This window comes from Aquibacillus halophilus, assembly GCF_009649745.1.
In the GTDB taxonomy this organism is placed as follows: Bacteria; Bacillota; Bacilli; order Bacillales; family Amphibacillaceae; genus Aquibacillus; species Aquibacillus halophilus.
In genome coordinates this window covers 1-180,719 of record NZ_WJNG01000013.1, presented here as the reverse complement: position 1 = coordinate 180,719, position 180,719 = coordinate 1, and the positions used below count along the sequence as shown (strand labels likewise).

The following is a 180,719-nucleotide window of genomic DNA, read 5'->3' as shown; positions in this document are numbered from 1 at the left end:
CCCCGCAAGAAGCGTTCTTGGCTTCTGAGGAGGCTAAGGCCGTGCCCATGGAAAGCGAAGTATTCTGCCGGAACGGCATAGGAGCATTCAACTTTAATTAGTATCACAAATAGAAGATACTACGACGCAGTTTATAGATACTCTGTCAAAAACAAGCAATCTTTTTTCCCTAGAATATTAAGTGAAAATTGTTGATTTACAGCTTGGAATACAAAAGTAAACGCCTCCAATTAATAAACTATTCAGATTAATGACAACGACATGTATACAATTAGCCAATATTTCCTTGAAATGACAAATATGACAGACTTTCCTCAATTAGTAATCTTTGTAATGGACACTTAACTAGTCTGTAACCACAAAGGACAATTCTCTATGTTAAGATTGGGCTTGTGAGTCATAGAAGGAGGAAATACAGATGAAAAAAACAGTTGTATCTATTGCTATGAGTATCTTCATAGTAAGCATGGCAGCTATACCAGCATCTGCGCAAGAGTATCAAGTCGTTAAAGGAGATAGTCTTTGGGAAATTGCTCAAGGACATCAAATTAGCGTCGATCGAATAATGAAAGTAAACCAATTAGACACAGACATCATATACCCTAAACAAATGTTGCAATTAGATATAGATGAAATACATGTAGTAGCAAAAGGTGAGACGTTAAGTGAGATTGCTAGCAAGTATGAAGTAAGTATAGAAGATTTAAAGATTTGGAACGGACTTTCATCTGACATAATTGTTAATGGAGAAAAAATAACAATTAAAAGTAATCTGGGTTCTATCAATGAGAGAAATGCTAATCAGATAGAATCAGACATCAAGAAAAATAAGAAAGTCGAAAAGCCTGAAGTAGTTAAGGAAAATAAGCCAGAAACTACTAATCAACCAGACCAGCAACCTGAAAAACAATCGAATCAGCCAGAACCAAAAGCCGAGAAACAAGCAGCTCAACCAAAACAAAAATCAAATGAGCAAAGTAACAAGCAGCTAACAATGACTGCGACAGCATATACTGCTGAGTGTGCTGGATGCTCTGGGATTACTGCTACTGGGCTCGATTTAAACAACAACAGAAATATGAAAGTAATTGCTGTTGACCCAAATGTCATTCCATTGGGTACAAGAGTACATGTTGAAGGGTATGGTGAAGCTATAGCTGGTGACACTGGCGGAGCGATCAAAGGAAATAAAATTGATATTCACTTGCCGACAAAAACAGAAGCATTCGCCTGGGGCGTAAAGACAGTTAAAGTTACCATATTATAATAGAAGCGGAAGCAATCTTAGATTGCTTCCGCTTTATTTTTCATCTATGTTATTGCTTTACTTCCATATGGTCAGCGGAAGGTTGCTGCTGCTCAATAATATTATTATCAGCTTGTGAAGCTGTTACAAATCCCACAACACTAAAACTAGTAATCAATAGAAGAAATAAAACCATTAATAACTTCCTCACTCTTTCGTTCCCCCTGTTTTGCAAATCTTTATCTATTGTATATGATAGGGCCTATCATTTACTATAGAAATTATTAACAAAAACAAATAATAACAAATTAATTTTTCGACAAAATTTGCACTTTAAATTTGGAGGTACACATATGACGAATATATTGGAGTCAGCAGAAGTAAAATCAATTGAGTCAATTGGTGAAGGAACCAGGGTTTGTATCGATTTTATTGATCAGTTGGATCCTGATGAAGGTGTATTAGTTGGTAATACTGGAAATGGGTATATTCTTGTTTTGTCTGAAAACAGAATAACAGCAACATACCCTGCCAGGGCTTTTCGGGTTAATTGTGGTGCATTTCATCAGTATTTATTTTTAGGTGATGAGAAAACAACGTACCTATCCGAAGTAAAGCCTGGTTTAGAAGTTGCAGTAATAAAAATGGGACAAATGAGAAAAGTGGCTATCGGCAGGGTCAAGGTTGAAAAAAGAAACTTTGTTCGAGTCATCTGCACTGTTGAAGGGAGAGAGATTTCCGCAACATTACAGGATTCCGACAGTGTTCATGTTCTAACTACAAAAGAACAGGAAAAACCAGTCATTGAACTTCAACCTGGTGATCATATCCTTTGCTATCCTGATCAACCAGGGCGTCATTTAGGGGAACTAATAGATGAAGATATAAGCGAGTTCTAGTATAGTTAATAATGAAGATAAATCGACTAAAACCGATATACTAGGAAACACTTAAACGTAAGCGCATCATTTATAGAAAGAGGTGGGGATATTGTCAAATTTTACATCATTAGGAATAACATCAGAGTTAACTGAATTATTAAAGTCTGATGGAATCATTGATCCAACGCCTATTCAAGAAAAATCAATCCCGGTAATACTTACACAGAGTGACGTAATTGCTCAAGCACAAACTGGTACAGGGAAGACATTAGCTTTTCTGCTGCCAATTATTGAAATGATAGATCCGAATAAAAGTGATGTACAAGCGTTAGTGATCACTCCAACGCGGGAACTCGCCCTACAAATCACTGCCGAATTAAATAAACTTATAAAAAATATTGAGAATATACATAGTCTAGCGGTTTATGGTGGACAAGATATTGAGGGGCAGCTAAAAAAACTAAAAAGAAATGTTCAGATAGTTATTGCCACGCCAGGAAGGTTGCTGGACCACATACGCAGAGGTACCATTCAATTAGGAAATGTATCCACATTTGTATTAGATGAAGCAGATCAGATGCTGCATATGGGATTTTTACCTGAAGTGGAAATAATTATGGAGGAGTTACCAACAGAAAGACAAACATTACTTTTCTCAGCAACAATGCCAAATGAAGTGAAAAGCCTTGCCAATAACTATATGAACAAACCTAAGGATATTCGTGTAAAAGGAAAGAACATAACAGTTGACGAAGTAAAACAATTTGTAATTGAAACAACAGATCGTGAAAAACAAACAAAGCTAATGGAAACACTAGATCATTATCGTCCTTTTTTGGCGATTATCTTTTGTCGCACGAAAAGGAGAGCGATGAAGCTAAATCAGGCTCTACAGCAAAATGGTTATTTATCTGGTGAGCTTCACGGTGATCTATCTCAGGCTAAGCGTGAAAAAGTAATGAAGCAATTTCGTGATATGAAGCTTCAGTATTTAGTCGCAACAGATGTTGCTGCGCGAGGGATTGATGTAGAAGGTGTGACACACGTGTTCAACTATGACATACCCGAGGAAGCAGAAAGTTATATTCACCGGATAGGTAGGACAGGCCGTGCTGGTGGTGACGGGATTGCTATTACTTTTGTAGCTTCTAAGGATAGTCAATATTTGAAAATAATCGAAAAAGGTATTAATAAAAAGCTAAATCGAAAAGAAATCTAAAAAAAATAGGTGAGAATTATGAGCCATTCAACTACGAACAGTATAAAAACATATCCCCAGACAAATGAATTAATTACTCCTGGGGATATTCTTTATTCTTCTAAGGGATGGTCAACCTTTTTAGTTGGACATGTTGGAATAGTTGGCCCTGATTTATCAATTCACCATTCTCACCCAAGTGGTGGCTATTCAGATTCTCTTCCGGGATACTTGTCCAGACATAAATTTGGTGGGGATATAATTGTATTTCGTCCGAAAATAGGAGCGAGCCAGGCAGCTGAATGGGCGGTGAAAAACATTGGTGCTGTTAATAAATATATCTTTCACCTCCATTTAGACAATATTGCTTTAAATTACTGCTCAAAGTTCATTTGGCAAGCATTCTGGTTTTCGCAATCAGTCGATATAACGAGCCGGAACTTGTCTCACAGAAGTAAAAATTGGGTTTATCCAATGAATATCAAGTCCTCCTGGAATTTGGAAGTTGTTACGACAATTAACTTATAGATTTGTTTTCAAGCTTATTGCTTTGTGAGAACGAGATTTTTAAAGATAATTAGCGAGCCTCCATTTAATTGTTGTAATTTTAAGATTATTCATATTATACTTACTTATAAAAGGGGGTTGCGCTATGGTTATTGAATTTCAATTAAAAGATAAAGATGATGTACTTAAATTAAACAAAATAGCTACAAGCTATACTTTTGACATTTGGGTTCACAGTGAAAATCAAATGTTCGATGCGAAGACACTAATTGCTCTATATACTCTCCCGTTCAATCAGGATCTTAAGCTAGTAATAGAAGAGGGTGTCACTCCAAAAGCCTTGTTGAAGGATATGGAATCCTTCCAGAACTAGTACCTTGATTAAATAGTTTGATAGAAGGTAACAAAAATGGATGCCACTGAAAATCTTAACGATTTTTTCTGGCATCTACTTTTTCCTTCCCGGCTAATTATAAAGAGTCAGGAAGGGTTATGTGCATTGTTTGGGAGGTATTCTAAAGTGAGATTTGCTGTAATCACAGATATTCATGGGAACGGTGCGGCTCTAAAGGCTGTACTCTCTGACATAAATCAACGGAATGATGTTGATCATATCTATTGTTTGGGGGATATGATTGCGATAGGTCCAGATACAAATGAGGTACTAGACATGCTATTCTCTAGGACAGATGTCTCGATGATTACCGGTAACCATGATGAGGCAGTACTTTCCTTATTAAAAGATGAGGTATACCCAAGAAGTCATTTGCATGTTTATCCTCATCATGACTGGATTGCCACGCGGATGGATCCTATCTATGTACCAAAATTAGAGTCACTACCAAGAGTTATTCAGAAAACAATTAATAATAAATCACTATTGTTTACCCACTATCATATGGAGAAAACAAAGATAACAAAACATATAAGCGAAGATCCCTTTAGCGAAATAAAAGAACCATCACTTGAAAATCTAGAAAAGCTGTTTAAAAACAATAAAGAGCATCTCATCTGCTTCGGTCACCATCACCCGGTCCACTTTTTTTCAAACGATAAAACAATCTTCTTGAACCCCGGATCATTAGGTTGCTATGATAAACCTATTGCTCGCTACGGGATAGTCACCATCTCAAACGATAAAATAGATGTTAAGTTGCGTGAATTAGTCTATGACAACAATGAATTCCTAAGATCTTACGATGAATTAAAGGTCACTGACCGACAGCTTATTTTAGAGATTTTCCATGGGAATCAGCCAATCGGTTAACTGAGTAAAATGTAAGAAAATTAAAAATAATCGGCTAATGTCATTGACAAATGGATTGGTGCATATTATGATTGTAACCAATATCAAATACGTTTAGGCATAGACGAAGAGTAGTAGCTTATTTAACACTAAAGAGAACTGGTGGTTGCTGTGAACCAGTGTGAGTAAATGAGTGAATGGACTTCTGAGCCTCCAAACCGAACTTCTAACGAATAGTAGGCTTTGGCGATTCGATCTCATCGTTATACGAGACATGTATTGAGCCTAAAGCTTGATATACAAAGTGAGCTGAATTTTCAGCTAATTAAGGTGGTACCACGGGTTTCCTCGTCCTTTACGGATGCGGGAATTTTTTTGTATCCAAAAATAATTTAATAGTAAAATCCGTGATTAAGACTAGTACGCTTATTGATTCATTTAAGAGAGCCGGTGGAGCTGGGAAGCTGGCATGCTAAATAAGCAGAATGGACTTATGAGAGATCTCCTGAACCTTAAGTAAGGAGAAACGTAATCCCAACGTTACTGGGCTTAAAGAGGAAGGAAATATCCTTCAATTAGAGGTGGTACCGCGGTTAAACATCCGTCCCCTATAGACACATTTTGATGTGTTTATAGGGGATTTTTTAATAGGCGAATATTAAGTATAAGGGAGATGAAAAGCATTGGAACAAATTCATTCATCAGTCAATTATAAAAGCATTCAACTTAACGGAGACACTTTAACTCCAATATCAGTATTCAATCGAATTAATGGAAAGAAGAAGTTTTTATTAGAAAGTTCAGCAAACAGTGGAGAAAAGGGTCGTTATTCATTTATTGGTCTGAATCCATTTAAAGAGGTAATTGGAGAAGGAAATCAGACAACAGTTATTAACCATAATGATCAAAGTCAACACACCGAAGAAGGAAAACCGTTAGAAGTTTTAAAGAAACATCTCCCACAGCATGAGCTTCCATTACCTTTTGCATTCTATGGGGGAGCAGTTGGATATATCGGATATGATGCGATCCGCCAATATGAAGATATTGGGATGATTAATGATGATGAAATAGAAATGCCAGAAATTCATTTAATGTTTTACCAAGATGTCATTGTTTTTGATCACTTACGTCAAGCGGTATCTATCCTAGCCATTAACTTGGATGGGAATCGGACAGATGATCAATTAGAAGAGAACCTAGCAGTACTGAAAGCTGATATAATTTCCGAAAAGGCTGAAGAATCACACACTTCAATCGACGTAAAATTTGAGCCATCAATTAATAAACAAACCTTTATGGAAATGGTTGATAAAGCAAAGCAACATATAACAGACGGAGACATTTTTCAAGTTGTCCTTTCACAAAGAATGAAAGCTAGCTTTGATGTTAATCCATTTACATTTTATCGAAGTCTGCGAAGAGCTAATCCATCACCGTATATGTTTTATCTAGATTTTGATGATTATATAGTCTTGGGTGCTTCACCAGAAAGCCTAATTAAAACCAATGGAAAACAAGTAATAACAAATCCGATTGCAGGAACTAGGCCAAGAGGAAAGACAGATGAAGAAGATATCCAATTTGCTGATGATCTTCTTGCAGATGAAAAGGAATTGGCGGAACATAAAATGTTAGTTGATTTAAGTAGAAATGACCTAGGTCGTGTGTGCGAAATTGGAAGTATTACAATTCCAAAGTATATGACGATAGAAAGATATCAACATGTTATGCACATTGTGTCTGAAGTACAGGGAGTGTTAACGAAAGACTATAGTGGGATAGATGCACTTATTTCTACTCTACCCGCTGGTACGGTGTCAGGTGCTCCCAAAATACGGGCCATGCAAATTATTAATCAGTTAGAAAACAAAAAACGTGGGGTGTATGCAGGTGCTGTCGGCTACATCAATATGAACGGCGATGTCGATTTAGCCTTGGCGATTCGGACATTAGTTATTAAAGATAAACATGCCTATGTGCAGGCAGGAGCAGGAATTGTTTATGATTCAGATCCAGCATCGGAATATCAGGAAACATTAAACAAGGCGAAATCCCTATTGGAGGTAAATACAAATGATTTTGTTAATCGATAATTATGATTCATTTACGTATAACCTGTTTCAATATGTTTCTGAATTAGGAAAAACTGTGGAGGTCATTAGAAACGACCGTATTACCATAAACGAAATACGTGAACTTAATCCAGAAGCAATTATTCTGTCTCCCGGTCCAGGTACACCGAAAGAAGCAGGCATTTGTATTGAAGTTGTTAAACAATTGTCAGGTGAGTTCCCGATTTTAGGAATATGTTTGGGTCACCAAGCAATCGGAGCAGCTTTTGGAGCTGAAATCATTCATGCCAAGCAAATAAAGCATGGAAAAACATCCTTGCTTGACCACCATGACGAAATCATTTTTCATGAGTTACCTCAATCACTAGAAGTAATGAGGTACCATTCGTTGTCAATTAAAAAAGATACCGTACCAGCGCAGTTGGAAGTAACAGCAACAGCCATCGATGACAATGAAATTATGGCTGTAAAACATAAAGATTTTCCGGTCTATGGATTACAATTTCACCCGGAATCAATTGGAACAAAAGAAGGAAAAACGATTTTAAACAACTTTTTCTTAAGTTTGGGAAAGGAGAAGTCCTATGAGACAATATCTTAACAAGGTTACAACTCGTGAATCATTGAGTGTGGAAGAGATGGAAAATGCAGCAAGGGTGATGTTTGCCGAAGAAACGACCGACACAGAAAGAGGTGCTTTTCTAACAGCGCTAAAAGTAAAAGGAGAAAGTGCTGACGAAATCACCGGTCTAGTCAATGTGATTAGAGAAAAGTCATTAACATTACCTCAAAAAATTAACAATGTAATGGATAATTGTGGAACTGGCGGCGACGGTTCCCAAAGCTTTAATATCAGCACGACTTCCGCGTTTGTTATTGCAGGAGCAGGGATTACTGTTGCAAAACATGGAAATCGCAGTATTTCTAGTAAAACGGGAAGTGCCGATGTGTTAGAGCATTTAGGTGTATCGCTATCGTTGACGAGTGAACAGACTCATGAAATTCTGAAAGAAAATGGGATTGCCTTTTTGTTCGCGCCAAATGTCCATCCGGCAATGAAGCGAATGATGAGGGTTAGGCAAGACTTAAAAATACCAACGATTTTTAACTTAATAGGTCCCCTGACCAATCCGGTTGAGCTTTCCACCCAGCTTCTAGGAATCTATCGTCGTGATATGCTTGAAAGAATGGCCAAAGTACTCGATCAGCTTGGAAGAAAACGAGCGTTAATCATTAATGGTGCAGGTCATATGGACGAAGCCTCTTTAGCAGGGGAAAATCACCTTGTATTACTAGAAGATGGTGAGCTACGTAAATTCACGCTTACTCCAGAAGAGGTGGGCCTACCAACTTATGATAATGAAAAAATAAAGGGCGGCGATTCCAAGCAAAATGCTGAAATTCTTCATGGTGTTTTGAGGGGAGAAAAAGGTCCCTATCGAGATACAGTGTTAATGAATGCTGGTTTAGGAATTTTTGCAAATGGTAAAGCAGAAACAGTCCAAGATGGGATAGCACTTGCTAAAGAGAGTATAGACTCAGGAGCAGCCCTATTAAAATTAGAAAATTTAATTGATTACAGTAATCAAGTAAAACAAGGGGTGTAAGGATGACAATCTTAGATGAGATTTTAGCAGAAAAAGAATTAGAGGTAGCTAGACTAAAAAGAACATATCATCCTGGACAATATCAAGCAATCTATCAGAAACGCTCACTATATGACACTTTTATGGCATCTAATAAAATGAACATCATTGCTGAAATCAAACGAGCCTCACCATCAAAAGGAATCATAAATGAACATGTTAATCCATCTGCACAGGCACAGGAATATGAAAAGTATGGTGCAGGTACGATATCGGTTCTTACTGACCAACCTTTTTTCAAAGGTACGATGGATGACTTACAATCAGTGCGGGAAGCAGTTAAAATTCCAATTTTAAATAAAGATTTTATAATTGATGAAATACAAATAGAACGAGCGAGTGATTACGGAGCAAGTGTGATTTTACTAATCGCAGCAGCCTTGCCTAAAGCTAGATTAGAACAACTATTCAACTATGCAAAGGCTAAGGATTTAGAGATATTAGTAGAAGTGCATAATACAGAAGAAATGAAAGTTGCAAATGACATCGGCGCAAAAATTATCGGTGTCAACAATCGGAATTTGAAGACGTTTGAAGTCGATCTTGGCATTACTGAACGGCTAGCACAACAAGTTAAACATCAAGATACGTTGTTAATTAGTGAAAGTGGTATCCAAACAGCAGAGGATGTTGAGCGAATTAAGCGGTCAGGAGTAAAAGGAATTTTGGTTGGTGAAACAATGATGCGATCCGGCAATTTGCAACAAACCTTCCAACAGTTAAGAATTCCGTTATAGGGAGAGGGAAAAATGAAAGTCAAGATATGTGGGATAACAACAGAAGCTGCGGCAGAACAGGCTGTTCAATCTGGAGCTGACTTTATTGGTTTTGTTTTTGCTGACAGCAAACGTAGGATAGATAAAGAGGGAGCTAAAAGAATTGCCAAGGGTATCCCTAATCAGGTCAAGAAGGTTGGCGTGTTTGTAAACGAACAGGCATCAACGATTAATGCTATTGCCGCTGAGGTCGGGCTTGATTATGTTCAATTGCACGGCGATGAATCACCTGAATTTTGCAAACAGATTAATTATCCATTAATAAAAGCATTTCAGATTACATCAAAGGAAGACCTTCTAAATCTTGCCGATTATCGATGTGACTACTATCTGCTTGATAGTCCAGCTGGTAAATACCGAGGTGGTAATGGCGAAACGTTTAACTGGGATTTAGTTAAAAATATTCCAGGTGTTGATGGAAAAGTAATTCTTGCCGGAGGACTACATGCTGGAAATATTCAACTAGCTGTAACGGAAGTGAACCCAGCAGGTGTCGATGTATCCAGTGGCGTAGAAACGGATGGAGCAAAGGATCACAAAAAAATAACAGCCTTCATAAACGAAGCAAAGAAAGGTGATAGACATGGAAACATATCAGCAACCGAATAGTCAGGGTCATTTTGGATCATTTGGAGGGAGATTTGTACCTGAGACCCTAATGCCAGCGGTCCTTGAATTAGAAAATGCCTATAAAAAAGCGATGAATGATCCAGAATTTATCAAAGAATTAGATTACTATTTTAAACAATACGTGGGTAGGGAGACACCTCTTTACTATGCAGAACGGTTTTCAGAAAAATTAGGTGGACCAAAGATTTATTTGAAACGGGAAGATTTAAACCACACGGGTGCCCACAAAATAAATAATGCGGTTGGGCAAGCGTTATTAACCGTTCGAATGGGAAAGAAAAAGGTTGTTGCTGAAACCGGTGCTGGTCAACATGGTGTTGCTACTGCGACGGTTTGTGCGTTGTTAGGACTTGATTGTGTCATTTTCATGGGGAAAGAAGATATTAGAAGGCAAAAGCTAAATGTATTCAGAATGGAGCTACTCGGTGCTCGAGTGGAAAGTGTTGATCAAGGAAGCGGGACGCTTAAGGATGCTGTTAATGAAGCGCTTCGCTATTGGGTTAGCAATGTGGAGGATACCCATTACATTATCGGCTCAGTCGTTGGACCTCATCCCTTCCCGCAAATTGTTAGGGACTTTCAAAGTGTAATTGGTAGTGAGACGAAGAAACAAATACTTGCTCAAGAAGGTAAACTACCTGAAGCGATTGTTGCTTGTATTGGTGGAGGAAGTAATTCAATGGGAATGTTTTATCCATTTGTTGAAGATAAACAAGTAAAGCTATACGGTGTCGAAGCTGGTGGTTCTGGTATTGAAACAGGCAAACATGCCGCAACATTAACCGATGGTAAAGCGGGCATTCTACATGGAACGATGACCTATTTGCTACAGGATATCAATGGCCAAATTCAGGAAGCACACTCGATATCTGCTGGCCTTGACTATCCAGGTGTTGGTCCAGAACATAGTCATTTAAAAGAAATTGACCGGGTAATCTACGATTCAATTACTGACGAGGAAGCGCTAGAAGGTTTACAAGTGCTGTCAAAAACAGAAGGGATTATCCCTGCACTTGAGAGCGCGCATGCGATTGCCTTCACGATGAAGCTAGCTAAAAAAATGAAGCAGGATGAAGTGCTGGTTGTTTGTTTGTCTGGTCGTGGTGATAAAGATGTTGAAACGGTAAGAGATGCACTTGGAGGTGAAGCAAATGGGTAAACAAAAAATGGCAGATGCCTTCCAAAAGGTATTGGCTAATGGTGATAAAGCATTTGTTCCATACATCATGGCTGGTGATGGTGGTCTGGAAAACCTAGAAGATCAGCTGAAGTTTTTAGAAGATAGCGGGTCAACTGTCGTGGAGTTAGGTATTCCATTTTCTGATCCTGTAGCAGATGGCCCGACAATACAAGCTGCAGGTCTCAGAGCTCTTGAGCACGGGATTAGCTTACGTCAGGTTCTAGAAAAACTAAAAGAATCCAGCCAAACACGAACAATCCCAATCGTATTAATGACGTATATTAATCCAATCTATGCTCTTGGTATAAAAGATTTTGCTAGGTCTTGTCATGAATCAGGTGTTGATGGATTAATAATTCCAGATTTACCTTTAGAAGAAGAATCAATAATTGCAGATGATTTAAAAGAGTATGATATTGCACTAATCCGGTTAGCTGCTTTAACTAGTCCAAAAGAAAGGTTAGTTGAAATTGCCAAACGAACAGAAGGCTTTTTGTATGCAGTGACTGTTACTGGTACAACAGGTGCGAGAAGTTCGTTTAAGGAGAACTTAGCCGAGCACTTACAAGAACTACAGAAGATATGTGAAGTCCCTGTGTTAGCGGGATTTGGTGTTTCAACCCCTGAACATGTGGAAGAGTTAACAAAAAGCTGTGATGGAGTTGTTGTTGGTAGTAGAATTGTGGAGCTGCTCCACCAAGGTGATCGACAAACAATTCGCGAATTGATTCAGTCCGCAAAGCTTTCGGAAAAAGCAAACTCATAACAAATAAACAAGAGAGTGCAGAAGTAATCTTACCTGCACTCTCTTGTTTATGCCTTCAATACTTCCTCAATTTGTTTCAGGTGATGACGATCATGTTCGACAAACATCTGAATCAAGCTTTCTGGTGTATAGACCTTATCAGTTTCTTCACCAATTATGAACTTGTTTTCAAGGTCTACCTCTGCTATTTTTTCTAAAAGCTCTCTGCGCGTGGAAATAAAACTGTCTAATACTTCCATTGTCTTATAATCTTCTAATAGACAAATTGCATATAAGTTAAACGAGTTAAAACTTGGAAATTCAGGAACTTTTCCACCATCTATTGAAGGAATCACTTGTAAAATAATAAGCTGATCCCAGAGATGAATATGTCCAATAATCTCTCTAGTTGACCATTTTCCCTCAGCAATTGGTTCGATCAATTTTGATTCAGGGAAGTTTTTTAGTTTGTTAACCTCATCAATCATCTGTTCAAACTGTTTATAAGAACTTATCATCAATATTCACTCATTTCATAGAAATTGTAATTAACCTTTTATTTAAGTGTTTTCGCAACCTTTATTACTTTTTACTCTTCGAAGTTGATGAAAATTGCGTCGTAGCCTAGCTACTAGTTGATTTGCGCTTCGGGCAGTCGCTTTCCGCGGGCAACGCTTCAACTTCCTCTGAAGAAACCCGCTTCCTGTGGGATTTTCAGCTGTTGGGACTGCGATTACTCGTCCCATCGAAAACATTTGCTTTCCCCGCAGGATAAGGAAGGCTCCGGCAGCATTGCATCGCACGGAGAAAATTGGTTTGTATTTTCGATGAGTCGACTGCCCTGCGCTCCAATCACCATCATATAGTGTAGTGATCTAATACAACACTATACTAGCGTTGGAAATACACGAAGACTCACAAAAATTAAATAAAAACCTTCGTGCGATAAAAATTTTAATTAATGAGGTGAGTAGTGATATTTCATAAAATAAACGTTTCTTAGAGTTCTTGTAACTTGAACAGAAAGCTATTCTAAGCTGCGGAAAAATACGACACTCCTATGGGAAAGGAACAGTCTGAAGACCCCGCAGTGAGTGTTCTTTACGAGCGAGGAGGCTGAGGCGTTCCCCATGGAAAGGGAGTGTTTTTCCGCAGCGGCGAGATAGCACTATTCCCATAAAGACCGTAAGGAAGTCAGATAGTTACGTCGTAGTTTATCGAAATTCTGTCCAAAACAATAATCCTCTAGAAAACAGACTTATTTAAAAAGCTGTCTCATTATGAGACAGCTTTTAGTCAATTAAACATACATTTCTGCAATTTCTTTTTGAAGCTTCTTATCAGCTACATAATCATCGTAGCTCATTTCTTTATCCACAATTCCGCTTGGTGTAATTTCAATTAAACGATTAGCAATACTGTTTACAAACTGTTGGTCATGTGATGTAAACAATAGCGAACCTTTAAACTTAATTAGACCGTTATTCACAGATGTGATTGACTCTAGATCTAAGTGGTTGGTTGGCTCATCCAGTAATAACACGTTAGAATTACTAAGCATCATTTTAGATAACATACAACGAACCTTTTCTCCACCGGAAAGTACATCTGCCTTCTTCAAAGCCTCTTCTCCAGAGAATAGCATTCTACCTAGGAAACCACGTAAGAATGTTTCAGTCTGATCTTCAGGTGAATACTGGCGTAACCAGTCAACAAGTGTTAAATCACCGTTCTCAAAATACTTTGAGTTATCTTTTGGCAAGTAAGACTGAGAAGTTGTCACGCCCCAAGTGTACCTACCTTCATCCGGCTCAAGCTCCCCAATTAGAATACGGAGTAGAGTTGTTTTAGCAACCTCATCCCTACCAACAAGTGCAACTTTATCATCAGCGTTCATAGTAAAGCTAACATTGTTTAACACTTTTACTCCATCAATTGTTTTGGAAATTCCATCGACACGTAATAGGTCATTTCCGATTTCACGACCAGGTGTGAATGCAACATATGGGTATTTACGAGATGATGGTTTAATATCATCTAGAGTAATATTATCAAGCATTTTCTTACGAGATGTTGCTTGTTTTGACTTTGATGCATTGGCACTAAAGCGAGCAACGAAGCTTTGTAGCTCTTTGATTTTTTCTTCTTTCTTCTTGTTCTGGTCCTGAGCCATTCTTAAAGCTAATTGGCTAGACTCATACCAGAAGTCATAGTTACCAATATAAAGCTGGATTTTGCCAAAATCGACATCAGCTATATGGGTACACACTTTATTTAAAAAGTGTCTGTCGTGTGATACAACAATTACAGTGTTTTCAAAGTTAATTAAAAACTCTTCTAACCATTGAATCGCATAAATTTCTAGGTGGTTAGTCGGCTCATCCAAAAGTAGTATGTCCGGTGACCCAAACAATGCCTGGGCAAGTAACACTTTAACTTTCTCTCCACCAGTTAGCTCAGCCATTTTCTTTGTATGAAGACTCTCGCTAATTCCAAGACCTTTTAATAGTACTGCTGCATCAGATTCAGCTTCCCAACCGTTTAGCTCAGCAAACTCACCTTCAAGTTCCGCAGCCTTCATACCATCTTCTTCAGAGAAATCTTCCTTCATGTAAATAGCGTCTTTTTCATGCATGATTTCAAACAAACGCTCATGCCCCATGATTACAGTCGCTAGTACTTCATTTTCCTCATAGGCATAATGGTCCTGTTTTAGTACAGCAAGGCGTTCGTCCTTACCTAGTGAAACATTCCCAGACTGTGGATCAACCTCACCTGATAAAACTTTTAGGAAAGTTGATTTACCTGCACCATTTGCCCCTATTAACCCATAACAGTTTCCGGGAGTAAATTTAATATTTACATCCTCGAATAACTTTTTATCACCGTATTGTAAACTAACATTAGTAGCTTGTAACATATATAATTAATTCCTCCAGAAAAAACATAATCAAAGCTAAGCTTAAGCGATTTATGCCTTTAAGTCAATCATACTTGACATTTTGCAGTCATGAAGAGTGAATTTATGTTTCACTACATTTAATTTAAAGAAAAATCTTCGCCCTTTTTTTATTTTATAAGCTGCCTAAGGATATCGGTTATTTGGGTAAGGAGATAGTGCTACTTCATTGTTTGATAATCATAACGTCCTTCATGTTCGTTGTGGTATTTTGTCGGTTGATAAAAATCATTTTTATCCGTTTCGTATCGTCAATCGGATGTTGGTGAGGAATAAAAAAATTTCCTTTCCCTCTTTATCTGCCAGGTTCCTTCTAAAACATGCAAGGTTTGTTCTTTGTACGAGATGTCGTTCACCCAAAGAACATTGTCGTATGTATAACTATCGATTTCTAAAATAACTTGAAACTCCTTTGCAATACTCTTAATCCGTGCTTCTTTTTACCGCATACTGAATGCTCATGTTATAGGAATTGCAATGCTTAAATACACTATCACAGGCATAAAGACTGCTCCTTAGAATGGAGATTAATAATCTTTTATAGGCCTTTTAAGTTTTTTGCTAAGCGATAGAATGCGTTCAATTCGCGTTCTGTTTGGGTACATCCGCGGGTTCATTTTCTAAATTCCGAACACTCAACACCATGTCTCCTGCGACGAGTTTCGTTCGAGCGCATAAAGCATTTCACCTGTTTCTTTTTCCTTTCCACAATACCAATGTTCATTTCACTAAAAATGCCATTCATAGTATTTATTAATTAACGCTAAATTCTAACACTTTGGGGTTTGTGTTTAATCAAATTATTTTGAAAAAAATTTGCTCTACAGAGCTGAAAAGACTAGGCTTAATCCAACAATTTCCTGTTCCACTGAGAAATAGTATAAATGTTATTTAATACTGCTTTAAGATTGAATAATCTCTAGTCCTTATGTGTATGATTATCCAATCCTTGATTATGTTGGCACGTTAATTCATCTTCATGTGGATGATGTGTTATAACTGCCCAGAATCTATAGAGCAACAACCTTAATGAAATAGCATTTCTAAAAAGGTCATCAATAAAAGTTAAACCTTTGGAACAGCCTCAATATGAAGGTCTTGTTAATATTTTCTTCAATAAGATTTTATTGAATAGCTCAATTTTAGCAAAACGTTAATAGATATACACAAGATCTTAGGGTAAAAACTAACTAGTAAGAAGAGGAGCTTCTATTTCTAAAACATTCATCCATATTCTTAACCAATGAAGGAGACATAAATTTTACGGCTGTATAACAAGATAAATCAACGAGTACACACTCTTTTGTCGGAATTAAAAAATCGACATCGCAAATATTTTCCGTTTCCACACATTTTGTATCTGAATCAACAATAGAAACATCAGGCTTTAATAATTGTAAAACTGCGCAGTTCTTATCACAGTCTATTTTTACAACTTTAAAAAATACCGTTACGAAACAGTCTTCTGTGCCAACCTTTCCCCATGTAAAGTAAGGATGACCATAGGGTGTTTGTAAAATAAAGGGTATTACTTTACTATGATTTACATTGTTTAATCCTTGCAGATCATAAGCAAACCTATTTCTTCCTTTACTATCCTTCTGTTTTTTCAGAATATCTGAGAGGATTTCACAAATACAGCTTACTGGCTCGCACTTCTTCTTATCATCATGGTTATTTTCAAGCTCATCTTCAAATTTCTTTTCTTTACCATCCAACAACATTTTCACCTCTCTCCTCACATGAAATGCCTCTTTTCCATAACATATTAATTTCCAATGCTATAAGTGTTGGAAAACCCTCTAAATAGGCTTTATTAGTCAAAATAAGGCCTTTGCGGATTTTTAAAATAAGACTTTCAGTTAGTGAATGAATTACATAGTATATAAAAAAGCAAAGCATGGGGTGAAAAAAATGTGTCAGTTATGTGGTGGAAATAAATGTAATTGTATAGGTCCTCCTGGAAAAAGGGGTATTCGTGGTCCTAAAGGTGATACTGGAGAGCAAGGTCCTGCTGGTCCTCAGGGACCTCGAGGCCCTAAAGGCAAAACCGGAGAGCAAGGGCCTGCTGGTCCTCAGGGACCTCGAGGCCCTAAAGGCAAAACTGGGGAGCAAGGGTCTGTTGGTCCTCAGGGACCTCGAGGTCCTAAAGGGAATACCGGTGAACAAGGGCCTGTTGGTCCTCAGGGACCTCGAGGTCCTAAAGGTGATACCGGTGAACAAGGGCCTACTGGTCCTCAGGGACCTCGAGGTCCTAAAGGTGAACAAGGACCACCAGGGCCTCCGGGACCACCAGCTCCCCCAAAACCTTTATGTTGTCATTTTATATTAGAACATTCTACACAACTCGTTCCATCAGCTATAGCAGGCAGTACACAGGTCAACAAGTCGCTATCTACAAATATTGTTAAAGTATGTGATGAAGTAGTTGTCGTCTGTGGGGTATTAAAGAAAGAGATTCATTACCTAACATTAGATGCTACAAACCAAGTACAGAATCGCACAATTCATGATGAAAAACCTTTTACCTGCCTTATCCAAAGAGAAGATATTAAAGCAATTGACAGCTTTGAAATTAGTTGCTCGGAAATCATTTGTGAAGCTTCAGCGCAAGAGGCAAACTTTGCAACAAAAAATTCGACGGAACAAAGTGTCGCTTTTCGATATGTGGAAAAAGATGTCATTAAAGTTTGTGTGAAAAAGGTAGATTAGCATACACTCCTAGCTTTCTTTCTATTAAAAATGTGATTCTTCTTTTATAATATCCTGAATAATAGATTTACGTGAAAGCTCCCTATTGATAGAACAATAAGGAGCTTTATAATAGATTATAATAAAGGTTTAAGTTGATTCATCCATATCCATTGTGGGCTATATCTTTGTCTTGCCGTCGTTATCGCATGAATCGTAGAATTCTGATTCATTATATTCATCATAATTTCTGCATGTTCCTTATAATAAGCCTCCTCGGAAGGCTGGTATTCTTCATGTGTATCATATCCAAAATTACGTGCATCCCACAACATGAAGTAGGCATTTAAGTTTTTACCAACTTCCTCTAATGCAGGGACTCTTTCATTCAATACAAGAAAGTTTCCTTTGCTTGCTGCTTCTAATACGGTTAAACCAAATGATTCGGAGAAAGAAGGGCAAATAAAGAGATTAGATAAAGTAAATAAATCTAATACCCCTTGTCTCGGCAAACCGTGTTCAAATTTTTCTACATCGGAAGTGAAAAACATGTCATCTTGATCTAAACCAAAAGCTATGCCTTTGTTTCTAATAAAACGTTTATACTTTTCAGGTGTGATATCACTACTCGGAAAGTCACAGAAGATTACTTTTACCGTTTTTCCACAGTTCTTTTTAATTGCACCACACATGGAAGCTACTTTTTCGAATTTTTTTCCTACTGTTAACCTCCCAGGATAAACGACAAGAATATCAGATGATAATAAGTCGACTTCCTCTGCTAAAACTTTTAAACTATCATGTGTATAACTTAATAAGTCCAGGCTATTATTGACTGTTCGGCATTTTTCCTCAGGAACATTATACTGTTCAGCAAGTGCGGAGAGTCCTGACTGCGTTGGATATACATAGACCGTGTTTGGCATAGCAGAGAAACGAGCGGATAATGGCCAATTGGTTTTAGCGGGGCGATTTGCAGGGGCCGAGTGGGTAAAAGCAATAAATTGTAAGTCGGGAAGCTTTTCTTGTGCTTTTCTAACTGCGACATTGTGGACCAGATGCCAGCCTTGATAGTGAATATCATGCATTATACAACTGTCTGCATCTGATAGCTTCTTCACCAAATCCTCTGCAATAACATTCGCTTCTTTATAGAAGGTATCGTGGACTTCCCCAGTAGCTTGTGTGTAATCACGCCAGTGTATTTGTTCGCCATCTACGTGATTAGCAACTTTTCTCCATTCAATGCGATCGTCCAGGAAAATTCCATGACGCGCAGTATCTGGACATGATTCACTGACAAGCATAATCGGCTTTATATTATTATTTAACATCATTCGTATTTGTTCTGCTACCACATTCACTAATGAATACGTACTACTTAGATCATTAAACATCGTTAAGATTGCAACTTTCATAAATAAACCTCTCTTTCACATTTTAAGACTTTTTATAGGGAATTTAGTTCTTTTACCCTTCTTCTAGAGGTATTTTTGGTTCCCACCAGGTAACTTTCTCCCCTTGATTCCATCGAATCATTACTTCCCTAGTACGATATGAACGCTCCCACCATTTCATAGGGAGGATTTTTCCTATCGCTTTTTCTAGTGTCTTAACTATTTTCTTTTAATCGTAAAGGTGACCAAGAGCTTACAGCATAATCCTCCCACTGATTGACTTTACCGTTCAACAGCATTTTTCCACAACTACAAAAGCATGAACTATATCATTTATATGAACAATATCGTTCAGTTGTTAACTGGTTCAACGGCCAATTCTAAAAAAAGGCACACTTGATAAGAAAACTGTCCAAACACTTTTTACCACGCTTAATACTATGTTTAAGAACAATATAAAAAGGAGTGATAAGAAGATGGTATGTCTAAACTCAGTATTTCTCCAAACCGGAGACTCTGGCGAAGGTTGGCTAGTAACCTATAATCCAGATGCATCAGATCCTACTGATAATAGATTTTGTTATGACGTGGATCCAGTTAATAATCCACAAGATTTAAGCCACTTAACTATCGGACTTGATGACACACCCGGTTGTCCCAACTTGTTAGATGAACTAGCAGAACTCGAAGAAGAAGGTATGAATCCTCTACTCTGTACACGTTCCGGTGAAGGCACTGTTGATTGTACCGTAGTCAATAACCTTGGCCCTAATCAACCTGTATTAGGATTTAAATTCGAAGAGTTTAATCCTGAACTTTCGAGTGCTGAAACTTTATGTCTCACGATAGTTACAGAGCAACCACTATTTCTTGGATGTGTCTCCGTTGAGGGGCAAGCAGGTGCAATGGGAGAAAATGTTGTAGGACCTAACCAAATACCAGGGCCATCATGCACACCACCAGCTACAACAACAACTACAACTCAATTACCTACAACAACGACAACCACCCAATTGCCTACAACAACAACTACAACTCAATTACCTACAACAACGACAACCACTCAATTACCTACAACAACGACAACCACCCAATTGCCTACAACAACAACTACAACCCAATTACCTACAACAACAACCACAACGACAACCACAACAACAACTACACAGCTGCCTACAACGACTACGACAACTGTATGCCCTGTTCCAAATCCACAAACATGCTGTCAACATCTTGTAGAGTTCAAAACACAAATTGTACCACCTGCATCTGCCATTGAAGACGTTATGACTAGTGTATTTTTCTCTGTAGCACCTGTAGTAGAAGATGTTTGCCCAGAAAAAGTAATCATTTGCGGTAAACTAACAAAAGAAATTGATTATACAGCAGTGCTTGATAATGGAGAACGCGTACCAAATACGATCACAGACGAGAGACCATTCCAGTGCGTAATTGATCGTGATGATGCAAACGAGGGTGACGTGTTTACCATCGTTGGTTATGATGTATTATGTCAAGGCACACCAAGGTTACAAAACCGAGGTACTCGTCCTGGTGAATCCGGTACTGGATCTACCGATGTATTCTGGAAACTGGTTGAGAAAGACATTATAAAAGTATGTATAAGAAAAGCTAACGGGAATGACTAACAATTAAATTCTTTTTAGAGGAAATACCTTTCTAAATAATTAGAAAGGTATTTATCTTGTAACATATATATTAATTCCTTCATAATCAAAGCTAAGCTTAAACGGTTTGGTCCTTTACCTTTAGGCGATGGTATTGAAAAGATTAGGCTTAATACAGCAACTTCATGTTCCATGCAGAAATAGTATAACTGTGGTCTAATACTGCTTTAACGTGTGGAATAATCTTTAGTGCTTATGTGTATGGTTATCCAATCCCTGATCATGCTGACACATTAACTTATCCTCATGTGGGTGATCACTATTTTCGATTTGGATCGTGACATGACCAATGCCCTTGTGTTCTAGCTCATGCTCAACCTTACGCAGTAGCACTTGGCATTCTTTAATTGATAAATTTTCATTGACAACAGCATGGCATGATAAGGCATTTTGGCCACTTGTTATACTCCACACATGTAAATCATGGATACTCTCAATGTCTGGAATGTTTTCAAAGGTAGTAATTATATCATTCATCACTACGTTTTTTGGTGTTCCTTCCATTAATACGTGTACGGAATCCTTAGCTACCCGCCAACCACTTATCAATACAAGTACAGCTACAATGACACTGGCGAGTGGATCTGCCCATCCGAATCCATAAAAAATAATTAGTAATGCAGCAATAATAGCTCCAACAGACCCGAGCATATCACCAATTACATGAAGAAAAGCAGCTCGTAAATTTAAATTATCCTTCGTATCTCCACGCATCAAGATCCAAGCAACTAAAATGTTAACTAACAGGCCGACGATTGCGATAATAAGCATTCCAGTTGAAGCAACCTCAGGTGGATTGATAAATCGGTGATATGCCTCGTAAAAAATGTATAAGGCAATTAGAACAAGTGTGACGCCATTAAATAAAGCAGCGAGAATTTCAAAACGTTTGTATCCGTAAGTCTTGCTATAATTGGCAAGTCTTTCACCTAATATAAAGGCTACTAAGCCAACACCCAATGACACAGAATCACTTAGCATATGGCCAGCATCAGACAAGAGGGCAAGGCTATTAGTTAAGAAACCGCCAATAGCTTCAATAATCATGTAACCAGTCGTAATAATAAAACTAATCATCAACGCTTTTTTGTTTGCGCCGTGAGTATGGTCATGTCCGTGATTGTGCCCCATTGTATTACCTCCTCAATAATCCATATAGCACTATATGAATATATTATCATATATGTGATAATGTGTTAATAATTAACTATTTATAGCATCCACTAGAAGAAAGTTTCTTATTAAAAATAAAATGTCTCCTAGATTTGACAGTATCTTCTGAAATGAATTAAGTTTTATACATGAGCACGTGGTCATATAAGTGGAGACCTTATGTAAGGCGGAGGGAGTGTGGTTCAAAATGAGTTCGGAAAAGCATGAAAATGATCCTGACAATAGTAACTATAAAGAGTTAGATGAAGAGACTCTTTTTGTTGTAACGCAATCGTTTAAAGCACTAAGTGATCCCACAAGAATAAGAATCCTACATTTACTTTTCGTCAATGAATACTCTGTGAATGAAATTGCTAGAGTATTAAATTTAAAGCAATCAACTGTTTCCCACCAATTACGTTTTTTGAAAAATTTGCGTCTAGTGAAGTTTCGAAGAGAGGGAACAACCCTTTTTTATTCACATGATGATGAGCACGTGATGGATGTACTAAGACAAACAATTAACCACGCACTTCATACTTAACTTTTAAGGACCCCATTTTTAGAATGTGGGTCCTTTATTTGTTGTAACTAAGGCTGTTTCAATAAAATGTTATTTTTAACATAGTATCTATAGACTCCGACGTAACTTATATCAATTTATTCATCATTTATATATGCTTTCTACAATCGCTTCGGCAAAAAACTTCGCTTTCCGTGGGCACGGCCTTAGCCTCCTCGTAGAAAACCACTACTGCGGGGTCTTCGGACTCGTGGGACTGCGATTACTCGCCCCATCGAAAACCTTTTGCTGTTCCCACAGGAGTCTACGTTTTTTGCCTACGCTATTAATAGTGTTCTGATTATTGAAAGATAAAGCCGATAGTTTTACGTGAAAAGAATTTTCATCTTCTTGAACATAGGCTATCCAAGCTATGAAACTTACTGTTACATATAAGATGATGATTGAAGCGCAGGGCAGTCGACTCCAGCGGGAAAAGCGACGGCTGAAAATCCCGCAGGAAGTGGTTTTCTTCCGAGGAAGTTGAAGCGTTGCCCGTGGAAAGCGACTGGCCGGAGCGCCAATCAACTAGTAGCTACGCTACGTCGGCTTTTACATCAACTACGTAGATAAAAAAGCCACAAAATTTATGAAAAAGCATAATATAATTAATACAATCAGAGGTGATTAACAGTTCAACTAAAATGGTTTATTTATATATACTGGTGGTATATAGAATAAAACAGTATTTTTAGTAGGTTTATAGGTGACGAGGAGGAACCTAGGTGAAATTTCAGAAACATGCTATACCACTATATATAATAGCAAGTGTTTTATTTGGATTAAAAACATATATAATATATCGTTTCCATTTAAATATACTGATGGAAAACTTTTTGCAGGAAGTAATTTTATTCATCAATCCGTTTGCATCTGCATTTATAATATTTGCTATAAGTGTTTGGTTCAAAGAAAAAAAACAAATGAAATTTATAAGGTATGCTGCCTTGATAGGAACTATAATTCTATATTTTAATCTTATTTTTTATCGGAATTTTACAGATTTTCTAACTATTCCTGTGTTATTTCAGGGAAGTAATGCAGCAGATTTAGGATCAAGTGCCTTAGCACTAATCAACATTCCAGATATCTTACTGTTCTTGGATGTAGTAATTATCTGGTATTTAAGTAAAGGATATAGTAGCAGAGTAACGCCGATAACCAAAAAAGATAAACCAAAACGTAAGAAGTTAGCTTTAGGAGTATCAATTTCCCTTCTGCTTATAAACTTTATATTAGCTGAGATTGAACGACCGCAATTACTGCAACGTGCGTTTGATAGAGAATATTTGGTAAAGAATATCGGGCTATTTAACTATCATATTTATGATACCGTTTTACAGTCAAAAACTAAAATGCAACGTGTCCTTGCGGATGGAACAGAGATACCAGAAATCAGAAAATATGTAAAAGAAAGTGTAATGAGTAATGAGGAATCCAACCTGTTTGGTATTGCCGAGAACAAGAATGTAATTGTCGTTTCCCTAGAGTCTGTTCAAAACTTTGTAATTAATAACACAGTTAATGGTCAGGAAGTTACACCGTTTCTAAATGATTTAATAGAAGAAAGCTATTATTTCGAGAATTTTTATCATCAAACAGAACAAGGTAAGACCTCTGATCACGAATTTTTGATAGACAATTCATTATACCCCTTACCCAGAGGTGCTGTGTATTTCACTCATGGACAAAATGAATATAATGCATTGCCAGATCTTTTAAAAGAACACAACTATTACTCTAGCGTATTTCACGCAAATAATAAGAGTTTCTGGAACCGAGATATAATGTATGAAAATACGGGCTATGACCATTTCTATGGTCAGGACTCCTACCAAATCAATGAACAGAACTCGGTTGGTTGGGGGTTAAAAGACAAACCTTTTTTTGAACAATCTATTAAGTATTTGCAATCGATGCCACAACCATTTTACTCGAGATTTATAACGCTAACCAATCACTATCCATTCGAGTTGGATGAGGAGGATGCTTCCATTGATAAATATAATTCAAATTCAAAAACGTTAAATCAATATTTTCCAACAGTAAGATATACCGATGAGGCATTAAAACTATTGTTTAACCAATTAAAGGAATCCGGTATTTACGAAGATTCGGTTATTATTGTAATGGGTGATCATTATGGTATAAGTGAATTTCACAATAAAGCAATGAGTCAGTATTTAGACAAAGATACTATAACTCCTTATGATCACGTCCAATTACAGAAAGTGCCTTTCTTGGTTCATATTCCAGGGCATGAGGGTAAGACTTTTTCAAAAATAGCAGGCCAAATTGATGTTAAGCCGACAATTCTCAATTTGCTAGGCATTAAAAATGAAAAAGATATCGTTTTTGGCACGGATTTATTTGCTGAAGATAGAAAAGAATTCATCGCACTAAGAAATGGAAGTTTTATAAGCAAGGATTATATATATACCAAGGATCAATGCTTTGATCGAGAAACTGGTAATCTATTGGCAACTGGCGCTAACGAGTTACAGACTTCCTCCGAACAAAATGAAAATAATTGTCAACCAATTAAAGAAAAAGTAGAAACTGAATTGTCTTATTCAGATAAAATAGTGTACGGTGATCTGTTTCGCTTTTATGATTTAGGCAACTAAAGCGATACTAAATGAATGAAATGTAAAAATAAAGCTTGGGAAATCCCCAAGCTTTTTTGCATGGTTAGATGATTTATTTGAGACAAGGCTGATGCAGGGTTAACTTCGTTTATTAGCGTGAATTATGATAAAGTAATAGAAGTATGATGTATGGAAAGGAATTGAATCTATGAGTAAAACAGTAGTATTAGCTGAAAAACCTTCAGTCGGACGTGACATTGCGAGAGTATTAAATTGCAATAAAAAAGGCAATGGCTATTTTGAAGGTTCTAAATATATTGTTACATGGGCACTTGGACACTTAGTTACATTGGCTGATCCAGAGGTGTATGATGATAAATTAAAGACGTGGAAGCTTGAGGATTTACCGATGCTCCCAGACCAATTGAAGCTTGTGGTTATAAAGAAAACTGGAAAACAATTTAACGCGGTTAAGACACAATTAACCAGGAAAGATGTTAGTGAAATTGTTGTTGCAACAGATGCTGGTCGCGAGGGTGAGCTAGTTGCTCGTTGGATTATCGAAAAATCCAGGGTAAATAAACCTGTCAAGCGTTTGTGGATTTCGTCTGTAACAGACAAAGCAATCAACGATGGGTTCAAAAACCTGAAGCCAGGTAAACAGTTTGAAAATCTTTACTTATCAGCTGTTGCACGTTCAGAAGCCGACTGGTATGTAGGCCTGAATGCCACTCGTGCTTTAACAACCAAATTTAATGCACAGCTTTCAAGTGGGCGTGTTCAAACTCCGACATTAGAAATGATTGCACTAAGAGAAGAAGAAATTAAAAAGTTTAAACCCAAAGATTACTACCGAATTCAAGCAAAAACGAATAAAGGATTTACGTTAACTTGGAACGATCCGCAAACGAAAGATACAAGAACTTTTTCAAAGGAAAAAGCTGAAAAACTAGTGAAAGAATTGAACAACAAACAAGCAGAAGTAGTTGATATAGATAAAAAGCATAAGAAAAACTTTGCGCCACAGCTCTATGATTTAACAGAGCTACAACGAGACGCCAATAGAATCTTTAATTACTCAGGTAAAGAAACATTGTCAATTATGCAGAAACTATATGAGCAACATAAAGTGTTGACCTACCCTAGAACAGATTCTAAATATATCTCAACAGATATCGTCCCAACACTTAAAGACCGCTTAAAAGCATGTGGTGTTGACCAATACGCAACAGTTGCCTCTCGTCTTGCAAGAGGTGAAATTAAAACAAATAAGTCCTTTGTTGATGATAATAAAGTTTCTGATCACCATGCGATTATCCCGACAGAGCAACCTGTTTATTTGTCAGAACTAAATGATAGGGAACGTAAAATCTATGACCTTGTTGTCAAACGGTTCTTGGCAGTTCTGTCACCAGCATTTGAATATGAACAAACAACCCTTACGGTAAAAGTAGGGAATGAGCGATTTACTGCCAAAGGAAAAAATATTAAGAAACAGGGTTGGAAAGAAATATACAATAACCAATACGATGACGAGCAAACAGATGATAAAGACCAAACATTGCCGCAGATTCAAAAAGGCGATGTCTTCTCAGGTGTAAATGTGATAATGACTAAGGGACAAACAAAGCCTCCGGAACGTTTTACTGAAGGAAGTCTTCTGCAGGCTATGGAGAATCCAGTAAAATATATGGTTCACCAGGATAAAGACTTAGTTAAAGCGATTAACCAAACGGGTGGACTCGGAACAGTTGCAACTCGGGCTGATATTATCGAAAAGTTATTTAATAACTTTTATATGGAAAAAAAGGGAAAGAGTATCTTCATGACATCAAAAGGAAGACAACTCCTTGATCTTGTACCACAGGATTTAAAATCCCCAACATTAACAGCGGAATGGGAAAAGAAACTAGAAGCAATCGCTTCAGGTTCATTAAAGAAGGACGTATTTATTAAAGAAATGAAGGGTTATGCCAAAACAGTTGTACACGAGATCAAATCGAGTGACGCTAAATTCAAGCATGACAACATGACAGGAACGAAATGTCCTGAGTGTGGGAAGTTAATGCTTGAAGTGAAGGGTAAAATGGGCAGAATGCTTGTTTGTCAGGATAGGTCATGTGGGGAAAAGAAAAACATTGCTAAAAAGACGAATGCTAGATGTCCGAATTGCCATAAGCGATTAGAGTTACGTGGCGAAGGGGATGGCCAAATGTTCACCTGTGTTTGTGGTCATCGGGAAAAATTATCTACATTCAACGACCGTAAGAAAAAAGAAAAACGTACAAAGGTCTCTAAAAGTGATGTGAATAAATATATGAAAAATCAACAACAAGAGGAATTCACTAATCCCGCGCTTGCAGAAGCACTAGCTAAATTCAAGAAAAAATAATTAAATAACAACTAAAGTTATTAAAATCTACTCTCCTTTTTTCTATCCTAAAATATTGTTTACCTATTCTTAAACGGTGGTAATTAATAATATCGGGATAACAGTTAAGAGGAGAGTATTTTTATGTTTGAACAAATAGGAAGCTCAGCTATGACTAGTTTAGGTTTTTTTTGGAAAGCTGGATGGGCTTTTGTTGTTGGATATTTTATTAGTTCAATGATTCAGGCTTTTGTTCCACAAGATAAAATGGTGAAATATATGGGTGATGCCAAATTGAAATCTGTAGGGCTATCAACGTTTTTTGGTGCAATTAGTTCATCCTGTTCCTTTGCTGCCTTAGCAGCAGGAAAAAGTTTGTTTAAAAAAGGAGCACACTTTGTTCCGACATTAGCATTTCTGTTTGCATCTACTAATTTGGTGGTTGAGTTAGGTATTTTAATTTATATTTTTCTAGGATGGCAGTTTGTAGTAGCCGAAATCATCGGTGGTATTATCTTAATTTTTGTAACATGGCTACTAGTAAAACTAACCTACCCAAAAAAGTTAGTAGAAGATGCTAGAGAAAATGTGCAAGATGATCAAATGGAAGAGAAGTTTAACTGGAAAGATAAAATAAAAACGAAAGCAGGCTGGCTTCAAGTTGGTCATGAATTTGTGATGAACTGGAAAATGGTTTGGAAGGAAATCACGATTGGTTTCACTCTAGCAGGAATAATGGCAACGTTTATTAGTGATAACACATGGAAATCTTTCTTTTTAGTTGATCAGCCAGATGGATTTTTAAAGGTGTTAGAGAACGCGGTAGTAGGGCCACTTGTCGCAATGTTAACTTTTATCGGTTCCATGGGGAACATACCAATTGCAACAATATTAGCATCTAGTGGAGTCGCTTTTGCCGGTATCATGGCTTTTATATATTCAGATTTAGTTGTGCCGCCAATTGTTGCTGTTCATAAAAAATATTATGGCATGAAGACGGCTCTATACATTGCGGGTATCTTTTACGTCTCAATCTTAATTACTTCAGTAGGTATTCACTATGGATTCACCGCAATTGGTTTACTACCGCAATCTGCAAATCAAATAATGTCTGAAAGTCCGTTTCAAATTGATTATACATTCTGGTTAAATATAGCCTTTGTTTTTCTTGCTGGATTTGCTTTATATCTAAACAAAAAATTCAAAGAGTCAACCGATCATCATATGATGATGAAGATGGAAGGAGATTCGAAATTTAAAACAGTCATAACCTATCTATGTATTGCTTATCTAGCGATAGGTGCTCTAATAAGCCTTATATAAAAAATGGATCAGAGACTTCCTTTTTAAAGGAGGTCTCTTTTAGTTTGAAAAAGTTTAAATACAATCTAATAAACTAATCAAATCCTCATGAATTAAAGTAAATTGGACACTGTATTAAGTGAGTAACTAAATTTTAAAAGGAGAGGTTCAATTGATAAAAACCGTAGACGTTGGCCTTATGGCTAATCACTTATCTGCTCATAAAGCAGTTATAAGCAGATTAGAATTGTATGTAAACAATGTTCAAAGCACACAGATTTCGACTATTTTACAAAAACAAATAGCAATCATGAAAAACCATGTTCAGGTGATGAATCAGTTGTTAGACCCGAAACAAGTGACAGTAACTTTACCTCCAATTCCAAATGGAGGAGGACAAATGCAAAAAGCATTGGCAAACACAACTATCGAGATGAGTGATAAAGACATAGCAGTAGATGCACATTTTACAGCAAGCTCGATGGCGAAAGAAAATTTCAATTCGTCAGAGAATATGAAAAATCCCCAAGTGAAAAAAATGCATTCGGGTATGGCACTACAACAATCGACTATAGCTGAAATGTATGAACAGTTGATGAGCCAAATGGGCTGGATGAATCAACCAAATGCATCGATACAGGATCAAACAGCAACGATTACTCCTTTAAATATGATTCCAAATCAAGCGATGCAAAATGGGAATCAAACAATAAATCAGCAAAATCCAATGAACTAATCCAAGTTTAAAGTCTAGGGAGGTTACCATTCTTGAAAAACCTCAAAACGTTGGAACGCCCAATGTTGATCTTGCTTGTAGGCGTATTACTTTCTCATTTAGGAACCTATATGGTTATTCCTATTTTGCCAATTATGTTGAATGAAACTATCGGATTAACCTTTAGCACTGTTGGAATGGTCCTAGCCGCCTATGCCATTGCTTTTCAGTTTGGTAGTTTATCTGGAGGTTTTTTGGCTGACCGAATAGGCAGACGAACAGTTATTGCTCTTGGAGCATTGATAGGCGCTGTGGGTTTCATTGGTTTAGGAATATTCTCCATCTACATTCCCATTTTAGTTACTACTGTGATTGCTGGTTTTGGTAATGGCTTAAATGCACCCTCTACCAAAGCAGCAATAGCAGCCCTGGCATCAAAAGGGAAAGAGACAACAGCATTTTCCTTTAGAGGCATTGCAGCAAATATTGGTACTGCTATTGCAGGATTAATTGTATTCTTTCTTGTTTCCGGTTCACCAACAACAATATTTTGGATTGCCGGTATTATTTACATTGGAATAGCACTGAAGAGTTGGTTTTTATTGCCAAAAAATTGTGGAGATGCTCCATGTCCTGCTATTCCTCCAGGAGCTTACAAAGAAGTATTTAGAAATAAACCGTTCGTTGTATTTGGTCTGATTAGCATCTTGATTTGGGCTTTATATGCACAACTAGCTATAGCACTACCGTTACGAGCAACCGTAGTTCTGTCAGAACCAAGTAACGTCGCTTTAATATGGACAATCAAAAGTGTTACGGTCATATTATTTCAAACATGGGTGACAACTAAAATAATCAGTCGACTCCATCCGCTTGTTGCCTTATCAGCAGGTCTAATCTTAATTGGAGCAGGACTCGGAACACTGTTATGGGCCAATTCATTTTTGTTTCTTATCATAAGTGGAACAATCTTTGTATGTGGTGAAATGTTAATTTTACCGACAATTGACAGCACGATATCACAGCTATCGAAGGCCGGTTTAATTGGTCTATTCTTTGGACTCGCCAACGTATTATCAGGCTTAGGTGAAGCTATCGGTAACTTTGTTGGAGGTAGGCTTCTTGAGATTGGAAAAGAAGTAGAGTATCTCCCTTGGTTAGTATACGGAATATCCGGTGTAGTCATAAGTCTAATTATTCTAGCCCTAATCAAATGGAAACCATTGCAAGAGTCATTGAGTCAGGCTGCACAACAACAAGATAGGCCAGAAAAAGCACCACATGTAAATCCAGGACCATCTAATCACCTATCCCATCCGTTCAACAGCTGGGAACAGGAGACATTATTTCGAAAGAGAAGAAGGAGTACATGAAGTTAAGCTGTTATTAATTAGAAATAAAAAAGTGCCTTAAAGGCACTTTTTTTAGATTCAAGCTTTAGTGTTAGTCTCATTTAAACTGCAAATTGTTTACACTCTTTGGCACAGCCTAAGCAAATGTGGCCACATTTTTGTGATTCTTGATCTGGATATTGAAGACATGTATTTCCGCAGATTTCACAAACATAAGCACAATAGCTGGCAAGTGATTTAGAAAGATTACTAGAACGAGCTAGGTATTTCACCATAAGTGCACAAATGTCTGCGCAATCTCGTAATCGACTTAACTGAACCCCTCTATTTAAAATATCCTTTGAATGATGTAGCATCCCTGTCATATGTTCACAAGTAGTTGCACAATCCTGAACAGTGTTCAATAATCCTAAGTGATGGTGATGTGCATGTTCATGATGATTTTGATAATTTGCGGTATGCAATGTTATTCCTCTCCCCATAGTTAAATATTTATTCTACGATACAACATATGCACAGATACCTATTGATGGAATTAGGCTATTTAATCATTTAAAACGCTGACTTCTTGCCTCAATGGTTGATATACTTCGATTTCTCACTTGGTTTCGTTTTAAAATAAATTAATTTACAAAAACTTAACTGTACTAATACAAGGCAATATTGCTATAATTAGGAGTATGTATTATATTAAAGTAAATCTTTACCATCAATCTTTATTGTTAAAGTAGATAAATCATCTAGGAAACAGGGGTTTGTTTGGCACTTGGGAGGGACTAAAGTGGGAACAAGGAAAATTTATCTTCTTTTTTCGGATACGGGGACTTTTTTAGCCAAAGCGATAAATGTCTATACAAAAACACCTTTAAATCATGCTTCGATCGCTTTTGATCTAAGTTTAGAAGAAGTATATAGCTTTGGAAGAAAAAATCAACGTAATCCATTTAGTGGCGGTTTCGTAAAGGAAGATACGCGAACGTCTTTTTTTGAGAAAGCAAAGTGTGCAGTTTATAGCTTTTCTATAACAGAATTGGAATATGAGCGTATTAGAAGAAGGATTCAACAGATGGAAGAACAGAAGGATCATTACAAATATAACGCGCTTGGATTACTCGGAGTTGCTTTCAACAGGGAGTTGTCGAGAGAAAATGCCTATTTTTGTTCTCAGTTTGTTGCGACGATCCTAAGTGAGTGTGGTATTTATCAAAATGATAAACCAGCCTGCCTCATAAGACCTCAAGACTTAATAGCATGGCATCAACTGCAGTTGGTCTATCAAGGAAGCCTTCAAGCATATCCTTATTATCAACGAGATATCAGTCATACTGGCCTTATAAATAAATTAAATATTGTTTAACAAAAACTTGGTATATCTCACCAAGTTTATTTTTTTTGGTTAGCTTTTTTCGTAAATCTGGCCGCTACTTAGTTTCACATTTGATATAAAATGCGTCGTAACTGCTATGATGACAATAATAAATGAATATGGATAAGAACCAAAACCAAAACCTAGTGCAGTTACTTAGCTTAGATAGCTTTGTGTCAAGAAGGTAAAAATCCTTTTCGCATATACCCTTAGTTTTTTTCTTCGATAATCAGAACGCTATTACGGAGTGTAGGCAGAATACGTAGACTCCTATGGGAACAGCGCGTGTCCGAAGACCCCGGAAGAATCGCCTTTTTGATTCTGAGGAGGCTGAGGCCGTGCCCATGGAAAGCGAAGTATTCTGCCGGAACGGCATATAAGCATTCAACTTTAATTAGTGTCAGAGATAGAAGATACTAATTCGTAGTTTATAGATTTTGTGTCGTACTACAATAATCTTTTAGAAAACAGCCCTTTATTTAAAAGGCTTATCAAAACATAAGCCTTAAGTCTTAGTTAAAAATATAGCTAGAGCCCGTTAAACAGTTTCAGCGAACACGATATGATAGAAACATGAAAGGAGGGAGTAAAACATGAAAACATTCCTATTACTATTACTAGGAGCAACGGCTGCAATAATCATATTGGCGAATCTTGGGCCAATGATTATTCTAGCTGTCAGTCTATTCATTACCTATTATGCAGTAAAGAAATTCATCTTAGCAGATTCAGTTGTTGAAAAAGCTTTATGGGGATTCGCCATCCTAATTGTGGCATCGATGTCGTTATCAAATATTCCAGCGTTCATCGGCATTGCCTCCTTGGTGGTACTCTATTATACCTATAAGAAATGGAAAAAAGATAAACAGGAAAGATATTTAGACAACGAGTTAACTAACTCAGATATAGAACCTTGGGCAAACTAAACAATATAAGGGAGATAGAAAAATGTCAAATTTACTTACCAGAATTAAAGATTCAATAGCTGCAGATTTTCATGAAGTGTTAGATCAAAAGGAACAAAAAAATCCTATTGGGCATTTAAATCAATATGTCCGAGAGTGCGAACAAGAAGTACGTAAAATGAAACTACTGGTTGAAAAGCAATACGTTATAAAACAAGAGTTCACGCGTGAGTTAAATCAAGCGAAGTCAATGGCATCAAAACGGAAGCGTCAGGCAGAATTAGCATTGGAAGCGGGTGAACAGGAATTACATCAACATGCTCATGAAGAGCAACTTCAATATGAAAATCGTGTAAGTGAGTTGACTGGTATCACAGATAAAACAATTAAGGAACTTGAAACACTAGAAGCAAAATATGTTCAAATGAAACATAAATTGAAAGATTTATATGTCAAAAAGATGGATCTAACAGGTAGAGAGAATGTTGCGAGAGCCCATAGCGGGATGAACAAAGTCCTTCATTCTGATCTTGTTGCCAAAAGCACCTCTAAATTCTCGGAAATGGAAAGCTACATCGAGAGATTAGAAAATAAAGTGAAATCAGATTACCGTTTGCATACGTTAGATGCTAAGTTAGCGGAATTAGAAAAAAATTATACTACATCTAAATAGTTTCATGGTAATCTTAGAGAAGGGCGCATCGAAAGGTCTAGGGCGCCCTAACTTTTATACGATCTCATATGTAAAGAGGAGAGACTTATGATTAATAGAACGAAAATAGACATCGTGGATATCCTGTTAATGGCGACTATTATTCTATTTCTAGTTGAGTTAATTTTCATAGACACAGGTCTCCTTATTTTTATAGCAATTTGTTCAGCACTTATTTATTTTGGAAAGAATTCTTACTATCGAACTCGTGGGAAGGTTATGTTTTGGTTAGGAATCTCCTTTATCGTTTTGACTGTTACTAATACCACTGCATTCAAATTTTTACTGATTACTGTCGTTATTTTTTTAGCGCTTAAATGGTATAAGTCCAAACAACAACCCAATTATATAAAGGCGAAACTTGATGAGGATCCTCAACCAGAGCAAATACAACAAAGGCAGATTTTTACAAACAAATGGTTTGGAAGACAACGTACTAGCAAGCATGCCTATGAATGGCAAGATGTTAACATTCAAGCTGGAATCGGTGATACAATTATTGATCTTAACTATACTGTTATCCCTAAAAATGAACCAGTAATTTTTATTAGAAATATAATCGGAAATGTCCAAATTATTGTTCCTTATGACGTGGAAATTAGTTTGAACCATTCCGTCATGTTTGGTTCTATTGATGTAATTGGTCACGTAGAAACAAATGTATGGAATAAAATTCTTCATCTGCAGACACCTAATTATCAAACATCTAATCAAACCGTGAAAATATTCACCTCGATGGTAGTAGGTAAAATTGAGGTGAAAAGAGCATGAATTCAGTAGTTAACCGGTCGATTTTTTTTGGCATTACCCTTTCATTGTTATTTACAATTGTAGTCTCTAGTATCTTTTTAACCGCTTTCCCTGTTGATAGCTGGTTGATGCTTTGGGAAAAGAAGATTTTTGAACTTCCCTTTATTATTGTCACTCCAGTATCCTCCCTTCTATTAGGGGCAACGACTGGATTGATTATTGGCTTTTATTGGAGAAAGCAGTTAATGGAAATGGAATCAGCGGTAGAAACACTTACTCAAGGTGGTAGTAATAAGATAGATGAGAAAACACTACATGTAGCAGAAATTAATGATGTTTTTCAACAACTAAAAGAATTGGAAAAATATATTCACGAGCAAACGAAACGAAATCAAAAGCTAATTAGTGAGCGGGTAGAAGATCAAGAAGAACAGATTGAGAAAGTGATATCTGAAGAACGTAATCGACTTGCTAGGGAGCTTCATGACTCAGTAAGTCAAGAGTTGTTTGCTGCATCAATGATGGTATCAGCGATTAATGAATCTAATCCTAACGGTAACGAAGTAATGATCAAACAATTAAAGCAAGTAGAAGTAGTTATTCAACAAGCCCAACTAGAAATGAGGGCACTCTTACTTCACTTACGACCAATTGCATTAAAGGATAAAACCTTGAAAGAAGGAATTAAGCAGTTACTTGATGAATTAAAACAAAAAGTTCCAATTGAAATCACTTGGAAGATGGAGCAGGTAGCCTTGTCAAGAGGCGTTGAAGATCATCTTTTTCGGATTTTACAAGAATCAGTTTCCAATACACTACGACACTCAAAAGCACATTCGTTGGACATCTTGTTAATCGAGAGAGATAACAATGTCATCTTGCGTGTGATTGATGATGGGGTTGGTTTTCAACTTGAGAAGAGTCAATCAAGTTCCTATGGATTAACAAATATGCGGGAAAGGGCTGCAGAAATCGGAGCAAATTTACGTATTATAAGTGTACCAAATGAAGGAACTCGTCTCGAAGTTCGTGTTCCTATTATTGAGGCAGAAGGTGAAGAAAATGATTAGAGTCTTATTTGTCGATGATCATGAAATGGTAAGAATTGGAGTTACTTCTTTTTTATCTACTCAACCTGACATTGATGTAATCGCAGAGGCAGAAAACGGAAAAAAAGCAGTTGAATTGGCACTGAATTTGCGTCCGGATATTATTTTAATGGATTTAGTCATGGAAGAAATGGATGGAATTGAAGCTACTAGACAGATCATTGAATCTTGGCCTGAAGCGAAAATCCTTATCGTAACAAGTTTCATTGATGATGATAAAGTTTACCCAGCACTTGAAGCAGGGGCAACAAGCTACTTGTTAAAAACCTCTAAAGCAAGTGTCATTGCAAAAGCGATTCGGGATACATATAATGGAGAGTCAGTTTTTGAACAAGAGGTAACTAACAAGGTAATGTCAAAAATGAGAAAGAAGAAAGAGATCATTTTACATCAATCGCTAACAGCTCGTGAAATGGAAATCCTGTTGTTAATAGCTGCGGGGAAGACAAATCAAGAAATTGCTGATGAACTGTTTATTGCATTAAAAACTGCCAAAGTACATGTTAGTAATATTTTAAGTAAGCTAGAAATTCAAGATCGTACTCAAGCAGCAATATATGCCTATAAACATGAGTTAATATAATATCCAAATTTAGTTTCGTTATAAACAGTTTAAATGTTAATCAGTTTCTTGGGGAGGTTAACCTAAGTGAATAAAAAGTACTTTATTAATGAATTGAATTATCACCTCAGAAAAATACCTCATCTTGACCGGAAGAGTATCATTCAGGATTTTAATGAGCGTTTCGACGTAGGTCTAATAGATTTTAAAACCGAAGAAGAGATTGCTGCTGAGCTAGGTGCCCCAAAATTTATTGCTAGTGAAATTCTGGAGGGTTATCAAAATACTTCTGAAGGTAATCGTCCGGATGATAACAATCGAAATAATCAGAAAGAAAAAGATCAACCAATTAATGTTTCCCGAGCTATTATCGCAACAATTGGTTTAGTTTTGTTTAACTTGATTTTTCTTTTAGGACCAGTTGTGGCGATCTTTGCAGTCTATCTATCACTTTCAGCAGTTGGTATTGCCTTTACCATTACTCCAATAGCATGGATTGTTTCTATCATTATCGGTCAAGCATCTGATTTATTAGGCGAGTTTTTCATCGTATTGACCCTTTGTAGTTTAGGAATCTTGTTGAGTGTCGGTATGATTCAAATTGGAAAAATACTATATCGGCTAACTGCTAAATATCTCAAAGTAAATATCCGAATTATTAAGGGGTGAACATATGAAAAAGGTTGCGTTACTTGCATTTGTATTCCTAATCATTGGTATTATTGGTACGGTAATGTATGGTGGCAGTGTCTTTTCTATTGGTACCAACGAAGTGATAGATGAAAAAAAACAAATTGATGGAGCGGATATAGATAGCTTAGATATTAACATGGATGTAGGTCAAGTTAATCTATATGAAAGCAAAGATAACTCATTTAACATTCACCTTAATGGTAATATGCCCCGTTCTACGGTCGATAATATCGTGTTTGATGTGAAAGAAGAAAATAATTATATTATTATAGAAGTCGGTACACGAGAAGACTTTGTTTTCTCTATTCCAGGCTTATTTAACTTTAGTAATGGATCTATTGAGCTTGATATTGAATTACCAAAGAAAGCATATGACACAATTGAAGTCTCAACCGATGTCGGTGGAGTGATGGTTGATCAATTACAGGTAGAGCAACTGGATGCATCTACTGATGTAGGGACAATACTAATCAATCAATTAATAAGCAAAAAAGCATTACTTAGCTCTAATGTTGGTGAAGTGGTAGTAAATGGTGGAATAGGTGCCTTCACCATTGATACCGACACAGGTGAAATCGGATTAAACATGAAAGAAGTTATAGAACCTATTAGTATAAGGTCAGATGTAGGAGAAATAGACGTTACTGTTCAAAAACAACCAGTTAATTTAGTGTTGGATCTTAAAAGTGACATTGGAGATGTAAGTGTTAAAAATTTAGAAGGATTTAATAATTCGGAGGGGCAAGAAATGTATATAGAAATAGGGCAAGGTGGACCAACTTTAAAAGCCTCAACGGATGTGGGGAGCATTTCTGTCGAACATCAGCCATAAAAAAAGAAAACTTGGTAGTTACCAAGTTTTCTCCGCATCGACCCAACAATTATAATCCAAGTGTTTTATTTGGTACTTTAATGCGGAATGAAATTCGATCGTTTTCCAAATCAAACTGCTGGACCCTTACTTTAAAATTACTCTTTATTTCCATTTGTGTAATTGCTATATAAATATTCTCTTCTTTTGGATTAATAATAACCCATTCAGGTGTGGGAATACTCTTTTTCACATACTCTAAAATTTTTCTGTTAGGCAAATGAAGTAATCCAAGTGAAATTTCTTTTTGATTTAAAATTATGTCTCCGTTTTCTTGAACAATCGGCTCCAAACGAATCGAAAATGGCACATCAGTGTCGAATACTTTAATTGAACCAATTAACTGAACGTCTTCTTCTAATTGTACAGAATATTGATCACTATCATCCTTTAAAAGTTTGTCTACATATCCATTTACCAGTTCACTTAAATTTTGCTTGCTTGAATGTACCGTAAACTCAGCCCCAGCTTCCTCTTCAATAAATTCTTTCTCAGGAATGTCTTCTGTTAAAGAAGGTATATAGATAAGAACAAGCAAAGTAACGAAAATAGCTGCATTTATTCCAAGTAAGCTAAAGAAGAATAGCTTCCAATTATACTTTTTTACGTATTTGTCTTCCACTTCTTTCATTATTGTCACCTTTCTAACACTCTTATTCTTCAGTTTCATCCTCTGTTGTATTATCTTCTTCAATTCTCTCAATCGATGGTCTGATATGATTCAAAACCCGTCCGGCTATAAGCTTATAGCCGTTCACATTTGGATGAAAATTATCATCTGAAAACAGATTTTCCTCTGTATTTCGGAAAAGATCTTTAGTTGGAACAAATTGGACCTGTTCGTATTCTGAGCTGATAGTTCTCCCAGCTGTATTCCAATCATCTAATATCAAAGCTAATTGTTCGATATCACTAAAATATTTTTCAAATGGATTATAAAACCCAACTAAAAAGATAGAGGAATTAGGATTAATACCCAAAATTGTGTCGAATATTTCTCTTAAGCGCTCAGAATATTGAGTTTGCTCAACCACAAAAGATTCATATTCCAAATTGATGAAGTTTTCTTTAACAACCTTCATTATATCGTTCGCACCTACCGTAACAAGCACTATATCAGATTCCTGAATCGATTTAACAATTTCAGGCTCAACTAAACGTTTTAGTAGCTGGTCTGAACGGTTGCCACGCTTTCCAAGATTTTCGACATGAACACTTTGATTGTTATCCTTTAACGTGTTTTCGAGAATACCAACATATCCTCCGTTATCAGTAGTATCACCGACACCTTGGGTTAATGAATCACCGATTGCCACAATTCGCACATCGGGTTTCAGAAAAATACCAATGGCATCATCAACTACATGTTTGACAGTATCTTTTATTTCCTCAGTAAGTAACGATTCTTCTTCGTCTTCAGCTTGAGCTTCCTCAATTACTTCCTCTATATCATCACTAGTAGGCTCGCTCTCTGAAGTTGATTGTATTTGACTTTCTTCTGGCTTACTTATATTTGGAAAATTTATTATTTGCACTGCTATTAAACCCGCCACTATAGCTATAAGAATGGTCGGTATCACTATTAGAATCGTTTTTTTATGCATTGTCACCACACCTATAAAAAATTCTACAAACACACTATATAGTTCCCGCTATAAAGGTAAGGCAAACCTGCTCAACTAGTACCATCATTAGTACTTCCCATAAATCATATCCTTTGGCCTAAGATAACTTTTTACTATTGATCGTGCTATTTTTTCTATTGAATCGTTTCGCTACTAATAATAAATCGTAATACTTTATTCTATGTGATATAGGGTGGGATTAGCAACAGAAATTTTTAGTTGATTTTTATAAATAATTTAAATATAGCTAGTTTGGTTTCTAGACACAAGTTAAAGGGTTTCAATCCTAACCCAAAAACCACAACCACGCACTATAAAATGTTACACAATTTACTGGTCTAATTATCCCTCTTTAATCATTTTCATTTCTTAAATCAAAAAACCATATTTTAAAACAATTCATATTTTTCTTAATCAACTAGTTAAAAGGTTTTAAATAATTTAAATCGGATAATAAAAATAATGGAGGTGATTTTATGAACTGGAACGCAGGTATAAAAGCAGGAGCAATAAGTGTACTTTTCGCAGTTTTATTTACTTATTTAGCCAGTCTTCTTTTTGAAACTGAAGACTTATATTGGGCTATTATAGCAGTTACATTTGCATCTTTTTTCTCTGGTTTCTTTTCAGCTCAAAAACAACCCTAACATGTAACGAAGCCTTACCATAAACCAAAAATCGAATAATAAAGGCTGGTTTTAAAAGATTGTTGTTTTGTCATAAAATCTATAAACTGCGAAATAACTATCTGACTTCCTTACGGTCTTTATGGGATTAGTGCTAGCTCGCCGCTACGGAAAAATACTCGCTTTCCGTGGGGAACGCTTCAGCCTCCTCGCTCGTAAAGAACACTCACTGTGGGGTCTTCAGACTGTTCCTTTCCCACAGGAGTCTCACATTTTTCCGTAGCTTAAAGTAGCTTTCTGTTCGTGAATAGGAATGTCCGTGAAACTTAGTAACCGGGGTTATTATCGGTGATCAAAACACCACTACTAGTGAAAGCAGAATACGTAGCCTCCTCGAAAATACAAGCCGTTTTTCTTTGTTTGGTGTTGATTTAGGAAGATAATTCTAGTCCTGCAGTTACTCGCGCATGAAGACTTTTGTTACTTTTCCTTCTGGGGTCAATTGCCTACACCCCAATCAACCAATATAAGTATTTAGTTCTGGTTGGTCTAATTTAGTTGTCAAACACAACACTATACTAACGCAGGAAATACACGGAGACTCCTGCGGGAGGGAAAGGCATAGGTGAGACCCCGCAGTGCGTAGCGCGAGGAGGCTCAACAGCCACCCGCGGAAAGCGTAGTGTATTTCCGAAGTGGTGAAGAGTGTGGTATGTTACGACGCAATTTATATCAAGTTCGAAGATGAAAAACCACCAAAAACAACAAAAAGAGCCTTATAATAAAAAAGGACTACAAATTGATAAACAATTTGTAGTCCTTTCAAATTACATATTTATTTTCTCGATATCAGAGACCTTACCATGGGGCATGCCTATTCTTCTATACACTTACAGGTTCTTCTATATTATTGCTTCGTAGCCTATCTGCTTCTTGATATGGACTGCGGTTTTCAACTACCTGAGTATTATTAGCCTTAGCTATCTTTTTCAGCGATGTATAGTCTTTCGTTGTATTGAACCAAATTATCTTAGAGTTTAAATCCTCAAGAAGCGCTGGATCTTCAGGGTTTAATACGTATAATACATCGATTTCCTCAGGGATTGAAACAATCGTTGGATAAGTCGCTTCACCTAAAAGGTCTTTTTCAACGTTATCAATTGGGATAACTTTATACCCAAGGCGCTGTAGCTTTTGCAAATCATGATAATTTGAATCACTTGGGTCGTTCGGTAAACCAACGACAGCAATTGTTTTCTGTCTTAGCCCTTCTTCACGAGCAAATGGGGAAGACAGTGCCCACCTTACTGCTGTTTCTTCCGTTGAAACAATCGTTGGCTCTGTTGCCGTCGCTTTCGCAATTGCTTGGTCTAAATCTTTTATAATGTCATCTGCAGTTTCTAATCCGACAGACAAACGAACCATTTCCTCTGTTACCCCACTCTTTCTTAAATTCTCTTGACTTAATTGTTGGTGAGTTGTTGATGCAGGATGAATAATTAATGACTTTGCATCCCCTACATTAGCAACATGGGACCATAAGTTAATGTTGTCAATTAACTTTCTTCCAGCTTCCCGTCCGCCTTTAATACCAAATACAACAATAGATCCAAATGTGCCATTTAGATACTTCTTAGCCAATTGGTGTGATGGATGTTGTTCAAGACCTGGATACGTTACCCATTCTACTGCAGGGTGATTGACTAAGTAATTAGCCACCTTTTTTGTATTTTCATGATGCTTTTCGATTCGTAGATTTAATGTTTCAAGCCCTTGTAAAAAGTAAAAAGCATTTTGTGGACTTAAGCAGGCACCAATATCACGTAAAAGTTGAACACGTAACTTAATTGCGTACGCGATAGGACCTAAATCTTGAGCATAGCGTAATCCATTGTAGCTTGGATCAGGCTCGGTGAATCCAGGAAACCTTTCACTGTTCCAATTGAAACGGCCGCCATCTACTACTACTCCACCAATTGAAGTACCGTGTCCACCAATCCATTTTGTTGCGGAGTGGACAACGATGTCTGCCCCCCATGTGATAGGCTTTGCCCCATAAGGACTAGCAAAAGTGTTATCGATGATTACCGGAATACCGTTATCGTGTGCAATTGTTGAGACTGCTTCTACATCAAATATATTTAAACTAGGGTTGGTAATTATTTCACCGAAAATAGCCTTTGTTTTAGGAGTAATTGCCTTTCGGAAATTCTCCGGGTCTGTTCCGTCAACAAACTTCACTGTAATTCCGTACTTAGGAAGAGTTGTCGAGAATAAGTTGTATGTACCACCATACAGATTACTGTCAGTAATAATTTCATCTCCGGCTTCGGCGACATTTAGAATTGCAAGTGTAATTGCAGATGCTCCAGATGCCGTGGCTACAGCAGCAACACCATCCTCTAGTAAAGCAATTCGTTGTTCAAATGCGTCAACCGTTGGATTCATAATCCGCGAATAAATATTACCAGGCTCAGCTAAAGCAAATAGGTTTTGGGCATGCTCTGTGTCTCGAAATACATACGATGTTGTTTGGTGAATGGGTACCGCTCTTGAACCAGTCGATGGGTCAGGCTGTTGGCCCCCGTGAAGCAATTTTGTTTCTGTACCTTGGAAATTAAAAGAATTAGTCATGTTACATTCCTCCTAAAAATTAGTAGTTAATTTTCTTTGTTGGACGTAATCATTCACTTACCGAACTACAGGACAGAAAAATTGATTGATAGGATGTGAGAAGGTTTCCAGAAGAGATGAATTCAATAAGAAACGTCCCCTTCAAAAGAAGAGGACGAAAAAGTAAATTCCTCCTCTTATCGATCAGATCCAAAGACCTGTAGGACTTGGCACCTTTTCAAGTTACCTTGCTGGTTGCCGGGCTTCATAGGGCCTATTCCCTCTGCCACTCTTGATAAGAGATATACGTTTAATTGATTATGCTTAGTGTGGATTATAGAACAGTATGTATCATCCGTCAACCATTAATCAGAAAATAAAGATAATTAAATTATGAAGAGTTTATGTAATCACTTTAACCAAATTAAACGTCGTACATATCCTATAGGGAGAAGTTTTAAAAAGGGAGGGGAATAGAGAAATGAAAGATGATTATAAATCAGATTCTAAGTCACAAAAGAAAGCAGACCTAGGTGAAATGGGCAATGACTTAATCAAAAAGATGGATGAGATTTTTTATAGTAAACCATCTCGAAACATCATGGATTCAATAGATTCCTTTTTTCAGCAAAGCTCCACACCTTTTTCAAGGATACCGGTAGACATGTATGAGAGTGATAGTGAGTGGGTAGTAAAAGTGGATTTGCCGGGAGTTGAAAAGGAAAGAATTAATATAGATATCGTTGGTGATCGTATTAAAATAAGCGTATCCGATGATAAGGAAGTAAAAGAAGTTGACGATAAATACAACTATCATCGTAGAGAGCGACGATATCATCGTGCAGAACGAACAGTACAAATGCCCTATCCGATAGATAAGCGTACAGCAAAAGCAAAATTCAAAAATGGTATATTAGAAATTCGTGGGCCCAAGAAGTCCATTTCGAACTATCATTTAGATATAGAATAAGCTAATAGGCCAAAGTCCTATTAGCTTATTTATGTTTAATGGAGTATTAGTTCTCAAATGATTTATTTTTTAAAAAAACCTTTGTCTCTACCCTATGGAACCATTTTGTTCTCGATACAGTGTAGATTGCTAATGCTGTCCATATACAAATGAATGCGATTAAATGGGCATTGGTGAAGACCTCATTATATAAGAAAACGCCGAGAATGAGCATTAATGTAGGGGCGAAATATTGTAAAAATCCGATCATAGATAATGGAATACGTTTGGCACCACTAGCGAACAACAGTAAGGGTATAGCCGTAACAACACCTCCAGCAATTAACAATCCTGATGTTGGTGTAATCATGTTTGGCAGTTCACCTAACTGGACTTGTTGGATTACAAGGTACACTAACGCAACTGGAAATACAATCATCGTTTCAATAGTTAGTCCAAACAAAGGGCTAATAGCTACGGTTTTTTTAAGTAACCCATACATACCAAAGGATAAAGCAAGTACGATGGACACCCATGGGAAGACACCGAAGTTTAAAGTTAGATAGCTGACACCAATTGCAGCTAATAGAAAAGAATAGAGCTGCCACCGAGTCAGTTTTTCTTTAAGAATAAACATGCCTAACAAAATACTAATTAACGGATTAATGTAGTACCCTAAGCTAGCCTGGATTACATGGTCACTGTTGACGGCCCATATAAAGATAAGCCAGTTCATACTAATCACAAGTGACGCCATGGATATGCCAATAAGTCTTTTTCTGTCACGGATAATGGCTTTACATTCCAGAACAAATGAATTCCACTTTCTTAAGGCGAGAAGGAGAATAACCATAAAAACAAAAGACCAAACTATTCGATGAGCAAGTATTGTACCAGCTGGAACCTGTTGTAATGTTTTCCAAAAAATAGGAAGAAATCCCCAAAGTAAATAAGCACTTCCAGCATAGATAACACCAAGCTTCAATTCTTTATTCTCCATAACAGATACCCCATCTTCTCTAAGTGTAAGACTAAGTTTAGAAGTCCAACATTAAAAAAGCAACATATTTGTTCTAACCAGTACGAACTATGTAACGGGATTGGATAGATGTTACATTTTTCAAATAGTAAGGAGTATCTTTTTTTGATACTCCTTACTGTTATTGTGAGGTGGGAAGTTATTTAGTTGAATTGGATAGTTTTTCCCTTATTTGATCAATATCAGTGTTACTAAATTTACTTGTATTATGACCGCCTGTTGTTTTTGCAATATACTCTTTCACTTCATTATATGACATGCCAGACTCCTCATTGGCCTGTTTTACTGAATCGATATTTGTTTCCCTATATCTGTTATCAATCATTTGCTAGACCTCCTTTTCTATATCATTTTCCTACGGCCGTTATTTATGTTGGTTTTATAAAACAATTTAACTTTATCTGAATGCTTGAAGTGATTGATAGCATACTATTTGTGCTATAGTAGATGTAGAGTGTTTCCAATTTAGGGGGGCAATCATAATGGAACTTATACCCTACATTTCTGGATTTATTATCGCCTTTAATATTCTGTTAGCGAGTACAATTGTCTTTCTTGAACGGAAAAATGCGTCATCTACTTGGGCGTGGTTAATGGTGTTATTGTTCATTCCTGTCATGGGGTTTATCTTTTATTTAATATTTGGTAGAAAGCTGAGCAATAAGAAAATTTTCACATGGGACACGAAGAGTAGACTTGGGGTTAAGAAAGCAGTTCAGCATCAGTTACGCGCTTTGGAGCAAGGAACTTTTAAATATAAACAGAAAAGCATTATTCCATATAAAGATTTGATTTATTTACATCTAAGAAATGATGATGCGATCCTAACACAAGACAATGAAGTTGAGATATTTACCGATGGACAAGAAAAATTTGACTCACTAATTCGTGATATCGAAGCGGCAAAAGATCATATTCACCTTTTGTACTATATCATTCGCCATGACAAGCTAGGACAGGAAGTTGCAGATGCTTTAATAAAAAAAGCAAAAGAGGGCGTGCAAGTACGAATTCTCTTTGATGATATGGGATCGAGACGATTAAGTAGAAGAAAATATGTCAGAAGTATTCAGAAAGCAGGGGGAGAAGTAGAAGCGTTTTTCCCACCGCTTATACCTAAAGTCAACTTGAAAATTAACTACAGAAATCATCGTAAATTAGCAATTATCGATGGGAAAACTGGCTATATCGGTGGATTTAACATAGGTGATGAATATCTTGGGGCCAGTAAAAAATTCGGTTACTGGCGAGACACCCATCTAAAAATTCAAGGGGATGCAGTTAGGAGTATGCAAACCAGATTTATATTGGATTGGAATCAGGCTTCTAGAAACGATATTATCTATGAGGATCGTTACTACGCGTCAGAACCTAAGGGTGATGTAGGAATACAAATTGTATCTAGTGGACCTGATTCTGAATGGCAACAGATTAAAAACGGTTATATAAAAATGATCATGGAAGCCAAAGAGTATATATATATTCAAACACCATACTTTATCCCTGATGATACCTTATTAGACGCACTTAAAATTGCTGTGTTATCAGGAGTCGACGTACGAATAATGATACCTAATAAACCGGATCACCCATTCGTTTACTGGGCGACGTTATCTAACATAGGGGAATTACTTAGAGCTGGAGCGGCTGTTTACATATACCAAAATGGCTTTTTACACGCAAAGACAATTGTTGTTGATGGAAAAATTGCTTCTGTTGGTACTGCCAACATAGATGTACGAAGCTTCCGATTAAATTTTGAGGTTAATGCCTTCTTGTATAATAGTGATATTGCGGAACAACTAGTAGCAGAGTTTAAAAAAGACATCGTTTTGTCATCTCAGCTTACATTAAAGCTCTATAACCAACGCTCTAAGTGGATTCGTTTTAAGGAGTCTATATCTAGATTAATCTCACCGATATTATAAATTTGATATCAAATTCCCGTTGTTTGGGTAAAGACCCGATTTTCAATAGAAAGTAGGCCAAAGATGGAATCTAAACCATGTGTAGCATCGTTAACGGTAAAAAACTCAAATGTATTGCCACCAGATACAAACAGTTACGGAACTATGTTTGGTGGACTATTAATGGCACAAATGGATGATGTTGCTGCCATCGCAGCTACGAGACATGCAAGGAAGCATGTGGTAACTGCATCAACAGACTCTGTCGATTTTTTATATCCGGTTAAAGAAGGGGATACAATTTGTCTCGAAGCATTTGTGACATGGACACATAATACCTCAATGGAAGTTTTCGTGAAGGCAGTTACGGAGAATTTGATTTTGGGGGATCGAAAAGTATGCGCAACAGCGTTTCTTACAATGGTGGCGATTGATGAAAACAGAAAACCAACCATTGTACCACCTGTGCATCCAGAATCAAAAGAAGAAATTTTTCTCCATCAGGGGGGAGCAAAACGGGCAGAGTTACGTAGGGAAAGGCGGAAAAACTCAAAGGAAATGGCTCAAACATTTGGAACATCTTTTCCGTGGAACGAACAAAGCCGATTATAAACAGACCCCCTGCACCTAAATTAGATGCAGGGGTCTGTTATGATGATAAGATTTTAAGGAAAAGAGCATTTAATTTTTTTAAGTCTGCTTCAGCATCACCGTTATTCATTCGTTGCTTTCCCCTAATATTTGAGTACAGATCCAGAATACTTTTTTTGTCATCGGCATTAATGGCACCCACGTCAACAACTAATGATTTGTTTAAATCACCTGGCTCAAACTTTTTAAGTCCCTTACCGTATTCTCTACTATTATAGTTAAGTATTTCTTTACCTATCTCAGTCATGAAATATGCCATAAAAAGATTGGTATCTTTACTATATTCAGAATTTATATAAATGCAATGGAAAGCAGTTAAATTACGAACTTTAGCTTCATTGCGAATAAATTTCAGTTTATTTCTACTGAACACATTTACTAATATAGGTGCTGGTTCTCTCGTTTCACTTTTATACCAAGGGTTCCTATGTTTAGTTAAGTACCTATTTTGTATCTCGGATATTTCTCCATATTCAATGTAATTTTGTAAAAAAGGGTCTTCCATCAAATCACTTTCATCTATTTGTAATAGTTGAACAGGTGAGTTCTTTTCTAATAAATGCTTGTAGTCATCACTATTGAAAAAATTATTTGTTACCTGATGGGATTTTGTTAAGCATGGTACAAAATACTTTTTGCTCAGTTGATGCTTTTTTCTTTCTAGCTCATTAACACAAAAATAGTTATTCGCTCCTGTTGCAATACCTCTAGATACCTTACCGAAATGGGAAAACGATTTGAGGTGGGTGTACATTTTTCGGGTGTCCGTCTGATAGTATTCTTTCCATTTCTTATCCGGTACAAGTTCCTCGTATGGGACTACATTCCCAAGTGGTTGTTGATGATGATGAAAATTTCTGATGTATTCACTAATCTGGTCAAATTGTTTAGCATCGCTTAAGCGTATGAATTCTAGTCTATTTGCTTCTACTTGATTGTCAAAGAAAAATAGAGAAGAGGTAGTAGCTGCTTGGTCAAACCAGTTTAGATGAAAATCAGCAACGACAATTAGGTGCAAATTAGTATGCTGTAGCAAGTACTTTTTAATCTTTATTCCATAGTCGGAGTTTAAAAAATCAGAAGGAACAATAAACGAAGCTTTGCCGTTGCTACTAAGTTGATTTAGGGCTTTTATAATAAATAACGTGTAAATGTTCGTGAATCCAGAAAATTTAATTCCAAGCTTTTGTTCAAACAACTCTAAATAATGCTGTTTTTTTTCATTTTGTCGGAAACGGAGGTAGGGTGGATTACAAACCACTCCATCATAACTTTGCTCCCAGGTGCTCTCCAAAAAATCTTGATGGTGCAGCTGGAGATTAGAAAAATCGCTACATGTTTTCCGAGTATGGTCGAGTATATTTTTATCCCGGTCAAAGCCTACAATAGGAGTTTCTATAGGGAATGGCTTAATCAAGTTTCCTAAACCAATCGCAGGGTCGAGGATTGTTCCATGAAAAGATTTATTTGTAGTTATCCATTCTGCCAATACATTGGAAATAAAATCTGGGGTGAAGTATTGACCTAATTGTTTTCGATGGCTAAGTGTTGTGCTTTTTATGTAGGATTCTTCTTGGCTAACTGTTTTCTCCAATAGTAAAACCACCTTCAACCGCTTACTGGTTAGTATCTTTTCGCAAGTCTTTCCGTAGTTTTTGTTGTTTTTCATCTTCGAACTTGATGTAAATTGCGACTTAACTTTGTCGTGACTGTACCCATCCTTTATAGGATGAGTGATCATCCATCGCTTCGGAAAAACACTCCCTTTCCATGGGGAACGCCTCAGCCTCCTCACGAGCAAAAGGCGCTCGTTGCGGGGTCTTCAGACTGTTCCTTTCCCATAGGAGTGTCGCATTTTTCCGTCGCTTAAAGTAGCTTTATGTTCAAGTGAGATGAACTCCAACAACGTTTATTCCAAGAATATTACTACTCATTATTTAGAAAGTTTTAACCACCGTAATCAGAATATGTATCCTCCTGGAAGACAAGTAATGCTTCGACAAAGAATTATAAGCACAAAGAAAATCGGCTTATATTTTGAAAAGTCTACGTGTTTTTTATGCAATTATAGTGTTGTGTAAGATAAACCAAACAACTGCTATTTACTTATATGATGCTGATTGGAGCGGAGGGAAGTCGACTCCTGCGGGAAAAGCAAATGTTTTCGATGGGACGAGTAATCGCAGTCCCAACAGCTGAAAATCCCGCAGGAAGTGGATTTCTTCCGAGGAAGTTGAAGCGTTGCCCGCGGAAAGCGACTGCCCAGAGCGAAAATCAACTAGCGTTACGTCGGAGGTTTATGGATCTTTTTCAAAACAACAATCTTTTGAGAGAACAGCCTTTTCGCAAAAAGATAGCCGCTTAGCAGCGGCATGTTCATAGAAATATAGTTGTGACTCTTACTTAATTCTCATTTTGAATGGATTCTACCTCTTGATGTGTAACCCAGTTTTCGGACCAGGATTGAATTTCTTTAATTACGGGCTCTAATGCTTTCCCTTTACTGGTTAGCCCATATTCAATTCTTACAGGAAATTCAGAGTACACTTTACGTTCTATTATTTCTTCCTGTTCAAGCATTTTTAACCGTTCAGATAACAACCTTCCACTAATTGGTAGCTCTGTTTCCATTTGAGAGAACCGTTTTGATCCTTCTAATAGTTCAAACAAGATCAATCCTACCCATCTCTTGCTAAACAGTTGCATCGCTTTTTCAAAACGTGGACATAACTGCTTCATAGTCGCTATCACCTCTATTTTTCTAGCTTAAGTTTATTGTTAATAACAAAGAATCTGTCGAGTGTTTATTGCTAACATTCACTTACTAAAAGTAACTAATCTAAGCATAGCACACTGGCGAAGGATAGTAAATATTTCGGAGAATTATAATCGTTCCGCTTAATCGATACGACGCATTTAGGCGTTGATTTTAAGATAAGGGATAGATAAAATTTACTTATTAGTCAAACGAACATATAGCAATCAACTTCATTAGATATAATCATTTTCATCTTTCAATTGCTTCCTGTATACTAGGACAGGAAGCAAATTTCAGTTATTGATAAAAAAGTAGCATTTTAGTGAATTGTAAAGATGTTTAGAGGGTGGAAAATAATGAGTATGTTATCGGTTGAAAAATTATATAAATCTTATGGAGAAAAAGTATTATTCGATGAAATTTCCTTTTCGATCACTTCAAGAGAAAGAATTGGTTTAATTGGTGTAAATGGAACAGGGAAGTCAACACTGCTAAAGGTTATTGCGGGTCTTGATTCAAAGGAATCTGGAACAATCAAACACGCCAATGATTTTCGTGTAGAATACTTAAACCAGGATCCAGAACTAAACTTAGAATTGACTGTATTAGAGCAAATCTATTATGGGGATTCAACGATTATGAAAGTAATGCGGAATTATGAACAAACATTAATTGAGTTAGAAAATGATCCGCAAAATTCAAGTTTACAACGCAAATTACTTCAGGTACAGCAAGAGATGGATGAACACGGAGCTTGGGATGCGAATACTACAGCTAAAACAATTCTAACTAGGCTTGGTGTTACTGATTTCGGTAAGAAAACAAAGTTTTTATCAGGTGGTCAGAAAAAACGTGTCGCGATTGCCAAGTCATTGATCCAACCAGCGGATTTACTCATTCTTGATGAACCTACCAACCATCTTGACAATGAAACGATTGAGTGGTTAGAAGGCTATTTACCTCAGTATCAAGGAGCGCTGATTTTAGTTACGCACGATCGTTATTTTTTAAATCGAATTACCAACCGTATTTATGAATTAGATAAAGGGAAGCTTTATATATATGAAGGAAATTACCAAATTTTCCTAGAAAAAAAAGCTGAACGCGAAGAACTAGAGCTTCAGGATGAGCAAAAACATAAAAACACATTAAAAAAAGAAATCGAGTGGTTACGTCGAGGTGCTAAAGCAAGGACTACAAAACAAAAAGCAAGAATACAACGGGCCGAACAATTAAAAGAAGTTACCTACGATACGACTAAGCAAAATCTTGATTTTCAAGTCGGATCAACTCGGCTTGGTAAGAAAGTTCTTGAATTAGAGCATGTTAGTAAATCCTTCGGAGATATTAATCTATTAGAGGATTTCAGTCTTTTGGTCAATCCCGGCGATAGAATCGGTATTATTGGAGCCAATGGAACAGGCAAAACAACATTACTAAATATTATGGCTCAAAGAGAAACCCCGGATTCTGGAACAGTTGATATCGGAACAACAGTTAAGATTGGCTACTATACGCAGGATCACTCCGAGCTAGATGAATCTATCCGCATTATCGAATATATTCGCGATGTAGCAGAGGTTGTCCATACAGCTGATGGGGGAGTAATTACAGCCGAACAAATGCTAGAACGATTTCTGTTCTCAAGATCACAGCAATGGACCTATATCAGAAAATTATCCGGTGGTGAAAGACGTCGCTTATATTTGCTTCGAGTATTGATGGAGGAGCCAAATGTACTGTTTCTCGATGAACCAACCAATGACTTGGACACCCAAACATTAAGTGTTCTCGAGGATTACTTAGATCAGTTCCCGGGAGTTGTTATTACGGTCTCACACGACCGCTATTTTCTAGATCGTGTAGTGGACCGATTAGTGGCATTTGAACAACCGGGAAAAACAAGCCAGTTTTATGGTAATTACTCGGAATATCTTGAGCAACACAAATCGGAGCAAGCAGTTAACGATAATAAGGCAAAAAAGGAACAGACCAAACCACGTAATAATAAAAAACAAAAACTCTCTTACAGGGAGCAACAGGAATGGGACGGAATCGAGGATCGAATTACAGAACTAGAAGAGAAACTTGAGACTATTGAGGCCGAGATTGGTAAAGCGGGAAGTGACTTAGGGAAGGTACAACAACTCTATCAATCACAGGAAGAAATTGAGACTGAGCTAGAGCAGGCAATGGATCGCTGGACAGAATTATCTGCCATTGTAGAGGAAATTGAAAACGAGAAGAACTAATTAGATGTTAATAATTTTGTGAAGCTTCCAATTTATGAAATAATAGGAAATGGTGAAAAATAGAAAGAAGCTGGAGGGAATGTCAATGGCAGATCAAAAAATGCAAGAGAAATACGCAGAATTAGCGTTACGAACAGGTGTAAATTTGCAAAAAGGTCAGGCTTTAGTAGTCAATTCATCGATTGAGGGTGCTGACTTTACAAGAATTGTTGTAAAAAAAGCTTATGAGCTCGGTGCAAAAAATGTACATGTAAACTGGGCTGATGATGAACTTACTTTATTAAAGTATGAAAATGCTCCTGATGAAGTTTTAACAACTATTCCACAGTGGCATGTAGATCAGTATCTTTCATTTGCAGAAGATGGTGCAGCGTTGCTTTCGATTCGTTCAACTAATCCAGATTTGTTGAAGGATATCGATGCTGGCCGGGTTGCCAAAGCGTCAAAAGCTGGGGCAGAGGCCATGAAAGAGTTCAGAAATTATACGATGAATGATCGTATTCCATGGTCAATCATTTCAATTCCTACAGGAGACTGGGCTAAAAAGATATTCCCTGACAAGTCAACTGAGGATGCAAAGGAAAGCTTATGGGAGCAAATCTTTAGAATTGTACGTGTCGATAAAGATGATCCAGTTGCTGCGTGGGATGAACATAACGCAACACTGAGAAAAGCTCGAGAATTTTTAAACAAAAGAGAATTCAAAAAACTGATTTTTAAAGCACCAGGGACAGATATCGAGTTTGAATTACCGGCTGGTCACGTTTGGAAGGGCGGTTCTGCTAAGACAGTATCAGGATTCGATTTTAACCCAAATATGCCGACGGAAGAAGTATTCACTATGCCACATAAATACGGAGTTAATGGTACAGTGACTAGCACTAAGCCGCTTAACTATGGTGGAAATGTAATTGATAATTTCAGCTTAACCTTTAAAGACGGAAAAGTAGTTGATTATAATGCTGAACAAGGCCATGATACACTGAAGCATTTGTTAGATACTGATGAGGGTGCTAAGCGTTTAGGTGAATTAGCTCTTGTTCCACACGAATCACCAATCTCACAATCTGGGCTAATCTTCTACAATACTCTATTTGATGAGAACGCTTCTTGTCACATAGCTTTAGGGAAAGCTTATCCAACCAACATCGAGGGTGGTTCGGATATGAGTGAAGAGGAACTGGATAAGCATGGTGTTAATGATAGTCTGACACATGTGGACTTCATGATCGGTTCGGCTGAACTTGATATTGATGGAGTTACTCCTGATGGAAAAACAGAAGCAGTATTTCGTAAGGGCAGCTGGGCATTAGACTTTAATTCATAAGCTTATATGTTTATGATTGTTCTGAGCGGGAATCTTCTTTATTAAGTAGACAATAAGTCTAAAAGGAGAGATACTCATGACTAATCCAGAGGAAGAACTGTTGAGTTTTCAAACGAATCCAAATGACTTTGGTAAGTGTAGTAATTGTGGGAAATTGTTGACTACTCCACAAGAACAAAAAATGACTCTTTGCAAAGAGTGCCAAAGACGACATAAAGATAAGGAAATACTTGGAGAAGAATAATGAAGCTCATTGTGCATTAACCGCACAATGAGCTTTTGTTTTGCTATGATATTTGAGTTGTGGCTTTAGAAATAAATTCTCTCTGCAACTCTTCTATATACTGTTTCTAAAAGATTGTGTTTTTGACATAATATCTATAAACTGCGTCGTAGTATCTTCTATTTGTGATACTAATTAAAGTTGAATGCTCCTATGCCGTTCCGGCAGAATACTTCGCTTTCCATGGGCACGGCCTTAGCCTCCTCAGAAGCCAAGAACGCTTCTTGCGGGGTCTTCGGACACGCGCTGTTCCCATAGGACAAGGAGTGCTTCATAGCAATACATCGCACGAAGAAAATCGAACTGTATTTTCGAGGAGTCTACGTATTCTGCCTTTCACTGGTAGTGGCGTTCTGAATATTGAGGGAAAAATAATTAGTTGTATGTTAAGAGAGTTTCCCGATCTTCAAAACATAGTTATTTAAAAGCTTGGGTACTAAACTACACTAGTTTTGAGCTTATCTATCTCCATTTCTTTATTATTTCAAATAAGATGATGATTGAAGCGCAGAGCAGTCGACTCCAGCGGGAAAAGCGACGGCTGAAAATCCCACAGGACTTGAATTAACTTCCTGAATCAACACCGCACGCAGAAAAAGTGTTTTCCTTTTTCAAGGAAGTGGTTTTCTTCCGAGGAAGTTGAAGCGTTGCCCGCGGAAAGCGACTACCCGGAGCGCAAATCAACTAGTAGTTAGGCTACGTCGCATTTTATATCAACTGCGAAAATTTAAAAGTAACAAAAATTACGAGAATTCACCTGAAACTCCCGTAATTCAGCACCGAAGAAGCTTACTTCAGTCCGTGCACTTAAATCACATGAATCCATTTTTAACTAAAACCGCGCGTATTGTTACATAATCGATGTCATCGGACAAAGCATCCTTAAGCGGCTTTAATTTTGGTTCTTCTAGCTGTTCTCTTGCCTCTAAAATTTCACTTTCCTGTATCTCATTAAAGAATAAACTCCAGTCAAGCTCTTCGCCTTCTTTAAATGCTTTGAACAAGTGATTAGTGACTGTCTGTGCGGTCACATTTCTAGAGATAGCAATATTATCAATGCTTTCTCCATCAATAAACAGTTGGTAGCTAATTAAATGACTTGGTCGTCCGTCACCCGCGTCTTTCTTACTCATAGTCGGCGGTTGTTCAACCGAAGCCTTTTGGGTAGCTATCTCAGTACTGTTCTGGCTCGTCCATTCACTGATCGCGTCAATAAATACTTCTCCGTACTGATCATATTTTTTCAGTCCTACGCCTTTGATTTGGAGCATATCCTCTTTCGTTTTCGGAAAGTATCGGCTCATTTCCTTCAATGTCGCATCCGAGAATAATACATAAGGAGGAACCTTTTCTTGGTCTGCAATTTGTTTGCGAAGCTGACGTAGTTCTTCAAATAACTCTTCTTTATAATCAGTTTCCACTGATCGTTTAACAGAGCCAGTAAACATCCAGATTTGTTTCTGCCCTTTTAATACAGCCTCTGCCTCTTTTGTCAGCTTTAAGATAGGAAACCGTTCTTCGCCAGACGATAATATAGCTTCTGCAACTAGGAAGTGAATAAAATTAGTAATCTCTTTTTCTGTATAATGCGACATCAATCCATACGTGGTAAGTTTATTAAACCCAAATTCGATTACCTTCTTATCCTTAGAACCCTTTAACACTTTTGCAGTAAGACCGGCACCAAACCGCTGATTCATTCGCTTAACGCAGGATAAAACCATTTGCGCTTCTCTTGTCATTTCCTCGCGCTCATCATCGTGAAGACAGTTTCCGCAATTATTACAATCATTTTTCATCGAGTAATCATTAAAATAATGCAGAACATAATTCTGAAGACAATTGTGTGTATGGCAATAGTTAACCATTGCCTGTAGTTTCTTATATTCCTTTGTCTTTTTATCTTCTTCCATTAGTGATTGCTCAATTAGAAATTTTTGAAGCTGGATATCTTGTCCGGAAAAAAGTAAAATACAATCACTTTGCTCCCCGTCACGACCAGCACGACCAGCCTCTTGATAATAGGATTCGATGTTCATCGGTAGTGCATAGTGAATAACATAGCGAACGTTAGATTTATCAATCCCCATTCCAAAAGCATTGGTCGCAATCATTATGTTATTTTCCTCTTGGGTGAAGGCGTTCTGGCTATCTTTCCGAACTTGTTCAGATAATCCAGCATGATACTTAGCAACTGATAGATCTTTGCTAGAAAGATAGCTATATAGCATATCGACCTGTTTTCGTGTTGAGGCATAAATGATCCCTGATTCTTTTTTTCTATCATTTATGTAATCAAGGACAAATTCCTTCTTATCGCGTCCCTTAATGACGTGGAAAGCTAAGTTCTCTCTAGCAAAACCAGTGTTAATGACGTGATTATCCTCGACTTGAATTAACCTTTGAATATCCTGAATAACCTCATCAGTTGCAGTTGCTGTTAGCGCTACAACTACGGGTAGGTTAGGGATTTTTTGTAACGCAGGCACTACTGAACGATAACTTGGTCGAAAATCATGTCCCCATTGAGAAATACAATGAGCTTCATCAAATGCAATCAACGATAGTGGGATCGTTTTGATTGTTTCTATAAAAGAAGGAGCTTCAAATCGTTCCGGAGCAACATAAACAAAATCATAAACTCCATTACGAAGTTCATTCATTCGTGATTGCTGTTCATCTGCTTGCAACGAGCTATTAATATAAGTTGCCGAGATACCTAATGCTTGAAGGGCATCAACTTGATCCTTCATCAGGGAGATTAATGGGGAGACAACCACAGCTGTCCCTGCAAGGGTTAGACCGGGGATTTGGTAACAGAGTGACTTTCCTCCACCGGTTGGCATAATGGCCAAAGTATTATTATTATCTAAAAGTTGTTCAATTACGGCTTGTTGACCTGGTCTAAAAGTATCAAAGCCGTAGTATTCTTTAAGAAATTTTTCTGCTTTTTTTATCATCAATGTTCATCCTTTAACCTAATCTAATGAAAGGGCCTACTGTTTAAAACAGTAGGCCTATATGAATCGTAACACGGAATAGATAAAATCGGTGAATGGATTCTCTGTTTCCTTAAATATTTTAATCCTTGTCTAGGACCCATCCTAGCGCTCCGCCTAAAATGGACGGAATAAGCCAGGCAAGACCAATGCTATAAAGTGGAAGGCTCTCCATTACTTGCTGGATACCAGGGATACTAAGTCCAAAGGAGTTAAGTCCGTCACTAATACTAATGACCGCAGTGAATAGAACGGCGAAGCGATATATACGTTTATAATTTTCAATCCATTTACTCATAAGCGTTAAGACAACCAAAACAATAGCAATGGGATAAATAGCTATTAATACCGGAACAGAGATGGCAATTATTTGGTTTAGACCAAGGTTAGCTATTAGTAAACTAACAACTGTGACGATGGTAACAACCATTTTGTAACTGATAGAGGTAGTTTTTGTGAAAAATTGTCCACATGCTACGGTTAGTCCAATCGAAGTGGTCAAACAAGCTAAGGCAACAATTACTCCTAATAGAATATTGCCGTAGTATCCAAAAGTAAGTTCTGCAGCACTGGAAAGAATTTGCCCGCCATTTTCAAATGTTCCATAAGCTGCCATTTTCACTCCAATTAATCCAATCGATCCATAAACAAGTGCTAATGCCAAACCTGCAATCAATCCAGCTTTAATAGTAAAGGAAACCATGTCTTTTTTATTTGTAATACCAACTTCCTTGAAGGCAGTAATCACAATAATACCAAACGCTAGAGCAGCAATTGCATCCATAGTTAAGTAACCTTCTAGGAAGCCGGTAAAGAATGGACTGTCTTGGTATTTTTCGGCTGGTGCTTGTTCAGGAGAATCTAAAACAATCAGACTCCCAATGCTAAGGGCAGCGATAGCAATAACTAATGCCGGAGTCAGCCACTGTCCAATCCGATCGATAAGCTTAGATGGGTTTAAACTTAACCAATACACAATAACAAAAAAGATAAAAGTAAATAAAAATAGCATCAAAGAGTGATTTAATGTCCCGGTAACCAAAGGAGTTATACTCATTTCATAGGCAACATTGGCAGCGCGTGGGATGCCGAAAAAGGGCCCAATTGCTAAGTAGATAATAGAAGAAAAGATAATTGCGAATATTGGATGTACTTGGGTGCCTAATTCAGTTGTATGGTTACTAACAAGAGCAATGGCAGCCACTGCTATAATCGGAAGGCCGACACCAGTTAGAATAAATCCAGATAAGGCTATCCAATAAGATGTGCCAGCCTCTATTCCAAGTGTTGGAGGATAAATCAAATTGCCAGCTCCGAAAAATAATGCAAATAGTGTAAAACCAATTAATAACGTATGTTTATTCATGATGACTCCTTTAATGGGGTTCTATTTTTGTGTTAAGTAATTTCAAAAGCAAAGATATACTAACAACCCCGTCCTAATTTGTCAATTAACGGAGAAAACCAAACAAACTGTTTTACTTCTGGTGAGAGTCCCTATACTATATTCTTTATATATTTCGTGTTTTTTCTTATTAATTCACAACCATTTAAATAATAGAAGCAAGTTGTTTTATTAATAGTAAAAAAGGAGGGAAGTCATGGTTGATTCGGTATTATTAGAATTTATGATAATCGGAATACTTGGAATAGGGTCGCAGTGGCTATCCTGGCGTTTTCGTTTACCAGCTATCGTAGTTATGTCTATAGCAGGACTACTTGCGGGCCCAATTTTTGGATTAATTAATCCTGAGCAAGATTTTGGTGATTTATATCGACCAATTATTTCCGTGGCTGTTGCGATCATTTTATTTGAAGGAAGCTTGAGCTTGGATTTCAAAGAGGTCCGAGGACTAGGACGTCCAGTTTTCAGAATTGTAACATTCGGGGCACTTATTAGCTGGCTACTAGGATCATTCGCTGCACACTATGTGGCAGGACTGTCCTGGGCTGTTGCCTATGTGATCGGAGCAATTTTCATAGTTACTGGTCCAACAGTTATACTCCCTTTATTAAGACAATCAAAGTTAAAACCCAGACCAGCAAAAATATTGAAGTGGGAAGGGGTCATTGTAGATCCTTTTGGTGCTCTACTTGCGGTTTTTGCTTTTGAAACTATTTTATTTTTCACAAGTGAACAACCAGATGGTACTGCGTTTCTATTATTCTTTTTAGCGTCAATTTTTGCTATATTATTAGGTTTGATATTCGGAAAAGGAACGGGCTGGATGTTTGAAGCTGGATATATTCCAGAGTTTTTAAAGTCACCGGCAGTATTTGCTGCGGTTATCGCTTGTTTCACTATTTCAGATGAAATAAGGCATGAAACAGGGTTGCTTGCAGTAACAGCGATGGGGATTACATTAGCTAATATGGGTATTTCTTCAATTAAGGACATGCGTCATTTTAAAGAGAATATATCGATTTTGCTAATATCGACTATTTTTATTATGCTAACAGCTTCACTTACAAGAGATACATTGCTGGATATTTTGAATTTTCAAATAATCGGGTACGTATTGTTAATGTTATTTATCGTACGACCATTATCTATTTTTGTTTCAACGATAGGAACGGATTTAACTTTGAAAGAGAAAGTGCTCGTTGGTTGGATTGCGCCGCGAGGAATCGTGGCCTTAACCGTGGCAGGTTATTTTGCTTCAGTTCTCTGGGAAGAGGGTTTCGAAGATGCTAGAATTGTTACTTCCCTAACATTTGCTTTAGTGTTCTTCACTGTTTGTGCCCACGGCTTTTCGATTGGCTGGTTAGCAAGAAAGTTAGATCTTTCTTCAGAAGGACAACCGGGGGTACTAATTGTTGGTAGTAATAAGTTTTCTGTGAACCTAGCAAAACTTTTTGAAGAGCTGAGGGTACCAACTATTATTACTGACTCTTCCTGGGAAAGGCTAGCAACTGCGAGGCGTGCGGATGTTAATTTTCACCATGGCGAAATTTTGTCTGAGCAAACAGAGTACCATTTAGATATGACACCCTATGATTATTTAATTTCCGCAACAGAATATGATTCTTATAACGCATTAGTGTGTACGACTTTCATCCCGGCATTCGGTCGGAAAGATGTGTTTCGGTTAGGGATACAGAGTGAAACAGGTGACAATGTGAAAGAGATGGTCTATACGATTGGTGGAAGGGTGCTTTTTGCTAAAAATGTTGCATTAGAGGATCTCATTCAAAAAATTGAAGGTGGTTATGTATTCCGAAAAACAACAATTACTGAACAGTATAACTATGATGATTATATTAAGGATAGGGACGACCAAGCTATCTTACTGTTTATTGTCAAGGCGAGTAAGAAGATTGAATTCTTTATTGAAGATATAACGGCTAGGGCTGAACAAGGTGATACAGTAGTAAGTCTCACCCCGCCGAGCAAGGAATTTGGTAAGATCCAATCTAAATTGAAACAACAACGAAATGAAACAAACAGATAGCAACAAAAAACTCGAAGATCAGAAAATAATCTTCGAGTTTTTTGTTCTTCACATCTCATCTAATTGTTTGTTTAGTTCAGCTAGCTCATTTTCTATGTGTTCTAATTGTTTCTCAGCATTAGTTGTATTACCACCAACCGAGTCCAATTTTTCTAAATCGGACTGGATTCTTACATAGTCGGATTTTAGTTCGTTAATTGTTTGTAGTATTTCCATTTTTGTCATTGAATCATTCACTCCTTTGGTGCAGTATTTACTAAAGTATAAACAATTTTTCAATAATATTGCCAAAAAAAGGTGTTGGCATTAAGATATTAATAATGTTTTTTGCGAGGGAGAATGGATATGTATATATCAAATACGAAGAACATAGAAACATACACAAGAATTGTCGAACCACTACTATTAAAAAAAGAAGCCTGTAACAACCTTTCATTAGGGATCCTTTATCGTTTTCTCGAAAAAAAAGAGAAAGCCGACGAGGCAACACCATTTTTAGGTTTGATTAAGGACAATGAAGGGACGCTAATCTATTCCTTTTTGCAGACCCCACCTCATAACCTGATACTCGCAGATATAGATTCAATAGATTCTACTATAATAGAAGAGATAGCCCAGTATTTATTTAAACAAGGTCTAGTTTTACCTGGTGTTTTAGGACCAACCGAATATGTGGAGGCCTTTACTTCCAAGTGGCAAAGCCTTTCTCAGAGTAAAGCAGCTGTTCATATGAGGCAACTGATTTATCAATTAGATCATGTGAATTCTATTAATTATCCATCAGGTCAACTAGTCAAAGCATCACCTGATGATAAGGAATTAATCAAAAACTGGCTAGTATTGTTCGGTGAAGAAGCTAATGAGGTAATTCCCCCTGAACATGCATATAAGTTAGCGGAACGATTTGTTAATAACGGTTCTGTTTATTTATGGAGGGTTAACGGTGTTTCGGTATCTATGGTTAATCAATCAAGAACAACAAGAAACGGGACAACGATAAATGGAGTATATACGCCAGATACATTCAAAAGAAAAGGGTATGCTACAGCAGCAGTGGCTAAACTGTCAGAAAAGTTGTTAGACAGCGGGCACCAATTTTGTGCACTCTACACGGACCTGGACAATCCCACATCAAATAACATTTATAAAAAAATCGGCTACCAAGTAGTAGGAGATTCGACTGTTTTCCATTTTGAACTGATTAAATAACCTAACATTTGTCTGCTATTAAGAATGAAACCGCTTTAATAAAGTGTATATTCTGTGAAATACAAGCATAACATAAGCATTAATTGAGCATATGGTAATTAAAAAGAGCATTTGCGCCCATATATAACTTAGTGCCGCTCATTATCAGTTAATTCAAAAATTTGGAGACTAAATCCATTTAATGGGTATATACTCCGTTTGAGTTAACTGAAATATATCTGTAATATAATACATATCCGAACAATTTAGACCAGTTTTTATCCTAAAAAAGGAGGAAACTATTCATTGAATATATTAAACTTTATTGACAAAACAATCATGAAATTGGAAGAATTCATCCTAAGTTTTGCAATTATCCTCATCTCAATCATGACTGTTGGTAATGTAATAGCAAGAGAAGTTTTTAATTCTGGCATATTGTCTTTTAATTTAGAGGTAAGCAAATTTGCGGTAGTTATTGCTACGTTCATGGGAATTGCTTATGCTGCAAGAAAAGGAAGACATATTAGTATGTCAGCATTCTATGATTTCGGGTCGTTTAAAATTAGAAAGATTATGATGATCGTTATTAATGGCTTAACAGCAATCGTACTTTTTGTACTAACTTATTTCTCAGGTGTATTTGTTATTTCAGAATACCAAAATGGAGCTGTTACGACGGCGTTACAGGTCCCGCAATATTTAATGGTTATCTTTATTCCAATTGGCTTTTTCATGGGGGGAATTCAGTTCATTCGAAATATGTGGATCAACATTACGGATAAAGAAAAAGTATATATTGGGATTGATGCTGAAGATTATAACGACAAAGATAAGCGTGAAATTGCCGATGAAATTCACTTGTAATTGAAATATTAAATACCTTCAGTCATTTTTTTAAATTGAACAATGAGGGGCTAGTAGAATGTAAGGGGTGTTAATTTCTAAGATATCTTAGTTATTCTTGGATTATTAGATGAAACCCTCAATATCATACATAGAAAGGAAACAATTATGCTAACAACATTGATGGCAATAATGATTGTTTTACTGTTACTTAATTTTCCGATGATGATTCCACTCATAGTAGCTCCGGTTGCAATATTACTTATATATTTCCCGAATTTAGGACCGGATTTACTGATGAGTCAGTTATTAACCGGTATAGAATCACCAGTATTACTTTGCGTACCATTGTTTATTTTTGCTGCAGATATTATGACGGCCGGGAAAACATCCGAGAGATTGTTAGATTTCATTGGAGCATTTGTTGGTCACATGCGTGGTGGATATGCAGTAACAACTTCAGCAGCTTGTACCTTGTTTGGTGCAATCTCAGGGTCAACACAAGCGACAGTAGTAGCTATTGGTAAACCAATGCGTCAGCGGCTTCTAAAAGCAGGCTATAATGATTCGAGTGCAATTGCATTAATTATTAATTCAAGTGACGTAGCTTTACTCGTTCCACCAAGTATTGGAATGATTATCTACGCGTTGGCAGCAGGTTCCGGAGTATCGGTTGGAGATTTATTTATTGCTGGTATTATCCCCGGAATTATTGTGTTTTTAAGCTTTGCTACATATAGTTATTTTTATGCTAAAGTCAAAAACATTCCACTAGCTGAAAAAGTAGATTGGAACGCAAGACTAAAGTTCTTTCTTAAAGCACTACTTCCTTTAGGTTTCCCCATTCTTATTATTGGGGGGATATACACAGGTACATTTACACCAGTGGAAGCAGCAGGGATTTCAGTACTTTATGCTTTTATATTAGAATTTATTATTTATCGATCTATTCCTATAAAAAATTTACCAAAAATTGCTTTATCAACTGGGCTTGTAACCTCCGCAGTATTTGTATTAGTAGCTGGGGGCCAGGTATTTACATGGGTTCTAGGTTACGCTAGAATTCCACAACAGATTACAGAAGCAGTGCTTGGAACTGATCCAAGTGCGATTTATGTACTGATTATGGTAAGTATTTTCTTCTTTATCGGATGTATGTTTGTTGATCCTATTGTAGTAATTTTAATTTTAACTCCAATTTTTGTACCTGCAGCAAGTGCAGCAGGAGTGGATTTAATTCATTTAGGAATAATTGTTACATTCCAAGCGGCATTAGGATCAGCGACACCGCCATTTGGAGTTGACATATTTACCGCCAGTGCGGTCTTTAACAAGTCCTATCTGGACGTAATACGAGGTACACCACCATTTATAATCATGTTACTTATTATTGGTGTATTGTTAATAGCATTTCCTCAATTATCTTTAGTGTTAGTTAATTAATTAGTTAGTTAAGTAGATCCTTAGTTAAATCAAGGATCCTTAATATATAAGTACAGTAAAAAAATAGGGGGTAATTATTATTTTTAACAAAAAATTTCTATTCGCTTTATTCTCCATAGTAATGCTTAGTTTTCTATTAGTAGCATGTGGTGGAGATGATGGTGCAACAGACGATGGCGCAGCAGATGACGGCGCAACGGACACAGAAGAAGGTACTGATGGTGCAACAGCTGATTTTGAAGAAGCAACATGGAGAATGGTTACAGAGGAAACAACAGGTCAAGTTCAGTTCGTTTATGCAGAAGAATTTGCAAATCGTATAAGTGAAAAAACTGGTGGAGCAATTACTGTAGAACCATATGAGTTTGGTGGACTAGGTAGTGAAGTTGACCAAACGAAGCAATTACAAGATGGTGCAGTAGAACTTGCTGTTATGTCTCCAGGTTTCACTGGTAACATGGTTAAAGAAGGTCAAATTTTCGCTCTACATTTCTTGTTCCCGGATAGCGTGGAAACAACACAAGAAATCCTAAATACAAGTGAAGCACTAAATACAGATTTAAGAGCAAGATATGAAGAATATGATATTTCACCACTTGCATTCTGGACTGAAGGTGCGATGCAGTGGACAAGTAACGTAGGACTTGAAGAGCCTGCAGACTTTGAAGGGCTTAAAATGAGAGTCCAAGAATCACCACTAATGATCAAATCTTATGAAGCATATGGTGCAAGCCCACAATCACTAAGTTGGGGTGAGCTTTACACAGGTCTAGATCGTGGTACAGTAGAAGGTCAAGAAAATCCAATTTTCTTCATCTATGATGCTGCATTCCACGAGGTACAAGAAACAATGACGATTTCTAATCATAACAACTATGTTGCTATGACAACTGCTAACACAACATGGTATAACGGTCTTTCAGATGAACTGAAAACAATTGTTGATGAAACAGTAGAAGAAATGCAAAGCTGGGTATATGAAGAGCAGGATAGACAAAACTCTGAATACCTAGAAGAAATGAGAAATGATACTGAACACCCAACTGAAATCATCGAACTAACCGAAGATCAACGTGCTGCATTCAGAGAGCTTGCAATGCCAATACGTGACTTCTATCGTACAGATGTTTCAGAAGTAGATGGCGCTATTCTTGATAAACTTCAAGAAGAAATCGACGCTGCAACAGAATAATAATTACTAACAAAAGGACTCCGAGCGTAATTGCTCGGGGTCCTTTTTATTTTTTTATTGAATATGGTGGTATGTTTTTCAATCAATTAGCAAGTCAAATTAGATGAAAAATGCGACGTAACTGTTAGTTGATTTTCTCTCTTTCACTCTAGTCAAATCGGTGCTATACTAACGTTTCGGCAGAATACTTCGCTTTCCATGGGCACGACCTCAGCCTCCTCAAAAGGAAGAGCGCTTTTTCCGGGGTCTTCGGAACGCGCTGTTCCCATAGGAGTCTACGTATTCTTCCTCCACTAGTAGGGGTGTTCTAATTATCGATACATAAAATCCATAGTCACCAAGTTTCACGGACACTTCTCCAATCGAAAGGGAGTGTTTATCCACAGCTTAGAGTAGCTTTCTGTTCAAGTAATCTGAACTCCAAGAAATGTTTATATAATGAAATAAAACTACTTTTCGATTAAAATAATTGATTGGATGAAGGTTTGTATTCTTTTGTGAGTCTTTGTCTTTATGTATTTTTACGCTAGTATATTGGTTGATAACTTAAATAACCCGTACAATAGCTATTTACTCTTGTGGTGATTGAAGCGAAGGGCAGTCGACTCCTGCGGGAACAGCACGCGTCTGAAGACCCCGCAGTGGCGGTTTTCCACGAGGAGGCTGAAGCCGTGCCCGCGGAAAGCGACTGTCCGGAGCGCAAATCCATAGCAGTCGATTATGGAAAAAGTGTAGAAACAATATTAATGAAAAGTTACGCCGCAGTCTATAGATTTTGTGTCAAAAAAGGCTAACCCAACAAAGTGGGCTAGCCTTTTAAAATAGTGGTATTTAACTCGTCTTGCAAGAGTTGTCTATATCTGAAGTATAGTCTAAATAATTTCCTGTTCATCATCTGGCTGTTTCTTTTGCCACTCGTGATAAAAATGAGAAACTATTGTCTTGATTACTGCATAGGCCGGTATAATAAATAGTAATCCAAGAAAGCCTGCAATACCCCCAGCAGCGAGAATTAGTGTAATAATCGTCAACGGATGAAGCTTTAAAACACGACCCATTACATTAGGAGATACTAGATTACCTTCAATTAACTGAGCCACTACCATTATAATCAAGACCCAAACAGCCATGATCGGATCCTGGAAAAAAGCTACTAGAATTGCAGGAACCGCGGCTAAAATTGGACCGACAAACGGGATAAAGTTCATGACAAGAGCAAATAACGCTAATGTTAATGAATAATCTAACCCAATTATTACATAGCCAATGTATAATACAATACCGATACAGAGACTGACGATGAACTGCCCTTGAATGAATGATGCCAATGTACTATTGATATCATTCATTAGGCGTTTAAAACTAGCTGCCTTTGGTTTACTTAAGAACTTAGAGATGAACGGGATTAATTTATCGCTATCCTTTAACATAAAGAATAAAAAGAACGGGATTAGGAAAAAGGAAAATACAACCCCAAAAATTTGCCCGAAAAAGTTAAATAAGAACGATGTGATGTCTTCCACATAAGTATCTAAATTATCTGTGATATTATTAATCGAGTTCTCTAACTGTGGTGGGATAATATTTTGATTTTCTTGCCAATAATCAATTATATCTTGAACGGCAGTAACCATAGCAGGAATATTATCAGTTAATCTTGTAAATTGTTTCTGAACAATCGGTGCTATAAAGTTCACAACGAAAAATCCAACTGCGATAATTAGTAAGAATACAATAATGATTCCTAAAATTCTATGTACCTTGTATTTTTCTAAGAAATTAACAATTGGATTTGTAACATAAAAAATGAACCCTGCACCGATAATTGGTACAGCAATGGCAGCTAAATATGCACCAAGCGGAGCGAAAATAAAATCTGTTAAAGAAATTAGATAAATTAGTAGAAATACGAGTATAAAACCAACAAGTATTCTAAACCACTTTTCTTTCGTCATCTAAACACAACCTTTTATAAGAATATTCTCTATTATTTATTATAATAAAAGATATAAAACTAGCATAGCATAATTAATATAAGGATGCCCTTTACTAGAATAATATAAACCTACTAGTTAAAAATCAGCCTATAGGTTGTTTAATTGTATTAATCATCGTTCTCAATAGAAAAGGGTTAGCGGTTATGTTAAAATTTTACTATAATCAACATTAACGAGGAGGAATGTAAATGACTTGGCAGGCTACATATAAAAAATGGAATGACTATCAAAGCTTAGATAAAGATTTGAAACAACAGTTAGTTGGTATGGCTAATTCAGATAAAGAACTAGAAGATGCTTTTTACAAAGAACTGACATTTGGTACTGGTGGGATGAGAGGTATACTCGGTCCGGGAACCAATAGGCTAAATATCTATACGATTCGAAAGGCAGTAGAGGGCTTAGCTAATTACCTAGAAGCAAATGTGAATGATTGCTATTCTAGGGGAGTAGCTGTTGCTTATGATTGTAGATATATGTCTAAAGAATTCGCTGTAGAAACTGCAAAGGTACTTGGTGCGCACGGAATAAAAACTTATGTATTTGAATCATTAAGACCAACTCCGGTTTTATCCTTTGCAGTGAGGTATTTGCATGCAGCTGCAGGAATTATGATCACAGCAAGTCATAACCCCCCAGAATATAATGGGTTTAAAGTCTATAACGAGGATGGTGGCCAGCTACCATTACAAGAAGCGGCAGAAGTAATAGCTAAAGTTCAAAAAGTAGGAAATGAACTTACAGTCCCGGTTAAAGAACAACAGGAAGTGGAACAAGATGATTTATTGACATGGGTCGGAGAAAAAGTTGATCAAGCCTATTTGCGTCAGTTAAAAACAATCTCCAAGTTAGATCTGGCGGAAATAAAACAAAAAGATCCACTTAAAATTGTTTTCACCCCTTTACATGGTACATCTCATGATATGGTTTTAAATGGATTACAGCAGTTAGGTTTTAACGATATTCATGTAGTTGCTGAGCAAGCGGAACCGGACCCGGAATTTTCTACGGTCGCTTCTCCTAATCCAGAAGAGCATCAAGCCTTTACAATGGCTATAGAGCAAGGGAAAGAACGCAATGCTGACATTTTAATAGGTGCTGACCCTGATGCAGATAGACTCGGTGTAGCTGTTCAAGATGGGGATGGATCTTACCAAGTATTAACTGGAAACCAACTAGGCACATTAATGCTCGATTTTGTTTTATCACATTCCACCCCTGAACAAATAACAAATGGCCGCTTAATAAAAACAATTGTTACTACGGAGATGGGGAGAGCAATTGCTGCTCACTATGGCGTTGAGACAATTGATACACTAACTGGATTCAAATTTATAGGAGAAAAAATCAAACAATTTGAATCAACCAAAGAACACTTCCTATTCGGATATGAAGAAAGCTACGGTTACTTGATTGGAGATTTTGTAAGAGATAAAGATGCTGTTCAAGCAGCGATGATAGCCTGTGAAATGGCTAGCTATTGGAAAGCCAAAGGAAAAACCTTACTAGAAGCCATCAATCAATTGTACGAGCAGCATGGCTACTTTTTTGAAGATATGACATCAATTACATTAAAAGGAAAAGATGGTGCAGAAAAAATTGGTGAGATTATGACCAACGTTAGAGAAAATCCATTCACTGAAATTGGTGGACTCAAAGTAGAACAGATAGAAGACTATCAGATCCAAGAACGAACCTTGTTAGAGTCAGGAAATAAGGAGGAGATAAACCTCCCAGTAGAAAACGTAGTTAAATATTTGCTCGAAAATAACAGTTGGGTATGTTTACGTCCATCAGGAACGGAGCCTAAGATTAAATGCTACTACGGGGTTTCAAGCAATTACCGTAAACAAAGTAAGACAATGTTAGAAAATTTAAAACAAGAAATGGAACACCGAATCAGTGTCATTGTGGAGTAAATGAGGAAACTCTGAAACAAGATTATCCATTTTTAGAGTGTAACCCAGACAATAGAAATGCTTGTATATCGAAATTTAAAACGGGGTAGCCTACCTAATATAAACTGATTGGATTAGGCAAAGGTGCTCCCTATATTATAAGGTTTGACTTTTAAAAGTTATACGAGTATGATGAACGATAGATTAAAGGGGAGTAGCTGCACAATTAACGTCGTCATTACGAGAGTTTGCCTCTCCGGCTTAATTGGCAACTTTACCGTTGTTAGCGAGACCTTTACCATTACGCGGTAAAGGTCTCTTTTCATGGTCTTTACCGCTATGGTGGAGACCATTTTGGTTATGCGAAAAGGAGTTGAGGAAATTGGATGCACAACTTTTGATAGAATATGGTTGGGTATTACTAGTGTTAATAGGACTGGAAGGTATCTTAGCAGCTGATAATGCACTTGTATTAGCTATAATGGTTAAACACTTGCCAGATGAACAACGTAAAAAGGCATTATTTTACGGTTTGGCAGGGGCATTTGTACTACGATTTGCTTCCCTATTTGTCATTTCGTTTCTCGTTGATGTTTGGCAGGTACAAGCAATTGGTGCGGCATACTTACTATTCATTTCAGGAAAACATTTATATGATACATTCGCTGCCAGAAGGAAAAAAGAGGAAGAGGAGGAAGAAAAGAAGGAAGGCAGTGGTTTTTGGATGACTGTCCTTAAGGTAGAGTTAGCAGACCTAGCTTTTGCGGTTGATTCTATTCTTGCTGCAGTAGCGCTAGCAGTAGCACTACCTGCCACAGGCATAGGCACAGTTGGTAGCTTAGATACGGGTCAATTTGCTGTTGTCCTGGCTGGTGGTATGATTGGACTTATTATTATGAGATTTGCAGCCAATGTGTTTGTTCGCTTACTTCATGAACGTCCAGGTCTTGAAGTTGCGGCATTTGTGATTGTTGGTTGGGTAGGGGTCAAGCTTGTAGTCAGCGTACTAGCGCATGAAGACCTTCATATTCTTCCACATGATTTTGCGCATTCCTTAGCATGGAAGCTTATCTTTTACGGCATCCTAGTAGGAATAGCAGTCGCAGGTTGGTTTCTTTCAGGTAGAAATAAAAACGAAGCAGTATAGTAATCAAACTAAACTCTAAAGGATCGAGAAGATGTTCTCGGTCCTTTTTCGTGTCCAAAATGAAAACGGAGCAAATAACTTTTAATATGTCGTTCCTTCAACTTAAAATATAGAAGATAGTATGAAAATAGCATTGGAAAGGATGACTGGAATGGCTGTACACCATTTTCATCTTAAAGCAGATTGGCCAGGAGGGCGTAACAGTATTGGTTCAATTGATGCAGGCAACTTAAAAACAAAAATATCAATACCACCTGAAATGGATGGTCCAGGAGTGGGCACAAACCCTGATGAAATGTTACTAGGTGCAGCATCCACCTGCTACATTATCACTTTAGCTGCCATGATTGAACGGGCAGCCTTACCATTAAAGTCCTTGGCATTAGAATCAATAGGAATGGTTGATGTAACTAAAGGTGTTTTTACATATCAAAAAATAGTCCATAGGCCGACAGTAGAATTAAAGCATACAGCTTCAGATGAAGAATTAACAAAAATAAAGAGATTAGTTGAAAAGGCAGAGCAGTCATGCATGATTTCAAGGGCTATTAAAGGCAATGTTGAATTGGAATTACAGGCAGAAGTCTATCGAGGAAAATAATTTAACATAGGTAAGTTTTCCGGTTAAGCGTTTGTAAAGAGGCATATGCTTTACTATAATTAAGTGAGCAATTAAATGGAGGTCACAGGATGAAAAATTTTCAAGAGTCGATCAACAAGTATGCAAAACTAGCACTTGAAACGGGTGTGAACTTACAAAAAGGTCAGGGGCTAATATTAAGTGCCCCAATTGAAGCAGTTGAATTTGTACGCTTAGTCGCTAAAGAAGCCTATGCTATGGGAGCTAAAAATGTCCATGTTGAATGGAATGATGAGGATTTAAAGTATCTAAAAATGAAACATGAACCTATCGAAGTGTTAGAGAACTTTCCAAAATGGAGAGCACAAGGATTGGAGGAAATGGCAAAGGATGGTTATGCGCTATTAACGATCTATGGCGAGAATCCTGATCTACTTAAAGATATTGATTCTGCCAAAATATCAGCATTTAATAAGGCTGCGGGACAAGCATTAACCAAGTATCGAGATTTTATTATGAACGATAAAATCAGCTGGTCAATTGTCGGTTATCCAACCCAATCCTGGGCTGAAAAAGTATTCCCGGATGTTTCTGCAGATGAAGCCCAAGAAAAGCTGTGGGATAACATATTTCGAATTTCACGAGTGGATCAAGCTGATCCAGTTGAAGCTTGGAATCAACACAATCAAACGTTGCAACAAGCAAGAGAGTATTTAAACAAGAAACAATACAAAAAGCTAATCTATCGAGCAGAGGGTACTGATCTAACAATAGAACTTCCTGAAAACCATATCTGGCATGGTGGCTCAACAAAATCTCAAGAAGGCACAGTGTTCAACCCGAATATGCCGACTGAAGAAGTATTTACAATGCCACACAAATATGGTGTGAATGGCACTGTAGTCAGCACAAAACCACTTAGCTATGGTGGTAATTTAATTGAGAATTTCAAACTAACCTTCAAAGACGGGAAGGTAGTAGATGCCACTGCTGAACAAGGCGAAGATACATTAATCCATCTACTCGATACGGATGAAGACGGCGCACGTCGTTTAGGTGAAGTTGCATTAGTACCTCATGAATCACCAATTTCACAATCAGGGATTATTTTCTATAATACCTTATTCGATGAGAATGCATCGTGTCATTTAGCCTTAGGAAAGGCCTATCCAACTAACATTGAGAATGGTCCGAATATGAGTGAAGAAGAGATGGATAAGCATGGTGTAAACGATAGCCTAGTTCATGAGGACTTTATGATAGGTTCAGCAACTCTTAACATTGATGGAGAAACAAAGGATGGTAAAACAGAAGCTATTTTCCGTGAAGGCAGCTGGGCAATCTCTTTTAACTAAAGACTGCTTTTCTAAAGGATTACTGTTTCTGACACAGTATATATAGACTGCGTCGTAACTCTTCAATAATTTTATTATTTTCGCTCTTTTTTAATCGACTGCAATACAATCGCTTAAGCAGAATACTTCGCTTTCCATGGGCACGGTCTCAGCCTCCTCAGAATCAAAAAGCGATTCTTCCGGGGTCTTCGGACACGTGCTGTTCCCATAGGAGTCTCCGTATTCTGCTTAAGCTAATAAAAGCGTTCTGATTATCGAAGGATAAAGTCAATGTTTATACGTGGAGAGGATATTCTTCTACTGAACATAAAGCTGTTCTAAGATCTGAAACTACACTACGCTAGGTTTTGTGCTTTATCTTCTTTTCATTATTGCTGTAATAAGATAGTGATTGGAGCATAGGGCAGTCGACTCCTGCGGGAAAAGCAACAGCTGAAAATCCCACAGGAAGCGGTTTTCTTCCGAGGAAGTTGAAGCGTTGCCCGCGGAAAGCGACTGCCCGGAGCGCAAATCAACATAGCAGTTAAGACACATTTTAAATCAATAGCAACAACCTCTGTGAAAGAAACCTAAAAGCTATAGACGAAGAATGCTTGGGTAAACCCTCAAGCATTCTTTTTTAAGTATTATGGATGAAATCTTTCAGCAAACCTAAATCTTGAGTAGCTCGTGCTTCCTGATAACCAGCGAACGGACATCCAAACTGTTTGACTCGGTCCACAACATTAGTAATAGTAAAATGGGACGGAGCTAAGGATTCATTTACCTCGCCCCAAAACAATGGTGCAGAAACAGTTGCCCCTTTGTTAATTCTTGGCGAGTATGGTGCGATCAACGTTTTATCTTTACCATGCTGTATATAATCAATATACAGTCGATTATGACGGTTCTTTTTGAGACGTTCAGTTGTAAATAGATCCGGATGCTGCTTTTCTATTAGGAATGCTAAAGCTTGTGTAAATTTAGCGGTATCCTCATAAGTCATACTATTTTTAGGAATTGGAATATAGATTTGCAAGCCTTTATTACCAGATGTTTTAACGAATGTCTTTAGCTTGAATTGGTCGAGAAGCTGCTTTAACAGCTGTGCTGCATAAATAGAAACAGGAAACTCTTCAATACTAGGTGGATCTAAATCAAATACTATTTCGTTTGGTTTAGCTTTTCCCATCAATTGAAAAGGAACATGATATTCTAATGCCCCGTGATTTCCAAGCCAGACTAAGGCATCAACACTTCCGCAATGAAGAAGTGTTTCCTCATCCACTTTTAGCCCTGCTACAAAGTCTGGAGCATAGCTAGGTAAGTGCTTTTGAAAAAATGACTCCCCGTCTATTCCATCTGGACAACGAATTACAGTTAGTGCCTTTTCTTTTAAAAAGGGTAACATAAAAGGTGCAATCTCTCTTAAGTAAAGGAGCAAATCCCCTTTTGTTAATCCACTATTTTGCCAAAATACTTTGTCTTGTTTGGATAAATCAACTGTACTAGGAAACATAGCAAGATCGTAATTAATTTTTTGAAGAGTACATTGTTCAGGTGTTAAGTCCAGGCGAAATTGTTTAAAGATGGGCTCTCTTAATTCTCCATCCTTAATGTTCAGACAATTTATATCAACGCAGATGGCCGGTGGTAAATGAAAAACGTCGCCTGATTTAGTTGCCTTTGCAACAACAAGTTTTTTTAATGTGGATAATTCTTCACCCTCCAACCCATGCTTAAATTTACCAACAGGCAGTAAAGAATAGCCATCATAGACAGCGCCATTAAAATACCCATTGTCTTGATTATAAGAGACTATTACAACACTAAGACTTCGCCAGTTTTTAATTTTAAACCAGTCACTATGGCCTTTCCCCTCGATGTATTTACTGTCTAATCGCTTGGCAACAATCCCTTCTCCATGATGTTCGAATAACTGATTCCATAATTCAGTTATATTAGAGTGATTTGGAAGATAGGCTAATCGTTGACTCCACCTGAACTTTGGAAACAGCCCTAGGCAGTCAAATAGTGTGCTTAGAGCATCTTTTCTTGTTAGGTAGGTATCCTTTTTGAGAGTTTTTCCCTTCCACTCAATTAAGTCAAATCCAATAAAGTGAGCAGGCCGTTCAATCGCAGCCTGTTGAATTTTCTCTGTTGATTTATAGCGACCACGTTGTTGTAACAACGGAAAATTTGCTTGAAGTTGGGTATTTAAAATAACAATTTCCCCATCTATTTTTGCCGGCAAAAGAGAGACAACTTTTTCTTGATGTTCAGTACAGTAGTCAATAATTTCTGGGAAATTATTTGTAAGATCCTTACCGTTGCGGCTTATTAGCGAGACAACATTTTTATCCCAGACTAAAATTGCACGGAAACCATCATACTTTACTTCATACATCCATTGTTTGCCTTTAGGAACTTCTTCACTTGGTTTTGGTTGCATTAACCTCAATTTTCCCACCTCTGATAGTTAGTTTATGTAAGCTGATTTTTCTTAAACATGCCAAAGAATACTAGAAATTTATACCGGGATAAAAGTAAGTTAATCAGATAAACTAAGGAAAAAGGAGGACGTTTTATGCACACGATGTGGAAAGGTACGATAAGTTTCGGTCTTGTTAATATCCCGGTTAAATTACATTCTGCAACGGAAAACAAAGATGTGAGACTGCGCCAACTCCATAAAGAGTGTCAATCTCCAATTAAATATGAAAAAACTTGCCCCGTTTGCGACAGAGAAATAGAAAGTGATGAAATTGTCAAAGCCTATGAGTATGCAAAAAATAAATTCGTTGTCTTGACAGAGGAAGAAATTGAGGAATTACAAGAAGAAAACACCGATAAATCAGTGGAGATAATGGATTTTGTCCAGTTGGAGGAAATTGATCCAATTTATTTTGAAAAAAGTTATTATTTGTCACCGAATGAAGGTGGGAGCAAGGCTTATGCACTACTTAGGAGTGCGTTAGAAGATACAGGTAAAATTGGAGTTGCCAAAATGGTCATTCGATCAAAAGAGCAATTAGCAGCCATCCGTGTCTATAAGAACACATTGGTGGTCGAAACAATTCATTATCCAGATGAAGTCCGAAATGTGCAAGATGTGCCTAACGTACCAGAAGAAGCAGCGCCAGTTCAAAAAGAATTGGATACTGCTAAAATGCTAATCGATCAGTTAACGGCTGAGTTTGACCCGGAAAAGTATCAAGACGAATACCGCTTGGCCTTGCTGAATCTTATTGAGGATAAGAAAAATCAGGATCAAACAACAACAGCCAAAGAGAGGGCTGTTCCGAATAATGTCACCAATTTAATGGATGCCCTGGAAGCATCACTCGATCGTGCTAAAAAAGCAAAACCGGCACCAGCAGAAAAGAAGAAAACAACAACGACAGTGAAAAAAACAACAGTGACGGCAAAGAAAACAACAGCACCGAAAAAGGCAGTCCCAAAGAAAAAACAAACGAAGAAAAATGCCTAAAAGTAGCCCTATCCCAAAATTGGATAGGGCAAATTATTATGCATATTTAGTTAATATTCGATCAACTGATGGACCGTAACTTTCGCCGAAGATATTTAGGTGAACAAGCAAATAGTACAATTGGTATAAAGGTTTAATTTCTTGATAGTTATCTGGAAGTGGATAGACCTCCTGATATGCATCATAGAACTCTGACGTGAAACCACCAAATAACTCAGTAAATGCCAATTCAAAGGCATGATCCCCATAGAAAACGGATGGATCGATTAAATAAGGATTTCCATTTGGACCTGCTAAATAATTCCCACCCCATAAATCACCGTGCAATAGTGAGGCTTTAGGGCTAGAACCAATCCATTTATCTAAAGTTTTTATTACCTGATCTAATCGTGCTCTTCGTTGTGTGGACATACGTCCATTTTCGATGGCAAGCTGGAATTGAGGTAACAATCGCTGATTTTGATAATAGTCAAGCCAGTTATTAAAATAGCCATTTTTTTGCGTTAAAGTCCCAACAAAAGTATCCTCATCAAAACCAAATTTCTCATTAGTATTAAGGTGCATGTGAGCTAACTGACTACCAAGTAATCCATGAGTAGTATTTGTGGAATTTCCTTCAATCCAGTCCATAATCATGATGCCTTCTTCCCCTTTTTTCGGCTCATCATAATAAAAGACATGGGGGACACCAATCGTTTTTGTTGCTTCGATAAGGGTTAAGCCCTTTGCTTCCACTCGAAAAAAGTTAACAGGCACCTGTTTGTTCCCTTTTACAAAATATTGTTTATTCTCTGTTGCCACGTAAAAGGCTTGATTAATGTCTCCGCCTGAGACTGTTTTAATGGTTTGAATGGGTGTATAATCTCCTATTTTAGCTAAGTTTTGTTCAATTAAATGCTTCACTAGTACTACCTTCCTTATCAACAATTTTATTACGCTAATCCCGAGTTATTCTTTATCCTAACAAAAGAACAGATTAAGATAAATGTTTATCTCTAAATTGACGAGGAGTTAATCCTTCAAATTGTTTAAACTGAGCTGTGAAGTAGCTCTGGTTGCAAAATTTGAACAACATTGCTATTTCTGAAATGGAGCTGGTTGTGTGTAACAACAAGTATTTTGCCTCCTCGACCCTTTTCTTATTAATGTAGTGGACGATGGAGTAGCCCACTTCTTTTTTAAATAAATGAGATAGGTAGCTATGATTAACAAAACAGTGTTTGCCGATAACGTGAAGGTTTAAGTCTTCGAGGATATGATCGTGGATGTAGGTAATTGCTCGATTAATCGTCTTGCCATATGGTAGTTTTTCTTCATTATTTAATACATCAATAAAGTGGCAAAGCATTTGGTATTCTAGTTTATCCAACAAAACAATATCATCTTGTCTCTCAATTTCTAAAATATACGTGTCGCTAAGGGTAAAAGCAGTTTCTGGGTGGACGCCTCCACGAATTATGGCTCGTGTGAATAAAGTACAGGAACATATTAACGAGTTTTTTAATGATCTAATTTCAATACTGGCAAGATGTGGCCGCTGATCTTTATTAATGCTTTGAATAATCGTAAGTGCTTCCTTTTGGTCACCATGAGTCGTTGCCTCAAGTAACCTGCTTTCTAGTAAAAATGAAGGGTGCAAATATTCATTCTGTCTATTTTTAATCCGCATCGCAATAAATTGATCTTCCATTGAATGGTTGGCTGAAGTTTCCAAACAATCCCTCCTAACTCATAAAAATTTTGATAGGCATATAAAGATTTTAGTATTATTGTAAGCGTTTTCTGAATAAAATCAAGGTGAATAATATAAAAAATAGAATCGAGGAGGTCAATAGTTATGAAAAAGTGGCTATCAGTTTTATTAGCACTTACGTTTCTTACTTTCATTCTTGTTGCTTGTGGGGGAGATGAAGAAGTAGACCAGGAGACGACAGAAGAGCCTGCCGACACTACAGAGGAACAAGAAACAGAAACAGAAGAGGAGCCTGCAGCCGAGGAGGAAGCCGAGGCGACAGTGATAAAGTTCGCTGCTCAAAACGACAATACACCTGCAACTGAGATGGCAATTGAAGCGTTTAATAACAGTCAAGATCAATATGTTGTGGAATGGATCCAAATGACAAATGACTCCGCTCAAATGCATGATCAATTACTTACATCATTATCTGGTCAAGCAGGTGAATATGACGTATTATCACTTGACGTTGTCTGGGCTGGTGAATTTGCCGGTGGGGGATACTTAGAACCAATTGATGTACAGATGAGTGATGCAGGCCTTGCATATGAAAATTATAATGCTGGCTCGATGACATCAGGTAATTATAAAGGTAAGCAATACACATTGCCGTTCTTTCCGGACTTAGGTGTTCTTTATTTTAGATCTGATATCGTGTCAGAAGAAGATGCTGCAACATTAATCTCTGGGGATTACACTTATGAGCAATTAGGAGAAATGGCAGAGAAATACACGGGAGAAGAAGGAACAGAAACAGGTTTTGTTTATCAATCAAAACAATATGAAGGTTTAACTGTAAATGCCAATGAATTTACAAACGAGTTCACTGACTTAGAGTCGGGGCTACAAACGATGTATGACTTTACAACAGCCGGTTGGACTCCAGATGATATCTTAAACTACGATGAGGGCGCAACCCATACGGCATTTGAAACTGGAAAAGCAGTGTTTTCAAGAAACTGGCCATATGCATATGGAAGACTGAATGATCCAGAAAGTGGAGCAACTGTACCAGTTGAAAATGTAAACGTTGCACCATTACCAAATGGAGGTTCTGTTGGTGGATGGCTTCTAGCAATTAATGCAGGATCTGAAAATAAAGAAGGAGCTTGGGAGTTTATTAATTTCCTAGCAGGACCAGAAGGACAAAAGATAATGTCTACCGAGGGTGGATATTTGCCAGGATTTAACGCCCTACTTGAAGATGAGGAAGTATTAAATGCTAATGAGATGTTAACAATGGAAGGCTTCCAAAATGCATTACAAAGTACGATTGCCCGCCCTGTTACATCTGAGTATTCAAAGGTTTCGAACGAAATTCAAGTAGCTGTTCATAAATACTTGAGTTCAGGTGAAGGCTTGGATGCAGCTGTAGAGACAGTTGAAGGCTCCATAGCAGAGTAAATTGTTAATACTAGGCTCTGAACTTCAGTTTAAAAGTTTCTAAGGTTACTGGCTTTTTAGAATGATAAGTAAGGAGGGCTCCTCAAGAACAGAGCCCTCCTTTCATCTAAAATATAGATGTTTGACTAATTTTCTAATAAAGGAGGTAAAGTCATATGAAAAAAATGGGATTACGTGAGTTTTTATTTTTAGTACCAATTCTTATTTTAATTTGTATTTTCTCATTATGGCCAGTTCTCCAATCCTTTACGTATAGCTTTTTTGATTATCAACTTAATGACCGTACTAAATCCGGTTTATACCTAAGTGAACGATTCAATGTCGATTTATATAACGAGACTTCCTTCTATGTTGATCGTTTTATTTCCATGGATATGGAAACAATTAGTGACGATCAAGATAAGGCCGATGCCAATCAAGTTTTAGCCGGTTTAACGGAGCTTAATAAAGAATTTGAAAATGAAGAAGGAGTCATTAAATTAACTGGTGATCAAACGGATCAAGTACTTAATGTTTACCAAAATACCAAAACAACTGTAGACCAACTAGTAAGTAAATATGAATTGCAACAGGGAGAAAATTTACCGCTGTTAGTCGACGATATCAATAACAGTTTAATACAATCGAATTTTGTTGGACTGGATGGATATAAACAAGCCTTTAGCGATGGATTTGTTGGCATAGCTTTAAAAAATACATTAATTTTCACCGTTGTCTCGGTATTTCTAGAGTTAATCTTAGGTATGGGAATGGCACTTATTATGAATAAAGCAATGCAAGGTCAAGGTTTTATCCGTACTTCCTCACTAATACCTTGGGCGATACCAACCGCTGTAGCTGCATTGATGTGGAGCTACTTATATGATGGTGGAGCGGGTATCGTGGCAGAATTCTTTTCCATCGTTGGATTTATTGATCAGCCAACAGATTTACTTCAAACTAGTACAGGTGCCATGACTGCAGTAGTCTTGGCTGACGTTTGGAAAACGACGCCATATATGGCCATTCTACTATTAGCTGGTTTACAAACAATACCTAAATCACTATATGAAGCTGCTTCAATTGATGGAGCGAGTATCGTCCAGAAGTTTTTTAGGGTAACCGTACCATTACTTATGCCAGCCATATTGGTTGCCTTGTTATTTAGAACAATGGATGCATTTCGAGTATTTGACCTAATCTACGTATTAACAGGTGGCGGACCGGGTGGTTCAACCGAAACTCTGTCAGTATATTCCTATAAAGTAATGTTTGGTCAAACGAATTTCGGTTATGGTTCGGTTATTGTCATGATCATGTTTGTATGCGTAGCAATAATAACGACGATTTATGTAAAGGTTCTCGGTGCAAGTGTAATGGAAAAAAATTAAAGGAGGGAATAAGATGGCGAAAGAAAACGGTTTTTCTCTTAAAAAAAGTTGGTCATTTTTGGTTTTGCTGTTCATTTATTTAGCTGTTGTTATATTCCCGTTTATTTGGATTTTAATTACCTCCTTTAAAAGCACAGGAGAAATTTTTGGAGACAATCCATTTCGGGTTATTCCCGAAAATCCTACCTTACAGCATTATGCTAATGTAATTTTTGAAAAGGGCATCATGAATGCAGTTTGGAACAGTTTAATAGTTTCTTTTTCCACAACGATATATATCGTTCTAGTAGCAACATTTGCGGCTTATGCAATTTCTAGATTTGAATTTAGGGGAAAGAACTTATTATTAGGAATTGTTCTTGCTGTTGCAATGTTTCCGCAGATGATTGTGATTGGTCCTGTTTACAACCTGTTTATCGAGCTGGGTTGGACAAATAGTTACTGGATTGCCTTACCGTTCTCGTCCATTACTTTACCGATGTCGGTATGGATTTTGGTGACACACTTTAATCAAATTCCGCTAGCACTAGAGGAATCCGCAAAAATGGATGGTGCTTCCCCTTTTCAAACATTGTTCAAGATTGTATTTCCTCTAGCCGCTCCAGGTGTGTTTACAACAGCCATCATTGTATTTATAACGGCGTGGAATGAATTTGTTTTAACAATTACAATCAATTCAAATGCAGAATACCACACCGTCCCAGTGGCAATTTCCTTTTTAAGGACCCAATTCGAAATACTATGGGGTGAGGTTGCAGCGGCTACTGTTGTTGTTACGATACCTACACTTATTATCGTTCTGTTGTTCCAGCGCCAAATTGTTTCTGGTTTAACAAGCGGAGGAGTGAAGGAATAGGAATCGAGTGTTTAAAAAGGTAATGAAGGAGAATTAGGCATATGACTTGGAAGATAACTAGCCACTCAATAAGCGAAGCAGACCTTATAAATGAAGAAAGCCTATTCTTTTTAGGGAACGGGTATATCGGAGTAAGGGGTAATTTTGAAGAAGGTTATTACCCTTCATTCACTTCAATTAGAGGAACATATATCAATGCCTTTCATGACATAACAGCCATCAACTATGGAGAAAAGCTACACGGATTTCCATCTACGCAACAAAAAATGGTAAATGTTATTGACTCTCAAACAATAGCTATTTACTTAGATGGAGAAAGGTTTTCAATCTTTGAAGGGGAATTAATAAGCTATCAACGTACGCTTCACTTAGATAAAGGATTCGCAGAGAGAAGGATTCATTGGCGATCTCCAACAGGAAAAGAAGTAGTAGTTATTTTCAAACGATTAGTATCATTTATTTATCGTGAGCTTTTTGTAAACGAAGTAACTGTCGAACCAGTAAACTTCAGTGGAGATATCTCTTTTGTGTCGACTATAAATGGCGATGTATCCAATTTTAGTGATGAAGGAGATCCTCGAGTTGCGGCGGGGGATGCGAAGAGGTTACATGTCAAAGAGGTTACTACTAAGGAGGATGCTGGCTTTGTCCTGTCTGAAACAGAGACCTCAAACCTGAAAACGGCTTGTTTGTCTAATCACAACACAATGAACAGGACTTCAAGCAAGCATTATAGCCAAACCGAACAACAAGCTGCATTTACCTATTCATACAAAGCTAAACCAAATGAAGTCATTTTATTTATGAAGAAAAACATCTACGTAGACACATTACGACACGGTCAAAATTTAGCTGAACAGGCTGAACAAATTTCTACATCTATCCGTGAGTTGGACTTTAATCAGTTACTAAAGATACAGGAGCAATATTTACAGGAGTTCTGGCAAAAGAGTGATGTAGAAATTGATGGAGATTACCATTTGCAAGAGGGGATTCGCTTTAATCTGTTTCATTTGCTTCAATCAGCCGGTAGGGATAAGTATAGTAATATCTCAGCAAAAGGTTTATCTGGTGAAGGTTATGAAGGTCACTACTTCTGGGATACGGAGATCTATATGTTCCCAGTGTTCTTAATGTCAGATCCGAACCTAGCAAAACAATTACTAATCTATCGATATTCGATATTAGAAAATGCAAAAAAGTGGGCAAGAACCTTAGGTCATCAACAAGGAGCATTATTTCCTTGGCGGACGATCACAGGGGAGGAATGTTCGTCTTACTTTCCATCAGGATCAGCTCAATATCACATAAGTGCAGACATTGCTTATAGTTACATCCAATATTACCAGGCGACAAATGATTGGCAGTTTATGATTGAGTGTGGGGTAGAACTCCTTTGCGAGACGGCCAGATTATGGATGGATACTGGCCACTTTCGTCGAGATGGCGGCTTTGTGATTAATGATGTTACTGGACCTGATGAATATACATGTATTGTTAATAATAACTACTATACAAATGTAATGGCTAAACATAACTTAAGATGGGCAGCAAAGCTTGTTAAACAGCTCCAATCATTGGATTCAAATGGTGTAGAAGAGTTAATGAAGAAAGTAGAATTAAATAAAGATGAGGTTAATAGGTGGGAAAAGGCTGCAAAACAAATGGTGCTTCCATATGACCGCAACTTTGATATAAATCCACAAGATGATAGTTTCTTGGACAAAGCGATTTGGAATTTAGAAGAGACTCCAAAAGAACATCGCCCATTATTATTACATTACCATCCACTAACATTATATAGGTATCAGGTATGTAAACAAGCTGATACAGTTTTAGCACACTTTTTGCTTGAAGATGACCAGAATATTGATACAATAAGGAATTCTTACAATTACTATGAAGAGATTACTACACATGATTCATCCTTATCCACTTGTGTATTTAGTATTATGGCGTCCAAATTAGGTGATTTAGAAAAAGCGTACCAATACTTTAAAGAAACTGCCAGACTAGACCTTGATAATACCCATGGAAATACAAAAGATGGCTTGCACATGGCAAATATGGGTGGAACTTGGATGGCAATTGTTTTTGGGTTTGCTGGGTTACGAATTAAAGAAAATGGAATTCATCTAAGTCCACAAATACCAAAAGAGTGGAATCGTTATTCCTTCCATTTTCAATATAAAAATCAACCAATCAAAGCGGAGATAGTCAGTAAGGGTATATTTTTACATTTAATGAAAGGACCGGATCTAACTATTTGGGTTAATAATCAACCAATAAAACTAACTTCAGACAAGCTAGTGAAAGTTTCTTAAATAAAGCTATATCAGCATAGTAGTTTGTGATATGGCTTTAGACAATTGTCTTTGTAGGAATGAGCTCATTCGGTTGCTTTCTTTTAAAAAAGTATTGAATTTTATCCCAATTAATGTAAAAATATATACATAAGGTAAAAACTAAAGATTGCAGAAGAACGTGCTCGAATTTAGGAGGAAAAGCATAATGGAAAATTTCTCATGGTTTGCTAGGAGTATGGAATCTAAATTAAACCGAAATCTTCATGACAAAGAATGGGAATTTTTATTATGGTTGTATAAAAAACATTTGGCAAAATAACTAAATTAAAATAATGGTGCCTCGGATATTAATGCCGAGGCATTTTTAATGCACTTTTTTAAGTTGGTGCTTCTCGTATAATGAGTAACAGACAAACAATAGAAAAAAGACTGAAAGAGTTACTAAGCCTAGATTACTATAGTACCAGAATCCTGTGCCGAAAAAGTTTAACGGAGTCGAGGCCGTCGGTGTATTTGATAAATATAAATAATTAGAACCTAATAGAGGATTAATAAGTATTCCAATAAAAATGCCATAACCAACTAATATACAGAAAGAACCAATAAAAGATTTGAACGTAATCCTAGCGGTGCTTGTAAGTATAAGAAAGACACATGCCCAGGAAATAACAATATGATGAACAAAAAATTTCCAAAACCGAAAATGCTGATAGTCATATGGTAATTCCGGTGTTACTAAAGCCAAAAATGCGGGTATAATTCCTATGAAAAAAGCAAATTGAATGAGCTTTTCTTTATTAAAAAGTAAGGCAATCATTGCTATAATTGATGCAACCCCACAAAGATGTAAAGGCATATGATCTCTAAGGTTCCAAACACCGTTGACTGCTGCCCACAACTGGTATGAGATTTCAGAAAAAAGTAGCAGAAAGAAAAATAACCATCTAATTGCTTGATAGAAAGTGGTATTGTTAATAATTTGCTTGTAAATGCAAAGCATAGAGATAATACCAATTAAATATATAGCTAGCATAATATTGTGGCTTATACCAAACGGGTAAAATGCTTGATCAATGGAAAGGCCGAACCAATTAGACAACAAACCACCCCTTGCTACATAATTTTCATGTTGATTTCCGTTCCGGGTAGTCGCTTTCCGCGGGCAACGCTTCAACTTCCTCGGAAGAAAACCACTTCCTGTGGGATTTTCAGCTGTTGCTTTTCCCGCAGGAGTCGACTGCCCTCTACTTCAATCAACTACCATATAAGTGTAATTGCAAACACAACATTGCACAGCCATAGGAAGTACACGCATTACTATAGAATTACAGGTATTCTGTCTGCGATGGTAAATATCCCCTGATTATTGAGTGATATTTTATGAAATAAACGTTTTTTAATTCTTCTCACTTGAAGACTTCTCACTTGAAAAGAAAGCTATTTTAAGCTTCGGAAAAATGCGAGACTCCTATGGGAAAGGAACAGTCTGAAGACCCCACAGTGAGTGTTCTTTACGAGCGAGGAGGCTGAGGCGTTCCCCATGGAAAGCGAGTGTTTTTCCGAAGCGTTGGTTGCACTCAACTTATAATAGTGAAGTATCGGTAGCAACAAACTATCCAAAGGACTCTATAAATAAACTAGCACAAATCAATAATACAATCTATCAAAAATTTTTCCGATTTATTCGTTTACATGGTAAAATAGGAATTCTGAAATGTAGGTATGGAAGGAGCTAGAACAAACATGCAAAGAGAAAGCTGGGCATCAAAGCTTGGATTCATGCTAGCTGCAATGGGCTCTGCTGTTGGATTAGGGAACATATGGAGGTTTTCCTATGTAGCAGGAGAAAACGGAGGCGGAGCATTTTTAATCATTTACTTGGCGAGCATATTACTAATTGGAATCCCCCTGTTATTAACAGAAGTAAGCATAGGTCGAAGAGCACAAAGTGATGTGGTTGGTTCTTACCAAAAGTTAGCTCCAGGAACACCTTGGTTCCTTGCAGGCTTTATGGGGATTGGAGCAGCTTTTTTAATATTAGGCTTTTACAGTGTTGTCGCAGGCTGGTCGATGTTTTACCTTTGGAACTATTTAACAGGTCGGTTATTTTCTGTACCAGCTGAAGGATATGGATTTGTATTTGACTCCTTTATTACATCAGTCTATCAACCATTGTTTTGGCATGGACTGTTTATGATTATTACTATCTTTATTGTTCTTACTGGAGTGAAAAAAGGCATCGAGTTTGCTAATAAATTATTTATGCCCACACTAGCTATTCTTCTACTTCTTTTGGCAGCCTATAGCTTGTCTTTAGAAGGAGCGATGGAGGGTGTGAAATTTCTATTTCAACCCGATTGGTCTGTTTTGGATGATCCATCCGTATATATAGCGGCACTTGGACAAGCATTTTTCTCGCTAAGTCTAGGGGTAGGGACGATGATGACATATGGCAGTTATCTATCAAAACAACACAGTTTACCAGGAGCAACTGTCGGCATCGGAATTATGGATACACTATTTGCGGTTATCTCTGGTATTGTTATTTTTCCAGCCGTCTTTGCTTTTCAAGTTGCACCTGATTCAGGTCCAAAGCTAGTATTCATCATTTTACCTGATATTTTTGCACAAATGCCTTTTGGTGGATTTGTAGGTATTCTATTTTTCTTATCTCTAACTCTTGCAGCGATATCTTCGTCTATTTCATTATTAGAAGTTCCAGTAGCTTACCTTATTCGTGTAAACAATTGGAGTAGAAGATTTGCATCAATTGTTACGGGTTCTATCATGTTTGGGTTAGGTGTTGCTGCATCGTTAGGTATGGGTGTCTTATCTGATGTTTCTCCAATTGGTAATTTAAATATTATGGATTCAATGGACTTTGTTGCATCTAATATTTTCTTACCATTAGGTGGACTTGCGATGGCGATATTTATAGGCTGGTATTTCACAAAACGCGAAGCTTTCGATTCAACAGATTTAACAAACTCTCCACTCAGGGGTTTATGGTATATAATGATCCGTTATATTGTACCAGTGTTAATCATTATTATTTTTCTAAATGCATTAGAGCTTATCTAACTTATTTTAAATGATAGCTCTGATATCCTATAGCTGAATATGTTAAGCTATTATCAAAGTTGGGAGGGAGATCCTTGGCGATATCAAATAACACGATATTAACAAAAATGATGTCAGAGTTAAAGAAGGCATCAGCAGTCAACGAACAGAAGGCTGTGAGAGAACATATTCATGCGATACGTCTACTTTGTGATCTATTACTAGAAGATAAAGAAACTGACCAAGATCTAGAATTGAAAAAAATGATAGGTGATGTCGGTCAGTTACCTAATAAGAAATTCAACAACGCTAATGATACGAAAACGACTACAAAAGTAGATCATGAGGAAGCAAACGGTAAATCAATATTCGATTTTTAAAGGTGGAGGAACAAAATGAAAATATTTCTTCTTTTAGGCGTGATTAATGGATTTTTAGCTGTTGCCTTAGGAGCTTTCGGCACTCATGGTCTCGAAGGAAAGCTGACTGAAAAAGCAATAAAAACATGGGAAAAAGCTGTAACGTATCAGATGTTCCATACAATCGCCTTACTTGTTACAGCATTATTAATAGGTAAATTTCAAGCAACAGGCTTTGTGACAGCTGGATGGTTCTTCCTTGCTGGTATTATACTTTTCTCTGGTAGCTTGTATATCTATGCACCAACAGGGATTAAGACCTTTGCAATGATTACACCGTTAGGCGGATTAGCTTTTCTAATTGGTTGGGTAATATTAGGCTATGCTATAATTAAATTCATTTAAAATATAAGAAACTAACGAAAATAATAATAATAACTGCTCTTAGTAGTTGTTGAGCAAACGGGAAGGTATTCTGCTTTTTAAATTCTACCATGCCTTCAAATGCAAAGCTAAGGGCTAAAGTAAAACAAGTCAGTAGAGCTAATAACATACTGCCTTTTACTAAAGATATAATTCCAAAAATCACTGTTAGAATCATCATTAGTACTTGAAGTTGAAAAAATCTTTGGTATGGATGTTTCATACAATTAACCCCCTGTCCGAAGATAGTTTAGAATATAGGAAAACAAGAAACCCTTGCTGATAACCAGTAGCAAGGGTTTTAAAGTGGAGGAAAATCAGAGTATTAATGAATCGTTGTGCTGTATATAGAAACTTATCTTGGAGGATAAGTAGCTAATTGACCTGCACCGGCAGCGCCGTATGGATATTCATAGTTCAATTCTTCGTCAAACGTCATGTAATCCAAATAAACCATTAATAATACATAGCGCTTACCTGTTTCAGGATCACTTATAATTATGTGGTCTCTTCCTGCAGCTTCCACAACACCTTTAAAAATCTTTGCATTCCAGCGTTCGTTATTTTCAAAAGTCATGTAGATGGTTGCGATTTTTCCTTTGTTCAACCGCAAAATGTTCTCAATATATGATTCCTCTATTGGAAGCATACCTGGGACTTGTGAAACATTAGGTTGTGCTTGATAAGGATTGACCTGCATACCTGGTTGATAATAACCTGGCTGGGCAGCCTGTGGTGTTGGCATTGCTTGTGGTTGTTGATAATATGGCTGACTTCCTCCATAACCCTGACTAGGATAGTTTGGAGTTCCTAATGTGTACCCGCTAGCTCCTGAAGGGTAGCCTGCAGCCCCCGTAGGATACCCGCTTGGTGCTGGTGTTTGTCGTTTTTCATCACTCATGTTGAATTACCTCTCCCCTCGAATAATTAATATTAAGTCTTTAATCCACGCTACTTGTTAGCATTTAAAAGACTTCTGGACATTCTGATTCTAACGGACTAAAGAAACAATGTGACTTGTATCGTCCTGAATTCCATTGATTAAACCATTGCTCAGGACAGTTACCTTCTGGTCTGAAAAACCAAAGGGAATTGCTTGCTGGATGATGTTTTTCGCCTTTAATAATCTTCCTTGCAAGGTCAATGTCCTGCTGTCTTGCCCGTTGGTAAAAGTAGCCCTTTTGTGTAGCTTCAAATCCTCCGGGGCTCTGAAAAACCATATCCCTGATATTTCTTATATTCTCAAAATCCAAACAACTAGTGCGTACGCGATTTACTCCGGTGTTTCCAGCCATTAGCATACCTAACTGACCATCACCTTCTGCTTCAGCTCTCATTAAACGCGCGAGCATTTTAACATCTTCCTCCGTGTGTTGAATGACTGCCAAGATGTCACCTCTCTTTGTTGCAAGACATAATCATAGGAAATATATACGTTCGGTTTACGAACATACTCTAATACCCATATGTATGCAAATAAGACTGAGGGAATGATTAAAACAACAAAAAATAAAAAAAAACTAGACGCTTAACAATCGTTAAACGTCTAGTAACATATAATATTCAATTAAACGTGGAAAAAGGATGGAACTTCTTCTTTAGTTAAGATGTTCCCAACATAAAAGGAACCGAAATCACCGTAACGAGTGGTTACTTCATCAAAACGCATTTCAGAAACCAGCTTCTTGATCTGTAATGCATCATGTGCGAATAGGGTAACACTCCATTCCCAATCATCAAGTCCCATGGAACCTGTAATAATTTGACGAATTTTTCCTGCATACTTTCTGCCAGTCATTCCATGCTCATACATAAGCTTTTTTCGATCCTCCATCGGAAGTGCATACCAGTTATCATTGCCCTGGCGACGCTTGTCCATTGGGTAAAAACAAATGTGATCCCATTTAGGAAGTTTTGGCTTCAACCTTGCCTGTACTTCAGGAGATTGTTCAGGATCCTCTTGTCCTTCTTTCACCATATACTTAGAAAGCTCAACGATTGATACATAGGAATAAGTTTGAGTAGTGAAATCGGCTAACTTTGATTTGTTGAACGCTAACTCAACTTCACTCAATTCCTTCATCGTCGGGCGAAGAATCATAAAGATAAAATCTGCCTTATGTCCCAGTATGCTATAAAGTGCATGGCTACCATTTTTGTTTTGCTCAACGGTATCCCATGTTGTTAATAATTCTTGGAACTCAGTAATAGCAGCTTGACGTTCTTCACTTGGTGCAAGCTTCCACGAAATCCAATCAATTGCTCTTAAGTCATGTAAACAATACCACCCATCCATGGTTTCTACTGCTTCAGCCATATAATCTCTCCTTCAATGTTCCGTGATGTTTTTAATATAACATAATTAGGGAAAGGTAATCAGTATAAGGGTACTAACAAGGAAAATCGAGTAAATGCTTTAACTACAGTACTTAGTAAGCAATAAACTAAAAAATTAATCTAGTAATAAAGGAAAAATTGTCATTGTTTTGACAAAGTTTTGAACAATTAGTGGCAAAGGTAAAAAACTTTATAGGTAGTATTTCCGTATGACTTTCATTCATACACAAAAAGGCGTATCATATATAACAGATGAAATGTTGGAGGGTAAACAGATGAGTGATTTATTTGCAAAGATGAAAGAGAGTTTGAAAGAAAATGCTAGACGTGTCGTGTTCCCTGAAGCTTTAGATGAAAGAATCCTAACTGCCTCTAGTCAACTTGGAGCTGAAGGTATTTTGATTCCTGTACTAATTGGAAAAGAAGAAGAAGTACAACAGAAGGCAAGAGAATTTGGTGTGGATATTGCCAACACAGAGATTTTTGATCCAAGTAATTATTCCAAATTCGATGAAATGGTAACAAGCTTTGTAGAACGACGCAAAGGAAAAGTAACAGAAGAAGCTGCGCGTGAACTACTTCTCGATGGGAACTATTTTGGAACGATGCTAGTCTACATGAATGAAGCTGACGGCCTTGTTAGTGGTGCTACACATTCAACTGCTGATACTGTTCGTCCTGCATTACAAATAATTAAAACAAAGCCTGGAATTAAGAAAACCTCAGGGGTCTTTATAATGGTCCGTGATGAAGAAAAATACGTGTTTGCTGATTGCGCCATAAATATAGCTCCCAATAGTCAAGATTTAGCAGAAATTGCTTTAGCAAGCGCTGAGACTGCAGGACTATTTAATATTGATCCACGCGTAGCAATGCTTAGCTTTTCAACAGCTGGATCGGCACAATCCGAAGAAACAGAAAAAGTGACTAACGCGGTTAAGATTGCAAAAGAGCAGAATCCCGATTTAGTACTAGATGGAGAATTTCAATTTGATGCAGCATTCGTACCATCTGTTGCAGAGAAAAAAGCGCCAAACTCTGTAATCAAAGGCGATGCAAATGTGTTTATTTTCCCGAGTCTAGAAGCTGGAAACATAGGCTATAAAATTGCACAACGTCTAGGTAACTTTGATGCGGTTGGTCCGATTCTCCAGGGTCTAAACAAACCTGTGAATGACTTATCTAGAGGCTGTGATTCAGAGGATGTTTATAAACTAGCTGTTATTACAGCGGCACAATCACTATAATAGTTTAAATCGAAGCCCGAGCTACTAAGCTCGGGCTTTATTATGGTTAATTTCTTTCAATTGTTGTACGAGTTGAGTAAGATAAATAAAAGAGAGTCTGTTAGGAGGGAAGTTCATGCCAGCAACCGAACCAATTTTTATTAAACAAGTAATTCTCCATCGACTAGTCATGCGTTTGAAAAATCCGTTCTCAACAAGCTTCGGAACGTTTCAGGATAAAGACTTTTTTGTGGTCGAAGTGGTAGATCAACATGGCATCCAAGGTTTTGGAGAATCAGTCGCTTTTCCAACCCCTTGGTATACAGAAGAGACAGTTGAAACAAGTGCGCATGTAATGGAATCCTTTTTAATCCCACTTATATTTCAAACACCATTAACCCATCCTGATCAAGTTAGCGAGTGCTTTCAACCAGTTCGCCGTAACAATATGGCAAAAGCAGCAATAGAAGGTGCGGTTTGGGATCTTTTTGCTAAGAAAGATGGGGTCTCTTTGGCCAAGGCTATCGGTGGAACTAAGCAAAAAATTGATGTAGGAGTTAGTATTGGAATCCAGTCTTCAATAACCGAACTGTTACATACCATCGATCACCATGTACAGGAAGGATATAAAAGGGTTAAATTGAAAATTAAACCGAGTTGGGACACGCAGATGCTAACAGAAGTTCGAAAGCATTTTCCAAAGCTTCCACTGATGGTTGATGCAAATTCAGCATACACTTTAAAGGAGATTGATCATTTAAAACAATTAGATATGTTTGATTTACAGATGATCGAACAGCCACTTGCTCATGACGACTTCATTGATCATGCCAGGTTGCAAAGTCAGTTAGTAACACCGATCTGCTTGGATGAAAGTATCCATACATTTTCAAATGCAAAAACTGCTATTGCTTTAGGAAGTTGTCAAATTATTAATATTAAGTTAGGTCGAGTTGGTGGTATTACAGAGGCGAAGAAAATTCATGATTATTGCGCCTCACATAGTATTCCAGTTTGGTGTGGTGGGATGCTTGAAGCTGGTGTCGGTAGAGCGCATAGTCTAGCACTTGCGAGTCTCCCTCAGTTCATATTTCCTGGCGATACATCTGCCTCTAATAGATATTGGGAAAAAGATATCATTCAACCAGAAGTGACGATGAAAAATGGAATGGTACAATTACCAGAAGAAGCAGGTATTGGCTATCCAATTGATTGGCAAGCGTTAGAAAAGTATCGAATTGATAAAAAGGTTTGGAACAATACCAAAAACTAATACCTAAGAAGTACAGAAAGCACAAAGAAATCTACGATAGATCTCCGAGTGCTTTTTCGTTTCGATCAACCATTTGTTCGAGTCGCTTTTGATAGGTCATTTCTTCCTGTTCACTCCATCCATCGATTTGAATGGATGAATTTAATTGCTTTAACGCATGTTTTATTCTATCTTTTACATCATCTATAGTTAATTGGTTATCTAACAACTGTGTTAAAGAGGCCATCGTTTTAGGTTGAATAGTAGGATAATCAAACCTTCCTTTTTCCCCCAATGTCCCAATTTTATAGAACTCTTCAATTAATTCAGCCCGTTTTATCCCGTCACCTTCGACACATAAGTATATTTGTACCGCAACTCCATGTTTAACTCGACGCTGGGAAATCCCGGCGAATTTTTTGCCCCCAATACTTAAATCATACTCCCCAGGGCAGTAGGAGCCTTTCACTTCAAAGGCTTTTATCTCGCTAGTAAGATCACTAAAAATCTCTTGGATAAAATCAACCATCATCTCGTATCCTTCATGAATTCCCAGTCGCTGATTATCTGGCAAAATCAGGGATATGTTAAGTACCCCAGAGTCTAGAACAACAGCTAAGCCACCAGAATTCCTTACAACTGTTCGATACCCCTGTTGTTGGAGCCAGGCGACAGCCTCCCTCATGTTAGGTAGCTTTGCATCAGCTATACCAAGTACAACAGTTTTCTCATGTACCCATAGCCGAACTGTTGGGGGAGACTCTGTGTTTCCGACAGATATCGATAAGGCATCATCAATAGCGAACGAGGCCATCGCAAAGTCAAAAGACTTCGAATCTGTTTGATCGATATAACGTAGAGTGGAACCTTTAATTAATCTTTTAAAATTTGACATCATTTTTTCTCCTTCAAATCTATAACCATTAAATTATAACAGATAAGTTCTTGGTCATTAAAAAATAGTACTAGCTCTCATAACAATTTTTAGATTCAGTTGTCCTGAAAGTATTACAACTTGGTGTTTATTGTGGGTGTGACCATTATACTATTTCTTGAAGAAAAATAAATCGTGCATTTTTTCTCCCAATTTAACAGATTCTAGGTAATGGTGGATATGTGAATTACATGAAAACAGTAGATAGAGCAATATTTGCACTTATTTAACTAGCATTTTACTGATGTTTGCTCTAACACATCTTTTGTTATTAATTCACTTGTATGGTAATGTTTGAAACGTGTCATTTTTTAGAGAGATTAATCAAAAAGAGTCTTCGCCTCTTTTAAAAGGGGTTTATAAAGTAGGTTAAAAGGAAAGACATTAAAGATAACTAATTAACCTGAATTAAAATAAGGAGGATACATAATATGCCAAAGGCAAGGAAACAAAGAAAACAAAAGAAACAGAGAGGATTATCCTCTTTTAGCGAATCATTAAAAACACCTGTATTTTTAATTTCCCTTATTTTTGCTATTACATTTGTACTGGTTGGTAGTTTATTGCCAGACTTTGATGTTTATATGGATCAGGCGTTTGCCTGGATAGTCACCAACCTAGGTTGGACATTTATCCTTGGAGGAAGTGCATTTTTAATCATCACACTTTTTCTAATCATTAGTCCACTAGGAGAAATTAGACTAGGTGGAGATCATGAAGAACCAGAATACTCCACGGGAAGCTGGTTCGCCATGCTATTTAGTGCAGGAATGGGTATTGGTCTATTATTCTGGGGTGTATCAGAGCCGATAAACCATTATGCTTGGCCTCCATATGGTGAAGGCGGAACAGATCAAGCTGTACATATGGCCTTACAATATTCATTTTTCCATTGGGGTCTTCACCCATGGGCCATCTATGCAGTCGTAGCGGGCTCTTTAGCTTATTTCACATATAGAAAAGAATTACCCATGCTACTGAGTTCAACACTAGAGCCATTATTAGGAAGAAACAACCTTAATGGGGCTTGGGGAAATGCCGTAAACATTATCGGTGTTGTTGCGACATTGTTTGGTATTTCTACCTCGCTTGGACTTGGGGTTATGCAAATTGGTGGGGGTATGGAAACACTGTTTGGCATACCTAACAATACAACCCTTTGGCTAATCATTATTGTTATTGTCACTACATTAGCTATTATCTCAACGACAACGGGTATTGATAGAGGAATCAAATGGTTAAGCCAGATCAACATGGGTGTCGCCGGACTGCTATTATTATTTGTCTTAATATTAGGTCCGACACTATTTATTCTTAATGCCTTCACACATTCAACTGGTGCCTACTTACAAAATTTAATGTCGATGTCATTTGGGATTGATGCTGCCGGAGCAGGTGCAGAGGGCTGGTACAGTGCATGGACGATTTTCTACTGGGCTTGGTGGATTTCGTGGGCGCCTTTCGTCGGTTCCTTTATAGCCCGTGTTTCTAGAGGAAGAACCATTCGGAGCTTTTCAATTGGTGTGTTACTCGTACCAACAGCAGTCAGTATGGTTTGGTTCAGTGTATTCGGAGGTACAGCATTATATCGTGAGCATTTCACTGATGCCAGTATTCTTGATATCGTATTGAAGGATGAAGCATTAGGATTCTTCGCGATGCTATCGCAGTTTCCATTTTCAGATCTCCTAGTCGTTGTTGCGATGCTATCCTTAACAGTGTTCTTCATTACATCTTCTGATTCTGGAACATATGTAATCGGAATGCTAACATCAAAAGGGAACATGAATCCGCCGATTCAATTGCGTATAACATGGGGAGTATTAGAAGGTGCTTTCGCAGCTGTACTTCTTCTATCCGGTGGATTAGCGGCCCTACAAACAGCAGCGGTGGTCGGTGGTTTTCCATTTATGATCATTATGTTCTTTATGATTTTTTGTTTAATAAAAGCGATGTTTGCTGAATTAAGTGGAGGTTCCTTACCAATGGAGCGTCAACGCATTTACACAGCGCTCGAAGATTTGCGGACTGAGCGTAAAATTCTTGACGATGTCATAAATGAAAATGAAGACGAATGGATAAGCGAAGGTGACGAGGGTTTTGGCGATAGTGAAGACGATGTCGAAGAAACCGAAGAAAATGTCGAAGAAACTGAAGAAAATGACAAAGAAGATAAAGAAAAATAAATTTCTATCCCTTACCGGTAAACGGTAAGGGATTTCTCATTATTTCTAAGGCTATTTTCGAAAGTTTTGTTGCTATCTACCTTCGCACTTGATGAAAAATGCGACGTAACGTAGCTACTAGTTGATTTACGCTCCGGGCAGTCGCTTTCCGCAGGCAACGCTTCAACTTCCTCGGAAGAAACCCACTTCCTGCGGGATTTTCAGCCGTCGCTTTTCCCGCTGGAGTCGACTGCCCTACGCTCCAATCATCATCTTATTTGAAACAATAAAGAAATGGAGATAGATAAGCTCAAAACTAGTGTAGTTTAGTTCAAAAATTTAAATAGCAGTGATTTCAAGAGTGGGAAATTCTCTCAAGATACAGTCACGACTTTCCCCTCGATAATCAGAACACCCCTACCAGTGCAGGCAGAATACGTAGACTCCTATGGGAACAGCGCGTGTCCGAAGACCCCGGAAGAATCGCTTTTTGATTCTGAGGAGGCTGAGGCCGTGCCCATGGAAAGCGAAGTATTCTGCCGGAACGGCATGTAAGCATTCAACTTTAATTACTGTCAGAGATAAAAGATACTACGTCGTAGTCTATAGATATCCTGTCATAATGTCGTGGTCTCCGTTGGCTATCGCGCAAAGTATTCGACAATTTTTTAACTCATAGAGATTTAAATAAAAAGATGCCTTCTAATTCTCCAATTAAACGGGTCAACATGATAGAATAAGTATAGAATTGTTGAACAATAAAAGTATTTTATTAGTTAATTACATATATAAACACTATTCTTTCATAGAAAGGATTACCAAAATGTCGTATAAAGACGAGCAATTAAGTGAAGAAAAAGTATTTAAAGATCCTGTACATAGGTATGTTCATGTGAAAGATCAAGTGATTTGGGATTTGATAGGGACACCTGAATTTCAACGACTACGTAGAATTAAACAACTCGGTACTTCGTATTTAACATTCCATGGGGCAGAGCATAGTAGATTCAATCACTCTCTAGGGGTTTACGAAATTGTCCGTCGAATTATTTATAATTTTGACGGAAGACCACATTGGAATAATGAAGAGCGTTTGCTAAGTTTATGTGCAGCGCTTCTCCATGATTTAGGTCATGGTCCATTTTCCCACTCATTTGAAAAGGTATTTAAATTGGATCATGAAGACTTCACTAAAAAGATTGTGCTCGGTGATACTCACGTTAATCAAATTTTAAGTAGGATAAGCAGCGATTTTCCTAGGAAGGTTGCTGACGTCATCAACAAAACCTATGAGGACAAGCTTGTTGTTAGTTTGATTTCAAGTCAAATTGATGCTGACCGAATGGATTATTTACAACGGGACGCTTACTTTACAGGTGTTAGCTACGGTCATTTTGATATGGAACGGATTTTACGGGTCATGCGCCCAATCGAAGATCAAGTAGTAATTAAAGCGACAGGGATGCATGCCGTAGAAGACTATATCATGAGCAGATATCAAATGTATTGGCAGGTTTATTTTCATCCGGTTACGAGAAGTGCAGAAGTGATTTTATCTAAAATATTACATCGTGCCAAGCATTTGTACGACCAAAACTATAAGTTTGCATTCAAGCCGACCCATTTCATTTCATTCTTTGCAGGTGAGGCGAGCCTTGCCGACTACTTAAAATTAGATGAGCCTGTCGTTCTATTCTATTTCCAAATGTGGATGGATGAAACAGATGAAATTTTAAGTGATCTATGCGAACGATTTACGAATAGGCACCTGTTCCAATATATTGAATTTAATCCAAATAAACAGATGAAAGCATGGATGGAATTATATAGTTTGTTTAAACAAGTTGGTATTAATCCTGAGTATTATCTAGTAGATGATTCTTCATCTGATTTACCATATGATTTTTATCGTCCTGGTGAGGAAGAAGAACGTTTACCCATTCATTTACTAATGCCAAAAACTAACGAACTGCAAGAGCTTTCCAGGCAATCGGATATTGTCGAGTCTATTTCAGGAAAAAAGCGGACAGACCATAAACTGTATTTTCCACTCGATTTTATTGAGGCTTTACCGGAGGATAGTGAGGAAAAGAAAAGGATTTTTGAAATCTTATTTCATTGATGAATTTCTAGGATAGGGGTTGTTTTCTTTGTTGCCAAATCATGCAAAATTAATGAAATTCTTTTTGGCTTCCGATGAAGTGGTAGGAAGAAAAAAGTTACAGAAGATGATCTACATCTTAAAGCAATGTGATATTCCATTTGAAGAGAAGTATGAGTTCCATTTTTATGGTCCATATTCAGAAGAATTAACACTAAGAGTCCAAGAATTGTGTAATCTAGGATTCTTATCTGAAACAAAAGAAAAGAAGAGTAATTATTATCAATATCGCTATCAAATGACAGAGCAAGGCGAGGAATTTTTAAATCACTCGACTGTACAGATACCAGCAATTGAGAACATGGTAGGACTAATGAAAAAGAAGAGCTCTAGATTTCTTGAATTAGTTTCAACAATGCTTTATTTTGATGACCTCTCAAAACAAGAGGTAGAGGAAAAAGTGCAGAATGTAAAAAAGACACAGAACTACACCGATAATGACCTGCAAGAAGCATGGGGCTTTATCGCTGAGTTAAAACAAAGTTAAATAAACTAGATGCTTGGATTTAATCGATAACGCCTTCTGTTTTTTAAGTGTAAAACTTGAATTGAAGGCTAAAATCACAGTAAATTAACTAGCTAATAAGCATAAAAAATGCTCAGGGCATAAACTCTGAGCATTTTTATATAGCTTATTATATTAAGTCATCCTTTAGTAATATAATTTTTCTTTTGCAATTTTTGCATACTGTTCAATCTCATTTAATACCCTTACCCTACCTTTTTCACTATTAATCCACTTGGAAGGTGTGATATCTCTACTGTCTTGAAGAGGTAAAACATCTAAGACCTTATCTCTATTTGCATAAAAAGTAGCCAAGAAATAAAATCGTTTACAAAAGAATGATTTGCCAGCTAGTAATATATTTTGATGACTGGTTTTATTGATAAAACTAAATGCAGATTGAATAACACCGTCAACACCTTTTATTTCATCATTATTCTGAATTGGAATTAACTTTTCCTTTTCAATCCCTTCTTTTATTAATAGAGGAACATAAAATTCATATTCACTACAATTTAGGAAACTATTAAAAACTTCTGGAATTATAATAATATTTGCTCCAAAGTTCTTATAGTATTCCGATAATTGTTCATTAAGTTCAGGGAAGTGACCTGGATGATATAAAATAACATCTGGCTTTTCAAAAAGATTATTCCTATTCATAAAGACCATTTCATTTATACTCTCAATCGTTGCTTTATTCAAGCTTGTTTACCTCCCATTGTGAATCGACTGAATTTCCTCTTTTTATTTCCCCATTAATTATAATAAGTCCTTCTTTTACATTACTGAATGGTTAGTTGATAAAACACCTTATATAATTCTAACAAAATATCCACCAAGCTATTTTTATGGTTAATTTAAAATCTCCAACCTAAGAATGCAAAACCAACGAATCCAATTAGAGCAGCAAGTATTCCTACTACTAGAAACAAACGATTATTGCTTCTTCGTCCCTTTTTAGTGTTATTTCCTCTAAAAAAGATACTAACAATTGCTATTCCTGCGACGAGTACTCCAATCCAAAAGCCGTCCATTTTTAGCCTCCTTTATAGTGTATACCTGTTATCCTATACGGCCTAAACCTAGAGGAAGTTTCAACGAGCGTCTCACCATCTAAATAATTTAAGTTGCAGAAAAAGTAATTATATTGTCAATTTTTTAACAATTAGCTACAATAAAAAAGGTTAGTTAAACAATGGGGGGATTTATCTGAGAATAGTGAAGTTTTTCAGCTATTATCTATTAGGGATTCTTGGAGTTATTGCTATTAGTAATATACCGATGTTATTTGCACAGCAAAATTTGTTATTTATCATCCCTTCTTACATAGAAAGTACATATCAGTTAATCAAGGAATTAATGCAAGTTGAAAATTGGACATACTTGGGTCTTTTTGACAGAGAAGTAGATATCTTTCCCCTTATATGGGATCCTTATTTATACTCGATGAAGCTTTTAGTCGGGGCACTTTTTTTAGGGTTTGGTTTTGCGTTTATCCTAGCAATCATCACGTTATTTCTGCCTCGTCCGATAATTAATAGTGTGAAGAAGACTTTGGGATTATTGGAGGCAGTTCCTGATTTAATGGTTGCCTTTATTGTCCAAATTACAGTAGTTTATATCTTTAAACAAACAGATATTTTAATTATGCGATTCGTTACACTCGGTGACGAAAAAATATATTTGGCCCCAATCGTTATTCTATCGATATTGCCGATGATATCTCTTTATCGAGTTGTTGTCCTTTTGATCGAAGAAGAATTAACTAAGCACTATGTAGAGTTTGCCTTGAGTAAGGGTATTAAATACAATGCTATCATTCTTGTTCATGTTCTTCGAAATATCGCCAAAAGTACATTCTATCATTCAAAGATTTTTGTTTGGGCATCATTATCAAGCCTGTTTATGATTGAATACATCTTTAACATTAATGGTGTCTCAAACTTTTTATTAATGGATTTCCGTCCCATGCTTATAGCTATTATACTTTTAATGATTTATACTCCACTATTTATTATTTACCAAGGGGTAGAAATATTCGTTTTTAACGAGGAATATTATTCTGAGGTTATTTCTAAAAATAAAAAGAGTTTGTCTTGGAAAAAATGGGTGATCTGGGGATGGCTAGCACGGTGTTGGAAAGAGTTTAAAGTGCATATGAAAAATCCCAAATTCGCATTTGGATTTAGCGTTCTTTTCGCTATTGTCCTCTATAGTTTTATTCATTCAATAATTAGGGAAATCCCTGTTGAACAATTTGTCCTTGTTTACGATGAGGAGGGCAACCTATTAAGTGCAAAGCCGCATCCTCCATCTGAGTATGTGCCATTAGGTTCTGATTACCTTGGATACAGTATTCGAGACCAGCTCATCGCTGGTGCCAAGTACACCATTTTGTTTGCTGGTATCGTTGCATTGCTAAGAATGGTGATTGGGTTTCTGTTGGCAATTCCATTTGCGATGCTTATCAAAGACAGAACACGTAACGCGATTGTGAGAATGGTAGATAGCATGCATTTTCTACCAATGAGCTTAATAGCAATCGTCATACTTGGGCCAATTCTACGGGGATCGACTTCCGGCTTTGACTATTCGTTTTTTGAGCGGATGCTTATGGAAACAGTAGTGCTGACACTACTAGTAGTACCTTTGTTAACAGTTTTAATAGGAAACGAGATTAAACTCACTCTAGATCAAGAATTTATTGCTGGTGCTAGGGTATTAGGGGGCAACACTAAACATATTATTTGGAGGCACTTACTACCCCATCTAGGGTCAAAACTCGGAATTATTTTTGGTCAGCAATTTATTCAAGTGTTACTCGTATTAATTCACCTGGGCTTATTTAGCTTGTTTCTGGGTGGCACAAGCATGATGTATGATCAATCGTATAAAGCACCACCGCATTCCGTTACCTTTGAGTGGTCCGGTTTGATTAGTAGTACAAGAGAAGCGTTAATGACAGGGCACTACTGGATTATCGTTCCGGTCTTTATTGCCTTTATAGTTGTGATTATCATGATGCAACTAATCATTGAAGGAATTAAAGAAGTGCAACAGGAACGTGTTGGAGTTGCAGTAAAACGGAGTAAATGGCTAACAAAACTTTTAAATCGTAAAAAAGGGAAGATAGAAGAGATACCAACCTCGTTAAATACTGACAGTTTTACCTTTGTTAAGTCAGACAACCAATCAAGACATTTGTAGAAATTAAAAATGCCCTTGCTCTGTTTGGAGCAAGGGTTTTAATTTAACCTTCGTCGCTTAAACGTTTTCCTGCGACACCATAATGGCTCTTGTTCATTTCCTCAATGAAAACAACAACCTTTTCCTGTGAAGCCCCAGTCGTTTCAACAACAGCATCTGTTACCTATTCGAATCGCCTATCAATTCTAAGTTGCAGTACAACAAATTTTATTGTCAATGTTTTAACAATTGGCTACAATTAAGGGGCGAGAGGGGGATAGTAATTGAAAATAGTCAAATTTTTAATTTACTATTTACTAGGGGTACTAGGAATTATTGCGGTAAGTAATGCACCAATATTATTATCAGGTCAAAGTTTTTTAGATTTCCCTTCTTACATAACGAATACAGGTAGTTTAATTAAAGACCTTTTTCAATTGGATAAATGGACATACAACATGTTGCAAGGCCGTGAGATTAACATAATTACGTTTTTGATGGATCCCTATCTATATTCTATGAAACTGTTAACTGGTGCTTTTTTGCTAGGCTTGGTGGTAGCGCTAGTCTTGGCGATAGTAACTATGTTTTTACCAAAAAAGATGATCAATACGGTAAAAAGAGGGCTAGGCCTAATTGAGGCGGTTCCGGATTTAATGGTTGCTTTTTTATTTCAGTTACTTGTTGTATATATTTTCAGGCAAACAGATGTCTTATTGATGAAGTTTGTGACACTTGGCGACCAAAAATTATATTTGGCACCTATTGTTGTGTTGTCATTCCTACCAATGATTTCTTTTTACCGCCTTATCGTTTTATTAATTGAAGAAGAGCTTACAAAGGATTATGTGGAATTCGCTCTTAGCAAAGGCGCCTGGTACAATGCGATTATTTTTGGTCACGTCCTTAGAAATATCGTAAAAAGCGTTTTCTTCCATTCTAAAATAATTATGTGGGCATTACTCTCTAGTCTTTTTGTAATTGAATACTTATTTAATATTAATGGAATATCTAGTTTTATCATTCAGGATTTTAGACCATTGGTAATAGCCATTGTTTTATTAATGTTATTCACTCCACTCTTTATCATTTATCAGGGTGTAGAAATGTTTGTTTTTAAACAAACTTACTATTCCGAGTTAGTTCGTCCTAAAAAGAAAAAAGGAAAAATTAATTGGCCGAACTGGCCTGGATTGCCTAAAATGCCAAAGATAGAAGTGTTGAGTTGGTTGGAAAGAGGGATGAAAGAATTCGCAGTCCATCTTAAAAATCCTAAATTTCTATTTGGCTTTGTTGTCATTACAAGTATGGTGACATACAGCTTCATCCATTCGTTGATAAGAGAAGTGCCGGTAGAACAATTTGTGTTGATTTATGATGATGAAGGTAACCTACTCAGTAGTAAACCACACCCGCCATCAGAGTACGTTGTGTTAGGGACAGACAGACTAGGATATAGTATTCTTGATCAACTGTTGACAGGGGCGAAGTACACGATTCTTTTTGCCGGTGTTATTGCCTTTCTGAGAATGGCAATAGGATTTTTATTAGCGGTTCCTTATGCACTATTTATTAAGGAAAGATGGCGCAAGGGTATTGAAAAAATCATCGACAGCATGCACTTTTTACCACTAACTATCATCGCTATTGTTATACTTAGGCCAGTCCTTATGGGTTCAACTTCTGGCTTTAACTATTCGTTTACTGAAAGGATGTTAATTCAAGCGATTATTTTAACCCTTTTAGTAGTACCTTTGGTAACAGTTTTAATAGGCGGAGAAATAAAGCTACTTATGGAGAGAGAGTTTATTGCTAGTGCAAAGGTATTGGGGGGAAATACAAAGCATGTCGTCTGGAGGCATCTAATGCCACACCTAGGCTCAAAACTTGGCATCATCTTTGGACAACAGTTTATTCAAGTGCTGCTTGTACTGATCCATCTAGGCTTATTTAACTTATTTTTAGGTGGAACAAGTGTTATGTACAATGCAGTATACCGTGCGCCAGAGCATTCAGTTACATTTGAGTGGTCTGGACTAATAAGTAGCACAAGAGAAGCTATGATGACGGGACATCACTGGATCATTGTACCAGTGTTTATTGCATTTATTATCGTGATTATCTCGATGCAATTAATTGTAGAAGGGATACAAGACGTCCAACAGGAACGTGTTGGGGTTCATGTCAGGAAAAGCAAATGGTTAACTAAGCTGCTTAAGCGTGGAACGACTAAGCAGGAGGAAACTACACCATCCTCGACTATACAGACCACTAGCTTTACCTTTGTAAAGACTAAAGATCAATTAAAAAAATGATGAAATTACTATGCCCTTGCTCTATCCGGAGCAAGGGCATTAATTATTAACCTTCGTCGCTTAAACGTTTTCCTGCGACACCATAATGACTCTTGTTCATTTCCTCAATGAATACAACAACCTTATCCTGTGAAGCTCCTGTCGTTTCAACAACAGCATCTGTTACCTTTTCAACTAAAGCCTTTTTCTGTTCATCTGTACGGCCTTCTAACATTTTTACAGTTATGTACGGCATTCCACTACACTCCCTATTCGTATTTTGTTTGTTTTTAATCTTTGTAGCTGATAAAAAAATGGATCGCTCGAAAAAAAATTAACTTCATTTTTGAGGAGTCGACTCACCACTGCTCTAGTCACCAGCAAATATGTGTAGTTGAAAAACTGCACTACACTAGCATGGACAGAATACGAAGATTCATCGAGATTCCAAAACGATTTTCATCATGCGGTATTGATTAAGGAAGGTAAATCAATTCCACTGGCACTCTTCTTGATGTTGATTGTACTAATGTAGTAGCAAACAACGAACTATGCCAACGAAGGAAAGACACGGAGACTCCAGCGGGATGAAAAGGCATAGGTGAGACCCCACAGTGCGTAAGCGCGAGGAGGCTCAACAGCCGCCCGCGGATCCGTAGTGGTGTAAGTTACGTCATAGTCTACAGATTTTTAATCAACAACAATCTTTCAAAAAACAACTTGTTTAATTTCAGTCTTCCAATCATAGAAGATGAAATTGAACTTTTGGTTATGCTAAACTAAATGTATCCAATTAATTATATATTAAATCAAAAATCATATCGGTACAAACTTAAAATAGCTTTACATTACAAAGGAGGTAAAAAAATGAGTGCAGAAGAACCCTCTAAGAAAAAGAAAAGTAATCAATTTACCATTATGAAAGATGATTCTACAGATGGACATGGTGGTTACGGGGTTGGAACAGTTACCTTAGAAAATATATCACCAGTAATCATTGATCCAAATGAAAATAGAGCGTTTGTAGATATGGGTGCCATGCATGCCAGAAGTGAAATAGAGAGAAGAGTAAAATTCCTGCCAAATAAGGATGAAGTGCCAAACGGTCTATTGTATTGGATTGTTTGGGTTACCGTTGAACGCAGTGAAAAGGGACCTTTCTATTCTGGAGTAGCAGGTAGTGAAGTTATCGTAGATCGCTCAATTAAGCGTGCTTACAAATCAATGCCACAGCACGTTAATCATATGGATAAGTCAATGAAAGGCAAAATAATCATTGAACATATGGATGATAAGTCTAAGGAATTGCTAGGAGACTTCTTGAGAGAATTCAATCCAGTAATGTGGGAAAATTCTACACAAGAATTAAAGGATAGCTTACCTCAAAAGTGAACATTTTGTGAACAAAAGACAAAATAGGGTTAAATATCTTGTAGTTTGAATAAGGAATTTGTAAAATATGATACACATGGTTTTTCCATGTTGCTAGGACAAGAAAAAGGCCGGACGCTTTATGCGTATCCGGCCTTTTTCTTTGACAGTAATAAAGTTAATCTCCAATAAACGGTAACCAGTCAAAGAAACGTCCTATTCCAGCTTTTTTCTGTTTTTCTGGCTCCTCTTTCTCAACTTCGTCAGTCGATTCATCGTGAAGGTGGATAGTACAGTGCGTCGTAGGCTCTGTACCTTTAACAAAGTACATAAGACGCTGATCATCACAATATGGATTAGCAAGGTCCCCTGTTGCTGGATCAATGTAAGCCCCGACAACACCATCAGGTACATCAAATGTTTTTAGAGGCTTATCCTTGTGAACGCCTTCCATGAATCTTCCCCAAACATTAATAGCATAGCGTTGTTCCTCAGTTTTCTCAATTCGGCGATTATCATCGTAACCAATCCAAACCCCAGTAACGATGTCGGGGCTAAAGCCAACCATCCAGCTATCAGAGTTCGTTGATCCAGATTTCCCAGCATAGGGCCTGCTAAGCTGGTCAGCTATTGTTGCCCCAGTAACTCGAGTATAACCATTAAGTGATTCATCAAACATTCCAGTCATTAGATGTGTCAAAATAAAGGTATGTTTTGGGTCTAATACTAATTCTACTTCTTTTTTAGGGCGCACATATAATACGTTCCCTTTAATGTCCGATATTTTTTCAATTGTATATGGCTCAATTTTTTCGCCTCCATTTGCAAGAAGGCTGTATCCTGAAACCATCTCCTTTACATTCACCACTTCTGTACCAAGTGCTAAGGAAGGGATGGCTGATAGTTTACTTTTGATACCAAATTGACGTGCAGTCTCAACTACACTCTCGGGCTTAATAAACAAGTTCGTCTTCACAGCATAAACATTGTCCGATACTGCAATTGCTTCAGCTAAGGTAATTGGTTCATCAGCATAATACCCGTTATAGTTACTAGGTTGATATACCGTTCCATCAGCAAGCTCAAAGTTGGTTCGCTTACTCATTAATGTTGTTGTAGCCGTATAGCCGTTTTCTAAAGCGGCATAATATAAAAATGGTTTGAAGGAAGAACCAGGCATTCGCTTGGCTTGAACAGCACGGTTGTATTGGCTTTGATTATAATCGATTCCACCGATAACCGATGTAATTGCACCGTTATCAGGATTCATAGCCATTGCACCAACCTGAATTTCTGATTCGGATGAAATAGTATTATTTACTGTTTCCTCTAGATTTCTTTGATTCTTAATATTTAATGTAGTAACTACTTGGTATCCTCCAGACCTTATCTCTTCAGTTGGTTCATTAAGGATTCCAGCCAGTTCCTGTAAAACAATATCTTGAAAATGCGGGGCAACGGAAATTTTCTGGCGCTCCTTCGGTTTTGTTAGCTGTAAATATTCATTAGTAGCCAGAAAATGTTCCTCGTCTGATATAAGATCTTCTTGAACTAAGGATGCTAGAATCTGCTCCTGTCTATTTTTGGCATTCTCATAATGATAGAAAGGTGAATAATAGGATGGTCCTTTTGGAATTGCTGCAAGAAGAGCAGCCTCTGAAATAGTTAAGTCGTTTGCAGATTTGTTAAAATAATAACGACTAGCTGCCTCAATACCATATGCACCGTGTCCATAATAGATTGTATTTAAGTAGCCTTCTAACAGTTCATCTTTATCATAGAATGCTTCAAGGCGTAATGTATAAAATGCTTCCTTGATTTTTCTTGTCCAAGTTTTTTCGTGAGATAAATAAAGGTTGCGGGCATATTGCTGGGTAATTGTACTTGCACCCTGTACCTTTGACATCGTCTTAAAATCCTCTAAAGCAGCACCAAAGATTCGTTTGAAGTCCAGACCAATGTGATCATAGAAACGACGATCCTCAGTTATTAATGTAGCTTGAATCAAATCCGAGTCAATGTCTTCGAGTGAAACCCAATACCTCGATTCAGGTCCATGCTCCTCACCAATTACTTCACCAGATTGGCTAAAGTAAATCGTATTTTGATTATTCGAAAGCGACGGTGGACCCAAACTGTATAGGTATGTAAAAGAGGCAACCGTAAATACGACCATCAAAAAGGTCATACTAACCGCTGCTATTAGTAGCCATCGAAGGCGCTTATCTTTAATGCTCATTAATTGTTCTTTAATCCATTTAATCGATTTAGTCATAGGAAGTCCCCTATTGTTCTTGCCTCGTATTTGAAAGAATTAGGATATGTTAGTACCATTATGGGAACATCAATAAAGAAATAAACCTACAAAGTAATTTATATTTTTAAAAAAGCATTTTTCCAAAGGATGGTTCTTTTTACACGACTTTTTTGAGGTAATCAAAAAACTCCCATCGTAGCACTTTGACCTAGCCGGAAAATACATGTAATTACAATGGCAAAAATGGGTCTGTAAAAATAATGCTTGATTTTTCTAGCCAAATCTCTATACTTTTTCTTGTTTGAGTTAATGGAAATTGGTAAATATAACTACTAATGTGAAATAATTTATTTTGATAAAGGGGTTTTAGAAATGGGCTTGTGGTTTACAGAGAAACAAACAAAGGATTTTGGAATTACTGCAAAAATAAACAAATCACTACACTCTGAACAAACTGATTTTCAACAGTTGGACATGCTTGAAACGGAAGAGTGGGGGAACATGCTTGTTTTAGATGGAATGGTGATGACCACTAAGAAGGATGAATTTGTCTACCATGAAATGGTTGCTCATGTTCCATTATTTACGCATCCAAATCCAAAGCATGTGCTAGTTGTTGGTGGAGGAGACGGAGGAGTAATCCGCGAGGTTCTCAAACACAAATCAGTAGAAAAAGCGACACTTGTTGAAATCGACGGCAAAGTGATTGAATACTCGAAAAAATATTTGCCTGAAATAGCTGGCGAGCTAGACAATCCTAGAGTAGAAGTTAAAGTCGATGATGGATTTATGCATATTGCCAAAAGTGAAAAGGAATACGATGTCATTATGGTTGACTCTACAGAGCCAGTCGGTCCTGCCGTTAATTTATTTTCTAAGGGATTTTATTCAGGGATATCAAAAGCGCTGAAGGACGATGGAATTTTCGTTGCCCAAACTGATAATCCTTGGTTTAAAGCAGATTTGATTCATCAGGTTTACCATGATGTAAAAGAAATCTTCCCAGTAACGAAACTATACACAGCAAACATCCCGACTTATCCAAGTGGCTTATGGACATTCACAATGGGTAGTAAAATACATGATCCATTAAAAGTGAAGCCGGAACGTTTTTTTGATATAAACACAAAGTATTATACACCGGAGCTTCACCAAGCTTCTTTTGCCCTACCAAAGTTTGTTAAAGATTTAACTGAGTGAGGAGTGGAAAATATGCGCTTTGATGAAGCCTATTCAGGAAAAGTTTTTATCATGTCCAGTCCAACTGCAGATAATGCTAAAGCAATAATTTACGGCATGCCAATGGATTGGACAGTTAGTTTCAGGCCCGGATCAAGATTCGGTCCAAATAGAATAAGAGAAGCATCACTAGGACTAGAAGAATATAGCCCATATATGGACAAGCATATGGAAGAGGTGGATTATTTCGATGCCGGAGATATTCCTTTACCTTTTGGAAATCCACAGCGAAGCCTAGATATGATTCAGGATTATGTGACAAAGATACTAGCTCAAGATAAATTTCCTCTAGGACTTGGCGGGGAACACCTAGTAAGCTGGCCTGTCATTCAGGCTGTTTATCAAAAGCATCCTGATATGGCTCTAATACATATTGATGCCCATGCTGATCTGCGGGAGGAATATGAAGGGGAGCCGCTATCACACTCTACCCCTGTACGTAAAACGTGTGAGTTAATTGGTCCTGAAAATGTTTACTCATTTGGTATCCGTTCTGGTTCGCGAGAAGAATTTCAATATGCTAAGCAAAGTGGCATGCACATGTCGATGTATGATGTAGCTGAACCGTTAAGTCAGGTACTACCAAAGCTTAAAGGCAGAAACGTGTATGTAACAATTGACATCGACGTTCTTGATCCAGCCTTTGCTCCTGGAACAGGTACAGCTGAAGCTGGTGGAATTACATCAAAAGAATTGTTAAAAGCAATTGAACTGATTGCTAAGTCAGATGTTAATGTAGTTGGAGCGGATCTGGTTGAAGTAGCACCAATCTATGACCCAACAGAACAAACAGTTATCGCAGCTAGCAAATTTACAAGAGAAATTTTGTTGGGATGGGTTAAGTAAACAGTTTTGATAGGTATCCTATTCTAGATAATTAACTGCACACCGATTGTTGGACACATTCTGACAATTGGAGGTGCAGTTTTTAAAAAGGTTTTTTTCATAAGTTCTGTTGTTTTTTAACTCACAGTTGATGTAAATTGCGACGTAGTGTAGCTTAGTTGATTTGCGCTCCAGGCAGTCGCTTTCCGCCGGCACGGCTTCAGCCTCCTCGTGGGAAAACCGCCACTGCGGGGTCTTCAGACGCGTGCTGTTCCGGCAGGAGTCGACTGCCCTCCGCTCCAATCATCCTATAAGTAAATAGCTGATGTTTAGTTTATTGTAGTTTCAAATTCAATACTAGCTAAAGAATTCAAGGAAACCCCTAAAGAAGTAAAAATTTTCTCGCAATGAAAATTTCTAATTAATCAGTAGTAATGTTTAATGTAATAACCGTTTCTTGGAGTTCATCTCACCTGAATAGAAAGCTAGTTTAAGCTGCGGAAAAATACGACACTCCTATGGGAAAGGAACAGTCTGAAGACCCCACAGTGAGCGTTTTTTGCTCACGAGGAGGCTGAGGCGTTCCCCATGGAAAGGGAGTGTTTTTCCGTAGCGATGAATTACCACTCATCTTATAAAGGATGGTGGGAAACCAACAAACGATACTTCGTAGTCTATAGATTTTGTGTCATAAACAACAATCTTTTAGAAAACAGCCTTTAATAAATAAATAACCCTACCGACTTGAGTTTTTTCGAATTCATTCTTATACTTATCATCAGTATCGCTAACGCAAAGGGTGGAAAAATGGAAGCATATAAGATTCCAGTTAAGATAAAACTGACTACAGAAATAATAGATACAGGTAAAAAGGAAGTAACCGTAGTTGAAGAAGAGGGAAGTTTCTATCAAAAAGGAAACACCTCTGTGCTAACATTCACAGAACATAGTGAAGAGCAGGATGACATCAACGCTTTAATTACCATTCGACAAGAACAAGTCAGTGTCAAGCGTACAGGCGCTGTTGACATGCACCAATTTTTTAGAAAGAAGCGAGTAACAGAAAATGTGTACAAGCACGCGTATGGGTCAATGCATATGGAAACACAGACGGACCAAATTACATATCAGCTATCAGATGACCGGGAAAAAGGAAAGCTGTTTATAAGCTATACCACAAAAATTGATGGTGAAATTGAAAGAAGACATCGATTGACGCTATTGTTTACTAAGGAGGAAAATCAATGAATATCTTGCAACAAACCGAAGAAAAAATAAAGGAAGAAATAGTTCAAGCTGTGATAAATGCAAATTTAGCAAGCCCTGACCAGCTTCCGGTAATTGTTTTACAACAACCAAAGGATAAGGCGCACGGAGATTTTGCGACTAACATTGCCATGCAATTAGCCAAAATAGCAAAGAAGGCTCCAGTGAAAATTGCCGAAGAGATTATTGAACAATTTGACCAAACAAAAGCATCAATCACCAAGATGGAAATAGCAGGACCGGGATTTATTAACTTTTTCATGGATAATCAATACTTAACAAATTTAGTTCCCACAATCCTAAAACAAGGGGAAAACTATGGCGCTTCGAATGCCGGTTCTGGGCAGAAAATCCAAGTAGAGTTTGTTTCTGCAAATCCAACCGGTGATTTACACCTTGGCCATGCACGTGGGGCTGCTGTTGGTGACTCCCTTTGTAATGTTTTAGCAAAGGCCGGCTATGATGTTTCTAGGGAATATTACATTAATGATGCTGGGAATCAGATTGTTAAATTAGCAACATCAATGGAAGCGCGTTACATGCAAGCGTTAGGTAAGGACTGGGACATGCCAGAGGACGGCTATCACGGTAAGGACATTATTGCCCTCGGTCAAGAACTTGTTGAAAAATACAAGGATGAATGGGTAAATAAATCAGAACAAGAGCGTCTTGAATTCTTTCGGGAATATGGTTTGAAATATGAAACTAAGAAATTAGAGACTGATTTAAACCAATTCCGTGTTCCGTTTGATAACTGGTTCTCTGAAACTTCACTATATGACGATGGAAAAATCCAACCTACTTTAGACACACTTAAAGAAAAAGGCTTTATTTACGAAGAGGACGGAGCAACATGGTTCCGTTCGACAGACTTTGGTGATGATAAGGATCGTGTTCTAATCAAGCAGGACGGAAGCTATACGTACCTAACACCAGATATTGCTTATCATAAAAATAAACTAGATCGTGGCTTTGAGACACTGATTAATATTTGGGGTGCTGACCACCATGGTTACATTCCTAGAATGCAAGCAGCTATTCAGGCTCTCGGTTACCAACCAGATACACTCGAGGTTGAAATTATTCAAATGGTTAACCTGTTCCAAGATGGTGAAAAGGTAAAAATGAGTAAACGGACAGGCAAGGCTGTAACACTTAGAGAATTAATGGAAGAGGTAGGGATTGACGCTATGCGTTACTTCTTCAATATGAGATCAAGTGATTCTCATCTCGACTTTGATATGGACCTTGCTCGGTCTAAGTCCAATGAAAATCCAGTCTTTTATGTTCAGTACGCACATGCTCGGATTAGTACGATGATTAGTCAAGCTGAGCAAAAAGGTCTTGCAGGAGATGACTATGATCCATCCTTGTTGACGGCTGAAAAAGAAGAAGAGTTACTGAAAAAGCTTGGAGAGTTTGCCAAGGTAATTGAAGATTCAGCATCTAAACGATTGCCACACCGGATTACTCAATATATTTTCGATCTTGCATCTAGCCTGCATAGCTTTTATAATGCAGAGAAAGTTTTAGACGAAAATGACTTAGAAAGAACAAAAGCACGGATTGCACTAATGAAAGCTGTTAAGATAACAATTGCTAATGGCTTAGCACTAATCGGCGTCAGCGCACCAGAAAGTATGTAACAATAGCATCACCCAAAAAAGACTTCTAGCTACATTCTAGAAGTCTTTTTTGATGGTTTCTTTTGATCTATTCTGGAATGAGGAACCACAATGCGTTAGGTTTTTGGCATTATCAATCTTATTATAGTTGTAATATATGATGATTGAAGTGGGGTGCAGTCGACCTTTTAATTATACAGGTCTATTTACTTGGTTGATTCAGCAAGATAATTTTTGTACTGCAGGATTTTCAACTACTCATGCGGTTTCTCGGCGCCTGAAGGCCGTTGTTATTTATCCTGTTGGAGTAAATTGTACAAGCTTCAATAACCATTATAAGAAATTAGTTGTTGGTTGGTTTAATGTAGTTATCAAACATAACACTATAATAGCTGAGGGAATACACGGAGACTCCTGCGGGAGGGAATGGCCTAGGTGAGACCCCACAGTGCGTAGCACGAGGAGGCTCAACAGCCACCCGCGGAAAGCGAAGTGTATTTCCGAAGCGGTATATTAGTTTCACAGTTTCTTCCGCCCGTATCAAACAGTCCTAAAAAATCCGCTCCATCATTGGTGCAACCCACTGATATAACTTAAAGCCAAAGTAAATACCAACAATCCCAACCACTCCTGCTAATGCTGGTGGCGCTGGGATTGGTAGCTTAAACCAGGCAAATAAAAATCCTACCACTAAACCTGTTACAAGTGCTAATATGACCTCTTTCATACTCCATGAAACCTCCTAAACGTATTTAATTAAAGTAATGGCCTTACAAGTCTGGCTAACATGCCCTCTATTTTAATGGTTATTGGTTGCTGATTTAACCACTGTACTGTAATTTGTTGGCTGCTTTTGACATCCTTAAAATAAGCGGACCGGATTTCCTTAATATCTGTTTCTGAGTCCATGATGACATTTATTTCTTTATTCAAAAAGACACTGCGCATGTCAAAATTGGCTGTCCCAATATCACAAAAGGATTCATCAATGATAATAACCTTGGCGTGATAAAACCCGTTGGTAAACATGTACACTTTGCCACCTGCCTGCATTAATTGCCGATAAAAGGGAAAGCCAGCCGGCTTTACAAGTGGATGGTCCTTTTTGGCTGGAACTAATACATTGACCTCAACACCGCGATGTAGTGCAGCCATTAATGCGTCAAACATCTCTTTACTCGGAATAAAATAAGGTGTGCCAATTAATATTTCCGATTTTGCATCATTAATCCATGAGACGAACTTATCTTCTAGCTGTCCAGCTTCTGACACAACAAGTTTCAAGGTTTTTGTTTGGCGATCCTCTTGTTTACCTGAAGCTTCACCTTTCACATAGTCGACAGAAACCGGATTTCCTTTAATTGCTGCTTCCCAATCATAGTTGAAAACTACTTGAAAATTAGCAACAACTTCTCCGGTAGCCCGAAGGTGATAATCTCTCCATGGTCCAAGCTTTGGATCCTTACCGAGGTACTCTTTCCCAACATTGAATCCACCTGTATAGGCAATTTCATTATCAATTACTGAAATTTTACGATGATTTCTTCGATTCAGCCTATAAAAAAAATAAGGAAAACTTGGTTTGTCACTAAATACCACCTGAACCCCACTTGCTTTGAGTTCACTGATGATTTCTTTTTTTAGTGAATTACTCCCCATTTTATCTAACATTAGACGGACGGTTATTCCCTCTTTGGCTCTCATTATTAACAGCTCGTAAAATTGCTTGCTGATATCATCATTTCTCACAATAAAAAAAGAAATATCCACTTGCTTAGTTGCGTTTTTAATATCCTTAAACAATGAAGTGTAGAATGACTCCCCGGTTGTAATCAAGTCAAAGTTAGCTTCTTGTTTATCAAAATGAAAGATAGGAGGGTGCTTTTGATAGAAACGTTGTCCAAAATAAAAATCAATGAAAAGTAAACCAATGACAACAAGTAAAATAATTAAAGTCAATACCAAAGGAATTCTCCCTTCTTTTCTAGCCTCAATTACAGTTACTTTTCCCAGCTATATTAAATTAATGACTTTAAATTTATAAATAAATATTGACTGAATGTTCATTCATATTTTAAAGTATAAGTAAGACATTTTAAAAATAGGATGAAGTATGAGGAAATTTAAGTGATTTCACAGTAGATTAACTTAGGGGGAGAACAATGGATGGATTATTGTTATTAAACTGGATTTTGTTCATAGGAGTAACAGGTTATGGATTATATTTGTTTGCACGTGTTGTTCAAACTCGAATAGCTTTTATTAAATTAGGCAAGAAATCAGAGTATGATCGGCAAATCAAAAGCCGGATAAAAAAGATAATGGTCAATGTCTTTGGGCAAAAAAAATTATTAAAGGATAAGAAATCAGGCATTATTCACATCATGATGTTTTATGGTTTTATCTTAGTTCAATTTGGTGCAATTGATTTTATTTATAAAGGACTAGCGCCAGGCTCGCATTTACCACTTGGTCCATTTTATGCAGGTTTCACTTTCTTTCAGGAACTTGTTACTTTAATGATTCTAGTTGCAGTTGTCTGGGCTTTCTATCGTCGGTATATTGAAAAGCTCGCTCGTTTAAAGCGCGGATTTAAGGCAGGACTTGTTTTAATATTCATTGGTACCTTAATGTTATCTGTTTTATTAGGGAATGGAATGGAATTACTATGGCACGGGGAACAAGGTGGTTGGTCTGAGCCAATTGCGACCCTTATTGCAAGCGTTTTCTTTTTTGTGCCACCAACAGTGGCAAGTGTTTTGTTTTTCATTTCCTGGTGGATTCATTTATTAGCCCTATTAAGCTTCTTAGTTTATGTACCACAATCAAAGCATGCCCACCTGATTGCAGCACCAATCAATGTCTTTTTTAGTCGCGAAGGACCTCCAGGGAAACTCGAAAAAATAGACTTTGATGTCGATGAAGAGTCAGCAGAAGATATATCTTTTGGTGTAGGGAAAATTGAAGATTTTAAACAACTTCAAATGATCGACTTTTATGCATGTGTCGAATGTGGTCGATGCACGAATGTATGTCCAGCGACTTCATCAGGGAAACTACTATCTCCAATGCATTTAATTGTAAAATTACGGGACCATTTAACAAATACAGGTGCTGTTGTAACAGGTAATTCCCCTTGGGTTCCTGCCTATGCGTTTAACCATACAGAGGGCAATCAATTAGCAAAAATGTCACAAGCTTCACGGGAAGGCAACCAGGAAGTTGCTGCTAGTATCGATACCCATCAAAATACCAGTCTAATTGGTGATGTGATTACCGAGGAAGAAATCTGGGCTTGCACGACTTGTCGAAATTGTGAAGATGCTTGTCCGGTAATGAATGAGCATGTCGACAAAATAATTGATTTACGTAGATATCTTGTTCTTACAGAAGGGAAAATTGACCCGGATGCACAGCGTGCGATGATGAATATCGAACGTCAAGGAAACCCGTGGGGATTATCGAAAAGAGAGAAAGAAAATTGGCGCGAGCAAGATCCTTCTGTTACTATTCCAACAGTTAAAGAGTTGAAAAAAGAAGGGGAAACATTTGAGTACTTATTCTGGGTAAGCTCAATGGGTGCCTATGACAATCGAAGTCAAAAGATAGCAATGGCATTTGCAAAACTAATGAACCAAGCGGGAGTCAAGTTTGCGATATTAGGAAACAAAGAATCGAACTCCGGCGATACCGCCCGCAGAATTGGAAATGAGTTTTTATTTCAAGAGCTTGCGGAAAAAAACATCAAAGAATTTCAAAAGAATGACATTAAAAAGATCGTCACCATCGATCCTCATGCATACAACATTTTTAAGAATGAATATCCAGACTTTGGATTGGAAGGTGTTGAGGTATTACACCATACCCAACTATTATACGACCTAGTCAAATCCGGAAAGATTAAACCAGTAAATGAAATCAATGAAAAGCTTACCTATCATGACTCTTGTTATTTAGGACGGTACAATGGAGTCTATGATCCGCCAAGAGAAATTTTAAAAAGCATTCCTGGCATTGAGTTAGTAGAAATGGATCGAAACAAAGAGAACGGTATGTGCTGTGGTGCTGGTGGTGGATTAATGTGGATGGAAGAGGATACAGGGACACGGATGAATGTAGAAAGAACCGAACAGGCATTACGGGTACAGCCAACCATGATTTCTAGTGCATGCCCATTCTGTTTAACAATGCTTAGTGACGGTACCAAGGCAAAAGACGTCGACCAAGATATCGGTACGATGGATGTAGCTGAAATACTAGCATTATCTGCTTGTGGTGATATCAAAGAAAAAACTGCATAGCATATTCTAGAGAAGGAGTTACAGTAATATGTGGCTCCTTCTCTACTTATTTGGTAGTATATGGTTTAAGATATTAACTGAGTCAATTTCATAATTACCTTAACTAGCCAGTTTCATCCACATGTAGTTTGGGACGTTTTAACCCAACTATATGTGGGGAAACTGGCAAAATATCAGTATTATGAAATTGATTAAACTATATTAATTAATCAAACTAATAACAGAGGTGGATTCAATGCAAAAACTAGTGTTTTTTGTAGGTGTAGCAGGTACTGGGAAGACAACTGTAGCGAGAGAAATTGCGGTAAAGAAACCGTGTGTATTTATTGATCGTGATACAGTCGGTGGTCGGTTCGTCGAAAAATTCCTTGAAATGAATGGAATGGACAAAAACGATCGTGACTCTAGTTTTTATAAAGAGCACATGAGAGATCTGGAATATGATACGGCAAAAGATATTTGTATTGAAAATTTAGCTGTTGGACAAGATGTATTTATGATTTCTCCATTTACATCCGAGTTAAAAAACAAAGAATGGATTAAAGAAGTTATTCGCGCAAGTGGTAAAACTGAAAAAGATATTGATGTTAAAGTTGTTGTTGTAACACTGAGCGACATTGACACACAAAGAGAACGGATTGAAGATAGAGGAACAGTAAGGGATACATGGAAGCTGGAAAATTGGAATGACTATGAAACAAGAGTTGATTTTGTTCCAACAGTGAATTGGGAGATTCCCGAATCCAATATCCTCATCTTTGATAATTCAGGTGAACTAACTTCTGACAAGGTTGAAAAGGTACTTAATTTTATTAGTAACCCTCACTGATTTTCTAGGTATCAGCCTAACATTGCTTTTTGATTTTTATAACAATATAATGTATGGTAGGTTTTGCAAATATGCAACATGTACATACATTACTATAATTAAGAGATAAAATAACTTTTACATAAAAGGGGTGCTTGACCGTGGGCTTAAAAGATTATACTAAAGATGAACTTGAATTCTTGTCGATGATTGAATTAGCTAACACTATGCTTATTGAGGAAAATAAGGCAATTGATTTCAGAGAAATGTACGATAAAATCTCTAAGATGAAAGGATTTAAGCAAAATCAGAGAGATGAGCTGCTTGCTCAATTTTATACAGATTTAAATATTGATGGACGTTTTATGACGACTGGTTCAGGTTTATGGGGATTGAAGCGCTGGTATCCTGTTGAACAAATGGACGAAGACGTAACAGCACCTCCGAAGAAGAAAAAGAAAAAAGCAGCTACCAAGCGTAAAAAGAAAAAAGCAGTTATTGAAGATGTAATTGATGAAGACTTAGATTTAGACGAAGAAGAGTTGGATTTTGATGACACAGACTTAGATGATGATTTCGATGACACAGACGATGACGATGATGATGATTTTGATGACTCTACTGCTGATGACGACGATGATTTTGATGACTCTGATGACACAGACGATGACGACACTGATGATGAAGATTTTTCTGATGACGACGATGACGATGACGATGATGACGACGATGACAGTGACAAAAAAAATAAATAACGCGCTTGACTTTCAGTTGCCAAATAAGTAGAATTCTATTTGGGCTCTACAAAACTTTTTTAAATAAGCGTTCCCCTGTTAAATGGGGAGCGCTTTTATTTTTTTGTCTAGGTAATAATCATCTAGCTGGCCCTATTATACTTAGGTTTAATTAGACAGAACAAGGACCGTTCACAGCTAAAGTTTCTAATTAAATATCGAAGCTGTGATTAAAGTGTTTCATCAATCAGATACTATAATATATTAACCATAAGAAAGAGGGATAAAGGGTGACAAAATACATTTTTGTAACTGGCGGAGTTGTTTCGTCAATCGGGAAAGGGATTACAGCAGCATCATTGGGACGTTTACTTAAAAATAGGGGATTAAAAGTATCGATTCAGAAATTTGATCCATATATCAATGTGGACCCTGGTACGATGAGTCCATACCAACATGGTGAGGTATTTGTTACCGAGGATGGAGCAGAAACTGACCTTGATCTAGGCCACTATGAGCGTTTTATCGATATTAACCTGAACAAGTACAGTAATATCACTACAGGCAAGATTTACTCCACTGTAATCAAAAAAGAACGTCGTGGAGATTACTTAGGTGGAACGGTTCAAGTTATTCCACATATTACGAATGAAATTAAAGATAAAGTTTTTCAAGCTGGGAAACAAACAAATGCCGACGTAGTCATAACAGAGATAGGTGGAACGGTTGGAGATATTGAATCTCTTCCATTTTTAGAAGCAATCCGTCAAATAAAGAGCGACATCGGCAGAGATAATGTCATGTATATTCACTGTACCTTAGTTCCGTATATAAAAGCTGCTGGTGAAATGAAAACTAAACCAACTCAGCACAGTGTTAAAGAGCTAAGATCATTAGGTATTCAGCCTGATGTTATTGTCTTGCGTACAGAAATGGAAATTAGCCAAGAAATGAAGGAAAAGATTGCACTGTTTTGTGACATTGATGAAAAATCAGTTATTGAAGCAGGAGATGCGGATACCCTTTATCAGATTCCGCTATCACTTCAAGAACAAAACTTGGATCAGATCACATGTGATCACTTTGGTTTAGACTGTCAACCGGCTGATATGACGGAGTGGAACAAATTAGCAGAACGTGTAAGAAACCTTTCTAAGAAAGTTACAATCGGTCTAGTTGGAAAGTATGTTGAGCTTCCTGATGCATACCTTTCAGTTGTAGAAGCATTAAAACACGCTGGTTATTCATATGATGCCGATATCAATATCCGTTGGATCAATGCAGAGGAAGTAACAGAAGAAAATGTTGTTTCATCCCTGCAAGACGTTGATGGTATTCTTATTCCTGGTGGCTTTGGCGATCGAGGTATTGAGGGTAAAATTAAAGCAATTCGTTATGCGAGAGAAGAAAAAGTACCGTTACTTGGAATATGTTTAGGAATGCAGTTAGCAACAGTTGAATTTGCTCGCAATGTTTTAGGATTAAAGGGTGCGCACTCAGCAGAAATTGACCCAGCTACTCCATATCCTATTATTGATCTTCTCCCCGAGCAAAAGGATGTTTCGGATTTAGGTGGTACGTTAAGACTTGGAGTGTATCCTTGTCGATTGAAAAATGGAACAAAAACAAAAGCAGTGTACAATAATGAAGACGTAATTTATGAGCGTCACCGTCACAGATTTGAATTTAATAACCAATTCCGTGAGCAAATGGAAGAAAAAGGTTTTGTTTTTTCTGGGACTAGCCCTGATGGAAGACTAATTGAGACAATCGAATTAGAGGATCATCCTTGGTTTGTAGCATCTCAGTTTCATCCGGAGTTTAAGTCTCGCCCAACAAGGCCTCAACCATTATTCTATGGTTTCATTGGTGCTGCCGTTGCAAACTATGCTAAGATAGAAGTAGAAGATTAAGAAAGAACACACAAAAACTCATGTCACAATCCGTGTCATGAGTTTCTTTGTATAATTTAAGCTTGTAATTTTTATGTAAAGACAAGTAGTAATACAGTTGTAATATAGCTGGGTTTAGTTTTTAATAAAAAAGAAAGGAATTTATCAATTTTTCTAGAATTTAAACTATAACTTTATTAAATTATGGTGTTTATAGGTTTTCAAGTAAATTTTATCGCAACTTATATTGGAGGGTTGTCAACAGGTGGTTTCTGATATACATACATAGACATAGATAAGTTCGAATTGAGTTAGGAGGACAAGCTAAATGGGGAAAACAGTAATGATTGTCGACGACCAGTTAGGAATTCGGTTACTGCTAGAAGAGATAGTTAAAGGTGAAGGCTATCAGGTTGTTACTGCGGAAAATGGTAAAGAAGCTTTGGATAAGATAGAGAAATCTAAACCTGATTTACTTATTATAGATTTTAAATTGCCCATTATGGATGGATTTGCAGTTTTAAATCATTTAGATCAGCTAGGTGAAAAAATACCAGCCATCATCATGAGCGGATTGGCGGAAGAAGCTGCTGCAAAAGTGAAAGACCTGCCAATGGTCAAAGAGGTCTTTGCAAAACCTTTTGATGTAGAAGACGCTCGAAAGCATATTAATCGTCTTTTGAATTAATATTTCATAATTTATACATAATTTCTTCAAAAAAATATATTTAAAATACTAGATTAAGTAAGATGGTTGCAAAACCTTGATAAATACATAGCTTGTTTAGAATTTGATTTGTATGAAACTTTTAATAAAACATATAACTATAAAAGAGAATATTAGTTTTTTTCAGAAGAAAACGCTTACTGTTTCTTGTTGTGTTGCACCTTTGGTTTAGACTTGGTATTCTAATACTATACCCAATCAAAACAAGAAGCATTGACTGGCTATAATAATCTATTTTTGTTACATATAATTTAAGGAGGAAATATAATGCCACTAGTATCAATGAAAGAAATGCTAGAAACTGCAAAAGCAAACAGTTATGCTGTAGGCCAATTTAACCTTAACAACTTAGAATATGTTCAAGCTATATTACAGGCTGCTGAAGAAGAAAAATCACCAGTTATTCTTGGGGTTTCAGAAGGCGCTGGAAAATATATGGGTGGATACAACGTAGTCGTTGCTATGGTTAAATCTCTTATGGAGTCTTATGGTACAACAGTTCCAGTTGCAATCCACTTAGATCATGGTTCAAGCTTTGAAGCATGTGCGAAAGCAATTCACGCTGGTTTCACATCAGTTATGATTGATGCTTCCCACGGCCCATTCGAAGATAATGTTGCAACCACTTCTAAAGTTGTGGAACTAGCTCATATTCATGGTGTCTCGGTTGAAGCTGAATTAGGTGTTGTTGGCGGACAAGAAGATGACGTTATCGCTGATGGTGTAATCTATGCTGATCCAAAGGAATGTCAAGAGCTTGTAGAACGTACTGGTATTGACTGTCTTGCTCCAGCACTTGGATCTGTTCACGGACCGTATAAAGGTGAACCGAACCTTGGCTTTAAGGAAATGGAAGAAATTGGTTCTGCTGCTAGCGTTCCACTTGTATTACACGGTGGTACTGGTATTCCAACAAAAGACATTAAACGTGCGATTTCTTATGGCACATCAAAAATTAATGTAAACACTGAAAACCAAATTCAACAAGCAAAAGTAGTGCGTGAAGTATTGGCTGCACAACCAGACCAAATTGACCCACGTAAATACTTGGGACCAAGTCGTGACGCGATTAAAGCAACAGTAATTGGAAAAATGCGCGAGTTTGGTTCATCAAATCAAGCACAATAATAAATGTAGATAAAACAGACTACCTTGGATGGTAGTCTTTTTTATGTTAAAATGGGATAAATTTAAGGGAAATGAAGTAACCCCTTAAAGAATGATATAATAAAATAGTATTATCAGCTCATTTAGCGCAATCTCTAATAGCTAATTCCCTAAATTTGGTTTATGGTGGACATAAACCGTGTGATTTAATCGAAGTATATGTATTAGCAAGTTATAAAAAAGTTGTATTGAATTGGTAAATTTGTGCAAACTAAGGTTGTTAATTTAAAATTTATTTTTTTTGGTAAGTTTAAAAGTCGGATTAGATTAGATTATCACTGATAATTCTATCCATTCCGTATTTTACTACAACCTCTAAAAGTGAGGAGTTTCCTATGCAAAAAATACTCGTTGAAGGAGGCTATCCTTTAAATGGTAAAGTAAGAGTTAGTGGAGCTAAAAATAGTGCAGTAGCACTTTTACCAGCCGCTATACTAGCTGACTCTAAGGTTATGATTGAGGGATTGCCACAAATATCAGATGTTGACACATTAAGTGATTTGCTTGAAGAAATTGGAGGTACTGTTTCATGGAAAGGCCAAACACTCCATATTGATCCAAGTCAAATGACTTCAATGCCATTACCAAATGGCAAAGTAAAGAAACTTCGTGCTTCCTATTATTTTATGGGTGCAATGTTAGGTAGATTTAAACAAGCAGTTATCGGATTGCCTGGAGGATGTCATCTAGGGCCAAGACCAATTGATCAACACATTAAGGGTTTTGAAGCACTGGGTGCCAAAGTAACAAATGAACAGGGAGCCATCTATTTACGTGCTGACGAATTAAGAGGTGCACGAATATACTTAGATGTCGTTAGTGTCGGCGCAACAATAAATATTATGCTGGCAGCTGTAAAAGCAAAAGGCAAAACAATTATAGAAAACGCAGCAAGAGAACCAGAGATTATCGATGTAGCCACATTACTAACAAGTATGGGTGCTAAAATTAAAGGTGCTGGAACTGATGTAATTCGGATTGAAGGTGTTGACACACTGACAGGCTGCATGCATACGATTATTCCTGATCGAATTGAAGCGGGTACTTATACAATCTTAGCTGCTGCGCAAGGTGAAAAGGTCCTAATTGACAATGTTATCCCTCAACACCTTGAGCCTTTATTGGCGAAACTTCGAGAAATGGGGGTTTCAATTGAGGAAGGCGATGAACAACTGCTAATCCAACCAGCCAAACGACTGAAGAGCGTAGACATAAAAACGCTTGTACACCCAGGATTTCCAACCGATTTACAGCAACCATTTACATCCTTATTAACACGTGCACATGGAACGGGTATTGTTACAGATACGATTTATCAGGCAAGATTTAAACATATTGATGAATTGAGAAGAATGAATGCCCAGATTAAGGTTGAGGGTGGTTCAGCTATCGTCTCGGGTCCTGTTCAGTTAGAAGGGGCAAAAGTCAAAGCAAGTGATCTTCGAGCAGGTGCAGCCCTAATTGTAGCAGGATTAATGGCAGATGGTGTGACGGAAATAACTGGTCTAGAACACATTGATCGTGGTTATGAACAAATCACTGAGAAGCTATCCAATTTGGGTGCAAAGATTTGGCGTGAAGAAATGTCAGAAGAAGAAATAGAACAGTTCCAAAATTCATAAAAATCAGGTTTGCATAAAATGGACATGCAGGAAACAAAGGAACTAAAAAATAGGAAGCTAGATATTCTAGCTTCCTTTACTACTTTCCTAAATCTCACTTTTTCCTCATTTTTTATAAGAAAAAACTGTCTTTTTAACTAAAAACACTATTTAAATTTAAAAAATCAAGTCACAAACGTGAATATAAGTGTAAAATAGAGTTGAATATTATGACTTTAAAAGGTACTATATAAAAAGGTTTAATAAAAGTAGATTTTGGCTATCCTATCTATGTAAAGTTACAAACTTCTATTCTAGCTTAATGGCTTTTCACTTTTTCTTCTTGGAAAAGCGCAGTTTTAAAAGTAAAATACTCCACTGAAATTCTTCATGAAAGTATTAGCAGCGAAACCATTTTCCGAAAAGACTTCATTTTTCAATTCAACTTATCCAACCCAATTAGTAATGTGGTAGACAGAAGAAGGTAAGTATAAGCTATTTATCAATGATATAGAGGTATCAGATAAAAATGTGTCCTTACATAATATAATAGAATACTCTACTTTTTTGTTTTAACTAAAAAGATTAATTTGTCTTGTCATTTGAAAAAGGTACTAAAATATAAAAATTAATAGGTGTGGTGATTTTGTGGCTGAAGCAACAGTAACGATAGCTCAATTAGAGGCGATGACATTAAAGGATCTCTATGCAAAAGCTAAAGAATTTAAAGTTTCTTATTATTCTAAATTAACAAAAAGAGAATTAATTTTTGCCATTTTGAAGGCTCAGGCTGAAAAAAGTGGTTTCTTATTCATGGATGGTATTTTGGAAATTATTCCATCAGAAGGTTTTGGTTTCTTAAGACCGATTAATTACTCGCCAAGTGCAGAGGATATTTATATTTCCGCTTCACAGATACGTCGATTTGATCTGCGGAATGGTGACTCAGTATCTGGAAAGGTACGACCACCGAAGGAAAATGAGAGGTATTACGGCTTACTGCATGTAGATGCTGTTAATGGTGAGAACCCCGAAATAGCTAAAGAAAGAGTTCATTTTCCAGCTTTAACTCCTCTTTATCCGGATCGATTAATGCGACTGGAATTAGAATCGAAAAAAATCTCCACACGAATTATTGATATGGTTACACCAGTAGGATACGGCCAACGTGGATTAATCGTAGCTCCACCGAAAGCCGGTAAAACAATGCTATTAAAGCAAATTGCTAACAGCATTTCAGAAAACCATCCAGATGCAAAATTAATCATTTTATTAGTGGACGAGCGACCGGAAGAGGTTACAGACATCGAGCGGTCTGTTCACCCAGATGTAGACGTTGTTAGCTCAACCTTTGATGAAGTACCAGAAAACCATATTAAGGTTTCTGAATTAGTACTAGAACGTGCGATGCGTTTAGTTGAACACAAGAAAGACGTTATTATTTTGATGGATAGTATCACAAGACTGGCAAGAGCGTACAACCTGGTTATTCCACCAAGTGGAAGAACGCTATCTGGTGGTATTGATCCCGCAGCGTTCCACCGTCCTAAACGTTTCTTCGGTGCTGCAAGAAATATCGAAGAAGGTGGAAGCTTCACAATCCTGGCTACCGCTCTAGTAGATACAGGTTCACGTATGGATGAAGTTATTTATGAAGAATTTAAAGGGACAGGAAACATGGAGTTGCACTTAGATAGAAATCTTGCCAACCGTCGGATTTTCCCTGCCATTGATATTGTAAAATCAAGTACAAGGAAAGAAGAACTACTTCTTTCTAAAGACAAGCTTGATAAGATGTGGATGATCAGGAAAACAATGCAGGATTCACCAGACTTTCTTGAACGTTTCTTAAAACGTCTAAGGGCTTCGGAAAATAATGAAGAGTTCTACCAAAATATGGATGACGAAATGAAGCGAAAAGGTATGAATCGTAGAACGTAGCGAAATGTGGGCGGCTTATCTAAGTGGAATAGCGCCAAAATAATAAACAAGTTGTTGCAATGCAATATTTACACTGTTATAATCTTTCTGTGTGAGTTTTATACTGTTCGAAGGTGTACCCTTCAAATGGTAATGCTACTAAGCTTTAGCTTTGTAGCTCTACAATAACTCTGTTTCCAAGGGATTCAGGGCAAAAGGAGTGGAAAGACATGAAAAAAGAAATTCATCCGAGTTACAGAAAAGTAGTATTCCTTGATACAAGTTCTGATTACAAGTTTCTTACTGGATCAACTAAGTCTTCTGATGAGACTATTGAGTGGGAAGATGGTAACACATACCCATTAATCCGTGTAGAGATTAGTTCAGAATCTCACCCTTTCTACACAGGTAAGCAAAAAGCTGACAAAGCTGGCGGCCGTGTGGATCGTTTCAAGAAAAAATACAACCTTGGCTAAGTTTAAAGCTAGTTCCACATTTTGCGTGGATCCGACTTGGTTCGGGAGTGCGACTAGATGGAATAAAATCAGATTGGCCTCGGTCAGTCTGAGGAGAAACAGGCAAATTGTCTAACTTTTGCCTGTTTTTTTACTTTCTTAAATAAAAATAAAATATAGCTTAACATTGGCTTCCCTTTAACCTTTAGTAAATTAGTTTCAGGGAATTTTCAAAATAAGCCTGATATTTATAGAGAAAAATGGTAGAATTTTATCAGATAATGACGAAGCTATTAGGTGTATAATAGTTAAAATAAAGCAATTAATGGACAAGCGAATCAGGTTGTTATCCGTCTTTTATTTTCTCTTGAATAAGAGACAAGCATTTATAACATGATGATATGACTTTGCAGTTTTGTCTAACTTACGAAGGGAGAGGCCCGCTCGTGTATGTAATGAAACAAAGTGGATGGGTAGAACTTATTTGTGGCAGCATGTTTTCAGGTAAATCCGAGGAGCTTATCAGGCGTGTCCGTCGTGCTACATATGGTAATTTATCAGTGAGAGTTTTTAAACCTGCAATTGACAGTAGGTATTCAGAGGAGTCTGTTGTTTCACACAATGGTACATCAATCCTGGCTAGACCAGTTGATTCTTCAGAGGACATTCTAAATTTTATGGATGATGATGTTGATGTAGTAGGTATTGACGAAGTTCAATTTTTCGATGAAAAAATAGTTGATATAGTTGATGAATTAGCAAACAATGGTTATCGTGTAATTGTTGCCGGATTAGACACTGACTTTCGTGGAGTACCATTTGGCCCTATGCCTAATTTGATGGCATTGAGTGAAAATGTAACGAAATTAAGTGCCATTTGTCCCGTTTGTGGTTCGCCAGCTAGTAGAACACAACGTTTAATTGACGGAGAGCCGGCTTCATATGATGACCCAATTATTTTGGTTGGTGCCTCAGAAGCTTATGAACCTAGATGTCGTCACCACCATCAGGTTCCAAATAAACCTAAGCTAACATTTAATCTAACTGCTTCAAATATAGCAAATTATAAATAGTACCCTAAACGAGCTCGGTGTTAATTAACATCAAGCTCGTTTTTTACTTTTGTGATTCGGCTGATTCACCCCGAGTTTTCGTTGATTCGCCCCATTGTTGCCCGCATTCGCCCGATAACTTGTGGTATTCACCCCAATACTCTATTAATTCACCTCAAAATCATAACTATTCGCCCAAAACAGGTTTTTGAGTTAATCAAGCTCGTGTTGATGAAAAATAAAAAAAGTTCGCTTAAACCTCTTTAATATTCGACTTGCTGGTAATACTAATTGTAAGTGTGACTATGCGAGGAGGATTTACCGGATGAGATATCCTACTATTATGTTTCTTACTTTTCTATTACTTTTTACTACATCGTGTCAACAGGATCATTCTGAAGTGATTCGTGATCCAGAAGCACCTTTTGGTCCTGAAGGTTTTGAAACAACCGATGAAGGATTTACACAAATTAATCAGCCCGGTCCTAGAACATTTAATCGAACTGGAGAAAATTTAGATATAATCAAGGATAAGCAAATGATTAAAGATGCTGCGGAAAGAATGCCTGATGTTAATGTCCGTAGAGTAACGATTAATCAAAGAGATGCTTATGTAACAGTTGAATTAAATCAGCCGATGACTGATATGGAAATGGAAGATTGGCGAACAAATATAACATCAGCTATCCAAGCTGTGGTTCAATATTATAACATTCATGTCACCATAGAATAACTTAATCTATGGAGCATTTCGTAAATGCCTTTTGACGGGGGTTTTCTCCTGTACTATAATTAGACTGTTAAGGAGAAAGAGGTGGAAGTCGTGTTAGACAGATTAGAATCATTAGAAGCTCGTTATGATAAATTAAATGAATTATTAAGCGACCCAGAAGTGATAAGTGATAACAATAAATTGAGAGAATACTCTAAGGAACAATCTGATTTAGTAGATATAGTGGATGCGTATCGGGAATATAGAGATGTTTCTTCTCAGTTAAACGATGCAAAAGTAATGCTTGAAGATGATTTGGACAAAGAAATGTATGACATGGTTAAATCAGAAATTAGCGAATTAAATGAGCATAAAGAAGAATTAGAAGAGAAATTAAGAATATTACTCTTACCTAAAGATCCAAATGATGATAAAAACGTTATTATGGAAATTAGAGGTGCTGCCGGCGGTGACGAGGCGGCATTGTTTGCGGGTGACTTATACCGTATGTATTCTAAATATGCGGAGACACAGGGCTGGAAACTTGATGTAATGGATACTAACTCTACTGGTGTTGGTGGTTACAAAGAAATTATTTTTATGATTAATGGTAAAGGTGCCTATTCTAGCTTTAAGTATGAGAATGGTGCGCACCGTGTTCAACGTGTTCCGGAAACGGAATCAGGCGGTAGAATCCATACGTCAACGGCAACTGTTGTTGTAATGCCTGAAGCCGAGGAAGTAGAAATTGACGTTCACGAAAACGATATCAGAGTGGATACGTTCACTTCTAGTGGACCAGGTGGTCAAAGTGTTAATACAACAATGTCAGCAGTCAGATTGACTCACATGCCTACTGGAATTGTCGTTTCTATGCAGGATGAAAAGTCTCAAATTAAAAATAAAGAAAAAGCGATGAAAATTTTGCGTGCTCGTATTTATGATAAGTTCCAGCAGGAAGCACAGGCAGAATATGATCAAACCAGAAAGTCTGCAGTTGGTACTGGCGATCGTTCAGAACGTATCCGCACCTATAATTTCCCGCAAAACCGTGTAACCGATCATCGAATTGGTCTTACCATTCAAAAACTAGATCAAATTTTAGAAGGTAAAATGGGCGAGATTATTGATGCTCTTATTGTTGAAGAGCAGGCTAATAAGATGGAACAATTAGGTGAATAATATGACAGAAAAACAGATGTATGTTCATGAAGCCCTCCGCTGGGCTTCTCTTTTTTTAGAAAAACAAAATCGAGAAACACGCATAGCTGAAATGATTTTGATGCATCACCTAGGTATTAATAAGTCTCAGCTGCTTGCTTCTTTAAGGGATCAGGTCCCAGTGGATAGATTGCAAGCATTTCAAAAAGACATTCACACCCATGCAGAAACAGGTGTACCTGTTCAGCACTTAATTGGCAGTGAAACTTTTTATGGGAGGGAGTTTCTTGTAAATCAAGATGTACTTATTCCAAGACCTGAGACAGAAGAATTGTTGGTAGGTGTGCTTGACTTCATTAAGAAAAACAATTTTTCAGAACCCACTCAACTTGTCGATATCGGTACAGGTAGCGGTATTATTGCTATTACTCTTAAACTAGAACAACCAAATGTGCAAATATGGGCAAGTGACTTATCCACAAAAGCATTAACTGTTGCTAAAAAGAATGCTGAAAGACTAAATGCAAAAGTAAATTTTGAACAGGGTGACTTTCTACAACCTTTTATTGAATCAGGTGCTAGTTTTGACGTAATTGTATCAAACCCACCATATATCCCCTTTCACGACAGGGACTCGTTAAGTGATACAGTCAAAAACTATGATCCAGAACTAGCGCTTTTTGCTGAGCAGGATGGATTAGCTGCCTATATGAAAATTATTGAACAAGCGAAATATGTTATGAAAAAACAGGCACTTATTGCATTCGAGATAGGTTATCAACAGGGAACACAAGTAGCTAACATAATTGAACACCACTTTCCGCAAAGCAAAACCGAAATACGAAAAGATATCAACGGAAGAGACCGCATGGTGTTTGCCGAAATAACAAATAAGTAAATCAGCTTGTGGATATGTTTACTTAACAACAGATAAACGCTATGTTAACAAAAATATGTGGATAACCGACTAATTTTCAGGCTACTTACGCTTCGGCAAAAAACTTCGCTTTCCGTGGGCACGGCCTTAGCCTCCTCGTAGAAAACCACTACTGCGGGGTCTTCGGACTCGTGCTGTTCCCACAGGAGTCTACGTTTTTTGCCTACGCAGTTAATAGTGTTCTGATTATCGAAGGGAAAAATTTAAAAATCTATGTCTCAAGGACTTAACCCCTTAACAGAAAGCGACTCTTAGCTGTGGAACTACACTACGATACTTTTGCTATATCCAGTATTCATTTACTATGTTCCAATATGATGGTGATTGAAGCGTAGGAAGAATGCATTACATTCCTCGAAAATAAAATACAAGTTTCTTCGTGAGATTCTGATTAAGGAAATTAATTCAAGTTCTGTAGGATCTTCAACGTTACTGGTTTTATATAGTAATCTAACAACGAGCTATACCAACGGAGGAAATACACGGAGACTCCTGCGGGATAAAAAGGCATAGTTGAGACCCCACAGTGCGTAGCACGAGGAGGCTCAACAGCCGCCCGCGGAAAGCGTAGTGTATTTCCGAAGTGATGTAAGTTACGTCACATTTTATAGATTTTTATTATTTTAAAAGAAATACTAGTTTATAAGTTTAAAAGATTTCCAGCCTGTCCATACTGTGGTTAACAAGATAAAAGGGGCGGAAATCATGAAAAATTATTTATTGGTATTCATAGTCATTTTATTTTCATTCAACACACTTCCCGTACAAGGCTCAAACCAAGGTCCGACCGAGCAAATATCAAACTATCAGGTAATCCCAGATGAAGCAATTCGCCTTAGAATTCTAGCGAATAGTGACCAAGAGGACGATCAAGAGTTAAAACGAATAATTCGTGATCAAGTAAATAAGGAAATTACCACATGGGTAGAGGACATAGATAATATAACCGAAGCAAGACAAGTGATTCAACAAAGAATAGGTGAGATAGATTCAATCGTGGCAAGGACGTTAGCTGAACAAGGAATCGATCAATCCTTTCAAGTAGAGTACGGCAAAGATGTTAAATTTCCTACAAAGATATATGGCTCTTATGTCTATCCATCCGGTTCCTATGAAGCAATTTTAATCAGTCTCGGTGAAGCAAAAGGTGCGAATTGGTGGTGTGTATTATTTCCGCCATTATGTTTCTTAGATTTCTCGAACGGAACTAGTGTTGCAGAGGAAGAAGACGGCGAGAATGACACAGAAGAAGTAAAGCAAGCGGAAAATGACGAAGAAGATAAAGAAATTAAGGTAAAATTCTTTTTTATGAAATGGTTTATATAAATCTAGCATATCCCTCTCTATCTTACATATGATAGATAATAGGTAAGACGGAAAAAAATGATAGGGAGTGAAGACCAGTGAAGCTAATAAGTACAGCTCAGTTGGATGAACACATTTTGGAACAATTTTTTGAAGATAAATGGAATCATTTCGAGCAAAAGCAAACCTTAAAGCAGGATGGATACCTTATCGAGTATCAGGATCTGTATAAAGCTTATTTTTCCTTGTCTCCAGTCGGGAAAAATGCCTATTGGTTAAAAAGCTTATACATAAAAGAAGGTGTGCCAGCATCTTTTCCGCTAGCTATCATTGAATCTTCGCTAGCACTAGCATCAGAAAAAGGTGCTTCATCCCTTTTCGTATATAGTCACCAACAATCTCTCGATTCATTGTTGTCACTATTAAACTTTCAATCACAGCTAACCCCGAGTTTTGCAGAAGAAATACAGGTTGGTCAAGGAACCTGGTGGGAAATCGATCCAAGGCATGCAACTCAGTTAAATAATTAAAGTTATCCACAAGTCATTAACAAATATTCGATGTTTAAGTGTATAACTTATGAACAACTGTGGATAATATCCCGGTGTTTTGTTAATAACTTTATCTATGTTGTGGATAGCTTGTTGGTAAGTCATTATTACAAAAATTTATAGGCTAGTCTTTGTCTCCTCACCATGATGGTAAGGAGACTTTTATTGTTTAGAAAGATTTTGTGGACAAATAGGACGACAAACTCTTCTTTAGAACTAATACGCTTGATAAAACAACCATTTACTTTCATAATGTGGATAAAGTGTTGATAATTAACTAATAAGGATCGCTGTAATAAAGGAGAAAACAATGAATTACGAAACGAAGCTATGGAAAATAGAAGATATAACTAAGAACTCAACTCAAATTGAAGCAGCAGCAAACCTTTTGAAAAAACAAGAGGTGATTGCCTTTCCGACAGAAACGGTTTATGGACTAGGGGCAGATGCAACTAATGAACAAGCGATTGCTAAAATATTTGAAGCGAAAGGCCGTCCTTCAGATAATCCGTTAATCGTTCATGTAGCAAATAAAAGGCAAATTGATCAGTATGTTTCTAACATACCGGATATCGCTGAAAAACTCATTGATGCTTTTATGCCGGGGCCACTTACTATCATTTTATCAAGCAACGGAGTAATTGCTAAAAATGTCACTGCCGGTTTATCCACAATCGCAATCAGAATTCCGGATCATCCAGTGGCAAGACATCTCTTGGAAGCGTGTCAACTTCCCCTAGCAGCACCAAGTGCAAATAAGTCTGGTAAACCGAGTCCAACTAGTGCAACACATGTGTACCAAGATTTAAATGGCAAAATAGCGGGCATTTTAGATGGTGGTAATACTGGAGTTGGACTAGAGTCAACGGTCCTAGATTGTACCAGTGAACTTCCTATCATATTGAGACCAGGTGGAGTGACCAAGGATCAAATCGAACAAGTTATTGGCACAGTAATGATAGATCCGGCACTTGCGAAAACTGATGACCAGCCCAAATCACCAGGTATGAAATACACTCACTATCAACCGGAGGCACCATTATGGTTAGTTGATGGGGATGCTGATTTTTTTCAAGCACAAATTGAACTGAATACAGATAAGGGCTACAAAGTAGGAGTGATGGCTAGTAAGGAATTAGCCGCTCTTCTCCATACTGACAATATTAAAACATGTGGAACACGTGCTAATTTAAATGAAGTGGCAGCACAGTTATACGAAACGCTTAGAGCTTTTAAAAAGAGTGATGTCGATCTAATCTTGTGTGAAAGCTTTGAACAAGCAGGTGTAGGAGACGCAATCATGAACCGACTTCATAAAGCGGCTTCAAAGAAAATAAAACAATCACTTTCACCTGACGAAACTTCCCTCTAAATTCACATAAAACCCTCCAGGACAGCATATAGTGAAATAGCATGTCCGGAGGGGGTTGGCAAGGGATGGCGATGGATCATCTAGGGGATATTTTTTCATTAGTTTTAATGTCTTTAGCCTTAGGTATGGATGCTTTTTCTGTTAGTTTAGGAATGGGGATGCAAGCGCTAAGGTTAAAAAGAGTTTTTATAGCAGGCATAACAGTAGGTTTTTTTCATATGCTAATGCCGTTTATCGGTATTATGTTAGGGCGATTTATCTCTACTCAAATGGAAGGCTTTGCTGTGTTGGGAGGCGGACTTTTACTATTTGGATTAGGTGTTCAAATGGTGCTAAATTCTTTCAATGTAGAAGAAAAGTCATTGATGCGCGCAACCGGATTTGGACTTATTTTATTTTCATTAAGTGTAAGCTTAGATAGCTTTTCTGTTGGTTTAAGTCTTGGAATGTCTGGAGTTAAAACATTCCTTGCCCTACTACTATTCGGCATCGCCAGTACGGTCTTAACTTGGACGGGCCTACTGGTTGGAAGAAAAGCGCGAGGCTTACTCGGTGTCTATAGTGAACTTCTTGGCGGCAGTATCCTTTGTGCATTTGGATTAAAAATAATATTTGGCTAAAAGAGGCGACCTATACTCTGACGAATACATCTAAAATTTTTATATAGTGCGTGTTCAAATAGGAGGACAAAAAGAGCCAAGAAGTTCAAGGAAATGAAGACGGTGAGCAACTGAGTTTACCTAGAACGTACATGAGTAGCCTAACGGCAAACTGACGCAGTAATTCGACAACTATATTTCTCGGACCTTTTGTCTATCCTCTTATAGGGGCTGTTTTGCTACGAATCAAAAGTGGCAAAGACAGTCCCTACTTCTTTGTCAGCAGAGCGTGCATTATGGTATAGTTTTTGTCATAGAGAACTGTTAGATAAGAAAATAGATCTGTGCTGTTTTGTTGATGATAGCAACTTAGAAGGACAATAAAATGGAGGTTAATCGTATGAAGGTTTTGTTTGTTTGTACAGGTAACACGTGCAGAAGTCCAATGGCAGAAGCGCTACTTAAAGAAAAAATGCCTTCTATTGAGGTGAAATCTGCAGGCATATACGCCAGTAACGGTCACCCTGCTTCACAAGGATCAATTGAAGTTTTTAACCAAAAAGGAATAAGCCTCAATCATCAATCTCAACCAGTAACCACTGAATTACTAACATGGGCCGATCTTGTATTAACGATGACTTCTAGCCATAAACAAGCACTTGCCCTACAATATCCAACCGTCGAGAAGAAATTATTCACATTTAAAGAATATACCCTCCAAGATGATGCTAATTGGGAAAAATTGAAAAAAGCCTATACGGAATTAGAAATTAAACGGGCAGAGTTTATAAACCTAAGAGGCAAAGAACTTGATCGAAATGAAATGGACCGAGCTTTGTATGATCATTTAAGGAAAGAGATTAGTGAAATTCAGGTCTTAGAACTAACTCAACCTAATAATGACATTTCAGATCCATTCGGTGGAGACGCGACAGTGTATCATAAAACATTTGATGAAATTGAAGAATATATTGAGTTATTAATAAAAAAAATAAATAATAACTAATTTCCCTTGAAACGTAGGCTGTCCCTTCTGATTTAAGTCCTAACAGAGGGGTTGCGCTGCTAATAAAGTTGGTTAACTAATGCCTGGAAAAATATGATAGTATATAGCTTGTACAAGTTATCGTAACAACAAGGAAGTTATACATACACTAGTAAAGGGAATACCACTATTGGAAACCCGATTAGAAAAATAGTTAAGAGTGAACTAGTTAAAGTACAAAAATAGTACTGATAAACCCAATTATTTCTCGTTTGGTGGAACAGTATAAACATAAAAAATATTTTAAAAGGAGCATTAAAAATGAAAGTTGTTTTAGCGTCCGATCATGGTGGTAGGAATATCCGCAGAGAGATTGCCTCGTTATTAGAAGAAATGAATATCGAATTTGAAGATATGGGCTGTAATTGTGATGACTCAGTAGATTATCCTGACTATGGCATCCCTGCTGCTGAACGAGTGGCGGGTGGTGAGTTCGATCGTGGCATCTTAATCTGTGGTACAGGAATTGGTATGTCGATTGCGGCTAACAAAGTAAAAGGAATTCGAGCTGCCCTTGTTCATGATGTGTTTAGTGCAAAGGCAACTAGAGAGCATAACGATACGAATATGATAACAATGGGTGAACGTGTGATAGGAGCAGGACTTGCAAGGGAAATTGCTAAAACATGGCTAGAAACAGATTTCCTTGCTGGACGGCATGCAACCCGGATTGGCAAAGTAACCGAGTACGAAAACAAGTAATTGTAAAGGCGGGAGGGGTGTTTGGGTGGATCAGCTTAAAAAAGATATCTCTGCCATTGTTGATGAGTGGTTATCGAATAGTTATTTGGAAAAAGGTAACTTATTTGTGATAGGCTGTTCGACTAGCGAGGTTGCCGGTGAACACATTGGCACCTCAGGAAGTGAAGAAATTGCTGCCATTATTTTTGAACAGGTACACAAGTTAAAACAACAAGCAGGAGTCGAGCTAGCTTTTCAATGCTGTGAGCACTTGAATCGAGCTTTAGTCATCGAAAAAGAAACATTAGCAAAACGCGGCTACGAGCAAGTAACGGCCATTCCAGTTCCAAAGGCCGGTGGATCAATGGCATCCTATGCATACAAGCATTTTGATAACCCTGTGGTTGTAGAGGCTATTAGCGCAGATGCTGGAATCGATATCGGTGAAACAATGATTGGCATGCATATAAAACGAGTGGCAGTCCCGCTTCGTCTAGCTCAAAGATATGTGGGAAATGCTAGAGTAAACGCGGCTAAAACCCGTCCGAGGCTGATTGGTGGAAAACGAGCCGTCTATCCAGATGATAAACCGAATAATCAGTGTCACTAAGTAAAATATATAATAGGAAATCACAAACAATCATGTGAAAAAATAAAATGAATTTAAATGTACAAGGGGGCAATACGATGGAACACGTAAAGAAAAATGATCTAGAATTATTTAAAGCGATTGAGGATGAAAGACATCGTCAAAATGACAAGATTGAACTAATAGCTTCAGAGAACTTCGTCTCGCAAGCAGTAATGGAAGCACAGGGATCAGTTTTGACAAACAAGTATGCTGAAGGCTATCCAGGTAAACGTTACTACGGTGGTTGTGAATATGTAGATGTTGCAGAGAATCTTGCGCGTGATCGTGCTAAGCAACTATTTGGTGCGGAGCATGCTAATGTTCAACCTCACTCTGGTGCACAAGCAAATATGGCAGTTTATTTTACTATCCTTGAGCCAGGCGACACAGTACTTGGGATGAACTTAAGTCACGGTGGTCACTTGACTCATGGTAGCCCAGTTAATTTCAGTGGAACTTTGTACAACTTTGAAGAATATGGCGTTGATAAAGAAACTGAGCAGATTGATTATGATGCATTGCTAGAAAAAGCAAAAGAAGTAAAACCAAAATTAATCGTTGCCGGAGCTAGTGCTTACCCTCGTACGATTAACTTTAAAACGTTCAGAGAAATAGCCGATGAAGTTGGCGCATATTTAATGGTAGATATGGCCCATATTGCAGGACTAGTTGCTACTGGCCTACACCCAGACCCGGTTCCATATGCAGATTTTGTTACAACAACAACACATAAAACGTTGCGTGGACCTCGTGGTGGAATGATTTTATGTAAAGAAGAATTTGCTAGAAAGATTGATAAAACAGTTTTCCCAGGAATGCAGGGTGGCCCGCTTATGCATGTAATCGCAGCAAAAGCAATGGCATTTAAAGAGGCGCTAGCAGATGATTTCAAGACATATTCTCAAAATATCATCGATAATGCCAAGCGGTTTGGTGAAGCTTTACAAAAAGAGGGTATCCGTATTGTTTCCGATGGTACAGACAACCATTTGCTATTGCTTGATGTACGTGGATTGGGCTTAAACGGGAAAGATGCTGAAAAGGCATTAGACGATATCGGTATCACTACCAATAAAAATACAATTCCATTTGACCCAGAAAGCCCATTTGTAACTAGTGGTATCCGTGTAGGTACTGCAGCAGTAACAACCCGTGGATTTGGCCTAGAGGAAATGGATGAGATCGCAGCAATCATTGCCTTTACTTTAAATAATCATACCGATGAAGAAAAATTAAAAGAAGCACAATCAAGAGTTAAGGCTCTTACAGATAAATTCCCTCTCTATCAATAAAAATACTAGTATCCCTTGTCGCTTTAATCTTGCGGCAAGGGATATTTCTAAGCTTAATTTGGGTAAGCTAATTCGAACGATAAATATAAATCGACAAAACGCGATAACATTGCTTGAAAGATAACCGATTTTTCAGTACAATTTTGAGGATGTAAATAAAATGAAGGAGTGATCGAACGTGGGAAATGTTTATGTATTAGATCATCCATTAATTCAACACAAATTAACCTACATAAGAAATAAAGATACTGGAACGAAGGAATTTCGTGAACTAGTTGATGAAGTAGCAGGTCTTATGGCTTTTGAAATAACAAGAGATTTACCAATTGAAGAAACAACAGTAGAAACACCAGTTACAACAGCAACAACTAAAGTGCTTAGTGGGAAAAAACTTGGTCTTGTTCCAATTTTACGTGCAGGCCTAGGTATGGTTGACGGGATTTTACGAATGATTCCAACTGCAAAAGTTGGTCATGTCGGCTTATATCGTGATCCGGAAACACTGAAGCCAGTTGAGTATTACATCAAATTACCAACAGATATTGAAGAACGTGAGCTAATCGTTATCGATCCAATGCTAGCAACGGGTGGTTCTGCTAATGATGCTATCCATTCACTGAAAAAGCGTGGCGCGACCAACATTAAACTAATGTGTCTAGTTGGAGCTCCTGAAGGCGTGGAAGTAATTAAAAAAGAACACCCAGATGTAGATATTTATCTAGCAGCTTTGGATGAAAAATTAAATGACCATGGCTATATCGTACCTGGTCTAGGTGACGCAGGCGACCGATTATTTGGAACAAAGTAACTTTTTGTTATGATGGAGTGAAATGAATGGGGAAACCAATTAAAGTAATGACAATATTCGGTACAAGGCCAGAAGCAATCAAGATGGCTCCACTAGTATTGGAATTGAAGAAACGCCCAGAGCAGTTTGAGGTTATTGTGACAGTTACTGCCCAACACCGCGAAATGCTTGACCAAGTACTAGAAATTTTTGAAATAACACCGGACTTTGACCTGAATATTATGAAGTCAAGGCAAACATTAGCTCAAATTACCACGCGTGCCCTAGAAGGCCTGGATCAGGTTATGTCAGAAACGAAGCCTGATATAGTCCTCGTTCATGGCGATACGACAACAACATTTGCGGCTTCACTAGCAGCTTATTACAATCAAATATCTGTTGGCCATGTTGAGGCAGGGCTAAGAACGTGGAATAAATATTCACCATATCCTGAAGAGATGAACCGTCAACTTACAGGTGTGATGGCAGACTTGCACTTTTCACCAACAATTCAGTCTAAACAAAACCTGCTAACTGAGAACAAGCGTGAGGAAAATATCTTTGTTACGGGAAATACAGCGATTGATGCTTTAAAAACAACTGTCAATCAACAGTATTCTAGTCCAGTGCTAGATGGATTGAATGGCAAACGATTGGTACTAATGACAGCACATCGCAGGGAAAACCTTGGTCAAAACATGCAGCAAATGTTCCGTGCAATCAAGCGTCTAGTTGAAACCCACGATGATATCCATGTTATTTATCCGGTTCACTTAAACCCCGTTGTTCAGGAAACTGCAAATGAGATTTTGGGTGAAGATGACAGGATTCAACTAATTGAACCATTAGGTGTAGTCGACTTCCACAATTTTGCTTCTCGTGCACACTTAATCTTAACGGATTCAGGTGGAGTTCAAGAGGAAGCGCCATCTCTTGGCGTTCCTGTTCTTGTTTTACGCGATACAACCGAAAGACCAGAAGGAATTGAAGCAGGAACTCTAAAGCTAGCTGGAACTGAGGAAGATGATATTTATAACCTAGCAAATGAACTACTTTCAGATCCAGTGGCATATGAAAAAATGTCCAAAGCATCGAATCCGTATGGAGATGGACGAGCTTCTGCAAGAATTGCCGATGCCATTCGTTATTTCTATAACCAAATAGATGAAAAGCCAGCATCTTTCACCGGTTCAAACTAAAGAGCTACCCTCGGGTGGCTCTTTTTGCATGGCTGTTTTCTAAAGGATTGTTTTTTTTGACACGAAAATCATAAATTGCTGTATGTTGATTTGCGCTCCGGGCAGTCGCTTTCCGCGGGCAACGCTTCAACTTCCTCGGAAGAAAACCGCTTCCTGTGGGATTTTCAGCTGTTGGGACTGCGATTACTCGCCCCATCGAAAACCATTTGCTTTTCCCGCAGGAGTCGACTGCCCTACGCTTCAATCAACAGCCATATAAGAGCAAATATCTATTGTTTGGTTTATTGAGATTATCAAACATACAAAAAGACTGATCAAAAATAGAACCAACTTTCTTCGTGAGAGTAGTTATATTCATGAATTAAACGTTTCTTGGAATTCATCTCACTTGAACAGAAAGCCATTCTAAGCGGCGGAAAAATGCGACACTCCTATGGGAAAGGAACAGTCTGAAGACCCCGCAACGAGCGTTTTTTGCTCGTGAGGAGGCTGAAGCGTTCCCCATGGAAAGGGAGTGTTTTTCCGAAGCGATGGATGATCACTCATCCTATAAAGGGTGGGTACAGTCACATAGTTACGTAGCATTTTATATCGGCAAAATCAGACACATAAAACAGAGCGAATTCACAGATACTAATAGGAAAAAACGTGGGGGGATAAATTCAATATATGAGCTTACACAAAACAATCATTCTATTCACCATCATATGTACTATTCTCTTCCCTTTATCAAGCACTGCACAAGATAAAGAATTACAGTCAATCATTATTGAAGTAGATGGAAATCCCCATCAGCATAAACAATATATTGAAAATTACCATCCTTTTATTGAAGTAGTCCAAGTCTACGACACATTGTTTAATGGCCTTGCACTAAGAGCAAAGCCAGGGCAATTGGCCAAAATGGAACGCCTCGATTTTGTTGTAAATGCATATCAGGTCCACATCTATCAAACACAGTCGATTAATAATAGTGTTCCATTTCTTAAGCAAGGGGATAATTCAAGCGAATCAACTAGCTATACTGGCAAGGGTGTGAAGATTGGTGTGATTGACACTGGGATTGACCATACCCATCCAGATTTGAAACCCAATTATAAAGGTGGCTATGACCTGGTTGACTTGGATGACGATCCGATGGAAACATTACCAGAACAAGGAATGCCAACCATTCACGGCTCTCACGTTGCCGGAATTATTGCGGCTAATGGTGAAATGAAGGGTGTTGCACCGGAAGCGGAATTGTATGGCTATCGGGCGCTTGGCCCTGGTGGGATGGGAACCTCAATCCAGGTGATTGCAGCAATCGAGAAGGCAGTCAAAGATGGAATGGATATCATCAACATGTCCCTTGGCAATGCCGTTAATGGACCAGATTGGCCAACGAGCATTGCGGTTAACAAAGCTGTCGCCCTCGGAGTATCCATCGTTATTGCCAATGGAAATTCTGGACCGAATAACTGGACAGTGGGATCACCAGCTACATCGACTGATGCCCTGTCAGTTGGAGCATCGACACCGCCGCTCAACATACCATATCTCAGTGACTCATTTTTGGATAAAAAAATTTACATGTCACCACTGATGGGGTCTACGCCTTGGGATTTAACAAAGGAATATCCTGTAATCGATGGAGGGCTTGGAAAAGAAGAGATTGCCAACGCTAGGGATAAAATAGTATTAATGAAACGTGGCGAAATCCCCTTTGCGGAAAAAGCTAGAATAGCAGAACAAGCGGGTGCAAAAGCTGTCATCATTTATAACAATGAAGCTGGTTCCTTTCAGGGATCAGTAGACGATGGCCAAAGTGAAATTAATATACCGGCAACAACTATTTCTAAGAAGGACGGGGAATGGTTAACCAACCAAATTGTCAAAAAGGATAAATGGATTGATACAAAATACCAAGCATCACAGGACAAGATGGCAGACTTTAGCTCCCGTGGCCCGGTAACAACGAACTGGAAAATAAAACCTGAAATAGTTGCCCCTGGTGCTGCAATAACCAGTACCGTTCCTGGTGGATACATGGAGCTACAAGGGACAAGTATGGCCGCACCCCATGTAGCAGGTGGACTGGCGCTAGTAAAACAGGCTCATCCTGATTGGACGCCTGAACAATTAAAAGGTGCATTGCTAACCACCGCACTTCCCCTGCAAAAAGGAGAAGAACTGTATGATCCCATTATCCAAGGGATGGGGCGAATGCAGCCTCAAAAAGCAATTGAAACAACAACAATTATTCATGAACCATTACTAACTCTTGGGAAAATTGAAGATTTGCTAGAAAATCACACAGTAAAGATAGAAATTGAGAATGTGTCGAATCACGATCTAGTATACCGTTTTGACCTTCCTAAACAGACACGGGGAATACGTTGGCATATGCCAAACAGTTTTAAAATTGGAGCCAAAAGTAAGAAAACAGTTGCTATTGAAGCGTCCATTAATAGTTCACTATTGAAAAATGGCTTGCATCAAGGCTGGCTAACATTAAAACAACAATCACAGACTTATAATCTGCCGTATCTTTTACTTAACAAAGAAGGTGATTATCCTAAAGCGATGGGAATGGAGTTTTCTTTAAGAACTTTCTCAGACGACCAATATCAGTATCGTTTATATTTACCTGAAAAAGCGGATAAAGTAACAGTTGATTTATATAATCCGCGTACACTAGCATTTGAGCGGACTTTACTAGAGCTTGAGGATTTAAAAGCTGGTTTAGTTGAAGGTTCGATGGAAAAAAGAAATCTTGGAAAGACTGGTAAATATTTAGCTAACGTTACGGTTGAGACAGCTGATAATAAGCAGCATAGTTATCAAACCGAGATAGTAATTGAGTTTCCAGAATAAATATATGACAAAAATAGAACATAGTTAGATATTGTTCACAAATTTGTCGATTTTCTCCTTAAGGGATTTCATCTATAATTACAGGAAGGGTGTTAAGAGGGACCTGTCATCGATGAGGCGTAAAACGTGCTATTTATCAACTTATTGATAATTTTTTCCAATGGTCAATTTGTGTTTTAAACTAATTGACATTGTAGCACCCCTATTGTATGCTAATTTAGTGTGGAATGATAAGGGTTTCACTGTGATAAATGTCACTGTGAAACACGCTCGAATGTGATAGGGGCGGTAGGATTGAGCCGAAGTAAAAACAGTCCGTTTCGAGGTATGGCTTTAACTAGTGGTATCTTGTCACAGCTTGTAGGAGGCCCACTCGTTGGTATTTTCCTAGGAACCTGGCTTGACGACCTATTTTCTACAAAACCACTTTTTTTAGTGCTCGCACTTTTTCTTGGTGTGGCATCTGGTACATATGGAACTATTCATTTAGTAAGAAAATACACGGGGGACGACTAAGATGCAGTATGATAACATGATAACCCGTCAGCGTAAATGGATGTTCTATCTTCTCGCCGTCATCGTACTTGGAGCCGGATTAACTCCGTACCCTCGTATTTTCCTTGGTCTCCTCTTAGGAGCATCATTAAGCTTCTATAATTTGTGGCTGATGCAAAGGAAAATCAAACAATTTGGACAGGCAATCGTAGAAAATCGCTCTGCAAAGGGCATAGGATCTTTTACTCGATTAGCTACTGCTGCACTTGCTGTATTAATCGCCCTTCGTTTTGAGGAACATTTCCACCTGATGGCAGTAATTATCGGATTAGTGGCATATTACTTTGTCATTATGATGGATTTTGCACTATTTAGATCAAGAGACTAGCACAGGGAAGAGAGGTGAAGGAATTGGATCACAAATCGCCGATGCTCTATGATTTATGGGGTATTTCATGGCTTGACTTCAACCTATCCACGTCTGCAATGACTATTATTGCATCAATCATTGTATTTGTTATTTGCGTGTTAGCAAGCCGTAAACTTCAAATGAAACCGACTGGATTTCAAAATTTTATGGAGTGGGTAGTAGATTTTGTAAAAGGAATCGTCGGAGACACGATGGATTGGAAAACTGGTAAAGTATTCTTGCCCTTAGGTCTTACCCTGCTGGTATATATCTTTATCAGCAACATCCTAGGTGTTATCACTATGGGTGTGTTTGGTAGTCAAGGTGCCGATTACTTATGGTGGAAATCACCAACCTCAGATGCCGGTCTTACATTAACTTTATCCACGATGGTTATTGTTTTAACGCACTTTTATGGAATCAAAATTAGAGGTGTAAAGGCATACGGTAAAACCTTTATCGAACCTGTACCATTTCTATTTCCATTAAAAGTAGTTGAGGAAATTGCAAATACCTTAACACTAGGTTTACGTCTATTTGGTAATATTTTTGCCGGTGAGATACTACTTTCATTAATCGCAAAATTAGCATTATCATTTGGCGCTATTAGTATCGTAGGAGCACTTCTTCCTATGCTCGCGTGGCAAGGATTTAGTCTCTTTATTGGAGCAATCCAAGCGTTTATTTTCGTCATGTTAACAATGGTTTACATGTCTCACAAGGTGAGTTCAGAGCACTAAAATGTTTAATAAAATTATAAGGTATATATTCTAAAGGAGGAAATTTATAATGGGAGCTTTAGCAGCTGCAATAGCAGTAGGATTAGCGGCACTTGGTGCTGGTTTAGGTAACGGAATGATCGTAAGTCGTACAGTTGAGGGGATCGCTCGTCAACCAGAACTTCGCGGACCACTTCAAACAACAATGTTTATCGGTGTAGCACTAGTAGAGGCGATTCCAATTTTCGCCGTTGTAATTGCATTTATGGTTATGGGTCAATAATAAAGTATTGATATAAAATGGCGAAGTTCGTCTAAGACAACCTTCGCCATTCCTTTATGTTTTATATGGTTTTGAACAAAGAAAGATGGATAGTTGAAAGGAGTGAATACTGTGCAATCATATGCAAGTTACCTTGTTATAGGTGCTGAGGTTGGTGGTTTACACGTAGGTAGTATGCTTGTCCAACTTGTTTCCTTTTTAATACTATTGGCCCTTTTAAAGAAGTATGCATGGGGACCATTGATGAACAAAATGGAAGAACGTGAAAATCATATTTCAAGTGAAATTGATATAGCTGAAAAGAATCGTACAGAAGCTGAAAAAGCGTCTCGTGAAGCTTCAGAAGAGTTAAAGAAAACTCGTCAGGAAGCACAATCAATTATCGAAGAAGCAAAACTTGCTGGTCAACAGCAAGAGCAAAAGATTATTGAAGCGGCACGCACGGCTGCAGAGAATATTAAAAAGTCTGCACAAGAAGATATCGAAAAAGAAACAGAAAAAGCAATTCAGGCTCTTCAGGACCAGGTTGCAACATTATCTGTTCAAATTGCAAGCAAAGTAATTGAGAAAGAAATTAATGCACAGGATCAAGAGAAATTGATCAGTGAGTACATTAAAGAGCTAGGAGAAGGACGATGAGTAAAGCAAATGTTTCAAAACGTTATGCAGAGGCTCTTTTTCAACTAGCACAAGAAAAAAATAAATTGGATTTCCTAGAACCAGAACTCCTAATTGTTAAAGAAGTTTTTTATAATAACAAGGAGTTAAATGCATTCTTAAAGCATCCAAAAGTCAATAGTGATAAAAAGAAACAGCTTATCGATGAAGCTTTTAAAGGTTTTTCTTCAGAAGTAATCAATACACTTAAGGTGCTTGTTGATCGTAACAATGAAGAAGCTATATCATCCGTTGTTGATCATTTTATTGCATTAGTACATGATGCGAAGAGAATTGCAGAAGCAAAGGTATATTCGATACGCGAGCTTTCGGATGATGAGAAAAAGCAGTTGTCGGATGTATTTTCGAAAAAGCTTAACTTAAAGACTTTGACTATTGATAATCACGTTGATCCAACCATTCTTGGGGGAATTAAACTTAAGATAGGTAATACGATTTTCGATGGCACAATTAAAGGCAAGTTAGAGCGACTCGAACGCAATATAGTATCTGCTAATTAACAATGATAGGGGTGAAATGGCATGAGCATTAAAGCTGAAGAAATCAGTGCGCTGATTAAACAGCAAATTGAAAATTACGAATCTGACATTGAAGTCAATAATGTTGGTACAGTTATCGAAATTGGTGACGGTATCGCACGTGCTCATGGACTAGACGATGTTATGTCTGGTGAGCTTGTTGAATTCTCAAACGGTGTCATGGGAATGGCACAGAACTTGGAAGAAAGTAATGTCGGTATTGTTATTTTAGGACCATATACAGAGATTCGTGAAGGTGACGAAGTTCGTCGTACTGGTCGTATTATGGAAGTGCCAGTTGGAGAAGAGCTTTTAGGACGTGTAGTTAACCCGCTTGGACAACCAATTGACGGAAGAGGTCCAATTGAAACAAGCAAAACACGCCCAATTGAATCCCCGGCACCTGGTGTTATGGATCGTAAATCCGTACATGAGCCAGTGCAAACTGGAATTAAAGCGATCGATGCGTTAGTACCAATTGGTCGTGGTCAGCGTGAGCTTATTATTGGTGACCGTCAAACAGGTAAAACAACTGTTGCGATCGATGCAATCTTAAACCAACAAGGCCAAAATATGATTTGTATCTATGTTGCCATTGGACAAAAAGATTCGACAGTTCGTGGAACAGTTGAAACTTTCCGTAAGCATGGTGCCCTAGATTACACAATCGTTGTAAACGCTGGTGCATCTGAACCAGCACCACTTCAATACCTAGCACCATATGCTGGCGTATCAATGGGTGAAGAATTCATGTACAACGGCAAGCACGTACTAGTAGTATATGATGACTTATCTAAACAAGCGAATGCTTACCGTGAGTTATCACTACTATTAAAGCGTCCTCCAGGCCGTGAAGCATTCCCAGGGGATGTATTCTACTTACACTCTCGTTTATTAGAACGAGCAGCTAAGTTAAGTGACGCATTAGGTGGTGGGTCTTTAACAGCCCTTCCATTCGTTGAAACACAAGCTGGTGACATTTCAGCTTATATTCCAACAAACGTTATTTCCATCACTGATGGACAAATTTTCTTGCAGTCTGACCTGTTCTTCTCTGGTGTACGTCCTGCTATCAACCCAGGTCTATCAGTATCACGTGTTGGTGGTTCAGCTCAAATCAAAGCAATGAAAAAGGTTGCTGGTACACTTCGTCTAGACCTAGCGTCTTACCGTGAACTAGAATCATTCGCTCAATTTGGTTCTGACCTTGATAAAGCAACACAAGCTAAACTTAACCGTGGTGCACGTACAGTAGAAGTATTAAAACAGGGCTTGCACAAGCCACTTGTAGTTGAAAAACAAGTAATGATTATCTATTCACTAGTTAATGGCTACTTGGATGATATTCCTTTAGAGGATATTACTCGTTTTGAATCAGAGTTTATTAGCTGGTTAGATAACAATAAATCTGATCTTCTAAATTCTATTCGTGACACAGGTAACCTTGGTGAAGCGGCAGACATGAACAGTGCTGTTGAAGAATTCAAGAAAATATTTGTTGTCTCAGTTTAATTTTATATAAACGTTTAAAAAGTACAGAGAAACTTTCAGGCTTTTTAACTATCATCTATCGTAATCCTTTTTAGAAAGGACGGTGAACCATAGTGGCGTCTTTAAGAGATATCCAAACCCGGATAAGCTCAACGAAAAAAACTAAACAAATAACTAAAGCAATGCAGATGGTTTCTGGCTCAAAGCTTAATAAAGCAGAAAACAATGCAAAAGCGTTTGTACCATACAGTGAAAAAATACAAGAAGTTGTAACAGGAATCGCTGGTAGTGGCGAGGATGCTGAACATCCAATGTTAAAGCAAAGAGATGTGAAAAAGACGGCATATTTCGTTATCACGTCAGATCGAGGCCTAGCAGGTCCTTACAACAGTAGTATCCTTCGAGCTGTTTATCGTAAGATCCAGGAAACTCACAAATCACAGGACGAATATACGGTGATTGTAGTTGGTCGAGTTGGACGTGACTTTTTTAAGAAGCGTGGAATTCCAATTACCAAAGAAGTTATCGGACTTGCTGATCAACCGGATTTCTCGGATATTAAAGATCTTACTTCTGAGACAGTACAATTATATATCGATGAAGAAATTGATGAGTTAGTCATTTTCTACAACCACTATATAAGTGCAATCTCACTAGAAGTAACTTCTAAAAAACTATTACCTCTTACAAATCTAGTTGAAGGTAGTAGCAAAGCAACAAGCGCATATGAGTACGAGCCGAATCAAGAAGAGATTCTGAATGTACTATTACCACAGTATGCTGAGAGCTTAATTTATGGTGCTTTATTAGACAGTAAAGCAAGTGAACATGCTTCACGTATGACGGCAATGCAAAGTGCTACAGACAATGCAAATGATCTAATTGATGATTTATCATTACAATACAACCGAGCACGACAAGCTGCAATCACTCAGGAGATTACTGAGATTGTTGGTGGAGCAGCTGCCCAAGAATAACTCTTCATAATAAGTTTTAGGAACTAAACATCCTGAACACCTATGAAGAATGGAAGAAAGTTAGGAGGGAAATCGATGAGCAAAGGACGCGTTACACAAGTCATGGGACCTGTTGTCGACGTTAAGTTTGATGGACAACTACCCGAAATTTATAACGCATTGCAAGTCCAATTACAGGATGGAAAATCAACCCTTACTTTAGAGGTTGCATTACATCTTGGTGGTGATAGTGTCCGTACAATCGCGATGTCATCTACAGAAGGTATACAGCGTGGTGCGGAAGTAATAGATGCAGGTTCACCAATCACGGTACCTGTTGGTGATGTCACATTGGGTCGTATCTTTAACGTATTAGGCGAGAAGATTGACCTGGATGAAGAATTGTCAGCTGACGTTCGTCGTGATCCAATTCACCGTCCGTCACCAAAGTTTGAGAACTTATCTACAGAAACTGAGATCCTAGAAACAGGTATTAAAGTTGTAGACTTACTAGCTCCTTATATTAAGGGTGGTAAGATTGGTCTATTCGGTGGTGCTGGTGTTGGTAAAACAGTTCTTATTCAAGAGCTTATCAATAACATCGCTCAGGAGCACGGTGGTATTTCCGTTTTCGCTGGTGTAGGTGAGCGTACTCGTGAAGGTAATGACCTTTACTATGAAATGAAAGATTCTGGAGTTATTGAAAAAACAGCGATGGTATTCGGTCAAATGAACGAACCACCTGGAGCACGTATGCGTGTTGCACTAACTGGTCTTACAATGGCGGAATATTTCCGTGATGATCAAGGTCAGGACGTTCTACTGTTTATAGATAACATTTTCCGTTTTACACAAGCAGGTTCAGAGGTTTCTGCCTTACTAGGCCGTATGCCATCTGCCGTTGGTTACCAGCCAACACTTGCTACAGAGATGGGACAATTACAGGAGCGTATTACATCTACGGATAAAGGTTCTGTTACATCGATTCAGGCTATTTACGTACCTGCAGATGACTATACGGATCCGGCGCCAGCAACTACGTTTGCGCACTTAGATGCTACAACAAACCTGGATCGTAAACTATCTGAGCAAGGTATCTATCCTGCCGTGGATCCATTAGCATCCACATCACGTGCTCTTGACCCTGAGGTTGTTGGTGATGAACACTACAACATTGCGCGTGAAGTTCAGCGTACACTACAACGTTATAAAGAATTGCAAGATATCATTGCAATCTTAGGTATGGATGAGTTATCTGATGAAGATAAGCTAACAGTATCACGAGCTCGTCGCGTTCAGTTCTTCTTATCACAGAATTTCCACGTAGCTGAACAGTTTACCGGACAAAAAGGTTCTTATGTTCCAGTACAAGAAACTGTAAAAGGTTTCCAAGAAATTCTTGCAGGAAAATATGATGATCTTCCAGAGGATGCATTCCGCCTAGTTGGTCGTATTGAAGAAGTAGTAGAAAAAGCAAAACAAATGGCATAAAGAAGAGATATTTTTGAAAATATCCTTCATTCCTAGCCCAAGGAGGGGTTGCATTGAAAACACTAACTGTGAGTGTTGTCACTCCTGATGGCCCTATTTTGGAAGATACATTTGAAATGGTAAGCTGTAAGGCGGAGAATGGTGAGCTTGGTATTTTACCAGGACACATTCCACTCGTTGCACCTTTAACAATTAGTGCAGTACGTCTGAAAGGTAACAATGAAACACAAAAAATAGCAGTGAGTGGTGGGTTTCTTGAGGTTAGACCTGATAAGGTAACTATCCTAGCTCAATCTGCTGAAAAACCTTCAGATATTAATGTTGAACGTGCACGTAAAGCAAAAGAACGTGCGGAGCGACGCCTGAAAGCTAAACAAGATGATATTGATTTCAGAAGGGCAGAGTATTCACTTAGACGTGCGATAAATCGTCTTAATGTAGCTAAAAAAGATTAGTTCGCAAAATAAGACTTTAAATCCTAAACCGGATTTAAAGTCTTTTTGTTTTGTTCAATAAGATTGTTGTTTTTGACACAATATCCATAAACTCCGGCGTAACTTACGCCACTTCGGAAATATACTACGCTTTCCGCGGGCGGCTGTTGAGCCTCCTCGTGCTACGCACTGTGGGGTCTCACCTATGCCTTTCCATCCCGCAGGACTTGAATTTTCTTCTTGAATCAACACCGCACGATGAAAATTGGTTTTTATTTTCGAGGAGTCTCCGTATATTTCCTTCGTTGGTATAGTTAGTTGTAGACTATGCATTAAAACAATCAACATCGCATGATGAAAATTGATCTGTAGAGTCGACTACTCGCCGCTTTATTCAACATTCTTATTGCAACTATAATGAAAGGAAGATGGATAAGTACAGCCAAAAGTAGCGTAGTGAAGATCCGCATCTTAGAATAACTTTCTTCTAAAGGCGGTAAAGTCCTTGAGACATAGAACTTGGGATTTTTCTCTTCGATATCAGAACACTGCTACTAGTGAAGGCAGAATACGTAGACTCCTGTGGGAACAGCGCGTTCCGAAGACCCCGGAAGAATCGTTCTTTGATTCTGAGGAGGCTGAGGTCGTGCCCACGGAAAGCGAAGTATTCTGCCGAAACGGTGTATGTCAACAATTAAAAAGAGAAAGTAGAAAGCAAATTACAAACAATAGTTATGACGCATTTCATATCATCTGAGCATCCTAATTAACAACAAAATTTACAAAAATAACCTTTTGTACTTACTCATCCTCATAAAACTAAATCACCAACAAATAATGTCGATATTACCCGGGAAATATCAGCTAATGTCACTATATGTATCATTAGTTTATAAAAAAAATTTAATCCTATAGTCACTAACTATATCAATTGACTTTTAGCGCCAGAAATGTCAATGTTTAATTGGCAAATCTAAAGAAGAATGAAAGAAGGCGTGAGTACATGATAATGCAAACACTAGGCCAAATCGCATTAATAAGTATGATTTCACACATCATTTTTATAATCATTACATGGCAAGTACTACAAGCTGTTAAAATAGATCCATTACTGAAAAAATCACGTGTTTTTGAGGCACGAGTCTTGATGATCTTTTTAACAATTACCATTGGTACAACAGTAAGCAGATTCTTCCTAGACTTCCTACAATGGTCACAGCAATTAAATCTGCTTTTTTAACTCGTCGTCTATTTGTCTAACATTGACGGAAAATAATATGTATATCCACTAACTCTCCAGCCGATACTTATCACAAGTTAAGTAGTTGAAAGGAGAGTTTTTTATGACTGCCAATATAATATCCAAGAAAAATTCGGTATTGCTCGGTTTATTTACTTTCACTTTATTAATCTCTACATATATCCCTTATTCTAGTGCTTCACCTACTCCCTTGCATGAAGTAGATGATATGGTAAGTCTATTAGAACAAGAAAACCTTGTTTTACAAGAATGGGAGTTTATAACGAAAGAAAAAGTGGGTAGACACATGGTATCGGAGATTAAGAGAAAGATTGAAATAGAATTTCAGGGTTCATCATTTAAACTAGAACAAACAGAATCAGCAAAAAAATTCACCATAGAGCCCCATAAAAATGATAGTGTTAACGAATCATTCTTATTGATCGTGCCGACTGACATAAACCATGATGCTGAGTTAATATATAAGCTTTCTGGTACTATTTGGGACGAGTCGATCAGATCCTATTATTCTAGTAAACTAGAAAACATAGTAAATGATATATTTAGTGGGAAATCAACAAAATTCTCTTGTATCTCAGGTCAAACTAATGATATCATTAGTAGTGTTTATTTATTTGATAAAATAATAGAAAAGTTGAATGTTCAACCACTAGATTATATAGAAGAAGATAATTTTGCAGTCCTATCTGGATATACACCTCATTGGAAAAATGTAATTCCCATTTCAGACAAACCGATGAATGTGCAGTTAGCCGCTCGTGAAGGATTGGGCGGAGAAACAACCCTTACAATAGGAACACCTATCATAGCTACTGAATATTAATAATAGTGAAATTGGACGCAGAGGAGAATGAACCTTGGAGAAAATCATCGTCGGTGGTGGAAGGCAGTTAAATGGCACTGTAAAGATCGAAGGAGCCAAAAATGCCGTACTGCCTGTCATCGCAGCAAGTATTATTGCAAGTGAAGGAAAAAGTGTGATTCATGAAGTTCCAGCCCTTGCCGATGTTTTTACAATTAAAGAAGTTTTAAGTAACATGAACGCAGATATAAGTTTTGCAAACAATACAGTAACTGTTGATGCAACACAACCACTTAAAACCGAAGCGCCATTTGAATTCGTGAGAAAAATGCGTGCATCCGTTCTTGTGTTAGGTCCATTACTAGCAAGATACGGTCATGCGAAGGTTGCACTACCTGGGGGCTGTGCAATTGGTTCCCGACCTATTGATCTTCATTTAAAAGGATTTGAAGCTATGGGTGCAAAGGTGCATGTCGGCAACGGATTTGTTGAAGTTTATACAAATGGCCGTTTAAAAGGGGCAAAGATTTATTTAGACGTTCCAAGTGTAGGTGCCACAGAAAACATTATGATGGCTGCTGCATTAGCAGATGGTAAAACCATCTTAGAGAACTGCGCTAAAGAACCAGAAATTGTTGACTTAGCAAATTTCCTTAACAAGATGGGTGCTAAAGTAGTTGGTGCAGGAACAGAGATAATTAAAATTGAAGGGGTAAAAACCCTTCATGGTGCAGAGCACACAATTATCCCAGACCGTATTGAAGCAGGGACATTTATGGTTGCAGCAGCTATTACAGGCGGAAATGTCTTGGTAAAAGGTGCTGAACTAGAGCATATGCGTTCTTTAGTTTCTAAAATGGAAGAAATGGGTGTAAAAATAATAGAAGAGCCAGACGGTCTTCGAGTAATTGGACCTAAAACTCTAATAGCAACTGATTTAAAAACATTACCTCACCCAGGCTTTCCAACGGATATGCAGTCGCAAATGATGGCATTGATGTTAAATGCTAAAGGCACAAGTGTGATTACAGAAACCGTATTCGAAAACCGCTTCATGCATGTGGAAGAATTCCGTCGCATGAATGCCAAGCTAAAGATTGAGGGCCGTAGTGTTATTGTCGAAGGTCCAGTAATATTGCAAGGAGCTGAAGTTGCTGCAACGGATTTAAGAGCAGGTGCAGCATTAATTCTAGCAGGATTGACTGCAGAAGGTTACACCCGTGTAACTGAATTAAAACACCTGGATCGTGGTTATGTAAATTTAACTGAAAAATTCGCACAACTTGGCGCAGATATTGAACGTGTCGATGATGAGGAAAATATTATCATTGATGCAACCACACATGAGCATAGCTCTGTATCTTAATAAAACAATGACAAAGGCTACCGACTAAGGTAGTCTTTGTTTTTGCTTTAAATAAATATGCGACGGGACTTTTTGCTTTCCACCTTCTTTTTTAATTGGCTGCTATGCACTGCTTCGACAGATTACTTCATAGCAATACATCGCACAAAGAAAATCAACATTACAGTTCCCTCACAATTCATAGATTTTGTAATGCATACAACAATCTTTCTATAATCAGACTAAACAAATAACCCCCTGTAACTCCATTACCTAATGTATTAACTTCCTCCTGCAATAGTTCGGGCACTTTTCAACATTTCACGAATAAACTAATCACAATCGTCATAGTTATGAAGTAGTGTGTTTAATTAACAAATTTAAGAAACGAAATACGAAACTAAAGAAGGTCAGAGGTGGACAATGATCTTACCGAAAAGAATTACACGCGGAGATACGGTTGGAGTAATTGCACCAGCAAGTCCCCCAAATTATGAAAATTTGCAAAAGGGGATAACATTCTTACAATCATTAGGATTACACGTTAAAGTTGGCGAGCGTCTTAAAAGCACATACGGCTATCTTGCCGGCACTGATCAGGAACGGATAGATGATTTACACTCAATGTTTGCTGATCAGTCTGTAAAGGCCGTTATATGCGCTTGCGGAGGTTATGGGACTGCTAGAATATCAGATAAACTAAATTACCGACTAATTGCTAACAATCCGAAAATTTTTTGGGGATACAGTGATATTACCTATTTACATACAGCAATCAACCAAGAAACAGGATTAGTAACTTTTCACGGTCCGATGATCAGCTCCGATTTAGCAAAAAAGGATTTTGACCAATTATCGAAGCAAATGTTTCTTCAATTATTTGAACCCACCCAAATTATCTATACAGAACAACTATCTAGCTTGCAGGTAGTAGCAAAGGGCGAAACAGTAGCTGAAATCATCGGTGGGAACTTAACGTTAATCACAAGCACCTTAGGGACTAGATACGAAGTCAACACAAAAGGAAAGATACTTTTAATTGAAGATGTCGATGAAGCCCCATATCGGATTGACTCAATGCTTAATCAGTTACAACTTGCAGGTAAATTAGACGATGCAGCAGGAATTGTTATTGGCAATTTTAAACATGCAGTGGCCAAAAACGAACTTCCCTCGCTAAGCTTGGATCAAGTGCTAGATACTTATTTTGCTAATTTATCCAAACCAGTAATGAAAGGATTTAACATTGGTCATTGCATTCCTAATATTGCAATACCTTTAGGTAAAGCAAAACTATCAACGAATGATAAGAAATTAATAATAGCCCCAGGAGTAATTTAGTAGTCTGTCAATAGCCGAATGCCACAGTACATGGTTCAGCTTGTCTATTATCTATGAAACGAAGTAACAACCTGTCTATGTTTATTCTCTTAAAATTCTAGTTCTATTGCTAACTCTAACTGTATAGATTTAATAATAGAACGTACTAGAGAAGGAGGCCACCTATGAAAAAAATGAAAAAGCATCGAAATACAAAGGAGTGGAAAAGACCAAGTATTATTATCATTGCAAGTTTATTTTTAATTATCCTAGTGATCCCATCAGTTATTGTTGTGCCATTCATACAATCGGGTGGAAATCAAACTAAATCAGTTGATACATTAGCAACTGTAGCGGAACCAGAGAAGCTAAAGGATAGTGATTCGGCTTTTTCGGTAAAAGTGTTTCGAACTAAAACCGAAGAAACGGAAACAGTTCCATTAGAGGAGTATGTTACTAGGGTGGTTGCTTCTGAAATGCCAGCTGAATTTGAAATGGAAGCTTTAAAAGCACAAGCTCTAGCAGCAAGGACATATATAGTTAACTACTTAATGTATAGTGATATTGATTTGCCACAAGACTCAGATGTAACAGATACTGTACAACACCAAGTATATAAAAGTGATGAAGAACTGCGTGAACAGGAAGGTACAGAATATAACTGGACAATAAATAGAATTAAAGAAGCTGTAGTTGCAACAAAGGGTCAAATCATCACCTACGAAGGTGTGCCGATAACACCTGCATTCTTCTCGACGAGTAATGGGTACACAGAAGACTCAGAAAAATATTGGCAAAATGAATTACCATATTTAAGAAGCGTTGAAAGCTCATGGGATTTGGATTCCCCAAAATTTTTGGATCAAAAAGTTTTAACAGTTGCCCAAGTAGAACAATTGTTAGGAGTTAAAATTGATCAATCAGCTGAAAATGTTTTTGAAATAAAGCGAACAGAAAGCAATCGAGTTGCAGAAATAAAGTTGGGTGGAAAATCATTTACAGGAAGAGAAATACGTGAAAGTTTAGATCTTCGTTCCAGTGATTTTAAAGTGGAACAGAAGAATGAACATATGATATTTACAACAAAAGGGTTTGGTCACGGTGTTGGAATGAGTCAGTATGGTGCCAATGGAATGGCCAAGGAAGGTAAGAACTATACAGAAATAGTAACCTATTACTATCAGGGTGCAGAAGTAGCTCAAGTTGACTCTACAGCCCCTAAACTATCTGCACGAAATTAATAATAGTCTAGTTAGAGAGAATCACTCCTATGTGGTTCTCTTTTTTTTTTTTTAGAATATTATTCGGATAAAAGCTAGCATTACCATAGCTACTCTACCAGAAAAGCAACCAAATGAAAGTAGATAAATTCCGCAATAAATTAAGTTTTTAAAAATAAAATGTATAATTTGAAACGTTTGTCGAAAAATAAGTATAAAAAATTTTTATGAATAATGTATATAACTTCCTTTTTCTGATCAGAATGATTGCTGAGGTGATGATTCAATGAATGAGGAAAACAAGAACGTTTCAAAAAATGGTTGGAAACGGATCTTCGGTAAAAAATGGTTTTTTCCAGCAGTATATCTTACAGTCGCGGCATTACTATTAACAGGAGTCTTATGGTATCAAAATCTAGATAATCAATTACCAGGGGCGAATGAAGATTCTGAACAGCAACTCGACAACGAGTATCTTGGCCAAAACCCAGCTGGCTTTGATGAAGAATCTGAAGCAGTAATGGAGCAACAGGAAGTATTGAAGATGCCTGTAGTGGAAGAAAGCCAAGCAGAAATTGTAACAAAGTTTTACGACTATGACGCAGATAGTGAGGATCAATTACAAGCACTTGTTCTATACAACAATAAATACTATCAAAGCAAAGGCGTTGATATTGCATCTGCTGATGGAGAAGTGTTTGATGTAACTGCTTCGTTAAGTGGTACAGTAACAGAAGTAAAAGAAGATCCACTTTTAGGTCATGTCGTTAAAATTGAGCATCAGAATGGCATTATGACGTATTATGCAAGCTTACAGGATGTACTTGTAGAAACAGGTGCAAAAGTAAAGCAAGGTGATACGATTGGTTCAGCTGGTCAAAACTTGTTTAGTCAAGCAAGTGGAACCCACGTTCATTTTGAAGTACGAAAAGACGATGCACCAGTTAATCCAGAACAGTATTTCAATCAGCCAGTAAGTCAGCTGGAGGTTCCAAGCAATCAGCAAGATAATACAGATCAAGGTACTGAAGAAACAGACCAAGATTCTGAAGATGAAACCGGTGGAGATGCTGATGAAGAAACTAGTAGTACAAACACAGAATCTTCTGCAGCTATGGCAAACGCATAATAATATAAAGACTTATTCAAAAATACCTTTAGGGCAACCCTAAGGGTATTTTTGTGTTTTTAGAAAATTTATCCTGATACCATAAAAAGGAAAAAAATTAGACCCTGAGTATCGGGAAAATAGAATGGTAAGAATTAAATGTGTCTAAAAGCGGTACTTTTCTACTATTGTTTTTAGTCCAATAGTCCGGTAATGTCGAATTAACACGAAAAATATGATTTTTTTGTTGAATTAAATTTAATATATGAAATAATAGAATAATAATTTGAATTTTTAATTTTTTAAGTTCAATATCCGGCTTCTTTATAAACGGGGAGGGTGAGCCATGAATGCATATATATCTAAACTAAATATGCAAAAAGACTCACATAGCGATATAAACAATTACATGAGTCTAGATCAGTTCGTAACAATGTTTAAATTAAGCAGTAATGAGAGAACAATGATAGAACAAACAAAAGAATTTTGTTTGCAGTCCAAAGTATCAACAGTCCGACGTACCGGAATGGAATTTTTATATATGAATGGATGTTACGGTGATTTAAAAGAATTAATTGTGAAAAATAAGCAAAGCTTAAATTCAATTGATCGAAAATGGGGACAGGTTTACGAGCTGCTCTTGGCTTCAAAAGAAAATTCACTACCATTACATGATATCGTGGAACAAATACATAACATAAATACAAATATCCCTGAACTGAAGTGTCTGTTATACCTAGTTAGAATAGATCTAGATTATTTATCTAATAAATTCAATAGTCTCGGTTATTACCTAGATGATATAAACGATTTAATTTCGGAAATAGAAAACCCCCTATTATCCTCACTCTATAAAACGAGATTAAATGGCTTATTATTTATGTACTACTGGAAACGTAATGAGTTGATTCTAGCAAGAAAGCATGCGTACCGAGCAATTAATGATACATTAAGCTTTGAAAGAAAGGCTAGAGTACATCTAAACCTAGGACTTACTTTTATCTTCGAAGACTTTTATGCATCGATTAACCATCTGCAGGAATCGTTAAAGATTGCTGAGAAGTTTAATATGAATCATATTGTAAATAGTATTAAGCAGAGGAATTATCCATTTGTGTGTGCTCACTTTGGACATGTAACTAATGTACTAACAGATGACCTTAGTGAAAAGGCTCACATAGAAATTGCAAAAGGGAACGTAAAAGGGGCACAAACAATTTTACAAACGTTGCCATCAACACCCTTTAGAAAGTATTACTTAGGTTTAGCTACTAATAGTGAAGAACTTCTAAGGGATGCTTACAATGAATTTATCAATACAAGAAGTGATTACTTCTTTGCCAAATTGCCACTTATTGCCTTAAACAAATAAGTTCTTATACGTAAATTAGCCTTGCCAAAAATATTGGTGAGGCTTTTTATTTTGGGCTACTATCTAGTGTTTATGCTACTTCATAGTTAAATAGGGCTAGTCCATCAATGCTTGTCAACATGATTAACTTGTCAGATATGAATATTTTTATTCATATTCATTGATTTCTGATAATAAAATGTTACAAACCAAGCAATCAAGAAAGATCTAAGGTGAGAGAGTGTAGGGTGAATCAACTAACAGCGCCACACTTTTTTGTACATATAATAGTATATTTGCACTATTCTCAGTAGCCAGCCTCATTTCACACCTTGGACATCCAACTCAGGGAGGCGAGTGGTGTGCATGATTACATCAAAGAGAGAACAATCAAAATTGGAAAACATCTCGTAGAAACAAAGAAAACTGTACGGGTTATTGCGAAAGAATTTGGTGTTTCTAAAAGTACAGTTCACAAAGATTTAACGGAAAGGTTGCCAGAAATAAACCCCGAGCTAGCTATTGAAGTGAAGAATATCCTCGACCATCATAAGGCAATCCGTCATTTGCGCGGTGGCGAAGCAACAAAAATGAAATATAAACTTAACTCGCAATCCGAGAAAGCTCCAATTGAGCCGGTAGGTTAACTTTAGGATTAATTCCTCCTTAAGGTAAATCAAGTTCCCCCTTCTTCTAGAGGAGACCCATCTAAACAGGTCGTGCAGGCAGTAAGTATTCATTTGTTGTCTGCAATCCTCTTCCAATCCAAAAGTCCATATGACAATAGCTTACTTTTTATCGTAAAATTTAACTAAAAAATCCAATTTATGATATTATATATAATTAGAGGCATTGTGTTCACGAACGGATACATAGCAACTAAATTAGGCAGGGAGGATCGAAACTCATGTTTTCTAGGGATATTGGAATAGATCTTGGAACAGCTAACGTATTAATACATGTAAAAGGCAAAGGAATTGTACTTAATGAGCCCTCGGTTGTTGCCATGGATCGTACAACTGGTAGGGTACTTGAAGTTGGAGAAGAAGCACGACGAATGGTTGGACGTACACCCGGAAATATTGAAGCAATTCGTCCATTAAAAGATGGGGTAATTGCAGACTTTGATGTGACAGAAGCGATGCTAAAATACTTTATTAATAAAATAAAAGTTCGCGGATTCTTTTCCAAACCTCGTATGCTAATTTGTTGCCCAACTAACATTACCAAAGTCGAACAAAAGGCAATCAAAGAAGCAGCAGAAAAATCTGGTGGAAAACGAGTTTATCTAGAAGAAGAGCCTAAGGTAGCTGCTATTGGTGCTGGGATGGATATATTCCAACCTAGTGGTAATATGGTAATTGATATTGGTGGTGGAACCACTGATGTTGCCGTTCTATCCATGGGGGATATTGTTACGGCACAGTCAATTAAAATGGCTGGGGATAAATTTGATGCTGAAATACTTAATTATGTGAAACGAAAATATAAATTGTTAATTGGTGAACGGACTTCTGAAGATATTAAGATTAATGTAGCAACTGTATTTCCTGGAGGACGCAATGAGAAAATTGATATTCGTGGCCGGGATATGGTAAGTGGACTGCCACGCACTATTACGATTGAATCATCTGAAGTAGAAGAGGCTCTAAAAGAATCAGTTGCACTAATCGTCCAAGCTGCTAAAACGGTTTTAGAACAAACACCTCCAGAGCTGTCTGCGGATATAATTGACCGCGGTGTAATTTTAACTGGTGGAGGAGCATTGTTACACGGATTGGATCAGTTACTGTCTGAGGAGCTTAAAGTTCCGGTTTTATTAGCGGACGAGCCCATGAATTGTGTTGCAAAAGGGACAGGTATCATGTTAGAAAACATTGATAAAATTGAACGTAAAAAGTTTGGCTAATAGTGAGTAAACAGTAGATACATTGAACGAAATTTGTTGGAACCTATTGCTGTATGGAAATTATTCAGTTTTGATTGATTCGTTAGGGGAGGGTAAAACAATGTTAAGAGGGTATTATACAGCCGCAGCAGGAATGATTGCACAGCAACGTCGTCAAGAGACGTTATCAAACAACATGGCCAATGCGTTGACACCTGGCTATAAACAGGATCAAGCAACATTACGCGCATTTCCAGAACTCTTAATTGAGCGTATGGAGTCTAAAAAACTTCCAACATCAACGAACATGAATATACCAATGCAGACCCGAATAGGTTCTATAAATACTGGAGTATATGTACAAGAAACCATTCCGGATTTTACTCAAGGTTCCTTGAAAGAAACAGGTGTTTCGACAGATATGGCCATTGTGAATGGCACGATTGCAGATCCTGAAGGTAATCTCTTTTTCACCATTCAAAATCAAGATGGTGAAGAAAGGTACACGAGAAATGGAAATTTCACTGTTGATGGACAGGGATTTCTAGTTTCAAATCATGGGCATTACGTGCTAGATCAAGCAGGTAACCCAATAGCAACTGGTGGATTGGAATTTAACCTAACTGCAGAAGGAATGATTCAACTAGGCAATCAGAACATCCCTTTAGGAGTAGCATACAGTCAGAACGCTAATAATTTAGTGAAAGAAGGCCAAGATTTGTTTCGACTAGCTGAAGGTGAACAAGCATTACTAGATGCTCGAGTAAATCCTGGGACAACTTTTACGATTCAACAAAAGTTTCTTGAAAACTCAAATGTCGATGCAAATCAGACAATGACAGATATGATGCAGGCATACCGTTCCTTTGAGATGAATCAAAATGTCTTAAAGGCTTACGATCAGAGTATGGATAAGGCCGTTAACGAAATTGCTAGATTAAGGTAGGGAGGTTTTCTAAAAATGAGTAGAATGGCAATACAAGCAGCCGTAACGATGGGACAGTTGCAAAACAAAATGGATATAATCGGCCACAACATGGCCAATGTTAATACCAATGGATATAAAAGCCGACAAGCTGACTTCTCATCCTTGCTATTTCAACAAATAGATAACCTTTCTAACCCTGAAGTCGAAAATGTACGGTTAACACCAGACGGTATTCGAGTTGGTAATGGAGCTAAATTAGGACACACTAATATAAATCTGTCACAGGGAACCATTGCAGATACTGGTCGATCACTTGATGTAGCTTTATTGGCAGATAATCACCTTTTTCAAGTGAACGTTACTGAAAATGGAATTACCGAAACACAATTCACTCGTTCCGGAACATTTTATTTAAATCCTCTCGATGATGGGACAGTAATGCTTACGAATAAACAGGGGCATCCGGTAGTTGGAGAGAATGGCCCAATTATTTTTGCGGATGATTTTGATTCTATATCGTTCTCGAATAATGGAACAATTCAAGTAACTAGAAATGGTAATACCGAGGTCGAAGGTCAATTAGCTATTGTTGAAGCAATACGCCCACGCTTATTAGAAGCTGCTGGCGATAATAACCTTAGATTTGGTAATGTCGAAGGTGTCCAATTTAATCAAGGGGAAATTATTCAAGACGTGGCAGCTAATCAAGTGCAATTAAAAAGCCAAGCGTTAGAATCGTCCAATGTAGATATTGCTAAACAAATGACTGAGCTTACGCTGACTCAACGAGCATATCAATTTAATGCTAGATCCATTTCGATGAATGACCAAATGATGGGGTTAGTTAATCAATTAAGATAACCCTTAAGTAATTTCTAAGTAAGGAGTCATCAAGCCATGTTAACAATATTAGCTGAAAAAACTGAAGAGAATAAGAGCTCTGTAAAACGTAAAGAGCAGAAGAATCTTCAGAAACAAGAAAAAAAATTAGCGAAGCAAAATGAAAAATCTAACGGTAATGATAAAGATAATAGGAAAAAGCGACGTGAGGAAAAAAGGAAAAACAAAGTTCCCATCCGTCGTTTAATACCGATATGGCTGAAAGTAATCATTGTGTTAGTGCTTTCTTTTGCAGCTCTTATTGCGGGACTCATGGTGGGTTATGGCATACTTGGGGATGGCAATCCTACAGAAGCACTTAATTTTGAAACCTGGAAACATATCGTTGAGATTGTAACAGGAGAATAACACTGAGGATTTGTAAGTAAAGTGGAACATTTAACGTGAACCTTTTTGATTTTAAAGGACTGCATATACTCCTGCTTAAAATCTCTAGGTTTTCTTTTATTAACGATACATAGGACCAGATTAACAAGGAGGCGTTATTTTGTTTGATATCCAAAAAATCAAGGAAACAATACCTCATCGCTATCCCTTTTTACTAGTCGATGAAATTACCGAATTGGAAGATAAGCGGGTGGTGGGAAAAAAGAACGTTACAATAAATGAGCCTTTCTTCCAAGGGCATTTTCCCGATTATCCAGTAATGCCTGGCGTTCTAATTGTCGAGGCGCTAGCTCAAGTAGGAGCGGTTGCCATTTTAAACAAGGAAGAAAACAAAGGGAAAATTGGCTTTTTAGCAGGTATTGATAAATGCCGCTTTAAGCGACAAGTAAAACCAGGTGACCAATTAAGGTTAGAGGTTGAGATTATTCGCTTAAAGGGACCGATTGGTAAAGGAAAAGCTATCGCGACAGTGGACGGAGAACTCGCTTGTGAAGCAGAAATTATGTTTGCTGTTAAATAATACTCATAATTATTTGAACTTTATATTATAGAAAAAAACAATCTTCTAGCGAGGATTGTTTTTTTATTTGATTCTTAAACAACCCATGTATATTATCGTTCAATTTGATGAATTCTAAACGTGACCGTTTTACACGTATCAGTTGTAAAATAGGTTGTGGAAATTGCTTAAAAGAAATGGAAAAAATCGTTGAGGAAACTTTCTGGCAAAAAGGGAAAGCTAAAATAGAAGTTGTTATTCTAAAGGAGGAAAGTACCCAATGGACAAAAAGAAATGGTTAACAAGACTTGGTACTCCAGTACTTGCTTTGTCACTGCTTACAGCATGTGCTCAGGATGAAGATCAAAACCCACCACCAGAAGCGGAAGAGCCTGCAGATGAAATCCAAGAGGAAATGGATGATGTAGTTGATCCAGAAAATGGTGGGGAAAATGGGGATACAGGTCTAACAGATGAAAACCTTGAAGACAATCAGGGTAACGGCAATAATGGTGATATCACTGGTGAAGAAGGTAACGGTATGAACGGTGATACCAATGGTGGCGAAAACGGTGCTGAAGGTACTACAGACGGAGACAATGGTCTGACGGAAGAGAATACCGATGATGCTACGAATGAAGATACAATGGTTGATGACGAAGAAGATAAATAATTATTTAGGACCCAGTTAACCACTGGGTCCTTTTCTTAAGGCTCTTTTCATAAGTCTTCGCTTCTTAACCTTCGCACTTGATATAAAATGCGACGTAACTATTGTATTAATTTGTATTTCTGTCACTCTCTTTGAATGTGTTCTACATAACCGTTTCGGCAGAATACTTCGCTTTCCATGGGCACGACCTCAGCCTCCTCAAAAGCGAAGAGCGCTTTTTCCGGGGTCTTCGGAACGCGCTGTTCCCATAGGAGTCTACGTATTCTGCCTTCACTGTAGGGAATTTCCAATTAATGAGTAGTTATTTATTAAACAACGTTTGATGAATTCCTCCACTTGATTAGAAAATTATTAAAAGCAACGGAATAATAAGAATCCTTGAAAATACAAACCGATACTTTTAGTTCGTTTTAAACTCATGGATGTCGTTTCAAAGAGCTATGAGACAGAACATTCTGAAGATGCTACAGAGTATTTATTGTTCATATATGATGTTTTATTGAAGCGTAGGGCAGTCGACTCCAGCGGGAAAAGCGACGGCTGAAAATCCCGCAGGAAGTGGTATTCTTCCGAGGAAGTTGAAGCGTTGCCCGCGGAAAGCGACTGCCCGGAGCGCATGTCAACATGCAGCTAATTAAGGAAAAGTGAAAAAATTATCAAAAAAGTTACCATCGCAGTCTATAGATTATCCGTAAATAACAACATCTTTTAGAAAGCAGTCTTTCTTAAAGATATTTTTTTCACCGCAGAACATTGTTTCTGTGGTATTTATTAACGGAAAATTTCATTCTTTTCAGACAATAAAAATTAATAATAGCAAAAAAACAAAACAAAGGGAATATTAATATGCAAAATTTGTAAAATGTACATAATCTTTGGCGAATTTTGTTACAAAACTACACCATATAATTCCATTTTATGCATTTTATTGTAAACTACTTTTATAATTCAAAATAGCATTGGAGGTAATGGATATTGAAAAAATATTATACAGCCAAGTACGATATTTGTAAGAGTACGATGGCAGTCATTTCAAACAACGTTGAAGAGTATCAATCACTAATCCTAGAACCAGGGAAACTCATACTTTGTAAACAAACCCCAAATCAAATTTTAAGAGACAGTTGTTTAAGGTCTGGATCCACAATAGAAGGACGAAGAGAAGCAACTAAAAAGATATTAGGAACGAACAAAAAGTTGCCACTAACAGTTAATCCAGGGGAAGGGATTTACCTGATTCCAACTGAAGCAGTAAAAAGTAAGGGCTGTGCTTGGATTTCATATAACCAGATCAAATTGACTTCTGCTAAAGGAAATCTAACGGAAATTACATTTAAGGACGGATCCACATTAATTGTTGATACGTCAAAGAAACCATTCGATCAATTAATGAATCGTACAGAAAGGATTATTGTCTATATAAATCGTGGAATACTATTTGATAACGATGATGAATAAGTTCTTCCTGTGGTTCTAAAGCCCGGGTTAGTCACAATACAACGTAATCTGGGATTAAATAATGTAAAGAATTGATGGAGATATGGTATCATTGAGTGAAGGCAATTTACCTCCAAGAAAAAACACTAATACAAGGGGGATTACTTATGGTACGAACGGGTTATAAAGATGCAGGTGCAGTTAAAAAGATTCTTATCGAAAATCAGAAGCAAATCGTTGAAGAGATGAATTCAGAAAGTTATCAAGTGTATACACTATTGCATGAGCAATTACATAAAGGAAGTATAGAAACTAACGGCCTATTTAAATTTGTGTATCGTTCTTTTTACAATTTAGATAATCCTAGTGTAACGGATGAATTTGAACAAAGATATTTTGAGCTTCTTGAAAAAGAAAGACTAAATACTGACAGACCGAACATTACCGAAATTACTCATCAACTATACCAAGTCAAAAATAGAAATGGCAATCCATCCATGCAATTTCCGTTTGTGATGAATATGCTCCATATAAAAAATCCGTATTTTCCAAACTTCGAGAGTAACGTAGTAGATTTATTTTCATTTTCAACTTCCTATCATCTACAAGGTTTTAATAAAAAAATGAAACGGTCGATTGAGCAATATCGTCATTTACACGAGACCTATCAGCAGTTACTTGTTGATCAAGAGATCATTGGTATCATCAATCAATTAGATCAAAAATTTAATGATCGATCATTTAAAAAGCTTCCAGCTATAAAGAAGATTGACATGATTGTGAACCAAGCAGCAACTATTCTTAGTTAATAAGTGCTTATGGATTGTATGTAGATTGGATATAATGATATAGTAGTTAACAATAATGACTGACTGGTCAGTGTGACATTCTCACTGGCTAGTCAATTATTTTTATTTGAATTCAGTTGACTGACTAGTCAGTCAAACAAGTTACATTATTAAATGGAATTAGGTGAGAACAATTGAACGATAAGAAAAAGAAAATTATTGAAGAAAGTATTAAATTATTTGCTCAAAAAGGACTGCACGCTACCTCAATCCAACAAATTGCGGATGAAAGTAATGTTTCGAAGGGTGCATTTTATCTATATTTTAAATCGAAAGAGGAATTAACTGTCGCTATTTTTGAGTATTATTCGGAAATTGTATTTGAAAAAGTGGAACGAATAGCTTCTTTGGACATCGAGCCAAAGGAAAAGCTCGCGAAACAAATAGATGTATTTTTAGAGATGTTAACGAATCACAAAGAATACATCATAATGCACTTCAGGGATAATCTACAATTAGGTGACCAGTTAGATCATTTCATTATGAAGATGAATAAACAAAGCTTTGAATGGACAAAAATGAACTTGCTTGCAATCTATGGTGAAGCTATTCAGCCTTATCTTGTGGATGCTTCAATTCAGTTAGATGGCATGCTTCAGGGCTATTGCAAAAATCTAGTGGTACATGATTTAAAAGTAGATACGAAGGAGCTGGCTGCCTTTATTGTTCGACGGTTAGATGATCTGGTGCGGGGGATGATTACTAGTAAAGACCATCCTCAGGTAACTGTTGAACAGTTAAGCTATCATAATTTACTTAGGCAAGAAAATGTTACAGACACAAATAAAGTAGAAACGATCATTTCATCCATGCTTGAAAAGGTTAACCAGACGCCTTTAGATAAAGAATCGAAACAACAATTAGAGGAAGCGGCTGAAGTAATTAAATCAGAGGTTGCAAAACAAAACCCTAAGAAAATAATCATTCAAGGGATGCTGACACATTTTCAGGCAATACCAGCGCTCAAGGCTGATTGTCAAAAAATTGCTCAAATTTTAACGATAAATTTGTTACTACAGGATTAGAGAGGGGATTATTATGAAGAAATTTTTATTTCCGCTGTTTGCACTAATGCTTATTTTAGTCGGATGCTCGGAGGATGATACAACAACTGAAGAACAAGAAGATAGAGTAACACCAGTAGAGGTTGATCAGGTAATCCAAGAAGACCTCATTGTTGAGAAGAAATTTTATGGAAGAACCATGCCAGAAAGTAGTACACCGGTAATTGCTCCTGTTGCTGGTGAAATTGAAACATTAGAAGTTGCCAAAGGTGATCAAATAGATGAAGAAGACATAATTGCAACCATAACACGAGCTGATGGTCGAGGCGAACTCGATATTGAAGCCCCTGCTTCTGGTCAACTAACAACACTAGATGCTAAAGAAGGTGGCATGATATCCAACACCGAACCTTTTGCCGTGATTGTAAATTTAGACACAATACAAATACAGCTTAATGTAACAGCTGAAAACTTAGACATTTTCGATGGTAATGATCAAGCAACCGTCCGCTTTGACACGATCGATTTAGAAGAAGCTGCAACCATTGATTATGTTTCTTCGGTCGCCAACGAAACAGGCTTATACACGATAGAACTATCAGTTGATAATCAAGCTAATAACATTAAACCAGGTATGGTTGCGGTTGTTCATCTACCAGAAAATGTAGTAGAAAGTGCTTTGCAGATTCCTACCACTGCTTTGGTGGAAGAAGCTGATGAAACATATGTTTATGTCATTGAAGATGACGAAGCGAAGAAAGTAGCAGTTACAGTTATCGAAGCACAAACCGATTGGACAGCTATAGAAGGGGAAATTAACAAAGGGGACACAGTAGTTACAAGTGGCCAATTAACCTTAGCTGACGGATATAAAGTAGACATCATGAAGGAGGAAGGTTAATCGTGAAGTTAGTAGAAACTTCCGTCCGGCGCCCTGTAGGGGTAATAATGGTAGTACTCGCAATTATCGCATTAGGGTTTATTTCTGTTCGTAGCTTAGCGATTGACCTTTTTCCAGAAATTGATCTTCCTATTGCTGTAGTTGCAACCAGCTATCCGGACGCAGCTCCTCAAGAAGTCGAAAAACAAATTAGTCAACCACTTGAATCAGCTTTAAGTTCAATTGAAGGAATTGAATCCATTCAATCACAATCACAGTCTGGTTCCTCTCTTGTCATCATGATGTTTAGCACAGGGACTAATCTTGATAATGCCTTGCTCGAGGTCAGGGAAAGTGTTGATCAAGTAAAAGGCATGCTACCTGATAGTACCGGTGATCCAAGAGTTTTACGGTTCAATCCGAACCAACTACCAATAATGTGGGTTGGTTTATCAGGTGATGATACCGTTCAGTTACAAGAAATAGCTGAAGATCAAATCGTGCCATACTTTGAACGTCAAGGTGGAGTTGCTTCTGTAACGGTTGAGGGTGGCCAAGAGCGTGTAATTGAGTTAGAACTTGACCGTGCTAAATTAACTCAATATGGATTAAGTCCACAAATTATTATGCAAGCCTTAAGCGGTGCTAATTCATCTGCTTCTGCTGGTGTCGTGGCAAAAGGAGATAAGGATTTACAGGTTCGTATCAATGGAGATTACACCTCGGTTGAAGATATTAGACAAACGATTGTACAAACACCACAAGGGGCAACACTGCACGTGGAAGACGTTGCTAATGTCAATGATACATTCCAAAGCTCAGGGACATCGTTAGTCAATGGTGAGCCTTCTGTCGTGTTATCTATATTGAAGCAATCAGATGGAAATACAGTGGAAGTATCCGATAATATTTCAGCAGCGATTGAGGAACTAAACGGAGATTTACCACCAGATGTAAATCTGCAAGTGGTTGTCGATACATCAACATTTGTTAAGCAGTCGATATCATCTGTTGTTCAGAATATGGTATATGGTGGAATTTTTGCCCTCTTCATTCTGCTATTGTTCCTGAAGAGTGTTCGAGCAACAATCGTCGTTGGAGTATCAATTCCAATTGCAATCATCTCTACCTTTACATTACTTTACTTTACTGGTGAAACATTAAACGTCTTAACCATGGGTGGACTAGCGCTCGGTCTAGGTATGATGGTCGATAGTTCGATTGTTATACTAGAAAACATCGTATCGTACCGGCAACGAGGTTATAGCCGAAAAGAAGCGGCTGTAAAAGGTGCTTCAGAACTGGCGCCGGCTGTAATAGCATCGACAACAACAACACTTGTTGTATTTTTACCAATCGTGTTTACAGAAGGGATTGCATCTGAATTATTCACACCATTGGCGCTTACTGTTGCATTTGCTTTAATAGCATCACTAGTCGTATCGATTACGTTAATTCCAATGCTTTCATCCAAATTGTTAACAAAAGCTATGGAGGACAATGGACGTCGTTACTGGTTTGATCAATTATTGAACAAATTCAACAATGGCTATGAAAGAGTCCTTCGTAAAGTTTTGAAGTTCAGAAAAACGACAGTAGTAGCTACTGTTCTAATAATCGGCGCAAGTCTTTCATTAATTCCCTTCATAGGAACTGAGTTCATTCCACAAGGGGATCAGGGACAGCTTAGTGTTAATGCAGAAACGCCGATTGGAACTTCGTTTGAAAAAACGGAAGAAGTCGCAGCCCAAGTAAGTGAGAGGCTGGAAAACTACCAAGATGTAATTGATGTCAATTACGTCACACTAACTAGTGGTGGTGGCGGTGGTATAGGAATGATGGGTGGTAGCAGTAATAGTGCATCCTACACTATCCAATTAGTACCGCAAGCAGAGCGTAACCAGTCAACTGAAGAAGTATTGCAGGAAATTGATCAAGATTTACAAGACATTGTCGGAGCAGAAATTACAGTCGCGGAAATGGGAGCAGGTGCTATGGGCTCTGGTGACCCTATTTCAATAAATATCAATGGACCCGAGCACGATGTACTAAGAGAACTTGCCAATCAAGTAATTCATACCATTTCCGATGTGGAAGGGGTTCATAATCCGACAACATCTGTTTCTGATACACGTCCAGAACTAAACGTAACAGTTGATCGTGAAATTGCTGCTCAGTATGGACTAACTCATCAGGAAATAATGAATCAAGTTCGGATGAATTTCACTGGTCAGACAGTTATGCAATACCGTGAGGACGGCGATGAGATGAATGTCACGTTGACCTATCCGGAAGATGAACGCAGTACAATTAGTGATCTTGAAAATATGATGATCCAAACGCAGCAAGGCACCATGGTGGCGCTAGCCTCTGTTGCTGACTTTGAACAAATACAAGGACCAGCGAGTCTTTCTAGAGCAAACCAGCAAAGACAAGTGAATGTAACAACAGGAATCATAGGTCTTGATTTAGGAAGTGTCAGCACAGCTATCGAGGAAGAACTTGCTACCATGAATTTCCCTGAGGATTATTCCTATTCAGTAGGTGGGGAAGCAGAAGATATGGCAGAAGCATTCTCTGACTTAGCTCTTGCACTTGTATTGTCCATATTCCTAGTATATGCAGTAATGGCAATTCAATTTGAGAACTTCCTATTCCCATTAATTATTATGTTCTCTATGCCAGCAACAGCCGTAGGGGTGTTTGGTGGACTATTCATTACTGGTACACCACTTAGTATAACTGCTTTCATTGGGGTCATTATGCTCGCCGGTATCGTAGTTAACAACGCAATTGTACTTGTTGACTACATCAATATTGTTAGGCGGCGAGGTATTGACAGGTATGAAGCAATACTCGAAGCGGGTGTCAGCAGAATGAGACCAATTCTAATGACCACCCTAACGACAATCCTAGCAATGCTTCCATTGGCATTAGGGTGGGGTGAAGGCGCCGAGACGCAGCAGCCATTGGCCATTACCGTTATCTTTGGTCTTGGAGTCTCCAGTGTATTCACACTACTACTAATTCCAGTGGTCTATACCTTGTTTGATGATCTATCGATAAAGGTTAAAGGTTTGTTTGGACAGAAAAAAGAAAAGACAACAGAAGTATAGAAGGAATGAGCACTTCCTGATGGTGGGAAGTGCTCTTTAATTTAGACTTGTAGTCAGTGCTGGTTGAGGAAAATCCAAAATTCACCCTACTTTTTAAACAGTTATGTTAAAATAGAAGAAAATATTGTCGGATTGGCTGGTATATTTTGATTAACATATATAATTTGTTTTGTTGAATAGTAATAAGACACACAACTTTTAAAAGTAAAGCAGGGATATTCTTATGTTAAATGTAACTGACCTTATTATTGGATTTTTTATTTCATTTGTATCAACATTATTTCTAGTTTATCCTATTAAAAAATTAGCTATTAAACTAAAAGTAATGGACATACCTGATTATAGGAAAATTCATATAACTCCAACCCCAAGGCTAGGTGGGTTGGCAATTTTCCTTGGAACATGTTTAGGTTTGGTATATTTGGCTCCATCACATGAACATTTTTTAGAAATTAGCATAGGTGCTTTGATTATTGTAATAACCGGTATTTTAGATGATAAATATCAGATCAGGCCAATAATCAAGCTTTCAGGTCAATTGTTAGCAGCAGGGATATTGGTTTATGGTGGTTTAATCATTGATAAGGTGAATTTGCCTCTTATCGGACTAGTCGAGCTGCAAAATTTCAGCATAATTATTACAATACTATGGGTAGTCGGTATTGCAAATGCAATAAATTTAATCGATGGATTAGATGGGTTAGCATCAGGTGTTTCAACTATTGCATTAACAAGTATTTTAATTATTGCAATAACAGACTTCAGCTTGATAGTGATTTTCTTTTGTGTTGTTCTAATTGGAAGTAATCTGGGGTTTTTATTTCACAACTTTCATCCTGCAAAAATATATATGGGGGATACAGGATCAATGTTTCTAGGTTATTCCATTGCAGTTATCTCCATGCTAGGTTTATTTAAAAATGTAACATTGTTCAGCTTTTTAATTCCAATTATTGTTTTAGCTGTACCGATATTTGATACTTTATTTTCTATGCTACGAAGATTCATAAATAAGCAAAAAATAATGATGCCTGATAAAAAACATATTCACTATCAACTTTTGGCTGCTGGATTTAGCCATCGGAATACGGTGATAATTTTATACGGATTCAGTGCCGTATTTGGGGCACTAGCAATTTTGTTCTCCAATGCTTCAATTGGTCTAACTTTACTAATAGCTATAGTTATTCTCATATTGCTTCATTTATTGGCAGAAATGGTTGGGGTTGTAGGTAAGGGTGGAAGACCAATACTAAAATACAGTAAAAAGATTTATAAAATGGTAAGAGGAATAAAATAAGAAGTCCTCATTGTAGAGGACTTCAAATAATGTCAATTTAATTCTAAATGGCTCCTCAATTCAGTACTAATAGTTTCTAGCGACTTCTCATCAACAACATAATAGGAAATGCCATCAATGCTTTCATTTGTACCATCGAGTTTTAATTGCTCGATATTATTAGTGTTAAAATTCCTATATTCTTTATAGAAGCTCATAAGTTCTGATAACTTCAAATTCGAAGTAACATTTTCCCCATATTCATTAGCAAGATTATCTATCTTGAAGACAGTACTAGGTGAAGTGAGTTTATCGATTACTGCTTCCACCACTTGTTTTTGTCTATCCCCTCTACCTATATCACCTTCTGGATCTTGTTTTCTCATTCTAGCGTATCCTAGAGCTTGTTTCCCATTAAGGTCCATGGCTCCTTCAGTGTAGTATAGCTTTCCGGTTCCATCGTGACTATCTTCTGAGAAATTGAATGGAACATCAACGGTTATTCCACCAACAATATCAATAACATTTAGGAATCCAGCAAAATCAATTGTTGCAAAATAGTCGATAGGGATGTTCAGAAATTCTTCTACTGTATTTATCGTCATCTCTGCTCCCCCATATGCATAGGAATGATTAATTTTATCTTGTATATTTTCTCCGATTATTGGTACAAAAGTATCTCTTGGAATACTTAACATTTTTAATGTTTCCTCATCCTGGTTAAAGGTAAGGACTATTATCGTGTCTGATCTTCCATTCGATCCGCCGGAGGAGTAGTTTTCTATCCCAAGTAAAAGAATAGAAATAGGATCATTTCCAATATCAACTGACTTTTCTCTTAAAAGAGACTTATCTCGGTTTAATTCACTATAGGAGTCGCTTGTGGCTTGATAAGCTTGAAAATAAATGTAGCCACCAATACTGAGCAATACTGCAAATAATATAATAAAAGAAATGAAAAATCTTCTTTTAAAGTTCTTTTTCTTTTGTACTTTCTTAACTTCTTTACGTTTCATCATTTGTTTCCCCTTATATATCCTGTATATTATTAAATTCCTCTAAAAAGACATTATACACCAGTGGTAGATAAAAGGTAAATAGAATTTGATATCTATTTCGACATTATGATATATAAAAAATTGAACAATAGATGTCTATTATGATAGAATAATATCGCTTAATAAAACCAACAAATTAGTTCACATATTTATTATATAAAATTAAATCTAATTTTAAGGAGAGTAGTATTAATGAAGGTTACTAAAGCAATTATTCCAGCAGCCGGGTTAGGTACTAGGTTCCTGCCTGCAACAAAAGCACAACCAAAGGAAATGTTACCTATAGTGGATAAGCCTACAATTCAATATATAGTAGAGGAAGCGGTGGCCTCAGGAATCGAAGATATAATTATTGTCTCCGGGAGAGGTAAGAGAGCCATAGAAGATCATTTCGACACTTCGTATGAACTCGAGGAAACACTAGCAAGAAAAAATAAACTGGATATGTTGGAAGCGGTACGGGAAATTTCTTCCCTTGCAAATATTCACTATATAAGACAAAAAGAACCCAAAGGTCTTGGTCATGCAATATTTTGCGCTAATCGATTTATAGGTCAAGAACCATTTGCAGTGTTATTGGGAGATGATATTGTACAAGCGGATGAGCCCTGCTTAGCCCAATTAATCGCTGTTCATGAAAGATATGGGAAATCAGTAGTTGGTGTGCAAGAAGTAGAAAGTGAAATGATTTCAAACTATGGTGTAATTGCACCCGACAACTCTGAAGATTTATTGGATAATGTGATGAAAGTGAAATATCTGGTGGAAAAACCTAAACAAAAAGATGCACCATCTAATTTTGCTGTCATGGGCCGCTATATACTCACTCCTGAAATATTTGATATTTTAGGGGACCTTCAACCCGACCAGGGTGGAGAAATTCAATTAACAGATGGTTTAAAGATTCTAAACGAAACACAACAGATTTTAGCTTATAATTTCAAAGGCAAACGGTATGATATTGGAAATAAATTAGGCTTTATTAAAGCAACCATCGATTTTTCACTTAACAGAGATGATTTAAGAGACGATGTTAAAAAATATTTACAACAAACTTTGTCAAATATGAACTAATTCATGTGTTCTAATAAAGAATACACTGATGTAATTGAGGTCTATGTTAAATATAGGTCTCTTTTACTTTGATACTTTGTTTTACATAAAAATGAGAATAACATGTTAAATCTATGTGTATTGACTAATTGTCAAAAGAAAGGAAATATATATTGAAAAACAAAACCCTTAAAAATTTATTTTCCCTTTCATTTGCTGAAATTATTACAAGACTAGTAACTTTTTTACTTATGATTTATGTTGCCAGGGTATTTGGATCAGGTGCCTTCGGACAAGTAGCATTTGCGCAAATTGTATCAGAGTATTTGGCCTTAATTATTATTTTTGGTATGAACACTATAGGTGTTAGAGAAATTTCAAGGAATAAGGAGAATACAGGCTGGATAGTAAAAAAAATATTAAGTATCCGTGTCTTGCTATTCTTATTATCTTTGGTCGTATTATTTTTAATTATCTATTTTATGGATTTCAGTGGTCAGCAAAAAGTGTTAGTTATTTTATATGGCATATCAGCTTGTTTATTAGCCTTGACGGATTTAGGTTGGGTTTTTAATGGACTGTCGATGATGGGATATACAGGTATGCTAAAGGTTTATCAAAGAGGTATATATTTCATTTTAACAGTATTGTTTTTGACATTTATTACAAATAGTGTGTATGTACTCCCTATAGCAATCATGATTAGTGCGATTGCTACAGCCTTGATCGGTATTTTTCTAATGGAGAGGAAAATAGAATCATTTAGTTTTAAACAACTTTTCCAAAATAATATTAATCAATATAACCTAAGGGCTAATCCCCTAATAAAAAGTAGTCTGATGGTTTTCTTTTCAGCCCTAATGGTTAAACTGTATTATAATTTTGATACAGTTGTTTTAAAGATGTATCAATTTGATGATGAAATTATAGGTTGGTACAATGCAAGTTATCGTTTAATTTTGCTACTTGCAACCTTTTCAGGAATTATTGTTGCTGTCATTTTCCCACTTTTATCCAAATTATCTAACCAAAACAAGAAAAAGTTACTTACACAGTCTCTCCAATATATGTTAATGCTTATTTTACCTATAATTATAGGTGGACAAATATTAGCAAGGGAAATTTTAGTATTCCTATACGGAGAAGAATTTGGTGCCGCCTCGCTAAGTTTAATAATTCTTTTAATTGCATTACTGTTTATCTACCTTAACTATGCTTTAGGTCATTTCCTGTTATCAATGAATAAAGAAAGAACCTTCATAATCTTTGTTACCATTGGTGCTGTCTTTAATGTTGTGAGTAATATAATTTTAATTCCACATTATGGGTTGGTTGCAGCAGCCTCAACCACTATTGGCGCAGAACTAATCGTATTTTCTGGATACATGTACCATATACTAAAAAACAACTTTTTAGTTATTCATGCTAATTGGATTCTTAAAATAGGGACAGTCATGATAATATTTGCAGTCTTAACTTATTATGTCAGTATGGTCACCCACTTACTAATTACAGTTTTGATAGGTGCGTTTATATATTTATTATTAATATTTTTGTTAAGAGTCATTACCGTGGAAGAATTGAAACGGTTAATTAAATGAATATTTTAATGGAAAGAAATTAAAATAAACAAGAAGGAGATTTACATGGAAAAAAATCAAGAACCGTTGGTCTCAATAATAACTCCTACATATAATTCTGACAGGTTTATAGAACGAACAATCAAGTCGGTTCGTGACCAAACATACCAAAACTGGGAAATGATAATTATTGATGATTATTCTAAAGATCAAACAGTAAATCAGGTTAAGAACTATCAAAATAAGGATAAAAGAATTAAGTTGATTGAACTTAATCAAAATAGTGGTGCGGCTGTTGCAAGAAACACGGGAATAAATGAAGCTAAGGGGAAATTTTTAGCCTTTTTAGATAGTGACGATCTATGGGATTCAACAAAGTTAACAGAACAGGTCCAATTTATGCTGGATAACGATTATAAGTTTTCGTTTTCTGATTATTCAATAATGGATAAGGAAGGAAATCTATTAAATAAAGTAATTCCTGCAAAAAAACAAATAGGGTATCACTCTTTGCTAAGACATCCAGGTGCAATTGGTTGTTTAACTGTAATGTTAGACCGAGAGAGGATAGATAATATTGTTATGCCAAATATTAAGACTAGACAGGATTTCGCTTTATGGCTAAAAATATTAAAAAGAGGAATAAATGCGTATGGGTTAAACAAAAACTTGGCCACTTACCGGAAAGTCCCGGGATCAATCTCTAGCAACAAGGTAAAAGCCGCAAAGAAAAATTGGTATGTTTATCGTAAGATAGAGAATCTTAACATTATAAAAAGTGGTTGGTACTTTAGTAACTATGCAATCCGTGCATTAATAAGAACAATTTTTAGTTAAAACTTTTTTTTGTGTACTATCTAAATAATTACTCATTCTTTTCATGATATTTTGACAAAAAACTCACTTTTACATTTACAAAGTAACATCTCAAACGGTAATATATTAATTATATGTTAATGTTATTTTTAACAAAACGTCATTAGACTAATAAAATACTCATAGACAGAGGAAGGTTACTTTGAAAAAACGAGTAAGCCTATTAACCCCATACTTATCTAGTTCTATGGGGGGGATACAAAATTTATCTTATTTCTTGTTTTCCACTTTAAAGGAACAGGGTGTTGATGTACGTGCCTATTCCGGAAAAGTCGATGATAATGAAAAGTTTAAAACCAATACTTTTTACAGTGATGCTGCCAATTCACAATTGAAAATTGGTTATGAGATTTTTAAAGCATCATCTATGGCAAATAAAAAGGAACAATATGACTATGCAATTGCTTTAACATGGAGATTGGGTTTAATCGCTATGTATTTTAACCAACGTTATAAAATCCCTTACATTGTGTACGTTCATGGTAATGATATATATCCCGATAAAAAGACAAGAGCAGAGAAATTCCTCATCAAAATGGTCTTATCCAATGCAACTACCATTGTTGCAAACAGTCAATATACCAAAGAATTAGCTGCATATTATGGAGATTTCTCAATTGAAATTATCCACCCGGGTATCAAATTTCAAGAAGAAAATATAGATGTAGATGATACAAGTGAACGAAGACTATTTACGATTTCAAGATTAGAGAAAAGAAAAGGAATTGATACCACATTGTTGGCTTTACAAAAACTAGTAAAGCAAAATAAAACGTATCATTACTATATTGCCGGTAAAGGACCATATGAGAATAAACTGAAAGACCTTGTTAGAGAATTAGAATTAGATAAACATGTCACATTTCTTGGATTTATATCTGAGGAAGAAAAGCGAGATCTTATAAAGAATAGTAATCTCTTTGTAATGCCAAGTTACGAAATTCCAAGTGAAGGCAGTGTAGAAGGATTTGGTATTGTATACCTTGAAGCAAATATGTACGGAAAATTTGTAATTGGTGGTAAATCTGGTGGTATCTCAGATGCAGTAATTGATGGTGAGACAGGTTTAACTGTAAATGGAAAAGAACCCGAAGAAATAAGAGGCGCAATTGAAAAATATTTTAATGAAATTCATCAACAAATATCTCATCAAAAAAAATGTATTGAATGGGCAAAAAAGCATGATTGGAATATTATTGTTAGGCAGGTTTTAGAATTAATGGACCGTTAAGGAGATTATATTGATTTAATAATCTTACATTGATGAATGTTTCACGCTGGAGGTAATAAAAGTATGGATGATGAATTAAAATTAATCGAAATTTTAAAGGTTCTTTGGAAAGGTAAGTGGATTATCCTTGGTGTGACAGGACTTGCATTAATTTTAAGTATAGTAATCAATCAAAATTTATCAACACCTGAAAGTCAATCGTCTTTAGCTATTACTTTCAACCAAGACGGAGAAAAGTATAGCAATTTTGATCTAATGAAAGAGGAAATTGTCTCAGTAAATAACTTTGCTGAATTAATGACATCAAAACGCACTCTAACATTTGCTATGGAGGGTGTTACTACTGAGCGCTCTATAGATTCCATTCAAGATGATTTAAGAATTGAAACAACAGATCAATCATTAAATGTTGTGCTAACTGGGGATAACTTAGATGAAAATGAAAAAATAATAGTTAATATTGTCAATCAGACATTGCAAGAACTAGAAAAACAGTTAATAGTCGCGTATGAATCTGAGCTCTCATATTACAATAATAAAATGGACTCTCAACTTAATCAGATTCGAAAAACCATAAAAAAATACAATGAAAATACAGACAATAAATTACCAGCGTTTTATCTCTTAAATCAGCAACTGTTAAATACAGGAGGAAGTATCGAAATAGATGCTGGTTTAATGGAGTCGCTAACTGAATTAACAAGTCAGGAGCAAGTTGATTTTATTAGAGTAAATACAGAAATTAATCTTCATCTCAAAAAGTACAACGAGTTTTTAAATCAATACTCTATAATAGATCAAACAACAGTTGACGCTTCAATTGCATACTCTCATTTAATTAATATACCGAGCGAAACTACACATAATGCTGCACCATCACCAAACCGTGAATTGAATATCTTCTTAGGTGTTATGGTAGGAATTATTCTAAGTATTTTCATCGTTTTTATAAGAGTGTATTTCAAGAATAGACAAGCGAAGTAGAATCAATAATAAAATCAGATTGTTTTATGTACTCTCAGAATTCGACGACAAAACTTATATTGGTGTGATTAATTATGAATGGTAAAGTTAACATTAAATTAGATTCTCTACAATACTATTGTATACAAGCATTAATTATTATTTCTTCCTTTTATGTTGTGGAAAGTTATAGCCCTAGAGAGATAATTTTCACGTTCTCTCTTCCGCAACGTGTTTTTCAAATCATTTTTTTGCTATTAATGGTTTGGTCTATAATTAAGGCGTTAATAGATCGGTCTGAAAAAGAACGGAGCAAAATAGATAACCTAACAGCTATATATCTAACTATCTTCGTATTAAGTATGATTTTATTTATTATTAAAATGCCTTTGACTCCGGATGTTTATGGAGGGAAGTACAGTAAAGAGTTTTTTATGTTATCTGCTGTTGTGTTTAACCTTATAGTTACCTCTTTATTCTTTTACTTTAATTCGATTCCCCTTGATAAAATGAAAAAACTAGCTAGGTTATTTGTGAATTGTGGTATCTTCCATGCTTTTCTGGCAATCATTTTATATTTACTTTATTTTTTGAATATCAATAAATTAAGTATTGGTGTGGACATTGGTTATAGTTTTCCAAGGTTACAGGGGTTTACAAATGAACCATCCTTTTATTCCATTTATATACTTTCAATAATTCTCCTAAAACTTTACCTTGATCGTTACAAATGGAATTGGTCAACTTTATTTTTAATTCTTACGTTTGTCCTTAGCTTTAGCTCTACAGGGCTAGTTTTGTTAGGTGCAATATTGATAGCGATTCTGTTTTTATTTAAATTTAAATACAAATTGATACTAATAGCCGGAATGGGTGTATCTGTAATTGTATCTTTTTTTATTGAAAAGTTAAATTTTCTTTATTATAGAGTTTATGAACATATTATGGTGTTACTAACTAATGGCAATTTTTATACTCGCTATAATGCACCTAGAGCACACGAAATCTTAAATGAATTTAACCAGCTAGTACAATTAGACTGGATATTAGGAAATGGATTTGGATCAGACATATACTACGGTGGTTCAGTAGTTGACGGGATTATAAATATCTATACCCGGATGATGTTTGAGGGCGGGATAATAACTATTTTCTTAATTGCATTATTCACTTTTTTTATTTTCTATGTAACAAGAAAGCAGAAACTTTTGCTTATAATGGCGTTGATAACACTTTTATACCTTAATATGAATAACCCAGGGATGTTAGTTTTTCAATATTTATTGCTAGGGTTTGCTTATTACTTAAGTAAAAAGGACAATACAGATCGTAGTAGTTTAGCTAAAAACGAGGATACTCCCCCAATTGAATTTAAATAAGCAAATGAATGAACAACTGAAAAATAATCTTTCTATCGCTATTACCTAGTGTACTTTTTATAAACTAGGTACTAGCGATTTTTTGTTTTTATATAGTTAGAAAAATATTATTTTTAAATAAATTTAATAAATTATGTTGCCAAGAATAAACCCTATATCCTTGACAAAATAGCTTAAATTTAGATTGTTTAGTCTTAGTAATTAAAATGGTAACAATTTGAGTCTAATAAACTATCAAATGCTGAAGAAATTTGTGATATTATGTAGAAGTAATAGATTTTACTTATATTTAAAAATCCATAGGGGGGAGAATATTAGCTTTGATTAAAAATTTAATAAGGATTACTTCTGTGGTGACTTTAGTTACTATTAGTAGCTTAATGACAAGTCAGCTTGTTTTAGGTGCAAACGATAATTTTAATCCAGACTTTACAAGTGATGTAGCAAATATTCATTTTAACTGGGGGACAGGCAAGCCTGACCTAGCTAAATCACCTGATAATTTTACAGCTAGATATAGACAGATGAAAGTTCTTAATCCAGGGGATTATTTTGTCCAGACATTAGCTGACGATGGTGTCAGAGTAACCGTTGATGAGGGAGAGCTAAAACCAAAAATTGACCGTTTAACTTCTTTTAGTAATCGAACGGATAGCAGTTTATGGTTGGGAGTATCTGCTGGTAATCATATGATCACTACTGATTATTTAGAATTAGCTAATGATGCGGCGGTGTTTTCAGATGTAGTTCCATTTGGGTCTTGGCTAGCTTACTATTACGATAATCCATACCTAAAGGGTCTTCCTATTTCTGCAAAAGTAATAGAACCTGTCGGAAAATTTGATAAGCTATCAGAAAATAATAGCTTTGGGAGTCCTACTTCTGGAATGCCGAATGATAATTTTTCTGCCAAATATACAACAGCAAAGCGGATTACAGCAGGAAATTATATTCTACGAACAAAAGCAGATGACGGTGTGCGAGTATACCTTGATGGGAAATTGATTTTAGATCGTTGGAATCAAGGAGCACATACAGGCGAAGCTATTCAGGTAAAGATTGCTGATCGTAGCAACTATCCTGTAAATGAGAAAGATGTTCATTGGATAGAGGTGGAGTATCGCGAAAATACCGCTAGAAGTGAGATAGATGTATTTTTAGAACCATATGAATCGGCAATAGCTTCATCATCAACATGGATTGGCGAATTTTTCGAGAATGATAAATTCAGAGGTGTTCCGTTAATTGTTGGTGGGAATAATAGTTTTGAACCAGTTACAGCGATTGACTATAATTGGGGTCAGGGCTCACCATTAGCAACGGTGCCAAAAGATCATTTTTCAGCTAGATTTACGAAAAATATACGTTTGTCAGAAGCAAAAACGTATATCGTAGATGCATCGGCAGATGACGGTGTTCGTGTATCTGTAGATGGTAAGGTTGT

General features: G+C 37.2%; 165 protein-coding genes, 1 pseudogene, 1 riboswitch and 2 other annotated features. Of the genes and pseudogenes, 129 read left to right on the top strand and 37 right to left on the bottom strand.

Annotation, left to right across the window (positions count from 1 at the left end; translation table 11 throughout):
• Positions 1-418: 418 nt before the first annotated feature.
• Entirely contained in the window at positions 419-1,267 is an 849-nt protein-coding gene (locus GH741_RS15705) for a LysM peptidoglycan-binding and 3D domain-containing protein (RefSeq protein WP_153737691.1), read from the top strand.
• Positions 1,268-1,316: 49 nt separating this feature from the next.
• Here GH741_RS15705 and GH741_RS15700 read toward each other — a convergent pair whose 3' ends face one another.
• The gene (locus tag GH741_RS15700) at positions 1,317-1,457 is read right to left on the bottom strand and encodes a hypothetical protein (protein WP_153737690.1); all 141 of its coding nucleotides are present in this window, start codon (positions 1,455-1,457) and stop codon (positions 1,317-1,319) included.
• A gap of 142 nt (positions 1,458-1,599) precedes the next feature.
• Between GH741_RS15700 and GH741_RS15695 the strand changes: the two genes are divergently transcribed.
• The 12 genes from GH741_RS15695 (at position 1,600) to trpA (ending at position 12,151) form a co-directional block, all read left to right on the top strand.
• The gene (locus GH741_RS15695) at positions 1,600-2,145 is read left to right on the top strand and encodes a 3-dehydroquinate synthase II domain-containing protein (protein WP_153737689.1); all 546 of its coding nucleotides are present in this window, start codon (positions 1,600-1,602) and stop codon (positions 2,143-2,145) included.
• 82 nt (positions 2,146-2,227) lie between these two features.
• Positions 2,228-3,346 carry a DEAD/DEAH box helicase gene (locus GH741_RS15690; protein ID WP_420809405.1) on the top strand — a complete coding sequence of 373 codons (1,119 nt, stop codon included), beginning with the start codon at positions 2,228-2,230 and terminating at the stop codon, positions 3,344-3,346.
• 18 nt (positions 3,347-3,364) lie between these two features.
• Positions 3,365-3,853 carry a hypothetical protein gene (locus GH741_RS15685; protein WP_153737687.1) on the top strand — a complete coding sequence of 163 codons (489 nt, stop codon included), beginning with the start codon at positions 3,365-3,367 and terminating at the stop codon, positions 3,851-3,853.
• Between the two features lie 124 nt (positions 3,854-3,977).
• Positions 3,978-4,205 (top strand): hypothetical protein, encoded by a 228-nt coding sequence (locus GH741_RS15680; protein WP_153737686.1) that lies wholly within the window; start codon positions 3,978-3,980, stop codon positions 4,203-4,205.
• 147 nt (positions 4,206-4,352) lie between these two features.
• Positions 4,353-5,099 carry a metallophosphoesterase family protein gene (locus GH741_RS15675; RefSeq protein ID WP_338079501.1) on the top strand — a complete coding sequence of 249 codons (747 nt, stop codon included), beginning with the start codon at positions 4,353-4,355 and terminating at the stop codon, positions 5,097-5,099.
• Positions 5,100-5,190: 91 nt separating this feature from the next.
• Positions 5,191-5,437, top strand: a binding site (T-box leader).
• A gap of 39 nt (positions 5,438-5,476) precedes the next feature.
• Positions 5,477-5,690 (top strand) — a binding site (T-box leader).
• Positions 5,691-5,770: 80 nt separating this feature from the next.
• Positions 5,771-7,174: an anthranilate synthase component I gene (gene trpE, locus GH741_RS15670; RefSeq protein ID WP_338079504.1), complete on the top strand. Its 1,404-nt coding sequence runs from the start codon at positions 5,771-5,773 to the stop codon at positions 7,172-7,174.
• The gene (locus GH741_RS15665) at positions 7,155-7,754 is read left to right on the top strand and encodes an anthranilate synthase component II (RefSeq protein ID WP_153737683.1); all 600 of its coding nucleotides are present in this window, start codon (positions 7,155-7,157) and stop codon (positions 7,752-7,754) included. Before trpE ends, GH741_RS15665 begins: the two co-directional genes overlap by 20 nt.
• A complete protein-coding gene (gene trpD / locus GH741_RS15660; RefSeq protein WP_153737682.1) occupies positions 7,738-8,760 on the top strand; it encodes an anthranilate phosphoribosyltransferase in 1,023 nt (340 codons plus the stop codon). The genes GH741_RS15665 and trpD overlap by 17 nt, the downstream gene beginning before the upstream one ends.
• Positions 8,761-8,762: 2 nt before the next feature.
• Positions 8,763-9,536: an indole-3-glycerol phosphate synthase TrpC gene (gene trpC / locus GH741_RS21975; protein ID WP_240795530.1), complete on the top strand. Its 774-nt coding sequence runs from the start codon at positions 8,763-8,765 to the stop codon at positions 9,534-9,536.
• A gap of 12 nt (positions 9,537-9,548) precedes the next feature.
• Entirely contained in the window at positions 9,549-10,184 is a 636-nt protein-coding gene (locus GH741_RS21970; protein ID WP_240795529.1) for a phosphoribosylanthranilate isomerase, read from the top strand.
• Positions 10,159-11,364 (top strand): tryptophan synthase subunit beta, encoded by a 1,206-nt coding sequence (trpB, locus tag GH741_RS15650; RefSeq protein ID WP_153737681.1) that lies wholly within the window; start codon positions 10,159-10,161, stop codon positions 11,362-11,364. Before GH741_RS21970 ends, trpB begins: the two co-directional genes overlap by 26 nt.
• Positions 11,357-12,151, top strand: coding sequence for a tryptophan synthase subunit alpha (gene trpA / locus GH741_RS15645; protein ID WP_153737680.1), 795 nt, complete (start codon positions 11,357-11,359; stop codon positions 12,149-12,151). The genes trpB and trpA overlap by 8 nt, the downstream gene beginning before the upstream one ends.
• Before the next feature lie 47 nt (positions 12,152-12,198).
• Here trpA and GH741_RS15640 read toward each other — a convergent pair whose 3' ends face one another.
• The 4 genes from GH741_RS15640 to GH741_RS15625 form a co-directional block, all read right to left on the bottom strand.
• Positions 12,199-12,648, bottom strand: a complete 450-nt coding sequence (locus GH741_RS15640) for a DinB family protein (protein WP_153737679.1) — start codon at positions 12,646-12,648, stop codon at positions 12,199-12,201.
• A gap of 42 nt (positions 12,649-12,690) precedes the next feature.
• Positions 12,691-12,876: a hypothetical protein gene (locus GH741_RS15635; RefSeq protein ID WP_153737678.1), complete on the bottom strand. Its 186-nt coding sequence runs from the start codon at positions 12,874-12,876 to the stop codon at positions 12,691-12,693.
• A 554-nt stretch (positions 12,877-13,430) separates the two neighbouring features.
• Entirely contained in the window at positions 13,431-15,050 is a 1,620-nt protein-coding gene (locus GH741_RS15630; RefSeq protein ID WP_153737677.1) for an ABC-F family ATP-binding cassette domain-containing protein, read from the bottom strand.
• Between the two features lie 1,229 nt (positions 15,051-16,279).
• Positions 16,280-16,807: a CotY/CotZ family spore coat protein gene (locus GH741_RS15625; protein WP_170287646.1), complete on the bottom strand. Its 528-nt coding sequence runs from the start codon at positions 16,805-16,807 to the stop codon at positions 16,280-16,282.
• A 151-nt stretch (positions 16,808-16,958) separates the two neighbouring features.
• Here GH741_RS15625 and GH741_RS22160 point away from each other — a divergent pair, with 151 nt between their 5' ends.
• Positions 16,959-17,801 (top strand): collagen-like domain-containing protein, encoded by an 843-nt coding sequence (locus GH741_RS22160; RefSeq protein WP_153737675.1) that lies wholly within the window; start codon positions 16,959-16,961, stop codon positions 17,799-17,801.
• 116 nt (positions 17,802-17,917) lie between these two features.
• Here GH741_RS22160 and GH741_RS15615 read toward each other — a convergent pair whose 3' ends face one another.
• On the bottom strand, positions 17,918-19,198 hold the full coding sequence (locus tag GH741_RS15615; protein WP_153737674.1) for a glycosyltransferase family protein: 1,281 nt from the start codon (positions 19,196-19,198) through the stop codon (positions 17,918-17,920).
• 455 nt (positions 19,199-19,653) lie between these two features.
• Here GH741_RS15615 and GH741_RS21790 point away from each other — a divergent pair, with 455 nt between their 5' ends.
• Positions 19,654-20,826 (top strand): hypothetical protein, encoded by a 1,173-nt coding sequence (locus GH741_RS21790; RefSeq protein ID WP_153737673.1) that lies wholly within the window; start codon positions 19,654-19,656, stop codon positions 20,824-20,826.
• Positions 20,827-21,051: 225 nt separating this feature from the next.
• On the opposite strand, the gene GH741_RS15605 is transcribed toward GH741_RS21790, so the two are convergent.
• Positions 21,052-21,996, bottom strand: a complete 945-nt coding sequence (locus tag GH741_RS15605; RefSeq protein WP_153737672.1) for a cation diffusion facilitator family transporter — start codon at positions 21,994-21,996, stop codon at positions 21,052-21,054.
• 229 nt (positions 21,997-22,225) lie between these two features.
• On the opposite strand from GH741_RS15605, the gene GH741_RS15600 reads away from it, so the two are divergent.
• The 6 genes from GH741_RS15600 (at position 22,226) to GH741_RS15575 (ending at position 30,928) form a co-directional block, all read left to right on the top strand.
• On the top strand, positions 22,226-22,561 hold the full coding sequence (locus GH741_RS15600) for an ArsR/SmtB family transcription factor (RefSeq protein ID WP_153737671.1): 336 nt from the start codon (positions 22,226-22,228) through the stop codon (positions 22,559-22,561).
• Between the two features lie 743 nt (positions 22,562-23,304).
• The gene (locus GH741_RS15595; protein ID WP_338079500.1) at positions 23,305-25,206 is read left to right on the top strand and encodes an LTA synthase family protein; all 1,902 of its coding nucleotides are present in this window, start codon (positions 23,305-23,307) and stop codon (positions 25,204-25,206) included.
• Between the two features lie 169 nt (positions 25,207-25,375).
• Positions 25,376-27,559: a DNA topoisomerase III gene (locus GH741_RS15590; protein WP_153737670.1), complete on the top strand. Its 2,184-nt coding sequence runs from the start codon at positions 25,376-25,378 to the stop codon at positions 27,557-27,559.
• 123 nt (positions 27,560-27,682) lie between these two features.
• On the top strand, positions 27,683-28,861 hold the full coding sequence (locus GH741_RS15585; RefSeq protein WP_153737669.1) for a permease: 1,179 nt from the start codon (positions 27,683-27,685) through the stop codon (positions 28,859-28,861).
• 151 nt (positions 28,862-29,012) lie between these two features.
• The gene (locus GH741_RS15580; RefSeq protein WP_153737668.1) at positions 29,013-29,576 is read left to right on the top strand and encodes a spore coat protein; all 564 of its coding nucleotides are present in this window, start codon (positions 29,013-29,015) and stop codon (positions 29,574-29,576) included.
• 32 nt (positions 29,577-29,608) lie between these two features.
• Positions 29,609-30,928, top strand: coding sequence for an MDR family MFS transporter (locus tag GH741_RS15575; RefSeq protein ID WP_240795528.1), 1,320 nt, complete (start codon positions 29,609-29,611; stop codon positions 30,926-30,928).
• An 80-nt stretch (positions 30,929-31,008) separates the two neighbouring features.
• Here the strand turns inward: GH741_RS15575 and GH741_RS15570 are convergent, their stop codons facing one another.
• On the bottom strand, positions 31,009-31,371 hold the full coding sequence (locus tag GH741_RS15570; protein WP_153737667.1) for a four-helix bundle copper-binding protein: 363 nt from the start codon (positions 31,369-31,371) through the stop codon (positions 31,009-31,011).
• 317 nt (positions 31,372-31,688) lie between these two features.
• Between GH741_RS15570 and GH741_RS15565 the strand changes: the two genes are divergently transcribed.
• The 8 genes from GH741_RS15565 to GH741_RS15530 all read left to right on the top strand — a co-directional run bounded on the left by GH741_RS15565 (position 31,689) and on the right by GH741_RS15530 (position 37,836).
• A complete protein-coding gene (locus GH741_RS15565) occupies positions 31,689-32,264 on the top strand; it encodes a hypothetical protein (protein ID WP_240795527.1) in 576 nt (191 codons plus the stop codon).
• Positions 32,265-32,866: 602 nt separating this feature from the next.
• Positions 32,867-33,199: a lmo0954 family membrane protein gene (locus GH741_RS15560; protein WP_153737665.1), complete on the top strand. Its 333-nt coding sequence runs from the start codon at positions 32,867-32,869 to the stop codon at positions 33,197-33,199.
• A 22-nt stretch (positions 33,200-33,221) separates the two neighbouring features.
• Positions 33,222-33,851 (top strand): PspA/IM30 family protein, encoded by a 630-nt coding sequence (locus GH741_RS15555; RefSeq protein ID WP_153737664.1) that lies wholly within the window; start codon positions 33,222-33,224, stop codon positions 33,849-33,851.
• Between the two features lie 87 nt (positions 33,852-33,938).
• The gene (liaF, locus tag GH741_RS15550) at positions 33,939-34,661 is read left to right on the top strand and encodes a cell wall-active antibiotics response protein LiaF (protein ID WP_153737663.1); all 723 of its coding nucleotides are present in this window, start codon (positions 33,939-33,941) and stop codon (positions 34,659-34,661) included.
• Complete coding sequence (locus GH741_RS15545) at positions 34,658-35,710, top strand: sensor histidine kinase (protein ID WP_153737662.1); 1,053 nt, start codon at positions 34,658-34,660, stop codon at positions 35,708-35,710. Before liaF ends, GH741_RS15545 begins: the two co-directional genes overlap by 4 nt.
• A complete protein-coding gene (locus tag GH741_RS15540; RefSeq protein ID WP_153737661.1) occupies positions 35,703-36,332 on the top strand; it encodes a response regulator in 630 nt (209 codons plus the stop codon). Before GH741_RS15545 ends, GH741_RS15540 begins: the two co-directional genes overlap by 8 nt.
• Before the next feature lie 66 nt (positions 36,333-36,398).
• Positions 36,399-36,980 (top strand): HAAS signaling domain-containing protein, encoded by a 582-nt coding sequence (locus GH741_RS15535; RefSeq protein ID WP_153737660.1) that lies wholly within the window; start codon positions 36,399-36,401, stop codon positions 36,978-36,980.
• A 4-nt stretch (positions 36,981-36,984) separates the two neighbouring features.
• The gene (locus tag GH741_RS15530; protein WP_153737659.1) at positions 36,985-37,836 is read left to right on the top strand and encodes a DUF4097 family beta strand repeat-containing protein; all 852 of its coding nucleotides are present in this window, start codon (positions 36,985-36,987) and stop codon (positions 37,834-37,836) included.
• A 49-nt stretch (positions 37,837-37,885) separates the two neighbouring features.
• On the opposite strand, the gene GH741_RS15525 is transcribed toward GH741_RS15530, so the two are convergent.
• Together GH741_RS15525 and GH741_RS15520 are read right to left on the bottom strand one after the other, a co-directional pair.
• Positions 37,886-38,545 (bottom strand): YpmS family protein, encoded by a 660-nt coding sequence (locus GH741_RS15525; protein ID WP_240795526.1) that lies wholly within the window; start codon positions 38,543-38,545, stop codon positions 37,886-37,888.
• Positions 38,529-39,479 (bottom strand): SGNH/GDSL hydrolase family protein, encoded by a 951-nt coding sequence (locus GH741_RS15520; RefSeq protein WP_153737658.1) that lies wholly within the window; start codon positions 39,477-39,479, stop codon positions 38,529-38,531. Before GH741_RS15520 ends, GH741_RS15525 begins: the two co-directional genes overlap by 17 nt.
• Before the next feature lie 497 nt (positions 39,480-39,976).
• Between GH741_RS15520 and GH741_RS15515 the strand changes: the two genes are divergently transcribed.
• Positions 39,977-40,147: a hypothetical protein gene (locus GH741_RS15515; protein WP_153737657.1), complete on the top strand. Its 171-nt coding sequence runs from the start codon at positions 39,977-39,979 to the stop codon at positions 40,145-40,147.
• An 861-nt stretch (positions 40,148-41,008) separates the two neighbouring features.
• Here the strand turns inward: GH741_RS15515 and GH741_RS15510 are convergent.
• Complete coding sequence (locus GH741_RS15510; RefSeq protein WP_153737656.1) at positions 41,009-42,760, bottom strand: PLP-dependent aspartate aminotransferase family protein; 1,752 nt, start codon at positions 42,758-42,760, stop codon at positions 41,009-41,011.
• Positions 42,761-42,933: 173 nt separating this feature from the next.
• A riboswitch (SAM riboswitch) is annotated at positions 42,934-43,041 on the bottom strand.
• 179 nt (positions 43,042-43,220) lie between these two features.
• On the opposite strand from GH741_RS15510, the gene GH741_RS15505 reads away from it, so the two are divergent.
• Positions 43,221-43,709 (top strand): Hsp20/alpha crystallin family protein, encoded by a 489-nt coding sequence (locus tag GH741_RS15505; protein ID WP_153737655.1) that lies wholly within the window; start codon positions 43,221-43,223, stop codon positions 43,707-43,709.
• A 46-nt stretch (positions 43,710-43,755) separates the two neighbouring features.
• On the opposite strand, the gene rarD is transcribed toward GH741_RS15505, so the two are convergent.
• Positions 43,756-44,688 (bottom strand): EamA family transporter RarD, encoded by a 933-nt coding sequence (rarD, locus tag GH741_RS15500; RefSeq protein ID WP_153737654.1) that lies wholly within the window; start codon positions 44,686-44,688, stop codon positions 43,756-43,758.
• A gap of 178 nt (positions 44,689-44,866) precedes the next feature.
• Positions 44,867-45,052, bottom strand: a complete 186-nt coding sequence (locus GH741_RS15495; RefSeq protein WP_153737653.1) for a gamma-type small acid-soluble spore protein — start codon at positions 45,050-45,052, stop codon at positions 44,867-44,869.
• 157 nt (positions 45,053-45,209) lie between these two features.
• Here GH741_RS15495 and cls (GH741_RS15490) point away from each other — a divergent pair, with 157 nt between their 5' ends.
• Positions 45,210-46,655, top strand: coding sequence for a cardiolipin synthase (gene cls / locus GH741_RS15490; protein ID WP_153737652.1), 1,446 nt, complete (start codon positions 45,210-45,212; stop codon positions 46,653-46,655).
• A gap of 63 nt (positions 46,656-46,718) precedes the next feature.
• Positions 46,719-47,246, top strand: coding sequence for an acyl-CoA thioesterase (locus GH741_RS15485; protein ID WP_153737651.1), 528 nt, complete (start codon positions 46,719-46,721; stop codon positions 47,244-47,246).
• A gap of 37 nt (positions 47,247-47,283) precedes the next feature.
• On the opposite strand, the gene GH741_RS15480 is transcribed toward GH741_RS15485, so the two are convergent.
• On the bottom strand, positions 47,284-48,879 hold the full coding sequence (locus GH741_RS15480) for an Eco57I restriction-modification methylase domain-containing protein (RefSeq protein ID WP_170287645.1): 1,596 nt from the start codon (positions 48,877-48,879) through the stop codon (positions 47,284-47,286).
• Positions 48,880-49,452: 573 nt separating this feature from the next.
• Between GH741_RS15480 and GH741_RS15475 the strand changes: the two genes are divergently transcribed.
• On the top strand, positions 49,453-49,650 hold the full coding sequence (locus tag GH741_RS15475; RefSeq protein ID WP_153737649.1) for a hypothetical protein: 198 nt from the start codon (positions 49,453-49,455) through the stop codon (positions 49,648-49,650).
• A gap of 38 nt (positions 49,651-49,688) precedes the next feature.
• Here the strand turns inward: GH741_RS15475 and GH741_RS15470 are convergent, their stop codons facing one another.
• Positions 49,689-50,024: a winged helix-turn-helix transcriptional regulator gene (locus tag GH741_RS15470; RefSeq protein ID WP_153737648.1), complete on the bottom strand. Its 336-nt coding sequence runs from the start codon at positions 50,022-50,024 to the stop codon at positions 49,689-49,691.
• A gap of 381 nt (positions 50,025-50,405) precedes the next feature.
• On the opposite strand from GH741_RS15470, the gene GH741_RS15465 reads away from it, so the two are divergent.
• The 3 genes from GH741_RS15465 (at position 50,406) to GH741_RS21645 (ending at position 53,866) form a co-directional block, all read left to right on the top strand.
• Positions 50,406-52,295, top strand: a complete 1,890-nt coding sequence (locus tag GH741_RS15465) for an ABC-F family ATP-binding cassette domain-containing protein (RefSeq protein WP_153737705.1) — start codon at positions 50,406-50,408, stop codon at positions 52,293-52,295.
• 85 nt (positions 52,296-52,380) lie between these two features.
• Positions 52,381-53,622: an aminopeptidase gene (locus GH741_RS15460; RefSeq protein ID WP_153737647.1), complete on the top strand. Its 1,242-nt coding sequence runs from the start codon at positions 52,381-52,383 to the stop codon at positions 53,620-53,622.
• A 76-nt stretch (positions 53,623-53,698) separates the two neighbouring features.
• On the top strand, positions 53,699-53,866 hold the full coding sequence (locus tag GH741_RS21645; protein ID WP_170287643.1) for a hypothetical protein: 168 nt from the start codon (positions 53,699-53,701) through the stop codon (positions 53,864-53,866).
• Positions 53,867-54,717: 851 nt separating this feature from the next.
• Here the strand turns inward: GH741_RS21645 and recQ are convergent.
• Both recQ and brnQ read right to left on the bottom strand, forming a co-directional pair.
• Entirely contained in the window at positions 54,718-56,865 is a 2,148-nt protein-coding gene (recQ, locus tag GH741_RS15455; protein ID WP_153737646.1) for a DNA helicase RecQ, read from the bottom strand.
• A 121-nt stretch (positions 56,866-56,986) separates the two neighbouring features.
• Complete coding sequence (gene brnQ, locus GH741_RS15450) at positions 56,987-58,270, bottom strand: branched-chain amino acid transport system II carrier protein (protein WP_153737645.1); 1,284 nt, start codon at positions 58,268-58,270, stop codon at positions 56,987-56,989.
• Between the two features lie 235 nt (positions 58,271-58,505).
• On the opposite strand from brnQ, the gene GH741_RS15445 reads away from it, so the two are divergent.
• Complete coding sequence (locus tag GH741_RS15445; protein WP_153737644.1) at positions 58,506-60,356, top strand: cation:proton antiporter; 1,851 nt, start codon at positions 58,506-58,508, stop codon at positions 60,354-60,356.
• A gap of 48 nt (positions 60,357-60,404) precedes the next feature.
• Here GH741_RS15445 and GH741_RS21640 read toward each other — a convergent pair whose 3' ends face one another.
• Positions 60,405-60,581 carry an SE1832 family protein gene (locus GH741_RS21640; protein WP_170287642.1) on the bottom strand — a complete coding sequence of 59 codons (177 nt, stop codon included), beginning with the start codon at positions 60,579-60,581 and terminating at the stop codon, positions 60,405-60,407.
• Positions 60,582-60,701: 120 nt separating this feature from the next.
• On the opposite strand from GH741_RS21640, the gene GH741_RS15440 reads away from it, so the two are divergent.
• The 4 genes from GH741_RS15440 (at position 60,702) to GH741_RS15425 (ending at position 65,025) form a co-directional block, all read left to right on the top strand.
• Complete coding sequence (locus GH741_RS15440) at positions 60,702-61,565, top strand: GNAT family N-acetyltransferase (protein WP_170287641.1); 864 nt, start codon at positions 60,702-60,704, stop codon at positions 61,563-61,565.
• 285 nt (positions 61,566-61,850) lie between these two features.
• Entirely contained in the window at positions 61,851-62,411 is a 561-nt protein-coding gene (locus GH741_RS15435) for a TRAP transporter small permease (RefSeq protein ID WP_153737642.1), read from the top strand.
• A gap of 147 nt (positions 62,412-62,558) precedes the next feature.
• Positions 62,559-63,833, top strand: a complete 1,275-nt coding sequence (locus GH741_RS15430) for a TRAP transporter large permease (RefSeq protein WP_153737641.1) — start codon at positions 62,559-62,561, stop codon at positions 63,831-63,833.
• A 121-nt stretch (positions 63,834-63,954) separates the two neighbouring features.
• Complete coding sequence (locus GH741_RS15425; RefSeq protein WP_153737640.1) at positions 63,955-65,025, top strand: DctP family TRAP transporter solute-binding subunit; 1,071 nt, start codon at positions 63,955-63,957, stop codon at positions 65,023-65,025.
• A gap of 872 nt (positions 65,026-65,897) precedes the next feature.
• Here GH741_RS15425 and GH741_RS15420 read toward each other — a convergent pair.
• Positions 65,898-66,980 carry an AI-2E family transporter gene (locus GH741_RS15420; RefSeq protein ID WP_153737639.1) on the bottom strand — a complete coding sequence of 361 codons (1,083 nt, stop codon included), beginning with the start codon at positions 66,978-66,980 and terminating at the stop codon, positions 65,898-65,900.
• A gap of 230 nt (positions 66,981-67,210) precedes the next feature.
• On the opposite strand from GH741_RS15420, the gene GH741_RS15415 reads away from it, so the two are divergent.
• From GH741_RS15415 to GH741_RS15400, 4 genes are all read left to right on the top strand, one after another.
• Positions 67,211-68,941, top strand: coding sequence for a phospho-sugar mutase (locus tag GH741_RS15415; RefSeq protein WP_153737638.1), 1,731 nt, complete (start codon positions 67,211-67,213; stop codon positions 68,939-68,941).
• A 361-nt stretch (positions 68,942-69,302) separates the two neighbouring features.
• A complete protein-coding gene (locus tag GH741_RS15410) occupies positions 69,303-70,067 on the top strand; it encodes a TerC family protein (protein WP_153737637.1) in 765 nt (254 codons plus the stop codon).
• Between the two features lie 151 nt (positions 70,068-70,218).
• Entirely contained in the window at positions 70,219-70,668 is a 450-nt protein-coding gene (locus GH741_RS15405; protein ID WP_153737704.1) for an OsmC family protein, read from the top strand.
• 89 nt (positions 70,669-70,757) lie between these two features.
• Positions 70,758-72,002 carry an aminopeptidase gene (locus GH741_RS15400; protein ID WP_153737636.1) on the top strand — a complete coding sequence of 415 codons (1,245 nt, stop codon included), beginning with the start codon at positions 70,758-70,760 and terminating at the stop codon, positions 72,000-72,002.
• A gap of 619 nt (positions 72,003-72,621) precedes the next feature.
• On the opposite strand, the gene GH741_RS15395 is transcribed toward GH741_RS15400, so the two are convergent.
• Complete coding sequence (locus GH741_RS15395; protein WP_240795535.1) at positions 72,622-74,433, bottom strand: DNA ligase D; 1,812 nt, start codon at positions 74,431-74,433, stop codon at positions 72,622-72,624.
• Between the two features lie 135 nt (positions 74,434-74,568).
• On the opposite strand from GH741_RS15395, the gene ku reads away from it, so the two are divergent.
• Positions 74,569-75,471 carry a non-homologous end joining protein Ku gene (ku, locus tag GH741_RS15390; RefSeq protein ID WP_153737634.1) on the top strand — a complete coding sequence of 301 codons (903 nt, stop codon included), beginning with the start codon at positions 74,569-74,571 and terminating at the stop codon, positions 75,469-75,471.
• 36 nt (positions 75,472-75,507) lie between these two features.
• Here ku and GH741_RS15385 read toward each other — a convergent pair whose 3' ends face one another.
• Both GH741_RS15385 and GH741_RS15380 read right to left on the bottom strand, forming a co-directional pair.
• Positions 75,508-76,374, bottom strand: a complete 867-nt coding sequence (locus GH741_RS15385; RefSeq protein ID WP_338079496.1) for a fructosamine kinase family protein — start codon at positions 76,372-76,374, stop codon at positions 75,508-75,510.
• Between the two features lie 73 nt (positions 76,375-76,447).
• On the bottom strand, positions 76,448-77,185 hold the full coding sequence (locus GH741_RS15380) for a helix-turn-helix domain-containing protein (protein ID WP_240795525.1): 738 nt from the start codon (positions 77,183-77,185) through the stop codon (positions 76,448-76,450).
• A 123-nt stretch (positions 77,186-77,308) separates the two neighbouring features.
• On the opposite strand from GH741_RS15380, the gene GH741_RS15375 reads away from it, so the two are divergent.
• The 4 genes from GH741_RS15375 (at position 77,309) to GH741_RS15360 (ending at position 83,160) form a co-directional block, all read left to right on the top strand.
• Complete coding sequence (locus tag GH741_RS15375; protein ID WP_153737633.1) at positions 77,309-78,610, top strand: extracellular solute-binding protein; 1,302 nt, start codon at positions 77,309-77,311, stop codon at positions 78,608-78,610.
• Positions 78,611-78,765: 155 nt separating this feature from the next.
• Complete coding sequence (locus tag GH741_RS15370) at positions 78,766-79,980, top strand: carbohydrate ABC transporter permease (protein ID WP_153737632.1); 1,215 nt, start codon at positions 78,766-78,768, stop codon at positions 79,978-79,980.
• A 13-nt stretch (positions 79,981-79,993) separates the two neighbouring features.
• Complete coding sequence (locus tag GH741_RS15365; protein WP_153737631.1) at positions 79,994-80,836, top strand: carbohydrate ABC transporter permease; 843 nt, start codon at positions 79,994-79,996, stop codon at positions 80,834-80,836.
• 41 nt (positions 80,837-80,877) lie between these two features.
• On the top strand, positions 80,878-83,160 hold the full coding sequence (locus tag GH741_RS15360; RefSeq protein WP_153737630.1) for a glycoside hydrolase family 65 protein: 2,283 nt from the start codon (positions 80,878-80,880) through the stop codon (positions 83,158-83,160).
• A 346-nt stretch (positions 83,161-83,506) separates the two neighbouring features.
• Here GH741_RS15360 and GH741_RS15355 read toward each other — a convergent pair whose 3' ends face one another.
• Positions 83,507-84,241, bottom strand: coding sequence for a YwaF family protein (locus GH741_RS15355; RefSeq protein WP_240795524.1), 735 nt, complete (start codon positions 84,239-84,241; stop codon positions 83,507-83,509).
• Between the two features lie 644 nt (positions 84,242-84,885).
• On the opposite strand from GH741_RS15355, the gene GH741_RS15350 reads away from it, so the two are divergent.
• The 3 genes from GH741_RS15350 (at position 84,886) to GH741_RS15340 (ending at position 86,966) form a co-directional block, all read left to right on the top strand.
• Positions 84,886-86,223: a sodium-dependent transporter gene (locus GH741_RS15350; RefSeq protein WP_153737629.1), complete on the top strand. Its 1,338-nt coding sequence runs from the start codon at positions 84,886-84,888 to the stop codon at positions 86,221-86,223.
• Positions 86,224-86,297: 74 nt separating this feature from the next.
• Entirely contained in the window at positions 86,298-86,582 is a 285-nt protein-coding gene (locus GH741_RS15345) for a YwdI family protein (protein WP_153737628.1), read from the top strand.
• 15 nt (positions 86,583-86,597) lie between these two features.
• The gene (locus tag GH741_RS15340; protein WP_153737627.1) at positions 86,598-86,966 is read left to right on the top strand and encodes a DUF423 domain-containing protein; all 369 of its coding nucleotides are present in this window, start codon (positions 86,598-86,600) and stop codon (positions 86,964-86,966) included.
• On the opposite strand, the gene GH741_RS15335 is transcribed toward GH741_RS15340, so the two are convergent.
• The 4 genes from GH741_RS15335 to hemQ form a co-directional block, all read right to left on the bottom strand.
• Entirely contained in the window at positions 86,959-87,207 is a 249-nt protein-coding gene (locus GH741_RS15335) for a hypothetical protein (RefSeq protein ID WP_153737626.1), read from the bottom strand. The two genes, GH741_RS15340 and GH741_RS15335, sit on opposite strands and share 8 nt — an antisense overlap.
• Before the next feature lie 132 nt (positions 87,208-87,339).
• Entirely contained in the window at positions 87,340-87,885 is a 546-nt protein-coding gene (gene gerQ, locus GH741_RS15330) for a spore coat protein GerQ (protein ID WP_240795523.1), read from the bottom strand.
• Positions 87,886-87,949: 64 nt separating this feature from the next.
• Complete coding sequence (locus tag GH741_RS15325) at positions 87,950-88,372, bottom strand: cell wall hydrolase (protein WP_153737625.1); 423 nt, start codon at positions 88,370-88,372, stop codon at positions 87,950-87,952.
• A 179-nt stretch (positions 88,373-88,551) separates the two neighbouring features.
• Positions 88,552-89,301: a hydrogen peroxide-dependent heme synthase gene (gene hemQ / locus GH741_RS15320; RefSeq protein WP_153737624.1), complete on the bottom strand. Its 750-nt coding sequence runs from the start codon at positions 89,299-89,301 to the stop codon at positions 88,552-88,554.
• A gap of 295 nt (positions 89,302-89,596) precedes the next feature.
• Between hemQ and pta the strand changes: the two genes are divergently transcribed.
• Positions 89,597-90,568: a phosphate acetyltransferase gene (gene pta, locus GH741_RS15315; RefSeq protein ID WP_153737623.1), complete on the top strand. Its 972-nt coding sequence runs from the start codon at positions 89,597-89,599 to the stop codon at positions 90,566-90,568.
• Between the two features lie 115 nt (positions 90,569-90,683).
• Positions 90,684-91,820 (top strand): o-succinylbenzoate synthase, encoded by a 1,137-nt coding sequence (gene menC / locus GH741_RS15310; RefSeq protein ID WP_153737622.1) that lies wholly within the window; start codon positions 90,684-90,686, stop codon positions 91,818-91,820.
• Between the two features lie 31 nt (positions 91,821-91,851).
• Here menC and GH741_RS15305 read toward each other — a convergent pair whose 3' ends face one another.
• A complete protein-coding gene (locus GH741_RS15305; RefSeq protein ID WP_153737621.1) occupies positions 91,852-92,694 on the bottom strand; it encodes a lipoate--protein ligase family protein in 843 nt (280 codons plus the stop codon).
• Positions 92,695-93,164: 470 nt separating this feature from the next.
• On the opposite strand from GH741_RS15305, the gene GH741_RS15300 reads away from it, so the two are divergent.
• The 3 genes from GH741_RS15300 (at position 93,165) to GH741_RS15290 (ending at position 97,546) form a co-directional block, all read left to right on the top strand.
• On the top strand, positions 93,165-94,919 hold the full coding sequence (locus tag GH741_RS15300; protein ID WP_153737620.1) for a BCCT family transporter: 1,755 nt from the start codon (positions 93,165-93,167) through the stop codon (positions 94,917-94,919).
• A gap of 802 nt (positions 94,920-95,721) precedes the next feature.
• Positions 95,722-97,020 (top strand): HD domain-containing protein, encoded by a 1,299-nt coding sequence (locus GH741_RS15295; protein ID WP_153737619.1) that lies wholly within the window; start codon positions 95,722-95,724, stop codon positions 97,018-97,020.
• Between the two features lie 28 nt (positions 97,021-97,048).
• Positions 97,049-97,546 carry a YwgA family protein gene (locus tag GH741_RS15290; RefSeq protein WP_153737618.1) on the top strand — a complete coding sequence of 166 codons (498 nt, stop codon included), beginning with the start codon at positions 97,049-97,051 and terminating at the stop codon, positions 97,544-97,546.
• A gap of 165 nt (positions 97,547-97,711) precedes the next feature.
• On the opposite strand, the gene GH741_RS15285 is transcribed toward GH741_RS15290, so the two are convergent.
• Both GH741_RS15285 and GH741_RS15280 read right to left on the bottom strand, forming a co-directional pair.
• Positions 97,712-98,269, bottom strand: a complete 558-nt coding sequence (locus tag GH741_RS15285) for a hypothetical protein (protein WP_153737617.1) — start codon at positions 98,267-98,269, stop codon at positions 97,712-97,714.
• A gap of 155 nt (positions 98,270-98,424) precedes the next feature.
• Complete coding sequence (locus GH741_RS15280; RefSeq protein WP_153737616.1) at positions 98,425-98,601, bottom strand: hypothetical protein; 177 nt, start codon at positions 98,599-98,601, stop codon at positions 98,425-98,427.
• 184 nt (positions 98,602-98,785) lie between these two features.
• Here GH741_RS15280 and GH741_RS22310 point away from each other — a divergent pair, with 184 nt between their 5' ends.
• On the top strand, positions 98,786-100,774 hold the full coding sequence (locus GH741_RS22310) for an ABC transporter permease subunit (RefSeq protein ID WP_153737615.1): 1,989 nt from the start codon (positions 98,786-98,788) through the stop codon (positions 100,772-100,774).
• A gap of 43 nt (positions 100,775-100,817) precedes the next feature.
• Here GH741_RS22310 and GH741_RS15270 read toward each other — a convergent pair.
• Positions 100,818-100,937, bottom strand: a pseudogene (locus tag GH741_RS15270) (2-hydroxymuconate tautomerase); the annotation flags it as partial.
• Between the two features lie 100 nt (positions 100,938-101,037).
• On the opposite strand from GH741_RS15270, the gene GH741_RS15265 reads away from it, so the two are divergent.
• Complete coding sequence (locus tag GH741_RS15265; protein WP_153737614.1) at positions 101,038-103,068, top strand: ABC transporter permease subunit; 2,031 nt, start codon at positions 101,038-101,040, stop codon at positions 103,066-103,068.
• 46 nt (positions 103,069-103,114) lie between these two features.
• Here the strand turns inward: GH741_RS15265 and GH741_RS15260 are convergent, their stop codons facing one another.
• The gene (locus GH741_RS15260; RefSeq protein WP_153737613.1) at positions 103,115-103,303 is read right to left on the bottom strand and encodes a 2-hydroxymuconate tautomerase; all 189 of its coding nucleotides are present in this window, start codon (positions 103,301-103,303) and stop codon (positions 103,115-103,117) included.
• 611 nt (positions 103,304-103,914) lie between these two features.
• On the opposite strand from GH741_RS15260, the gene GH741_RS15255 reads away from it, so the two are divergent.
• Positions 103,915-104,439 (top strand): YwhD family protein, encoded by a 525-nt coding sequence (locus tag GH741_RS15255; RefSeq protein ID WP_153737612.1) that lies wholly within the window; start codon positions 103,915-103,917, stop codon positions 104,437-104,439.
• A gap of 157 nt (positions 104,440-104,596) precedes the next feature.
• Here GH741_RS15255 and GH741_RS15250 read toward each other — a convergent pair whose 3' ends face one another.
• A complete protein-coding gene (locus GH741_RS15250) occupies positions 104,597-106,693 on the bottom strand; it encodes a transglycosylase domain-containing protein (RefSeq protein WP_240795522.1) in 2,097 nt (698 codons plus the stop codon).
• 354 nt (positions 106,694-107,047) lie between these two features.
• Between GH741_RS15250 and speE the strand changes: the two genes are divergently transcribed.
• From speE to argS, 4 genes are all read left to right on the top strand, one after another.
• Positions 107,048-107,875, top strand: a complete 828-nt coding sequence (gene speE / locus GH741_RS15245) for a polyamine aminopropyltransferase (RefSeq protein ID WP_153737611.1) — start codon at positions 107,048-107,050, stop codon at positions 107,873-107,875.
• Between the two features lie 12 nt (positions 107,876-107,887).
• On the top strand, positions 107,888-108,760 hold the full coding sequence (gene speB / locus GH741_RS15240) for an agmatinase (RefSeq protein ID WP_153737610.1): 873 nt from the start codon (positions 107,888-107,890) through the stop codon (positions 108,758-108,760).
• A 786-nt stretch (positions 108,761-109,546) separates the two neighbouring features.
• Positions 109,547-109,987 (top strand): YwiB family protein, encoded by a 441-nt coding sequence (locus GH741_RS15235; RefSeq protein ID WP_153737609.1) that lies wholly within the window; start codon positions 109,547-109,549, stop codon positions 109,985-109,987.
• On the top strand, positions 109,984-111,651 hold the full coding sequence (gene argS / locus GH741_RS15230; RefSeq protein ID WP_153737608.1) for an arginine--tRNA ligase: 1,668 nt from the start codon (positions 109,984-109,986) through the stop codon (positions 111,649-111,651). The genes GH741_RS15235 and argS overlap by 4 nt, the downstream gene beginning before the upstream one ends.
• Positions 111,652-112,180: 529 nt before the next feature.
• Here argS and GH741_RS15225 read toward each other — a convergent pair.
• Together GH741_RS15225 and cls (GH741_RS15220) are read right to left on the bottom strand one after the other, a co-directional pair.
• The gene (locus tag GH741_RS15225) at positions 112,181-112,357 is read right to left on the bottom strand and encodes a XapX domain-containing protein (RefSeq protein WP_153737607.1); all 177 of its coding nucleotides are present in this window, start codon (positions 112,355-112,357) and stop codon (positions 112,181-112,183) included.
• A gap of 29 nt (positions 112,358-112,386) precedes the next feature.
• A complete protein-coding gene (gene cls / locus GH741_RS15220; protein WP_170287640.1) occupies positions 112,387-113,595 on the bottom strand; it encodes a cardiolipin synthase in 1,209 nt (402 codons plus the stop codon).
• 197 nt (positions 113,596-113,792) lie between these two features.
• Here cls (GH741_RS15220) and GH741_RS15215 point away from each other — a divergent pair, with 197 nt between their 5' ends.
• The 24 genes from GH741_RS15215 (at position 113,793) to wecB (ending at position 138,559) form a co-directional block, all read left to right on the top strand.
• Entirely contained in the window at positions 113,793-115,931 is a 2,139-nt protein-coding gene (locus tag GH741_RS15215) for a heterodisulfide reductase-related iron-sulfur binding cluster (protein WP_153737605.1), read from the top strand.
• 235 nt (positions 115,932-116,166) lie between these two features.
• The gene (locus GH741_RS15210) at positions 116,167-116,760 is read left to right on the top strand and encodes a P-loop nucleotide/nucleoside kinase family protein (RefSeq protein ID WP_153737604.1); all 594 of its coding nucleotides are present in this window, start codon (positions 116,167-116,169) and stop codon (positions 116,758-116,760) included.
• Between the two features lie 140 nt (positions 116,761-116,900).
• Positions 116,901-117,494 (top strand): DNA-directed RNA polymerase subunit delta, encoded by a 594-nt coding sequence (gene rpoE, locus GH741_RS15205; protein ID WP_338079493.1) that lies wholly within the window; start codon positions 116,901-116,903, stop codon positions 117,492-117,494.
• A gap of 269 nt (positions 117,495-117,763) precedes the next feature.
• Positions 117,764-119,386, top strand: coding sequence for a CTP synthase (locus GH741_RS15200; protein WP_338079492.1), 1,623 nt, complete (start codon positions 117,764-117,766; stop codon positions 119,384-119,386).
• A gap of 307 nt (positions 119,387-119,693) precedes the next feature.
• The gene (locus GH741_RS15195; RefSeq protein ID WP_153737603.1) at positions 119,694-120,053 is read left to right on the top strand and encodes a response regulator; all 360 of its coding nucleotides are present in this window, start codon (positions 119,694-119,696) and stop codon (positions 120,051-120,053) included.
• A 306-nt stretch (positions 120,054-120,359) separates the two neighbouring features.
• On the top strand, positions 120,360-121,220 hold the full coding sequence (locus GH741_RS15190; RefSeq protein ID WP_153737602.1) for a class II fructose-bisphosphate aldolase: 861 nt from the start codon (positions 120,360-120,362) through the stop codon (positions 121,218-121,220).
• Positions 121,221-121,594: 374 nt separating this feature from the next.
• Complete coding sequence (locus GH741_RS15185) at positions 121,595-122,881, top strand: UDP-N-acetylglucosamine 1-carboxyvinyltransferase (RefSeq protein WP_153737601.1); 1,287 nt, start codon at positions 121,595-121,597, stop codon at positions 122,879-122,881.
• A 627-nt stretch (positions 122,882-123,508) separates the two neighbouring features.
• Positions 123,509-124,801, top strand: coding sequence for a transcription termination factor Rho (gene rho / locus GH741_RS15180; RefSeq protein ID WP_338079491.1), 1,293 nt, complete (start codon positions 123,509-123,511; stop codon positions 124,799-124,801).
• A 209-nt stretch (positions 124,802-125,010) separates the two neighbouring features.
• Positions 125,011-125,256, top strand: a complete 246-nt coding sequence (locus GH741_RS15175) for a type B 50S ribosomal protein L31 (RefSeq protein ID WP_153737600.1) — start codon at positions 125,011-125,013, stop codon at positions 125,254-125,256.
• Between the two features lie 425 nt (positions 125,257-125,681).
• Positions 125,682-126,308, top strand: a complete 627-nt coding sequence (locus GH741_RS15170) for a thymidine kinase (RefSeq protein WP_338079489.1) — start codon at positions 125,682-125,684, stop codon at positions 126,306-126,308.
• A 304-nt stretch (positions 126,309-126,612) separates the two neighbouring features.
• Positions 126,613-127,020, top strand: coding sequence for a hypothetical protein (locus GH741_RS15165; RefSeq protein ID WP_153737598.1), 408 nt, complete (start codon positions 126,613-126,615; stop codon positions 127,018-127,020).
• 90 nt (positions 127,021-127,110) lie between these two features.
• Positions 127,111-128,181 (top strand): peptide chain release factor 1, encoded by a 1,071-nt coding sequence (gene prfA, locus GH741_RS15160; RefSeq protein ID WP_338079488.1) that lies wholly within the window; start codon positions 127,111-127,113, stop codon positions 128,179-128,181.
• 1 nt (position 128,182) lies between these two features.
• On the top strand, positions 128,183-129,058 hold the full coding sequence (gene prmC, locus GH741_RS15155; protein ID WP_153737597.1) for a peptide chain release factor N(5)-glutamine methyltransferase: 876 nt from the start codon (positions 128,183-128,185) through the stop codon (positions 129,056-129,058).
• 744 nt (positions 129,059-129,802) lie between these two features.
• Positions 129,803-130,423 carry a stage II sporulation protein R gene (spoIIR, locus tag GH741_RS15150; RefSeq protein WP_153737596.1) on the top strand — a complete coding sequence of 207 codons (621 nt, stop codon included), beginning with the start codon at positions 129,803-129,805 and terminating at the stop codon, positions 130,421-130,423.
• A 77-nt stretch (positions 130,424-130,500) separates the two neighbouring features.
• Positions 130,501-130,932, top strand: coding sequence for a hypothetical protein (locus tag GH741_RS15145; protein ID WP_153737595.1), 432 nt, complete (start codon positions 130,501-130,503; stop codon positions 130,930-130,932).
• A 331-nt stretch (positions 130,933-131,263) separates the two neighbouring features.
• Complete coding sequence (locus tag GH741_RS15140) at positions 131,264-132,325, top strand: L-threonylcarbamoyladenylate synthase (RefSeq protein WP_153737594.1); 1,062 nt, start codon at positions 131,264-131,266, stop codon at positions 132,323-132,325.
• Positions 132,326-132,390: 65 nt separating this feature from the next.
• Entirely contained in the window at positions 132,391-132,945 is a 555-nt protein-coding gene (locus tag GH741_RS15135) for a manganese efflux pump MntP (protein ID WP_153737593.1), read from the top strand.
• A gap of 231 nt (positions 132,946-133,176) precedes the next feature.
• A complete protein-coding gene (locus GH741_RS22155) occupies positions 133,177-133,308 on the top strand; it encodes a hypothetical protein (RefSeq protein WP_276608240.1) in 132 nt (43 codons plus the stop codon).
• Between the two features lies 1 nt (position 133,309).
• Positions 133,310-133,930: a low molecular weight protein arginine phosphatase gene (locus GH741_RS15130; protein WP_240795521.1), complete on the top strand. Its 621-nt coding sequence runs from the start codon at positions 133,310-133,312 to the stop codon at positions 133,928-133,930.
• A 300-nt stretch (positions 133,931-134,230) separates the two neighbouring features.
• Positions 134,231-134,671 (top strand): ribose 5-phosphate isomerase B, encoded by a 441-nt coding sequence (gene rpiB / locus GH741_RS15125; RefSeq protein ID WP_153737591.1) that lies wholly within the window; start codon positions 134,231-134,233, stop codon positions 134,669-134,671.
• Between the two features lie 25 nt (positions 134,672-134,696).
• On the top strand, positions 134,697-135,260 hold the full coding sequence (locus GH741_RS15120) for a TIGR01440 family protein (protein WP_338079486.1): 564 nt from the start codon (positions 134,697-134,699) through the stop codon (positions 135,258-135,260).
• Positions 135,261-135,337: 77 nt separating this feature from the next.
• Complete coding sequence (locus tag GH741_RS15115) at positions 135,338-136,573, top strand: serine hydroxymethyltransferase (RefSeq protein WP_153737590.1); 1,236 nt, start codon at positions 135,338-135,340, stop codon at positions 136,571-136,573.
• A 178-nt stretch (positions 136,574-136,751) separates the two neighbouring features.
• The gene (gene upp, locus GH741_RS15110; protein ID WP_338079484.1) at positions 136,752-137,381 is read left to right on the top strand and encodes a uracil phosphoribosyltransferase; all 630 of its coding nucleotides are present in this window, start codon (positions 136,752-136,754) and stop codon (positions 137,379-137,381) included.
• 26 nt (positions 137,382-137,407) lie between these two features.
• Positions 137,408-138,559 carry a non-hydrolyzing UDP-N-acetylglucosamine 2-epimerase gene (wecB, locus tag GH741_RS15105; RefSeq protein ID WP_153737589.1) on the top strand — a complete coding sequence of 384 codons (1,152 nt, stop codon included), beginning with the start codon at positions 137,408-137,410 and terminating at the stop codon, positions 138,557-138,559.
• Between the two features lie 4 nt (positions 138,560-138,563).
• On the opposite strand, the gene GH741_RS15100 is transcribed toward wecB, so the two are convergent.
• Positions 138,564-138,755 carry a hypothetical protein gene (locus GH741_RS15100; protein ID WP_153737588.1) on the bottom strand — a complete coding sequence of 64 codons (192 nt, stop codon included), beginning with the start codon at positions 138,753-138,755 and terminating at the stop codon, positions 138,564-138,566.
• 473 nt (positions 138,756-139,228) lie between these two features.
• Here GH741_RS15100 and GH741_RS15095 point away from each other — a divergent pair, with 473 nt between their 5' ends.
• The 32 genes from GH741_RS15095 to GH741_RS14945 all read left to right on the top strand — a co-directional run bounded on the left by GH741_RS15095 (position 139,229) and on the right by GH741_RS14945 (position 171,156).
• Positions 139,229-141,415, top strand: a complete 2,187-nt coding sequence (locus tag GH741_RS15095; RefSeq protein ID WP_153737587.1) for a S8 family serine peptidase — start codon at positions 139,229-139,231, stop codon at positions 141,413-141,415.
• Between the two features lie 294 nt (positions 141,416-141,709).
• On the top strand, positions 141,710-141,931 hold the full coding sequence (locus GH741_RS15090) for an AtpZ/AtpI family protein (RefSeq protein ID WP_240795520.1): 222 nt from the start codon (positions 141,710-141,712) through the stop codon (positions 141,929-141,931).
• Position 141,932: 1 nt separating this feature from the next.
• Entirely contained in the window at positions 141,933-142,298 is a 366-nt protein-coding gene (locus GH741_RS15085; RefSeq protein ID WP_153737586.1) for an ATP synthase subunit I, read from the top strand.
• Positions 142,299-142,321: 23 nt separating this feature from the next.
• Positions 142,322-143,059 carry a F0F1 ATP synthase subunit A gene (gene atpB, locus GH741_RS15080; RefSeq protein ID WP_153737585.1) on the top strand — a complete coding sequence of 246 codons (738 nt, stop codon included), beginning with the start codon at positions 142,322-142,324 and terminating at the stop codon, positions 143,057-143,059.
• 49 nt (positions 143,060-143,108) lie between these two features.
• Positions 143,109-143,321 carry a F0F1 ATP synthase subunit C gene (gene atpE / locus GH741_RS15075; RefSeq protein ID WP_153737584.1) on the top strand — a complete coding sequence of 71 codons (213 nt, stop codon included), beginning with the start codon at positions 143,109-143,111 and terminating at the stop codon, positions 143,319-143,321.
• 174 nt (positions 143,322-143,495) lie between these two features.
• On the top strand, positions 143,496-143,960 hold the full coding sequence (gene atpF / locus GH741_RS15070) for a F0F1 ATP synthase subunit B (RefSeq protein ID WP_153737695.1): 465 nt from the start codon (positions 143,496-143,498) through the stop codon (positions 143,958-143,960).
• Positions 143,957-144,499: a F0F1 ATP synthase subunit delta gene (locus GH741_RS15065; protein WP_153737583.1), complete on the top strand. Its 543-nt coding sequence runs from the start codon at positions 143,957-143,959 to the stop codon at positions 144,497-144,499. The genes atpF and GH741_RS15065 overlap by 4 nt, the downstream gene beginning before the upstream one ends.
• A 21-nt stretch (positions 144,500-144,520) precedes the next feature.
• Positions 144,521-146,029 (top strand): F0F1 ATP synthase subunit alpha, encoded by a 1,509-nt coding sequence (atpA, locus tag GH741_RS15060; RefSeq protein ID WP_153737582.1) that lies wholly within the window; start codon positions 144,521-144,523, stop codon positions 146,027-146,029.
• Positions 146,030-146,121: 92 nt separating this feature from the next.
• On the top strand, positions 146,122-146,985 hold the full coding sequence (atpG, locus tag GH741_RS15055) for an ATP synthase F1 subunit gamma (protein WP_338079481.1): 864 nt from the start codon (positions 146,122-146,124) through the stop codon (positions 146,983-146,985).
• A gap of 75 nt (positions 146,986-147,060) precedes the next feature.
• Positions 147,061-148,455: a F0F1 ATP synthase subunit beta gene (atpD, locus tag GH741_RS15050; protein ID WP_153737581.1), complete on the top strand. Its 1,395-nt coding sequence runs from the start codon at positions 147,061-147,063 to the stop codon at positions 148,453-148,455.
• 53 nt (positions 148,456-148,508) lie between these two features.
• A complete protein-coding gene (locus GH741_RS15045; RefSeq protein ID WP_153737580.1) occupies positions 148,509-148,910 on the top strand; it encodes a F0F1 ATP synthase subunit epsilon in 402 nt (133 codons plus the stop codon).
• Positions 148,911-149,895: 985 nt separating this feature from the next.
• Positions 149,896-150,129, top strand: a complete 234-nt coding sequence (locus GH741_RS15040) for a DUF1146 family protein (protein WP_338079502.1) — start codon at positions 149,896-149,898, stop codon at positions 150,127-150,129.
• Between the two features lie 103 nt (positions 150,130-150,232).
• Complete coding sequence (locus GH741_RS15035) at positions 150,233-150,973, top strand: YwmB family TATA-box binding protein (protein ID WP_153737579.1); 741 nt, start codon at positions 150,233-150,235, stop codon at positions 150,971-150,973.
• Between the two features lie 34 nt (positions 150,974-151,007).
• Positions 151,008-152,318, top strand: coding sequence for a UDP-N-acetylglucosamine 1-carboxyvinyltransferase (gene murA / locus GH741_RS15030; RefSeq protein ID WP_153737578.1), 1,311 nt, complete (start codon positions 151,008-151,010; stop codon positions 152,316-152,318).
• A gap of 402 nt (positions 152,319-152,720) precedes the next feature.
• On the top strand, positions 152,721-153,638 hold the full coding sequence (locus GH741_RS15025; protein WP_153737577.1) for a S66 peptidase family protein: 918 nt from the start codon (positions 152,721-152,723) through the stop codon (positions 153,636-153,638).
• 164 nt (positions 153,639-153,802) lie between these two features.
• Positions 153,803-154,858 (top strand): stage II sporulation protein D, encoded by a 1,056-nt coding sequence (gene spoIID / locus GH741_RS15020; protein WP_240795519.1) that lies wholly within the window; start codon positions 153,803-153,805, stop codon positions 154,856-154,858.
• Between the two features lie 265 nt (positions 154,859-155,123).
• Positions 155,124-155,966: a stage II sporulation protein SpoIIQ gene (locus GH741_RS15015; RefSeq protein WP_153737576.1), complete on the top strand. Its 843-nt coding sequence runs from the start codon at positions 155,124-155,126 to the stop codon at positions 155,964-155,966.
• Between the two features lie 325 nt (positions 155,967-156,291).
• On the top strand, positions 156,292-157,317 hold the full coding sequence (locus GH741_RS15010; RefSeq protein WP_153737575.1) for an AimR family lysis-lysogeny pheromone receptor: 1,026 nt from the start codon (positions 156,292-156,294) through the stop codon (positions 157,315-157,317).
• Between the two features lie 341 nt (positions 157,318-157,658).
• Positions 157,659-157,943 carry a sporulation transcriptional regulator SpoIIID gene (spoIIID, locus tag GH741_RS15005; RefSeq protein ID WP_338079480.1) on the top strand — a complete coding sequence of 95 codons (285 nt, stop codon included), beginning with the start codon at positions 157,659-157,661 and terminating at the stop codon, positions 157,941-157,943.
• Positions 157,944-158,203: 260 nt separating this feature from the next.
• Positions 158,204-159,205 (top strand): rod shape-determining protein, encoded by a 1,002-nt coding sequence (mreB, locus tag GH741_RS15000; protein WP_153737573.1) that lies wholly within the window; start codon positions 158,204-158,206, stop codon positions 159,203-159,205.
• 100 nt (positions 159,206-159,305) lie between these two features.
• On the top strand, positions 159,306-160,130 hold the full coding sequence (locus tag GH741_RS14995; RefSeq protein WP_153737572.1) for a flagellar hook-basal body protein: 825 nt from the start codon (positions 159,306-159,308) through the stop codon (positions 160,128-160,130).
• Positions 160,131-160,145: 15 nt separating this feature from the next.
• Complete coding sequence (locus GH741_RS14990; RefSeq protein WP_153737571.1) at positions 160,146-160,973, top strand: flagellar hook-basal body protein; 828 nt, start codon at positions 160,146-160,148, stop codon at positions 160,971-160,973.
• 36 nt (positions 160,974-161,009) lie between these two features.
• Positions 161,010-161,360: a DNA-directed RNA polymerase subunit beta gene (locus GH741_RS14985; protein WP_153737570.1), complete on the top strand. Its 351-nt coding sequence runs from the start codon at positions 161,010-161,012 to the stop codon at positions 161,358-161,360.
• Between the two features lie 139 nt (positions 161,361-161,499).
• A complete protein-coding gene (gene fabZ, locus GH741_RS14980; protein ID WP_153737569.1) occupies positions 161,500-161,919 on the top strand; it encodes a 3-hydroxyacyl-ACP dehydratase FabZ in 420 nt (139 codons plus the stop codon).
• A gap of 107 nt (positions 161,920-162,026) precedes the next feature.
• The gene (locus tag GH741_RS21785) at positions 162,027-162,200 is read left to right on the top strand and encodes a hypothetical protein (RefSeq protein WP_205677345.1); all 174 of its coding nucleotides are present in this window, start codon (positions 162,027-162,029) and stop codon (positions 162,198-162,200) included.
• Positions 162,179-162,571 carry a hypothetical protein gene (locus GH741_RS14975; RefSeq protein WP_153737568.1) on the top strand — a complete coding sequence of 131 codons (393 nt, stop codon included), beginning with the start codon at positions 162,179-162,181 and terminating at the stop codon, positions 162,569-162,571. Before GH741_RS21785 ends, GH741_RS14975 begins: the two co-directional genes overlap by 22 nt.
• 975 nt (positions 162,572-163,546) lie before the next feature.
• Positions 163,547-164,029 (top strand): competence protein ComK, encoded by a 483-nt coding sequence (locus tag GH741_RS14970; protein WP_153737567.1) that lies wholly within the window; start codon positions 163,547-163,549, stop codon positions 164,027-164,029.
• 146 nt (positions 164,030-164,175) lie between these two features.
• Entirely contained in the window at positions 164,176-164,817 is a 642-nt protein-coding gene (locus GH741_RS14965; RefSeq protein WP_153737566.1) for a hypothetical protein, read from the top strand.
• A gap of 173 nt (positions 164,818-164,990) precedes the next feature.
• Positions 164,991-165,881 (top strand): TetR/AcrR family transcriptional regulator, encoded by an 891-nt coding sequence (locus GH741_RS14960; protein ID WP_153737565.1) that lies wholly within the window; start codon positions 164,991-164,993, stop codon positions 165,879-165,881.
• Between the two features lie 13 nt (positions 165,882-165,894).
• A complete protein-coding gene (locus GH741_RS14955; protein WP_153737564.1) occupies positions 165,895-166,761 on the top strand; it encodes an efflux RND transporter periplasmic adaptor subunit in 867 nt (288 codons plus the stop codon).
• 2 nt (positions 166,762-166,763) lie between these two features.
• Complete coding sequence (locus GH741_RS14950; RefSeq protein ID WP_338079477.1) at positions 166,764-169,856, top strand: efflux RND transporter permease subunit; 3,093 nt, start codon at positions 166,764-166,766, stop codon at positions 169,854-169,856.
• A 223-nt stretch (positions 169,857-170,079) separates the two neighbouring features.
• Positions 170,080-171,156 carry a glycosyltransferase family 4 protein gene (locus tag GH741_RS14945; protein WP_153737563.1) on the top strand — a complete coding sequence of 359 codons (1,077 nt, stop codon included), beginning with the start codon at positions 170,080-170,082 and terminating at the stop codon, positions 171,154-171,156.
• Positions 171,157-171,188: 32 nt separating this feature from the next.
• On the opposite strand, the gene GH741_RS14940 is transcribed toward GH741_RS14945, so the two are convergent.
• Positions 171,189-172,151: an LCP family protein gene (locus GH741_RS14940; RefSeq protein WP_153737562.1), complete on the bottom strand. Its 963-nt coding sequence runs from the start codon at positions 172,149-172,151 to the stop codon at positions 171,189-171,191.
• A gap of 234 nt (positions 172,152-172,385) precedes the next feature.
• On the opposite strand from GH741_RS14940, the gene galU reads away from it, so the two are divergent.
• From galU to GH741_RS14905, 7 genes are all read left to right on the top strand, one after another.
• The gene (gene galU, locus GH741_RS14935; RefSeq protein ID WP_153737561.1) at positions 172,386-173,267 is read left to right on the top strand and encodes a UTP--glucose-1-phosphate uridylyltransferase GalU; all 882 of its coding nucleotides are present in this window, start codon (positions 172,386-172,388) and stop codon (positions 173,265-173,267) included.
• A 152-nt stretch (positions 173,268-173,419) separates the two neighbouring features.
• Positions 173,420-174,847, top strand: a complete 1,428-nt coding sequence (locus GH741_RS14930; RefSeq protein ID WP_170287639.1) for a flippase — start codon at positions 173,420-173,422, stop codon at positions 174,845-174,847.
• A 45-nt stretch (positions 174,848-174,892) separates the two neighbouring features.
• Positions 174,893-175,663: a glycosyltransferase family 2 protein gene (locus GH741_RS14925; protein WP_153737559.1), complete on the top strand. Its 771-nt coding sequence runs from the start codon at positions 174,893-174,895 to the stop codon at positions 175,661-175,663.
• A 181-nt stretch (positions 175,664-175,844) separates the two neighbouring features.
• Positions 175,845-176,933 (top strand): glycosyltransferase family 4 protein, encoded by a 1,089-nt coding sequence (locus GH741_RS14920; protein WP_153737558.1) that lies wholly within the window; start codon positions 175,845-175,847, stop codon positions 176,931-176,933.
• Positions 176,934-176,996: 63 nt separating this feature from the next.
• Positions 176,997-177,917, top strand: a complete 921-nt coding sequence (locus GH741_RS14915) for a Wzz/FepE/Etk N-terminal domain-containing protein (protein WP_170287638.1) — start codon at positions 176,997-176,999, stop codon at positions 177,915-177,917.
• A gap of 74 nt (positions 177,918-177,991) precedes the next feature.
• Entirely contained in the window at positions 177,992-179,275 is a 1,284-nt protein-coding gene (locus tag GH741_RS14910; protein WP_153737556.1) for a hypothetical protein, read from the top strand.
• Positions 179,276-179,595: 320 nt separating this feature from the next.
• A partial coding sequence (locus GH741_RS14905; RefSeq protein ID WP_240795518.1) for a PA14 domain-containing protein occupies positions 179,596-180,719 on the top strand: 1,124 nt, incomplete at its 3' end.

Coding starts and splice junctions, on each gene's coding strand:
- GH741_RS15305 (WP_153737621.1), bottom strand. CDS start 92,694: ATGTCAAATTTTAAAAGATTAATTAAAGGTTCCACTCTACGTTATATC.
- GH741_RS14945 (WP_153737563.1), top strand. CDS start 170,080: ATGTTAAATGTAACTGACCTTATTATTGGATTTTTTATTTCATTTGTA.
- GH741_RS14985 (WP_153737570.1), top strand. CDS start 161,010: ATGTTAACAATATTAGCTGAAAAAACTGAAGAGAATAAGAGCTCTGTA.
- trpB (WP_153737681.1), top strand. CDS start 10,159: ATGGAAACATATCAGCAACCGAATAGTCAGGGTCATTTTGGATCATTT.
- GH741_RS15115 (WP_153737590.1), top strand. CDS start 135,338: ATGGAACACGTAAAGAAAAATGATCTAGAATTATTTAAAGCGATTGAG.
- GH741_RS15400 (WP_153737636.1), top strand. CDS start 70,758: ATGAAAAATTTTCAAGAGTCGATCAACAAGTATGCAAAACTAGCACTT.
- spoIID (WP_240795519.1), top strand. CDS start 153,803: ATGAAAAAAATGAAAAAGCATCGAAATACAAAGGAGTGGAAAAGACCA.
- GH741_RS14925 (WP_153737559.1), top strand. CDS start 174,893: ATGGAAAAAAATCAAGAACCGTTGGTCTCAATAATAACTCCTACATAT.
- GH741_RS14990 (WP_153737571.1), top strand. CDS start 160,146: ATGAGTAGAATGGCAATACAAGCAGCCGTAACGATGGGACAGTTGCAA.
- GH741_RS15185 (WP_153737601.1), top strand. CDS start 121,595: ATGCAAAAAATACTCGTTGAAGGAGGCTATCCTTTAAATGGTAAAGTA.
- pta (WP_153737623.1), top strand. CDS start 89,597: ATGAGTGATTTATTTGCAAAGATGAAAGAGAGTTTGAAAGAAAATGCT.
- GH741_RS15095 (WP_153737587.1), top strand. CDS start 139,229: ATGAGCTTACACAAAACAATCATTCTATTCACCATCATATGTACTATT.
- GH741_RS15635 (WP_153737678.1), bottom strand. CDS start 12,876: ATGGGACGAGTAATCGCAGTCCCAACAGCTGAAAATCCCACAGGAAGC.
- GH741_RS15425 (WP_153737640.1), top strand. CDS start 63,955: ATGCTTAGTTTTCTATTAGTAGCATGTGGTGGAGATGATGGTGCAACA.
- GH741_RS15560 (WP_153737665.1), top strand. CDS start 32,867: ATGAAAACATTCCTATTACTATTACTAGGAGCAACGGCTGCAATAATC.
- GH741_RS15430 (WP_153737641.1), top strand. CDS start 62,559: ATGCTAACAACATTGATGGCAATAATGATTGTTTTACTGTTACTTAAT.
- GH741_RS15680 (WP_153737686.1), top strand. CDS start 3,978: ATGGTTATTGAATTTCAATTAAAAGATAAAGATGATGTACTTAAATTA.
- GH741_RS21970 (WP_240795529.1), top strand. CDS start 9,549: ATGAAAGTCAAGATATGTGGGATAACAACAGAAGCTGCGGCAGAACAG.
- GH741_RS15370 (WP_153737632.1), top strand. CDS start 78,766: ATGAAAAAAATGGGATTACGTGAGTTTTTATTTTTAGTACCAATTCTT.
- GH741_RS15605 (WP_153737672.1), bottom strand. CDS start 21,996: ATGGGGCACAATCACGGACATGACCATACTCACGGCGCAAACAAAAAA.
- GH741_RS15440 (WP_170287641.1), top strand. CDS start 60,702: ATGTATATATCAAATACGAAGAACATAGAAACATACACAAGAATTGTC.
- GH741_RS15135 (WP_153737593.1), top strand. CDS start 132,391: ATGGCGATGGATCATCTAGGGGATATTTTTTCATTAGTTTTAATGTCT.
- GH741_RS15280 (WP_153737616.1), bottom strand. CDS start 98,601: ATGGACGGCTTTTGGATTGGAGTACTCGTCGCAGGAATAGCAATTGTT.
- GH741_RS15465 (WP_153737705.1), top strand. CDS start 50,406: ATGTTATCGGTTGAAAAATTATATAAATCTTATGGAGAAAAAGTATTA.
- GH741_RS15210 (WP_153737604.1), top strand. CDS start 116,167: ATGCAAAAACTAGTGTTTTTTGTAGGTGTAGCAGGTACTGGGAAGACA.
- GH741_RS15640 (WP_153737679.1), bottom strand. CDS start 12,648: ATGATAAGTTCTTATAAACAGTTTGAACAGATGATTGATGAGGTTAAC.
- GH741_RS15340 (WP_153737627.1), top strand. CDS start 86,598: ATGAAAATATTTCTTCTTTTAGGCGTGATTAATGGATTTTTAGCTGTT.
- GH741_RS15365 (WP_153737631.1), top strand. CDS start 79,994: ATGGCGAAAGAAAACGGTTTTTCTCTTAAAAAAAGTTGGTCATTTTTG.
- mreB (WP_153737573.1), top strand. CDS start 158,204: ATGTTTTCTAGGGATATTGGAATAGATCTTGGAACAGCTAACGTATTA.
- GH741_RS15695 (WP_153737689.1), top strand. CDS start 1,600: ATGACGAATATATTGGAGTCAGCAGAAGTAAAATCAATTGAGTCAATT.
- GH741_RS15585 (WP_153737669.1), top strand. CDS start 27,683: ATGTTTGAACAAATAGGAAGCTCAGCTATGACTAGTTTAGGTTTTTTT.
- GH741_RS15545 (WP_153737662.1), top strand. CDS start 34,658: ATGAATTCAGTAGTTAACCGGTCGATTTTTTTTGGCATTACCCTTTCA.
- GH741_RS15035 (WP_153737579.1), top strand. CDS start 150,233: ATGACTGCCAATATAATATCCAAGAAAAATTCGGTATTGCTCGGTTTA.
- GH741_RS21640 (WP_170287642.1), bottom strand. CDS start 60,581: ATGACAAAAATGGAAATACTACAAACAATTAACGAACTAAAATCCGAC.
- GH741_RS15685 (WP_153737687.1), top strand. CDS start 3,365: ATGAGCCATTCAACTACGAACAGTATAAAAACATATCCCCAGACAAAT.
- GH741_RS15395 (WP_240795535.1), bottom strand. CDS start 74,433: ATGCAACCAAAACCAAGTGAAGAAGTTCCTAAAGGCAAACAATGGATG.
- GH741_RS15065 (WP_153737583.1), top strand. CDS start 143,957: ATGAGTAAAGCAAATGTTTCAAAACGTTATGCAGAGGCTCTTTTTCAA.
- GH741_RS15165 (WP_153737598.1), top strand. CDS start 126,613: ATGAGATATCCTACTATTATGTTTCTTACTTTTCTATTACTTTTTACT.
- GH741_RS15215 (WP_153737605.1), top strand. CDS start 113,793: ATGGATGGATTATTGTTATTAAACTGGATTTTGTTCATAGGAGTAACA.
- GH741_RS15405 (WP_153737704.1), top strand. CDS start 70,219: ATGGCTGTACACCATTTTCATCTTAAAGCAGATTGGCCAGGAGGGCGT.
- GH741_RS15100 (WP_153737588.1), bottom strand. CDS start 138,755: ATGGGGCGAGTAATCGCAGTCCCAACAGCTGAAAATCCCACAGGAAGC.
- GH741_RS14965 (WP_153737566.1), top strand. CDS start 164,176: ATGGTACGAACGGGTTATAAAGATGCAGGTGCAGTTAAAAAGATTCTT.
- liaF (WP_153737663.1), top strand. CDS start 33,939: ATGATTAATAGAACGAAAATAGACATCGTGGATATCCTGTTAATGGCG.
- GH741_RS22160 (WP_153737675.1), top strand. CDS start 16,959: ATGAATTACATAGTATATAAAAAAGCAAAGCATGGGGTGAAAAAAATG.
- GH741_RS15025 (WP_153737577.1), top strand. CDS start 152,721: ATGATCTTACCGAAAAGAATTACACGCGGAGATACGGTTGGAGTAATT.
- hemQ (WP_153737624.1), bottom strand. CDS start 89,301: ATGGCTGAAGCAGTAGAAACCATGGATGGGTGGTATTGTTTACATGAC.
- GH741_RS15250 (WP_240795522.1), bottom strand. CDS start 106,693: ATGACTAAATCGATTAAATGGATTAAAGAACAATTAATGAGCATTAAA.
- speB (WP_153737610.1), top strand. CDS start 107,888: ATGCGCTTTGATGAAGCCTATTCAGGAAAAGTTTTTATCATGTCCAGT.
- prmC (WP_153737597.1), top strand. CDS start 128,183: ATGACAGAAAAACAGATGTATGTTCATGAAGCCCTCCGCTGGGCTTCT.
- atpF (WP_153737695.1), top strand. CDS start 143,496: ATGCTTGTCCAACTTGTTTCCTTTTTAATACTATTGGCCCTTTTAAAG.
- GH741_RS15175 (WP_153737600.1), top strand. CDS start 125,011: ATGAAAAAAGAAATTCATCCGAGTTACAGAAAAGTAGTATTCCTTGAT.
- GH741_RS21790 (WP_153737673.1), top strand. CDS start 19,654: ATGGTATGTCTAAACTCAGTATTTCTCCAAACCGGAGACTCTGGCGAA.
- GH741_RS15190 (WP_153737602.1), top strand. CDS start 120,360: ATGCCACTAGTATCAATGAAAGAAATGCTAGAAACTGCAAAAGCAAAC.
- GH741_RS15335 (WP_153737626.1), bottom strand. CDS start 87,207: ATGAAACATCCATACCAAAGATTTTTTCAACTTCAAGTACTAATGATG.
- GH741_RS15520 (WP_153737658.1), bottom strand. CDS start 39,479: ATGCATAAAAAAACGATTCTAATAGTGATACCGACCATTCTTATAGCT.
- GH741_RS15260 (WP_153737613.1), bottom strand. CDS start 103,303: ATGCCGTACATAACTGTAAAAATGTTAGAAGGCCGTACAGATGAACAG.
- GH741_RS15485 (WP_153737651.1), top strand. CDS start 46,719: ATGGAATCTAAACCATGTGTAGCATCGTTAACGGTAAAAAACTCAAAT.
- GH741_RS15015 (WP_153737576.1), top strand. CDS start 155,124: ATGAATGAGGAAAACAAGAACGTTTCAAAAAATGGTTGGAAACGGATC.
- GH741_RS15420 (WP_153737639.1), bottom strand. CDS start 66,980: ATGACGAAAGAAAAGTGGTTTAGAATACTTGTTGGTTTTATACTCGTA.
- GH741_RS15510 (WP_153737656.1), bottom strand. CDS start 42,760: ATGACTAATTCTTTTAATTTCCAAGGTACAGAAACAAAATTGCTTCAC.
- GH741_RS15255 (WP_153737612.1), top strand. CDS start 103,915: ATGAGTGCAGAAGAACCCTCTAAGAAAAAGAAAAGTAATCAATTTACC.
- atpE (WP_153737584.1), top strand. CDS start 143,109: ATGGGAGCTTTAGCAGCTGCAATAGCAGTAGGATTAGCGGCACTTGGT.
- rarD (WP_153737654.1), bottom strand. CDS start 44,688: ATGGAGAATAAAGAATTGAAGCTTGGTGTTATCTATGCTGGAAGTGCT.
- GH741_RS15665 (WP_153737683.1), top strand. CDS start 7,155: ATGATTTTGTTAATCGATAATTATGATTCATTTACGTATAACCTGTTT.
- recQ (WP_153737646.1), bottom strand. CDS start 56,865: ATGATAAAAAAAGCAGAAAAATTTCTTAAAGAATACTACGGCTTTGAT.
- spoIIR (WP_153737596.1), top strand. CDS start 129,803: ATGAAAAATTATTTATTGGTATTCATAGTCATTTTATTTTCATTCAAC.
- GH741_RS15530 (WP_153737659.1), top strand. CDS start 36,985: ATGAAAAAGGTTGCGTTACTTGCATTTGTATTCCTAATCATTGGTATT.
- GH741_RS15555 (WP_153737664.1), top strand. CDS start 33,222: ATGTCAAATTTACTTACCAGAATTAAAGATTCAATAGCTGCAGATTTT.
- GH741_RS15295 (WP_153737619.1), top strand. CDS start 95,722: ATGTCGTATAAAGACGAGCAATTAAGTGAAGAAAAAGTATTTAAAGAT.
- GH741_RS14995 (WP_153737572.1), top strand. CDS start 159,306: ATGTTAAGAGGGTATTATACAGCCGCAGCAGGAATGATTGCACAGCAA.
- GH741_RS14910 (WP_153737556.1), top strand. CDS start 177,992: ATGAATGGTAAAGTTAACATTAAATTAGATTCTCTACAATACTATTGT.
- GH741_RS14955 (WP_153737564.1), top strand. CDS start 165,895: ATGAAGAAATTTTTATTTCCGCTGTTTGCACTAATGCTTATTTTAGTC.
- GH741_RS15375 (WP_153737633.1), top strand. CDS start 77,309: ATGAAAAAGTGGCTATCAGTTTTATTAGCACTTACGTTTCTTACTTTC.
- GH741_RS15540 (WP_153737661.1), top strand. CDS start 35,703: ATGATTAGAGTCTTATTTGTCGATGATCATGAAATGGTAAGAATTGGA.
- GH741_RS21785 (WP_205677345.1), top strand. CDS start 162,027: ATGAATTCTAAACGTGACCGTTTTACACGTATCAGTTGTAAAATAGGT.
- GH741_RS15705 (WP_153737691.1), top strand. CDS start 419: ATGAAAAAAACAGTTGTATCTATTGCTATGAGTATCTTCATAGTAAGC.
- ku (WP_153737634.1), top strand. CDS start 74,569: ATGCACACGATGTGGAAAGGTACGATAAGTTTCGGTCTTGTTAATATC.
- GH741_RS15445 (WP_153737644.1), top strand. CDS start 58,506: ATGGTTGATTCGGTATTATTAGAATTTATGATAATCGGAATACTTGGA.
- atpA (WP_153737582.1), top strand. CDS start 144,521: ATGAGCATTAAAGCTGAAGAAATCAGTGCGCTGATTAAACAGCAAATT.
- GH741_RS15415 (WP_153737638.1), top strand. CDS start 67,211: ATGACTTGGCAGGCTACATATAAAAAATGGAATGACTATCAAAGCTTA.
- atpD (WP_153737581.1), top strand. CDS start 147,061: ATGAGCAAAGGACGCGTTACACAAGTCATGGGACCTGTTGTCGACGTT.
- GH741_RS15590 (WP_153737670.1), top strand. CDS start 25,376: ATGAGTAAAACAGTAGTATTAGCTGAAAAACCTTCAGTCGGACGTGAC.
- GH741_RS15495 (WP_153737653.1), bottom strand. CDS start 45,052: ATGATTGATAACAGATATAGGGAAACAAATATCGATTCAGTAAAACAG.
- GH741_RS15085 (WP_153737586.1), top strand. CDS start 141,933: ATGCAGTATGATAACATGATAACCCGTCAGCGTAAATGGATGTTCTAT.
- galU (WP_153737561.1), top strand. CDS start 172,386: ATGAAGGTTACTAAAGCAATTATTCCAGCAGCCGGGTTAGGTACTAGG.
- gerQ (WP_240795523.1), bottom strand. CDS start 87,885: ATGAGTGATGAAAAACGACAAACACCAGCACCAAGCGGGTATCCTACG.
- GH741_RS14915 (WP_170287638.1), top strand. CDS start 176,997: ATGGATGATGAATTAAAATTAATCGAAATTTTAAAGGTTCTTTGGAAA.
- argS (WP_153737608.1), top strand. CDS start 109,984: ATGAATATCTTGCAACAAACCGAAGAAAAAATAAAGGAAGAAATAGTT.
- GH741_RS15615 (WP_153737674.1), bottom strand. CDS start 19,198: ATGAAAGTTGCAATCTTAACGATGTTTAATGATCTAAGTAGTACGTAT.
- GH741_RS15350 (WP_153737629.1), top strand. CDS start 84,886: ATGCAAAGAGAAAGCTGGGCATCAAAGCTTGGATTCATGCTAGCTGCA.
- cls (WP_153737652.1), top strand. CDS start 45,210: ATGGAACTTATACCCTACATTTCTGGATTTATTATCGCCTTTAATATT.
- GH741_RS15195 (WP_153737603.1), top strand. CDS start 119,694: ATGGGGAAAACAGTAATGATTGTCGACGACCAGTTAGGAATTCGGTTA.
- GH741_RS15010 (WP_153737575.1), top strand. CDS start 156,292: ATGAATGCATATATATCTAAACTAAATATGCAAAAAGACTCACATAGC.
- trpD (WP_153737682.1), top strand. CDS start 7,738: ATGAGACAATATCTTAACAAGGTTACAACTCGTGAATCATTGAGTGTG.
- trpC (WP_240795530.1), top strand. CDS start 8,763: ATGACAATCTTAGATGAGATTTTAGCAGAAAAAGAATTAGAGGTAGCT.
- speE (WP_153737611.1), top strand. CDS start 107,048: ATGGGCTTGTGGTTTACAGAGAAACAAACAAAGGATTTTGGAATTACT.
- GH741_RS14940 (WP_153737562.1), bottom strand. CDS start 172,151: ATGAAACGTAAAGAAGTTAAGAAAGTACAAAAGAAAAAGAACTTTAAA.
- GH741_RS15600 (WP_153737671.1), top strand. CDS start 22,226: ATGAGTTCGGAAAAGCATGAAAATGATCCTGACAATAGTAACTATAAA.
- rpiB (WP_153737591.1), top strand. CDS start 134,231: ATGAAAGTTGTTTTAGCGTCCGATCATGGTGGTAGGAATATCCGCAGA.
- GH741_RS15515 (WP_153737657.1), top strand. CDS start 39,977: ATGAACTGGAACGCAGGTATAAAAGCAGGAGCAATAAGTGTACTTTTC.
- GH741_RS15525 (WP_240795526.1), bottom strand. CDS start 38,545: ATGAAACTGAAGAATAAGAGTGTTAGAAAGGTGACAATAATGAAAGAA.
- GH741_RS15130 (WP_240795521.1), top strand. CDS start 133,310: ATGGAGGTTAATCGTATGAAGGTTTTGTTTGTTTGTACAGGTAACACG.
- GH741_RS15235 (WP_153737609.1), top strand. CDS start 109,547: ATGGAAGCATATAAGATTCCAGTTAAGATAAAACTGACTACAGAAATA.
- GH741_RS14975 (WP_153737568.1), top strand. CDS start 162,179: ATGGACAAAAAGAAATGGTTAACAAGACTTGGTACTCCAGTACTTGCT.
- wecB (WP_153737589.1), top strand. CDS start 137,408: ATGGGGAAACCAATTAAAGTAATGACAATATTCGGTACAAGGCCAGAA.
- GH741_RS15225 (WP_153737607.1), bottom strand. CDS start 112,357: ATGAAAGAGGTCATATTAGCACTTGTAACAGGTTTAGTGGTAGGATTT.
- brnQ (WP_153737645.1), bottom strand. CDS start 58,270: ATGAATAAACATACGTTATTAATTGGTTTTACACTATTTGCATTATTT.
- trpA (WP_153737680.1), top strand. CDS start 11,357: ATGGGTAAACAAAAAATGGCAGATGCCTTCCAAAAGGTATTGGCTAAT.
- GH741_RS15505 (WP_153737655.1), top strand. CDS start 43,221: ATGAAAGATGATTATAAATCAGATTCTAAGTCACAAAAGAAAGCAGAC.
- GH741_RS15140 (WP_153737594.1), top strand. CDS start 131,264: ATGAATTACGAAACGAAGCTATGGAAAATAGAAGATATAACTAAGAAC.
- GH741_RS15475 (WP_153737649.1), top strand. CDS start 49,453: ATGGGACGAGTAATCGCAGTCCCAACAGCTGAAAATCCCGCAGGAAGT.
- GH741_RS15460 (WP_153737647.1), top strand. CDS start 52,381: ATGGCAGATCAAAAAATGCAAGAGAAATACGCAGAATTAGCGTTACGA.
- GH741_RS15360 (WP_153737630.1), top strand. CDS start 80,878: ATGACTTGGAAGATAACTAGCCACTCAATAAGCGAAGCAGACCTTATA.
- menC (WP_153737622.1), top strand. CDS start 90,684: ATGCCAGCAACCGAACCAATTTTTATTAAACAAGTAATTCTCCATCGA.
- GH741_RS15470 (WP_153737648.1), bottom strand. CDS start 50,024: ATGAAGCAGTTATGTCCACGTTTTGAAAAAGCGATGCAACTGTTTAGC.
- GH741_RS15630 (WP_153737677.1), bottom strand. CDS start 15,050: ATGTTACAAGCTACTAATGTTAGTTTACAATACGGTGATAAAAAGTTA.
- GH741_RS15300 (WP_153737620.1), top strand. CDS start 93,165: ATGCCAAAGGCAAGGAAACAAAGAAAACAAAAGAAACAGAGAGGATTA.
- GH741_RS21645 (WP_170287643.1), top strand. CDS start 53,699: ATGACTAATCCAGAGGAAGAACTGTTGAGTTTTCAAACGAATCCAAAT.